A 164099-nucleotide genomic window follows, 5' to 3' on the forward strand; every position below is an offset into this window, starting at 1 on the left:
CGCGTCGAGCGGCCGACGGGGGAGCGGGACGGGGCGAGAGTCGCCGAACATGCCAAGTGCAACAGCCGGATGGACGTGCGGGTTACGCTGGCCGACGGGGCGGGGCCCCGTCGGCCGGTCTGGGAACCGTGGGTTACACCCGCGGCTTCTCGCGCATCTCGTACGTCGCGATGACGTCGTCGACCTTGATGTCGTTGAAGTTGCCGAGGTTGATACCGCCCTCGAACCCTTCGCGGATCTCGGTGACGTCGTCCTTGAAGCGACGCAGGCCCTCGATGTTGAGGTTCTCCGCGACCACCTTGCCGTCGCGGATGAGGCGGGCCTTGGTGTTGCGCTTGACCTCGCCGGAGCGGATGAGAACACCCGCGATGTTGCCCAGCTTGGACGACTTGAAGACCTCGCGGATCTCCGCCGTACCGAGCTCGACCTCTTCGTACTCCGGCTTGAGCATGCCCTTGAGGGCCGCCTCGATCTCCTCGATCGCCTGGTAGATGACCGAGTAGTACCGGACGTCCACGCCCTCGCGCTCGGCCATCTGCTGCGCACGCCCGGCGGCGCGCACGTTGAAGCCGATCACGATGGCGTCCGAGCCCATCGCCAGGTCGATGTCGGACTCCGTGACCGCACCGACGCCGCGGTGCAGGACGCGGATGTCGACCTCTTCGCCGACGTCCAGCTGGAGCAGGGAGGACTCGAGTGCCTCGACGGAACCGGAAGCGTCACCCTTGATGATCAGGTTCAGCTGCTGGACCTCGCCGGCCTTCAGCACCTTGTCCAGGTCCTCCAGCGACACACGGCGCGTGCGCTTCGCGAAGGCCGCGTTGCGCTCGCGCGCCGCACGCTTCTCCGCGATCTGACGGGCCGTACGGTCCTCGTCGACGACGAGGAAGTTGTCGCCGGCACCCGGGACGTTGGTCAGACCCAGGACCTGCACCGGCGTCGACGGGCCGGCCTCGGTGACGAGGTTGCCGTTGTCGTCGTGCATGGCCCGGACCCGGCCGTACGCGTCGCCGACCACCATGGTGTCGCCGACCCGCAGCGTGCCGCGCTGGACGAGGACCGTCGACACGGCACCACGGCCGCGGTCGAGACGGGACTCGATCGCGATGCCCTGCGCGTCCTGGTTCGGGTTGGCCCGAAGGTCGAGCGAGGCATCGGCCGTGAGGACCACGGCCTCCAGCAGGGAGTCGATGTTCAGACCCTGCTTGGCGGAGATGTCGACGAACATGGTGTCGCCGCCGTACTCCTCGGCCACGAGGCCGTACTCGGTCAGCTGACCGCGCACCTTGGTCGGGTCCGCACCCTCGACGTCGATCTTGTTGACCGCGACGACGATCGGGACGTCGGCCGCCTTGGCGTGGTTGAGCGCCTCGACCGTCTGCGGCATGACGCCGTCGTTGGCCGCGACGACCAGGATCGCGATGTCCGTCGACCGCGCACCACGGGCACGCATGGCGGTGAACGCCTCGTGACCCGGGGTGTCGATGAAGGTGATCTTGCGCTCTTCGTCGTTGACCTCGGTCGCGACCTGGTAGGCACCGATGTGCTGGGTGATGCCGCCGGCCTCGCCCGCGATGACGTTCGTCTTGCGGATGGCGTCGAGGAGCCGGGTCTTACCGTGGTCGACGTGACCCATGACGGTGACGACCGGCGGGCGGACCATCAGGTCCTCCTCGTCGCCCTCGTCCTCGCCGAACTCGATGTCGAAGGACTCGAGGAGCTCGCGGTCCTCCTCCTCCGGGCTGACGATCTGAACCGTGTAGTTCATCTCGTCGGCGAGGAGCTGGAGCGTCTCGTCGGAGACGGACTGCGTGGCCGTGACCATCTCGCCGAGGTTCATCATGACCGCGACGAGCGACGCCGGGTTGGCGTTGATCTTCTCCGCGAAGTCGGTGAGCGAGGCACCGCGCGACAGGCGAACGGTCTCGCCGTTGCCGCGAGGCAGCATCACACCGCCGACCGACGGGGCCTGCATGGCCTCGTACTCCTGGCGCCTCTGCCGCTTCGACTTGCGACCACGACGCGCGGGACCGCCGGGACGACCGAAGGCGCCCTGCGTGCCACCACGGCCACCGGGACCACCCGGACGACCGCCGAAGCCGGGACGGCCACCGCCGCCACCCGGACGGCCGGCGAAACCGCCGCCACCGCCACCGGGACCACCGGGACGGCCGGCGAAACCGCCACCGCCGCCGCCACCGGGACGACCCGCGAAGCCGCCGCCACCCGGGCGACCGCCGCCGCCACCGGGACGACCGCCGCCACCGGGACCGCGGCCGCCGGGGCCACCGCCACCGGGACGCGGACCGGCAGCCGGACGCTGCGGCATCATGCCGGGATTGGGACGCGGACCGCCGGGACCGCCGCCGGGACGCGGACCGCCGCCCTGCGGACGGGGCATGCCGCCCGGAGTGGGACGCGCGCCGCCCGGAGCCTGCGGACGAGGACCGCCGCCCGCGCCCTGCGGACGGGGACCGCCCTGGCCCTGGCCCTGCGGACGCTGCGCGCCGCCGGGGGCACCGGGGCCGCCGGGACGCGGGGCACCGCCCGGACGGGGCGCCTGGGGGCGCGCCATGCCGGTGGAACCACCAGAGGTGAACGGGTTGTTGCCCGGACGGGGACCCGCGGGACGGGCACCGGGGCGCGGGGCGCCGCCACCCGGACGCGAGGCGCCGGGGCGCTCGCCGCGGTCACCACGGCCCTGGCCGCCCTGACCGGAGCCACTCGGACGCGGGGCACCCGGACGCGGCGACTGGCCGGCCGGACGCGGGGCGCCCGGACGCGGACCGGAACCCTGCGAGGAGCCCTGCGACGAACCCTGCGAGGAGGGAGCCGCCGGGGGTGCCGTGAACTCGGGCGCGGTCGGAGCCGGGGACGCCGGGGCGGGCCGCGGCGCGGGCTTCGGGCCCGGGGTGGGACGGGGGCCGGGAGTGGCCGGTGCGGCCGGAGCCGCGGGCTTCTCGGCGGCTGCCGGCTTGGGGGCCGGCGGGCGCGGGGCGGCCGGACGGGCAGCCTGCGCCGGGGAAGGGGCTGCCGGCTTCGCCGGGGCAGCCTTGCGTGCGGGGGCGGGCTTGCCGCCTCCGTTGCCCTGCTGGAGGGCGTCCGTCAGCTTGCGTACAACCGGCGCTTCGATGGTCGAAGACGCCGAACGGACGAATTCACCGAGCTCCTGGAGCTTGGCCATGACGACCTTGCTCTCGACACCGAACTCCTTGGCGAGTTCGTAGACCCGGACCTTAGCCACTTCGCTCCTTTGAGGTCCGGGTGAAGCCGGACCGTCGCTAGTTCATGGGCGTACTCATCGCGTACTCATCGAGTGCTCATCGCAATCTCGACCTGCTTTCGACTCGCGAGGTACCTAGACCGCACGGGGGCTTCCGTACGGCACGTTCTTACCGTGTTGCCTGATCGGCAACTGTTGTCTGCTCGACGTATTGGCGCAACGCCTTTGTGTCGGGCGCTCCCGGGGCGCGCAGTGCCCTCGTGAACGCCCGGCGGCGAACCGCCTGGTCGAGACAGACCGGTGTGGGATGCACATACGCACCCCGGCCGGGCAGCGTACCGCGTGGATCAGGGACACATGCGCCCTCGATCAACACGATCCGCAACAGATCGGCCTTGGCCACTCGCTCCCGACACCCCACACAGGTGCGTTCAGGGCATGCGCGGGTGCGCGTCCGGCCAGACACCGTTAAGTCTACCTCCCCGTAGGCGCCTCACCCCTTTGGGGCAGCATTCGAACAGTTGCCGGGCCCGAACCTGTCGTGATCTGAACGACCCGCGGCTTGGATCTATTCCCCGGCCCGGTCGTCCCCGGCCGGTTCGGTGTCCGGCCGGATGTCGATCCGCCAGCCGGTCAGCCGGGCCGCGAGGCGGGCGTTCTGCCCCTCCTTGCCGATGGCCAGGGACAGCTGGTAGTCGGGCACGGTCACCCGGGCCGACCGGGTCGCCATGTCCACGATCTCCACCTTGGAGACACGCGCCGGGGACAGCGCGTTCGCCACCATCTCGGCCGGGTCCTCGGACCAGTCGACGATGTCGATCTTCTCGCCGTTCAGCTCGCCCATCACGTTGCGCACACGGCCGCCCATGGGGCCGATGCAGGCGCCCTTGGCGTTCAGGCCGGACCGGGTGGACCGTACGGCGATCTTCGTGCGGTGACCGGCCTCACGGGCGATCGCGGAGATCTCCACGGAGCCGTCGGCGATCTCCGGCACCTCCAGGGCGAAGAGCTTCTTCACCAGATTGGGGTGCGTCCGCGACAGCGTCACGGACGGGCCGCGGACACCCTTGGCCACCCGGACGACGTACGACCGCAGCCGCATGCCGTGCGGGTAGGTCTCGCCCGGCACCTGCTCCTGGACCGGCAGGATGGCTTCCAGCCTGCCGATGTCGACGAGCACGTTCTTCGGGTCGCGGCCCTGCTGGACCACGCCGGTGACGATGTCGCCCTCGCGGCCGGCGTACTCGCCGAGCGTCGCGTCGTCCTCGGCGTCGCGCAGGCGCTGCAGGATGACCTGCTTGGCCGTGGTGGCGGCGATACGGCCGAAACCGGACGGGGTGTCGTCGAACTCGCGGGGCTCCTGGCCCTCCTCGAGGTCGTCGGGGTCCTCCTTCGCCCACACGGTCACATGGCCGGTCTCCCGGTTGAGCTCCACGCGCGCGTGACGGCGGCTTCCCTCGGTGCGGTGGTAGGCGATGAGGAGGGCCGATTCGATCGCCTCGACCAGCAGGTCGAAGGAGATCTCCTTCTCCCGAACCAAGCCCCGCAGGGCACTCATGTCGATGTCCACGGCTACGCCTCCTCTTCCTTCTTGTTGTCCTTGCGGCTGAACTCGACCTGGACGCGTGCCCGGACGATGTCGTCGAAGGCGAGTCTGCGCGCGGTGGCCTTGCGGCCCTTGACCCCGGGCACCTCGGTGTCGATTCCCTCGTCGTCGACCTTGAGGATCCTGGCGACCAGCTCGCCGCCCTCGGCCAGCTGGAACTTCACCAGGCGGTCCGTGGCGCGGACGTAGTGCCGGTGTTCCGTGAGGAGGCGCTCCGCGCCCGGGGTGCCGACCTCCAGGGTGTACTCCCCCTCGCCCATCGCGTCCGTCTCGTCGAGCTTCGCCGAGAGCGCGCGGCTCACATCGGCGATCTGGTCCAGGTCGGCGCCCGTGTCCGAGTCGACGACGACGCGCAGCACACGCTTGCGTCCGACGGAGTCCACTTCGATCTCTTCGAGATCCAGGCCCTGGGATGTGACGAGCGGTTCCAGCAGTTTTCGCAGCCTCTCGCTCTGGGTGGTGCTCATCCGGGTGACTCCTCGGCCGCGTGTGCTGTTGTGGGATGGGTCGCGTGTCTGGTCAAAGGGTATCCGGTCGCGGGGTGTGTTGCCGTCCACCCGGTGACGAACGGTGCCGCTGAGTGGTCCCGGGCGGGGGCCCGGGTACCGTGATCACGGGCGTTCAGCCCTCAGAGCCGTTTCTTTCTCGTACGAGCCCCCCGAGGACGTCTGACGTGCCGTTCCCCTCATCTCCGCGCGCCCGGTCGGGGCCGCGCAGAAGGACTCTGCTCGCCGTCGGCCCGGCGGCTCTCGCGCTGGCGGGCTGCACCGCCGGGGGCGACGCTCCGGGTGCCCCGGAAGACGGCCCGTCGGCGGCCGAGCGCCGGGCACGCGCGCGTGCGGCGCGGGACAGCGAGGGGCTGGTGGAGCGGTACGACGCCGTGATCACCGCCCATCCGGGGCTCGCGGAGCGGCTGCGCCCGCTGCGGGAGGAGTCCGTGCGGCATGCGCGGGCCTTCGGAGGGGGGCCGGGCCGGAAGGCGTCTCCCTCCCCCTCCTCCTCATCCGCGTCCCCCTCGGCCGCCGCCGTGCCGGGCAGCGACAAGGACGCGCTCGCCGCCCTCGCCGCCGCGGAACGGGAGCTCGCCGACCGGCGGACCAAGGCGCTGCTCGACGTCCCGGGCGAGCTGGCGCGGCTGCTGGCCTCGGTGGCGGCGGCCGGGGCGGCGCACGTGTATCTGCTGACGGAGGGTGGCGCGTGAGCGAGGCGAAGGACCGGGAGCTGCGGGCCCTGCAGGCGGCGCTGGCCGCCGAGCACGCGGCGGTGTACGGCTACGGCGTCGTCGGCGGCCGGATCGGCGAGGGGCAGCGCGCCGAGGCACGGACGGCGTACGACGCGCACCGATCGCGCCGGGACGCGCTGGTGCGCGAGGTGAAGGACCTGGGCGGCAGGCCCGTGGCGGCGGCCGCCGGGTACGCGCTGCCCTTCCCGGTGCCGGACGCGGCGGCGGCCGTGCGGCTCGCCGCCGAGCTGGAGGACCGGGTGGCCGGGGTGTACTCGGACCTGGTGCGCGCGGCGGGCGGCGCCCGGCGGGCCCTGGCCGCCGAGGCGCTGCGGGAGGCGGCGGTGCGGGCGGTGCGCTGGCGCGGCGAGAGCGTAGCCTTCCCTGGGCTCGCCGAGCGGGCCGGCACGGCCCCGCCCCTGGCGGCGCCGACGGCGTGACCGCGCAGGGCACGCACCGCGGACAGCACGAAGGGAACGACTCGCGCATGGTTTTCGAACCGCCGAAGCGTCTGGTCAGGGCGCTCGGTGAGACGGCACCGGAGGGTGACGACTGGCTGGAGAAGCTGCCCGGGGCGGCGCAGCAGGCCGTCGCGCTACGCGAGTTGACCGTGGAGCGGGTGCAGGTGCCCGGCGGGCGCAGCAGCCTGGTCGTGCTGGTGCGGACGGCGGACGGCACGCCCGCCGTGCTGAAGCTGGCGCCGGGCCGGGCCCGCCCGGAGGCGGAGCGGGCCGCGCTCGCGCACTGGGCCGGGCGGGGTGCCGTACAGCTGCTCGAACCCGGTCGGACCGAGGGCGTGCTGCTGCTGGAGCGGCTGCATCCGGATGTGTCGGTGCGGTCCCTGCCGGAGGCGAAGGCGCTGCTGGAGGCGGCGGGGACGCTGCGGCGGCTGTGGGTGGAGCCGCCCCCCGGCTTCCCCTTCGAGACGGTGGCCGAGCGGACCGGGCGGCAGGCCGAGGTGATGCGGGCGCGGGCGCAGGACGATCCCGCGGTGGCCCCGCTGGTGGACTTGGCGCTCGCGGCGCGCGACGAACTGCTGGCCGCGCCGCGCGAACACCGGCTGTTGCACGGCACGTTCCGGCAGAGCAAGGTGCTCGCCGGCGAGCGGATGCCGTGGCTGGCCGTGGGGCCCGACCCGGTGGTCGGCGAGTGCGCCTTCGATCTGGCCCGGCTGGTCCGCGACCGGGTGGAGGACCTGATCGCCCAGCCGTCCGGGGCGGCGACGACCCGGCGCCGGGTGAAGCGGCTGGCCGAGTCCCTGGACGTCGACCAGGAGCGGCTGCGCGGCTGGACGCTGTTCCGGGCCGTGGAGTCGGGTGTGCGGGCGGGGCGGGTCGGACGCCCGCGGGACGCGGAGTTGCTGCTGGAGTTCGCGGGCTGGCTGTGAGCGCTCCGCAGGTCCGGAGCGCTCACGGGGCCAGGGCGCTCAAGCGGTGAGCCGTGCGACGGCCTCCTCGACCGTCAGCTCCTCACGCTCGCCGGTGCGGCGGTCCTTCAGTTCCACCACGCCGTCGCCCGCGCGCCGCCCGGCCACCAGGATCTGCGGTACCCCCATCAGCTCGGAGTCGGTGAACTTGACGCCCGGGGAGACGCCGGCGCGGTCGTCGACCAGGACGCGGACACCGGCGGCGGCCAGCTTCTGGGAGATGTCGAGGGCCAGTTCGGTCTGGAGGGCCTTGCCGGCGGCGACCACGTGGACGTCGGCCGGGGCGACCTCCTTGGGCCAGCACAGACCCTTGTCGTCGGCGCTCTGCTCGGCGATGGCGGCGACCGCTCGGGAGACGCCGATGCCGTAGGAGCCCATGGTGACGCGGACCGGCTTGCCGTTCTGGCCGAGGACGTCGAGCTTGAGGGCGTCGGTGTACTTGCGGCCCAGCTGGAAGATGTGGCCGATCTCGATGGCCCGGTCGAGGACGAGGCCCGTGCCGCACTTCGGGCAGGGGTCGCCCTCCTGCACGACCACGACGTCGACGTAACGGTCGACCTCGAAGTCGCGGTCCGCGACGACGTTCTTGGTGTGCGTGCCGGGCTTGTTGGCGCCGGTGATCCAGGAGGTGCCCGGGGCGACGCGCGGGTCGGCGATGTACGTGACCTTGTCCAGGCCCTGCGGTCCGACGTAGCCGCGGACCAGGTCGGGGCGGGCCGCGAAGTCCGTCTCGGTGACGAGTTCGACGACGGCGGGGGCGAAGTGCGCCTCGACCTTGTCCATGTCGACCTCGCGGTCGCCGGGGACACCCACGGCGACGATCTCGCCGTCGACCTTGACGAGGAGGTTCTTCAGCGTGGCCGAGGCCGGGACGCCGAGGGAGGCGGCGAGGGTCTCGATGGTCGGGGTGTCGGGGGTCGGGATGTCCTCGGCGGCGGGGACGTCCGCGGCGTCGACGGGCTTCAGCTCGTACGTGATCGCCTCGGTGTTGGCGGCGAAGTCGCAGTTCGGGCAGTCGGCGAAGGTGTCCTCGCCGGCTTCGGCCGGGGCGAGGAACTCCTCGGACTTGGAGCCGCCCATCGCGCCGGCGGTGGCGGCGCAGATGCGGTAGTCGAGGCCGAGGCGCGCGAAGATCTTCTGGTAGGCCTCGCGGTGCAGGGCGTAGGAGCGGGCGAGGCCCTCGTCCTCGGTGTCGAAGGAGTAGGAGTCCTTCATGAGGAACTCGCGGCCGCGCAGGATGCCGGCGCGGGGCCGGGCCTCGTCGCGGTACTTGTTCTGGATCTGGTAGAGGATCACCGGCAGGTCCTTGTAGGAGGACGCCTGGTCCTTCACCAGCAGGGTGAAGATCTCCTCGTGGGTGGGGCCGAGGAGGTAGTCGCCGCCCTTGCGGTCCTGGAGGCGGAACAGCTCGGGGCCGTACTCCTCCCAGCGGCCGGTGGCCTCGTAGGGCTCGCGCGGCAGGATGGCGGGGAGCAGCACCTCCTGGGCGCCGACGGCGTCCATCTCCTCACGGACGATGCGTTCCACGTTGGCCAGGACCCGCTTGCCGAGCGGCAGCCAGCTCCAGATCCCGGCGGCGGTGCGGCGCACGTACCCGGCGCGGACGAGGAGCTTGTGGCTGAGGACCTCGGCGTCCGCCGGGTCGTCGCGCAACGTCTTCGCCATCAACTGGGACATGCGCTGGACCGGTACGTTCGCCATGGCTTCTCTGCTCCTGCTGCGTGTGGGTGATGGCAGGAGGTTATCCGGGGGGCACCGGGCGGCGGAAATCGGTTAGCGGCGGCGCAGCGGGAGCGGAGCGCCCATCACCGCGTACGGCTTGGGGGCGCTCGGGAAGAGGACCTGGCGGGCGAGGTCCCGGTAGCCGAGGGAGCGGTAGAGCGCGCGGGCGGGGCTCTCGGTGTCGATCGCGGAGAGGATCGAGCGGGGTTCCGCGGCGGCGTCGGTGATCGTGGTGATCAGGGAACGCCCGATGCCGCGGTTCTGGTGGGCGGGGTGGACGTGCAGTTCGGTGATCACGAAGGCGTCGTCGAGCCAGTGGTCGTGGTGGTTCGCCCTGAGGTACGGCTCCACGACGGTGGACCACCAGTGGGCGCGGTCGTTGGGCATGCCGTAGACGAAGCCCACGAGCTTGCCGTCGGCTGTCGCGCCGAGGGCACGGGCGCCCGGGTAGGTCATGTGGCGCAGGACGATCTGGCGGCGGACTGCGACTTCGTCGGGGCCCAGCCCGAATGCCACGGCTTGGACTTCCAGGGCCTCGTCGACGTGGGCGGAGAGGTCGAGGGGGCCGATCACCAGGTCCATGGCGGGGAGCCTACAGGGGGCTTCGAGTTGTCAGAACAGCACGCTCATGAAGGCGCCGACCTCTTGGAAGCCCACCCTCTGGTACGTCCTGCGGGCCGCCGTGTTGAAGTCGTTGACGTACAGGCTCGCCACCGGGGCCACGTCGGCCAGGGCGTAGCGCAGGACCGCTGCCATGCCGGGCGCCGCCAGGCCGGTGCCCCGGTACTCGGGGGCGACCCAGACGCCCTGGATCTGGCAGGCGCGGTCGGTCGCGGCACCGATCTCGGCCTTGAAGACGACCTTGCCGTCCGCGTCGAAGCGGGCGAAGGCGCGGCCGGATCCGACGAGTTCGGCGACGCGGGCCTGGTAGAGCAGGCCGCCGTCGCCGGCCAGCGGGGAGACGCCGACCTCCTCGGTGAACATCGCCACGCACGCCGGCATGATCTTCTCCATCTCGTCCTTGCGGACGCGACGGACGTAGGGGTCCGGGGCGATGCCGGCCGGCAGGCGGTCGGTGACCATGAGCGGCTGGTGGCGGCGCACGTCGCGGGCCGGGCCCCACTGGGGTTCCAGCAGCCGCCACAGGTCGGCGGTGGAGGCGGCCGGTCCGACGATGGAGGAGCAGCGGCGGCCGGCCCGGCGGGCGCGGTCGGCGAAGGCGCGGACGGCGCGCGGAGTGGCGCAGATGGGGACGAGGTTGGCGCCCGCGTAGCACAGGGACGTCAGCATGCCGTCCTCGTACCAGCCCCACATCTCCCCGCCGAGCCGCCAGGGGTCGAGGCCGGCGATCTGCACGCGGGAGGTCACGAAGGCGTTCGCGACGGGCTCGCGGTCGAGTATGGCGAGCGCGGCGTCCAGGTCGCTCGGTTCGAGGACCCGGGAGGTCGTCTGCGTCAACACGGGCGGGGCCTCACACACTCGGGTCTGCTTGGTCTCCGCACTATAGCTGCGCTGCTTGGGCGGGGCGCCTTCGAGCTCGGGAGCGGGGGGTTTGTCGGCGGGTGCGGGTTCGTTGTGGCTTGTCGCGCAGTTCCCCGCGCCCCCAAGCAGGACGCAGGGAAACCCGGCGACTCTGAAAACCTCAGCCCGCTACCGCCACCGACGGTTCGCCCGAGGCGACGCCGTCCTGTTCCATCTGCTCGGCGAGCTTCATCGCTTCTTCGATCAGGGTCTCGACGATCTTGGACTCGGGGACGGTCTTGATGACCTCGCCCTTGACGAAGATCTGGCCCTTGCCGTTGCCGGAGGCGACGCCGAGGTCGGCCTCGCGGGCCTCGCCGGGGCCGTTGACGACGCAGCCCATGACGGCGACGCGGAGGGGGACCTCCATGCCGGTGAGACCGGCCGTGACCTCTTCGGCCAGCTTGTAGACGTCGACCTGGGCGCGGCCGCAGGACGGGCAGGAGACGATCTCCAGGCCGCGCTCCTTGAGGCCCAGCGACTCCAGGATCTGGAGGCCGACCTTCACCTCCTCGGCCGGGGGCGCGCTCAGGGAGACGCGGATGGTGTCGCCGATGCCCTGGCTGAGCAGCGCGCCGAAGGCGACCGCCGACTTGATCGTGCCCTGGAAGGCGGGACCGGCCTCCGTGACGCCGAGGTGCAGCGGGTAGTCACAACTCTCGGCGAGCTGCTTGTACGCCTCGATCATCACGACCGGGTCGTTGTGCTTGACGGAGATCTTGATGTCCCGGAAGTCGTGCTCCTCGAAGAGGGACGCCTCCCACAGGGCCGACTCGACCAGGGCCTCGGGGGTCGCCTTGCCGTACTTCTGGAGCAGGCGCTTGTCGAGGGAGCCAGCGTTGACGCCGATGCGGATCGGGGTGCCGTGGTCCCGGGCCGCCTTGGCGATCTCCTTGACCTTGTCGTCGAACTGCTTGATGTTGCCGGGGTTGACGCGGACCGCCGCGCAGCCGGCCTCGATCGCGGCGAAGACGTACTTCGGCTGGAAGTGGATGTCGGCGATGACCGGGATCTGCGACTTGCGGGCGATGGTGGCGAGGGCGTCGGCGTCGTCCTGGGTCGGGCAGGCGACGCGGACGATCTGGCAGCCGGAGGCGGTGAGTTCGGCGATCTGCTGGAGGGTCGCGCCGATGTCGGACGTACGCGTCGTCGTCATCGACTGGACCGAGACGGGGGCGTCTCCGCCGACGGCCACGGATCCGACCTGGATCTGCCGGCTCTTCCGGCGCTCGGCGAGCTTGGTCGGAACGGACGGCATGCCGAGAGAAATCGCAGTCATCTGCTGTGCAACCCCAAGTCGTGGATCAAGGTCCGGTCCCGTGAGCAGCGGGCTCCGAGCTTCGAGATTACGGCACATGCACTGGCGCGGGCACATCCCACCCGGGTTGCCACCCGATGGGAGGCGGCCCGGCACACAGTATGCCGAGCCGCCTGGAACGCCGTATGACTAGGAGATTCTCACCGGGTTAACCACGTCCGCGATCAGCACCAGGATCGTGAAGCAGATGAAGATCCCGGCGACCACGTACGCGACGGGCATGAGCTTCGCCACGTCGAAGGGGCCCGGGTCCGGCCGGCGCAGGACCTTGGCCGTGTTGCGGCGCAGTGACTCCCACAGGGCGCCCGCGATGTGGCCGCCGTCGAGCGGCAGCAGCGGGAGCATGTTGAACAGGAACAGGGAGAGGTTGAAGCCGGCGACCAGCATGAGGGCCATGGCCAGCTGCTGGGTCGGCGGGATGTCGAGGGTGAAGATCTCGCCGCCGACGCGGGCCGCGCCGACCACGCCCATCGGGGAGTCGGCCTCGCGCGGGGCGCCGTCGAAGGCCGCGTTCCACAGGGCCGGGATCTTGCTGGGCAGGGCGGCGAGGGAGTCGACGGCCTCGCCGATCCGGTCGCCCATCCAGGTCACGGACTCGCCGAAGTCCTGCTTGACCACACCGGTGGCGGCGCTGAATCCGAGGAATCCGGCCTGGACGTACTCGCCCTCGACGATCTGCCCGCCGGAGTCCTTCTTGGCGACCTGGTTGTTGGCGATCTTCGCGTGCAGGGTGACGTCCTGGCCCTTGCGGTCGACGACGATCGGCACCTCCTTGCCGGGGTTGGCGCGGATCAGATCGGACAGCTTGTTCCAGTCGTCGGTCGGCACGCCGTTGAAGGAGACGATCTTGTCGCCCGCCTTGAGGCCCGCGGCGGCGGCCGGGCTGGCCGGGTCGCCCTTCGCGCACTTGTCGCGGTTCTCGCTCTGCGCGATGACGCACTGGGAGACCGAGCTGACCGTGGTGGTCTGCTGGGTGATGCCGAAGCCCATCAGGATGGTGAGGAACAGCGCCACGGCCAGGACGAGGTTCATGAAGGGGCCCGCGAACATCACGATCACGCGCTTCCAGGGCGCGCGCGTGTAGAACATGCGGTTCTCGTCGCCCGGCCTGAGCTCCTCGTACGCGGCCGAACGGGCGTCCTCGATCATGCCGCGCCACGGGGAGGTGGAGCGGACCTCCAGCCGGCCGTCGGGGCCGGGCGGGAACATGCCGATCATGCGGATGTAGCCGCCGAAGGGGATGGCCTTGAGCCCGTACTCGGTCTCACCCTTCTTCCGCGACCAGATCGTCGGGCCGAAACCGACCATGTACTGCGGCACGCGGATGCCGAACAGCTTGGCGGTGGACAGGTGCCCCAGCTCGTGCCACGCGATCGAGAACAGCAGGCCGACCACGAAGAGACCTATGCCGAGGATGAACATCAGGGTCGTCATGCACGGGCCTCCGCCGTCTGTGCCGCCAGTTGCCGGGCCCGGGTCCGCGCCCAGGTCTCCGCTTCGAGGACGTCCGACACGGTGAGTGAGGTTCCCGTACGCGGGGTGCCGTGCTCCTCGACGACCCGGGTGACGGTCTCCATGATCCCGTTGAAGGGCAGTGCGCCCTGCCGGAACGCCTCCACGCACTCCTCGTTGGCCGCATTGAACACCGCCGGGGCGGTGCCCGCGAGTTCGCCGACGTGCCGCGCGAGATTCACCGACGGGAAGGCCTCGGTGTCGAGCGGGAAGAACTCCCAGGTCGAAGCCTTGCTCCAGTCGAAGGTGGGCGCCGCGTCGGGCACGCGCTCGGGCCAGCCGAGGCCGATGGCGATGGGCCCGCGCATGTCGGGCGGGGTCGCCTGGGCCAGTGTCGATCCATCCGTGAACTCAACCATCGAGTGGACATACGACTGGGGATGCACGACCACCTCAATGCGGTCGAAGGGAATGTCGTAGAGGAGGTGCGCCTCGATGACCTCCAGGCCCTTGTTGACGAGGGTCGCGGAGTTGATCGTGATGACCGGGCCCATGGCCCAGGTCGGGTGCGCGAGGGCGTCGTCGACGGTGACGTGGGCCAGCTCCGCCTTCGTCCGGCCGCGGAAAGGGCCGCCGGAGGCGGTGACGACCAGCTTGCGGACGTCGGCGCGGGTGCCGGCGGCCAGGGCCTGGAAGAGGGCGGCGTGCTCGGAGTCGACCGGGATGATCTGCCCCGGCTTGGCGAGGGCCTTGACCAGCGGGCCGCCCACGATGAGCGACTCCTTGTTGGCGAGCGCGAGGGTGCGGCCCGCCTCCAGGGCGGCCAGGGTCGGGGCGAGGCCGATGGAGCCGGTGATGCCGTTCAGGACGGTGTGGCAGTCGGTCGCCGCGAGCTGCGTGGCCGCGTCCGGGCCGGCGAGGATCTCGGGGAGCGGCTCGTCCGTGCCGTACTGCGCGGTGAGCGCCTCGCGCAGGGCCGGTACGACGTCCTCGCGGGCGACCGCTACCGTGCGCGCCCGCAGCCGGTACGCCTGCTCGGCGAGGAGGGCGACCCGGCCGCCGTTGGCGGACAGGCCGGTGACCCGGAACCGGTCGGGGTTGCGCAGCACGAGGTCGATGGCCTGCGTGCCGATGGACCCGGTGGAGCCGAGGATCACCACGTCCTTCGGGCCGTCGCCCGCTACGGGGTCGTAGACGAGGTGCGGGTCGGCGAGGGGGGCTGGACTGTCGCTCATTCCTCCATTGTTGCCGTAAGCATCGTGTGTGAGGACAGCGCATCCCTCCGTGGGGGCGCGCGCCGCGCCGGCTCACGCCCCCACGGAGGCCGGGTCACCGGATCGGCCGGTGCACGTTCTCCTTCCGGCTCGGTCCCGGTGTCGCGTCCGCGATCCACGGTCCCTCGCCCGACGGGTCGACGATGCCGCGCTCCAGCCACTCGTACGTGCCCGACAGGACGCCCTTGACGACCTTGCGGTCGAGGTCGTCGGTGTTGGTCCACAGGCGGTTGAAGAGCTCCTCGATCCGGATGCGGGACTGGCGGCAGAAGACGTCGGCGAGCTGGTAGGCCTCGCGGCCGTGGTCGCCCTGGCTGCGCAGCAGTTCGGCACGGACGCAGGCCGCGCTCATGGCGAACAGCTCGGCGCCGATGTCGACGATCCGGCCGAGGAAGCCCTGCTTGGACTCCATCCGGCCCTGCCAGCGGGACATGGCGTAGAAGGTGGAGCGGGCGAGCTTGCGGGCCGTGCGCTCGACGTAGCGCAGGTGCCCGGAGAGGTCCACGCCGTGCTTGAACTCGGCGTAGGAGGTGGGAAGCTGGCCCGGGCCCGCGACCAGTTTCGGGAGCCACTTGGCGTAGAAGGCGCCCGCGTTGGCGCCCGCCTTGGCCTTGTCGCCCAGGGACTTCTCCGGGTCGATGAGGTCGCCGGCGACCGAGAGGTGGGCGTCGACGGCCTCGCGGGCGATGAGGAGGTGCATGATCTCCGTCGAGCCCTCGAAGATGCGGTTGATGCGCAGGTCGCGCAGGAGCTGCTCGGCGGGGACGCCGCGCTCGCCGCGGGCCCGGAGGGACTCGGCCGTCTCGAACCCGCGGCCGCCGCGGATCTGGACGAGTTCGTCGGCCATCGTCCAGGCCATCTCGGAGGCGTACAGCTTGGCGAGGGCGCCTTCGATGCGGATGTCGTTGCGGTCCTCGTCGGCCATCTGCGAGGCCAGGTCCGTGACCGCCTCCAGGGCGAAGGTGGTGGCCGCGATGAAGGAGATCTTGGAGCCGACCGCCTCGTGGTGCGCGACGGGCTTGCCCCACTGCTCGCGGGCCGCCGACCACTCCCGGGCGATCTTCAGGCACCACTTGCCGGCCGCGACGCAGGAGGCGGGCAGCGAGAGCCGTCCGGTGTTGAGCGTGGTCAGGGCGATCTTCAGGCCCTGGCCCTCCTCGCCGACGCGGTTGGCGGCGGGGACGCGGACCTGGTGGAAGCGGGTGACGCCGTTCTCGATGCCGCGCAGGCCCATGAAGGCGTTGCGGTTCTCGACGGTGACGCCGGGCGAGTTGGTCTCCACGACGAAGGCCGTGATGCCGCCCTTGTGGCCCTCGCTCTTCGGGACCCGGGCCATGACGACCAGCAGGTCGGCGACGACGCCGTTGGTGGTCCACAGCTTCACGCCGTCGAGGACGTAGTCGTCCCCGTCGGGCACGGCGCTGGTGGCGAGGCGGGCCGGGTCGGAGCCGACGTCGGGCTCGGTGAGCAGGAAGGCGCTGATGTCCGTGCGCGCGCAGCGCGGCAGGAAGCGCTCCTTCTGTTCCTGTGTGCCGAACAGTTTCAGCGGCTGCGGCACGCCGATCGACTGGTGCGCGGAGAGCAGCACGCCGATGGCGGGGCTGGCGGAGCCGGCCAGGGAGAGCGCCTTGTTGTAGTACACCTGGGTGAGGCCGAGACCGCCGTACTTGGTGTCGATCTTCATGCCGAAGGCGCCGAGCTCCTTCAGCCCGTCGATCACCTCGTCGGGGATCCGGGCCTCGCGCTCGATGACGGCCGCGTCGACCTTCGTCTCGACGAAGTCGCGGAGCTTGGCGAGGAACTCCTCGCCGCGCTGAACCGCCTCGTCGGCCGGAAGGGGGTGGGGGTGGATGAGGTCGAGCCGGAAGCGGCCGAGGAAGAGCTCCTTGGCGAAGCTGGGCTTGCGCCAGTGCTGTTCCCGGGCGGCCTCCGCCACCTCACGGGCCTCCCGCTCGGTGACGGCGGGACGGGAAGAGGGGGTGGTGGAAGCGGACATGAGAGCCACCTCGCCGCATATAGGGATGTTGAGGACCGTACGTTACCGATCAGTGCTACTGGATCGTTGGTACCCGAAACCGGACGCTCCCACCAGTCCTCGCGCATCCGTTCAGCCGAAGAGGACGGAAAGCTCCCGGGCTTGTCGGGGGCCTGAGGACGGTGTTGCATCAAGGTGTCCTCCCGGGAACGGCCCGCCCTTCTGGCGCCGTGCCGGAATTCGGTATCGAAGCGCTTCGACAACCTATGGACACGTACTCCCGCTGGAGCTACTGTCGAACCACCCTCACCCACCCACATCAGCAACGCGCATTGTCGAAGCGCTTCACAAAGCTTGGAGAGCGGATGGTCACCCTCGCCGAGGTCGCCCAGCACGCCGGAGTCTCGGCGAGCACGGTGAGCTATGTCCTCAGCGGCAAGCGGTCCATCTCCGCGAACACCCGGCAGCGGGTCGAGCGGAGCATCCGCGAGCTCGGGTACCACCCGAACGCCGGGGCCCGCGCCCTGGCCAGCAGCAGGTCCAACATCATCGCGCTGATGATCCCGCTGCGCACGGACATGTACGTGCCCGTGATGATGGAGATCGCCATCGCGGTGGCGACCGCCGCGCGGACGCACGGGTACGACGTGCTGCTGCTCACCGGTGAGGAGGGCCCGGACGCGGTGCGCCGCGTCGCCGGGAGCGGGCTCGCCGACGGGGTGATCCTGATGGACGTCGAACTCGACGACGAGCGGCTGCCGTTGCTGCGTGCGACGGACCAGCCGTCCGTGCTGATCGGGCTGCCCGCCGACACCACCGGGCTGACCTGCGTCGACCTGGACTTCCGGGCGACGGGCGCGCTGTGCGTGGAGCACCTGGCGAAACAGGGGCACCAGGACATCGCTGTCATCGGCGAGGCCCCGGCGGTCTACGAGCGGCACACCGGCTTCGCCGAGCGCACCCTCGACGGGCTGCGGTCCCGCTCCCGGGAGCTGGGCGTGCGGCTGCTGCACCGGCCGTGCGAGGGCGGGTACGACGCGATGGCCGTGACGCTCGCCCGGATCCTCGACGAACGCCCGGGGACCACGGGGATCATCGTGCAGAACGAGTCGGCGGTCGAGCCGCTGCTCGCGCTGCTGCGGCAGCAGGGCCGGGCCGTGCCCGAGGACGTGTCGGTGGTCGCGATCTGCCCCGACCAGGTCGCGACGCAGGCCTCGGTGCGGCTCACGTCGGTCGCCATCCCCGCGCAGGAGATGGGCCGGAACGCCGTGGAACACCTGGTCGCCAAGTTCGGGGGACGCGGCAGCGACGAGGTCGTGCTGATCGCGCCCGAGCTGACGGTCCGGGGCAGCACGGGGCCGGCGCCCACCCGGCCGTAAGGCACACCCCGGGCACACGCCGTCCCTTCTCCCGCCCTCCTCCCAGGGCACCCCCATGTCCGCGCACCACTGCCTGAACACCTCTGTCTGCACTCCCCCAGGAGCACAGGAGCCCGCCACGTGAATCAGCCTGCTGAAACCCATCCCCAGGTGAGTCTGGCGCAGTCCTCCCCCACCGTCGGCACGTTCCGCGAGCGGGGCGGCGCGCTGGAGTGGAGCGGCCGCCAGGAGACCGTACGGATCGAGCCGTGGGGCCCGGACGCGGTCCGGGTGCGGGCCCGGCTCGGCGGCCCGGTGCTCGAAGGGCTCCCGGGCGCGCTCCTCGACGAGGCTCCCGCGACACCGTCCACGGTGAAGATCGAGGACGGGCGCGGGCAGCTGACCGTCGGCGCGCTCACCGTCGAGGTGAACGCCGAGGGCCTGGTCCGCTTCCTGCGGACGGAGGACTCCGCCGAGCTGCTCGCCGAGGACCGCGCCCACTTCTGGTGGCCCGGCTCCCGCCTCTACACGGCCGTCGGCCACGGCCACCACCGCCTGGAGCAGCGCTTCGCCGCGTACGACGACGAGAAGCTGTACGGCCTCGGCCAACACCAGCACGGGCGCCTGGACCAGAAGGGCCTGGTCCTCGACCTGGTGCAGCGCAACGCCGAGGTCGGCATTCCGGTGCTGACCTCCAGCCGCGGCTACACGCTGTTGTGGAACAACCCGGCGATCGGCCGCGTGGAGCTCGCGCACAACGGCACGCGGTGGGTCGCCGACTCGGCCCGGCAGATCGACTACTGGATCACGGCGGGTGACCCGGCCGCAGCCCAGCGCCGCTACAGCGCGGTGACCGGCCGGACGCCGATGCTGCCTCAGTGGGCGGCGGGCTTCTGGCAGTGCAAGCTGCGCTACCGCACGCAGGACGAACTCATGGCGGTGGCACGGGAGTACAAGCGCCGGGGCCTGCCGATCTCCGCGATCGTGTGCGACTTCTTCCACTGGACGCACCTCGGCGAGTGGAAGTTCGACCCGAAGGAGTGGCCGGACCCGGCGGCGATGGTGCGCGAGCTGGAGGAGCTCGGCATCAAGCTGGTGGTGAGCGTCTGGCCGTCGGTGTCACCGCTGAGCGAGAACCACCCGGTCATGGAGCAGCGCGGCTACTTCATCGGCACGCAGTACGGCCCGATGGCGCACGCCGACTGGCCCGACAAGGAGGTCGCCTCCACGGTCCAGGTGGCTTTCTACGACGCCACCAACCCGGAGGCCCGGGAGTTCGTGTGGTCGAAGGTGAAGGAGAACTACCTCGACCCGTACGGCATCACGGCGTTCTGGCTGGACGCCTGCGAGCCGGAGCTGAAGCCGGGCTTCCAGGAGAACCTGCGCTACTGGGCGGGCCCGGGCCTGGAGGTCGGCAACATCTACCCGGCCGAGAACGCCCGCACGTTCTACGAGGGGCTCGTCGCCACCGGCGAGGAGGAGGTCGTCAGCCTCAACCGCTCGGCCTGGGCGGGCAGTCAGCGCTACGGCGCCGCCCTGTGGTCCGGGGACATCGGCACGGACTTCCCGACCCTGCGCCGCCAGATCGCGGCCGGCCTCAACACCGCACTGTCGGGCATCCCGTGGTGGAACACCGACATCGGCGGCTTCCACGGCGGCGACCCGGACGACCCGGCGTACCGGGAGGTGATGGTCCGCTGGTTCCAGTTCGGCGCGCTGTCCCCGCTGATGCGCCTGCACGGCTTCCGCGACCCGGGCATGCCGCTGGGCCCCGCGATGACCGGCGGACCGAACGAGGTGTGGTCGTACGGCGAGGAGGTGGGGGCCGTCCTGGAGAAGTACCTGCGGCTGCGCGAGCGTCTGAAGCCGTACGTGCTGCGGGTCATGCGGGAGGCGCACGAGGAGGGCCTGCCGGTGATGCGGCCGCTGTTCCTGGAGTTCCCGGACGACCAGGCCACCTGGTCGGTCGACGACTCCTACCTCTTCGGCCCGGACCTGCTGGTCGCCCCGGTGCTCACCGCCGGCGCCACCGCCCGCACGGCGTACCTGCCGGCGGGGGGCACGTGGACGGACGCCTGGACGGGTGAGACGTACGAGGGTGGTCGGTCCGTGACGGTCGACGCCCCGCTGGACCGCATCCCGCTGTTTCTGCGGGACGGGGCGCGGCTGCCCGTAGCGGAGTAGCCGCGTCAGCGGGAGGGGTGGCCGGTTCGATGGAGGTCATCCGGCCACCCCTTCCGCATGTTCGGCCAACTTTCGTCCAGCGCAAGCGAGTTCGGGAGGATAGGTTCCCTGCGTGTCCACGTCTCCGCTCGCCCTCACGCTGGCGAACCTGTTGCTGCGGCCGGGCTTCGGCTCCCGCCGTGACCCGGACCGGATCTTCGATCGCATCGTGGTGGAGGCCGGTGAGGCGCCGGGAGACCGGGAGTTCGTCGACGGCTTCCGGTCGCTGCTGGGGTGGTGGGCGAAGGCCGGGAACCTCACCCCGGTCGGCTGGCAGTCGGCGCAGGTGCACGTGCGCCGGCACCTCACCAACCGGGCCCGCGTCCTGCGGCTGATCGCCGAGCATCCGGAGATCGAGCGAGAGCCCATCGACAAGCCGGTGTTCGTCGTGGGGCTGCCGCGCACCGCCACCACGGTCACGCACTCGGTGCTGGCGATCTCGGACGAGCACCGGTGTCCCCTGCTGTGGGAACTGCTCGGGCCCGACCTCGAGTTGCCGCCCCGGCAGCGGCGCAGGGCGATCACGGCCGGGCGCCGGCTGGTGCAGGGCACGGACCTCTTCGCGCCGCGCTTCCGCGACATCCACGCGATGGCCGCCGAGGGCCCCGAGGAGTGCACGTTCGCGCTCCCGCACGCTCTGATGCCGTTCTCCCAGGCCCGTATCCCGGAGTACCTGGACTGGCACTGCGAGCGGGACTTCACCGCCGACTACCGGTACCTCAAGCAGGTCTACCAGGTGCTCCAGTACGGCCGTCCGCGGCGGCGCTGGGTGCTGAAGTCCCCCATGCACCTGGAGAACCTGGACGCGCTGCGCACGGTATTCCCGGACGCCACGATCGTGTGGTGCCACCGGGACCCGGTCACCGTCGTGGCGTCGTTCTGTTCGCTGATCGAGCACGGCATGGCCGTCAGCACCCGCCCGCTGGACCTGGCCGGCATCGGCGCCACCTGGCTGGGCCTGCTCAGCCGTGCCATGGCGCGCGGCCTCGCGGCCCGGGCCGCGATCCCCGCGGAGCAACTGGTGGACGCCCCGTACTCCTGGCTCGGCTCGGACCCCGCCACCGGCGCCCCGAAGCTCTACGCGGCCGTCGGTGCCCCCTGGACGGAGGCGGACGCGGCCCGGCTCCCGGCGGCCGTCGCCCGCCCCAAGGGCACCCGCAAGCACACCTACGACCTGTCCCGCTACGGCCTGAGCCGCGCCGAGGTCGAGTCGGCGTTCGCGGACTACAACGCGCTGCGGGCCGAGGTCGACCGCGCCTGAACGACACGGCCGGCCCCGGCCCCGCGACGGATCAGCTGCTGCTGACCGTCAGGTTGTTGGTGGTGAAGTTCAGCCCGCCGGACGACGAGGTGACCTCGTAGCCGAACTGGACGTCACCGATGGTCTCGTTGCCCATCCAGCGCTTGGTGTCCTTGATCCACTTCAGGATCGGCAGGATGTTCACGGTTCCGGAGCTGGAGTTGGAGGTGCGGATGAACGAGAACACCTCGTTGGAGCCGTTGGTGCCCTTGAAGACGTTCCAGGAGTGGCCGCCGAGACTGACGCTGCCCTGCGAGGTGCCGATCGGGCCGACGGGGCCGGTCTTGTTGACCCAGAGCATGATCTCGTAGTCGTGGTCCGTGTCCCAGATGTCGTACGACGTGTTGTACGCGCCGGAGGACGGGACGCTGACGTTGTAGCTGCTGGACAGCGAGCCCAGCGAGGTGATCGGCTTGTTGATCGCCTTCGTCTGGTTCGGGTAGGACTTGATGCCGCCGGTGTTGGGGTGGTTGGCCCAGACACCCCAGTTCGTGCCGGAGTTGGCCCAGATGCACTGGCTGCCGGCGCCGCCGCCCCAGATGTTGTTGTAGAGCGTGTAGCCGTTCAGGTTGGTCTGACCCCACTGGTCGCAGGAGTTCCAGACGGCGGCCGAGGCGGGGGCGGAGGCGAGGCCGACGGTGGCGCCGAGCGCCAGGGCGGGAGCCAGCAGGGCCTTGGTGACCCTGTTCAGCGTGCGTGATGCCATGGTGTCCCTTCCATGGGGTGGGGGGATGGGGGGAACTACCACGCCCTCAGGGTGAGGACGTGGTCTTCTCCGGCGACCAAGTGGAGGGATTCTGCGCCGGAGGAAGTCCGCAGTTCGACGCGGTGGGTGCGGCCCGGCCTGATGACCACGGTGGCGCCGTCACGCGTCCAGGTGAGGTCGAGCTCCGCCCCGAACCGGGTGCGCACCCCGTGCAGGGCGCCGGCGGCGTACGCCGCCGGCAGCGCGGGCAGCAGCACCAGCCGGTCGGGGGTCGACTGCACGAGCATCTCGATCAGCACGGCGGGCAGGGTGTGCGCGGCGTCGGCGTTGTAGACGTTCCGGTTCGGGTAGTGGGCGCTCATCAGCGACGCGTGGAAGAAGTCGCCGTCCAGGACCTGGCCGAGGGCGTGGGCGACGCGGTCGCCGTCCCTGAGCCGGGCCGCGATGAGCGCGTGGTGCAGGTGTCCGTGCGCGGAGTCGTTCTCGGCACCGCGCAGTTCCAGGGCGCGGTGCGCGGCGGCCGCCAGCTCGGGGGTGTCGTAGGGGGTGATCTCGTCGAGCGGCCAGACCCCGTAGAGGTGGCTGAGGTGGCGGTGGTCGTAGGAGTCCTCCAGGCCCGGCCAGGCCCATTCGGCCAGGGCTCCGTCGGCGTTGATCCGGTGCGGGGGGAGCCGGTCTGCCAGGGCGTTCCAGCGGTCGGCGTCGGGGCCCGGGTGGTAGACGGCGGCCGTGCGCAGGGCGTGACGGGCCGCGGAGAGGTCCATCGCCGCGTTGAGGGTGCCCCAGCTCGCGTTGGCCGGCCTGTTCTCGGGCGAGTAGGACGGGACGACGACCAGCCGGCCGTCCTCGTCCGTGCGGGTGAGGAAGTCCTCGTAGAACAGGGCGACTTCGGCTAGCGCGGCGGCGGTGCGCGGGTCGCGGGTGCCGTGGGTCTCGTCGTGGTCGACGAGCGGCTTGAGCAGCCAGTCGGCGCCCGCGGTCCACAGGTGCAGCGGGTACTCGCGGCTGAAGTGGTACGAGTGGCCGGACTCGCCGTCGGTGTGGGCGGGGGCGACGGCGCCCCGGGCGCCGAAGACCGCGCGGGCGTTGTCGCGCCAGTCGGGCAGCTGCCGGTGGATCAGGTTCGCGTGGGCCTCCGTGACCTCGGGGAGGGCGGCGGCAGCGGCCGAGGAGGTCTGGAGATTGAGGTTGGCGTCGTTGGTGAACGCGCCCGACCAGGCCGTGTTCCAGTCACCGGTCCACAGTCCGGTCAGGCGGGGCGGGAAGAGGCCGCTGGCGGACAGCAGGTGGTAGCGGCCGGCCGCGAACAGGCGCTCCAGCAGGGCGGCGCTGCGGGGCCGCTTCAGCAACTCGGAGCCCGGCAGCGCCCGTTCGGCCGGGTCGGCGGCCAGGTCGAGGGTGACGCGCTCGTAGGCGGTGCGGTGCAGGGCGGCATGGCGGTCGAGGAGTTCGTCGTACCCGGTGGGCAGGTCCCGCAGGGCACGCCGCTGCGCGACCACGTCCAGTTCGCCGGTGTGGCGGTGCACCCGGGTGAGGAGCAGCACGGACCGGGCTCCCTCGATGTGCACGCCGGGGGGCGTGAGGGTGGTCGTGCCGCCGGTGACGGTGAGCAGGGTGACGCCGGTGCAGGCCAGGTCGCTGTCGGGGTAGCGGGCGCGCAGGCTCAGCAGGGCGCCCTCGGGGGTGAGGACGGCTCCGTGGCCGACGCCCAGTCCGACGGGGGCGCCGGGCAGCCGGTGGTCCAGGTCGATGTCGAGGGTGAGGCCGGGTCCGGTGACCTGCTGGACGAGCACGTCGTCGGCGCGGGAGACGAAGAGACGGCTTGTCCAGCCGGTGCAGGCCGCCCGCACGACGCCGGTGGTGAAGTCGACGTCGCGCCGGTAGCCGGGGCAGTCGTCCGGCGGCCGGCGCAGCCGGATCCGGAAGGCGGGGTGGAAGGGCTGCACCCACTGGAGCGGCCTGCCGTCGGTGAAGCTCTCGGCGGCGGTCGTGTCGCCCGCCAGGAGGCGGTCCTGAAGAGCGGGCAGGCCGTCGGCGAGCTGCGGGGGCCGGGGGTCCCTGCCGCCCGGCCGGACCAGGGTGTGGTGGGTGACGACGACCCGTTCGTCGTTCGGGTCACCGGACACCAGGGCGCCGTGGTGGCCGTTGCCGCTCAGGAAGCCGTCCTCCCAGCGGGCGGCCGGGTGCGGCTCCCACGTGCCGTGGACGGGTGCGGAGTCGGTCATGGCCGCAGCACCGCCGCCCCGTAGCGGCCGAGGGTGACCCGGTCGGTGACGTCCGTCTGCGTCAGCAGGTCGTGGTGGGTGCCGGGGACCTCGACGGTCACCGGCTCACGGCCGTGGTTGAGCAGGAACAGGATCTCGCCCCGCAGGACGGCCTCGACCTGCTCGGGGAGGCCGTCGAGCACCGGCCGGACGCCCGCGTCGCCCGCGATCCGGGCCAGCAGCTCGCGCAGGGCCTCGGGCTCGGGGAGCGTGGAGACGTACCAGGCCCGGCCCTTGCGCAGGACGGCGGGCATGCCGTCCAGTTCGCCGCCCTTGTAGCAGGTCGTGTGGTCGGGGTCGGCGGGCTCGATCTCCTCGGACCACAGCGTGCCCCGGAAGCCCTCGCACGCGACTGTCTCGTCCGCGTCCAGCGGCCACCACTCGTGCAGGGTGCGGATGCCGAACAGCTCCCGCAGCCGGACGTCCATGCCGCCGGGGCGCACCCGGTCGTCCTCGTCGGCGACGCCGGTCAGGAAGCCGCAGACCAGGGTCCCGCCGCCGCGGACGTAGGTCAGGAGGTTGGCGATCGCCGCGTCGGTGAGCGCGTACAGCTGGGGCACGACGACCACCGAGTACGGCGTCAGATCGTGCTCCGGATGGGCGAAGTCGCAGGTGAGATGAGCCTGCCAGAGGGCCCGGTGCCAGGCGCGCAGGACGTCCGGGTACTCGACCCGGCTGGACAGGCGGCCGTCATGAGCGCCCGCCCACCAGGCGTCCCAGTCGTGCAGGACGGCGACGTTCGCGGTGAGGTGCCGGCCGGTCACCTCGGGTGCGATCCTCGCCAGGTCCGCGCCGAGCTGCCTGACCTCCTGGTACGTACGGCCTTCCTCCCCCGCGTGGCTGACCATGCCGGAGTGGAACTTCTCCGCGCCCTGCCGGGACTGCCGCCACTGGAAGAAGCAGACGGCGTCGGCGCCCCGGGCCACGGCCTGGAGGGACCACAGCCGGTTGAGGCCGCGCGGCTTGGGGTGGTTCACGCCCCGCCAGTTGACCGGCCCGGCCGCCTGCTCCATGAGCATCCAGGGCCCGCGTGCCTGCGAGCGGGTCATGTCCTGCACGAGCGCGCCGTTCTGGGCGCCGAGCGGGTCGCGCGGGTCGGGGTAGATGTCGACCGATACGACGTCCTCCTCCGCCGCCCAGCGCCACGCGTCCTGCCCGATCCACAGCGGCATGAAGTTGCTGGTCACCGGGATGTGCGGGGTGTGACGCCGGACGATGTCCCGCTCGGCGGTGTAACACTCCAGGAGCATGTCGGAGGTGAAGCGCCGGAAGTCCAGGACCTGGCCGGGGTTGCGCATGTAGTGCGGCAGGCGGGGCGGCAGGATGCCGTCCCAGGTGTCGTAGCCCTGGCTCCAGAAGGCGGTGCCCCAGGCCTCGTTGAGGGCGCCGAGCGTGCCGTACTTCTGCCGCAGCCAGCGGCGGAAGGCGGCGGCGGCCTCGTCGCCGTAGTCGAAGGTGCAGTACTCGTTGTTGATGTGCCACATCGTCAGGGCCGGGTGGCCGCCGTAGCGGGCCGCCAGGTCCTCGGTGATGGCGGCGGCGTAGCGCCGGTAGGTGGCGCTTGAGTGCGAGAAGTGCTGCCGGCCGCCCCACCACTCGGTGCGGCCGTCCTCGGTGACGGGCAGGGTGTCGGGGTGCAGCCGGCCCATCCAGGGCGGGGGCGAGGAGGTGGGGGTGGCGAGGACGACCCCGATGCCGTTGTCGTGCATCAGGTCCATCAGCGTGTCCAGCCAGCCGAACTCCCGGGCCCCCGGCTCCGGTTCGAGCTTCGACCAGGAGAACACCCCGAGGGTGACGGAGTTGACGCCGGCGTCCTTCATCAGCCGGACGTCCTCGTGCCAGGTCTCCCGCGGCCACTGTTCCGGGTTGTAGTCGCCGCCGAACAGCAGACGGCCTCGGGTCGCGTCGCTCAGGCCGGGCATCAGGCGGGCTCCCCGTACTGCACGCCGCGCCCGTTGGTGGCGATGTAGACCCGGCCGTAGACGCGCGGGTCCCCGGCGATGGTCGCGCCGATCCAGCCCCACTGGTGCTGGTCGTCGTTGACCCGGGTCCAGCTCTTCGCCTCGTCGTCGGAGCGGTACACGGCGGTGACGCTGTCGGTGGAGCCGACCATGTAGAGCGCCGGGTAGGCCGCGCCCTCGGCGGCCTTGCCGAAACCGAGCGTGTACGACGCCCGGCAGCTGCCGATCTTGGTGAAGCTCGCGCCGCCGTCGGTGGAGCGGTACAGCCCGTTCCCCTTCAGGCTCAGCCACAGGTCCCCGGAGCGGCCCGGTGCCACGGCCAGCTGGAACTCGGTGTCGCCCGAGTCCAGGCCGGTGGCCCGCGCGGTGAAGGTCCGGCCGCCGTCGGTGCTGGCGAACAGGGTGCCGGTGGTGGTGTCGAAGGCGTAGAAGCGGGACGGCTCGACCGGGTCCGCGACGGGGACCGCCCCCTTGGGGAAGGTGGCCACCTCGGACCAGGTGCCGCCGTTGTCCGCCGAGCGGTACCCCGGGTTGCCCGCGCCGAAGGACCACAGCAGCACGCTGCCGTCGGCGTTGGTGGCGATCGGGCCCGGCGCGGACTTGGCCAGGTCCGGCTGGGCCTCGAAAGGGGCCCAGGTCTTGCCGCCGTCGTCGGACCAGGCACCGTTGCCGTGGTCGCCCCACCCGGCCCGCACGACGTACGACGGCTTGGCCGCGGCCAGCGCGAGCCCCGTCGCCGTGCCGAACACCGGGTTCGACGCCATGCCGCGCGAGGGGGATGCCGTAAGCCGCTCGTGGTACATCACGCCGATGTCCCCGGACCCACTGATCAGGTGCGCCTCTCCGACCGGAGGGGAGACCAGCTGCCGGATGGACGCCTCCTCCAGACCCCGGATCTCCGGGGCCCAGTGCTGGAGGTCGCGGGTGCCGTAGAGGGTCGCGCCGGTGCCGAAGACGATGTGCTCGGAGTCGAACGGGTCGAGGCCGACGGCCTGGATCCACCAGCCGAACTTGGGCTGGTCGGCGCCCCACTTGAGGTACGGGGTCTCGGAGACGTCGAGGACGGCCTTGTCCTTCAGGGACGTCCAGGTGCGGCCGCCGTCGGTGCTCCGGTACAGCGTGTCGACCAGCGACCAGCGGTTGTTGGTGGAGACGACGACGGTTCCGGGGCGACGGGCGTCGACGGCACAGCCGCCGTAGCCGAAGGAGTCGGTCCCGCCGTCGCTCGTCGCCCCGCCGGGCTTCACGGGTGTGACCTCGGTCCACTTGCCGGTGGTCGTGCGCAGCTTGTGCACGCTGCCGTCCGACTGGCCGTTGGGGCCGGGGGCGTTGGCGTACGTCACGTACAGCTCGCGGGTGTGCCGGTCGTACGCGGCCCGGACCGGGACCTTGGCGGCGGTGCCCTCGGGCTGCCCGGGGACGGCTTCCCAGGTCGTACCGTCGGCGGTTCGGTAGAGGTTCGCGGAGGTGCCCTCGGAGTCGCCCCAGCCGGCGTAGACGCTGCGGCCGGCGGCGACCAGGAGGGTGATGCCCTGGCCGGTGGCGCTCGGCGCGGCCGGGAAGCTCGCGGCCTTCCAGGTGGCGCCCCGGTCGGTCGACTTGAGCAGCCCGTCGTGCCGGGTGCCGAGCCACAGTGTGTCGCCGTCGCGCGGGTCGACGAGCAGCCGCTCCCCACAGCCACGCCCGTCCTCGTTGGCCCCGAGCTTCACACCGAGGTCCGTGCGCTTCCAGGTCGCGCCGCGGTCCTCGGAGCGCAGCACGGCCCCGTTGCCGGCCCAGGGCTGCGCGTACGTGCCGAGGGCGAGGTACAGCCGGTTCGGGTGGGCCGGGTCGACGGCCATGGCCTCCACACCGAGCAGGTTCCAGTCGTCCCAGCCGAGGTGGTCGGTCAGCGGGATCCACCGGTCCCTCCGGTCGTCCCAGCGGTAGGCGCCGCCGATGTCGGTCCGGGCGTAGGCGAGGCCGCGGACGGCAGGGTGGAACAGGACACCGGTCACGAATCCGGTGCCCCCCTGGACGACGTTGCGCCAGCGGTAGGCACCACCTGCGGCGGGGACGGCGGCCTGGGCATGCCCCTGGAGGACTGGGAGAGCGGCGACCGCGGCGGTTCCGGCGAGCACAGCGCGCCTGCTGAGATGGAACGTGCTCATGACATACCTCGGTTCTTGCGAACGGGGAGTTGGGGGACTGTCCTGGGGGCGCGGGGAACTGCGCGAACAACCACAACGCAGCCGCGGAGAACAAACGACCGAAAGTCCTACGGCGAGGACTCACACAAAGGGCGTCAGCCCTTGACCGCCCCCGTGAGCATGCCCTTCTTGAAGTGCTTCTGGACGAAGGGCGACAGCACGGCGACCGGCAGCAGGGCCATCACCATGACCGCCATCTGAATGGCCAGCCCGGACAGCTGCCCGGTCTTGATCGCCTGGCCCAGACCGACCGGTGCCTCCTGCCGCTGCACGAGCTGGATCATGACGTTCTGCAACGGCATCATGTCCTGCTGGTTCAGGTAGATCGACGCGTTGAACCAGGCGCTCCAGTACCCGACGGCGTAGAACAGCGTGATCACCGCGAGAACCGCCCGCGACAGCGGCATGACGATCTGCCACAGGATCCGCACGTCCCCGGCGCCGTCGATGCGCGCGCTGTCGATGAGTTCCTGCGAGATCCCCATGAAGAAGCCGCGCAGCACCAGGATGTTGAAGACGCTGATCGCGCTCGGCAGGATCAGTGCGAGATAGGTGTCCGTCAGGCCGAGGGACTGCACCAGCAGGTAGGTGGGGATGAGGCCGGCGCTGAAGAACATCGTCGCCAGCAGCGTCATCAGGATCCAGCGGTGGCCGAGGGACTCGCTGCGGGACAGGCCGTAGGCGCACAGGACGGAGACCGTCATGGAGAACGCCGTGCCGACCAGGGTGACGAGGATGCTGATGACCGCGGCGCGGGTGACCTGGCCGCCGCTGAGCAGCTCCTGGTAGGCGATGAAGGTGATGCCCTTGGGCACCATCACCAGGCCGCCCGCCTCGTCGATGGTCTTCCGCGAGGACAGGCTGGTGACGACCACGATCCACAGCGGGAAGATCACCGCGAGGCAGGCGAACGACAGGGCGATGGCCTTGCCGGCGAGGCCGGCCTTCGAGGGCTCCTCCTCCCACGCCGGGCGGGGCGGGGCCTGCCACCAGCGGGGCGCCTTCTGCTGCTGGGCCGGTTCGGTGTCCTGGCGCGGCTCCCACATCACGGACGTCATTTCTTGTACACCCCCTGCTCGCCCATCAGGTGGGCCACCTTGTTCGCGGCGAGGACCAGGCCGATGCTGACCACGCCCTTGACGAGACCCGCGGCGGCCGCGTAGCCGAAGTCCTGGTTGCGCACGCCGTTCCACCACACGAAGGTGTCGAGGACCTCCCCCGCGCCCGGTCCGACGCCGTCGCGTTGCAGCAGGATCTGTTCGAACCCGACGGTCAGGGCGTCGCCGACGCGCAGCACCAGCAGGAGCGCGATCACCGGGCGCAGGGCGGGAAGCGTGACGTGCCACATGCGGCGCCAGCGTCCGGCGCCGTCCATCGCGGCGGCCTCGTAGTGGTCCTGCGGAACCGAGGCCAGCGCGGCGAGGAAGACGATGATCCCCCACCCGGCGTCCTTCCACACGCTCTGCGCGGTGAGCAGGAAGGCGAAGGTGTCCGGGTTGGTCATGATGTTGAGGCCGTCGTAGCCGTTCTGCCTGAGCAGCTGGGAGAGCATGCCCGCGCCGCCGAACATCTGCTGGAAGACGGCGATGACCAGCACCCACGAGAAGAAGTGCGGCAGGTAGAGGACCGCCTGCGCGACGGCCCGCACCCGGGGCCGGACCACGCTGTTGATGAGCAGCGCGAGCAGGACCGGGATCGGGAAGAACAGCACGAGCTGGACGAAGAACAGCACCAGCGTGTTCTCGACGGCGTTCCAGAAGGCGGAGTCCTCGAACATCCGCTGGAAGTTCTCCAGGCCCACGAAGGGGCTGTTCAGGATGGAGATGATGCCGTTGTCGCTGATGTAGGGGTCGTAGTCCTGGAAGGCGACGACGTTGCCGAGGATCGGCAGGTAGTTGAAGACCATGACCAGGACGACGGCCGGCAACGTCATGAGGATCAGGGCACGGTCGCGTCTGAACCTGAGCCTGAGGCTCAGCTTGCCCGAGCCTGTCTCCTCCCGGCCGCCGGTGGCGTCGCCGGACGTCACCGGGGTCTTCACCGGCGCGCTGGCCTCGGCGCTGCTCCGAGGCACCGTGCTGTGGGACACGGCTGTTCTCCTTGCCTCAGAGCCTGGTCAGCTCGCCGCCGAACCGTTCTCGTCGAGAAGCTTCTTGTACCAGTCGCGCAGCTTGTCGCCGCCCTTGCTCTTCCAATCGGCGACGGCCTGCTGCATGTCGCTGATCTTCTTGTGCCCGCGGATGATGTCGTCCTCGAGCTGCTCGAAGTCGTTGGAGAGGTTGGTGTAGCGGGAGGGCTCGGTGATCTGCAGGCCCCAGAAGGACGACTTCTTGGTGAAGCCCCCCATCCGCTGCTCCCACTCGACCATGGCCTTGGTGATGTCGGGGAAGTCGGGGTAGGCCCTGGTCGCGGCGGGGCTCGCCACCATGACGTAGGCGTTGAGCACCTCGTTGTTGCCCTTGTCGTTCTTGACGGGGACCCCGTCCTTGATCGTGTAGTGGGTGCCCTCGACCCCGTAGTTGGTCATCATCCACTCCTTGGTGCCGTACGGCGCCGCGGTGACGTTGGCGACCGCCAGGACGTCGCGGATGACGGACTCGGAGGCCTTCTTGTTGACGAAGGCGAAGATGCCGGCCGGGTTCTGGGCGTACAGCGTCGGGTCACCGCCGTCGTGGTTCCAGATGTCCATGCCCCAGACCTTGAAGTCGGGGTTCTGGGTGGCCTGCTGGGCCTGCAGCCCCCACCAGTTGGTGATGTTGTTGTTCCAGATCAGGAACTCGCCGGCGGCGAACTTGGGTGCGGGGTCACCGAGCTGGCCCTTGCCCAGCTTGAAGTCGGGGTGGACGACTCCGGCGGCGAACAGCTTGCGCGTCCACTCGATGGCTTCCAGGTACTCCGGGGTCTCGACGCGGCACATCAGCTTGCCGTCGACCAGGTTCCACCAGAGCGGCTTCTCGCCACCGCCGAGCGCGCCGAACGTGTTGAACGCGGTCCACTTCATGTCACCGCAGGCCCACCGCTTGGCCCTGGGGTTGGTGATCTCCTTGCACAGGGCCATGAACTCCTCGGCGGTCCGCGGGACTTCGTAGCCCTCCTTGTCGAAGATGTCCTGACGGTAGAGGGGCACGATGTTCTGGACGGACGGGGCGGGCTGGGGCAGGCCCATCAGCTTGCCGCCGAAGATGGAGCGCTGCCAGGCGTCGCTGGGGATCGCCGCGAGGTTCGGGTACTCCTTGACCTTGTCCCCGGACAGGTACGGGCCGAGGTCGGCGAACTTGCTGATGATGGCGCTGGGTATCTTGCCCATCATGTTCCAGCTGGGGACGACGACCACGTCCGGGACGTCGCTGGAGGCGAGGACCGCGCCGAGCTTCTGGTCGTAGGTGTTGCCGTCCTGGTTGCGCCACTGGACGTCGACGCCGATCAGGTCGTTCATCGACGTGTAGTAGGGGTTGTTCTGCTTCGGCGGCGATCCCCAGAACGGCGACATGACGGTGACCTTGCCGCCCTTGCCGAGCTTCTTCGCGACGGAGGTCTTGAGGGTGTCGACGTCGAGCTTGGTGGTGAAGCCCATCGACGAGCCGTTCCGGGCCGGGATGTCCGGCTTCACCACGTTGCTGGCCACGTAGCTGGGCAGGATCTTCTTGGCGTCCTTGCCCGACGTGGTGCCGTCCCGCGATCCACTGTCCGACCCGCCGCATGCGGCGAGCAGCGGCATTCCACCGGCCACCGCTGCGGTGGCGACCGCGGTGGAGGCGAGGAATCTTCTCCGGCTCGGTCCGGAGGAGGCGGAGGCGGCGTTCGGCGTCATTGCGTCAACCCTTCATGGCGCACCAGGACACCCGGCGGTAGGCCGTCGGCTGCGGTGTCTCGAGTGGAACTGGCTGAGCCGAAGCGAGCCTTCGACCCAGAGGGGGGCTTCCGTGTCGAAGCGCTTCGATGTTGCTGTGAGGTTAAGTGAACGCCCAGGGGTGCACAAGGGTCGTCCCCAAACTTCCTCGACGGCACGAGAAGGGACCGTTCCTCATGTACGACTTGAAGGGACGGCACCGGTCCCTTGACACCCGACCCGTCGCCGACTCAGCATCGAAGCGCTTCGAAAGGGCCTTGCCGCTCCACCGCAAAGGGAATCCCACGTGACCGCACCCACGCCGCCCAGTCCGCCGTTCCGCGATCCGCGCCTGCCGTTCGCGAAGCGGATCGACGACCTCCTGTCGCGGCTCACGCCGGAGGAGAAGATCGCCTTCCTGCACCAGTTCGCGCCCGCCGTCGAACGGCTCGGCATCGCCGCCTTCCGCACCGGCCAGGAGGCCCTGCACGGCGTGGCGTGGATGGGCCCGGCGACGGTCTTCCCGCAGGCGGTCGGCCTCGGCGCCACCTGGAACCCGGAGCTGGTGCGGCGCGTCGGCGACGCGGTCTCCAAGGAGGTCCGCGCGATGCGCGCCAAGGACGACCGGGTCGGCCTCAACGTCTGGGCGCCGACCGTCAACCTGCTGCGCCACCCCCTGTGGGGCCGCAACGAGGAGGGCTACTCGGAGGACCCCAAGCTCACCTCGGCGATCGCCACCGCCTACACGCACGGCCTGCGCGGCGACCACCCCACCTACTGGCGCACCGCGCCCGTGCTGAAGCACTGGCTCGCCCACAACAACGAGACGGACCGCTCCACGACGTCGAGCTCCGTGCGCCCGCGCGTGCTGCACGAGTACGACCTGAAGGCCTTCCGCGAGACCGTCGAGGCGGGCGCGGTGGCCGGGGTGATGCCGGCGTACAACCTGGTCAACGGCCGCCCCAACCACGTCTCCCCCTACCTGAGCGAGCACCTGCGCGCCTGGACCGACGAGGACCTGCTGGTCTGCTCCGACGCGGGCGCGCCGAGCAACCTGGTGGACTCCGAGCACTACTTCGACACGCACGAGGAGGCCACCGCGGCCTCCCTCGTGGCGGGCGTCGACAGCTTCACGGACCACGGCACGGACTCCTCGCAGATGATCGGCCGCCTGCGAGGCGCCCTGGAGCGCGGGCTGCTGACCGAGGCCGACGTCGACACCGCCGTCCGCCGGCAGCTCTCGGTCCGCTTCCGGCTGGGTGAGTTCGACCCGGAGTACGACCCGCACGGCGCCACCAGCGAGTTCGACACCCCGGCGCACCGCGCTCTCGCGCGGGAGGCCGCCGAGCAGGCGATCGTGCTGCTCAAGAACGACGGGGTACTGCCGCTCGCCCCGGACACCCGGGTCGCGGTGGTCGGTCTGCTCGCCGACGAGTGCAAGCTCGACTGGTACAGCGGCACGCTCCTCCACCGCTCGACCCCGCTGGAGGGCCTGTACGAGCGGTTCGGCGCGGACCGGGTGGAGTTCGCCGAGGGCGTGGACCGGGTCCGGCTGAAGACCTCCGCGGGCGCGTTCCTGCACGTACCGGTGGTCGAGGACGCCGCCGACGAGGTGCGCGGCGCCGAGGGTGCCCTCGACCCGGCGCTGCTCGCGGGCCGCACCGACCTGCCCCCGCTCACCACCGACGCGACCGGCACCGAGCTGGCGCTGGTCGACTGGGGTGAGGGCGTGCTGACCCTGCGCGCCCCCGACGGCCGCTACCTCTCGGTCGCCGACGACGGCCGCGTCCGCGCCTCCGCCGACCAGCCGGGGGGCTGGGTCGTCCAGGAGACGTTCCGTCTGGAACCGCACGGGAACGGGCACCTCCTGAAGCACCTGGGAACGGGTCGCCACGTGTGTGTCTCCGCCGACGGCGTGAAGGTTGCCGACGAAGATCCCGAGGTGTTCGAGCTGGTCGTCGCCGAGCGCGGCGAGGAGGCGGTGGCGCGGGCCGCCGCGCAGGCGGACGTGGTCGTGGTGGTGGCGGGCAACGACCCGCACATCAACGGCCGCGAGACCGAGGACCGTACGACCCTGCGTCTGCCCGGGCACCAGGAGCGGCTGCTGCGGGCCGCCCGCGCGGCGAACCCGGCGACCGTACTGGCGCTGGTCTCCGCCTACCCCTACGCGATCGACCCGGCGGACCTCCCGGCCGTGCTGTGGACCGCGCACGGCGGCCAGGCGGCCGGCACCGCCCTGGCCCGGGTGCTGGCCGGGGACGTCTCCCCCGCCGGCCGCCTCCCGCAGACCTGGTACGCCGACGACGCCGACCTGCCCGGTCTCCTCGACTACGACGTGATCGGGAGCCGGCAGACGTACCTGTACTTCGAGGGCACGCCCCTGTTCCCCTTCGGGCACGGCCTGTCGTACACGTCGTTCGCGTACGACGGCCTGACGGCCCGGGTGGCGGACGGGTCGGTGCACGTCTCCTTCACGGTCACCAACACCGGCGACGTCACCGCCGACGAGGTCGCCCAGCTCTACACCCGGGCCGCCGAGGCGTCCGGGCCGCGCCCCCGGCGCGAGCTGCTGGACCACCGCCGCGTCACCCTCGCCCCCGGCGCGACGGCCGCCCTGAGCTTCGAGGTCCGGCTGTCCGCCTTCGAGTTCTGGGACGTGGCCCAGGACCGGTGGCGTCTGGAGCCGGGCGCGTACGAGCTGCTGGCCGGGGCCTCCAGCGAGGACGTCCGGCTGCGGACGACCGTGACGCTCGACGGCGAGCCCACCACGCCGCGCGCGGTCGTCGCGGGCGGTCTGGCCGCGGCCGGCTTCGACGAGCAGAGCGGCATCGAGATCGTCGACCGGACGAAGGTGTCGGGCGACGCGGTGACGCCGGCGGACGGGACGGCGGGCGAACTGCTCTACCGGGCCTGCGACTTCCGGTCCGGCATCTCGGGGGTGACGGTGGAGGTGGCGGGCGAGGGCTCGGTCGAGCTGTCCCTCGACGGCGGCCCGGCGCTCGCGGTGCTGTCGACCGCCACGCCCACATCGGGCCCGTACGACTACGTCTCGCTCGGCGCGTCCGTCGACGCCGCGGGCGTGCACGACGTGCGCCTGAGACTGCGCGGCCCGCTGCGGCTCGCGCGCGTCGGCTTCTCCGGTTGAGGGTCCGGAGCAGGCCGACGTAAAGGAGGGGCCCGGCACCGGAAGGCATCGGTGCCGGGCCTCTTCGCCCACTCTATATGAAAATGGTTCCCATGAGCTAGTGCCGGAGCGTCAGAGGGCGAGGCCGGTGAGGACCATCACGCGCTCGTACGTGTAGTCCTCCATCGCGAACCGCACGCCCTCCCGGCCCACGCCGGACTGCTTGACGCCGCCGTACGGCATCTGGTCGGCGCGGTAGGACGGCACGTCGCCGATGACGACGCCGCCGACCTCCAGGGCGCGGTGGGCCCGGAAGGCGGTCTGCAGGTCGTGGGTGAAGACGCCCGCCTGCAGGCCGTACTTGGAGTCGTTGACGGCGGCGAAGGCCTCGGCCTCGCCGTTCACCTTCTGCACGGCGAGGACCGGCCCGAAGACCTCCTCGCAGGAGAGGGTGACGTCGGCCGGTACGCCGGCCAGCACGGTCGGCGCGTACGAGGCGCCGTCGCGCTTGCCGCCGGTGAGCAGCGCGGCACCCGCGTCGACCGCCTCCCGGACCCAGGTCTCGACGCGCTGGGCGGCGTCCTCGCTGACCAGCGGCCCGACGTCGGTCGCGTCGTCGCTCGGGTCGCCCGTGACCTGGGCCTCGACGGCGGCGACGAGACGCGGCAGTAGCCGGTCGTACACGGACGCGTCCGCGATGACCCGCTGGACGGAGATGCAGGACTGGCCGCCCTGGTAGTTGGAGAAGGTGGCGATGCGGTTCGCCGCCCAATCCAGGTCCTCGTCGCTCGCCCAGTCGGCGAGCACGACGGCCGCGCCGTTGCCGCCCAGCTCCAGGGTGCAGTGCTTGCGCGGCACCGAGTCCATGATCGCGTAGCCGACCTTCTCGGAGCCGGTGAAGGAGATCACGGGCAGGCGCTCGTCCTGCACCAGGGCGGGCATCTTGTCGTTGGCGACCGGCAGGACGCTCCAGGAGCCCGCCGGGAGCTCGGTCTCGGCGAGCAGTTCGCCGATGACCAGGCCCGACAGCGGGGTCGCCGGGGCCGGCTTCAGGATGATCGGCGCGCCGGCGGCGATGGCCGGGGCGACCTTGTGGGCGCAGAGGTTGAGCGGGAAGTTGAAGGGCGCGATGCCGAGCACGACGCCCTTCGGGAAACGGCGGGTGAGGGCGAGCCGGCCCTGGCCGCCGAGGTCGGTGTCGAGCCGCTGGGCCTCGCCGCCGTTGAACCGCCGGGCCTCCTCGGCCGCGAACCGGAACACGGACACGGCCCGGCCGACCTCGCCGCGCGCCCACTTGAGCGGCTTGCCGTTCTCGGCGGAGATCAGCCGGGCGATCTCCTCGGTGCGCTCGACGAGGCGCTTGCTGACGTGGTCGAGGGCGGCGGCCCGCACGTGGGCCGGGGTGGCGGCGAACTCGTCCCGCACGGCGTACGCGGCGGCCACGGCCTCCTCGACCTGCGCGTCCGTCGGCACGCTCACCTTGCCGACGAGCCGCCCGTCCCACGGGGACGTGACGTCGAAGGTGTCCTCGCCGGTGGCCTCACGGCCGGCGAGCCAGAAGGCGTGGGTGGAAGTCATGTTGGTTCCGGCCCTTCGGCGTTGGGGGTGGTCCTGTGCTGCGGGTCCAACGGTAGGGGCGAGGTGGCCGAACGACGTTTGTCCAGGGCGTAGCAATAGGGAGCGGGCACACTACGGTCTGGCTACTCCGAGCTGGTCGCCTTCAGGGCGAGCCAGAGCTCCATCCGTGCGTCGGCGTCGTCCAGGGAGCGGCCGAGGATCTCCTCGACCCGGCGCATGCGGTAGCGCAGGGTGTGGCGGTGGACGCCGAGGTCGGCCGCGGCGGCGTCCCACTGGCCGTGCCGGGACAGCCAGGCGCGCAGGGAGGCGACGAGGTCGCCGCGGCCCGTGGCGTCGTGCTCGTACAGCGGCCGCAGCATCCCGTCGGCGAAGGCCCGTACCGCGTCGTCCGCCAGCAGCGGAAGCACGGATCCGGCCGCCATCTGCTCGTGCTCCACGAGGACGCGCCCGCGCCGCCGCGCCACCGACAGCGCCTGCTCGGCCTGCTTGTACGCGGCGGACGCGGCGATGGGCCCGGCCGGCGCCGACAGGCCCACGACCAGTTCGTCCTGCTCGCCGCCCGGCACCTTCTCCCGCACGCCGGCCCGGGCCGACTCCAGTGCCGCCGCGTACTCCCCGCAGGCCGCCGCGGCGGCACCGCCGTCCGCGGCCAGCACCACCAGCCGCTCCCCCTCAGGCACGACGAGGACGGCCTCCCCGGCCCGGGCCGCGGCGGATTCCATGACGTCGGCGAGCGCCGCGAGGGGGTCGCCGCCCGTGTCGGCGGCGGCGAGCGCGGCGGCGGAGGGCCGGTCGACGGCCGGGGCACCCGAGTGGGCCTCGGCCCGGGTCAGCGCGGCCGAGGCCGACACCGGCACCCGCTCCGCGACCAGCATCCGGTACGGCGCGTCCAGCAGCCCGCCGTACAGGTCCCCGGCGACCGCACGCGCGTGGTCCGGCTCCCCGGCCAGCAGCATGCGCAGCACCGCCGCGCCGACCCGCTGCTCGGCCGCCTGGAGGGACCGGGAGCGTTCCGTGGTCAGGGTCAGCAGGGCGATGGCCGAGTGGACGGCGTAGCGCTCGGCGGTGCCGAGGGCGGCGGCCGTGCCCACGGCGAGGGCCGCGCGGGGACGCCGGCCCGTGCCGATGCTGTGCAGTTCGACCCGGTCCTCGTTCTCCGGCCCGCCGGCCACCGAGGAGGCGGGCGCGGGCCGCTCCCCCAGCCGCTGTACGTCGCCGGTGAGCCGCGCGGCCCGCCGCCCGGCCCATTCGGGTGCCGTGGCGACGACGGCGCCCGAGGCGTCGTACAGCGCGGCCCAGCCGTCGACCTGCGCGGCGAGCGCGGCCAGCAGCCCCTCGGGCCCGCCCGTCTGCGCCTGCCGGGTCAGCTCCCGCTGGGCGGCGAACCCGGCCGTGACGGCGCGGTACTGGTCGGCGGCGATCGCGGCGGACACGGCCTTGCTGATGGCGAGGAACGGCGTGCGGCGCGGCACCTCCAGCAGCGGCAGGCCCTCCTCCTCGGCCGCGTCGACCAGCGCCTTGGGGATCTCCTCGTAGTTGACGCCGACGGCGAAGCCGAGCCCGACCACGCCGGCCCCGACCAGCCGCCGTACGTAGCGGCGCATGGCCTCCGGGTCCTCGGCGTCCAGCTTGAGCGCGGTGACCAGCAGCAGTTCCCCGCCCTCCATGTAGGGCACGGGGTCGGCGAGCTCGCTGACGTGCGCCCAGCGGACCGGCACGTCGAGGCGGTCTCCGCCCGCCCGCACGGTGAGTTTCAGCGCGGAGTGGTGGACGAGCGAGGCGAGCGTCGGGGGCATGAGGCCTTCAGGTCTGCGTCAGGGCTGTGTGATCGTTGTGCTGTTTTGGCCGTCACGTATGAACGACCTGTGACGATTCTGCCTCACCGTACGGTCCCCGCGTACCCACACCGTTCGGAAGGCGACAGCCCTGCCGACTCTGTAAGCCCGGTCAGCCCCGGAGATCCACGAGCAGCGGTGGCGCGTGCTCGCCCTTGACGTCGGTCAGCGAGAGCACCGCGTGCCCGGCCGGCACCCCGTGCGCCAGCTCGGAGGCGGACCAGCGCTCCCGTTCGACCTGCCGCACGGTCACCGCCCGCGCGGTCGGCGCCTTGCCGGTGATGACCCTGCGCAGCATGTGCGCGGCTTTACCGGCGGGCGTCTCCGCGATGATCTGCCGGTCGGTGACGTCCCGGGCCTCGGTCCACTCCTTGCCCCACACCTCGGCGAAGTCCTGCCCGTCCCACGGGGTGAGCCCCGACAGCGCCATCCGGCACCCGGTGGCCCCCAGCAGGGGTCCGCGCAGGGGCCGGGGTACGTCGTCCAGCGTCCGCAGGGTCAGCACGACACCGGCGTTGCCGGACCGCAGCCGCTGGATGCCGCGCACGGCCTCGGGCGTCACCACGCCGGTCGCGTCATCGAGCAACAGACAGGCGAACAGCGACCGGTCCTCGCGTACGGCGACACTCGCCGTGAACTGCGCGAGCACCAGCCGCGCCAGCATCCGGGAGGCGTCGGCGTGCCCGCGCTCGGGCAGGTCGATCCGCACGCGTACGGGATGGTCGAGGGCCTTGAGGGTGAACGGCCGGGTGCTCCCGGACGTGTCGAAGAAGGAGGCGAAGGCGGGCCGGTCGAGCAGTGCGACCCGATCCGCGAGCACCCCACCGACATCACCCGGCTGCCCCATCTGCCGCTCCCGGGCGTCCAGTTCCCGCAGCAGCGACTCCTGCCCGGCCTCCTGAAGCCCCTGCCGCAGCGCGGCCAGCGGCCCCGGCGCCCCGTCCAGCAGCTGCCGCAGCTCCGGCACGGACGGAAAACGCCCGTGCACGGACCGGAACGGCCCCAGCAACTGCGCGAGGACGGTCGTGGAACGCCGGCTGTCACTGCCCGGATGCGGATCGGCGAGGTCCCCGACGAGCGCCTCGGCGAGCACGGCCGCGGCCTCGTCCGGGTCGCCGGTCCCCCCGTACAGATCCAGGTCGTACTCGGACTCCTGGTTCCCGATCCGCACGACGACGTCATACGCATCGGCCGGCCCGAGCCCGGCCCCCGCCGCCCCGACGACGACGACGGCGGCCCGCCCGGCGAGAGCATGCAGACACAACGACTCGGCGAGCGGCCGCACGACGGTACCGGTCTTACCGGATCCGGCGGGGCCGACGGCCACGAGCGAGGTGCCGAGCAGATCGGGCCCGAGGCCGAGCCCCGCGCCACGGTAGGTGTAGGGGTTGCGGGCGTCGTCCACGGTGGTCCCGATCCGCACCTGGCCGGTGAGCAGGTCGTGCCGGGCGAGCCGCGCCGGCAGGTCGCGCTCCCCGGAAGGGTGGAGGCAGGCGGCGGCGCCGTCCCGCAGGACCGTGGAACTGAAGGTGGCGAGGCTGTGCCGTCCGGTGCGCACGCCCTGCCAGGCGCGGAGGATCCGGGCATGGTCGACGTCCCGCATGAGCCCGGCCCGCGCCTCGGCGGCCAGCCGCTCGGCGGCGTCGACGGCTCCTGCGGCGCGCAGCTCGTTCCACTGGGCCGGATCGTCCTGGTCGGCCGGCTGCGCCTGCGGGGACTCCGGCCTGCGGAAACGGGGGACGACGAAGCGGCGCCACACCTCGCCCCAGCGGCCGAGCCGGGCCACACCGACCATGATCGCCAGGGCGACGAGCAGCTCGTACCCCCGGTACACCACGAACGTGCCGGTCTCGCCGATGCCGCTGTCGGCGCCGCGCCAGGCGTCGGGAACGATCAGATCGAACGGCACCCACCACCAGTTGCCGAGGTAGCCGTTCTGGAGCAGCGACCAGATCAGCCATCCCACCAGGAAGGCGATCAGCGCCCCGCTCAGCAGCTGCCGCGTGGGGATCTCCTCCGGCTCCTCCGCCGGCCGCGGCCGATGCCCGAACCGCCACACGCCGGGCGGCGCCTCGGGCCGGGGCGTGCGCAGCCACGTCAGGAAGGAGGACCCGTCCGGCACCGGTGGCATCCCGGGCGCCCGGGTCGGCCGGGGCGGCACAGTGACCCCCTCTGGCGGCACCCCGGGCACCTCCGGCGGCCCCGCCGGACGCGGCACCGGGTTCGCGTGCGTACCCCGCGCCTCCTGCGTCCCGTCGCTGTCCATCGCCCTTGCCCCCTGACCAGCCGCTCCGTCCACCATCAGCGAGCCAATCTAACGCCCTCCCCTGGGGAGTTCACCGCTTACACGGCCGGGGCCGGGGCACCAGCCCACGAGACCGCCATGTCCACCCCGGACAAGCCGCCCTTCCGACAACGCCCACATGGAGCATGCCCACCCCCCTCCCCCCGCCCTAGCCTGCGAGAAAGGAAGCGAAGTGGCTGTAACCATTCGTCCGCACCACCCCAGGAGCCCCGCATGACCGCACTTCCGCAGGAGCGTCGCGTCGTCACCGCCATTCCCGGACCGAAGTCGCAGGAGTTGCAGGCCCGCCGTACCGCCGCGGTCGCGCAGGGTGTGGGGTCCGTGCTGCCCGTGTTCACGGCGCGGGCCGGTGGCGGGATCATCGAGGACGTCGACGGCAACCGACTGATCGACTTCGGGTCGGGCATCGCCGTGACCTCCGTCGGTGCCTCCGCCGAGGCCGTCGTGCGCCGGGCGTCCGCGCAGCTCGCCGACTTCACCCACACCTGTTTCATGGTCACGCCGTACGAGGGGTACGTCGAGGTCGCCGAGGCGCTCGCCGAGCTGACCCCGGGTGACCACGCCAAGAAGAGCGCGCTGTTCAACTCCGGCGCCGAGGCCGTCGAGAACGCCGTGAAGATCGCGCGGTCGTACACGAAGCGGCAGGCCGTCGTGGTGTTCGACCACGGCTACCACGGGCGCACCAACCTGACCATGGCGCTGACGTCCAAGAACATGCCGTACAAGCACGGCTTCGGGCCGTTCGCGCCCGAGGTGTACCGCGTGCCCGTGGCGTACGGCTACCGCTGGCCGACCGGCCCCGAGAACGCCGGCCCCGAGGCCGCCGCGCAGGCCATCGACCAGATCAGCAAGCAGGTCGGCGCGGAGAACGTCGCAGCGATCGTCATCGAGCCGGTGCTCGGCGAGGGCGGCTTCATCGAGCCGGCCAAGGGCTTCCTGCCGGCGATCCGCAGGTTCGCCTCCGACCACGGCATCGTCTTCGTCGCCGACGAGATCCAGTCCGGCTTCTGCCGTACGGGACAGTGGTTCGCGTGTGAGGACGAGGGCGTCGTCCCCGACCTGATCACCACCGCCAAGGGCATCGCCGGCGGTCTGCCGCTCGCCGCCGTGACCGGGCGCGCCGAGATCATGGACGCCGCGCACGCCGGCGGTCTGGGCGGCACCTACGGCGGCAACCCGGTCGCCTGCGCGGGTGCCCTGGGTGCGATCGAGACCATGAAGGAGCTCGACCTCAACGCGAGGGCCAAGCACATCGAGGCCGTGATGAAGACGCGCCTTTCCGCCATGCAGGACAAGTTCGACATCATCGGTGACGTCCGCGGCCGGGGCGCGATGATCGCCATCGAGCTGGTCAAGGACCGTACGACGAAGGAGCCCCACCCCGAGGCGACCGCCGCGCTCGCCAAGGCCTGCCACGCCGAGGGCCTGCTGGTCCTGACCTGTGGCACCTACGGCAACGTCCTCCGCTTCCTGCCCCCGCTGGTGATCGGCGAGGACCTGCTGAACGAGGGCCTCGACATCATCGAGCAGGCCTTTTCCCGCATCTGACGTCGGCAGAGCACGCAGAGCGTGTGAAGAAGGTGTGCGAGGTGGATGACAGGGGGCCCTACGGCCTGTCCTGGGTCCAGCCCCTGTCGTAGGTTCTACCCAGATGAGAGATACACCCCGCCCACAGGGGACTGTGGGTGACATCAGGCCGAGGCCTCCCCAGCTTCGACCTGGTCGTGCCCTCGCGCACACAACCGGAGCCTGAGGCTCTGGATCTCCTCACCGATCGGACAGTCGCCCGCCCCAAACCCCCCGGGGCGCGCGACGTTCCGGTCCGGACGGCCGCCCCGGAACTCCCCCCCTGTTCCGGGGCGGCCGACCTCCATTTCCGGCCCATGCAGGTCATGCCGTTCCCCTGGCGGGCTGCGCGGGTTCCGGCCGGTGTATCCCGCGCGGGCGGTATCCCAGGACATCCGCGAGCCCGACGAGATCCGCGAGCAGCCAGACGATGGCGAGCCACATCTCCGTGCCCTGGAGCCCGGGTTCACGGCCCGGGCCACTGCCGTCGGGAGTGGGGCCGAAGGAGAATCCCCGGCCCGGATGCCAGCGGCGCAGGGCCGCGGTGAGCTGGGCCGACGCCCAGGCACGGGCCTCCTCGGCACGGTGGGTGGTCTGCCGGGCGCAGAGCCACAAGGGGTGGATCACGTCCAGGACGTTGCAGGCGTTCTCCCGGCCCGGTGAGAAGTACCGGAGGTCGCGCGCGTGGTCGAGCACCGTGTCGATCACCCGCTCCGCGTACGGCACGGGCAGCCCGAACTGGGCGAAGGAACCGCGGGTGAGCCGGTAGTAGCCGTTGACCATCTGCAGGCGCCCGGACTCGGGGGTGGGCGAGCCCCACATGCCCGTCCAGGGGTCGGCATGGGTGTGCAGCCAGCCGAACAGCGCCTCCAGCGCCCCGGGAGCGGCGGCCTCCGTACCGAGGCGCCGGTTCCAGTGCGCCGCGGTGGCCCAGGAGTCGACCCACGCCCCGGCATGCCAGGCACGCTCGCGCCAGGGCAGTTCGGCCAGGTGTCCGACGAGTCGGTCCGCCGTGGTGGTGCGCACCGCGTGGACCGGGTGGGCGAAGGAACTGCCGAGCAGGTCCAGCGCGTAGCCCACGCACAGCACGTGGTACGCCGAGGCCCCGTCCTCCGGCAGCCCGGCCGGGCCGGGGACCGGCGGTGCCGCGCCGTACTCGGGGACCAGTCCGGTGGCGGGGTCCTGGAGGGCACGCAGCCGCGCCGCGTGCTCGGCGGCGGGCAGGTGGGGCGGCTCTTCCCCGAGCAGCAGCGCGGCGATCTCGACGGCGTCGCAGTGCGCCCGCACGGTCGGCTCGGCACCGGGCCGGTCGACGTACCGGCCGGTGCCGGGCTGCCGACAGCGGTCCAGCAGACCGGCGGCCTGCGCGCGGGCGCCGTCGGCGAACGCGGCCAGTTCCTCGATGAGCACCGTCCGTTCCAGGGAGGGGCGCGGTGCCGCTCCGCGTGTTGCGGGCACCCGCGGCTCCCGGCGGTCGCGTATCCGGCGGGCCGGGTTGCCGGCCGCCACCGTCCACGCGGGCAGGTCCTTCGTGACGACCGCGCCGGCGCCGATGACGCAGTGGTCCCCGATGGAGACGCCGTCCACCACGACCACGTGGGAGCCGATCCACACATCGTCGCCGACCGTGATCCCGGCGCTGGTGACGGGCTGCTGATGGACCGGCAGGTCGGGCGAGGTCCCGTGGTTGAAGGCGAGCAGCGAGCTGTGGGCGCCGATGCGCACCCCGTTCCCGAGGGTGACGGTGCCGCGCACCACGGTGAAGGGGTTGATCGTGCAGTCGGCGCCGGTGCGTATCTCGCCGGTGACGTAGGCGTGGGCCGCGATGTACGACCGGTCGCCCAGGGACAGATGGTCCGGGTACACGGCGGCCGTCTCCGCGACGAAGCAGCCCTCACCGAGCCGTACGGACGCAGCGCCCGGCTCCGCTCCCGGCCCCGTTCCCCCGACCAGCCGTTTCTGCCGCCGTTCCTGTGCCGCCCGCTGCTCCTGCGACGCCTGCTCGGCGTAGAGCCATGGACAGTGGTCGAAGAGGCCGTCGTCCTTCTCCGCCGGCTGGTTCACGTGATCCTCCACTGGGTCGCGCGGGTGGACAGTGGACATCCGTGCCCGTGCCAAGCTGGTTCCCATGCCGATCTCCGAGGACCAGGATCTCGACGAATCCGCCACCGCGCAGCACCCGCGCTCCCTGGCCGTCTTGTTCGGCATCCCGGCGCTCCTCTTCGCCCTGATCACGTGGCAGGTCGTCGTGGACGGTCCGCTGGTCCGTCTCGACGAGCGCGTCCGCCGCGGCCTGCTCCACCCGGACGGTCTCTCCGAGTTCCTCTCCGATCTCGGCAACATCCAGGTCGCGCTCCCGGTCCTCGCCGTCGCCCTCGGATACGTCGCGCTGCGGACCCGCGGTACGGACCGCTGGTGGCTGCCCGTCACCGCCGCGGTCCTCCTCATGGCGCTGGTTCCGGCACTGATCGTCCCGCTCAAGGAACTCACGGACCGCCCGGGCACCCCGGCCGTGCCGCCCGGCACCGGCTACTACCCCTCGGGCCACACCGCCACGGCCGCCATCGCCTACGGCAGCGCGACCCTGCTCCTGCTCCCCCGGCTCGGCACGCCCCTCGCCCGCCGCACCCTCGTCACGGCCTGCCTCGCCCTCGTTCTCGGCGTGAGCTACGGCCTGGTCCGCCATGGGTACCACTGGCCCCTGGACGTGGTGGCCAGCTGGTGCCTGTGCGCGGTACTGCTGTCGTCGCTGTGGCTGTTCCTCAGGCGCGCCGCCCTGCCCGAGCAGCCCGTGTCGGGCTAATCGCCGTGCTCCGTGGCCAGCCCGGCCGCCGCCTCGTGCATCGCCAGTTCCAGCAGGGCCGGGTCCGTCAGGGCGCCCGAGCCGTCCGGGGGGACGAGCCAGCGGACGCCGCCGGGTGAGGAACGCCCCGGGTACGGCACGACGATCCAGGTGCCGGCGCCCGCCGTGCGGATGCCCGTGCCGAGCCAGCGGGACGCGGTACCCGGCGGCACGAAGAACCCCATGCGCGCATCGCCGAAGTCGACGAGCACGGGGCCGGGCTGGTCGAGGACGCGACTGAGCACGTCGAGCGTGGCGTAGCCGAGTTCGCCGGGCAGGATGAGGACGTCCCACGCGCTGCCGGCCGGCAGCAGCGCGACCCCGAGCGGGTTGCGTTCCCACTCCCAGCGGCAGGTCTCGGGATCGGGCGCGACGGATGCGAGCCACTCGACCGCCGTCTTCGCACCGGTCATCAGGAAGACCTCCTTCTCGCTCGTGAACCTCGCGAACGCGCGGGGCGTTCCGAGGGCGTCACGAGGGAGAGGGAGGTCTCCTTGCGGTCATTACGCGGGTTTCGGCCCCTCGTTGGAGTGAACCGTCTCACACCGGAGTGAACCGTCTCACCCGCCGCCGGTTCAGCTGTCGAAGCCCAGCCCCAGCCGGTCCATCGTGCGCAGCCACAGGTTGCGGCGGCCGCCCTGAGCGTCGGCGCGGGCCAGGGACCACTTGGTGAGGGCGATCCCCGTCCAGGCGAAGGGTTCCGGGGGGAACGGCAGCGGCTTCCTGCGGACCATCTCCAGCTCGGTGCGCTCCGTGCGCTCCCCCGCCAGCAGGTCCAGCATCACCTCGGCGCCGAAGCGCGTCGCACCGACGCCCAGGCCCGTGTAGCCGGCCGCGTAGGCGACCTTGCCCTGGTGGGCGGTGCCGAAGAACGCCGAGAAGCGGGAGCAGGTGTCGATCGCGCCGCCCCAGGCGTGGGTGAAGCGGACGCCCTCCAGTTGCGGGAAGCAGGTGAAGAAGTGCCCGGCGAGCTTGGCGTAGGTCTCCGGGCGGTCGTCGTACTCGGCGCGCACGCGGCCGCCGTACGGGTAGATCGCGTCGTAGCCGCCCCAGAGGATCCGGTTGTCGGCGGACAGGCGGAAGTAGTGGAACTGATGGGCGCTGTCCCCGAGGCCCTGGCGGTTCCTCCAGCCGATCGAGGCCAGTCGGTCGGGACTGAGCGGCTCGGTCATCAGGGCGTAGTCGTAGACCGGGACGGTGTACGAGCGGACCCGCCGGACCAGGTTCGGGAAGATGTTCGTGCCGAGGGCGACCCGGCGGGCGCGGACCCGGCCGTAGGGAGTGCGTACGGCCATGCCCGCGCCGTACGGCTTCAGGGTGAGCGCGGGGGTGTGCTCGTAGACGCGGACGCCCAGCTTGACGCAAGCCCGTTTCAGACCCCAGGCGAGCTTCGCGGGGTGCAGCATGGCCACGCCCCGGCGGTCCCACAGACCCGCCTGGAAGGTCGGTGAGTTCACCTGTTCCCGGACCGCCTCGGCGTCCAGGAACTCGACATCCTCGGCGAGGCCCCGGCGGGTCGTCTCCTCGTGCCAGCCGCGCAGTTCCGCCGTCTGGTAGGGCTCGGTGGCGACGTCGATCTCGCCGGTGCGTTCGAAGTCGCAGTCGATGGAGTGCCGGGCGACCGCCGCCTCGATCGCGTCGAGGTTGCGGGTGCCCAGCTCCTGGAGTTTGTGGATCTCGTCGGGCCAGCGGGCGAGGCCGTTGGGCAGGCCGTGGGTGAGGGAGGCGGCGCAGAATCCGCCGTTGCGTCCGGAGGCGGCCCAGCCCACCTCGCGGCCCTCCACCAGCACCACGTCCCGCCGCGGGTCGCGTTCCTTGGCGATCAGCGCCGTCCACAGTCCGCTGTAGCCGCCGCCGACGACCAGTAGATCGCAGGTCTCGGAGGTGGTGAGGGCGGGTTCGGGGCGGGGCCGGCCGGGGTCGTCCAGCCAGTACGGGAGCGGCTGGGCTTCGGAAAGCGAACGGATCCACTGGTTCCGCTGGTTCATGGCGCTCGGGGCCATGATGTCAACTCCCTACGGTCAGGCCTTGTGTCTGTTGCGCCGGTTACCGACGACCATGGAAGCAAGGACGAGCAGCACGGCGACGACGAACATGGTCGTGCCGATGACATTGATCTGAACGGGCGTTCCGCGCTGCGCCGAGCCCCAGACGAACATGGGGAAGGTGACGGTCGAGCCGGCGTTGAAATTGGTGATGATGAAATCGTCGAAGGAGAGCGCGAAAGCGAGCAGTGCGCCCGCCGCGATTCCGGGTGCCGCGATCGGCAGGGTGACCCGGACGAAGGTCTGGAACGGGCCCGCGTACAGGTCCCGCGCCGCCTCCTCCAGCTTGGGATCCATCGACATCACGCGCGCCTTGACGGCCGTGACCACGAAGCTCAGGCAGAACATGATGTGCGCGATGAGGATGGTCCAGAAGCCCAGCTGGGCGCCCATGTTGAGGAACAGGGTGAGCAGCGAGGCGGCCATGACGACCTCGGGCATCGCCATCGGCAGGAAGATCAGCGAGTTCACGGCGCCGCGGGCGCGGAACCGGTAGCGAACCAGCGCGAAGGCGATGAGCGTGCCGAGGAGGGTGGCGCCGAGCGTCGCCCAGAAGGCGATCTGGAGGCTGACCGACAGGGAGCCGCACAGATCGGAGACGCCGCACGGGTCTTTCCAGGCGTCCAGGGAGAACTGCTGCCACTCGTAGTTGAAGCGCCCCTTCGGTTTGTTGAAGGAGAACACCGTGACGATGACGTTCGGCAGGAGCAGATAACCGAGCGTCAGCAGTCCCGCGATGACGACGAGATTTCTTTTCAGCCAGTTGACGAAGGGCATTTAGACCAGATCCTCCGTCCCGGACCTGCGGATGTAGAGGGTGACCATGAGGAGGATGGCCGCCATGAGGATGAAGGAGAGCGCCGCGGCGGTCGGATAGTCGAGCACTCTCAGGAACTGCGTCTGGATGACGTTTCCGACCATGCGGGTGTCGGTGGAGCCGAGCAGGTCGGCGTTGACGTAGTCGCCGGTGGCCGGGATGAAGGTCAGCAGCGTGCCGGAGACGACGCCCGGCATCGACAGCGGGAAGGTGACCTTGCGGAAGGTCGTCCAGGGGCGGGCGTACAGATCACCGGCGGCCTCGTGGAGCCGGCCGTCGATGCGCTCCAGTGAGGTGTAGAGCGGCAGGATCATGAACGGCAGGAAGTTGTACGTCAGTCCGCACACCACCGCGAGCGGTGTGGCCAGGACCCGGTCGCCGGCGGTCCAGCCGAGCCAGTTGGTGACGTCCAGGACGTGCAGCGTGTCGAGCGCGCCGACGAGCGGGCCGCCGTCCGCGAGGATCGTCTTCCAGGCCAGGGTGCGGATCAGGAAGCTGGTGAAGAACGGCGCGATCACCAGGATCATGATCAGGTTCCGCCAGCGGCCCGCGCGGAAGGCGATCAGATACGCGAGCGGGTAGCCGAGCAAGAGGCACAGGATCGTGGCGGTGCCCGCATAGAGCACGGACCGCACGAACTGCGGCCAGTAGGCGGACAGCGCGTCCCAGTACGTGGCGAAGTGCCAGGTGACCTTGTAGCCCTCCTCCAAGGAACCCGTCTGCACGGACGTGGAGACCTGGTAGATCATCGGCAGCGCGAAGAAGACCAGCAGCCAGAGGATGCCGGGGAGCAGCAGCCAGTACGGCGTCCAGCGGCCCCTGCGCTTTTGGGGTTTCGGCTCGGGCGCTTCCGGCGCGAGCGGCGGTGGCGCCTCGGTGAGTGTTGACATCAGGCCGCCTCTTCCACTCCGGCGTCGGCGTCCTGGTCCGCGTCCAGGCCGAAGGTGTGGGCCGGGTTCCAGTGCAGGACGACCTCGGCGCCCGGCACGAGCCGCGGGTCGCGGTCGATGTTCTGGGCGTAGACCTCGAAGTCGGAGCAGACCGGGCTGTCGACGACGTACTGCGTCGAGACGCCGATGAAGCTGGAGTCGGCGATCCGGCCGGTGATGCGGTTGCGGCCGTCGGGTATCTCGCCGGCGTCGTCCGCGTGGGTGAGGGAGATCTTCTCCGGGCGGACGCCGACCAGCACCTTGCCGCCGGTGGCCGAAGGGGCGGAGCACCGCGCCTCGGGCAGGACGAGCTTGCCGCCGCCGGCCTTCAGCACGATCTCCTCGCCGCTGGTGGAGTCGACCTCGGCCTCGATGAAGTTGGAGGTGCCGAGGAAGTTGGCGACGAAGGTGGTGCGCGGGTTCTCGTAGAGGTCGGCCGGTGAGCCGAGCTGTTCGACGCGGCCCGCGTTCATCACGGCGACCGTGTCGGCCATGGTCATGGCCTCCTCCTGGTCGTGCGTGACGTGGATGAAGGTGATGCCGACCTCGGTCTGGATGCGCTTGAGCTCCAGCTGCATCTGGCGGCGCAGCTTCAGGTCGAGGGCGCCGAGCGGCTCGTCGAGGAGCAGCACCTTGGGGTGGTTGATCAGCGCTCGGGCCACGGCGACGCGCTGCTGCTGGCCGCCGGAGAGCTGGTGCGGCTTCTTGCGGGCCTGCTCGCCGAGCTGGACCAGGTCGAGCATCTCCCCGACCTGCTTCTTCACCGACTTGATACCGCGCCGGCGCAGCCCGAAGGCGACGTTCTCGAAGATGTCGAGGTGCGGGAAGAGGGCGTAGGACTGGAAGACCGTGTTCACGGGCCGCTTGTACGGCGGGAGCGTGGTCACGTCCTGGCCGCCCAGAGACACGGTTCCGGCGGAAGGTTCCTCCAGGCCGGCGATCATGCGCAGGGTGGTGGTCTTGCCGCAGCCGGAGGCGCCGAGCAGGGCGAAGAAGGAGCCCTGCGGCACGGTCAGGTCGAGCGGATGGACGGCGGTGAAGGCGCCGTAGGTCTTGGATATGCCCGTCAGGCGGACGTCGCCGGTGGGGTCTGTCTTGGTCGTCATCTTGGGTCACGCCCCCGTCAGCTTCGCGAACTTCTCTTCGAACTCGGTCTCTTCCTTCGAGCTCAGCGAGCGGAAGGCGTGCGACTTGGCGGCCATGGCCTTGTCGGGGATGATCAGCGGGTTGTTCGCCGCGTCCTCGTCGATCTTCGCCAGTTCGGCCTTCACGCCGTCGACGGGGCACACGTAGTTGATGTACGCGGCGAGTTCGGCGGCCGGCTTCGGCTCGTAGTAGAAGTCGATGAGCCGCTCGGCGTTCGTCTTGTGCCGAGCCTTGTTGGGGATCAGCAGGTTGTCGGTCGACGTCATGTAGCCGCTGTCCGGGATGAGGAAGTCGATGTCCGGGCTGTCCGCCTTGAGCTGGACGACGTCACCGGCCCAGGCGACGCAGGCCGCGAAGTCGCCGCTGGTCAGGTCGGAGGTGTAGTCGTTGCCGGTGAAGCGGCGGATCTGGCCCTTGTCGACGGCCTTCTGCAACCGGGCGATGGCCGCGTCGTAGTCGTCGGCGGTGAAGTCCGCCGGGTCCTTGCCCATGTCGAGCAGCGTCATGCCGACGCTGTCGCGCATCTCCGACAGGAAGCCGACCCGCCCCTTGAGCTTGGGGTTGTCCAGCAGGTCCGATATCGACTTCACCTCGACGCCGTCGAGGGCCTTCTTGTTGTACGCGATGACGGTCGAAATGCCCTGCCAGACGTACGAGTAGGCGCGGCCCGGGTCCCAGTCGGGGCTGCGGAACTGGGCCGACAGGTTGGCGTAGGCGTGCGGCAGGTTGCTCGGGTCGAGCTTCTGCACCCAGCCCAGGCGGATGAGGCGGCCGGCCAGCCAGTCGGTCAGGACGATGATGTCGCGGCCGGTGTCCCGGCCCGCGGCGAGCTGCGGCTTGATCTTGCCGAAGAACTCGTTGTTGTCGTTGATGTCCTCGGTGTACTTGACCTTGATGCCGGTGCGTTTCGTGAACTGCTCCAGCGTCGGGTGGTGCTTGCCGCTGTCGTCGACGTCCATGTACTCGGTCCAGTTGGAGAAGTTCACGGTCTTCTCCTTGGCCGAGCGGTCCTGCGCCGGGACGCCGCCCTGCGACCGGCCCGCCGCCGGGATGCCGCAGGCGCTCAGCGTCCCGAGTCCGCCGGCCGCTAGCGCCCCGCCCGCGGAGGCGCGCAGCAGCGACCGCCGTGTGAGAGCGGCCCTGCCGTTCCTGAAACTGCGCCGCATGGCGGCCACTTGGGCCGGGGACAGGCGGTCGGGCTCGTACTGCTCCATGCGCGTGGTGCCCTTTCGGAGGGTGGACGGCCGTTGGTCAGGCGGCCTGCAGACGACTATCGGTCCCCGAAGACGGTGCGGTGCCAGTCTTTGGCGGTCACCGCCGTGTTGTCGAACATGACGTGTTTGATCTGGGTGTACTCCTCGAACGAGTACGCGGACATGTCCTTGCCGTAGCCGGAGGACTTGTAGCCGCCATGCGGCATCTCGCTGATGATCGGGATGTGGTCGTTGACCCACACACAGCCCGCCTTGATCTCGCGTGTGGCCCGGTTCGCCCGGTACACGTCCCGGCTCCAGGCGGAGGCGGCGAGCCCGTACGGGGTGTCGTTGGCGAGCGCGATGCCCTCGTCGTCGGTGTCGAACGGCAACACGACCAGGACCGGGCCGAAGATCTCCGACTGGACGACCTCGCTGTCCTGGGCGGCGTCGGCGATGAGGGTGGGCCGGTAGTAGGCGCCCTTGGCCAGCTCGCCCTCCGGTGCTTCGCCGCCGGTCACCACGCGCGCGTAGGCACGCGCCCGGTCCACGAACCCGGCGACCCGATCGCGCTGGACGTGCGAGATCAGCGGGCCGAGGTCGGTTCCGGCTGCGAAGGGATCACCGAGCCGGACGGTCTCCATGAGCGCGGCCGTCCGCTCCACGAAGGCGTCGTACAGCGGTCGCTGCACGTACGCGCGCGTGGCGGCCGTGCAGTCCTGCCCGGTGTTGATGAGCGCGCCGGCGACCGCGCCGTGGGCGGCGGCCTCCGGGTCGGCGTCGTCGAAGACCACGAAGGGTGCCTTGCCGCCGAGCTCCAGGTGGAGACGCTTGACGGTGGCGGTGGCGATCTCGGCGACGCGCTTGCCGACAGCGGTGGAGCCGGTGAAGGAGGTCATGGCCACGTCGGGGTGGCCCACGAGGCGCTCACCGGCCTCCCTGCCGGTGCCGGTCACAATGTTGATCACGCCGTCCGGGATCCCGGCGTCCGTCGCCGCCTGGGCGAAGAGCAGCGAGGTCAGCGGGGTGAGCTCGGCGGGCTTCAGGACGATGGTGTTGCCCGCCGCGATCGCCGGGAGGATCTTCCAGGCGGCCATCTGGAGGGGATAGTTCCAGGGCGCGATGGAACCGACGACACCGATGGGCTCGCGCCGGATGTACGACGTGTGGTCCCCGGAGTACTCGCCGGCGGACTGGCCCTGGAGCAGCCGCGCGGCACCGGCGAAGAAGGCGGTGTTGTCGATCGTCCCCGGGACGTCGAACTCGCGGCTCAGTTTCAGCGGCTTGCCGCACTGGAGCGACTCGGCGCGGGCGAAGTCCTCGGCGCGGTCGGCCAGGACCGCGGCGAACCGGTGCAGGGCGTCGGAACGCTCGCCGGGCGTGGCCGCCGCCCAGGCCGGGAAGGCCTCGCGGGCGGCTGCGACGGCCCGGTCGACATCGTCTGTGCCCGCCAGTTCGTAGCGGAGCACCTCCTCGCCCGACGCCGGGTCGACGACCGCGTGCGTGCGGCCGGAGGTGCCCCTGGTCAGGCGCCCGGCGATGTACTGCGTACCCTCCGCGAAGCGCTCCTCGGCCGGGAATCGGTCCGCGGTGGCGTTGCCCGGGTTGTGCATGTCGCTCTCCTCCGTGTCCCCGTGGTGGGGCCGGCGTGGCTCAGGCTCGATTTGAGTGCCGATCCTGACAGAGGGATGGCATGCCAACAAGGGATTCCGTTGTTGATTTTTGGTTACGCGACGGAATCTGTCGACCAGGTGTCGAGTTGGCCGCACCGAGACAGGACGGTGTGTCAGTGGTGCGTGCCAGACTCGCGTGCATGGAGGAGATCACGGGGGCGGTCCGTTCCCGGACCGCCCTGATCAGGGCGGTCCGTACGGGGACCAGGATCGAGTATCTGCATTTCTGGGGGCACCGGCCTCGGCCGGACGGCCGGATCGGGGCGAGCTGTCTGAGCCAGTGGTGGCCGGCGCCGTTCACGGTGGACGGCGTGGAGTACGCGACGGCCGAGCACTGGATGATGGCGGGCAAGGCCCGGCTCTTCGAGGACGCGGCGGCGGAGCGGGCCGTCCTGGCGGCAGCGCATCCCGCCGAGGCGAAGAAGGCCGGGCGGCTCGTGCGCGGGTTCGACGAGGCGATATGGGAGCGGGAGCGGTTCCGGATCGTCGTGGAGGGCAGCGTCCACAAGTTCGGCGCGCATCCCGAGCTTCGGGGGTTTCTGCTGGGCACGGGTGATCGTGTGCTGGTCGAGGCGAGTCCGGTGGACCGTGTGTGGGGCATCGGGCTGGCCGCGGACGACGAGGCGGCGGCGGATCCGGAGCGGTGGCGGGGGCCGAACCTGCTGGGCTTCGCGCTGATGGAGGCGCGGGAGCGGCTGCGTCGGGCATGAGTGAGGGGCCGGTCCAGGGACCGGCCCCCGTCTCGGGCCTTCGTTCAGGACGCCGCGCCGATCCCGCCCATGATGCTGGCGAAGAGCAGGAAGCCCAGCAGCGGAAGGATCACGGTGGCGATGATGCCGCAGACCAGACCGGCGGTCGCCGCACCCTTGTTGGTGGCCTCACCACGGGTGGCCTTGCCCCGGCCGATGGCGCCGAAGATGATCGCCAGGATGCCCAGGATCACGCCGAAGAACCACAGCAGGAAGGTCACGCTGCACACCACGCCGATGATGCCCAGCACCAGACCCGTGGTTCCCATGCCGTTGCTCGGCTGCGCGGGCATCGCGTAGCCGGGAGCCTGGGGGTAGCCCGCAGGGGGCGCGGCCGGGTAACCGGGAGTGCCCTGGGGGTAGCCGTACCCGGGGCTGCCCTGCTGCGGATAGCCGTACCCGGGGGGCGGCTGCTGCGGCTGCTGCGGTGGCTGGGACGGCGGACCGAACCCACCGGGCGTGGGGTTGGTGTTGGACATGGACGATCTCCCCTCCGTTGTCAGACCAGGGAATCGTAGTGGCCGAATCAGCCCCGCAGTACGGCAGTTCAGTGGTGGGCCGCGGCAGTGGCGACCGGGGCCTGCGCGCCGTAGTACGGGTCGTCGTACGGCTCGTCGCTGTTGATCGCGGCCGTGATGCCGACGGCTATCAGGACGATCACCGCGATGCCGAGGATGATCCCGATGATGCCCATGATCAGGCCCGCCTGCGCCTGACCGTGGTTGGTGGCCACTCCGGCCTCGGCGCGCTTGCGGCCCTTGATGCCGAAGACGACGGCGAGGATGCCGGTGACCAGGGAGACCACGCCGTACAGGCAGAAGAGCGTGCAGGAGACGATGCCCAGCACCATCGCGGCGATGCCCATGCCGTTCTGGGGGGCCGCGGGCATGCCCGGCCAGCCGTAACCGGCCTGGGGGTACCCGCCTCCCTGCGGATAGCCGGGGTAGCCGTACCCGCCAGGGGCGACGGGTGGGGGCGGGACGGCGCCGGAGTTGGGCGTGTCGTACTGGGGCGTGCCGGTGGGTGGGGTGAAACCCGCGCTCGGCATCGAGGTGACCGTGGCCTGGTCGTGCACGGACGGCGATCCGGACGGCGACTGCGGCGTCTGGTTCTTGTCGAGCGAGGTCTTGTTCTCCGGGGGCGCCCACGGGTCGTGGCCGCCGCCTCCGCCGGGCTGCGTCGGGTCCGTCATGGTGCATCCCCCCTGGGTCGATCGTGCCGCCATGCTACGGGGCGGTTCGGTGCCGGCCACAGTGCGGGTTGGGTTGGGGCTGGTCGCGTCCACGCCGCGGAGCCGCACATCGATACAGCCCCGCGCCCCTGAAGGGGCGCTGTGCCCACGGCATACGATGACTCCGAGTCATCGATCAGCCGATCACCCGCGCCCCGCCCGCCCTGCGCCGGCAGGGGCGCCGTTCCGGGGAGGAACCCTTGACCGAGCATCTCGTCGACCCTCGCGCCCCACGCGACCTCACGGCCTTCGTCGCCGGACTGCCCAAGGCCGAACTGCATGTGCACCACGTGGGCTCCGCCTCCCCCCGGATCGTGTCCGAACTGGCCGCCCGGCACCCCGACTCGAAGGTCCCGACCGATCCCGCCGCCCTGGTCGACTACTTCTCGTTCACCGACTTCGCCCACTTCATCGAGGTGTACCTGTCGGTCGTCGACCTGATCCGCACCCCGGAGGACGTCCGGCTGCTGACCTTCGAGGTGGCCCGTGACCTGGCCCGGCAGCAGGTGCGGTACGCCGAGCTGACCATCACGCCGTTCTCCTCCACCCGCCGCGGCATCGACGAGCGCGCCTTCATGGATGCGATCGAGGACGCCCGCAAGGCCGCGGAGGCAGATTTCGGGACCGTGCTGCGCTGGTGCTTCGACATCCCCGGCGAGGCGGGGCTCGAAGCCGCCGAGGAGACGACCCGGCTCGCCACCGACGACCGGCTGCGCCCGGAGGGCCTGGTCTCCTTCGGTCTGGGCGGGCCCGAAGTCGGCGTGCCGCGTCCCCAGTTCAAGCCCTACTTCGACCGGGCCATCGCCGCCGGGCTGCACTCCGTACCGCACGCCGGTGAGACCACCGGACCGGAGACGGTGTGGGACGCCCTCACGCATCTGCGGGCCGAGCGCATCGGGCACGGCACCAGCTCCGCGCAAGACCCGAAGCTGCTGGCGCACCTCGCCGAGCACCGGATCCCGCTGGAGGTGTGCCCGACCTCCAACATCGCCACGCGCGCGGTCCGCACCCTCGACGAGCACCCGATCAAGGAGTTCGCCGCGGCCGGGGTCCTCGTCACGATCAATTCCGACGACCCGCCGATGTTCGGCACCGACCTCGACAACGAGTACGCGGTCGCCGCCCGGCTGCTCGACCTCGACGAGCGGGGCCTGGCCGACCTGGCGAAGAACGCCGTGGAGGCGTCCTTCCTGGACGCGGCGGGCAAGGCCAGGATCAAGGAGGAGATCGACACGTACACCGGGGAATGGCTCGACCGGTGACGTCCGCCCCCAAGCACCCCATGCGCCCCGAGCACCCCGAGCACCCGGGACACCCCGGGCCTGCCGGGCGGCGCGTGACCGCCGTGGCCCACCGGGGCGACCCCTACCGCCACCGGGAGAACACCGTCGCCTCGCTGCGTTCCGCGCTCGGCCGGGGCGCGGACGCGGTGGAGATCGACGTACGGCTCACCCGGGACGGCGTGCCCGTGCTGCTGCACGACGACACGCTGAAGCGTCTCTGGGAGCTGGAGCGGCCGGTGCTCGCGCTGTCCTGGGAGGAGGTGCGCGGGCTGACCGACGGCGGGGTCCCCACCCTGACGGAGGCGCTGGCCGCGACCGACGGCCACCGGGTGATGATCGACCTGCCCGGCTCGCCCGACGTACGGGCGGTGCGGCGGGTCACGGACGCCGTACGGGAGGCCGGGGCCGCGGACCGCGTCTACTACTGCGCGGGCGCCGACGCCATGCTCGCCGTGCGCGCGGCGGACCCGGCCGCCGAGATCGCCCTCACCTGGACGACACTGGCCCCGCCCCGGCCCGTCCTGCTGGAGGCGATCCGCCCGCGCTGGCTCAACTACCGTTTCGGCCTGGTGGACCGGCCCCTCGCCGAGCGGGTCCACCGCGACGGCTACCTGCTCTCCGTCTGGACTCCCGACACCCGGCGCTCCATGCGGCGGCTGCTGCACGCGGGAGTGGACTCGATCACGACCAACCGCATCGACGTGCTGTGCGCTACACGCGCGAGCGTTGCGGGACCGTCGCCGGATCGGCCGGGGTCGCCCGCGTGACGTACTGCGGCACCGGCGCGCTGTCGGTGCCGGTGTCGCGGACGAGGCCGTAGCGGATGGCGCCCTGGGCGGGGCCCGTGTTGACGTCCTTGTCCACGGCCGCCCAGTCGGAGGGGAAGACGGCGATGCCGTAGTCGCAGCCGCGTTCGTTCTGGGTGAGGGTGACGGTGCCGTCGACGTAGAAGTACTCGTTCTGCCACATCTGCTGGGTGCCGGGCGGCAGTACGGCGTATCCGATGTCGGGGCCGCCCATACCGGTGACGTAGCCGTTCGGGGCGCCGGGCAGCGGGTCGTCCATGCGGCGCGAGCCGCCGGAGGCCACATGGAACAGCTTGCCCTTCAGGCCGGTCCAGGTCGGCATGACCACCCCGCCGGGCCGGGCGTGCGGCGAGATCTGCCAGCGGACCAGGACATAGCCCCGGCCGCTCAGCGTCACGCTGTCGCCACGGTGTTGCATGACGGCCTTCGGGCCGCCGGTGCTGGTGACCCCGGACTCGGGGCGGCGGGGCAGGGCGGCGGGCCGGGCGTCCGGGTCGGGGGCGCGGTCGACGGCGTCGACGACCGTGCCGTACAGGTCCGCCTTCTTCGTCGCCGACGGTGAGGGCCTGGGGGTGGGGCTGGGGCTGGGCGTGGCGGAGGGCGGCGGTTCGGACGTGGCCGTGGCCGTGGGGGTGACCGCGGCCCGGGGAGGCGGGGTGTGAGGCGGCTGGGTGACGACGTACGCGCCGCCCGCCACGATCGTCGCGCCGGCGGTCATCGCGACGGCCGGTTTGGTGAGCGCGCCCAGCAGCTTGGCGGACCACCCGGCGGAGGTGGCGGCCACGGCCGTCTTGCCGCCGAAGGCGAGCGACAGGGTGAACCCGACGGGCAGCGGGACGAGCGCGATGCCGACCAGGAGGCGTTCCGCCGGTACGACCGTCTCGCGGGTGTCGCCGCAGTAGCCGCAGCCGCGGATGTGCCGGGCCAGCCGCTTGCGCCACACCGAGTCGGGCCGGCCGTCCCACCGGCCGGTCAGTTCGCGCAGGCCGGGGCAGGCGCCGTCCAGGGCGCGGACGATGCCGCGCGAGGTCTCCAGGCGCTCCTTCATCCGCTGGACGCGCACGGCGGCGTGCTGCCGGGTGATGCCGACGGCGGCGGCCAGCTCGCGCCGGGTCAGTTCGCCCGCGACCTCCAGCCACCACAGCGACAGCAGTTGCCGGTCCTCGTCGTCGAGCCAGCGCACGGCCTCGGCGACCTCGCGCCGCTGCCCCTCCAGCTGGAGCCGCAGCACGGTCAGTTCGGCGAAGTCGGAGGCCGCCGGCTCCTCCAGCCGCTCCGGGGTGCGGCGCCGGGCCCGGTCGCGTATCTGGCGCATGGCGATCGCCACCAGCCAGGATCGGAAGCTGTCCGGGTCGCGCAGCGAACCGAGGTGGTCGACCGCGCGCAGCATGGTCTCCTGCACGACGTCGTCGACGTCGGCGTGGCCGTTCAGGGCCCGGCCCACGATGTTGTAGACCAGCGGCAGCCAGCCCGCGACCAGTTCGTCCAGCGCCTGCCGGTCGCCGGCCTGCGCCGCCGTGATGACGGCGCGCCAGTGCTGACTGTCCACGGTGGCCTCTCGCCGGCTGAGATCAGTACTTTTCCGCACGCACCCTCTCAGGCAGGACGGGGGTCTTGGCTATGTGGGGGATCACATGCGGGGAGACGGCGTGAAGGTTCTCGGGATAACAGTTTTTCTCAGCCGCCGAACGCCGGGGCGGCGGTCGCCGGGGCAGTCAGCGCCTCCAGCCGCTTGATCCGCTGCCGGACGACGTACAGCGGGATCACCCCGAGCACTCCGAAGGCCATGTCGATCACCGACCACCAGAAGGGGATCTGACGGATAGGTCCGCAGATCAGGGCGAGCGGGATGATCCCCGCGCAGGCGATCATCCCGAACTCGACGACCCAGATGTTGCGGACCGGGTCGCGGTAGGGCCCGTAGAAGGCGACCGCGATCACCAGGTGCGCGAAGGCCAGCCAGTCCGTGCCGTAGAGGAGGAAGGGGTACTCGGCGTCGGCCTCGTCGAGCCCGGCCCGGACCCGCTCGATCCAGTCCGTCAGCCCGGGCAGGTAGTCACCCACGGACAGCGCGTGCAGCAGGTCCTCGGTCCAGCGCAGTTCGTGTACGAGGGGAAAGGCCGTGGCGCCGCTGAGCACCAGGCACACGACGAAGAAGACCAGCCACGCACGGATGCCCTTCAGCAGGGCGGCTCTGTCGCTCATGGCGGCACTCTACGCCTGTGTTGAACATGTTCAAAAACAGTTCCGCGGGCAGACGAACGGCCCCGGGCGGCATCAGCGCCCGGGGCCGTCGGAACAGAACGGAGTGACTACGCGTCCAGCGACGTCATCACGTGCTTGATCCGCGTGTAGTCGTCGAAGCCGTACCCCGACAGGTCCTTGCCGTAGCCGGACTTCTTGAAGCCGCCGTGCGGCATCTCGGCGACCAGCGGGATGTGCGTGTTGATCCAGACGCAGCCGAAGTCGAGCTTCTTGGACATCCGCATGGCGCGGCCGTGGTCCTTGGTCCACACGGAGGAGGCGAGCGCGTACTCGACGCCGTTGGCCCACTCCACCGCCTGGTCCTCGTCGCGGAACGACTGCACGGTGATGACCGGGCCGAAGACCTCCTTCTGGATGATCTCGTCGTCCTGCTTCAGGCCCGAGACGACGGTCGGCGCGTAGAAGTAGCCCTTGTCGCCGACCCGCTTGCCGCCGGCCTCCACGCGCGCGTGCGCGGGCAGCCGCTCGATGAAGCCCTCGACCTGCTTGAGCTGGTTGGGGTTGTTGAGCGGGCCGAACAGCACGTCCTCGTCGTCCGGCTGCCCGGTCTTCGTCTCGGCGGCGGCCTTCGACAGCGCGGAGACGAACTCGTCGTGGATGGACTCGTGGACGAGGACGCGCGTGGCGGCCGTGCAGTCCTGGCCGGCGTTGAAGTAGCCCGCGACCGAGATGTCCTCGACGGCCTTGGCGATGTCGGTGTCCTCGAAGACCACGACCGGCGCCTTGCCGCCCAGCTCCAGGTGGACGCGCTTGACGTCCTTGGCCGCGGACTCGGCGACCTGCATGCCGGCCCGTACGGAACCGGTGATGGAGGCCATCGCCGGGATCTCGTGCTCGACCATCAGGCGGCCGGTCTCGCGGTCGCCGCAGATGACGTTGAAGACGCCCTTCGGCAGGATTCCGCCGAGGATCTCCGCGATCAGCACCGTGGACGCCGGGGTGGTGTCGGACGGCTTCAGCACGACCGTGTTGCCCGCCGCGATCGCCGGGGCGAACTTCCACACGGCCATCATCATCGGGTAGTTCCACGGCGCGACCTGCGCGCAGACGCCGACCGGCTCGCGGCGCACGATGGAGGTCAGGCCCTCCATGTACTCACCGGCCGAGCGGCCCTCGAGCATCCGCGCCGCGCCCGCGAAGAAGCGGATCTGGTCGACCATCGGCGGGATCTCCTCGGAGCGGGTCAGCCCGACCGGCTTGCCCGTGTTCTCCACCTCGGCCGCGATCAGTTCCTCGGCGCGCTCCTCGAAGGCGTCCGCGATCTTCAGCAGGGCCTTCTGGCGCTCGGCGGGCGTGGTGTCGCGCCAGCCGGGGAAGGCCTCGGCGGCCGCCGCCATCGCGGCGTCCACGTCCGCCTGCCCGGACAGCGGAGCGGTCGCGTACGCCTCGCCCGTCGCGGGATTGACCACCTCGGTGGTCCGTCCGTCGGCGGCGTCCCGGAACTCACCGCCGATGTAGTTGCGCAGACGACGCAGCTCGGTGCTCACTGCCGGCCCTCCAGTTCGGATGTCCAGTACTTGAGACACCCACCCTAATCGGCCGACCCACGTTTTCAACACCCCCGCTCCCTTCGATCGTGCGGAATCCGCAGGAGTCGGCTACTGAAACAACGGATTTCATCGATCGAGGCTTGCGGAAGTGTCGAGACCTCGTGCACAGTGACCTCGTGGCCAGTCGAAGCGCAGACCAGAAGGGCTCGCGGGAGCACCGCGAGTCCTCCCGCGAGTCCAGGAACGGCAGCTCGCCCCAGCTGGACGCCGTCTCCCTCGCCATCATCGAGCAGCTCCAGGAGGACGGCCGCCGGCCGTACGCCGCCATCGGCAAGGCCGTGGGCCTGTCCGAGGCGGCCGTGCGCCAGCGCGTCCAGAAGCTGCTCGACCAGGGCGTGATGCAGATCGTCGCCGTCACGGACCCGCTCACCGTGGGTTTCCGCAGACAGGCGATGGTCGGCGTCAACGTCGAGGGCGACGTGGAGTCGGTGGCGGACGCGCTCACGGCCATGTCCGAATGCGAGTACGTGGTGATGACCGCAGGCTCATTCGACCTGATGGTGGAGATCGTCTGCGAGGACGACGACCACCTCCTGGAGGTCATCAACAAACGCATCCGGGCCGTCCCCGGAGTGCGCTCCACCGAGAGCTTCGTCTACCTCAAGCTCAAGAAGCAGACCTACATGTGGGGAACCCGATAACCGTGAGGACCCGATAGCCGTGAGCAAGGACCTCTCCCAGACTGCGTACGACCACCTGTGGATGCACTTCACGCGCATGTCGTCGTACGAGAAGTCCCCCGTCCCCACCATCGTCCGGGGCGAGGGCACGTACATCTACGACGACCAGGGCAAGCGCTACCTCGACGGTCTCGCCGGCCTGTTCGTGGTGCAGGCCGGGCACGGCCGCGTCGAGCTCGCCGAGACCGCCTTCAAGCAGGCGCAGGAGCTGGCGTTCTTCCCGGTGTGGTCCTACGCCCACCCCAAGGCCGTCGAGCTGGCCGAGCGCCTCGCGCACCACGCACCGGGCGACCTGAACAAGGTCTTCTTCACCACCGGCGGCGGTGAGGCGGTCGAGACGGCCTGGAAGCTCGCCAAGCAGTACTTCAAGCTGGTCGGCAAGCCCACCAAGCACAAGGTCATCTCCCGCGCGGTCGCCTACCACGGCACCCCGCAGGGCGCCCTGTCCATCACCGGGCTGCCCGCTCTGAAGGCGCCCTTCGAGCCCCTGGTGCCGGGCGCCCACAAGGTCCCGAACACGAACATCTACCGGGCGCCGATCCACGGCGACGACCCCGAGGCCTTCGGCCGCTGGGCCGCCGACCAGATCGAGCAGCAGATCCTCTTCGAGGGCCCGGACACGGTCGCCGCGGTCTTCCTGGAGCCGGTGCAGAACGCGGGCGGCTGCTTCCCGCCCCCGCCCGGCTACTTCCAGCGGGTGCGCGAGATCTGCGACCAGTACGACGTGCTGCTCGTCTCCGACGAGGTCATCTGCGCCTTCGGCCGGCTGGGCACGTACTTCGCCTGCGACAAGTTCGACTACGTCCCGGACATGATCACCTGCGCCAAGGGCATGACCTCGGGCTATTCCCCCATAGGCGCGTGCATCGTCTCCGACCGCCTCGCCGAGCCGTTCTACAAGGGCGACAACACCTTCCTGCACGGCTACACCTTCGGCGGCCACCCGGTCTCCGCGGCCGTGGGCCTGGCCAACCTCGACCTGTTCGAGCGCGAGAACCTCAACCAGCACGTGCTGGACAACGAGGGCAACTTCCGCGCCACCCTGGAGAAGCTCCACGACCTGCCGATCGTCGGCGACGTCCGCGGCAACGGCTTCTTCTACGGCATCGAGCTGGTCAAGGACAAGGACACCAGGGAATCCTTCGACGCGGACGAGACCGAGCGGGTCCTGTACGGCTTCCTCTCCAAGAAGCTGTACGAGAACGGCCTGTACTGCCGGGCCGACGACCGCGGCGACCCGGTCGTCCAGCTCGCCCCGCCGCTGATCTCCGACCAGTCGACGTTCGACGAGATCGAGCAGATCCTGCGCGCCACGCTGTCGGAGGCGTGGACGAAGCTGTGACCCCGCGTCGCTCCGATCGTCTGCATGAATGATCAACACCGGCCCCGGTGCCGCCCGTTCGAGTGAGAAACGGCGGTCCGGGGCCGCGTGCTGTCCGGCGTCCCGCCGCCTTCTGCCTAGCGTGCCAGTGACCGATCGGCCCTGCCTTCGTTCCCCCGCACGGGGGATTGGCACGGGAACTACGGATCTGAACCGAGGTGTACGCCCATGGAGGCCCCGCCGGACAACGACGTGCTCTGGGCACGCGCCCTGCACTTCCAGCACGACGACGGCTCCCCCGCGCTCAGCGGTGTCTCGCTCGGCGTCCGGGAGGGCGAGATCCTCGCCGTCAGCGGCCCGCGCGGCAGCGGCAAGACCACCCTGCTGCGGTGCCTGTCCGGCCTGGTGCCCGTCCGGCGCGGCGAGGTCTGGTTCAACAGCGTGCCCGTGCACACCATGGGCCCCCTCACCCGCGAGCGGCTGCGCCGCGACCGCTTCGGCTGGATCGACCCGGCTCCCTCGCTGGTCCCGGAGCTCAACGCCTGGGAGAACACCGCCCTGCCGCTGATGCTGCGCGGCACCAGCAGGCGCCGTGCCAAGAAGGCGGCCCTGGAGTGGCTGGAGCGCCTGGACATCGGCGAGGGCGCCCGCAAACGCCCGCACCAGCTGGTGCAGGCCGAGCGGCAGCGGGTGTGCATCGCCCGTGCCCTCGCCCCCGCCCCGTCGGTCCTGTTCGCCGACGAGCCCACGGCGCCCCTGCACCGCGCCGACCGCGCCCATGTGCTGCGCACCCTCACCACGGCGGCCCGCTCCCACGGCATCACGGTCGTCCTGGCCACGCACGACGCGGAGACCGCGGGGCTCGCCGACCGCACGGTGTCCCTGCTCGACGGGCGGCGCGTGCAGACGGTGCACCTGCCGCCGGTCGGCGGGCCCACCGAGACGGAAGGCCGGGCCGCGTGCTCGCTCTCCGTCTGACCCGCGGCGCCCACCCCGCCGTCCAGCTGCGCCGCCTGCTGGTCGCGGCGGCCTCGGCGGGGACGGGTTTCCTGTTGCTCTGCGCCCTCGGCTACGCGCTGAACCACCCCGGTGCCACCGGCGCCGCCCTGCTGCGGCTCGCCTGGTGCGTGGCCCCCTTGGCCGCCACGGTGTACTTCGCGGTCGCGGTGGCCCGCACCGACCCCGCCACGAAGCCCCGCACCGGCCTCTCCGCGATCGGACTCGGCCCGCTGCGCCTGATGGCCCTCTCGGCGACGACGACGGCCCTGTCCTGCGTCCTGGGGTCGGTGCTGGCCCTGCTGGTCTTCCTGCACCTGCGCGGCGACCTGACGGGCATGCCGTTCGACGGCGCGGCCGCCGAGTCGCTCGCGGCGGGCCACCCGCTGCCGCTGCCGGGAGCCCTGATGCTGCTCGCGCTCGTTCCCGGAGCGGCGTCGGTGACGGTGGCCCTGGTGCTGCGGCCGAGGGAGGCGGGCCCGGCCCCGGCCCGGCCCGCCGGGACGTACGGCCGTTTCGGTGCGTACCGGCGCACCGCCACACGCGAGACCTTCGGGGCGTACGGCCGATTCGGCCGGCAGATCATCCGGCCCACGGACGGTCGTGCCACCGAGCCCTCCGCAGCGGCCGGGGCCGGGCAGCAGAACGCGCAGCACGGCGGGCCGTCTCCGGCGCGGACGGGCGGGTCCGTCCCGGCATCGGCCGCGGGCCCGACCGCGCGGGGCGCCGGGAGCACGGTGAGCGCGGTCGAGGACCCGGCCGAGCCGTCCGGGTCCCGGACGGCGGCACAGGGCACCGTGAGCGCCGTGATCCCGGCCGGCAGCGCCGCACACGCGGCCGCAGACGCCGCCCGGCAGTCCGCCCGGCACGCGGCGGCACCGGACGGCGACGGCGAGCCCGCCGCTTCCACCGCCGCCGCTTCCGACGCGGCACTGCCGGAAACAGCCCTGCCCGCAACCGCCCTGCCGGACAACGCCCCCACCGCCGCCCCCTCCGGCCTCCCCTGGGGCATCACCGTCCTGGCCGCGGGTCTCGCCGTGGAGACGTACACGAGCCGCACCTCCCCCACGCCCCCCGACCTCACCTTCTCCGGTGCCTCCCCGGGCGTCCTGGCGGGCTGGGCCCTGGCCGCCGCCGGTCTGGCCCTGGCCGGGCCGGGCCTGACCCATCTGTGCGGACGGCTGCTCCAGTCGGCCCGCCCCGGCGCCCTCCGGCTCCTGGCCGGCCGGATCCTCATGGCCGAGGCCGCCCGGATCGGCCGCCCCCTGGGCGTGGTCTGCGCGGTGCTGGCGGCGGCGTACGCCATGGCGCTGCTGCACGCCCCGGACGGACTGTCCCTCGGTCCGCTCACCACGCTCGGCATGCTGCTGGTGACCGGCTGCACCGTGGCGACGCTGCTCACGGCCGCCGTCGAAGCCCGTCAGGCCCGCGCCGACACCACCGCCGCCCTGCTGCGGCTCGGCGCCCCCGCGACGATGCTCCGCAGCGCCGCCGCCCTCCGCGCGGGCGCCCTGCTCGCCCTGTTCGGCCCGCTCACTCTCACTGTCGCCGAACTGGCGGCGCTGCCGCTGGCCCGCTGACGCCGGTCCGCTGAAAACTCGTGCGAAAAAAATCTCCGCACGGCGATGAGTTCCGCTCAGGCCCCCGGTCTATCCCCGCGTAACGACACACACCCGATGGGAGAGACCTCGCATGTACCAGCAGATGATCTTCGTGAACCTGTGCGTCAGCGACCTGGACGCCTCGAAGAAGTTCTTCACGGAGCTCGGCTACTCGATCAACGAGCAGTTCAGCGACGACAGCACCGCCTCGGTCGTGATCAGCGAGACCATCGTGGTGATGGTGCACACCAAGGAGAAGTACGCCCAGTTCACCAAGAAGGAGATCGCGGACGCGAAGAAGACCAGCGAGGTGCTGATCGCGCTCAGCTCCGAGAGCCGCGAGAAGGTCGACGAGCTGGTCGAGAAGGCGGTCGCGGCGGGCGGTTCCGTCTCCGGCGAGACGCAGGACCACGGGTTCATGTACGGCCGCGCCTTCGACGACCCGGACGGCCACACCTTCGAGGTCGTGTGGATGGACCCGACGGCCGTCGAGGGCTGAGGCGCGCTGTGCCAGCATGGGCGCGTGCAGACGATGCCCGCCCATGCGGCCCACCATGACGACCGTGAGATCGAGACGCTCGAGGAGTTCGACGCGACCGTCGCGGCGCGCGGCACGCTCGCCGGTCACCGCGTCCAGGCCGTCGACCTGACGGACCGTACGCGCGAACTGCTCGGCACGGACACCACGGGCGCCGTCTTCCTCGGCTGCGCGATGCGCGAGGAGGCCGCCGCGAAGATCCGCACGGACGGCGCCCTGGTCTTCCCGCCGGTCCCGGACCTGCCCTTCGACCCGTATCGCGGCCATGTCTACTCGCCGGACGAGCTCTTCGAGTCGCTGCCGGACGGCTACGAGGCCACGCCCGACGCCCAGGCCTACGCCTGGTTCCAGCGCACGAAGGCGGACCGGGACATCTACGCCTCCATGCTGCGCGCGGTCCACGACGACTCCGTCTCGGACGCGCTCGACGAACTCCTGTCCGGCGTCCGGGTCGTGGGCGTGATGGGTGGCCACGCGATGGCCCGTGGCACACAGGAGTACGCGGGGGCGGCGCGGCTCGGCCGGGAGCTGGCCCGGGCCGGTCTCACGGTCGCCACGGGCGGCGGTCCGGGCGCGATGGAAGCCGCGAACCTCGGCGCGTACGCCGCCCCGTTCGGCGACGAGATGCTCGCCGAGGCGCTCGAACTGCTCGCCAAGGCACCGCACTTCACGCCGTCGATCACCCAGTGGGCGGCGGCCGCCTTCGAGATACGCGCGCGCTGGCCGCAGGGCGGGCGTTCCGTGGGGATCCCGACCTGGTTCTACGGCCACGAGCCGCCGAACGCCTTCGCGTCGCACATCGCCAAGTACTTCGCCAACGCCACCCGCGAGGACGGCCTGCTGGCCCGGTCCAACGCGGGCGTGGTGTTCCTGCCGGGCGCCGCCGGGACCGTCCAGGAGATCTTCGACAACGCGACGCCCAACTACTACGAGTCGCGCGGCGAGCCGACGCCGATGGTGCTCGTGAACCGGGCGCACTGGACGGAGAAGCTGCCGACGTGGCCGTTGCTCCAGTCGCTGGCCAGGGGCCGTTCGATGGAGGCCCGGATCGCGCTCGTGGAGCGGATCGAGGAGGCGCCGGAGGCGTTGAAACGTCTCGGCGGTTAATAAGCTGGCAAAGCAAGTGCTTGCAGCCTGCATATGCGTTGACACTACTTATGCGACGCTTATAGACCTGAGAGCCTCCCGGTAGTGCTGATGTTCAGTCAGCGCTGCCTCCACCCCCCGCATTTGCGCATCCTGTAAAGGACAAACGTGGCAGTTCTGTCCCTATCACGCCGTACGGCTTCGCGCCGTACCGTCGCACGTTCCGTGCGGATCCTCGGTGTCGTCTCCGCCTCGGCCGCGCTCGCGCTCGGTGCCGCCGGCAACGCGCTCGCCTGCAACATCAACGAGTTCTCGGCCGAGGCGAAGTGCGAGGGTGACAAGGGCGTCATCACCGTCACCGACGTGGACCCCGCCGGCGTCCCGGCGACGATCACCGTGTACCTGGAGAACAACGGCGCCGATGTGAAGAAGGTCGGCGAGCAGGTGGTCAAGGGCTCGCGCGAAGGCACCACCATCACCTTCGCCGAGAACTGGAAGCCGAACGCGGAGTACCGCATCCACGTGAAGGCCACTCCGTACGTCGACGAGGACATCAAGCCGAACCTCGTCACCCCGGCCACGGCCTGCAAGAAGGAAGAGGAGAAGCCGCCGGCGACCCCGCCGGCCACGCCGACCCCGTCGGCCTCCCCGTCGAAGCCGGCCGAGGAGACCGACACCCCGGCTCCGTCGCCGTCGGAGAGCGAGAGCACCACGCCGGCGGGCAACGCGCCCGCGCCCGCGGCCGGTGACTCCAACCTCGCCGAGACCGGTGCCGACTCCAACACCGGCATCATCGCCGGCATCGCGGCGGCCCTGGTCGTCATCGGTGGCGGCGCCGTGTTCTTCGGCATGCGCCGTCGTGGGGCGAACAGCAGCGACAGCTGACGCCTGCGCACACCGTGATGTGGCCCGTCCCGTGATCCCTGGGGCGGGCCACGTCCCGTCTCACCCGAACGTCGCCCGCTCCAGCCAGAACTCCAGCAGTTCCCGCTCCCCCAGCACCTCCAACTCCGGTGCGTCCAGCGGCAGCCGGCGGTAGAACGCGAGCAGGATGGGGGTGAGCGGTCCGCGCAGGGCGACGGTGGCCTTCTCGTGGCCGCGGCGCCAGGTGACGCCGGCTTCGGTGAGTTCGATGAGCCACTCGGCGTCGAGGTCGGCGCCGGTGTCGGTGGCGTGCAGGTGGATGCTGCGGCCCGGCCCGCGCAGTTCCCGCGTCGTGTCGTGCGGTGCCGTCCGCTGGACGAACTCGACGATCTGGAGCCACTCGTCGATCGCGTCGGCGGCCACGTCGGGCGCGACCTCGTAGGGCAGTCCGGCGGCGAGCGCGGCGTCCGCGCGGTGCACGGTGATCTCGTGGGTCATCCGGCGGGCCCAGAACCCGGAGTTGAGGATCCCCGCCCAGCTCCACACCTTCGTGTCCGGCCCGGCCTCCCGCAGCGCCGCGACGACCTGCTCACCGCCCTCCGCCAGCCATGCGTCCAGTACGGCGGCGTCACCCCGGGTTCCGGGTCCGGCGAGGCCGGGCACCCGCTCCTCGGGCACCTCCTCCTCGGCCCGGGTCCGCACGATGAACTCCACCCAGCGCAGAGCCCCGCCCATGTGCCGGACCAGGTCCTCCAGCGACCAGTCAGGGCAGGTGGGCACGGTGCCGGACAGATCCGCGCCGGAGGTGACCACGGACCTCAACAGACCCACCTGGTGGGCGATTTCGTCGCAGTAGCGGTCGTGTGCGAGTAACGTCATGCCCGCACCCTAAGCGGCAGCAGATCAGTCGAGCACCACGATTTCGGCGGCGTCGAACTCCACCCCCACCTCGTCCCCCGGCTCCGGCGCCACACGCAGCGCACAGGCGGCCTCCAGGCGCGGGGCGTCCTCGGGCTGGAGGTGGACGGCGACATGGGTGCCCTTGAAGGTGCGCGCGGTCACCGTGCAGCGCAGGCCCGTACCGGCGGGCACCAAGCGCACACCGGCGGGCCGCACGAGCAGGGTCCGCGTGCCCTGCGAGGCATCCTCCGGCACCGGCACCTTGCCCCACGGCGTGTCCGCGGCCTCCGCCCCGACCGTCGCCTCGACGACGTTCTCGAAGCCGAGGAAGCGAGCCACGAACGCGTCGGCCGGCCGCTGCCACACCTCAAGAGGCGTACCGGACTGGGCGATCCGCCCGTCCCGCATCACCACGACCCGGTCGGCCAGCGCGAAGGCCTCCCCCTGGTCGTGCGTCACGGCGAGCACGGTCGTGCCCAACCGGCCGAACAACTCCTTCAGTTCGACGACCAGCCGCTCCCTGAGCGAGCGGTCGAGCTGGCCCAGCGGCTCGTCCAGCATCAGCAGCCGGGGGCTCGGCGCCAGGGCCCGGGCCAGCGCCACGCGCTGCTGTTCCCCGCCGGACAGCGCCGCGACGGCCCGGCGGGACGCGCCCGGCAGTCCGACCAGGTCCAGCAACTCCTGTACCCGGTCGGCCTGTTGCCGCTTCGACGTCCCGTGCATGCGCAGCCCGAAGGCGACGTTGCCGCCCACGTCCCGCTGCGGGAACAGCTGGTGGTCCTGGAACATCAGCCCGACCCCGCGCCGGTGCGCGGGCACGCCGGCCTGGTCGCGCCCGTCGAGCACGACCTGCCCGGAGTCGAGCGGCTGGAGCCCCGCCACGACCCGCAGCAGCGTCGACTTGCCGCTGCCGCTGGGCCCGAGCACACACACGACCTCGTGCTCGGCGACCTCCAGATCGACGGCGTCCAGCACGGCACGCCCGCCGAAACGGACCGTCGCACCCTCCAGGGCCAGCAGCATCAGAACTCCCCGCTCCGGTCGGTGCGAAGCCTCTCCAGCACGAGCAGGGCCACGGCGCACACCACCATCAGAATCGTCGAAAGGGCCATCGCCTGGCCGTAGTTCAGCTCCCCGGGCCGCCCCAGCAGCCGCGCCACCGCCACCGGCAGCGTCGGGTTGTCGGGCCGCGCGATGAACACCGTCGCCCCGAACTCCCCGAGCGACACCGCGAAGGCGAACCCGGCGGCGATCAGCAGCGCCCGCCTCACCATCGGCAGATCCACCTCGCGCCACACCCGCCAGGGCGAGGCACCCAGCACCGAGGCCGCTTCCCGCAGCCGCACGTCCACCGCCCGCAGCACGGGCAGCATCGTCCGCACGACGAACGGCACACCGACCAGCGCCTGCGCGAGCGGCACCAGGATCCAGGTGGCCCTCAGATCCAGCGGCGGCTCGTCCAGGGCGATCAGGAACCCGAAGCCCACGGTCACCGCGGACACCCCGAGCGGCAGCATCAGCAGCGCGTCGAAGCCGCGCACGAACCGCCCGGCGTCCCGGCGGGTGAGCGCGACGGCGGCGAGACCGCCGATCACCACGGCGATGGCGGTCGCGGCGACAGCGTACTCCAGTGAGTTGCCGATCGCCTCGATCGGCGCCACCAGGAACACCCCGCCGTCGTCCCTGGTCAGCGCCCGGTAGTAGCCGAACCCGGGCGCGTCCAGCGAACGCTGCACCAGCACGGCGAGCGGCAGCACGAGCAGCACGACGGCGGTGACGAGCACCCCGCCCAGCAGCGCCCACTGCCCCGTGCCGCGCGGCCGGCGCGCGGTCACGGACGGGTCCACCAGCCGCAGCGCGGTCTCCCGCCGCCGTACGGTCCAGGCGTGCAGGGCGAGGATCGCGCCCACCGCGACGAACTGGATCAAGGTCAGCACGGCCGCCGTGGACAGGTCGAAGATCTCCGACGTCTGCCGGTAGATCTCCACCTCCAGCGTCGAGAAGGTCGGCCCGCCGAGGATCTGGACGACGCCGAAGGAGGTGAAGGTGAACAGGAAGACCATGAGCGCGGCGGCGGCCACGGCGGGCGCGAGCGCGGGCAGCGTGACCTGCCGCCAGGCCCGCAGCGGCGACGCGCCGAGCATCCGTGCGGCCTCCTCCTGCCGCGGGTCGAGCTGCGCCCAGAGCCCGCCGACGGTCCGCACGACGACCGCGTAGTTGAAGAAGACGTGCGCGAGCAGGATCGCCCACACGGTGGTGTCCAGGCGGACGCCCCACAGCTCGTCCAGCAGCCCGCCCCGACCGACCAACGCGAGGAAGGCCGTACCGACGACGACCGTCGGCAGCACGAACGGCACGGTCACGACCGCCCGCAGGACCTGCTTGCCCGGGAAGTCGAAGCGCGCGAAGACATACGCGCCGGGCAGCGCGACCAGCAGCGTGAGCACCGTCGAGACGACCGCCTGCCAGGTGGTGAACCACAGGACGTGCCGGACGTCGGACTGCGCCAGCACCTCCCCGATCCGCCCGAACCGCCAGACCCCGTCGGCCTCCAGACCGCGCGCGACGATGGCGGCGACGGGGTAGGCGAAGAAGACCGCGAAGAACGCGACGGGCACGGCGATCAGCCCGAGCCGCGCCGCGCTCCCGCGCCGGTCCCTGCGGACGGCCGCTTCGGTCGGTCCGGTTACCTCAGTACGAGTGAAGTCCACGACTTGACCCACTGGTCACGGCGGTCGGCGATCTTCGCCGGGTCCATGGTCTCCGGGTCCTTCGCCTGCGGCCCGTACTTCTTGAACTCCGGCGGCACCTGGGCGCCCTCGCGCACCGGGTACACGTACATGTTGAGCGGCATGTCCTCCTGGAACCGCTCGCTGATCAGGAAGTCGAGGAGCGCCTTGCCGCCCTTGGTGTTCTCGGCGTTGCTCAGCAGCCCGGCGTACTCGACCTGCCGGAAGCAGGTGCCCTGCGCGACCCCGGTCGGTGCCGCGGCGGGCTTCGGGTCGGCGTAGACGACCTCGACGGGAGGCGAGGAGGCGTACGACACGACGAGCGGCCGGTCGCCCTTGGCCTTCTTGCCGCCGGCCGAGCCGGAGAACTCCTCGTTGTAGGCCTGCTCCCAGCCGTCGACGACCTTCACGCCGTTGGCCTTGAGCTTCTTCCAGTAGCCCTCCCAGCCCCCGTCGCCGTACTTCGCGGCGGTGCCGAGCAGGAAGCCGAGGCCGGGCGAGGAAGTGGAGGCGTTCTCGGTGACCAGGAGGTTCTTGTACTCGGGCTTGACCAGGTCGTCGAAGCTGCGCGGCGGGTCGAGCTTGTGGTCGGCGAAGTACTTCTTGTCGTAGTTGACGCAGATGTCGCCGGTGTCGATGGGCGTGACCCGGTGCTTGTCCTGGTCGGCCCGGTACTCCGGCGCGATCCGGTCCGAGCCCTTCGCCTCGTACGGCTGGAACAGGCCGTTGTCGAGGGCGCGGGACAGCAGCGTGTTGTCGACGCCGAAGAAGACGTCGCCCTGCGGGTTGTCCTTGGTCAGGATGGCCTTGTTCACGGCCTGCCCGGCGTCGCCGTCCTTGAGGACGTCGACCTTGTAGCCGGACTGCTTCTCGAAGGCCGCGATGACGTCCTTCGAGGCGGCCCACGAGTCGTGGCTGACCAGGGTCACGGTCTTGGAGTCGCCGGACCCCTGGCCGCCGTCGGACGACCCGCACGCGGCGAGCGTTCCGGCCATGCCGAGCCCGACGGCCACCGCCGTCAGCCGCTTGATGTTGTGGCTCACTGGATTCCTCCTGGAGGACCAGGAGAAGACGCGGCCCTGCCCGGGATCTCTGGGAGTCCCGGGCAGGGCGCAACAGCTCGAGTGATGACCGATCTCCCTACCCAGAATGACCTGGGCCAGGTTCGGAGGGTCTGCGGCCGTGTGCCGCACTCTCAGCGCTGTGGCGCTCCCCTGTCGGAATATGAAGGTGTCGGAAAATACGGTTGTGCTTACGCCGGTCAGACTACCGTTCGGTGGCCGCGAGCTGACCACACGCCCCGTCGATCTCCTGACCACGGGTGTCCCGGATCGTCACCGGCACACCATGGGCGGCGATGGCCTCCACGAACGCCTTCTCGTCCTCCGGCCGGGAAGCCGTCCACTTCGACCCGGGCGTCGGGTTGAGCGGGATCAGGTTCACGTGCACGGGCCTGCCCTTGAGCATCCGCCCGAGCCGGTCACCGCGCCAGGCCTGGTCGTTGATGTCCCGGATCAGGGCGTACTCGATGGACAGCCGGCGCCCGGACTTGGCGCTGTACTCGAAGCCGGCGTCCAGCACCTCCCGGACCTTCCACCGCGTGTTCACGGGGACGAGGGTGTCGCGCAGCTCGTCGTCGGGGGCGTGCAGCGAGATCGCGAGCCGGCACTTGAGGCCCTCGTCGGCGAACCGGTGGATGGCCGGGACGAGACCGACCGTCGAGACGGTGATCCCGCGCTGCGACAGCCCCAGCCCGTCGGGCTCGGGGTCGGTGAGCCGCCGGATGGAGCCGAGGACCCGGTTGTAGTTGGCGAGCGGCTCACCCATGCCCATGAAGACGATGTTGCTGAGCCGCGCCGGCCCGCCGGGGACCTCCCCGTCCCTGAGGGCCCGCATACCATCGACGATCTGATGCACGATCTCGGCGGTGGACAGATTCCGGTCGAGCCCCGCCTGCCCGGTCGCACAGAACGGGCAGTTCATCCCGCACCCGGCCTGCGAGCTGATGCACATGGTCACCCGGTCCGGGTAGCGCATCAGCACGGACTCCACGAGCGTCCCGTCGAACAGCCGCCACAGCGTCTTGCGCGTGGTGCCCTGGTCGGTCGACAGATGCCGCACGACGGTCATCAACTCGGGAAGCAGCGCCTCCTGCAGCCGACCCCGGGAGCCGGCCGGAATATCGGTCCACTGCTCCGGATCGTGCGCGTACCGCGCGAAGTAGTGCTGCGAGAGCTGCTTGGCACGAAACGGCTTCTCCCCGACAGCGACCACGGCCTCCTTGCGCTCGGCAGGAGTGAGGTCGGCGAGATGCCGCGGCGGCTTCTTGGCTCCGCGCGGGGCGACGAAAGTGAGTTCTCCGGGTGCAGGCATAACCCATCCAGTGTGGCAGATCAACTCTGGTGCCCCGGGTCGGAGCGGGGTGGGCCCGGTCACCTGTGATCGCCATCTGCCATGGCCAGGCCTCGGCTCTGCCAGTCATTGCGGACCACGTACGGGATCTTGAGAGCACGAGCAGCCCATGACAGGCTCATGCCGCATGATCGATGAGTTCGCGAAAGACAACCTGCACGGGAGACTGCGGCGGGACCGCGAGGCGCTGCTCTGGAAACTCGACGGCTTGTCCGAGTACGACGCCCGCCGACCTTTGACAGCGACCGGGACCAACCTCCTCGGCCTGGTCAAACACGTGGCCACCGTCGAGGCCAGGTACTTCGGCGAGGTCTTCGCCCGCCCTTCCCCGGAACCGCTGCCCCGGTGGCAGGACCACAACGGCAGCGATCTGTGGGCGACCGAGGACGAGACCCACGATCAGATCATCGGGTTCTACCGGCGCACGTGGAAACACTCGGACGCGACGATCAACGAGCTTCCCCTCGACGCCCCCGGCCACGTGCCGTGGTGGCCGGAGCCTTCTCCCAACACGAACCTGTTCGCCGTCATGGTCCATGTCCTCGGCGAGTCCATCCGGCATGCCGGGCACGCCGACATCCTGCGCGAGAGCCTCGACGGCCGGACCGGCGTGCGCGCCGAACACGAGCAGCAGATCGACGAGGAAGCCCGTGCAGCCTACTGCGCGAAGATCGAGCAGGCCGCCAGGTCGGCCGCACCGATCAACGCTCGGAGGTTGTCCCCCGTGACGTGATGTTCGTACGGCATGATGCCGGTCGTGGGTGCTGATCCGGCCGTCACACGTCGGCCGTACCCCTCAGAGGCCCTGCTCTCCCGTGTGCTCCAGCCGGTCCTTCAGGATCTGCTCGTTGCGCGGCAGTTCCTTGCGGACCTGGGGGCGCACGACGAGCGGGACGAGGACCTTGCCTACGCCGTGGCCCTCGAAGTCGACCTCGATCGTCACGTGGGAGCGGCGTCCCTCGTCGAACGGCTCGACCTCGCCGTGCACCCGCGCCCGGACGGGGCCGTCGACACCCCGCATCCCCCAGCTGTGCGGCGGGTCGTACTCCGTGACCTCCATGGTCATCGGCATGACCCGGCGGCCGACGTGCCGGGTGACCCGCATCCGGGAGCCGACACCGACCGGCCCCTCGTCGAGGCGTTCCGCGGACACCGCGCTCAGCTGCCACTCCGGCAGCCGCTCGGCGTCCGTGACGTAGTCGTAGACGTCCTCGGGACGCCGGTCGACATCGATGGTCTGTCGAATGCTGGACATGATGTCCCCCTTTGGGATGTACACCTGAATCGTCCCACTTGGAGACGTCGCAGGCACCTCCGCGCCATGACAGCCATGACAGCGAGCCCCCGCCGGTCACCCGACGGGGGCTCGCCGCACAGCCGTATCGCCTCAGCCGGACCCGACGAAGAGCACGAGCAACAGCCACACCACCGGAGCCGTGGGCAGCAGTGAGTCCAGCCGGTCCATGATGCCGCCGTGCCCCGGCAGCAGCGTGCCCATGTCCTTGATGCCGAGGTCCCGCTTGATCATGGACTCGCCGAGATCGCCCAGCGTGGCGCTGACCGCGACCGCGAGGCCGAGCACCAGGCCCTGCCACCAGGCACCGTCGTCGATGAGGAACTGCATGCACAGCGCGCCCACGACCATCGCGAAGGAGATCGCGCCGAGCAGACCCTCGCGGGTCTTGCCTGGGCTGATGCGCGGGGCGAGCTTGTGCCGGCCGAAACGCCAGCCGACCGCGTAGGCACCGGTGTCGCTGACGACCGTGAGCAGCAGGAACGTGAGCACCCGCTGCGCCCCGTCGTCCGCCGTCAGCATCATCGCGACGAACGTCGCCAGGAACGGCACGTAGAACGCCGCGAAGACGCCTGCCGTGACGTCCCTGAGGTAGTTCTCGGGCGGTTCCGTCATGCGCCACACCAGCACGGCCAGTGCCGTGAGCGCCATGGCGACCCAGGCGCCCTCGCCGCCCCGGACGTACCCGGCGACGACCATCGCGGCACCGCCGAGCGCGAGCGGCACGAGGGGCGCACGGATGCCCTTGCGTTCGTCCAGCCGCTTGGTCAGCTCCCACAGGCCCACCACGACGGCGACCGCGATCACACCGACGAACACGGCCTTGACGACGAACAGCGACGCGACGATCACCGCGCCGAGCCCGACTCCGACCCCTATCGCGGCACTCAAGTCGCGACCCGCGCTCTTCTTCTGCGGCTTGGGTGCCGGCTCTGCGGCGTCGGGCATGGGCTCCGGATTCGTCTCGTTCCGGACCGGAGAGCCGCTCAGCCGAGCAGCCCCCCGGTCGTCATCCTGGTTTCCGCCGTATGCGGCTACGTCGGGCGCGATGGGCATGGGGCGGGTCTGGGGCGCTTCATGCGCATCGTATGCGGGACCCGCCGGAGCGGCTCCCTGGACGTGCCCCTGGCCAGGGGGGTGGGCATGCCCATTCCCATGGGCGTGGGAGTGCCCATGGGAATGCCCTTGGTCGGTGGGCCCCCAGTACCCGGCCTGTGGCGGCGCCCCCCAGGAAGAGTCGTTCATCAGACCTCGAGCAGCTCCGCTTCCTTGTGCTTCAGGAGCTCGTCCACCTGCGCCACGTACTTGTGGGTGGTGTCGTCGAGCTCCTTCTCCGCACGGCGGCCCTCGTCCTCGCCGATCTCGCCGTCCTTGATCAGCTTGTCGATGGCGTCCTTGGCCTTGCGGCGCACGGAGCGGATGGAGACCTTGGCGTCCTCACCCTTGCTCTTGGCGACCTTGATGTACTCGCGGCGGCGCTCCTCGGTCAGCTCGGGGAACACCACCCGGATGATGTTGCCGTCGTTGCTCGGGTTGACGCCGAGGTCCGAGTCGCGGATCGCCTGTTCGATGTTGCGCAGCGCGCTCTTGTCGAACGGGGTCACCACGGCCATGCGCGGCTCGGGCACCGAGAACGAGGCCAGCTGGTTGATCGGGGTCGGCGCGCCGTAGTACTCGGCCACGATCTTGTTGAACATCGCCGGGTGCGCACGGCCGGTGCGGATCGCGGCGAAGTCCTCCTTGGCGACCACGACGGCCTTCTCCATCTTCTCCTCGGCCTCGAGGAGGGTCTCTTCGATCACCACTTGCTCCTGCGTGTCTTGAGTAGGCCCGGCTGCGGTTCCATGTGGGGCGGCGGCCGGCTGCGTCGCGTCTTCTTCCTGCACGGTTCCCGACCGGGTGGACATTGTCCATCCCCCGGCCCGGCTCCGTCCCGTCCGTCCCCCGGACGGGGTTGTTCTCGGGTCTCAGTCCCGGCTGCCGGGGTCCCCCACCAGCGTGCCGATCTTCTCACCCTTGACGGCACGTCCGATGTTGCCCTCCGCCAGCAGCTCGAAGACCACGATCGGGAGCTTGTTGTCGCGGCACAGCGTCACGGCCGTGGCGTCGGCGACCTTCAGGTCACGGGTGATGACCTCGCCGTAGCCGAGGTGGTCGAACTTCACGGCGTCCGGGTTGGTCTTCGGGTCGGAGTCATAGACCCCGTCCACGCCGTTCTTGCCCATCAGCAGCGCCTCCGCGTCGATCTCCAGGGCGCGCTGGGCGGCGGTGGTGTCGGTCGAGAAGTACGGCATGCCCATACCGGCACCGAAGATGACCACACGGCCCTTCTCCAGGTGCCGCACGGCGCGCAGCGGGATGTACGGCTCGGCGACCTGCCCCATGGTGATGGCGGTCTGCACCCGGCAGTCCACCCCCACCTTCTCCAGAAAGTCCTGGAGGGCCAGGCAGTTCATGACCGTGCCGAGCATGCCCATGTAGTCGGAGCGGGCCCGGTCCATGCCGCGCTGCTGGAGCTCGGCACCGCGGAAGAAGTTGCCGCCGCCGATGACGACCGCGATCTGCGCGCCGTCGCGTACGACGGCCGCGATCTCGCGGGCGATCTTGTGCACCACGTCGGGGTCGACGCCCAGGCCCCCACCGCCGGAGAAGGCCTCTCCGGACAGCTTCAGCAGAAACCGGCCGCGCACTTTGCCGTCGTCGCTCTTCTGGGCCTTGGTGGTCATGGGGGATCCCGCCTCTTTCACGTGGTGCACATACGAAGAAGGCCATTGCCGGTGGGGCGTGGTTCGCATCCCATACGGCAATGGCCTCCTCGTCAGATCTGCTGTCGTCCGCCACCCCTGTGACGGCGTACCGGGACGACTGCTGCCGACCCTATCGGGGTCGGGCGTCGATCGCGGTACGGACTCAGATGCCGACCTTGATGCGCGAGAAGCGCTTCAGGGTGACACCGGCCTCGTCCAGAACCTTCTGGACGGACTTCTTGTTGTCGAGCGCGTAGGGCTGGCCGAGCAGCGTGGCGTCCTTGAAGAAGCCGTTGAGGCGACCCTCGACGATCTTCGGCAGGGCGGCCTCGGGCTTGCCCTCGGCGCGGGTGGTCTCCTCGGCGACGCGGCGCTCGGACTCGACGACCTCGGCCGGGACGTCCTCCTTGGAGAGGTACTTCGGCGCGAAGGCGGCGATGTGCTGGGCGACGCCCTTGGCGATCTCGGCGTTCGGCTTGTCCAGCTCGACGAGGACACCGATCTGCGGGGGCAGGTCGGGCATCGTGCGGTGCATGTACGCGGTCACGTAGCCGTCGGCGAACTGCGCGAAGCGGTCCAGGACGATCTTCTCGCCCAGGTTGGCGTTGGCCTCGTCCACGAACGCCTGGACGGTCTTGCCGGCCTCGATCTCGGAGGCGAGCAGGGCCTCGAGGTCGGCCGGGGAGGTCTTGGCGACGTGCTCGGCGATGGCCGTGGCCACGGCCTGGAACTTCTCGCCCTTGGCGACGAAGTCCGTCTCGCACTTCAGCTCGACGATGACACCGGAGGAGTTGTCGTCGGCGATGATCGAGACGACGGCACCGTTCTCGGCGGAACGGCCCTCGCGCTTGGCGACGCCCTTCTGGCCCTTGATGCGGAGCGCCTCGACGGCCTTCTCGACGTTGCCCTCGGCCTCGTCCAGCGCCTTCTTGCAGTCCATCATGCCGGCGCCCGTGAGCTCACGGAGCTTCTTGACGTCGGCGGCGGTGTAGTTCGCCATGAGTCTGTGAATCTCTCTCGAAGTCTGGAAGATCGAAGATCTGCGGATGCGCTCCATGGAGCCGGAGCGCACTGTCCTGCCGCTGACCTACGGGTGAACGGCGGGAGCGGACTTCACACCGCGCCGAAGGCGCTGGTGATGCCGTACCGCTCCCGCCGTCACCTCGGACTGACGGGTCAGGCCTGCTCGGCCTCGGCGGCCTTCTCGCCCTCGGCCGGCTTCTCGGCCTCGGCGGCGGGGGCGGCCTCGGCGGCCGGAGCAGCCTCGGCGGCCGGAGCGGCCTCAGCGGCGGGGGCAGCCTCGTCGGCCTTCTTCTCGCCCTCGAGCAGGTCGCGCTCCCACTCGGCCAGCGGCTCGCCCGCGGCCTTCTCGCCCTTGCCCTCGGTGGCGACACCGCTGCGGGCGATGAGGCCTTCGGCGACGGCGTCCGCGATGACGCGGGTGAGCAGGGTGACGGAGCGGATCGCGTCGTCGTTGCCCGGGATCTTGTAGTCGACCTCGTCGGGGTCGCAGTTGGTGTCGAGGATCGCGACGACCGGGATGTTCAGCTTCCGGGCCTCACCAACGGCGATGTGCTCCTTCTTGGTGTCCACGATCCAGACGGCGCTGGGCACCTTCTGCATCTCGCGGATACCGCCGAGGGTCTTCTCCAGCTTGGCCTTCTCGCGCGAGAGCACGAGAAGCTCCTTCTTGGTCAGACCGGACGCGGCGACGTCCTCGAAGTCGATCTGCTCGAGCTCCTTGAGGCGCTGCAGACGCTTGTAGACGGTCGAGAAGTTGGTGAGCATGCCGCCCAGCCAGCGCTGGTTGACGTAGGGCATGCCGACGCGGGTGGCCTGCTCGGCGATGGCCTCCTGCGCCTGCTTCTTCGTACCGACGAACATGACCGTGCCACCGTGGGCGACGGTCTCCTTGACGAACTCGTAGGCGCGGTCGATGTACGACAGCGACTGGAGCAGGTCGATGATGTAGATGCCGTTGCGCTCCGTGAAGATGAAGCGCTTCATCTTCGGGTTCCAACGACGGGTCTGGTGACCGAAGTGGACGCCGCTCTCCAGCAGCTCCCGCATCGTGACGACGGCCATGGCCGTATCTCCTTGTGCTTCTCGGTTGTGCCGCGGATGCCGGATGGCCTCCGCGCCTGACGCCCGCTGCGCGCCGTGCCACGAGGGACCGAGGGGCGCTGATACGGCCCGTTGCCGGGGTGCGTATCGGGGCGTGCGAAGTCGACCCGGTGACCCGGATCGCCACCAGAAGTGTACGGGACCCGCGGGGCACCGGGTGACGCCGATCTCCACAACCGGGCGGCGGTCCACAGCCGGGGCCGGTGACGGGCGGCGGTCCGGGACGCTTTCGGCATGCGAGCGAAGCGATGTGTGCGTGCGTGGACGCGGCTGATCCTGCTGCTGGTCGTGACGGTGACCGCCCTGCTGGCCCCACCGCCGCCCCTGTTCGCGGCCGGTGCCGCCCCACCCGTCCCGGAGGCCACCGTCCCGGCGGTGGGACGTGCGTGGCCCGTGGGGTTACGCCCCCGGATCCTGCGCGGCTGGGAACCCCCGGCGTCGGTCTACGGCCCCGGCCATCGCGGCGTGGACCTGGCGGCGCCCCCGGGCACGCCGGTGCGGGCGGTGGCGGCGGGCCGGGTGTCCTTCGCGGGCCGGGTGGCCGGAAAGGGAGTGATCTCGCTGGAGCTCACGGGCACGGGCGACCCGCCCCTGCGCACGACCTACCAGCCGGTGACGGCGACGGTGCAGGAAGACGAGGAGGTCGAACCGGGCGAGGTGATCGGCACGGTGGACGCGCCGGGCTCCCACTGCACGACTACGTGCGTGCACTGGGGCCTGCGGCGGGAGAGGACATACCTGAACCCGCTCGCGCTCCTGCCCCCATGGCTCCTGCACAGGGGGCCGTCGAGACTCCTGCCGGTCTATTGACCGAGCTGCGGGCAGCCGAGCCGCTCCGCCGGCACCGACGCGGCTCAGCCCCGCACACCCCGCAGAGCCATAGTCACCGCCGCGTCCGCGATGACGCCCGGCTCCTCCGCGGCCCCCAGCTCGATCCGCCGCACCGCCGAGTCCACGACGCCCTGCACCAGCATCGCCGCCAGCCGGGGCTGCTCATGCCCCATCTCACCCAGCGCCTCGACGATCAGCGCGACCAGCCCGCCGTGCGCCGCCCGGATCTTCTCCCGGGCCCCGGCGTCCAGCTCACTCGCCGAGATCGCGACCACGGCCCGGTGCCGCAGGTCCCCCACCAGCTCCAGCTGCCGCCGCACATACGCCTCGACCTTGGCCTCGGCCGTCCCCGCCCGCTCCATCGCAGCCGACACGTCCGCCGCCCAGACGGGAAAGTCGACCTCGCACAGCTCCTCGACCACGGCCGCCCGGGACCGGAAGTACTCGTAGACGGACGACCGCGCGAGCCCCGTCCGCTCGGCGAGGGCCGGGAAGGTCAGCGCCTCCGTACCGCCCTCGGACAACAAGGCGCGAGCCGCGTCCAGCAGGGCGGCTCGCTGCATCGACCGGTGCTCGGCCACGGAGGCCGCTCGAATCCTTGGCACGTCAACCACTGTACGGACGCGCCGGGCCCGACGGGAGTGGCTTCCGCCGTCTCGCCGCCGTACGGCCTGGTCAGCGGCCGAAGCTCGCCAGTTTCGCTCTCAGCTGGAGCACCGACTTGGTGTGGATCTGGCTGACCCGGCTCTCGGTCACGCCCAGCACGTTCCCGATCTCGGCCAGGGTGAGCCCCTCGTAGTAGTACAGCGTGACCACGGTCTTCTCCCGCTCGGGCAGCGTGTTGATCGCCCGCGCGAGGAACCTGCGGAGCTCCCGGTCCTCGGCGACCTCCACCGGGTTGTCGGCGGCGGTGTCCTCCAGCGTGTCCATGACGCTCAGGCCGTCGCCGCCCTCGGCCCCGCCGTGCAGCAGCTCCTCCAGGGCCACCACGTTGGCCAGCGACAACTGACTGAACACGGCGTGGAGTTCCTCCACCGCGATGCCCATCTCGGTGGCCACCTCGCCCTCGGTCGGTGTCCGCCGCAGCCGCGCCTCCAGCGTGGCGTACGCGCGCTCCACGTTGCGCGCCTTCTGCCGCACCGAACGGGGGATCCAGTCCAGGGCCCGCAGCTCGTCGATCATCGCGCCCCGAATCCGGGTGATCGCGTAGGTCTCGAACTTGATCTCGCGGTCGATGTCGAACTTCTCGATCGCGTCGATCAACCCGAACACCCCGGAGGAGACGAAGTCCGCCTGCTCGACGTTGGACGGCAGGCCCACGCTGACCCGGCCGGCGACGTACTTCACGAGTGGCGAGTAGTGCAGGATCAGCTGCTCCCGCAGCCGCTCGTCCCCCGTCGCCTTGTACGACCGCCACAGCTCGTCGAGCGTCGAGGGAGCGGGCGGCCGCACGCTGCCACCGTCACGGGCGGCTGGGGGGATCGCCGCCCGGTCGGACCCGGAGGTGTGCTGGGGCATTCGTCGCCTTGTGCCGTTCTGCTGCGGAGTGGTGCTGCTGGGGTGGGCTGTCTGTCTGATGTCGAGTTGCCTGTCCGTGTCGGGATCCTCGTGAGCGTAGCGTGACTGAGGTGTCGCGGTGCGCGAAGGGCGGAGGTCAACAAGGGCGCAGATACGTTCCTCAGGGCGTCCGACCAGGTCGGTGAGCTCGGTCGGTGTGATCACCGGAGAACCCCAACTGGGGGAATTTCCAAGGGATGTCGGGGTTCCCCCGGACGGCCGAACAGGCGCGGTCAGCAGGGCCCCGGACCGCCGCGGACCGACATCACCGCCTGGCGTGTCAACTTCCAGCCGTCGCCGTGTCGTTCGACGTAACCGAGTGCCCGCAGTTCGTACAGTCTCGCGACTGCGTCGTCCGGTGCGGTCTGTGCGCGGCGCGCGATCTCCTCGGGCCGGGCGGCCCGGCGGGAGGGCAGCGCGGCGAGCACCTGCCGGGTGGCCGGTGCCAGCAGGTCGCGGGGCAGGACGGGGCCGCGCCGGTCGGGGGCCAGCTGTCCGATGTCGCCGACCAGTTCGATCACGTCCGCGGCGTCGGTGACCAGGGCCGCCTCGCCGCGCAGCAGCTCGTGCACCCCTGCGGACAGTCCGCTGGTGGCCGGGCCGGGCACACCTGTTTCTCCGGACACCGCTTCTTCCTGGATCTCTCCCCCGGTCAAGACGCGCGGGTCCACGCGGCCCTCCACCCGGAACGGCGGCACGAGGTTAAGTTCAGGGATCGGCCGGTAGCCGGGCCCGTCCGTCGGCAAGGCGGCAAGGATGCTGTCCCACACCCCACAGTTTCGCCACGTCTTGTATCGGGAGTGGATGCCCTTCCACAGACCGAACCGCTCCGGCAGGTCCTCCCAGCGGCACCCGGTGCGCGCCTTGTAGAACATCGCATCGAGCATCACGCGACCGGGGCGCATCCGGTGGTTCGGCGGCTCCCACGCCTTCACGATCGGTTGGGCTGCGGCCCATTCCTCGTCGGTCAGCTCGGCGGGCACCTTGCGCCCGGCGGCCTTGAACCACTCCGCCATCGAGCACGACAGCCCGAGCTTGGGCTTCGGCACCGGCCCGGTGATGGTGACCTTCACGTCCAGGAGAGCCAGCACCTCGGCCTGGTGGGCAGGGTCCATGTCGGCCAGTCGGGTGCGCGCCATCGTGGCCAGCGCTTCCAGGTCGCGCGCACGCTGGGCGGTAGCCTCGGTCTCCTCCAGCCACGATGCGGCCTCGTCGCGCAGGTCGGCGAGCTGGCGTCGCTCCTCGGCCAGGGCAGCGGTGGCCGATGCGACCGCCGACGCGGGCAACCCTGCCTTGGCGTACTCGGTGACCATCGTCGTGATGGCCTTGTCCAGGTTCGCAATCTGGCGGTCGAAGTCTTCGATGCGGTCGGCGTGCTGCACCTGGTCGCCCTCGGCCATGCCGACCCACTCAGCCGCCATCGCCTTCAGGCGGTCCGGGTCGCCCAGCAGGTTGACCACCTCGCTCCAGACGGCCGACTCCATCGCGTCGGCGTCGACCATCTTGCAAGTGCAGGTCGGACCGCCCGGGTACTTCGAGGCGAGGCCGGAACAGCGGTACCAACGACCCTCACGGCTGGTGCGTGCCATGCCGACGTGATGCGAGTTGCAGCCGGTGTGCTCGTTGAACAGCCGCTTGGACAGCGGGTAAGGCTGCGGCTGCGGTTTGCCCTTGCCCTTGGAGGTCTGGCCGAGGGCTGCGGTGAGGGCGGCCACCTCGTCCGGCTTAAAGATCGGCGTCAGCTTGATGATGACGGTCTCGCCGTTGAGCGGTTTGCCGTCGCGCCCGAACTTCGCGCCGTGTCCGGCATGGGTGCGGTTGGGGTTCCGGAAGATCACGCGGGCATTGATGGTCGACTCGCTGAGGAGCTTGGCGCGCAGGTTCGAGTGCGACCAGGGGACGCCCGATCGGGTGAGGTGGCCCATCGCGTTCAGCCGGGCGGCCAGGTCGCGCGTGTTGGTGATGCCGTCCTCTACTACGAGCTTCCACGCCAGCCGCAGAATCTTGACCTCGGCCGCGCACTGGACGAGGTGTGACTTGCCCTTCTGACCCTGGCAGGCGATCTCGTAACCGTAGGGCGGAGTGCCGCCCGGCCACCCTCCATCCTCGGCCTTCTCCTGCAACCCGCCTTGGGTGCGCTTGCGGATGGTCTCCCATTCGGTCTCGGCGTAGTCGGCGTCCTGGCGCATCTTCTTGCGACCCTCGGCCGTGCTGTTGTCGTAGTCGTCCTCTACTACGCCGACGTAGATGCCGATGTCCTCCAGGGCCCAGACCCACCGCCAGAACGCCCGACCGGTCCGGCCGATGGCACGGCCCTCGCTCACGACGACGATGTCGAAGGGCTTCGGCTTGCGGTGCGCGTCGGCCATCAGCCGCTTCAGATCTTCGCGGTCGGCGGCCTCCAGGCTGCCGCTGATGCCCTCGTCGGTGTAGGTGCCGACGTGGTCCCAGTCCTTGCGCTTGATGTACCGGGTGATCTTCTTCAGGGCGGCCTGAACGCCGTACCCCTTGGCCTGCTCCTCGGTCGAGACACGGGCGTAGGCCACCGCCCGCAGCCTGGCCGTCTGGGTCACCCGCTCAACGACACCCATGGCGATGTCGAGGGCGTCTGTGTTTCGCTGGTACATAGCTGGGTTTTCGCTTTCTCTCAGCACTTCGGCCCGGTCGGGGGTGCCACCCCGACCGGGCTCGTTCGTCAGCGGGTGAAGTCGGCGGTGCAGTCCGCCCAGATGAAGTCGCCGGACGCCTCGTCGGCGGCGACCTCCTGCACGCGCAGCTCGTTGACCTTGGGGTCGGGCACGTCCCGCCGGGCCTTGTCGGCGAGCTTCTGGATCTCGTCGCGCTTGAAGGACTGGGCGGTGACCATGCGGCCTTGCAGGTTGCGGAACTGGATCTTGAACATCGGATCTCCTCAGGGGAGCCGGGCGGCCTGTGCCGACCGCCCGGCGGTGCGGGTCGGTCAGGCGGCCTGGAACTTGAGGGTCCGGCGCTCCTTGCCCTTCACCTCGTAGACGAAGTGGTCGCCGTCCATGTGGCCGGTGAAGGTCGCGCGGCCGACCTTGGCCGTGACCTTCTTCGGGGCCTTCGCCTTGGGGGCGGCCTTGCGGGCTGCACGCTCCTCGGCCTTGCGCGCCTTCTCGGCGGCCTTGGCCTCGGCGCGCTTCACGCCAGCGGTGACCATGTGGGCGAAGGCGTAGCGGGCGGCGTGCTTGTCGGCGCTGGCGCTGGTGGCCACCCCGCCCTCGTTGCGGCGGATGTCCAGGCCGAGGGCACCCCAGCGGATCAGCGCGGACTTGAGCTTGGCGTCGTGGCCAGGGGCGAACTGCCGCTTGGTCGTGGCCGTGCACCCCGTCGTGAAGACCTCGTAGTCGCCGCTGGCCACCTGCTCCTCGGTGAGGTCGGCGGGAAGGGCGTCGTACGCGGCGCATTCGCAGGGCTTCAGCTCGTCGGCGTCGGCCTGGGCGGTCTTCGCGGCGGTGGTGTTGGCGGCCATTTCGTGCTCCCTATTCCCCGAATTCCGGCTTTTCCGGAATTGCTGAGAAAATCAAATCATGGGATTTGCGTGCCGCACAATTTCTCAAATTTAGCCGAATCTAAAAAGCCGGGACTACCGCAATTTCAGGGTGGCCTGTTTCACTTTTCGGTAGGAATCCCGAACAGGAGGCTTTATCGTGTCGAGCATTCGGACTCACGAATTCACGCTCGCCCCGGGCGACTACAGCCACGGTGGGGTGCACAGCATCAAGGTGCCGCAGCCCGCTGGCCGCCCCTCGACGGTCGGCCGGGTGCTGGCTTTCCGGGTCTCGAACCCGACGGACGTGTCCGGCGCGTCCAGCGGCGAGCAGTCGGCCGGGCTGGCATACAAGGTCGGCTCCACCTGGGTGGAGGCGATGACCGTTCGCCCGGCCTCGGCCACTGACGGTCTGGCCTACAGCACGGGCAACCCGGGCGACGCCGAGCGCTCCGGCAACGAGGCCAGCGCGGTCTACGACGACGCCACCCCGCTCTACGTGCTGTTCAGCAACACGACGAACGTGCAGAACACGGGGGCGGTGGCCTTTCACCTGGTGGTGGAGGAGGTCTAAGCCCGGGTGGTGCGCAGAATGGGCGGGACCACACCCATTCGCGCACCACCAATAACGGGCCGTAGTCATAACGCCGCGTAATTGTGACTGGAACTGGAACACCCCCGGTACACCCCCCGTGCCTGGGCACGTACCCGGCGGGAGGGGGTATCTGCCACAGTTACAGTTCCAGTTACAATTACGAGCGGTTATTCGTGGCGGCTGACGTCGTTGACCTTGTCGCTCGGGACGTGCACGCCGGGCGGCAGGCCGAGGGCGGCCAGCTCATCCACCTCGGCCGGACGTGAACCGCCCCTGATCTGCCGGGCCTTGGTGGCGAAGTAGGCCACCTCCCCCGCCGTCCAGCGCACGACGCGGTAACCCACGTAGAGCCCTCCGCCGACGACCAGGCCACCGCCCATCGGGCCCAGCTCGTAAACGGCGTAGGCACCGCCGACGGCTGCGGAATTCACGCCGAGAACAGCCCAGGGAATCCAGCGGCGAGGACGCCGGACGACCGTGCCAGCGCCCATCGTCTCAACGCGCGGCCGACCGGCCTTGGTGAGTCCGGCGCGACGCTTTGCGGCTGTGTTGTGGGTGTAGTTCGCGCCGAAGCTGACGCGCTTTCCGGTGCGGGTGCGGAACTCGGGGCGGAACGCCTTGGCGGTGCTCATTGGTGGTCCCTTCCGGCCACCTGTCGCCCGTGCTTTTCTGGGGGGACCGGTGGCCTCAGACGGTGGAGGTCATTCGGTGGAGAGGGTGAACCCCGGAATTCGCTTGGCGGTGAGGTCCGGGGTTCATCTGTGCTCGGGCGTGCTGTCACGTCTCGTGTTGAGATCAATCACGGGAAGTAAGGCCGGCGAGAGGTCGAGCCTTGACCTCGCGCGGGGTGGATCTGGGCCGGATCCCGGCAAGATCCGCGCCCTGGGGTCTGGGGGTCGGTCCGGACCCGGCTTGCTGGATCGTCAAGGTCGGGCCGATCGGATCGGGACCCGGTCCGGACCTCAACGCCCGGATCCAGACCCGACGTTGCGTGGTCGGCAAGATCCGGGGGTCCGGCTGGCCGATCCGGCGGGGGTCCGAGCGGACCGAGGAGCGTCACCCGGAAGAGGCGGGCTGACGCCCGTTCCGCGCACCGCTCTGGCTGCGGCTCCCCGTCGCTCTCCCTGGATCTCTCGTGGGCTGGCCGGGGCTCCGGCCCGTCCCGGCGGCGAGAGGCCCGGGGACGGGCGCGGAGACCCCACGGCGGGCTCAGCCCCGGCCGCGCACCCGGCTGGCCGGGCGGCTCTCGTCCACCACCTCGGTCCGGCCGTCGGCGTAGGTCCGGATCGCCTGGCCGGTCAGCGGGTCGCGGTGCTCGCTGTAAGACTCGGCGGCCTGGAGGGCGTGCAGGTTCTCGCTCCCGATCCCGGCGGTCTTGCGGATCTGGTCGGCCTGCTCCTCGGTCATCGTGCCGTCCCCGGCCACCGGCTCGCCCCGGACCACCGCCGAGTCCAGCACGGTCCGGCCGTTCCGGTAGTGAAACTGTCCGGCCACCTGCCCGCCGTACATGCCCGCCCGGATCTCGTCCACGCTCGGGCCGTCCGGGGTCATCGGTCCCTGCACGACCTCGCCGAATTCACGATTCGTCATGTTGCTTCGCCTCCTGGCGCATTCGGTTGAAAATTTCGTTTCCTTCGGGGCTGTCCATCGGGACGCCGTACTTCGCTTCGAATCCGTCGCGCATAAGCCCCAATTGGAAGTGCATGTCAATCAGCGCGTCCTTGACCTCCTCCATCGCCTCTTCGCTGGTGATTTCGGGGGTCATGCGCTGGACGGCTTGGGTGAGGTCCGAAATGGCCTTGCTGGCGAACGCGTAATCGCGGTGGGTGCGAGCGGTGCGCAGCAGCATTCGAGCCACGGCCACGTCCTCTTGCAGACCCTCGGCAATTCCGGCCTGGGCCACCTTCAGGTCGTGAATTCGAGCCTTTAGGGGACGTTCCATCCGGGTCCGGTCGAAGGTGATGCCGTTCGCCTTGGCGATGCGAGAAACGGTGGCGGTCGAGATACCCGTTCGGCGAGCGATCTCGTTACGCGCCATGCCTTGCTGTGCCAGCACGACGACCATTTCCGCGCGAGGTTGTACCGGTACTTCTCCGGCCGGTCTCGCAACCTCGTTGCCGATGCCTTCCGGCTCCTCGCCCTCAAATTTAGGCACCTTCACCCCCCAGGCTCAGCCCCGGATCTCCCGGCTCCCAGTTGGCCACCCAGTCGGCGATCTTCTTGAGGTCTGCCAGCGCTTCCGGCGTCGTGCACCGGTCGACCATCTCGACCAGCTCGCGCATGTAGGCCACCTTGTGCGCGTCCAGCTCCCTTCCCTTGACCAGAATCGCGTCTTCACCCGGCTGGCTGAGAGTCATCGAATTGGAACCGCGTTCGTCCACCCACCAAGCCGAAACCGGGGTCACCTTCTGCTCACCGTTGAGCTGGCCGACCAGCCACGTTCCCGGCTCTGCTGGCATTCGCATTACGATTCATCCTCCGGAAATGCCTTGGCCACCAGCACGTGCACCGGCCACCATCGCTTCTGACCCTGCGAGTCGACCACTCGGACCTGAGGGAACCCACTGAATTTGTCCGGCCTCGGCTTGAGCGTCTTCCCCTGGGCCGCGTTGCTGTTGCTCCGCACTTCTCCAAAGTTCGACACCCGGTAGATCGCCCTGAAGCCCGGAATCTTGCGCCACTCCTCCGTGATGACCGGCTGGCTCATTCGGTCACCTCCTCCAATTCACATCCGAGCGCCCTCAGCAGAAGCACCATGTTCACGCCGTTGGGCGCGTACCGGTCGTTTTCCCAATAGCTGATGTAGACGTTCTCAACGCCCACCCGCCGGGCCACCTGCGCTTGCGTCATTCCTCGGGCCTGCCGAGTTGCACGCAGCTTCTGACCTGAGAACACCGGGCTCGTCTTCGCCCTGTCCATACCCCAATTAAAGCCCCCACATTTGGGCCTCTGTAATACCCATCGAGCATTGCTTTCAACGCAAGATAGACAGCTGGTCGTCCGGGGTGTTTTCTGGAGGTGGTAACAGGGCTTCCATTCCTTGTTTCCGCCCTTGAGGGAGGGAAAGCGACCCCCGGCCATCACTTGGTCGGGGGTCACTGCATGTTGGCGGCAAGGTGACCGCCGGCCTTACTTCCCGTGATTGGCGATCACGGCTCGTCATTGCAGACCAGTGCTGGCGCTCCCCCGGGCCACCTGCCGCCGCGCCCTGGTGTCGTCCGGGCCTCCGGCGGTATCTCCCGTGGCCTCTGGGCCCGTCCCGGGGCCCTCGTGCCGCCCGGCCGCTCTCGTGCCCTCCGGAGTACCGTCCCGGGCCTCAGCCCTCTTGACCCGCCAAGGCGGTGCGCTTGCCACCCGTGCCACCCCTGCCATATGGCATGCAGCCACGTGCTTCTCCCGATGTGCGTATGCGCTAGCACCCCTAAGAAACCGGCTTGTTGCACGAGATATGGCAGATATGGCACGGGTGGCACAGCCCCCCTCTGGCCTGCGGTCCTTTCCTGGCGCGCAAGTCCTCGTCATATGGCACGTCATATGGCACGAGATATGGCACGCGGGGTGTCTCATATGGCACGGCGTCGCCGACGCAGAAAACGGGGGCGGGGGTGGCCAGGTGGCACATATGGCACGGCCCCCGCCCTGTGTCGACGGGGGCCGTGCCTCGGGGTCAGTGTCCGGCGGCCTTGATGCCGGTGAAGTACCAGTTCTTGTCGTTCTTGACCCGAGACCGGTAGCTATTGATCTTCGGGTTGTACGCCTTGAGGTTCTTGGCGAATGTCGATTCGGTGCCGGGTGCGAAGTTTCGCTGTTCGCACCACGTCTTCCAGATCTGGAACAGGTGATTCTTGACGATCTTGTGCTGAGGATCGACCTCGCACAGTTGCTCCACGAACGCCTTGACCTTGGCCGTCGCGTCCTCGAAATCCTCGCGGGTACCGGCCGACGCGGTCGGCTCGATGAAGTGACCGCGCTTCGTCAGCCGGTCAAGGCCATCGAGCGACCACCGGAGGATGGCCGGGATCTCCTTGAGAAGGCGGTCCCTCAGGCGAGGGTCTTCCTTACCGAGGAACGAATTCGTCATAACCAGAATGACGAACCGACCCGCGAACGCGCCCGACGCATCGGCGAATGACGGCAGCTCATTCGACATCAACATTACCCGCGCCGGAATCCGGCCGGTCCATGCCTCACGGTTCTTGCGGTCCACGGTCAGCACGCCTCGGCCAATGACCGACAGCAGACGCTCAAGGATGATGTCGCGATCCCGACTGGGAGACCGGGCGTCATCAATGACTGCCACTGACTTGTTGATCAGCGACTGAAGTCCGAAGTTCTGGGACAGGCTCGACAGGGTCGGACCGGCCATGTTCTGGTGACCCACCAGCGCTTCGAGAACGGCGGCTATCGTGCCCTTACCGGCCCTGGGCGGTCCGATCAGCATCAATGCCTTCTCAAGGTAGTTCTGACCCGAGAGCACGTAACCGAACCACTCTTGGAGCACCTCCACCGGCTCCTCGTCGTCCGGCCAAACAGAAGCCAGGAACTTCAGCCACTCGACAGGAATCTCGTCGGTCTCCTCGTAGTCGTACGGGAGTGATGTGGAGTTGAAGTAGGCAGGGGTGGCCGGAGCCATTTTCCGAGTGCCGATGTCGAGAAGGCCATTCTCGAAGGCCACCACCCGCCTAGCCTCGCGGCCGTCCAACCAATCACCAGACTCGATGTCCTGACTCAGGACGCCGATGTTCTTGATGGCGTTGGCGACGTCGTTCACCTTGGCGGTGTTCGGGTCCCATCTGAACATCTTGGGCTTGCCGTTATCGTCCGTGCCCTCCTGGAATACCGCTGTCTCAAGGCGATTCTGGATGTCGGCGGTAACGCTCTGGTTCTCGATCTCGCGCCAGTGAGCCCCGGTCCACTTGACCCATGAACCGCGCCAGCGTCGCAGGGTGGGGTGACCGTCGATGGTCCACAGGTCGTTGATCAGCCGCCGGGCCACCGGGACCGGGCTGGACGGGTTGGGCATCTCGTTCTTCTCCTGCTCCGATCGCCAGACGGACTCGATGGTCTTCTCGAACTCGTGCTGCTCGATCGGGTCCGCGCTGGCCTGGTTGATGTTGTGGAGAACCGCGCGGTACACGTCTTCGACGTAGAACGCCTTGGCCATGGTCCCGGCGACGCGCGTGAGCCAGTTGTTTCCACGGCCCCCAGTCACCGGGTCCAACATGAGGTCTTCGACGACCTTGCTGCCGCTGCTGCCCTGGGCCCTGCCGTCCCTCTGCTTCTTGGGCTGGTTCTCCTTGCGGAGGCATTCCGGCGCGTCCTGAAGCTCGCCCTCGCGCCATTCGTAGACGTGCCCCGCCGCATGGACGCTCGGCGGCATCACGACGCCCCCGCCGTCGCCTCGGAAGTCGAACCCGATCTCCTCGTCGGAGTGGCACAGCCAAGGCCGGTCGTCGTCGTGGCGGATGCGGAAGTGGAGGTGGTGGCCTCGGCGGGACGTGACCTTGAGGGCCCGGTTGAACACTGCTTCGCCGAGCCGGTCGCGCCAGTACTCGGCGGCCTGCGGGCTGTCCAGGTCGAGGACCACCCGCTTGGAGCACTGACCGGTTGCGAGCCACAGCCCGTAGGCGCCCGTGCTGAAGATGTCCCAGAGGGCCGGGAAGGTCGGCCGACCGGGCTTCACCCAGTCTTCGACCCACTTGATACTGAAGTCCGTGCCGGGGTTCTTCCCTCCTCGCTTGAGAGGGAAGACGGTCAGACCCTGAGCCGCGTAGTCGGCCCACAGTTCGCGCAGGTTGGCGGGCATCTTGGAGGCCACTTGCGGGGTGGGGAAATCCCGTGTTTCGATCGTGGTGTTGGTCATTGCAGATCCTCTCTGGACCCCCGGTTGGTTGGTCGCCGTCGCCGGGGGTCGATCTGTTTTCGGGGGTGGGTTACTTCGGCTGCTGCTTGCCGAAGAGGAGACGGAGGAGCCGCTTACGCTCGGACTCCGTCATGGGGCGCGCGTCCTTGAGGTCCATCACGCAGCCGCCTTGATGAAGGCCGTCACCGGAGCGCCGAGGACATCGGCGATGGTGGCCAGCGCTTCCAGGGAAGGGGCGCACCGACCGGTCTCGTACTGGCTGACCGTGGTGAAGTCGCGGCCGATGTCGGCGGCGAGCTTCCGCTGAGTGACGCCACGCTCGCGCCGGATCTGGCGCAGCGCGTCAGGGCTGAATGTGCGTGCAGGCATGGCAAATCCCGTCAGAGATGTGGACTGGGGTTGCCGAACACGGCGGGGAACTTGGGGCCACACCGCCGAAGCGGGGCCCTGACCGGGGGCTGTGCCGCCCGGCTACACCCAGTGGAGCACGGGGGTCGAGCCCTGCACAATTTGCGCTTGACGCAAGTAGCTGAGGGGTCGTCGACCCTCTCCGCGGCTGTCACGAGACGTGATCGCCAAGCACGGGAGGTTATGGCCGGCTAATCCGGAGGCCGCTGACCCGACGCCGGGCCGCCGGGCGGCCAGCGCGCGGCACCGGGCATGTATCGTCCCGGCCTTCCGTGGGGTCTCCGGCGGCCTGGAGCCCCCGCCCGGGGCGTCCGGCCGTCCCCGCCAGCACGAAGCCCCGGAGGGTACCGTCCTGGGGCTCGCACCCGGCATGCCATCAACCCGCTTGCTATCGGGTAGAGTTGCTGTCTCCCGCTAACGAGATATGAAGCCGTGGGCCTGAGTCCGACGTCTCAGGTAGGGCGTGGGGTTGCCCCAGTCCGTCCACGTCCTTTAGCTACTGAAGTAGGTGTTGCAGGGTCACCGCAAGCGGTCCTGACCCGTCCGACTTCTGAGTCCTGTACGTCGGCATGGCCTCAGCTTGATCACACGTATGTACGTGGTGGTCGGGCTGAGGTCTGCGCGCCATAGGTCCGATCACCGGGAAGGTAATCGGACCGTTGAACCTCTCTCTCGGCGTCAAGGTGCTCGTGGTCATCATCTGCGCCTTGGTCTCCGTCATCATCGGCATGGTGGCGGGTCTCCTCAATCACGACCCGGGAACACCCAAGCGCAAGTCGGTGATCTTCGGCGGCGGCGTATTCGGGGGTTCGCTGACGCTGGCCGTGGTGGTGCTGTCAGCGCTCGGCGTGCTCTGAACGCGTGGGAGCCCCGGAGATCGGCTCTCCGGGGCTTCGCCAGATTCACCCTCATGACGCCTCGTCCGTGCATACGCTCATGCTGTGACGATCACACCGGTAACCCTCGCCCTGATCAGCACCGGTGCCGGGTTACTCGGTGCCGTCATCGGGGCGGTTGCCACCCTGGCGTCGGCCAGCCTCACCCAGCGCGCGACCCGCGACCGCGAGACCGAGTTCAAGGTCTGGGAGCGCAGGGCCGACGCGATCGAGGAGGCGCACCGGAAGATGCTCGCCCTTGGCGATACGCGCGACACCGCCTGGTCCCGACGGCGGGTGCCCAGCGGCTTCAGCCCGGAAAGTCTCGACCCAGGCCACCAGGACGACCAGTTCCGATTGGTCGTCACCAAGCTGATGCTGTACACGACGCCGGAGCTGGTGCAGGCGTACAGCGAGTCGAATAAGGCGTTCTGGAACTCGCTGCGCCATGTCATGCGGTTGGAGCTTGCACTTGCAGATTCCGGCCCGGAGAGCGACAGGCCGAGGAGGCGGCGGAACATCAACGCTGCGGTCGAGGTCGCCACTCAGGCGATCGAGGAGTCGAAGGCCGCCGACGAACGCCTTGCGGCTGCGCTCCGTGAGGCGGCCACGCTCGCGGCCACCCGCCGCCGTCGACGTGAGCCGGCCCGCTGACCCGACGTACCGTCAGACGACCCAACTCAGTCAGAGTGAGGCATCGTTGCTTTGACACGCCGCCTACGACCATGCGTTAGAATTGGGGCACGAACGAGGCCGCAACGGCCTCAGATCTGCCGGAACCAGCGCAACGCCGGTTCCAACAGCTAACGCACTCGTAGGCTTGCGGGGCTACTCAACCGGCCCGACACACGCCAAGTCGCAACCGAGAAGACGTTGGCGATGCTCCACCTGTTACAACAGGCTGACTCCGTCAGTCTGCCCGAGAACATTTGCGTGTCCGTGTGTCAGCGCAGGTGTCTCGGTCCGAACCGTAGGGTTCGGATCGAGGCTGCCTGCGCGCAGACCCATCGATCCGGCCCATGACAGGGAAGGTAAGGATCGGTGGACGGCACCGCCATCATCATCATTCTCGCCATCGCTGGCGTGGCCTCTGTGCTGCTCTTTGCGATCAAGGGCATTCTTGATCAGCTCCCCGACGTCTTCGAGTCGTTCCGCCGTGCGCGCGACGCGTGGAAGCGCCTCAAGGAGAAGCAGGACGAGGCGACCAAGCCCGACGACACCAAGGAGCAGCACCCGGTGACGGTCCCGGCGGACGACGAGGAGCCGCCCGCCGCCGCATAGGTCGTCGCGGCCCGGGACGGTATCTCCGGGCGCACAGAGAGCCGCCCCCCGGCGTCCGGCCGTGGGGGCGGCTCTCGTGGTCTTCCGTGCCCCGTTCCGGGGCGCGGGGTGTCTAACCCTGCTGACGTTCGGCCGGATGCACCGGCCACGTACCCAGGCCAAGCTCGACGCGCACGTGCCCGGTGGTCTTCAGGTGAGTGATCGCCTTCTGGATCGTGGACACCGCGACGCCGTACCGCGTCGACAGCTCGACCAGGCCCGGAAGCCGCTCGCCAGCCCACTCCCCCGCGTCGATCCGGCGTGCCAGATCTTCGCCGATCTGCTTCCAGATCGGGCGGCTGCGGTCCAGTTCAAGATCACCCATGCCGCGAACATACGAACACTGACTACGGTGCGCTACCGCGAGTACCAGTGCACGCGATATCGTGAACACGCGATATCGCGATAAGTCCTGGTCAACGCGATGAGAGGGTCACTATGGCGGGGTTAAGTATCCGGGTGTACCGGTACGACGCCACCACTAAGAAGCTGCGCGAGATCAGAGCACGCGAGTGGTCGGTCGACAAGATGCCGAACCAACCGCTGATCGACGACCGGTGGCCTCTATGCCAGTGCTGGAAGTGTAAGGGCGAGGGCACGCCGGGCGAACTGCGGCGCCGCTAAGGCGTCAGGTCGGACCAACCCAGGGCAGCGGCGGCCGTGGCCGCATCGGCGATGACCACTGCGCGCCCGTTGACTTGACGTACGAGGTGGCCACCGGCCTGGGCTTGGACCAGCAGCGACCGCAGTTTGGCGTCATGGCCTGGGGCGAACTTGCTTTGGGTCGTGGCGGTGCATTCGGTTGTGGTCGCCTGCCACACCGCCTCTCCGGTCGAGCCCTCGTGAACGAGCACTTCGAACGAGTAACGGGCGCAGGTACAAGGCTGGTTGGGGTTCTGTGTCGTCATGGCGAGGATCATAAGGCCGGAATGCGCCGGTCTGTACAGCAATCCCCGGAATGGCCAGATCGGGCCGTGGGGCCCGTCGTGGGGTCTCCGTGGCTCTCCCTGGACACAGAAGACCGCCCCGGGTGCTCGGTGCCCGGGGCGGTCTTCTGTGCAGCGGGAGGGCCGTCCGTGGGCTCAGGCGGCGGTGGCCACCCGGAACCGGATCGGAGCCAGAGCGGCACCCCCGGGAAGAGGTGTGGGTACGCCCATGGTGTACCGGCCGAGGCGCTGGGCCGCCCGTGCCGTGACCAGGGAGCCGCTGCGGTGGGCGGCCTCGACGATCACGGTGCCGCGGGTGAGTGCCGCGATCACCCGGTTGCGCAGGATGAACCGGCTCGGTGTCGGGTGATCGCCGGGCGGCAACTCTCCGACGACCAGTCCCTGTTCGGCGATTCTGCTGATCAGCTGGGTGTGTCCGCGCGGGTAGGGGCGATCGACGCCGCAGGCGAGGACGGCGACGGTGGCGCCGCCCGCGCCGAGGGCGCCGCGGTGGGCGGCGCCGTCGACCCCGTAGGCGCCGCCGGAGACCACGACCCAGCCCTGCTCGGCGAGGCCGACGGCGAGGGTGGCCGCTATGTGCGCCCCGTACTCGGTGCAGGCGCGGGCGCCGACGACCGCCACCGACCTCAGCGCCCACATCCGCAGACTGGCCCGCCCACGCACCCACAGCCCCAGCGGCCGGGCATCCCCGAGATCGTCGAGCTGCCCCGGCCACTCCGCGTCCCCGGGGGCGACGAACCGCACCCCGGCCTCCCGTGCGACGGCGAGGTCCGCACGCGGCCGGGCCACCTCGGCCCTGGCCAGCAGCCCCTTCCACCGCTTCCCACTCACGCCGGTCAGGGGCCGCCCGCCCTCCGTGAGCCGCCGGGCCACCTCCCGCGCCCCGGACTCCCGCACCCACCGCCCGGCGATCTCGTCACCGGGTTCGATGACGCGGGTGAGGAAGACCCGGGCGAGCAGCTCGTCGTCCGGTTCGCCGGCGACGCTCACGTCAGGGCTCCCGGTGACGCTCACGTCAGCGCCCCGATGGCCATGGGCACGCCCCTCGGGACACCGGTGCGCAACTGGAGCGCGAGGGCGACGTCCGTCGCGTCGGGCCGGTCGTGGCCGACGAGATCGGCGACGGTCCAGGCCACGCGCAGCACGCGGTCGAGGCCGCGGGCGGTCAGGACGCCCCGCTCCAGGTTCCGCTCGGCCTCGTCCATCGCCCCGGACACGGCGTACCAGCGGCTGCGCAGCTCACGTCCGGGCACCTCGCTGTTCGTGCGCCACGGAGTGCCGGCGAGGCGCTGCGTGGCGCGCTCCCGCGCCGCCCGTACCCGGTCGGCGACCGTCGCGGTGGACTCGCCTCGCGCGCCGGAGGACGTCAGCTCGGTGCGGGTGACGCGGTCGACCTCCACGCGCAGGTCGACCCGGTCGAGCAGCGGGCCGGAGAGCCGGGCCTGGTAGCGGCGGATCGCCGAGGGCGGGCACTCGCACAGGTCGTCCCGCCGGGAGAACCGGCCGCACGGGCAGGGGTTGGCGGCGAGCACCATCAGGAACTTCGCCGGGAAGCGCACCACTCCCGCGCTGCGCGCGATGACGACATGCCCCGCCTCCAGCGGCTGGCGCAGGGCGTCCAGGGCCTGGCTGCTGAACTCGGGTGTCTCGTCCAGGAAGAGGACTCCCCGGTGGGACAGCGAGACCGCGCCGGGCCGCGCGATGCCCGGGCCGCCGCCGACGAGCGCCTGCATGGTGGCCGAATGGTGCGGGGCGCAGTAGGGGGCGACGTCGATCAGGGGTTTGCCCAGGGGCAGCAGGCCCGCCACCGAGTGGACCGCGGTGACCTCCAGTGACTCCTGCCGGCCGAGCCGGGGCAGGATGGCGGGCAGCCGCTCCGCGAGCATCGTCTTGCCGGCGCCGGGAGGCCCTTCCAGGAACAGGTGGTGTCCGCCCGCCGCGGCCACCTCCACCGCTGTGCGCGCCGAGATCTGCCCGACGACGTCCGCCAGGTCGTGGCCGGGCTCGTGCTGGGCCGCTCCGACGCTGTGCATGCCCGTGGCGGCGCCCGTGCCCGGCATGCGCAGGCCGGCGAGGAGCGGATCCGGGCGGCCCTGCTCGTCCGGATCCTCGTCGGGCACGGGTTCGTCGGCCAGGACGGCGATCAGCTGGCGCAGGCTGCGCACGCCCAGTACGGAGATCCCGGGCACGAGGGACGCCTCGGCTGCGGCGCACTCGGGCACGACCACCTGCTCATAGCCCGCGTTCGCCGCCGCCAGCACCGCGGGCAGGACCCCCCGCACCGGCCGTACGCGCCCGTCCAGCCCCAGTTCGCCGATCATCACGATGTCGGCGAGGACCCGGGGGTCGATGCGCTCGGCCGCGCCGAGAACGGCCGCGGCGACGGCCAGGTCGAAGCCGCTGCCGGACTTGGGGACGGAGGCCGGACTGAGGCCGACCGTGAGTTTCTTCTGGGGCCAGGCCGCGCCCGAGTTGACGACCGCGGCACGCACCCGGTCCCGGCTCTCCGTCAGGCTCTTGTCGGGCAGTCCCACCAGCGTGAACGCCGCGACACCCGGCTCCAGGTCGGCCTGCACCTCGACGACCACGCCCTCGACGCCCACCAGCGCCACCGAACACGTACGGGCGAAGGCCATCAGGCCACCCCCCGCACATGCTCGACCACGGCCGCGCCGCGGGCCGGCAGCAGCACCCCGACCACGTCGATGCGGACCCCGCCGGGCGGCGCGCCCCCGTGCGTCTGGATCCACCGCTCGGCGAGGTCCCGCAGCCGCTCCGCCTTCTGCGGGGTCACGGCGGCCAACGGATGCTCGAAGGGGCCCTCCCTGCGGGTCTTCACCTCGCAGACGACCAGGACGTCCCCATCCCTGGCCACGATGTCGATCTCTCCGGCCCGGCCCGAGCGCCAGTTGCGCTCCAGGACCGTCAGTCCGCTCTCCGCCAGCCGCCGGGCCGCCAGATTCTCTCCGTACCTGCCCATCGCACTGCGTGCGTTCATGTCGGCACCACCTCCGGCGCCAACGATCACGCACCCGCCCCCACGAAGTGGATCTTGGTGGACGGCTCAGCGGTTGTGGATAACTTCGTCACCCACTCGGCAGTTCGAGATCGCTCTTGTTCAGCTCCTCGATGTTCACGTCCTTGAACGTGAGGACGCGGACCTGCTTCACGAACCGCGCCGGCCGGTACATGTCCCACACCCAGGCATCCGCCATGGACACCTCGAAGAACACCTCACCCTGGACCGAGTGCACTTGCATCTCGTAGTCATTGGTCAGGTAGAAGCGCCGCTCGGTCTCGATCACATATTTGAACAGACCGACGACATCGCGGTACTCCCGGTAGAGCTTCAGCTCCATCTCGGTCTCGTACTTCTCGAGGTCCTCGGCGCTCATGGCATGTTCCCCTTCAGCCGTGCGATCCCACCATTGTGCGCCAGTCCCGTGCGCCCCTAGACGATTTCCGGGTCAAGGATCACGGGCCTGGCCGGGGGACCTTCGTCGAGCAGCGTGCGCAGCAGCCCGGCGAGTCTGGTCGGATACACCGTCTCATGTGCCCGGGAAAGTTCCGGACACGTCCACCAGCGCGCTCCGGCGACACTGCGCCGCTCCAGCTCGGTCAGCCCCGCAGCCTCGACCGCCGTACGGTCCGTTCGAGCCAGGTAGTACCACTCGTCCTGGTCCCAGCGGCGGCCCGCGAACGGGAAGGAGCACTTCCGCCGCCACAGCACCGGGCCCAGCTCGACCTCGGTGATGCCCGTCTCCTCGACGAGTTCCCGCAGAGCGGCCTCCTCACGGGTCTCCTCGGCCTCCACACCGCCGCCGGGGGTGAACCACCAGTCGTCGGCCGGATCGTCCGGCTCGTGCCCGTGCAGCAGCAGGATGCGGTCCTGCGGGTCGAGCAGCACGACCCGGGCGACCTTGCGCAGCCCGCCGGCGTAGCCGTCCTGGCCCGCCCCCAGGGCCTCAGCGGACACCGGCGGGCTCCACGCTCGCCCGCCGGGCCCGGGACGCGCCCGTGCGCTTGGCGACGGGCCCGTAGGCACCCCCGCCCAGGACGAGCACGGCGCCGGCGATCACCAGGGCGGTGATGGTCCGCAGCGGTCCGGGCGAGGACAGGGTGCCGAGCGCCTCGAAGCCGGTGGGGCGCTCCAGCATGCCCTTCATGGGCCAGACCACGGAGTCGACGCGGGCGTCCACGGCGGAGCGGGCCACGGTGCCGCTGGCGGCGTCGGTGAGGTGGGCGGTGGAGTCCACGGAGTTGCCCCGCTCGTCACCGAGGAGGAAGAGACGGCCCTTGGGGACAGTCACCGTCGGGAAGTTGCTCATCTCGGCCGGTGTGCCCTTGGGCAGGTACGTCTCGTCGATCTCCTTGCCGTTGACCTTGAGCTTGCCGTCCTGGCAGCAGGCGACCGTGTCGCCGCCGACGGCGACCACGCGCTTGACCATCGGCGCGTTGGCCCAGGTGGCGTCCTTGAAGACGACGACGTCACCGCGGCGCACCTCGCCGCCGTCGACGCGCTGCGCCAGGATCCGGTCGCCGGCGTCGATCGTCGGTGTCATCGAACTGGTGGGCACCGTGTACGGCCGGTAGACCACCGCCCCCCAGGCGAAACCCCCGAGGAACAGCACAAGGCCCAGTGCGACGGCCAGCCCGGACAACCGCTGTCCGGTCCGGCTGCCCACCGGGCCTGTGCCACCGCTGCGCGGGGCCGTGTGCGTCATGCTCTCGCCACCCATGGGTCCGCACCCTACCCGGGGGTACCGACCGGGGTCAGCCCACCGTCGGGATCACTGCTTCCTGCGGCGCCACAGCACCACCGGCACCACACCCAGCAGCGCCGCCGCCTGCGGTGCCACCGCCGGACCGACTGCGGCCGGCTGGGCGCTCAGACCGGGCTGGTCGAAGGTGTCCGGCACCGGCAGGTTGTCCCAGCGGTTGATCGGCCAGGCGACGACGATGGCCCGGCCCACGACGTCCTTCACCGGGACCATGCCGTGGTGCTTGTCCGCCTGGTTGTAGCGGGAGTCCCGGGAGTTCTGCCGGTGGTCGCCCATGACCCAGATGTAGCCCTTGGGAACCTTTACCTTGAATTGACCGCCCTGGTCGTCGACGCTGCACGGCGTGTTGCCCGCGTAGACGTACGACCGCTCGTCCAGCGCCTTGCCGTTGACCGTGAGCGGGCCGGTGGCCTTGCACTCGACCGTGTCGCCGCCGACGCCGACGACCCGCTTGATGAGGTCTTTCTCCTCCGCGGACGGCATGAGGCCGATCCAGCTGAGGAACGTCTGCAGGGCGTTGGGATCCGCCGTCGGCTCGCCCGCCAGCCAGTTGTCCGGGTCGTGGAAGACGACGACCTCGCCGCGCTCGGGCTCGGAGCCGAACCAGGGGGTCAGCTTGTCGACCAGGACGCGGTCGCCCTGCTGGAGGGTGTTCTGCATCGAGTCGGAGGGGATGGAGAACGCCTGCACCAGGAACGTCTTGATCAGCAGCGCGAGCACCAGCGCGATACCGATCAGGATGGGCAGCTCCTTCCAGAAGGAGCGCTGCTTCTTCGGTGTCCTGGCCGTGCCTCCCGGCCCTTCGCCCTCGGCTGTGCCGTACTCGTCTGTCACCCTGTCGCCCTCGGCTGCCCCGGAGTCATTCCCGGAGGTCACGGCGCTGTCCGCGGCCGGGACGGCGGATTGCGCGGGGCGTCCCCGGTGCTCCTCGCCATCGTGTCCGGACCGTGCGCCAACCGCCACATCCCCCACGCCAACTCCTCACTCTGTGCCGCCGCCTGCCCCACACACGACGCAGGCCCACCACTCCCATAACGAGCGGGAGTTCCGCAGGGGTCGGGAGCTGGATCGTTCCGTTCGAATCGTCGGAGGCAACCCTATGCGACAGTTCGGCAGCGGCGGTCGACCCGGTGGCCGAGTCGGACACGGAGGCGTAGGTGTTCGGCTCCTCCAGGGTGCTCCAGTGCCCGAAGGGCCAGGCGATGACCATGGCGCGGCCGACGACCTCTTCCTCGGAGACCGTGCCACCGTAGTCGGTGTCCTGGTGGGCGCGGGAGTCCGCGGAGTTGTTCCGGTGGTCGCCCATCACCCACAGCCGCCCCGGGGGGACGGTGATGTCGAACGGCGTGTCGGACGGGGCGTTGCCGGGGTACAGGTAGTCCTCGTTCAGCGGGATGCCGTTGACGGTCACGCGTCCTTGCGCGTCACAGCACTGGACGCGGTCTCCGCCGACGCCGACGACCCGCTTGATGAGGTCCTTCTCGTTGTCGGACGGCAGCAGGCCGATGAAGGTGAGCCCTTCCTTGACCTGCTTGATGACGATGGGGTCGTCCTTCGGAAGGGTGGTCTGCTCGTCCTGGAGCCAGCCGCCGGGGTCCTTGAAGACGACGACGTCCCCGCGCTGCGGCTTGGAGCCGAACCACGGGGTGAGCTTGTCGACCAGGACGCGGTCGCCGATCTGGATCGTCTGCTCCATGGAGCCGGACGGGATGACGAAGGCCTGGACGAGGAACGTCTTCAGTACGAGCGCTATCAGGACGGCGACGCCGACGAGGAGCGGTATCTCCTTCACGGCACCGCGCCTGCGGCGCCGCTTGACCTTCTTCTGGAGCTTGCGCCGCTCGGCGCGCGTACGGCCGCTGGACGGGGCGGCGGCGCGGCGGGCGCCGGTGGGCAGCAGGTTCTCGGCGGGGCCGGCGGGGACGCCGCGCGGTTTGCCGCGGTTACCCATGGGCGCCCGCCCTTCCGGCGGCGGCAGCGGGCACGCGCGCGTAGGCGTCGGGGCGGTTCAGCCGGGTGGCGTGGCCGAAGGGCCAGACGATCCAGTCGGCGCGGCCGATCACCTCGTCGACCGGGATCATGCCGCCGCCGGGCGAGCCGAGGTGGTCGCGGGAGTCGCTGGAGTCGCCGCGGTGGTCGCCGAGGAGGAACAGGGAGCCGGCGGGCACGACGACGTCGAAGGGCACGGTGGAGGGGCTGTCGCCGGGGTACAGGAAGCCCGACTCGTCGACCGGCCGGCCGTTCACCTGGATCCTCCCCTCCTCGTCGCAGCAGACCACGTGGTCTCCCCCCACGCCGACAACGCGTTTGATGTAGTCCGCGTGCCCGAAGTACCCGGTCCCGTCGAACACGACGATGTCTCCCCGCTGCGGCTCGGCTCCGAAACGGTACGCCAACTTATTTACGAGAACCCGGTCCCCGATCCTCAATCCCTGTTCCATGGATCCGCTGGGGATCTGGAAGGGCCGCAGCACGAACGTGCTGAGCAGCAGCAGGAAAAGCGGGCAGGCCAGCAGTGTCAGGGTGATCCGGCCGCCCGGGACCCACTCGGTGACACGCGACAACGCGAAACGCGACCGGTCCTCCGGCCCTCCGGGACCCGAGGTGTCCTCGGAATCGGAAGGGCGGGAGGAGCGGTCGCGCTCCGTCGGCTGAGCTTCGGTGTCCATCGGAGCCAGATGCTATCCGGCCCCGATGTGAACTCCTCAGAGCGCTCAGTTCTCGCGCTTCTCCTTGATCTTCGCGGCCTTGCCGCGCAGCTCGCGGAGGTAGTACAGCTTGGCGCGGCGGACGTCACCCTTGGTGACGAGCTCGATCTTCTCCACGATCGGGGTGTGCACCGGGAAGGTGCGCTCGACGCCGACGGAGAAGGAGACCTTGCGGACCGTGAAGGTCTCGCGGACGCCGGCACCCTGGCGGCGGATCACCACACCCTTGAACTGCTGCACACGGGAGCGGTTGCCCTCGATGACGCGGACGTGCACGTTGACCGTGTCGCCCGGGCGGAAGGCGGGGACGTCGGTGCGCAGCGACGCGGAGTCGACGGTGTCGAGCAGGTGAGACATTTCGTCTGCTTTCCTCGCTGATGCCACAGGTCATCAACGGAAACTAGGTTTTTCGGATTCAGAGCTGTGCGGGTCGGAGCGGGCGTCGTCTCCCCCTGTGGCAGGGGCGCGCGCCGGACGGACGCACAACAGCTGGCTATTCTTCCACGCCGTCGGTCCTGCGCCAAAATCGGCCGTACGGCTCCCCCGCCGGATCCGGCGCCCAGCCCAGGATGGACAGCATCTCGCGGTCCTTCTTGTCGAAGACCTTGGGGTCGCACCGCTCGATGAGGTCGGGCCGGTGGGCGGTGGTGCGCTTCAGGGCCTCGTCCCGCCGCCAGCGGGCGATCTTCCCGTGGTGGCCGCTGAGCAGCACGTCGGGGATGTCCCGGCCGCGCCACTCGGGCGGCTTGGTGTACACGGGCCCCTCCAGCAGGCTCGCCATGGCGCCGGGTGCGAAGGAGTCGTCGCGGTGGGACTCGGCGTTGCCCAGGACGCCGGGCAGCAGGCGCGCCACGGCCTCCGTGACGACGAGGACCGCCGCCTCGCCACCGGCCAGGACGTAGTCGCCGATGGACACCTCGTACACCGGCATCCGCGTCGCGTACTCCTCGACGACGCGCCGGTCGATGCCCTCGTAGCGGGCCGGCGTGAAGATCAGCCAGGGCCGCTCGGAGAGGTGGACGGCGAGCTCCTGGGTGAAGGGGCGGCCGCTGGGTGTGGGCACGATGAGGGCGGGGGCGTGGGAGCCGTTCTCGTAGCCGTCGGCCAGGACGGAGTCCAGCGCCTCTCCCCAGGGCTCGGTCTTCATGACCATGCCGGGGCCGCCGCCGTAGGGCGTGTCGTCGACGGTGTTGTGGCGGTCGTGGGTCCAGGAACGCAGGTCGTGGACGTGGACGTTCAGCTGTCCACGCGCGCGTGCCTTGCCGACGAGGGAGACGTTCAGCGGTTCCAGGTACTCGGGGAAGATCGTGACGACGTCGAGACGCATTACGACTCTTCCCCGCGGGCGGCCTCTTCCCCGTCGGCGGTCTCTTCCCCACCGGCGGTCTCTTCCCGGCTGGACGCGATCTCCGCGCGGTCGTCGATCAGGCCCGGCGGCGGGGTGATGACGGCCTTCTGCTCCTCCAGGTCGATCTCGGCGACGATCTCCTCGACGAAGGGGATCATCACCTCGCTGCCGTCGGGGCGCTCCACGATGAACAGGTCCTGGGTGGGCAGGTGCGAGATCTCCGTGATCCGGCCGACCTCCGTGCCGTCCGCGGTGACCACGTCGAGGTCGATCAGCTGGTGGTCGTAGTACTCGCCCTCGCCCTCGGGCAGTTCCTCCGGGTCGATCTCGGCGATCAGGAGGGTGTTGCGCAGGGCCTCGGCCCCCGTGCGGTCGCTGACGCCCTCGAAGCGCAGCAGGAGACGGCCGCTGTGGACGCGGCCCGTCTCGATGGTGAGGGGTCCCGCGGCGGCGGGATCGGTGGCGAGTACGGCGCCGGGGGCGAGCCTCAGCTCAGGCTCGTCGGTCCGTACCTCGACGGTGACCTCGCCCTTGATGCCGTGGGCGCGGCCGATCCGTGCGACTACCAACTGCACGTGTCCAGTCTCCTGTCATACGACTGCGGGCCGGGGACGGCCCTCAGGCCGTCCCCGGCCCGAGCCGGTTGCGATAAGCGTCAGCGGACGTGGTCCACGTCGACGAGGTCGACGCGGACACCGCGACCGCCGATGGCGCCCACGACGGTACGCAGGGCGCGTGCGGTGCGGCCGTTGCGGCCGATCACCTTGCCGAGGTCGTCCGGGTGGACCCGGACCTCGAGCACCCGCCCGCGGCGCAGGTTGCGCGAGGCGACCTGCACATCGTCAGGGTTGTCGACGATGCCCTTCACGAGGTGCTCGAGAGCCTCCTCGAGCATGCTCAGGCCTCGGTCGAAGCGGACTCGGCGCCGGCCTCGTCCTTCTTCTCAGCCTTCTTCTTCTGGGTGATCGCCTCACCCTTGCCCTCGTCGTCACCGCCGAGAGCCTCGAACGACGGGCGCGCAGCCTTCTCGGGCGCCGTCAGCAGCGGAGCCGGGGCGGGCTCGCCCTTGAACTTCTGCCAGTCGCCGGTCTTCTTGAGGATGGCCTTCACGGGCTCGGTCGGCTGGGCGCCGACACCGAGCCAGTACGCCACACGCTCGGCGTCGACCTCCATCACCGACGGGTTGTACGTCGGGTGGTACTTGCCGATCTCCTCGATCGCACGACCGTCACGACGGGTACGGGAGTCGGCGACGACGATGCGGTAGTGAGGCGAACGGATCTTGCCCAGACGCTTCAGCTTGATCTTGACTGCCACGGGAGTGGGTTCTCCTGGATTTGACGTGGTTGGGCACGGCGAGATGGCCGCGTGGGGTTGCGGTACCCGAGTGCCCGATGGACGCGTCAGCCGGAGGAGAGAGGGGTCCTGTGCGGCTGTCGAGTACAGCTAGCCATTGTGCCACACCCCGCCGGGCGGCTTTGACCGCGGGGTTCGCCGCGGCTCGGGGCAGGCCGAAGGGGCACCCGGCGTGGAGGTGAAGTACGTCGGGTGCCCTGCCCTGCGGTGGCGGTGCTGTCCCGACCGGCAGCCACGAGATGCCGGTGCGGACGTCAGCCGGCCACCGCTCCCACCACGTCCGGGATCCGGAACGGCTTGCCGCAGCCGCCGCAGACGATCGGCGCCTGGGCGAGGACCGACGGCACGACGCGTACGTTGCGGCCGCAGTCGCAGACCGCCTTGACGCGGACGCCGCCGCCGGAGGAGCCGTGCCGGGCGGCCGGGCCCCGGAAGGTGCGGGAGGTGTCGGAGGAGGTCGCGGCCGTATGGGCCTTCAGGGCGCGCTGGAGGCGCTCCATCGTCGGGCGATAGCGGCGCTTCGCCTCGGGGGTGAGCGTGACCAGGGAGAAGCCGCTGCTGGGATGCGGTTCCTCGGGGTGGTCCAGGCCCAGCTCCTCGGCGATCGCGAGGAATCTGCGGTTGTGGTAGCGGCCGGCACGGGAGGTGTCGCGGACGCCGCGGGCGGCGGCGATGCCATGGACTGCCTCATGGAGCAGTCGCTCGAAGGAGAGCTCGTGCCCGCACGCGGACGACGACTCCCCGATCAGGGACTCTGGCGCGGCAAGGTCGGGCAGCTCGGGGTGGTACCGCTGGATGTCGGCCCACGCCTGTGCCAGCTCTGCGGCGAGAACAGGTGGTGTCTGTGTCGTGCTCACGTAATGACAACGAGCCGGGGTGCCCCAGTGTTCCGATTCCGGGGCATCCCAAATAATTTGCACGTACCCGTCAGTTGCCTCTGATGCGTCCCGACGAGGGCGGGTGCGCTGATCTGTGGAGAAGCCTCACAGCTCACCACAAGGTGGTGCGTAGTCCCGCGTACGCCCCGGCGCGTAGAGCATGTACGCGCCGGGGGCTTTGAGGTCCGCGGTTACGCAAGAGGCATTTCGGTCGCTCGCGCCCCACTCAGTCAGCGCGTGCCGCGACTCAGTAAGCGCGCGCGACGACCGCGACGTTACCGGGTGCGTCGTCGGCGTCCGGCACCGACCCGTCCTCGGCGACCAGACACCGTACGGTCGCCGCGTGGTCGGCCAGCTTGGCCTCGCCCTCCTCGCCGAGCACCGCCCACGGGATGCGCGCCCAGCCGCCCGCGCCGGCCACCTCGACCGCCTCGTCGATCGTCGAGACCTCGCTGGTGCGAGACTCCCGGCGCTCCCGGGACTGCTTGAGCAGCAGGGCCTGGTCCGCTTCGAGGACCTGCGGCAGCAGCGACACCAGGGCGTCCAGCGAGACCGGCTCCTTGCCTCCCGGGATGCGGCGGGCCAGCATCGCGGTGCCGTTCTCCAGGTCGCGCGGGCCGATCTCGATCCGGACCGGCACGCCCTTGAGCTCCCAGTCGACGGCGCGGCGGCCGAAGGGGGTGTCGGTGCGGTCGTCCACGTGGACGCGGATCCCGGCCGCCTTCAACCGGTCGCCGAGCTCGCGGACCTTGGCCAGAACCGCCTCGTCGCCCTTGATCGCGAGCACCACGGCCTGGGTCTGCGCCAGCCGCGGCGGGACGCGCAGGCCGTTGTCGTCGCCGTGCATCATCACCAGGGCACCGATCATGCGGGTGGTGGAACCCCAGGAGGTCTGCCAGACCAGCTCCTGCCGGCCGTCCTTCGACAGGTACTGGGTGTTGAAGGCCTTGGCGAAGTTCTGGCCCAGTTCATGGCTGGTGGCCATCTGGAGGGCCTTGCCGTCGCCCATCATGCCTTCGAGCGTGAGGGTGTTGATGGCACCGGCGAACCGCTCCTTGACGGTCTTGCGGCCGGGGACGACGTCCATCGCGAGGACGTTCACCATGAAGTCCTCGTAGACCTTCCGGTGAATGTGCGCGGCGAAATCGCGCGCCTCCTCGTACGTGGCGTGCGCGGTGTGGCCCTCCTGCCAGAGGAACTCGGTGGTGCGCAGGAACAGACGGGGCCGCAGCTCCCAGCGCACGACGTTCGCCCACTGGTTGATGAGCAGCGGCAGGTCGCGGTAGCTCTGGACCCACTTCGAGAAGTAGTCGTTGATGATCATCTCGGAGGTGGGCCGGACCACGGCGGGCTCTTCGAGTTCCTTGCCGCCGCCGTGCGTGACCACGGCCAGCTCGGGCGCGAAGCCCTCGACGTGGTCCGCCTCGCGCGTGAGGTACGACTGCGGGATCAGGAGCGGGAAGTACGCGTTTTGAGTGCCCGTCTCCTTGATGCGGGCGTCCATCTCGCCCTGCATCCGCTCCCACAGCCCGTATCCGTACGGTCGGATGACCATGGTGCCGCGCACCGGACCGTTGTCGGCGAGCTCCGCCTTGGTGATCAAGTCCTGGTACCAGCGCGGGAAATCGTCCGCCTGGGGGGTGAGAACGGGTGTCTTGGCCATGGCGAGATCGTACGGGCCCACGTTGCCGGAATGTGAAATCTCGCCATAGGCACATGACAACTCATATGCCGTGCCGCTTTCCACTGGACGACAGGTCGAGGGGGGAGTTTCCTGGCATACGGGGGTAGTGCGAGCGCACTGTCACGGGGGCCATGGAATCGGGCAAGAGGCAACTCTCGGCGGATTGGGGCGCTTACTTATGACACCTACGCTCGTGCGGCAGCACCTGCCTCACGCGGGGTCCGCACCCCGCGTGGACCTGCGTGCACGCGCGCGTGACTGGTCCGAAATCCAGGAGCGGATGCTCGTACCGCTCTACGAGGCCGTCTACGAGCGACTGGACGTGGGTCCCGCGACGCGGCTGCTCGGCCTCGGCTGCGGTTCCGGACTCGCCCTGCTGATGGCCGCCGCCCGGGGAGCGGCGGTCACCGGTGTCGACGCTTCCCCCGAAAGAATGGCCCTCGCACGGGAGCGACTGCTGCCCGAGGGCGGGGCCGGGCGCGCGCGTGACGGCAACCGGCTGGTCGACGGCTCGCCCCGGGACACGGCACGGCCGGGCGCTCCGGCGTACACCCTGGTGACCGCCTTCGAGCCGATCGGGTGTCTGGCGGGCGACTCGGACGGGCTGGGCGGGCTGCTCGCGGAGGCGACGCCGCTGGCGGGTCGCGGAGCGGCCGTGGTGCTGGCCGGCTGGGGTCCGCCGGAGCGGTGCGCGACGACGTCCGTGCTGCGGGTCGCCACCAAGCTGGCGGAGCCGCTGCGCAGCGCGGGCAGCTGGCGCCCCGCCCTGCGCGACGACCTGGAGGACGTCGCCCAGCGGGCCGGTCTCAGGCCGGACGGGTCGGGGCGGGTGGCGTGCCCCTTCGGGTACGCCGATGTGGACAGCGCGGTGCGCGGGCTCAAGTCGACGGGGCTGTTCGACGCGGCGATCACGGCGACGGACCAGGTGCAGGTGGACAAGGAGCTGACCGAGGCTCTGCATCCGCACCAGCGGCCGGACGGGACGGTGTGGATGCCGAACGTGTTCCGGTATCTGATCGCCCGGACGCCGTGACGTGATCGCCCGGACTCCTTAGCGAACAGATCTTCAGTGCAGGTGTGAATGGTGTGAAGAAAGCACCATGGCGTGCTTCTGGTTTCCCCAAGTGGATCATGAACGCTTAATGTGATCCACCGCTCGGGGAACCTACACATCTGCATACAGGAGCTGTTGTGCCGCACCACAAGACCGCGCTGCGTCTCGTCGCGCCCGTCGCCGTCCTCGCTCTGGCGCTCACCGCCTGCGGTGGCGGCGGCGACAAGGCCGACGCGAAGAGCCCGGACACCGAGAAGGCCAAGGTCTTCCCTTCGCCGGAGCCGTCTTCCGGCGGCGACATGGAGACCGGCGAGAGCGCCACGGGCAAGGTCGCGGAGGACCCGGGCGAGGTCACCTACGAGGTCGTGGCACAGAAGGTCGACGTGGGCACCGAGGCGGAGGCGGCCAAGGCCGTCTCGCAGCCGGACAAGGTCAAGGGCAAGGTGCTGGCCGTCGCCCACGTGAAGTACACGCACAAGGGTGGCCCCGCCCTGACCGACGGAACCGACGTGGACGACGGCACCACGGTCTTCGCCGACGGACAGCGCGGCACCATCCTCATCGGCGCGTCCGAGGACGCGACGGGCTGCGAGGATCCGTACGACGTCGAGAGCTGGAAGAAGGGTGAGAGCCACGTCTTCTGCGAGACGTACGTGATCCCGGCGAACGCCAAGAGCGTCGAGGTCCACTGGTCCGAGGAGGACGGCGAGCCTTACATCTGGAAGTTCCCGAACGCCTGACCGGGCAGGCCGTCGACGAACCACCGACAGACCACCGAGGGCGCCCCCTTTCGAAAAGGGGCGCCCTCGGTGTCGTGCGGTACGGGCCGTCAGCCCATGAACTTCTTGAACTCGTCGGGGAGTTCGAAGTCCTTGGCGCCCTGCTGCGGCAGCCCGAAGGCGCCTCCGCCCTCGGCGGCGGCCGCGCGCCGGGCGGCGGCCTCCTGCTCCTGCTGCTTGCGCTTCATCGGGTTGCCGGAGCGCTGCTTGCCCTTGGCCTGCTTCTGCTTCTTCTTCGCCCGGCCGGGTCCGCCGCCCATGCCCGGCATCCCGGGCATCCCGGGCATGCCGCCGCCCTGGGCCATGCGGGACATCATCTTGCGGGCCTCGAAGAACCGCTCGACCAGGTTCTTCACCGCGCTGACGTCGACACCGGAACCCCGAGCGATGCGGGCGCGGCGCGAGCCGTTGATGATCGTCGGCTCCTGGCGCTCGGCCGGGGTCATCGACTTGATGATGGCGGCCGTGCGGTCGACGTCCCGCTCGTCCAGGTTGTTGATCTGGTCCTTCATCTGGCCCATGCCCGGGAGCATGCCGAGCAGCTTGGAGATGGAGCCCATCTTCCTGACCTGCTCCATCTGGGCCAGGAAGTCGTCGAGGGTGAAGTCCTGTCCCTTCTTGGAGGCCAGCTTCTCGGCCATCTTCTGGGCTTCGGCCTGGTCGAAGGTCTTCTCCGCCTGCTCGATCAGGGTGAGCAGGTCACCCATGTCGAGGATGCGGGAGGCCATCCGGTCCGGGTGGAAGGCGTCGAAGTCGTCGAGCTTCTCGCCGTTCGACGCGAACATGATCGGCTTGCCGGTGATCTGCCGGATCGACAGGGCGGCACCACCGCGGGCGTCACCGTCGAGCTTGGAGAGCACCACGCCGTCGAAGCCGACGCCGTCGCGGAAGGCCTCGGCGGTGTTGACCGCGTCCTGACCGATCATCGCGTCGACGACGAACAGGATCTCGTCGGGGCTGACCGCGTCCCGGATGTCCGCAGCCTGCTGCATCATCTCCTGGTCGATGCCCAGGCGGCCGGCGGTGTCCACGATCACGATGTCGTGGACCTTGGACTTGGCGAACTCGATCGAGTCCTTGGCGACCTTGACCGGGTCACCGACGCCGTTGCCCGGCTCCGGCGCGTAGACGCTGACGCCCGCGCGCTCGGCGACGACGCTGAGCTGGTTCACGGCGTTCGGGCGCTGGAGGTCACAGGCGACCAGCAGCGGCGAGTGGCCCTGCTCCTTCAGCCAGCGGCCGAGCTTGCCCGCGAGGGTGGTCTTACCGGCACCCTGCAGACCCGCCAGCATGATCACGGTGGGCGGCTGCTTGGCGAAGCGCAGACGCCGGGTCTCGCCACCGAGGATGGTGACCAGCTCGTCGTTGACGATCTTGAGAACCTGCTGGGCAGGGTTCAGCGCCCGCGAGACCTCTGCGCCGAGCGCGCGCTCCTTGACGTTCTTGATGAACGTACGGACGACCGGCAGCGCCACATCCGCCTCGAGGAGCGCGATCCGGATCTCGCGCGCCGTGGCGTCGATGTCCGCCTCGGAGAGCCGTCCCTTGCCGCGCAGGTTCTTGAAGGTCGCTGAGAGGCGATCGGAAAGAGTATCGAACACGGCGCTCGCGGTCCTCGGGGTCGGAGACAGACTGGGGAATCGCCCTCCAGGGTATCCCGGCGTGACAAGTCGCCGGGTCGCCCTCACCCACGCAGTGTCTCCTCCAGCTTCCGCGCCACCGACTCGGCCTCGTCACCGGGCAGCGGCACGCCCTTCGGACCGGTCACGTAGAAGGCGTCGACGGCGTTGGCGCCGAGGGTCGAGACGTGCGCGCTGCGCACCAGTACGCTCGCGTCCTCCAGGGCGCGGCCGATGCGGAACAGCAGGCCCGGGGCGTCCTGGGAACGGACCTCGATGACGGTGGCCAGCCGGGAGGCGGCCGGGTGGACCGACACCCGGGGCGGCGGGGCCACCACGCCCCGGCGGCGCGGATAGGCCGCGTCCCGTTCGGCGAGACGGCCGGCGATGTCCAGGGAGCCGTCCAGCGCCCGCACGAGGTCGGCGCGCAGGCGGGCGGCCTGCGGCAGGGAGCCGTACTCGGCGGCGACCCGCCAGTCCAGCAGCAGGACCGAGCCGTCGACGCCGTCCGGGAGGGTCAGGGACCGCAGCTCCGCCGTCCGTACGGTCAGCCGGTGCATGGCGAGGACACCGGCCACCGCGGGCAGCACACCCGGCTGGTCGGGGACGGCGATGAGCAGCTCCACGCCGAGCGGCTCGGGGTCGCCGGAGGGTTCCTGCCCGGCGGGCGGTTCGGTCTGGGCCCGCAGGGAGAGGACCGGGCTGCCCGTCGCGACCGCCTCGATGGCGAGCCGCTCCTGCTCGGCGGTCGGGGCGGCGTCCTCGGGATCGTCCGGGGCGTCCCCGGCGAGCACCGCCGAGACGCGCTCGACCAGGTCGGCGACGAGCGAGCCGCGCCAGGACGACCAGGCGGCCGGGCCGGTGGCCAGGGCGTCGGCCTCGGTGAGCGCGTGCAGCAGTTCCAGGGTGCTCTGGGAGCCGACGGCCTCGGCGACCGAGCGCACGGTGGCCGGGTCCTCCAGGTCGCGCCGGGTGGCCGTCTCGACGAGCAGCAGGTGATGGCGGACGAGGGTGGCGACGACCGTCACGTCGTGGCGGTCGAAGCCGATGCGGGCGGCCACGTCCTTGGCGATGATCTCGCCGGCCACCGAGTGGTCGCCGGGCCAGCCCTTGCCGATGTCGTGCAGCAGCGCGGCGACCAGCAGCAGGTCGGGGCGGCTGACACGGCGGGTGAACTCGGAGGCGCGCACGGCGGTCTCGATGAGATGCCGGTCGACGGTCCACAGGTGCACGGCGTTGCGCTGCGGGCGGCACCGCACCCGCTCCCAGTCGGGCAGCAGCCGCGTGATCAGCCCCTCGGCCTCCAGCGCCTCCCAGACCTCGATGGTCGGTCGGCCGGAGCCGAGCAGGGTGACGAGCTGTTCGCGCGCCTCGGCGGGCCAGGGCGTGGGCAGCGGGCGCACGGTGGCCGCCATGCGCCGTACGGCGTGCAGGGACAGCGGGAGTCCGGCCTGGGCCGCCGCGGCTGCGGCGCGCAGCGGCAGCACGGGATCGCGCTCGGGGCGTGCGGCGCGGGCGAGCACCACCTCGCCGTCCTGCTCCACGACGCCTTCCGCCAGCGGAGAACGCTCGGCGGTCGGCTTCCCGCCGCCCAGCATGGCGCGCAGCCGGGGCCGCACGGCGCGCGACCGCAGTACGCGCCCCACCTCACGCCAGGTGACGTCACTGGCGTACGAGATGAGCCGCGCCGCTTCGTAGACCTGCCGCAGCAGCGTGTCCGCGTCGAGCAGGCCGAGCTCGGCGGCCACCTGGTCCTGCTCCTGGAGGGCGAGCCGGTCGGTGGCCCTCCCGGTGGCCAGGTGCAGGGCGTCCCGTACGTCGAGGAGCCGGCGCCGGGCGTCGGCGAGGCCCTCGCGCGGGGCGTCGGCGAGCCAGGAGGCGGCGACGGCACGCAGCGCGGTGGCGTCGCGCAGCCCGCCGCGGGCCTCCTTCAGATCGGGTTCCAGGAGGTACTGCAGCTCGCCCTGGCGCTCGGCGCGTTCGGCGCACAGTTCCTGGAGTTCGGGGAGGCGTTTGGGCGCCTGGTTGCGCCAGTCGGCCAGCACGGCCGTACGGAGCCCGGCGGTGAGGCCGAGGTCACCGGCGAGGTGCCGGGCGTCCAGCAGGCCGAGCTGGACCTTGAGGTCCTCCCCCGCGGTCTTGCGGGCCTCGGCGGGCGTGCGGACCGAGTGGTCGAGGGCCAGGCCCAGGTCCCACACCGGGTACCAGAGCCGGTCGGCGAGGGCGGCGACCGCCTTGGCGTCGCTGCCGTCGTGCAGCAGGAGCAGGTCGAGGTCGCTGCGCGGGGAGAGCTCGCCGCGGCCGTAGCCGCCGACGGCGACCAGGGAGACTCCGCGCAGCCCTTCCGCGCCCGCGGCGAACAGGCCGGTGAGCCAGTCGTCCGTGAGGTCGGCCAGGGCCGCACGGCGCGGCGGCCCGGACCGCGCCTCCTCGGTGAGGAGACGCAGCCGGGCCGCCGCGTAGCCGCTGGGTCCCGAATCCTCTGCTTCCTTCTGCACGTCCGTACCCGTCACCCAGCGACTCCTGTTCTGTTTGCCTGCCTCAGAGCGCGTCGGGGCCGCGCTCGCCGGTCCGGACCCGTACGGCCGTGTCGACCGGGATGGACCAGACCTTGCCGTCACCGATCTTGCCGGTGCGGGCCGCCTTGACCACGACATCGATCAGCTGCTCGGCGTCGTCGTCCTCGACCAGGACCTCGATGCGGATCTTCGGGACCAGGTCGACCGTGTACTCGGCACCGCGGTAGACCTCGGTGTGGCCCCGCTGACGACCGTAGCCGCTGGCCTCGGTGACCGTCAGGCCGTGCACTCCGAAGGCCTGGAGGGCTTCCTTGATCTCGTCGAGCCGGTGCGGCTTCACGACGGCGGTGATGAGCTTCATGCGTCCACCTTCTTGCTCTCGGCTCCGGCCACGGCGGCCGCGACGGCGGCGGTCTTGGCGGCACCGCCACCGGCGCCGCTGAAGTCGTATGCGGTCTCGGCGTGCTCGGCCTGGTCGATGCCGGCGATCTCGTCGTCCTCGGGGACCCGCATACCGATGGTCTTGTCGAGGATGAAGGCGAGGATCGCGGAGACGATCAGCGAGTAGGCGAGCACCGCGAAGACACCGGCGCACTGCTTCCAGAACTGGGTCAGGCCGCCGCCGTAGAAGAGGCCCGCGACGTCGGACTGGCCGTGGCCGCTGGCGAAGAAGCCGATCAGCAGGGAGCCGACGACACCGCCGACCAGGTGGACGCCGACGACGTCGAGCGAGTCGTCGTAGCCGAACTTGTACTTCAGGCCGACGGCCATGGCGCACAGCACACCGGCGATGACGCCGACGGCGATCGCGCCGAGCGGGCTGACCGCGCCACCGGCCGGGGTGATGGCGACCAGACCGGCGACGGCGCCGGAGGCGGCACCCAGCGTGGTGAACGCGCCGTGGCGGATCTTCTCGTAGGCGAGCCAGGCCAGCATGGCGGCGGCGGTGGCGACCTGCGTGTTGACGAACATCAGCGCGCCGACGCCGTCGTCGTTGCCGAGCCACGAGCCGGCGTTGAAGCCGAACCAGCCGAACCACAGCAGACCGGCACCGAGCATGACCAGCGGCAGGCTGTGCGGACGCATCGGGTCGCGCTTGAAGCCGACGCGCTTGCCGATGACCAGGATCACGCCGAGCGCGGCGGCGCCGGCGTTGATGTGGACCGCCGTACCACCGGCGAAGTCGATCACACCCAGCTCGAAGGCCCAGCCGCCGGCGCCCCAGACCCAGTGCGCGACCGGGAAGTAGACGACCGTGGCCCACAGCGTGATGAACAGCGCCCACGCGCTGAACTTCACGCGGTCGGCGAGGGCACCGCTGATCAGGGCGGGCGTGATGATCGCGAACATCAGCTGGAAGACCAGGAACACGAAGACCGGGATCGTGTAGCCGTCCCACAGCTGGGTCAGGCCGATGTTGCTGAGGCCGACCCAGTCGGAGTTCCAGCCGATGAGGCTGCCGGAGTCGGTGCCGAACGCCATGGAGAAGCCGTACAGCACCCACAGGATGGTGACGATCCCGAGGCTGATGAAGCTCATCATCAGCATGTTCAAGGTGCTCTTGACGCGGACCATGCCTCCGTAGAAGAAGGCCAGGCCCGGGGTCATGAGCATCACCAGGGCGGAACAGATGAGCATGAACCCTGTGTTGGCGGCAGACAGCTTGGGTGCTTCTGCGGCAAGGGTGATGGCTGGTGCCATCGGCGTCTCCTCGTCGTTGGTACGGCCCCGTGCGGGCGAAGCCTCGAGCGGAATGAGGGGTGGGCCGGTTATGCGCCACGAGATTGGCGCAGCGCGGTTTCGGTGGAAGCCCCTCGTTGTTTCGCCGCCGTGACGAAGGCGCTCTGTGTGTTACGCCTCGATGAACTGCCGGATGGCGGGCGCGTCGATCGTTATCGTGACGCAATCTTCCGCGAGGAAGCAGGTCCGGCCGCGGTCGGCCTTCCGATGACCTGGCATGGGGGAGCCGAGTCGGGCAGTTCGGGAGGGCCGGCCGCGGCCGGGGTTCAGGGTGTGGGCGGATTCTCGGAGGAGGGCAGCTCAGACCGCCTCTGCCGTCTCGGGCAGCTCGGCGGCGAGCCGCTCGGTGAGGTCGACGACCTCGCCCAGGTCGCCGAAGTCGCGTGCGGCCGTGTCGACCGTCTTTCGAATACGAGTGTTGACCCGCTCGGAGCGGACCTTCTTGGCGACCTGCATGGCCTGGGAGGCGTAGACCGTGCACTGCTCGGGCTCGCGCTGGAGGAGGTTGACCGTGGCCATGCCGATCAGGTTCAGCGCGTACGACCGCTGGTGCTCGCCGTCCTCGGCGAAGAGCTCCACGGCCCGCTTCATCAGGGGCTCGGCCAGTGAGGCGTACGTCGGGCTGCGGCCGGCGACATAGGCCAGGTCGCGGTACGAGTGCGAGTTCTCGCCGTACAGCTCGGCCTCGGAGAAGAAGCGGATCCAGTCGGGGTCGGGCTCGTCCCACTCGTCGGCCTCGGCGAAGATGTCCTCGGCCATCCGGACCGCCCGCTTGCACTTGCCGGGCTGGCCCATGTTGGCGTAGGCGCGGGCCTCCATCGCATACAGCATCGACTGGGTGCGCGGGCTCGCGCAGTCCCGGCTGCCGTACTGCGCGAGGTGGATCAGCTCCAGCGCGTCGTCGGGCCGGCCGAGGTGGATCATCTGGCGGCTCATGCTGGACAGCACGTAGGAGCCGAGGGGCCGGTCACCGGCCTCCTTGGCGGCGTGCAGCGCGAGGACGAAGTACTTCTGCGCGGTCGGCTGGAGCCCGATGTCGTACGACATCCAGCCGGCCAGCTCGGCGAGCTCGGCGGCGACCTTGAACAGGCGCCGGGTGGTGGCCTCGGGCTGGGGCTCCTGGAGGAGGTCCGTCACCTCGTGGAGCTGGCCGACGACCGCCTTGCGGCGCAGGCCGCCGCCGCACTGGGCGTCCCACTGCCGGAACATCACCGTCGTGGACTCCAGGAGGTCCAGCTCCGGCTTGGAGAGCCGGCCGCGGGCCCGCCCGGAGGCGCCGGCCGCGGGGTCCGGCTCGGAGCGCGGGGCCGGGGGCGAGGGGACGAGCCAGCGCTGCATGGGCTCGATGAGGGCCGGGCCCGCAGACAGCACCAGCGAGCTCCCGAGGAAGCCGCGCCGCGCCAGCATCAGGTCGCTGCGCGAGAACTCGCTGAGCAGGGCCACGGTCTGCGGGCCCGTCCACGGCAGGTCGACGCCGGTCGCGGAGGGTGACTGGCGCGCGGTGCGCAGCCCCAGGTCCTCGACGGAGACGACCACGCCGAAGCGCTCCGAGAACAGCTCGGACAGGATCCTGGGGATCGGCTCGCGGGGGTTCTCGCCGTCGAGCCAGCGGCGCACGCGCGAGGTGTCCGTGGAGATGTGGTTGGCGCCCAGCTGGCGGGCCCGGCGGTTCACCTGGCGGGCCAGCTCGCCCTTGGACCAGCCGCTGCGCACGAACCAGGAGGTGAGCAGCTCGTTCGGGCGCTTGTCAGCGTGTGCAGCGTTTGTCCCGCTTCCGCCGTTGCCGCTCACTGGAACGCCCCCATCCCTGAGACCACTTGTCGCCGAGTGCGCCAAGCCCTATCAGCATGCCGGTTCGTACGGCCGTCCGTCCGGCCCTTGTCACCCTTCGAACGGAATACCGACTTGCCTCCGGCATACCCACGAGTGCATGTGCCCCCAGGACTCGTGCACACAAAGTAATCCTACGATCACCCGTCCAGCCACGCCTCACACGGAAACGCCACCATTCGCCACCCCTTCGAATGAACTCACGTGCGCACGACCGCGATTCACTTGACACAGCACAACCAGGAGCGGGTGCAGCGATGCACTCAGGGGCGCGTGTCGCCGGGCACACCACCCTGGCCACTTCCGGGCGCGGCGTGAACCGGTCGTCGCCGGGAAGGCGGAAACAGAGAGTCACGCATCGCGTCCGCAGCGTAACTACCGGCGCGTCGGACCCGTTGGAGGGGGCATGGGCTTCACGATCGGCATCAGCCGGGGCATGCGCGACATCCGGTCCGGCTCACGCCGCCGCGGTCGCACGTCGGACGTCACGGCCGTGGCCGAGTACACCGGACTGTGGGGCTGGGACGTGGTGCCGGGGGCCCGGGCCGCCGCAGGCGCCTGCTCCTGCGGCCGCCGTGACTGTCCGGCGCCGGGCGCGCATCCCCTGGACTTCGCGCCGGTGATCCCCGCCGGGGCGACGCTGGACGACGTGACCGAGATCTGGGGCGAGTTCCCCGGCGCCTCGGTGATGCTGCCGGTCGGCCGGGCGTTCGACGTCATCGAGGTGGCCGAACCCGCCGGCTGCCGTGCACTCGCCCGGCTGGAGCGCATGGGCCTGCCCGTCGGCCCGGTCGCGGCGACGCCGGACGGCCGCGCCCACTTCCTCGTCGCCCCCGGCGCCGCCGCCGACCTGCCCGGCCTGCTCTACCGCATGGGCTGGGACGACCCGGCCGCCCTCGACCTGCGCGGCCTCGGCCCCGGCGCGCACATCACGGCGCCGCCCTCCGACCGCGGCGGTCTCGGCCCGGTGCGCTGGCTGCGCTCCCCCGCCCTGGACTCGGCCTCCCGGCCACCGGAGGCCCGCCTGGTGCTGGGCACGCTGGCGTACGTGGCACACCGGTCACGCGCCTAGCCACAGCAGGGACGGACACGGCGAAGCGCCCGGCCCGACGGTGTGTCGGGGCGGGCGCTTCGCTGCCGCATACGACCTTCCGGATACGGCTGCCGGGCGGATGCCGCAGCTCACTCTCCGATAAGAGCGTCAACGAACGCCTCCGGCTCGAACGGCGCCAGGTCGTCCGCGCCCTCTCCGAGCCCGACCAGCTTCACCGGGACACCCAGCTCGCGCTGGACCGCGACCACGATGCCGCCCTTGGCCGTGCCGTCCAGCTTGGTGAGGACGATGCCGGTGATGTCGACGACCTCGGCGAAGACCCGGGCCTGGACCAGGCCGTTCTGCCCGGTGGTGGCGTCGAGCACGAGCAGCACCTCGTCCACCGGGGCCTGCTTCTCCACGACCCGCTTGACCTTGCCGAGCTCGTCCATGAGGCCGGTCTTGGTGTGCAGCCGGCCGGCGGTGTCGATGAGCACGACGTTCGCGCCCATCTCCTTGCCCTCCTTGACCGCGTCGAAGGCGACGGAGGCCGGGTCGCCGCCCTCCGGTCCGCGCACGGTGTGGGCGCCGACGCGCTCGCCCCAGGTCTGGAGCTGGTCGGCGGCGGCGGCCCGGAAGGTGTCGGCGGCGCCGAGCACGACGCTCTGGCCGTCGGCCACCAGGACACGGGCGAGCTTGCCGGTGGTGGTGGTCTTGCCGGTGCCGTTGACGCCGACGACCATCACGATGCCGGGCTTGCGATCCTCCGGCTCGGTCTTGACCGCGCGGTCCATGTCCGGGCCGACCAGCGTGATCAGTTCCTCACGCAGCAGGGTGCGCAGCTCGTCGGGGGTGCGGGTGCCGAGCACCTTCACGCGCTCGCGCAGGCGCTCGACCAGTTCCTGGGTGGGCTGCACGCCGACGTCGGCGGTGAGCAGCGTGTCCTCGATCTCCTCCCAGGTGTCCTCGTCGAGGTGCTCGCGCGACAGCAGGGTCAGCAGGCCCTTACCGAGAGCGTTCTGCGAGCGGGAGAGCCGGGCCCGCAGCCGGACCAGGCGGCCCGCGGTGGGCTCCGGGATCTCGATCCCGGGAGCCTCGGCGGGCGGCTCCTCGACGACGACCGGAGCCGAGCCGTCCGGGAGATCCACCTCCTCTATCGTGCGCCGCGGTTCCTCCCGCGGCGTCTCGGCCTCGTCGCCGACGTGCGGCTCGGCCGGTGGGGCGGTGATGTCGGGCGCTGCGGGCGGGGGCGGGGGCAGCTGCTTCTTGCGCCGGCTGCCGACGATGAGCCCGCCGAGCGCGCCGAGCACGACCACGGCGATGACTACAGCAAGGATGACGATGTCCATAACGCGTCCAGTATCAGTCATGGGGCCCCGGGTCACGCGGCTTGTGCCGCCCTCCCGTCGCCAGGGCCGCCGGAACTCCACACCCCTGGATGTCTGACGCCCCGTCAGCTAACGTCCTCCGGACACCCGCCCGGTGAAGGGAGACGTCCCATGCCCGTCTCGGTCGTACGCTTCAACCTCGTCGCTCCCGGGGCCGCCCCCGCCGAGCTCGGCGCCCGCTACCGGGCGGCCCTGGAGATGGCCTCGTACGCCGACGACCGGGGCGTGACCACCGTGCAGACCGAGGAGCACCACGGGGCCGGCAACAACTGGCTGCCGTCGCCGTTCGCCTTCGCGGGGGCCGTCTTCGGCGCGACCCGGCGTGTCGCGGTCACGGTCTCGGCGGTCATCGGCCCGCTGCACGACCCGCTGCGGCTCGCCGAGGAGATCGCCGTGCTGGACCTGCTGAGCGGCGGCCGGCTGGTGACGGTCGCCGGGATCGGGTACCGGCCCGAGGAGTACGACCTGTTCGGCGTGGACTTCGCCCGGCGCGGGCGGCTCCAGGACGAGCTCCTGGAGACACTGCTGAAGGCGTGGACGGGCGAGCCCTTCGCCTTCCGGGGCCGCACGGTCCGCATCACCCCGCGTCCGTACACCGAACCGCACCCCCTGCTCCTGGTCGGTGGCTCCTCCAAGGCGGCCGCCCGCCGGGCCGCCCGGCTCGGCCTGCCGTTCTTCCCCAGCGCGCATCTGCCGGAGCTGGAGGCGTACTACAAGGAGCGGCTCACCGAGTACGGCACCGACGGCTGGGTGATGATGCCCGCCGCCGAGACACCGCTGCTGCATGTCGCCGAGGACCCGGACCGGGCCTGGGCCCAGTACGGGGAGCACTTCCTGCACGAGGCGCGGACGTACGCCTCCTGGCAGTCGGGCGGGGTGCGCTCGGCAGTGAAATCAACGGCGACGACGGTCGGGGATCTGCGCGCGGAGGGCGTGTACCGGATCCTCACGCCGGACGCGTGCGTGGCGCTGGGCCTGGACTCCTACGTGCTGCATCCGCTCGCGGGCGGGATGCCGCTCGACGAGGGGTGGCGCAGTCTGCACCTGTTCTGCGAGCAGGTGCTGCCGCGGCTGGCGGCCTGACGTGCCCGATATCCGCTGGAACGGCGTCCGCAGTCGGTGATGCACTGCATGCATGACCTTGGCGGTGGATGTGTTCGTGCGCGACGCGAACGGCGAGTGGCGGGTCCTCGACGTCCCGGAAGGGTGCGACGACTCGGCCGGCTTCGAGGCCTGGCGCCGGACGGTGTGGGGTTCGGAGGCGGTGCGCTCGCTGGGCGCCCGTCATCTTCCGGTCCTGGCCGAGGACGACCTGTTCGTCTAGCCCGGCGAGGTGCCCGGCTTCCTGCGGGAGGTGGCACTGCTGCGGGCGAACCTCGATCTGATCGCCGCCACCACCGAGCGGCCGCGCGGCATCGCGGAGCGCCGGCACCAGCTCGAGTCACGGCTGCGGAACATCGAGGCGACCGCTCTGCGCGCCCTGGACAGTGGTGCCGGCGTCCTGATCTGGTGAACGACGGACCGCCGCCCCGGCTCGGGCAGTGGCCGAACCGGGGCGGCGGCGGGTTACGGGGAGAGGGGCAGCGGGGACTTTGGCCCTCCTCCCCGAGTGTGCGGGACGGGCTCAGCCCATCTCCTCCAGCGCCTTGCCCTTCGTCTCCTTGACGAACTTCAGGACGAACGGGATGGAGAGCGCGGCGAAGACCGTGTAGATCACGTAGGTCGCGGAGAGGTTCCAGTCGGCCAGCGACGGGAAGCTCGCGGTGATCGCCCAGTTGGCGATCCACTGCGCGGCGGCGGCCACGCCCAGGGCGGCGGCGCGGATCTTGTTCGGGAACATCTCGCCGAGGAAGACCCAGACGACCACACCCCAGGACAGGGCGAAGAAGAGGACGAAGACGTGCGCGGCGATCAGGGCGATCCAGCCCTGCGTGGCGGGCAGCTTGCCGTCGACCAGGTGGTGCGAGAACGCCCAGGCCTCCAGCGCCAGGCCGACGACCATGCCGACCGAGCCGATGATCGCGAGCGGCCGGCGGCCGATGCGGTCGACGAAGATCATCGCGATGACGGTGCCGACGATGTTGATGATCGACGTGGTGAAGGAGTAGAAGAACGAGTCCGTCGGGTCGACGCCGACCGACTGCCACAGCGTCGAGGAGTAGTAGAACGCGACGTTGATGCCGACGAACTGCTGGAAGACCGACAGGCCTATGCCGATCCAGACGATCGGCTTGAAGAAGAAGCTGCCGCCGAGCAGGTCCTTGAAGCTGGACTTGTGCTCGCTCTTCATGGCGTGCTCGATCTCGGTGACACGGGCGTCCAGGTCGACGTCCTTGCCCTCGACCTCGGTGAGGATCTCCCGGGCGCGCTCGTGCTTGCCGACGGAGATGAGGAAGCGCGGGGACTCCGGGATGACGAAGGAGAGCAGCCCGTAGAGGACGGCCGGGACGACCATGACGCCGAGCATGACCTGCCAGGCCTCCAGCCCCATCAGCTTGCCGCGCTGGTCGCCGTCGGCGGCGTTCAGCACACCCCAGTTGACCAGCTGCGACACGGCGATGCCGATGACGATCGCGGCCTGCTGGAAGGAGCCGAGACGGCCGCGGTAGGCGGGCGGGGCGACCTCGGCGATGTAGGCCGGGCCGATCACGGAGGCCATGCCGATGGCGAAGCCGCCGACGACGCGCCAGAAGGCGAGGTCCCACAGCGCGAAGGGCAGGGCCGAGCCGACGGCGCTGACCGTGAAGAGGACGGCGGCGATCTGCATGCACCGGATGCGGCCGATGCGGTCGGCGATGCGGCCGGCGGTCGCGGCGCCGACGGCGCAGCCGATGAGGGCGATGGCGATGACCTGGGCGAGGGCTGCGGAGCCGACGTCGTAGCGGTCCCGGATGGCCTCGACGGCGCCGTTGATCACGGAACTGTCGTAGCCGAAGAGGAAACCACCCATCGCGGCTGCCGCCGCGATGAAGATGACATGCCCGAGATGCTCGGGATGAGCCGCCCTGGCTCCGGACTTGGGTGCCTGCGCTGTGCTGGTCACGTGTACTCCTCGGGCCACCGGCAACGCTGCCGGAGCGAATCAGCCTTCGAGGTGCCACCGGAAGGTACCTGAAGGTAAAAGGAACGTTGCCGAGACTATGCCTTCAAGTTTCGAAGTCAATAGGTCAGTAGCTGTGAATCTGAGGCAGGAGTGTGTCGGTGATGTGTTCAAGTATTGAAGTCACGGAGAGCCGCAGGTGAGACCGGTGTAGAGCACACCCATCTAGCGGAGACGCTGGCTGATGACCTTCGACACACCGTCGCCCTGCATGGAGACGCCGTACAGCGCGTCGGCGACCTCCATCGTGCGCTTCTGGTGGGTGATCACGATCAGCTGGGAGGCTTCCTGGAGCTCCTGCATGATCCGGATGAGCCGCTGGAGGTTGGTGTCGTCGAGGGCGGCCTCGACCTCGTCCATGACGTAGAACGGGCTGGGCCGTGCCTTGAAGATCGACACGAGCAGTGCCACGGCGGTCAGCGACCGCTCCCCGCCGGAGAGCAGCGACAGCCGCTTGACCTTCTTGCCCGGCGGCCGGGCCTCGACGTCCACGCCCGTGGTGAGCATGTTGTCGGGGTCGGTCAGGATCAGCCGCCCCTCACCCCCCGGGAACAGCCGGCTGAAGACGCCCTCGAACTCCCGGGCCGTGTCCCGGTAGGCCTCGGTGAAGACCTGCTCGACACGCTCGTCGACCTCCTTCACCACCTGGAGGAGGTCCGCCCGCGTCTTCTTGAGGTCCTCCAGCTGCTCGCTGAGGAACTGGTGGCGTTCCTCCAGCGCCGCGAACTCCTCCAGGGCGAGCGGGTTCACCTTGCCGAGCTGCTGGTAGGCGCGCTCTGCCGACTTCAGGCGTTTCTCCTGCTCGGCCCGGACGAACGGCCTGGGCCGGTTGCGCGGGTGCTCCGGGTCCTCCGGCAGCTCCTCGCCCTCGGCGGGGGGCGAGGGCGGCACGAGCTGATGCGGTCCGTACTCCACCACCAGCCCCGCCGGTTCGACACCCAGCTCCTCCAGCGCCTTGGTCTCCAGCTGCTCGATCCGCAGCCGCTTCTCGGCGCCGAGTACCTCGCCGCGGTGGACCGAATCCGTCAACTTGTCGAGTTCGGCCTTGAGATCGCGTCCCTCCGTGCGGGCGCGGGCGAGTTCCTGTTCGCGGTGGGCCTTGGCGGCCTCGGCGGCGGTGCGCTCCTCGTCGGCGCGGGTGAGGGAGACCTCGACGTGCGCGAGCAGCTGCCGGGCACCCGAGCCGACGGCCTCGGCGACCGCCGCCTCGTGCCGCAGCCGGGCCCGCCGCTGCTCGGCACGCGCACGTGCCTCGCGTTCCGCGCGGGCGGCCCGGTCCAGGGAGTCGGCCCGTCCGGCCAGGCCCTTGACCCGTTCCTCGTGCGTACGGACCTGGAGACGGGCCTCCATCTCCGTCTGCCGCGCGTTGGCACCGTCGGCGGCGAGCCGGTCCCGTACGGAGGTGTCGGGCTCCTCCTCGATCGGCATCTCCTCGGCGACGGCGAGCCGCTCGGCGAGTTCCTCGACCTCCTGCAGCGCCTTGTCGAGGGCCTCCTGGGCCCGGGCCGCGGCGGCGGTGGAGCGCTCGGCCTCCCCCGCCGCGCCGCGCGCCTGCCCGGCGAGCCGGCCGAGCTGCTGCGCCACGGCGGACTTCTCCCGGTCGGCGGCCCGGCGCCGCTCCCCCAGCTCCTCGACCAGCGCGGCGCACTCCCTGCGGCGTTCCACCGCCGCCTGCTGGGCCTCGGTCAGCGCCTCGCAGCGGACGGCCAGATCTTCCAGCTCTGCGGCTGCCTCGTCCACGGAGGCCTGTACTTCGAGGAGGCTGGGGGCGCCTGCGGAGCCGCCGTGGGCGAAGTGGGCGCCGAGGAGGTCGCCTTCGGCCGTTACGGCGGTGAGGTGGGGGTGGGCGTAGACGAGGTCTTCGGCGTCTTCGAGGGTGCTGACTACGACGATGCCGTGGAGCAGCCGTCGGACGGCCGGCATGAGGTCGGAGGGGCCACGGACCAGGTCGGCGGCGAAGGTGTGTCGTGCGTCTGCGGGTTCGTCGTGGCTGGTCGCGCAGTTCCCCGCGCCCCTAGGGAGAGGATCTCCGGCCAGGAGCAGAGTCGCCCGGCCTCCGTCCTGTTTGCGGAGAAGTCTGATCGCGTCGGCTGCCGAGGCCGGGGTCGTCACGGCGATCGCGTCCGCCGCAGCTCCGAAGGCCGCTGCCAGGGCGGCTTCGTAGCCCGGGGTCACCGTCAGGAGTTCCGCCGCCGGGCCGAGAAGGCCGGAGAGGCGGTCTTTCGCCGCGAGCAGTATCCCCGTGCCGTCCTTGCGGCGCAGGCCGAGTGCCAGGGCCTCGTGGCGGGCCTGGGTCGCGGCGCGCTTGCGTTCGGCCGCCGTGGTCGCCTCGCGGGCTGCCGTGAGGGCGGCCTCGGCCTCGGCGAGCTGCTGCTTCGCGGCCTCGTGCTGCTCGGCGAGTTCCACGTCGCCGGCGTCCAGGCCGTCGACCTCGGCCTTGAGGGCCTCGTACTCCTCCTGGGCGGCGACGGCACGTTCCTGCGCCTCGTCGCGGGCGGCGGCCAGGCGTTCGATCTCGGCCTGGGCGGAGGCGGCGCGGGAGCGGGCCGCGTTGACCTGGCCGCTGAGCCGGGCCAGGCCCTCGCGCCGGTCGGCGATGGCGCGGGCGGCGTCCTTCAGGCGCCGTTCCTCCTGTGCCAGGGCGCTCTCCAGCTCGGCGCGGTGGGCGACCGTGTCTTCGAGGGCGCGTTCGGCCGCCTCCAGGGCCGCTTCCAGCTCGGCCTCCTGCTCGCGGATGCGGGCGGCCTCGCGCTCCATGTCCTCCGGGTCGCGGCCGCGCCGTTCCTCGGGGGGCGCGGAGGTGGCGCTCTTCACGCGGGCGTCGGCCAGCGAGATCGTGCCGCGCACCCGCTCGGCGAGCTGGGAGAGCTCGTACCAGGTCTGCTGGGCGCGCTGGAGGCGCGGCGTGAGCTGCCGTACCTCGTCCTCCAGGAGGGCCTCCCGCTGGAGCGCCTTGCGCAGCTCCTGCTCGGCGGCCTCCTTGCGTTCCTTCAGCGCGGCCTCGTCGGCGACCTCGGCCTTGAGGGCTTCCCTCAGCCGTACGAGGTCGTCGGCCAGCAGGCGCAGCCGGGCGTCGCGCAGGTCGGCCTGGATGACGGCGGCGCGGCGCGCGACGGCGGCCTGGCGGCCGAGGGGCTTGAGCTGGCGTCTCAGTTCGTCGGTGAGGTCCTGCACGCGCGCGAGGTTGGCCTGCATCGCGTCCAGCTTGCGCAGCGCCTTCTCCTTGCGCTTGCGGTGCTTGAGGACGCCGGCGGCCTCCTCGATGAAGGCCCGGCGGCCCATCGGGTCGGCGTGCAGCACGGAGTCGAGCTGGCCCTGCCCGACGATGACGTGCATCTCGCGGCCGATGCCGGAGTCGGAGAGCAGCTCCTGGATGTCGAGCAGACGGCAGGTGTCGCCGTTGATCTGGTACTCGCTGCCGCCGTTGCGGAACATGATCCGCGTGATGGTGACCTCGGCGTACTCGATGGGCAGGGCCCCGTCGGAGTTGTCGATGGTCAGGGACACCTCGGCCCGGCCCAGCGGGGGGCGGCCGGTGGTGCCGGCGAAGATGACGTCCTCCATCTTGCCGCCGCGCAGCGACTTGGCGCCCTGCTCGCCCATGACCCAGCTGAGCGCGTCCACGACGTTGGACTTGCCCGAGCCGTTCGGCCCGACGACGCACGTGATACCCGGCTCGAACCGGAGTGTGGTCGCCGATGCGAACGACTTGAACCCGCGGAGGGTCAGGGCCTTGAGGTGCACGCCGCTGGACTCTACCGCCCGGGTTCGTCTCACTCCATGAACCCGCGGTTTCGCCGCTGAACGCACAGGGCACACCAGACGTTAAAGACGGTGAAAGGATGCGGGGGCAAGAAAGAAGGGACGCCTAGGGCGTCCCTTGTACTTCTGACAACTCAGCGGTTGTGACGGGCGGCCCAACCACTGCGGTGCTGTTGTGGAGCGGTGCAGTGATCAGGTGAGCGCAGGCTCCGCCTGGTGTGCGTCAACGCTCTCCATGATCCTGTCGTGAGAAGCGGCAGCCGTCAGCGCCTCGTTCTCGGCCTGGATCCGTACGAGTTCGGATTCCAGGTCCTGGACGCGCTGCTGGAGCCGTCGCATCTCGGCGAGGAGTCGAGGGTCGGAGCCGCCGACGTAACCGAGAAGCGCCTTTGCCATGATGGATGGTCCTCCACAATGAGTGACCGACCGATGCGGTGTGGGTCGTGAGGGATTCCGCACCCGCAGTCTTGGCAGGGCCTGGAGTTGTGCTGCCGTTCAGCCATGCCAAACAGCTAGGTGCGCGGGGTGCTTTCAGCGTCTCACCAAAAAGTTTGACGGTCAACACGATCACGCCCCGTATTGGCGGCAACCCGGGCGCGCACGGCCTGGAACGGCGGTGTCGGCGCTTCAGCGAGGCCTTCGGGGCGTGGCGATCATCCTTGCGGGTGCGGCCTGCCAAGGCAAGTGCTTCTCGGCAATCACCAGCATGTTTCCGTTCGGGGAGGCCCTCGGCGGCCGGTCTGCGGGCGACCCCGGGGGCCGCTCTGTGGTGTGGGGTCAGCGGACGCCGAAGCCCTCGTAGCCCCCGCGGGGTGTGTCCCAGATCTCGGTGACCCCGTCCACGCGGCCGGGCGTGTCGTCACTCTGGAGCCACTCCAGCAAGCCTTCGCAGCCCTCTCGCGCGCCCTCCGCGACCACTTGGACGCGTCCATCGCCCAAATTGAGAGCAAAACCACTCAGGCCGCCGATCTCCAGGGCCTTGGCTCGCGTGAACCAGCGGAAACCCACACCTTGGACGCGTCCACGCACCCAGGCGACCAGTCGCACATCCTCGCTCATGACTGCAACCTAACCGCCCGAACTCGCTCCGGGCACTTCCTCCACTTGCGCCATGCGGTACCGTCCCCACCCAACGAATCTCATATGAAACTCACACGATCGAGTGAGTTTGGTGTTGATCTCGAGGACGAGTCGACCGCCAGGACGAGGAAGGCCAGGACATGGGACGCCACCGACGCTCCGCCGCCGGCCGCGCCGCCACGGGTCGCGCCACGGCGATCAGGCAGGCCGACGGCTCCGTGGCAGAGCACGACCCGCTGCACTCCCCCGCGGGAGACGGCCCGGCGATGGGCATCGCGCCCTACCTGAACCCCGAGGCGTACGCCGGCACCTACGCGAAGAGCGAGGCCTACCTGTTCGCCACGGGCGCCTCCGAGCCGGGTGACGGCTACGACGCGCGGAGCGCGGACACGGCCGTCTTCGCCTCCGACGGCTTCACGCCCGACGGCGGTGCCCGGCGCCCCGGCTCCCACCGCCGCCGGAAGAAGCCCGCACGGCCCATGCGCACCGGGCTGCTCGGCGTGTCCGCGGCGGTCGCGCTCGGCACGGTCGCGGTCGCGACGGGCGCGGTGCCCGGTCTCGAGAACTACCAGCTCGGTGGTGGCGGCGGCGCCGACAAGGTGCAGGCCGGGGACACCCCGACGAACAGCCCGATCGAGCAGGGCGGCACCACCGGCAGCGCCGACGACCGGGACGGCGCGCCCACGAGCCGGGACACCGAGCGCTCCCTGTCGCCGTCGCCGTCCGCCTCGAAGTCGTCGGCCGCGCCGACGAAGACGCCGGCGAAGACGAAGACGCCGCAGAAGCCGGAGAAGACGCAGGAGAAGACCCCGGAGAAGAAGCAGCCGGCGGCCACCCCCCGCGAGAAGCCGGACAACACCCCCTCCCGTACGGCCACGAAGGCGCCGCAGCCCCCCAGCGCGTCCGCCGCCCTCTCCGGGGAGTCCGCCGCCGCGGCCCAGGTGCTCAAGCTGGTGAACGAGGAGCGGGCCAAGGTGGGGTGCAGCGCGGTCGCGGCGAACAGCGCGCTGACCGAGCTGGCGCAGAACTACAGCGAGGACATGGCCGCGCGGGGCTTCTTCGACCACACCGACCCGGACGGCAGGACGCCGTGGGACCGGGCCGAGAAGGCCGGGATATCCAACCTCGGCGGGGAGAACATAGCCCGCGGCCAGGCCGACGCCGCGGCCGTGATGGACGCCTGGATGAACAGCCCCGGCCACCGCGCCAACATCCTGAACTGCGACTTCAAGACGCTGGGCGTCGGTGTCGAGTTCGGGTCGGGCGGCCCGTGGTGGACCCAGAACTTCGGATACTGACCCCCTGCAGGTGGCGCTAACCTTCAGTTAGCGCCGCCTGTGGGTTAGCGCTGTGCTGGCGTAGGCTGGGCATATGACCACCACCCAGGAGCCCACGGCGGGGCTGGACGACCTCCCGTACAACGTGTTCGCCAAGGCCTGCCCCTCGCGCGGCACGCTGGAGCACGTCACGGGCCGCTGGGGCGCACTGACGCTGGGCGCCCTGTACGAGGGTTCGCTCCGCTTCAACGAGCTGCGTCGCCGCATCGACGGCGTCAGCGAGAAGATGCTCTCCCAGACACTGCACGCGCTTGAGCGCGACGGCCTGGTGCACCGCGAGGCGCAGCCGACCAACCCGCCCCGCGTGGACTACGAACTGACACCGCTGGGACGCGGCGTGGCCGAGCGGCTGCTCGCCCTGATCCACTTCGTGGAGGGCAGCATGGACGAGGTCATCGCCGCGCGCGGGCGGTACGACTCCGCTAGGGCGTGATCCGCGGGGGCCTCTGGCACTTCGGGCAGTAGTAGCTCGAACGGTTCATCCAGGGGCGCCGGCGTATCGGGGTGCCACAGCGCCGGCAGGGCAGGCTCTCGCGTCCGTAGGCATCGAGGGACCGGTCGAAGTAGCCCGACTCGCCGTTGACGTTGACGTACAGGCTGTCGAAGCTGGTGCCGCCCACCGCGAGGGCCGCGTTCATGACGTCCCGCACATGGCCCAGGAGCAACAGGCTGCGCGGGCGCGTGAAGGTCGCGGTCGGGCGCTCGTAGTGGATGCGGGCGCGCCACAGGGCCTCGTCCGCGTAGATGTTGCCGACGCCGCTGATCAGCGACTGGTCGAGCAGGGCCCGCTTGATCGTGGACCGCTTGCGGCGCAGCGCGCGGTGGAAGGCCTCGTCGTCGAAGAGCGGGTCGAGCGGGTCACGGGCGATGTGCGCGATGACGTCGGGCAGGCCGTCGGGGGTGTTGTCGTGCAGTGACAGGCCGCCGAAGGTGCGCTGGTCGACGAAGCGGAGTTCGGTGTCCAGGGCGTCGGTGAAGCGGACGCGGATGCGCAGGTGCTTCTCGTCCGGGGCCGTGTGCGGCTGGACCAGCAGCTGGCCGCTCATGCCGAGGTGGGCCAGGATCGACTGGTCCGTGTCCTCCAGAGGCAGCCACAGGTACTTGCCGCGGCGGCTCGGGACGCCGATGCGGTGGCCCTTCAGACGGTGCGCGAAGTCGTCGGCGCCCGCGAGGTGGCGGCGCACCGCGCGCGGGTGCAGCACCTCGGCCTCGGCGACGGTCCGGTGGGCGACCCACCGCTCCAGACCGCGCCGGACGACCTCGACCTCGGGCAACTCGGGCATGGGGTCCCCCGTCACAAACCTGTGGATGACCCGAGCGCCCGCCCCTGGCAGGGGCGGGCGCTCGGGTCGCGCCGTGCTGTGCCGGCCGCCCGGCTGAAGTGCCGGGCGGTGGCTGTCAGCCGTCGACGCTGCCGTCGACGACCGTGTGGGCGGCCTGAGCCGCCGCCGTCTGCGTCGCCTCGGCGGCCTTCGCCGCCTTGGCGCGCTCGTCCGCCGCGGCCCGGATGGACCGCCACGCGGACTCGGCGGCCTGCTGCTCCGCCTCCTTCTTGCTGCGGCCGGTGCCGGTGCCGTACGAGACGCCTCCGACGCGGGCGGCAGCAGTGAAGGTCTTCTCGTGGTCGGGGCCGGTCTCCGTGACCAGGTACTCGGGCACGCCGAGCCCCTCGGTCGCGGTGAGCTCCTGGAGACTGGTCTTCCAGTCCAGGCCGGCTCCGAGGTTCGAGGATTTCTCGATCAGGGGGTCGAACAGGCGGTGCACCAGCTCCGCCGCCGAGTCCAGCCCCTGGTCGAGGTAGACCGCGCCGATCACCGCTTCGAGGGTGTCGGCGAGGATGGACGCCTTGTCCCGGCCACCCGTGCCCTCTTCACCCCGGCCGAGCCGGATGAAGGAGCCCAGGTCGAGCTCGCGCCCCACCTCCGCAAGCGCACGCGAGTTCACCACCGCGGCCCGCAGCTTGGCCAGCTGGCCTTCAGGCAGGTCGGGGTGGGTGCGGTACAGCGTGTCCGTGACGACCAGGCCGAGCACGGAGTCCCCGAGGAACTCCAGACGCTCGTTGGTCGGCAGACCGCCGTTCTCGTATGCGTACGACCGGTGGGTCAGTGCTCGCACCAGAAGGGCGGACTCGACCTTGTAGCCGAGCCGCCCTTCCAGAAGCGTGTGGGACGAGGCCTGGTTGTCCGCCGTTGCGTTCCCGCTCACGCGGGAAGACTTGTTCTTAGGCGTGGACACAGTGCCTCTCACCAGCCGCTCAGACCTCGAGGACCTGGCGCTTGTTGTAAGTGCCGCAAGAGGGGCACGCGATGTGCTGCTGCTTGGGCTCGTGGCAGCGCTCGCACGCAACCAGGGTGGGGACCGCAGCCTTCCACTGCGACCGGCGGTGGCGCGTGTTGCTGCGCGACATCTTCCGCTTCGGAACAGCCACGGCTACTTCTCCTGCTTCTCGTCGACGCCCGGTTCGGCGCCGCTCATCTCGTCCTTCTCGCCGTCCGACATGGTGTCGGCGAGTCCCTGCAATGCCGCCCAACGGATGTCGACGGCGTCATGGTGGTGGTCCGGGTCGTCCGCCAGCCGTGCGCCGCACTCGGCACACAGACCAGGGCAGTCTTCCTGGCACACCGGCTGCATCGGCAGTGCGAGCACCACCGCATCACGCAGCACGGACTCGAGGTCGAACAGGCCGTCCTCGAGGAAGAGCCTGTCCTCGTCGTCCTCGGCGTCGTCGCCCGGCTCCGCGATCACGCGGCCCCGGTCGTCGGCGTCAGGGTACGAGAACATCTCCTGGAACTCCGCTTCGACGTCGAGCTGAAGCGGCTCCAGACACCTTACGCACTCCCCCTCGGCGGCGGCACGGGCGGTGCCTGTGACGAGCACCCCTTCCATGACCGACTCCAGGCGGAGTTCGAGCTCCACCGGGGCGCCTTCCGGCACTCCGATGACTCCCTTGATACCGAGGTCCTGGGGAGCGTCGACCGTGCGGGTCAGGCGCTGTAGCGCACCGGGCCGCCGACCCAGCTCGTGCGTGTCGAACACGAGGGGGTTGCGGTGGTCGAGGCGGGCGTTCAGGGCCATTCCTGCTTTCGTCTGCTGAGCTGAGGGGGACGCTGCCCTTCGGTGTTCCCGGGCAGCGGTGATCGCGGACGTACGCGCGACCGAAGAGCCAGGATACTGGACCTTTGCCCGTCGGCCCAATCCGGTGCTCAGCCGTTGCCGCGGCCCTGCTCGTAGGCCCGGAGCTGCTCGGCGCTGATCATGCCCGTGTCGAAGAGGCTGGTCTCGTCCAGGGCGTATCCCTGGTGGGCCTGATGTCCGGGCTGTGGCTGCTGCCCTTGCTGGGCCTGCTGCGCCTGCTGGGCCTGGTTCGGGTCGTACGCAGCCTGCTGGGGGTCGTAGCCCTGGTAGGCGTAGGGATCGGCCTGCTGGTAGCCGTATGGGTCCTGCTGGGCCGCGTACGGCTGCTGCGGGTAGCCGCCGCCGTAGGGGTCGGGCTGCTGCTGGTAGGCGTACGCCGGCTGCGGCTGTCCGTAGTCCTGCTGCTGGGCGGGCTGCTCGGCCGGGGGCTTCTCGTCCGCGAGGGCGGCCAGGCCGGCGAGGTAGTCGGCGTCGCTGGAGTGCTGGACGGTGCTGGTGTCGTCGGCGAGTGAGCCGAGGTCGTCGGTGGCGATCCGGCCGTGCAGCTTCTGCCGGCCGCGGCCGACGGCGTCCAGGGTCTTGGCGAGGACCGCCTCGAAGGCGCCGAGCTTGACGTCGACGTACTCGTCGGCGCTGCGGCGCTGGGTCTCCGGGTCGTGGCTGCGCTCGGGGGCGTCCTCGTCCTCGTAGCCCTGCTCGTCGGTGCCGGGGCCGGTGCCGAGGAGCTTCTCGCGGCCGCGGCCCACGGAGCCGAGGGTCTTGGTGAGGACGACCTCGAAGTTGGCGAGCTTGGAGTCGACGTACTCGTCGGCCTCGGCGCGGATCTCCTCGGCCTCCTGGCGGGCCTCGGCGAGGATCCGGTCGGCCTCGGCCTGGGAACGGCGGGCGACCTCGGTGTCGGAGATCAGCGAGCCGCGCTCGGCGTGCGCGGCCTGGATGATCCGCTCGGCCTCCTGGCGGGCCTGTTCGACCATCTGCTCGCGGTCGCCGATCAGCTCCTGGGCCTGGGCGAGGGAGCCGGGCAGCGCCGCGCGCACCTCTTCCAGCATGGAGAGCAGTTCGGCGCGGTTGACCACGCACGAGGCCGACATGGGCATGGACCGGGCGCCGGAGACCGCGGCGACGATCTCGTCGAGCTTCTTCTGCACGTCCACCGTGTGCTCGCCACTCTCTACAGATGCGTTGGAGACGGACGGGACGACTGTACGGGCATGGTGTCCCCGGGGAACACCGGGTGACGGCCTGTCAGGGTCCGGCGGGGTGCCGAGGGCGGGCTCAGTCCTGCTCCAGGCGCTCGCCGAGGGCCTGGAGGACCTCCGCGGGGACCAGGTGTGAGACGTCGCCGCCCCAGGTCGCGACCTCCTTGACCAGGGAGGACGACAGGAAGCTGTAGGTGGGGTTGGTGGGGATGAAGAGGGTCTCCACGCCCGAGAGGCCGTTGTTCATCTGGGCCATCTGCAGCTCGTAGTCGAAGTCGCTGACCGCGCGCAGGCCCTTGACGATGGCGGGGATGTCGCGCTGCTTGCAGAAGTCGACGAGCAGGCCGTGGAAGGCCTCGACGCGGACGTTGCCGTACTCGGCGGTGACCCGGCGGATCAGGTCGATCCGCTCGTCGATCTCGAACAGGCCCTTCTTCGACTGGTTGATCATCACCGCGACGTAGACCTCGTCGTACAGCCTGGAGGCGCGGGAGATGATGTCGAGGTGTCCGTTGGTGATCGGGTCGAACGACCCGGGACATACGGCGCGGCGCACTTGTGATCCCTCGCTCTCCGGTCCGGTCATCGTGCGTCTTCGCACGTAGAGGCGGCGCGACCGTACCAAAACGTTCCCTCGCCGTAGCGACGGGCCCGGAGGGCTTCGAAGCCCTCGGGCCACCGGAATTCACCGCCTCTGGTGCTGCGCTCCACGGTGACGAGGGCTTCTTCGGTGAGCCAGCCTTCCGTGCGGAGTGTGAGCAGGATCTCGCGAAGATCGTCGTCCGTGACGGCGTACGGCGGGTCGAGGAAGACCAGGTCGTAGGGGTCGCCGGGGGGTGGTGTGCGGATGATCTGTTCCGCTTTGCCGGATCTGACCTCGGCGCCGGGGAGGCCGAGGGACTTCACGTTGTCGCGGACCGTGCGGGCCGCTCGCGCGTCGGCCTCGACGAGGAGGGCGTGACCGGCGCCGCGGGAGAGGGCTTCCAGGCCCACGGCCCCTGATCCCGCGTAGAGGTCGAGGACGCGTTCGCCTTCCAGGGGGCCGCCGAGGAGGGATTGCCAGGTGGAGAAGAGGCCCTCTCGGGCGCGGTCCGATGTGGGGCGGGTTCCTGTTCCTGGCGGGACGGCCAGGCGGCGTCCGCCGGCTGTACCGGCGATCACGCGGGTCATCTGTGGTCCTTGGGTGTGGGCGGCTTCAGGTTCATTGTGGCTGGTCGCGCAGTTCCCCGCGCCCCTTGGGGGCAATACCTGTCACCCCTTTTCCAGGTACTGCTCTCTTTCCTCGTCCAAGAGAGCGTCCAGAGCCGTCCGGAGTGCGGGGAGGTGGGTCAACTCCGGGTCGGCGGCCACTACAGCCGCCGCCTCCTCTCTCGCCTCGGCGATGATCTCCTCGTCCTCGATGACCGCGAGCATCCTCAGGCTGGTGCGGGCGCCCGACTGGGCCTGGCCGAGGACGTCGCCCTCCCGGCGTTGTTCGAGGTCGATGCGGGAGAGTTCGAAGCCGTCGAGGGTCGCGGCGACGGCGTTCAGGCGCTGGCGGGCCGGGCTCGCCTCGGGCATCTCGCTGACCAGGAGGCACAGGCCGGGGGCCGAGCCACGGCCCACGCGGCCGCGCAGCTGGTGGAGCTGGGAGACGCCGAAGCGGTCGGCGTCCATGATCACCATGACCGTGGCGTTGGGGACGTTGACGCCGACCTCGATGACCGTCGTGGCCACCAGGACGTCGGTCTCGCCGGCGGCGAAGCGGCGCATGACGGCGTCCTTGTCATCGGGGTGCATACGGCCATGCAGGACCTCGACGCGGAGGCCCTGGAGAGGACCCTTGGCGAGCTGGTCGGCCACGTCCAGGACGGCGAGGGGCGGGCGCTTCTCCGCGGCGTCCTCGGGGGACCCGGGGGCCTCGGGGGCCTCGGAGGACTTCTTCTTGCCGGCCTTCTTCGGGTCGTCCTCCTCGTCGCCGATGCGGGGGCAGACCACGTACGCCTGATGGCCGTTGCCCACTTCCTCGCGGACGCGTTCCCAGGCGCGGGACAGGAAGTGGGGCTTGTCGGCGGCCGGGACGACATGGCTGGCGATGGGCGAGCGGCCCGCCGGGAGCTGGTCCAGGACGGAGGTCTCCAGGTCGCCGAAGACCGTCATGGCGACCGTGCGCGGGATCGGCGTGGCCGTCATGACCAGGAGGTGCGGGGGCTGTTTGCCCTTGCCGCGCAGGGCGTCGCGCTGCTCGACGCCGAAGCGGTGCTGTTCGTCGACCACGACCAGGCCCAGGTCGTGGAACTGCACCTTGTCCTCGATCAGTGCGTGTGTACCGATGACGATGCCGGCCTCGCCGGTGGTGAGGTCGAGCAGGGCCTGGCGGCGGGCTGCCGCGCCCATGGAGCCGGTGAGCAGCACCACCTTGGTGCCCTGGTCGGCCCCACCCAGCATGCCGCCCTCGGCCAGCTCGCCCATCATCTCGACGATCGACCGGTGGTGCTGCTGGGCGAGCACTTCGGTGGGCGCGAGCATGGCGGCCTGCCCGCCGGCGTCGACCACGGCGAGCATGGCGCGCAGGGCCACCATTGTCTTTCCCGATCCGACCTCTCCTTGCAGAAGCCGGTGCATCGGATGCTCCGTCGCCAGGTCCTCGAAGATCTCCCGGGAGACGCGCTGCTGGCCCTCGGTGAGGGTGAAGGGGAGGCGGGCGTCGAAGGCTGTGAGGAGGCCGTCGGGGCTGGGTTTGCGGGCGACCGCGGGGAGCTGGGCGTCGGCGTGGCGGCGGCGGGCGAGGGCGACCTGGAGGACGAAGGCCTCGTCCCATTTGAGGCGGGCGCGGGCGTCCTCGATGTCCGCCTTGGTGTGCGGGCGGTGGATCTTCAGGAGGGCCTCGGGGAGCGGGACCAGCCCGCGGCCCCGGCGCAGGGATTCCGGCAGCGGGTCGACGGCATCCTGGGCGGTGGGCAGGACCGTCTGGAGCGCCTTGCCGATCTTCCAGGATTCCAGTTTGGCGGTGGCCGGGTAGATCGGGATCAGGGCGCCGGCCCATGTCTCGACGGACTCCTCCGGATCGCCGCGGAGCAACTCATAGGCTGGGTGGGCCAGTTGGAGACGGCGGTTGAAGACGGAGACCTTGCCCGCGAACATCGCGCGGGTGCCCGGCAGGAGCTCCTTGTGGGGCTTGTGAACGCCGTTGCCGAAGAAGACCAGTTGGAGGCGGCCGCTGCCGTCCGTGATCGTGACCTCCAGGCGCTGGCCCTTGCCGCGCGGGGCCCTGGCGGAGGCGAAGGTGTGCAGGCGGGCGTCGGCGACCTGGGCGACCACCGTGACGTGCTCGTCCATGGGGAGGTCGGCGAGGTGGGTGAGCTGGCCTCGCTCCTCGTATCGGCGCGGATAGTGGTGGAGCAGGTCGCCGACGGTGCGCAGGCCGAGGTGCTCGGCCATCACCTTCGCGGTGGCGGGGCCGAGCACCGACTTCAGTGGTTGTCGCAGCGGTTCGTGAAGTGCGGGCACGAGATCCATTGCACACCACACCACTGACAATGCCGTAGAGGCCGTGGCGCACGTGGCCGTATACGTCCCGGAAACCCCTGGTCAGGCGGCTGGTTCGGGCCTTAGGATGACGCGCTCCCGGCCTCCTTTCCGCGGTCACCGCCCCACCGGGACCGCCCGACCCCGCGCCGTCGCGAGTCCCCCACCGGCGCCGTGAAGATGGACTCCCAGACCTCACAGGCATCCCAGGCATCCCATCCGCCACAGTCACCTCATACCTTCCAGGTCGACCTGCGTGGTCTGGTGGACCTGCTCTCCCACCACCTCTACTCCAGTCCGAAGGTGTATCTGCGCGAGCTGTTGCAGAACGCCGTGGACGCCATCACCGCCAGGCGCGCGGCGGAACCCGACGCTCCGGCCCGGGTCCGGCTGTCCGCGGACGGCCGCACCCTGCGCGTCGAGGACACCGGGATCGGTCTCACCGAGGCGGACGTGCACGACCTGCTCGCCACGATCGGGCGCAGTTCCAAGCGCGCCGAGGGCCTTCAGGAGGCGCGTTCCGAGTTCCTCGGGCAGTTCGGCATCGGGCTGCTGGCCTGTTTCGTCGTCGCCGAGCGGATCCGGGTGGTCAGCCGCAGCGCCCGTACGCCCGGGGCGCCGCCGGTGGAGTGGACGGCGTCCGACGACGGCTCGTACACCGTGCGGACGCTGCCGGACGCCGAGCACCCCGAGCCGGGCACCACCGTGCATCTGGTGGCCCGGGCGGGGGCGGCCGAGTGGCTCACGCCCGAGCGGGTCGAGGCGCTGGCCCGGGACTTCGGGTCGCTGCTGCCGTACGACGTCCGGGTCGGCGACAAGCCGGTCACCGACCTCCCTGCGCCCTGGGACCGGTCGTATCCGGGCCCGGCCGCCCGCCGCGTCGCCCTCGCCCGGCACTGCCACGAGCTGTTCGGCTTCACCCCGCTGGACACGATCGACCTGTCCGTGCCGCTGGCCGGCGTCCGCGGGGTGGCGTACGTGCTGCCGTCGGCGGTCAGCCCGGCCCAGCGCGCGGGGCACCGCGTCCATCTCAAGGGCATGCTGCTGACCGAGCGGGCCGAACAGCTGCTGCCCGACTGGGCGTTCTTCGTGCGCTGCGTCCTGGACACGGACAGTCTGCGGCCGACGGCGTCGCGTGAGGCGCTGTACGAAGACGAGACGCTGGCCGCCGTACGGGATGCGCTGGGCGAGCGGATCCGGGCCTGGCTGACCGGTCTGGCCGCCGGCGATCCGGAGCGGCTGGCCGCGTTCCTCGCGGTGCACCACCTGGGCGTGAAGTCCCTGGCCCGGCACGACCGGGAGATGCTGCGCACGATGCTGCCGTGGCTGCCCTTCGAGACGACCGACGGGCGGCTGTCGCTGGAGGAGTTCGCGCAGCGGCACCCGGTGGTGCACTTCACGCGGACCGTCGAGGAGTACCGGCAGGTCGCGCCGATCGCGTCCGCGCAGGGCATCGGCGTGATCAACGGCGGCTACACGTACGACAGCGAGCTGGTGGAGGCGCTGCCCTCGGTGCGGCCGGGGACCGTGGTCGCCGAGCTGGACGCGGAGACGGTGACCGCGCACCTGGACGCGGTCGACCCGGCCGAGGAGCTGGCCCTGTCCGGCTTCCTGGCGGCGGCGCGGGCCCGGCTCGACCCGCTGGGCTGCGACGTGGTGCTGCGGGCCTTCCACCCGCTCTCCGTGCCCGCGCTGCACCTCGACGACCGGGACGCCCGGCACGAACAGGCCCGGGCGGACGCCGAGGCGCAGGCCGACGATCTGTGGGCGGGGATCCTCGGCTCCCTGCGCGGCAGCGCTCCCCGCGCGCGTCTGGTGCTCAACCATCTCAACCCGCTGGTGAGGCGGATCAGTTCGCTGCCTCACCCGGAGCTGATCGGCACCGCCACGGAGTCGCTGTACGGGCAGGCGCTGCTGATGGCGCAGCGGCGGCTCAGGCCCGCCGACTCGGCGCTGCTCAACCGGGCGTTCATCGGCCTCCTGGAGTGGGCCACGCACAGCGAGGACGGTCAGCCATGAGTGAGATCACGGACTTCGACGCCCTGCGCCGGGCGATGGCGGAGAACGCCGAGCAGCCGGAGGGCCCGGCCCGCAACGCGCGCGCGGAGGAGCTGCTGGCGGCGGCCGAGAAACTGAACGTCCCGCTCGCCGTGATCGAGGCGCTCGGGCACCAGCTGAAGGTCTACAACTACAGCTCCGAGAAGGGGAAGATGTTCGTCCCCTTCGCGCGTCTGCTGCGCATGTGGGACAAGCGGCCCGAGGACTTCGACGAGTACGAGACCCACTCGCTGCACTGGGTCTTCAAGTGGGTGTCGTCCGGCATGCTCGACCAGCCGCACATCCCGCTCGCGTCGATCGAGAAGTGGCTCGGCGAGATGGAGCACCGCTACCGGCTCGCCGGGCACTCCGAGCGGGCCGTGCGCAGCGCCGAGCACAGCGTGGCCGCGCATGTCGGGGACCTGGCGCGGGCCGAGCGGGCGTATGCCGCATGGCTGGCCGCCGACCGGGACAGCATGGCCGACTGCCACGCCTGCGAACTGCACGGGCAGGGCTGGTGGCAGGCGGAGCAGGGCCGGGACGCCGAGGCCCTGGAGCTGTGGCGGCCGGTGCTGGAGGGCGAGTACGCCTGCGCCCACGAGCCGCACACGGCCCTCGCCTCGTCCCTGGTGCCGCTGCTGCGGCTGGGCCGCCTGGACGAGGCCCGGGCGAACCATCTGCGGGGCTTCCGGCTCGTACGGGCCATGGAGAGCATGCGCGGCGCGTACGCGGAGCACGTGGAGTTCTGCGCGCTGACCGGCAACGAGGCGCGCGGTCTGGAGCTGCTCGCGGAGCGGCCGGCGTACTTCACGGACGACGGGCAGCCGCAGAGCAAGCTGGAGTTCATGAGCGTGGTGGCCCTGCTCATGGACCGTCTGATCGGGCTGGGACTGGGTGACCGGCAGGTGCCCGGTCCGGCCGGCCGCGAGTGGACCGCGCGTGAACTGGCCGCGCACGCGCGTGCGGAGGCCCTCGCGCTGGCGGCCCGCTTCGACGAGCGCAACGGCACGACGTACGTCTCCGAGCGGGCACGCGCGCGGATGGAGCGGCGCCCGCTGGTGGAGCGGCTGCCGCTGGGGGTGCGGTCGGTACGGCCGGTGCCCGTGCCCGCTCCCCCGGTGGTCACGGCCGCCGCGACCGGGCAGCCGGATCTGCCCGCCCTGCTGGCCGAGGCCCGCCGGCTGTCGGACACCCTGCGGCCGGGTGCCGTGGAGGCGTGGGCGGCGGTCGCCGAGGCCGCGCAGGGCGTGGAGCTGGACCCGCGGGACCGCGCCGAGATCGCCGACCACGAGGCGATGGGCCGCGGCCCGGAGGGCACCGCGCTCTTCGAACGGGCCGCGGAGCTGTACGCGGCGGCGGGCGACCCCGGTGAGGCCCTGGCGGCACGCGCGCGTGCGGCGTACGTACGTGCTCTCGCGGGTGACGTGGACGCGGCGCTCGCGGCCGTGTCAGGGTCCTACGACGAGATCCTCGCGCTGTACGCCGCCGGCGACACCGGGATACGCCAGACGGCGTCCGTCCTGATGGCACGGGCCCGGATCCTGCTGCGCCGGGCGCACGAGGCCGGGGAAGGTCTCGCAGAGGGTGGCGCCGAGCGCGACGGCCCGGAGGCGGTTCTCGACGAGGCCGAAGCCGCTGTCCGGGAGGTTCTGGCACTGGTCGACGGGCGGACCGGTCAGGACGTGCGGCTGGCCGCGCGGGGCGCCGAGGCGCAGGCGATGCTCGCCGAGCTGGCCGGACTGGGCGGGGACCTGGGGACGGCCGCGGGGCTGTTCGCGCGGGGCGCGGCGGCGTTCGTCGCGGCGGGACTGCCGTGGTACGCGGTGGAGTACGAGGCCCGGCTGGCCTCCCTGGCCCACCACCTCGGCGACATGGCGGAGGCGGAACGGGCATTGCGGGCGGCCCTGGAGCACGGCGGAGCCCATCTGGAGGCGCCCGGCCGGGCCCAGCTGCACCTCCAGCTCGCCGAGTTGACCGGCGGCCGGGGCGAGGTCGTCGAGGCCGCCCGGCACGCACTGGAGGCCGCGCACTGGGCCGACGAGGGGGGCGAGGGCGCGACACTGGGCGCCTGGGCCCGGCAGCAGCTCGGCGGGTTCCTGCTGCGGCAGGGACGGTGGGCCGAGGCCGCGGAGGTCCTGGAGTCGGCGCTGCCCGACCTGACCGCCGAGACGCACGGCGACGGGGCGGTCGTGCAGACGCAGTGGTGGCTCGGCGACTGCCTGAGCGAACTCGGCGAGCACCGCGCCGCCGCCGAACGGCGTCTCCAGGCCGCCGAGATCGCCCGGCACTGGCCCGAACAGCACGACCACGCGACCCTCGCCCACCTGGCCGGGGAGTCCCTCGGGCAGGCCGGACTCGCCGACGAGGCGGACCGGGCCTACGCACGCGCGGGCGGCCTGTGGCGCGAACTCGGCAACGTCCACGGGCTGGTCCGGGCCCTGCGCGCCCGCGCCTGGCTGGCGTTGCGCACGCAGGACGGCCCCGCAGCGGCCCGCCTGCTCATGGCGGACGCGGTCCGGGAGTGCGAGGCAGCGCGGGACGAGGCGGAAGACGAGGAGTCCCGGCAGCGGTTCGTCGCCGAACTCGGCCACACCCACCGCCAGTTCGGCGACCTGCTGGCCCGGTCCGCCGAGGGCGGCGCGGAGGGCTCGCTCCCGGCCGTGTTCGAGGAGGCGCTGTCCCAACTGCTGCGGTCGGCCGAGGTGTTCGCCACCCTCGGGGACGGCGCCCTGCACAGCCGTACCGGCGCCGAACTCACCGCGGGATGGCTGGAGATCGAGCTGGGCCGTCTCACCGACGCGAGGGCACGCGCGCGTGCGGTGCTGGCGGCATACGACGGTTACGGCGGCGCGGCACCCGAGGGGATGAACGACGACGATGACGGCGAGGCGGTGGGGGCCCGGCGGGCAGAGGCCGAGCACCTGCTCCGCGTCGCGGCGGAGGATCCGGACTGAGTCACCCGGCACCCGCCCTGATCGGCCTACTCCACGCCGATGAGGAGCACGGCCCCCTGCCGTCCGCCCCGGTACACGACCGTGTCGACGGCGAGGTACCCCTCGCGGACCCGGCCCTCCAGATGCTCGGCGATGGTGTCGGGAGCCTCGTCGCCGAGCACCAGGGTGACCATCTCGCCCCCGGCCGCGAGCATGCGGTCCAGGACGGTCCGGGCGGTGGCCGTGACGTCCGAGCCGATCACGGCCACATCACCGTCGATGAGGCCGAGGACGTCGCCGGCCTGGCAGATGCCGGCCATCGTCCAGGCCTGGCGTTCGGCGACGGTGACCTCGGCGTAGCGGGTCGCGCCGGCCGCCGAGGTCATCGACACCACGTCCTCGTCGAAACGGCGCTCCGGCTCGTGCACGGCCAGCGCCGCGATGCCCTGGACCGCCGAGCGGGTCGGGATGAGGGCCACCCGGATCCCCTCGGTACGGGCCTGCTCGGCCGCCGCGGCGGCGGTGTGACGCAGCTCGGCGTCATTGGGCAGCAGCACGACCTCGCGCGCGTGGGCCCGTCGTACGGCCTGCACGAGCTCGCCGCTCGCGGGCGGCTCCCCGGGGCGTGCCAGCACGGTGGTGGCCCCGGCCTCGGCGTACAGCCCGGCCAGGCCCTCGCCGGGCACCACGGCCACGACGGCACGCTGGGCGCGCTCACGGGGAGGCCGCTCGGCGCCGGTGGTGTGCACGTCGCCGGCGGCGAAGTGCGTGATGCGGATGCGGTAGGGCCGCCCGGCCTCGATACCGGCCTCGACCGCGGCGCCCGCGTCGTCGACATGGACGTGGACGTTCCACAGCCCGTCGCCGCCGACCACGACGAGCGAGTCGCCGAGCGCGTCGAGCCGCTCCCGCAGCCGCGCCACGGCGGTGTCCTCGGCCTCCAGGAGGTAGATCACCTCGAAGGCGGGACCGTCCTGGCCGGCCACGGCGGCGGTGTCGGCGCACTCGCCGGGCGGGCTCGCGTCCCCGCCCTCCCACGACGCACCCGCCGTCACCGTCGCCGCCCGGTCCCGCGGCCTCTCCCCCGTGAACGTCTCCACCAGCGCCCCGAGCACCGCCACCAGCCCCCGGCCGCCGGCGTCGACCACCCCGGCGCGTTCCAGGACGGGCAGCTGGCCGGGGGTCGCGGCCAGGGCCGCGCGCGCTCCCTCGTAGGCCGCCCTGGCCACGGTCCCGCAGTCGCCCTCGGCGCCGCAGGACGCGTCGGCCGCGTCGGCGGCGGCCGAGGCGACCGTGAGGACGGTGCCCTCGACGGGGTGGGCCACGGCCTGCCGGGCGGAGTCGGCCGCGTGCCGCAAGGCCAGCCGCAGGCCCTGGCCGTCGGCGTGCGCGGTCTCGCCGTCGCCGTGCGCGGTCTCGCCTCCGGCGAGCCCGGTCTCCTGGTCGGCCAGCACCTGGGACATGCCGCGCAGCAGCTGGGCGAGGATCGTCCCGGAGTTCCCACGGGCCCCGATGAGCGCCCCGTGCGCCATCGCCCGGACCGCGTCGGCCAGCGTCGGCCCCTCGGGGCCCGACCTCGCCGCGTGCCCGGCGAACACGGCCTCGACCGCCGCGACGGCGGACTCCAGGGTCAGATACAGATTGGTGCCGGTGTCCCCGTCCGCCACGGGGTAGACGTTGATCGCGTCGATCTCTTCACGCGCCCGCCCCAGCGTCTCGAGTGCGAGACCGCACCAGGTGCGCACCGCGAGAGCATCGAAGAATGTCTGCGGCACCTGCGCCACCGCGCCTCCCTGAGCTGCTGGACGTGGCACGCAGCGTAGACCCCGGGGCCCTGTCCACCGGAAGTGGGCCGGGAAGGGGCGCGGGCCGACCATGGTAGTTTCACTACACGGGCGCAGTCGTTGTATGCTGCTCCGGTTGCCCGATCGAATCGGGCCATTCCCCTGGCAGCGCCACTCAGATCCTCTGATCCGGATCCCGGCATGCCGGGATCAACCGTAAGTGCATCTGAAGTCTTTGGAGTGACCCGTGGCTGCCAACTGCGACGTCTGCGGCAAGGGGCCGGGCTTCGGCAACAACATCTCGCACTCGCACCGCCGTACGTCCCGTCGCTGGAACCCGAACATCCAGCGTGTGCGTACCGTGGTGGGCGGGACGCCGAAGCGCGTGAACGCTTGCACCTCGTGCATCAAGGCCGGCAAGGTCTCGCGCTGACGCTCAGCTAGCGCGCGGCCACTGCTGGTTCGCTTACAGAGCCGGTCCACCTCAGGTGGACCGGCTCTTTGCCGTGTCCTGATGTTCAAGGCCGTGTCCTGATGGTCAAGAACGCGGTGTCTTGATCTTCAGGAACCGGCCCGGAACCGCCAGCCATGATCCACCGGCCCGATGCCCCCGCCGAGCGCGAACCCGGCCGCGATCGCGCCGGTGACGTACTCCTTGGCCGCCGCCACCGCCTCCGGCACCGAGTCCCCCTTCGCCAGCTGCGACGCGATCGCGGAGGCCAGCGTGCAGCCCGTGCCGTGGGTGTGCCGGTTGTCGTGGCGCGGCGCCCGCAGCCAGTGCTCCTCGGAGCCGTCGGTGAGCAGGTCCACGGCGTCCCCGGACAGGTGACCGCCCTTGATCAGCACCCACCGCGGCCCGTAGCCGAGCACGGCCGCCGCGGCCCGCCGCAGCTGCTCCTCCGACTCGACGCGCACGCCTGTCAGCTGGGCCACCTCGTCGAGGTTCGGCGTGGCGACCGTGGCCACCGGCAACAGCTTCGTACGGACGGAGTCCAGTGCGGACGCGGCGAGCAGGGAGTCGCCGTGCTTGGAGACGCCCACCGGGTCGACGACCGCCGGGGCATCCGTGCCCGCGATCAACTCGGCCACGGTCTCCACGAGTTCGGCGGAGGCCAGCATCCCGGTCTTGACCGCCTGGACGCCGATGTCGTCGACGACACTGCGGTACTGGGCCCGCACGGCCTCCACGGGCAGCTCCCAAGCGCCCTGCACGCCGAGGGAGTTCTGCGCGGTCACCGCCGTCAGGACGCTCATGCCGTGCACGCCGAGGGCGAGCATCGCCTTCAGGTCGGCCTGGATGCCGGCCCCGCCGCCCGAGTCGGAGCCCGCCACCGTGAGGACGTTGGGCCTCATGAGTCCATGTCCCCGAAGTGGTCCCAGCCGCCCTTGCTGGTCCACGGCGCCCCGTCGACCGTCACCTGGGGCAGAGCCGAGGGGTTGAGGACCTCGCCGATGACCTTCCAGCGGGCGGGCAGTTTCACGTCCGGCGGGAAGGTCGCCACGATCGCGTGGTCCTCTCCCCCGGTCAGCACCCACTGCATCGGATCGACGCCGACGGCCTGCCCGATGTCGTTCATCTGGGAGGGGATGTCGATCGCCCCGGAGCGGATGTCGATCCGCACCTTGCTGGCCTCGGCGATGTGCCCCAGGTCCGCGATCAGCCCGTCGCTGACGTCGCACATGGCGGTCGCCCCGAGCCCGGCGGCGGCCGGACCCGCGTGGTAGGGCGGCTCGGGACGCCGGTGGGCCTCCACGAAGGCGCGCGGCGAACGGAACCCGCGCGACAGCACCGCGTACCCGGCCGCCGACCAGCCCAGCCAGCCCGTCACCGCGACGAGGTCGCCGGGCTGTGCGCCCGCCCGCGTCACCGGCTCCTGGTTGCGCAGATCGCCGAGCGCGGTGATCGACACCATGATCGAGTCGCCGCGTACGACGTCGCCGCCGACCACGGCGGCACCGGCCACCTGGCATTCGTCGCGCAGTCCGTCCATCAGCTCGCTCGCCCACGTCACCGGCAGCTCGGCCGGAACGACCAGACCGAGCAGCAGCGCGGTCGGTACGGCGCCCATGGCGGCGATGTCGGCGAGGTTCTGCGCCGCCGCCTTGCGGCCCACGTCGTAGGCCGTCGACCAGTCCCGGCGGAAGTGCCGGCCCTCCACCAGGATGTCCGTACTGGCCACGACCCGGCGGTCGGGCGCGGCCACCACGGCGGCGTCGTCGCCGGGGCCGACCCGCACCGCCGGGGTGGTGGTCAGACGGGAGGTGAGCTCCCTGATGAGCCCGAACTCACCGAGCTCACCAACAGTGCCCTTCATTGCCCTTTCTCCCCTTCTGTCCCTGTCCGTACCCGGTCGCGAGGCCTCTCGGTCCTCGCTACGGTCGAAGTGACCGTCACGTTCTGCCGGACCCGCACCCCGGCGCGCAAGACCCGGTCCCCGCAGGTCTCCCCGCGGCGAGCGGCGACGCGATACCGTGGCGTTCCTTTTCCCCACATGATCCTCGTGGCCGCCCTGGAGGTTCCGTGGTACAGGCGTACATCCTGATCCAGACGGAGGTCGGCAAGGCGTCGACCGTCGCAGAGACGATCAGCAAGATTCCTGGGGTCATCCAGGCCGAGGACGTCACAGGACCCTACGACGTGATCGTGCGGGCCCAGGCCGACACCGTCGACGACCTCGGACGCATGGTGGTCGCCAAGGTCCAGCAAGTGGACGGCATCACCCGCACTCTGACCTGCCCGGTCGTCCATCTGTAGCCCCCGTCTACCCTGTGCCGGTGAACTCTTTCCGTCACCGGCACCGTTCTGTGTTCCGTGTCTTCTTCCGCCTGCCCGCTCTCGCGCTGTTGATCACTGCCGCGGGCTGCTCCTCGGCAGACGACAGCGCGTCGGCGGCGGTTCCCAGTCCGGACGCGAAGGTCACGGAACTGTGCCGGAACCTGGACAAGGTACTGCCCGCGAAGGTGGACGGGGAGCGTCGCGAGGATCCCGAGCCCGCGTCGGCGCTGACGGCGGGCTGGGGCAGCCCGGCGATCATACTTCGCTGCGGTGTGCCGCAGCCGCCCGAGATGGTCGATCCGAAGGTGGCGTCCGGACAGGATCCGGACGCGGTCGCCGGCGGTGTGAACGGGGTCGACTGGCTGATGGAGAAGCAGGACGACGGGGGGTACCGGTTCACCTCGGCGAACCGTGAGGCCTACGTCGAGGTGGCCGTCCCGGAGGGCGTGGACAGCTCGGGGGCTCTCATCGATCTGGCTCCGGCTGTGAAAAAGGCGATCCCCGAGGGGATCGCCTCCTGAGAGCCTCTCGCGTCGGTCAGCGCAGGCCCGTGGAGCGGCGAAGCGCCGCCTGCACCAGCAGGTCCACCAGCTCCGGGTAGCTCACCCCGCTCGCCTGCCACATCTGCGGGTACATCGAGATGGGCGTGAAGCCGGGCATCGTGTTGATCTCGTTGATCACGAACTCGCCGTCCTCGGTGAGGAAGAAGTCCGCGCGGACCAGCCCCTCGCAGGACGCCGCCTCGAAGGCGTCGACCGCCAGGCGCTGCACCCGAGCCGTCTCCTCCGGCGTCAGGGGCGCCGGGACGATCCCCGGCGTCGAGTCGATGTACTTGGCCTCGAAGTCGTAGTACGCGTGCGCCTCGGGAGAGGGGATCTCGGCGGGGGCGGAGGCCCGGGGGCCGTCCTCGAACTCCAGGACGCCGCACTCGATCTCGCGGCCCCGCAGCGCGGCCTCCACGAGGATCTTCGGGTCGTGCCGCTGGGCCTCGGCGATCGCCTCGTCCAGGCCGGAGAGGTCGTCGACCTTGGTGATGCCGATCGACGAACCGGCGCGCGCGGGCTTCACGAACAGCGGCCAGCCGTGCTCGCCGGCGAAGTCGACGATCTTCTTGCGGGCGCCCGGCTCGTCCTGCTGCCACTCGCGGGGCCTGATCACCAGGTACGGGCCCACCTTCAGCCCGAACGAGGTGAACACCCGCTTCATGTACTCCTTGTCCTGGCCGACGGCCGAGGCGAGCACACCGGAACCGACGTACGGGACGCCGGAGAGCTCCAGGAGGCCCTGGAGGGTGCCGTCCTCGCCGTAGGGGCCGTGCAGCACCGGGAAGACCACGTCGACCTCGCCGAGCGCCTTGGGGACCGATCCCGGCTCGCTGTAGACGACTTCGCGGCTGGCCGGGTCGACCGGGAGGATGACTCCGCCCTCGGCGGACTCGGCGAGCAGGTCGACGCTCGGCTGGCGCCGGTCGACGATCGCCATCCGCTCCGGTTCGTCCGCCGTGAGCGCCCAACGGCCGTCCTGGGTGATGCCGATCGGCAGGACGTCGTACTTCGTCCGGTCGATGGCCTTGAGGACGGCGCCGGCCGTGACCACGGAGATCCCGTGTTCGGAGCTGCGCCCGCCGAACACAACGGCCACACGCGGCTTGCGAGGCGGCTGCTCGGGGCTCTGGGGGAGGTTCTCGGTGCTCATATCGCGTTGAGAGTACCCGTTGGTAGGGCCGGGATACAGCGCCCGCGAATCCGCGTCGCTCAGCGTCGTTCCGGCTTCGCGCTGCGCGACATCAGCTCCTTGAGGGCCACCACCGGAGGCTTGCCCTCGTGCACGATGCCGACGACCGTCTCGGTGATGGGCATGTCGACGCCGTGCCGCCGGGCCAGATCCAGCACCGACTCGCAGGACTTGACGCCCTCGGCGGTCTGCTTGGTGACCGCGATGGTCTCCTGGAGGGTCATGCCCTTGCCGAGGTTGGTGCCGAAGGTGTGGTTGCGGGACAGCGGCGAGGAGCAGGTGGCCACCAGGTCGCCCAGGCCCGCGAGTCCGGAGAAGGTCAGCGGGTCGGCGCCGAGCGCCATGCCGAGCCGGGTGGTCTCGGCGAGGCCGCGGGTGATGAGCGAGCCCTTGGCGTTGTCGCCGAGGCCCATGCCGTCCGCGATGCCGACGGCCAAGCCGATGACGTTCTTGACCGCACCGCCGAGTTCACAGCCGACGACGTCGGTGTTGGTGTACGGGCGGAAGTACGGCGTGTGGCAGGCGGCCTGGAGCCGCTGGGCGACCGCCTCGTCGGTGCAGGCGACCACGGCGGCGGCCGGCATCCGCGCGGCGATCTCGCGGGCCAGGTTGGGTCCGGTCACCACCGCGATGCGGTCCGGGCCGACCTTGGCGACGTCGTCGATGACCTCGCTCATCCGCATCGCGGAGCCGAGTTCGACGCCCTTCATCAGCGACACGAGGACCGTGCCGGGGGCCAGCAGCGGCGCCCAGTCGGCGAGGTTGCCGCGCAGGGTCTGCGAGGGGACCGACAGGACCGTGAAGTCGGCGTCCGCGGCGGCTTGTGCGGGGTCCGTGGTGGCCCGGACGTTCTCCGGGAGCTCGACGCCCGGGAAGTAGTCGGGGTTGGTGCGGGTGGAGTTGATCGCCTCCACGACCTGAGGGCGGCGCCCCCACAGGGTGACCTCGCACCCGGCGTCGGCGAGCACCATGCCGAAGGCCGTGCCCCACGAACCGGCGCTCAGGACCGCCGCCTTGACCGGCTTGCTCACTTGCCCAGCCCCTCTTCCGTTGCCGACTGTGCCGAGGGCGCCGACTGCACCGGCGACGCCGCCTGCTGCCCGCCCCGCTGTGTCTGCGCCTGGGTGCGGCGCCGCTGTTCGATCCGCTCCCGGCGCGGGTCGTAGGGCGTCTCGGGCGCCTTCTCGCCGCGGATCTCCTCCAGCTGGCGGGTGATGGCCGCCATGATGACCTCGGTGGCCTCCTTCAGGACGTCCGCGGTCATCTCCCGGTCGTAGAACCGTGTGAGGTCCACCGGCGGCCCGGCGAGCACGTGGTGCGTCTTGCGCGGCAGGAGGTGCGGCTTCTTCGCGTACGGCGGCAGCAACTCGTTGCAGCCCCACTGGGCGACGGGAATCACCGGGCACTTGGTCTGCAGGGCGACGCGCGCGGCCCCGGTCTTGCCGGTCATCGGCCAGCCCGCCGGGTCGCGGGTGAGGGTGCCCTCGGGATAGAAGGCGACGCATTCCCCGCGGTCCACGGCGTCGATGGCGGCCCGGAAGGCGCTCAGCGCGTCCGTGCTCTCGCGGTAGACGGGGATCTGCCCGGTGCCGCGCATCGCGGCACCGACGAATCCCTTCTTGAAAAGCCCGCTCTTCGCGAGGAATCGCGGGACGCGCCCGGTGTTGTATTGAAAGTGCGCGTAAGCGAAGGGGTCGATGTGCGAATTGTGGTTCACCGCGGTGATAAATCCACCCTCGGCCGGAATGTGCTCCATTCCGCGCCAGTCCCGCCTGAGCAGAACCACCAGCGGCGGTTTGCAGATCACCGCGGCGAAGCGGTACCAGAAGCCGATTCTGCGGCGGGGCACGCGGACACCTTCCTCTAGGGCCTGAAGCGGGGGCCTCGGGGGGCCGCACAAGTGTCGCCCCAGGCCGCCGGTCTGTCGAGAACACCGTACGCCCCGACACGCCGGGCACCGGCGGCCCCGGGTGACAATGACCGCGACAAGAGAGGGACGGGACATCTGTGCAGTGGACCTTGGTCGTACCCCTGAAGCCCCTGGCCCAGGCCAAGAGCAGACTCGCGGACACCGCGGACGACGGGCTGCGGCCGGACCTGGCGCTGGCCTTCGCCCAGGACACGGTGGCGGCCGCGCTGGCCTGCCCGGCGGTGCGGGATGTGGCAGTCGTCACGGACGACGCCCGGGCCGGCCGCGAGCTGGCCGCACTGGGCGCGGCGATCATCCCCGACGAGCCGGGAAGCGGCCTCAACGCCGCCCTCGCACACGCGGCGGGGGCCGTCCGCTCCGCACGTCCCGAAAGTCCGGTGGCCGCGCTGAACGCCGATCTGCCGGCGCTGCGCCCGCCGGAATTGGCGCGGGTACTCGACGCCGCCGCTGAATTCCCGCGCGCTTTTCTCCCGGATGCGGCCGCAATCGGTACGACTCTGCTGGCCGCCACCCCGGGCCGGCCATTGTTCCCGGCTTTCGGTATCGATTCCCGGGCCAGGCACCGCGCGTCCGGGGCCGTGGAACTGTCCCTCACCGCCGTGGATTCCGTACGCCAGGACGTGGACACCGGCACCGACCTGCGCACCGCGCTGGCCCTGGGGGTCGGCCCTCATACGGCCGCGGCCGCCGCGCGGTTGCTGATACCCGGGCAGTAGGCTGCGGCCATGCAGGCGACCGCGTACACGTACGACCCCGAAAGCCGCAGCGGGCAGGTGCTCCTGGACGACGGCACCCCGGTGCCCTTCGACGCGGCGGCGTTCGACGCGGGCGGCTTGAGGCTGCTGCGTCCGGGACAGCGGGTGCGGATCGAGGTGGAGGGCGCGAAGGAGGACCTGCGGATCACCCTGGTGACCCTCCAGACCCTCTGAACCCCCTGAACCCCCCTGCCCACTCGCTGAACACACCGCGGGCCGGACTCCGTACGGAGTCCGGCCCGGCGCGTGAGTGCCCCAGCGCCCTTACTTCTTGCGGGCGGTGGTCTTCTTCGCGGTGGTCTTGCGCGCCGTCGACTTCTTGGCGGGCGCCTTCTTGGCGGTCGCCTTCTTCGCCGGTGCCTTCTTGGCGGTGGTCTTCTTCGCGGCGGTGGTCTTGGCCGTCGTGGTCTTGGCCGGGGCCTTCTTCGCCGTGGTCTTCTTCGTGGCCGCCGTCTTGGTGGTGGCCTTCTTCGCAGGAGCCTTCTTCGCCGTGGTCTTCTTCGCGGCGGCCGTCTTGGCGGTCGCCTTCTTCGCGGCGGCCTTCTTGACCGTCGCGCCGGCGCCGCCGGTCAGGCTGCCCTTCGGAGCCTTCTTGACGGAGACCTCGCCACCACGCGGCAGCTTCTTCGAGCCGCTGACCAGGTCCTTGAAGCCCTGGCCCGCACGGAAGCGCGGAACGGAGGTCTTCTTGACCCGAACCCGCTCGCCCGTCTGGGGGTTACGGGCGTAGCGGGCCGGACGGTCGACCTTCTCGAAGGAACCGAAACCGGTGACGGAAACCCTCTCACCAGCGACGACCGCGCGGACGATGGCGTCCAGTACATGGTCGACAGCATCGGCGGCCTGCTGTCGGCCGCCCATCTTGTCGGCAATCGCTTCTACGAGCTGCGCCTTGTTCACGTCTTCCCCTTCGGAGACATCGCCAGAACGAAAGTGTTCAAGCTTTTTCGCACGTTAGGCAGATATATACCGCAAATCAAACACGAAACGGGCTTATCACCCTTGTGCCGCAACGAACTCGGCGGTGTTGTCCGGTTCAGCGTTCCTCGTCGGGGAGACGTCCCTCGTCGAGGTCCGCGGTGAACCGATCCAGCCGCCTTGCCGCGTCGGCGAGATCGTGCTTGGCCGCGGCCGTAATGACCAGCAGCTTCCGGGTCAGCGCCATCCGTACGCCCTCCGGGACTTGCAGTGCGCGCACTTTTGCGTGCGCTTCCTTGAGTTGGTCCGCGACTGCCGCATAGAGCTCGAGTTGGCCGTCGTGTTCCATGCACAGATTGTGCCATCTGGGGCGAGTTGTCGCCTGCGCAGGGGACAACTACCGCCTCAAACGGCCTTCCGGGCACACACGGAGGTCACGGCTGTACCACTCGCGTACCCCAACAACCACCGGCATAACGTGGGAAGTTGAGTGGCCGCCTCAGCGGGGGCAGGGCCGTTCGGGTGCAGAAACGGCTGTACCCCCGATCGGGCTGATCGGGGGTACAGAGGGGTGTTGCGGTGGCCGAAAGTCGCCTTGTTCAGAGGCGGTGGACCGTGCTCCAGGTCAGACCGGGAGCGTCCGCGGCTTGAACGACGGTCGCTTCGCCTCGTACGCGGCGATGTCCGCCTCGTTCTGCAGGGTGATCGAGATGTCGTCGAGGCCGTTCAGCAGCCGCCAGCGGGCGTTCTCGTCCAGCTCGAAGGAGGCGGTGATGCCCTCGGCGCGGACCTCGCGGGCGACCAGGTCGACGGTGATCTCGGCCTGCGGGTCCTTCTCGGTGAGCTCCCACAGCGCGTCCACGATCTTCTGCTCCAGGACGACCGTGAGCAGGCCGTTCTTGAGCGAGTTGCCGCGGAAGATGTCGGCGAAGCGGGAGGAGATCACGGCCTTGAAGCCGAAGTTCTGCAGCGCCCAGACGGCGTGCTCGCGCGAGGAGCCGGTGCCGAAGTCCGGGCCGGCGACCAGGACGGTCGCGCCCTGGCGCTCGGGCTGGTTGAGCACGAACGACGCGTCCTTGCGCCAGGCCTCGAACAGCCCGTCCTCGAACCCGTCGCGCGTGACCTTCTTGAGCCAGTGGGCGGGGATGATCTGGTCGGTGTCGACGTTGCTGCGGCGCAGCGGCACGGCCCGGCCGGTGTGGGTGGTGAAGGCTTCCATGATTCTCAGACTCCAGCGGGCGTACGGGTGTCGGCGGCGGCCAGGTCGGCCGGGGAGGCCAGGTGGCCAAGGACGGCGGTGGCGGCCGCGACCTGCGGCGACACCAGGTGCGTCCGGCCGCCCTTGCCCTGCCGGCCCTCGAAGTTGCGGTTGGAGGTGGACGCGGAGCGCTCACCCGGGGCCAGCTGGTCGGGGTTCATGCCCAGACACATCGAGCAGCCCGCGTGCCGCCACTCGGCGCCGGCGTCCTTGAAGACGACGTCCAGACCCTCGGAGACGGCCTGGAGACCGACCCGCGCGGAGCCCGGCACGACCAGCATCCGTACGCCGTCGGCGACTTTGCGGCCCTTGATCAGCTCGGCCGCGGCGCGCAGATCCTCGATGCGGCCGTTGGTGCAGGAGCCTACGAAGACGGTGTCCACCTTGATGGAGCGCAGCGGCTGACCGGCCTCCAACCCCATGTACTCCAGGGCCTTTTCGGCGGCGTAGCGCTCCGATGCGTCTTCGTACGAAGCAGGGTCGGGGACGGACGCCGAAAGCGGCGCGCCCTGGCCGGGGTTGGTGCCCCAGGTGACGAACGGCGACAGCTCGGCGGCCTCGATGACGACCTCGGCGTCGAACTCGGCGTCCTCGTCGGTCCTGAGCGTCTTCCAGTACTCGACGGCCGCGTCCCAGTCAGCGCCCTCGGGGGCGTGCGAGCGGCCCTTGAGGTACGCGAAGGTGGTCTCGTCCGGGGCGATCATGCCCGCGCGGGCGCCGGCCTCGATCGACATGTTGCAGATGGTCATGCGCGCTTCCATCGAGAGCTTCTCGATGGCCTCGCCGCGGTACTCCAGGACGTAGCCCTGGCCGCCGCCGGTGCCGATCTTCGCGATGATCGCCAGGATCAGGTCCTTGGCGGTGACGCCCTCGGGCAGTTCGCCGTTGACCGTGATCGCCATGGTCTTCGGGCGGGACATCGGCAGCGTCTGGGTGGCCAGCACGTGCTCCACCTGGGAGGTGCCGATGCCGAACGCCAGCGCGCCGAAGGCGCCGTGCGTGGAGGTGTGGGAGTCGCCGCAGACGACGGTCATGCCGGGCTGAGTCAGGCCCAGCTGCGGGCCGACCACGTGCACGACGCCCTGCTCGACGTCGCCCAGCGGGTGCAGCCGCACGCCGAAGTCGGCGGCGTTCTTGCGCAGCGTCTCCAGCTGGATCCGGGAGACCGGGTCCGCGATCGGCTTGTCGATGTCGAGGGTGGGGGTGTTGTGGTCCTCGGTCGCGATGGTGAGGTCGAGGCGACGGACCTTGCGGCCGCTCTTGCGCAGGCCGTCGAAGGCCTGCGGGCTGGTCACCTCGTGCAGCAGGTGCAGATCGATGAAGAGAAGGTCGGGCTCGCCCTCCGCGCGCCGGACGACATGGTCGTCCCAGACTTTCTCCGCGAGTGTCCTACCCATCGCTGTTCCCTCCGGCCGACGACGATCCGCCGACCCAACTAGAGATCTTGAGGAGGCGGGCCCGCGCCCCTGCGTTTCCGGGCAACCGCCGCCAGGCCCGTACGTCACGGGCCGCTGTGACTTCGTGTCTTCCAGAGTGGCGGGTTCCACGAGAATTTGAACTTGCGTTTCACAGAGTGAGACGCGAGTATCGTTTCATGGACAACAGTAGCGGCGTCGGCGTTCTGGACAAGGCGGCCCTCGTCCTGAGCGCTCTGGAGTCCGGTCCGGCCACCCTCGCGGGCCTGGTCGGTGCCACCGGACTGGCACGACCCACGGCCCACCGCCTGGCCGTGGCGCTGGAACACCACCGCATGGTGGCGCGCGACATGCAGGGCCGTTTCATTCTCGGTCCTCGTCTGGCAGAACTGGCCGCGGCCGCGGGTGAGGACCGTCTCCTCGCCACCGCAGGCCCGGTGCTCACCCACCTCCGTGACGTCACGGGCGAGAGCGCGCAGCTCTACCGCCGCCAGGGCGACATGCGCATCTGCGTGGCGGCGGCGGAGCGCCTGTCCGGACTGCGGGACACCGTCCCGGTCGGTTCGACGCTCACGATGAAGGCCGGCTCCTCGGCGCAGATCCTGCTGGCCTGGGAGGAGCCGGAGCGGCTGCACCGCGGCCTGCAGGGCGCGCGCTTCACGGCGACGGCCCTGTCGGGCGTACGTCGCCGGGGCTGGGCCCAGTCGATCGGCGAGCGCGAGCCGGGAGTCGCGTCGGTCTCCGCGCCGGTGCGGGGCCCTTCCAACCGTGTGGTCGCCGCGGTGTCGGTGTCCGGGCCGATCGAGCGGTTGACTCGGCACCCGGGCAGGATGCATGCGCAGGCTGTGATCGATGCGGCGGGGCGCCTCTCCGAGGCGTTGCGGCGCACCGGCTGAACCAACGGGTGTTCTCGGGGAGGGTCGGCCTCAACGCCGCGGCAGGCTTTCCCCGACCAGGCGCCGTGACAGGGGCGGTTTCGTCGTCGAGTGCCGGTCAGTAGTGGTTGCTCGCGCAGTTCCCCGCGCCCCTAAAAGCCAAGAAGGGCCCTCCACCGAAGTGGAGGGCCCTTCTCGCACGTACCCCCGACCGGATTCGAACCGGCGCTACCGCCTTGAGAGGGCGGCGTGCTAGGCCGCTACACAACGGGGGCGTGGACTCTGCGTTTCCGCAGGTCCGAGCTGGTCTACCTGGACTCGAACCAAGACTAACTGAACCAGAATCAGTCGTGCTGCCAATTACACCATAGACCAATGTGGTTTAGACCAGTCAGTACCCCCGACCGGATTCGAACCGGCGCTACCGCCTTGAGAGGGCGGCGTGCTAGGCCGCTACACAACGGGGGCCCTAGCAGTCCCGAGATGATCGTCGATCTTTCGGAACCGTACCCCCGACCGGATTCGAACCGGCGCTACTGCCTTGAGAGGGCAGCGTGCTAGGCCGCTACACAACGGGGGCTTGCGGATCGGAATCCGCTGGTGCAGATGAGCTCTGCGAGCTGGCCTACCTGGACTCGAACCAAGACTAACTGAACCAGAATCAGTCGTGCTGCCAATTACACCATAGGCCACTGGAACGCAAGCCCCCTGGGGGGATCTTGTTCTAGTACTGCGCCTGGGGTTCCTGCCTTCCGGCCCGCTCCCCGCGGCGCAGGAAGAACATTACCCGAAGGTGGACGGGGCTCCAAAACGAGTATCCGCGCCGAGCAGCGACGGCAGTTCGGCGAGGGAGGCGATGCGGTGCGGCCCGACCGGCGGGTCGATCGTGGCGTACGCGCCCCCGCGGTCGATCCACACCGACAGCAGCCCGGCGTCGGCGGCGCCCCGCCCGTCGATCTCCGGGTGGTCCCCGACATAGGCGACCTGGTGCGGTGGCAGGGCGAGGGCCTCGCAGGCCGCGAGGAACGCCCCGGCCTCGGGTTTGGAGACGCCGAGCTCGGCCGCGCACAGGATGCTCTCGAAGCGGTCGTGGACGCCGAGGACGCGCAGTTTGCGGTCCTGGACGGGGAGGCTTGAGTTGGACAGCACGGCGTGCCGGTGGCTGGCGGCGAGGGCGTCGAGGACGGGCAGGACGTCCGGGAAGAGGGCCCAGACCGCCTCGTAGTGGGCGCGGTACCGCTTGAACCACGCGTCGGCCTCGTCGTCGGTGAGGTTCTGGCCGACGAACACCCGGACGCGGTCGCGCCGCTGGTCCTCGAACGTGGCCTCACCGGCCGCGAAGCGCGCCCATTGCAGGTCGGTGATCTCCCGCCAGCGGGTGAGGGCCTGCTCGACGGTGTCGTACTCGTCGAGCAGCCCCTCGGCCGCCAGGTGGGCACGCATGCCGAGGCGGTCGGCGGTGGTGTAGTCGAAGAGGGTGTCGTCGACGTCCCAGACCACGGCGAGGATGCTCATGGTCGGACCGTACCCGCTGCGCGGCCTTCTCAGCCCAGGGCGAACCGGGGCCCGGCCCCCCGCGGTGACGTGGGTACGGAAGGCGGAAGGCGGCGTCCGAACCGGACGCCGCCCTCGCCGTGCGGGTACCGCGCGTTACGCGGCCAGCTTCGCCAGCGCCGCGTCGATGCGCGTCAGGGTCTTCTCCTTGCCCAGGACTTCCAGCGACTCGAAGAGCGGCAGGCCGACCGTGCGGCCGGTGACGGCGACGCGGACCGGGGCCTGGGCCTTGCCGAGCTTGAGGCCGTGGGCCTCGCCGGCGGCCAGCACGGCCTCCTTCAGCGACTCGGCGGAGGTCCAGTCGGCGGCCTCCAGCTTCTCGCGGGCCGTGCGCAGCAGGGCGTCCGAGCCCTCCTTCATGGCCTTGTTCCAGGAGGCCTCGTCCTCCACCGGCTCCGACAGGAACAGGAAGTCGACGTTGTCGGTGATCTCGGAGAGCACCTTGAGGCGGGTCTGGGCGTGCGGTGCGATGGCCTGCCACTTGGCCTCGTCGAAGGCCTCCGGTGCCCAGGGGGCGAACGGCGCCTGGAGCCACGGGCGGCAGCGCTCGGTGAAGTCCTTCACGTCGAGCATGCGGATGTGGTCGCCGTTGATCGCCTCGCACTTCTTGAGGTCGAAGCGGGCCGGGTTGGGGTTGACGTCCGCGATGTCGAAGGCCGCGATCATCTCGTCGATCGTGAAGACGTCCTGGTCGGCCGAGAGGGACCAGCCGAGCAGCGAGAGGTAGTTGAGCAGGCCCTCGGGGAGGAAGCCGCGCTCCCGGTAGAGGTTGAGGGACGACTGCGGGTCGCGCTTGGAGAGCTTCTTGTTGCCCTCGCCCATCACGTACGGCAGGTGGCCGAAGGCGGGGATCCGCTTGGCGATGCCCAGCTCGATCAGCGCCTTGTACAGGGCGATCTGGCGCGGGGTGGAGGAGAGCAGGTCCTCGCCGCGCAGGACGTGGGTGATCTCCATCAGGGCGTCGTCGACCGGGTTGACCAGCGTGTAGAGCGGGGCGCCGTTGGCGCGGACGATGCCGTAGTCCGGGACGTTCTCCGGGGTGAAGGTCAGCTCGCCGCGGACCAGGTCGGTGAAGGTGATCGTCTCGTCGGGCATGCGGAAGCGGACGATCGGCTCCCTGCCCTGGGCCTGGTACTCCTCGACCTGGGCGCCGGTCAGCTCACGGCAGTGGCCGTCGTAGCCGGAGGGCTTGCCGGCGGCGCGGGCGGCCTCGCGGCGGGTGTCCAGCTCCTCCTGGGAGCAGTAGCAGCGGTAGGCGTGGCCGGCGTCCAGGAGCTTGGCCGCGACGTCCTTGTACAGGTCCATGCGCTGCGACTGGCGGTACGGCGCGTGCGGGCCGCCGACCTCGGGGCCCTCGTCCCAGTCGAAGCCCAGCCAGCGCATCGAGTCGAGCAGCTGGGTGTACGACTCCTCCGAGTCGCGGGCCGCGTCGGTGTCCTCGATGCGGAAGACCAGGGTGCCCTGGTGATGCTTGGCGAACGCCCAGTTGAACAGGGCGGTGCGCACCAGGCCCACGTGGGGGTTACCGGTGGGCGACGGGCAGAAACGGACGCGTACGGGAGTGCCGGGTGCGCTAGCCACGCTTGACAACCTTGTTGGTGAGAGTGCCGATGCCTTCGATGGTGACGGCGACCTCGTCGCCGACGTTGAGGGGGCCGACCCCAGCCGGGGTGCCCGTGAGGATCACGTCGCCGGGGAGCAGCGTCATGGCCTCGGAGATGTTGACGATCAGGTCCTCGATGGAGTGGATCATCTCGCTGGTGCGGCCCAGCTGGCGCTGCTGGCCGTTGACCGTGAGCTGGATGGTGAGGTCGGCCGGGTCCAGGTCGGTCTCCACCCAGGGGCCGAGCGGGCAGGACGTGTCGAAGCCCTTGGCCCGGGCCCACTGCTTCTCGCGCTTCTGGACGTCACGGGCGGTGATGTCGTTGGCGCAGGTGTAGCCGAAGATCACGTCCTTGACGCGCTCGCGCGGGACCTCGCGGCACATCCGGCCGATGACCACGGCCAGCTCGGCCTCGTGGTGCACCTCCGCGGAGAAGGAGGGGTACTGGATCTCGTCGCCGGGGCCGATCACCGAGGTGGACGGCTTGAAGAAGGCGAAGGGGGCCTGTGGGACCTCGTTGCCCAGTTCCTTCGCGTGCTCGGCGTAGTTGCGGCCGAAGGCCACGACCTTGTTGGGGAGCACCGGCGGCAGCAGCCTGACCTTGCCGACCGGCACCTTCGTGCCGGAGAGCTCGAAGTCCGCGAACGGGATGCCCTTGATGATGTCCAGGACGAGCTCGTCCTGCTTCTCGCCCTCGATGGCGCCGAAGGCGACGTTCCCGTCGATGGAGAATCTGGCGATGCGCACGGGATGCTTGGCCCCTTGACTGAAGCGGCTGGAGTTGACGCTCCAGGCTAACGCGGGGAGGGGTCCGCGCCGCGCGCATTGAGCAGGGGCGCCACCGTCGCCGGCGGCGCCCCTCGATGTTCTCGTCCCGCCGCCTTGAGCATCCGGCGGCCGGTGCGCGTAATACCCGGTGTCACTCCGCGGCAGCGGCGGCCGCGACGGGGACCTCGGTGAGGATGGTGCGTTTGGGGTTGGCGGTCTGGGTGGGGAGTTCGACGCGGTGCTCCTGCTGTTCCGGCGTCTGCAGTTCGTCGGCGTCGTCCAGGTGCGCCAGCGTCGTGCGTCGCGGGTTGGCGATCTTGTGGAACATCGTCGTCGTCTTCACTGTTTACTTGACCCTGTTCTGTGACGGGCGCGGGGAGGGCACGTAGGACCCTCGCCCAGGCGCGGGTTGTCGGTTTTGCCAACTCTGTAAAGCGTCAGGCTAAACATGGGATTCCCGGCGTAATCGCGAGGAGACCGTGATCAGCATGTGAGTTTCCTCACGACTCAGGCGGCGAATCGGTCAATTCGGGCTCGCACTCCACCCCATCGAAACGGACATTGGCTCACTGAAGCACTCATTCCGCTGCTGATCATGGCGACTGGGACACCCGTTGCGCCTCGGCGACTCGCGGGCATACGTCCGAAATAGGTGAACTCACTTTCTACGTCCGGTGATTCGGCACTCACGTGGTGTCACCTATGTCACGGCATGGCCTACGAGCCTTGTTGGAGATCCTGTGCTGTGCTGGAATGCCACGGACCGCCGCAGGATCGAGCCGGCGCACAGGGGGCGCACAGACGCGCCGAGTGGCGGCCAGAAGGGGGAGCCAGCGCCGGTCACTCAAGACCACCACGGGGGCGTACTCAGGGCGTCCCCAGAACGCCGACACCGTGCCCCGCCGTTCACACGATGGGGCGCCTGGTCCAGAGGTTGCGACGCTAGTGCAGGGACGTTTCAAGAGGGATGGCAGCGCTTCGGCGGAGCCGGAGCCGCACGGCGGGACCGACCGAGGTCCCTCGGCCCAGCACGCCCAGAACCAGGGCCCGGCGGGTGACGGCGGGGAGCGCCCCGGGCGCCCCGGTGCGTCGGCCCCCACGGGGCCCGCGAGCCCGGCTCCGGCCCTGAAGCCGCCGGCGGGCCCGGCAGGCCCCGGCCCGCGAATAGCCCTGCGCAACTGGCGCATCTCCACCCGTCTGGTGTCGCTGCTCGCGCTCCCGGTGGTCGCGGCCACCTCGCTCGGCGCGCTGCGCATCAACCAGTCCATGGACGACATCCAGCAGCTCGACAATATGAAGCTGCTGACGGACATGACCAAGCAGGCCACCGAGCTGTCCGCCGCCCTCCAGGAGGAGCGCGACCAGTCGGCCGGCCCGCTGGCGCACGGCGGCAAGGCCACCGACTTCACGGTCAAGGGCCTGCGGGAGAAGACCGACCGGGCGAGGAAGAACTTCCTCGACAGCTCCGAGCAGATCGACAGCGCCAGCAAGGACGGCAACCTCAAGGGCGTCCGCGAGTACCTCATCCAGCTCGCCGGCGAGCTGGGCGACCTGGAGCAGATCCGCAAGGGCGCCTACGCCTCCGAGGACAACTCCACGCAGACGATCGAGGCGTACCACCGTCTGATCGAGAACCTGATCGACCTCTCCCAGGACATGGCCGAGGCGACCAGCAACCCGGACATGATCCAGCGCACCCGGGCCCTGGCGGCGTTCAGCTCCGCCAAGGAGTACTCCTCGATCCAGCGGGCGGCCCTCGCGGCGGCACTGCCCGCGAGCAACACCACGACCGGCAAGCTCTCGCCGAACGACCGGCTCTACGCCGAGTCGGCCCTGGAGAGCCAGAAGTCCGAGATCCGCAGCTTCAAGAGCATCTACGGCGAGGACTCCGCCGCCGAGCTGCTCAAGCCCATCGAGGACGGCGGCAACTCCACGATCAAGGCCACCGACACCTACGCGGGTCGGGCCCTGGTCTCCGCGAGCGGACTCGCCCAGCAGGACAAGCGGTCCTACCGCGACTGGCTGGACGACAGCTCCACCAAGATCCAGCAGATGAAGAACATCGAGCACACGCTGCTCGAGGAGATGGAACAGAAGGCCCGCGAGCTGCGCAGCGCCACCGAGCGCGACGCGATCATCTCCGGTGCGCTGATCCTCATCGTGCTCGGTGTGTCGCTGGTCGGCGCGTTCGTCGTGGCCCGCTCCATGATCCGCTCGCTGCGCCGTCTGGAGGAGACCGCGACCAGGGTCGCCTCCGACCGGCTGCCCGAGCTGGTCAAGCAGCTGTCCGAGTCCGACCCGCAGGACGTCGACACGTCCGTGGAGTCGGTCGGTGTGCACTCCCGGGACGAGATCGGCCGGGTGGCCGCGGCCTTCGACGACGTGCACCGCGAGGCGGTCCGCCTCGCCGCCGAGCAGGCCCTGCTGCGGGGCAACGTCAACGCGATGTTCACCAACCTCTCGCGCCGCTCCCAGGGCCTCATCCAGCGCCAGCTGTCGCTCATCTCCGAACTGGAGTCCCGCGAGGCCGACCCGGACCAGCTGTCCTCGCTGTTCAAGCTCGACCACCTCGCCACGCGCATGCGCCGTAACGGTGAGAACCTCCTCGTCCTCGCCGGTGAGGAGCCCGGCCGCCGCTGGACCCGCCCGGTCCCGCTGGTCGACGTGCTCCGCGCCGCCGCGTCCGAGGTGGAGCAGTACGAGCGCATCGAGCTGGCCTCCGTGCCGACCACCGAAGTGGCCGGCCGGGTCGTCAACGACCTCGTGCACCTGCTCGCCGAGCTGCTGGAGAACGCGACCTCGTTCTCCTCGCCGCAGACCAAGGTCAAGGTCACCGGTCACGCCCTGCCCGACGGCCGGGTGCTGATCGAGATCCACGACACCGGTATCGGTCTGTCGCCGGAGGACCTCGCCGCGATCAACGAGCGGCTCGCCTCTCCCCCGACGGTGGACGTCTCCGTCTCCCGCCGCATGGGTCTGTTCGTGGTCGGCCGGCTGTCCCAGCGGCACGGCATCCGCATCCAGCTGCGCCCGTCCGACTCCGGTGGCACGACCGCGCTGGTCATGCTGCCCGTCGATGTCGCCCAAGGCGGCAGGAAGCCCCAGCCCAAGCAGGGTGGTCAGCCCCGCTGGTCGCCGATCTGGCGCCGGAGGGGATGGCCGGGCAGTACAACTCCGCGTTCGCCCTGGTCAAGCAGCTGGCGCTGGCCGTCGGGCC

At 70.6% G+C, this 164099-nt stretch carries 149 protein-coding genes, 5 tRNA genes, 3 pseudogenes and 1 riboswitch; of the genes and pseudogenes, 43 read left to right on the forward strand and 114 right to left on the reverse strand.

Annotated features, from left to right (window positions below):
- Positions 1 to 133: 133 nt before the first annotated feature.
- The 4 genes from infB to rimP form a co-directional block, all read right to left on the reverse strand.
- Positions 134 to 3244 carry a translation initiation factor IF-2 gene (infB, locus tag ABZ192_RS20060; protein ID WP_356925798.1) on the reverse strand — a complete coding sequence of 1037 codons (3111 nt, stop codon included), beginning with the start codon at positions 3242 to 3244 and terminating at the stop codon, positions 134 to 136.
- 148 nt (positions 3245 to 3392) lie between these two features.
- Complete coding sequence (locus ABZ192_RS20065) at positions 3393 to 3689, reverse strand: YlxR family protein (RefSeq protein WP_356925799.1); 297 nt, start codon at positions 3687 to 3689, stop codon at positions 3393 to 3395.
- Between the two features lie 102 nt (positions 3690 to 3791).
- Positions 3792 to 4793 (reverse strand): transcription termination factor NusA, encoded by a 1002-nt coding sequence (nusA, locus tag ABZ192_RS20070; RefSeq protein WP_356925800.1) that lies wholly within the window; start codon positions 4791 to 4793, stop codon positions 3792 to 3794.
- A gap of 2 nt (positions 4794 to 4795) precedes the next feature.
- Positions 4796 to 5296, reverse strand: a complete 501-nt coding sequence (gene rimP, locus ABZ192_RS20075; RefSeq protein WP_356925801.1) for a ribosome maturation factor RimP — start codon at positions 5294 to 5296, stop codon at positions 4796 to 4798.
- A gap of 206 nt (positions 5297 to 5502) precedes the next feature.
- On the opposite strand from rimP, the gene ABZ192_RS20080 reads away from it, so the two are divergent.
- Genes ABZ192_RS20080 through ABZ192_RS20090 form a run of 3 tightly spaced genes read left to right on the forward strand, consistent with a single transcriptional unit; the run spans position 5503 to position 7438 of the window.
- A complete protein-coding gene (locus tag ABZ192_RS20080) occupies positions 5503 to 6030 on the forward strand; it encodes a hypothetical protein (RefSeq protein ID WP_356925802.1) in 528 nt (175 codons plus the stop codon).
- Entirely contained in the window at positions 6027 to 6491 is a 465-nt protein-coding gene (locus ABZ192_RS20085; protein ID WP_356925803.1) for a ferritin-like domain-containing protein, read from the forward strand. The genes ABZ192_RS20080 and ABZ192_RS20085 overlap by 4 nt, the downstream gene beginning before the upstream one ends.
- A gap of 47 nt (positions 6492 to 6538) precedes the next feature.
- The gene (locus tag ABZ192_RS20090) at positions 6539 to 7438 is read left to right on the forward strand and encodes an aminoglycoside phosphotransferase family protein (RefSeq protein ID WP_356925804.1); all 900 of its coding nucleotides are present in this window, start codon (positions 6539 to 6541) and stop codon (positions 7436 to 7438) included.
- Between the two features lie 39 nt (positions 7439 to 7477).
- On the opposite strand, the gene ABZ192_RS20095 is transcribed toward ABZ192_RS20090, so the two are convergent.
- From ABZ192_RS20095 to ABZ192_RS20125, 7 genes are all read right to left on the reverse strand, one after another.
- On the reverse strand, positions 7478 to 9178 hold the full coding sequence (locus ABZ192_RS20095) for a proline--tRNA ligase (RefSeq protein ID WP_356925805.1): 1701 nt from the start codon (positions 9176 to 9178) through the stop codon (positions 7478 to 7480).
- 72 nt (positions 9179 to 9250) lie between these two features.
- On the reverse strand, positions 9251 to 9781 hold the full coding sequence (locus ABZ192_RS20100) for a GNAT family N-acetyltransferase (protein ID WP_356925806.1): 531 nt from the start codon (positions 9779 to 9781) through the stop codon (positions 9251 to 9253).
- Between the two features lie 30 nt (positions 9782 to 9811).
- A complete protein-coding gene (locus ABZ192_RS20105; protein ID WP_356925807.1) occupies positions 9812 to 10660 on the reverse strand; it encodes a GNAT family N-acetyltransferase in 849 nt (282 codons plus the stop codon).
- A 181-nt stretch (positions 10661 to 10841) separates the two neighbouring features.
- Entirely contained in the window at positions 10842 to 11999 is a 1158-nt protein-coding gene (gene ispG, locus ABZ192_RS20110; RefSeq protein ID WP_356925808.1) for a flavodoxin-dependent (E)-4-hydroxy-3-methylbut-2-enyl-diphosphate synthase, read from the reverse strand.
- Positions 12000 to 12167: 168 nt separating this feature from the next.
- A complete protein-coding gene (locus ABZ192_RS20115) occupies positions 12168 to 13460 on the reverse strand; it encodes a site-2 protease family protein (RefSeq protein ID WP_356925920.1) in 1293 nt (430 codons plus the stop codon).
- A gap of 8 nt (positions 13461 to 13468) precedes the next feature.
- Positions 13469 to 14725, reverse strand: a complete 1257-nt coding sequence (dxr, locus tag ABZ192_RS20120; RefSeq protein WP_356925809.1) for a 1-deoxy-D-xylulose-5-phosphate reductoisomerase — start codon at positions 14723 to 14725, stop codon at positions 13469 to 13471.
- A gap of 94 nt (positions 14726 to 14819) precedes the next feature.
- A complete protein-coding gene (locus tag ABZ192_RS20125; RefSeq protein ID WP_356925810.1) occupies positions 14820 to 16760 on the reverse strand; it encodes an acyl-CoA dehydrogenase family protein in 1941 nt (646 codons plus the stop codon).
- 344 nt (positions 16761 to 17104) lie between these two features.
- On the opposite strand from ABZ192_RS20125, the gene ABZ192_RS20130 reads away from it, so the two are divergent.
- The 3 genes from ABZ192_RS20130 to ABZ192_RS20140 all read left to right on the forward strand — a co-directional run bounded on the left by ABZ192_RS20130 (position 17105) and on the right by ABZ192_RS20140 (position 21581).
- Positions 17105 to 18118 (forward strand): LacI family DNA-binding transcriptional regulator, encoded by a 1014-nt coding sequence (locus ABZ192_RS20130; protein ID WP_356925811.1) that lies wholly within the window; start codon positions 17105 to 17107, stop codon positions 18116 to 18118.
- Between the two features lie 120 nt (positions 18119 to 18238).
- Positions 18239 to 20281: a glycoside hydrolase family 31 protein gene (locus ABZ192_RS20135; protein WP_356925812.1), complete on the forward strand. Its 2043-nt coding sequence runs from the start codon at positions 18239 to 18241 to the stop codon at positions 20279 to 20281.
- A 112-nt stretch (positions 20282 to 20393) separates the two neighbouring features.
- Positions 20394 to 21581, forward strand: a complete 1188-nt coding sequence (locus ABZ192_RS20140) for a sulfotransferase (RefSeq protein ID WP_356925813.1) — start codon at positions 20394 to 20396, stop codon at positions 21579 to 21581.
- 31 nt (positions 21582 to 21612) lie between these two features.
- Here the strand turns inward: ABZ192_RS20140 and ABZ192_RS20145 are convergent, their stop codons facing one another.
- The 7 genes from ABZ192_RS20145 to ABZ192_RS20175 form a co-directional block, all read right to left on the reverse strand.
- Positions 21613 to 22326: a hypothetical protein gene (locus ABZ192_RS20145; protein ID WP_356925814.1), complete on the reverse strand. Its 714-nt coding sequence runs from the start codon at positions 22324 to 22326 to the stop codon at positions 21613 to 21615.
- A 35-nt stretch (positions 22327 to 22361) separates the two neighbouring features.
- Positions 22362 to 24551, reverse strand: a complete 2190-nt coding sequence (locus tag ABZ192_RS20150) for a glycoside hydrolase N-terminal domain-containing protein (protein WP_356925815.1) — start codon at positions 24549 to 24551, stop codon at positions 22362 to 22364.
- On the reverse strand, positions 24548 to 26512 hold the full coding sequence (locus tag ABZ192_RS20155) for a beta-galactosidase (RefSeq protein WP_356925816.1): 1965 nt from the start codon (positions 26510 to 26512) through the stop codon (positions 24548 to 24550). Before ABZ192_RS20155 ends, ABZ192_RS20150 begins: the two co-directional genes overlap by 4 nt.
- Positions 26512 to 28701, reverse strand: a complete 2190-nt coding sequence (locus tag ABZ192_RS20160) for a 1,4-beta-glucanase (protein WP_356925817.1) — start codon at positions 28699 to 28701, stop codon at positions 26512 to 26514. Before ABZ192_RS20160 ends, ABZ192_RS20155 begins: the two co-directional genes overlap by 1 nt.
- 134 nt (positions 28702 to 28835) lie before the next feature.
- The gene (locus ABZ192_RS20165; RefSeq protein WP_356925818.1) at positions 28836 to 29798 is read right to left on the reverse strand and encodes a carbohydrate ABC transporter permease; all 963 of its coding nucleotides are present in this window, start codon (positions 29796 to 29798) and stop codon (positions 28836 to 28838) included.
- Positions 29795 to 30829, reverse strand: a complete 1035-nt coding sequence (locus tag ABZ192_RS20170; RefSeq protein ID WP_356925819.1) for an ABC transporter permease subunit — start codon at positions 30827 to 30829, stop codon at positions 29795 to 29797. Before ABZ192_RS20170 ends, ABZ192_RS20165 begins: the two co-directional genes overlap by 4 nt.
- 27 nt (positions 30830 to 30856) lie before the next feature.
- Positions 30857 to 32551 (reverse strand): extracellular solute-binding protein, encoded by a 1695-nt coding sequence (locus ABZ192_RS20175; protein WP_356925820.1) that lies wholly within the window; start codon positions 32549 to 32551, stop codon positions 30857 to 30859.
- A gap of 325 nt (positions 32552 to 32876) precedes the next feature.
- On the opposite strand from ABZ192_RS20175, the gene ABZ192_RS20180 reads away from it, so the two are divergent.
- On the forward strand, positions 32877 to 35714 hold the full coding sequence (locus ABZ192_RS20180) for a glycoside hydrolase family 3 C-terminal domain-containing protein (protein ID WP_356925821.1): 2838 nt from the start codon (positions 32877 to 32879) through the stop codon (positions 35712 to 35714).
- Between the two features lie 111 nt (positions 35715 to 35825).
- Here ABZ192_RS20180 and ABZ192_RS20185 read toward each other — a convergent pair whose 3' ends face one another.
- From ABZ192_RS20185 to ABZ192_RS20195, 3 genes are all read right to left on the reverse strand, one after another.
- Positions 35826 to 37271, reverse strand: coding sequence for an aldehyde dehydrogenase family protein (locus tag ABZ192_RS20185; RefSeq protein ID WP_356925822.1), 1446 nt, complete (start codon positions 37269 to 37271; stop codon positions 35826 to 35828).
- Between the two features lie 122 nt (positions 37272 to 37393).
- On the reverse strand, positions 37394 to 39067 hold the full coding sequence (locus ABZ192_RS20190) for a PucR family transcriptional regulator (RefSeq protein WP_356925823.1): 1674 nt from the start codon (positions 39065 to 39067) through the stop codon (positions 37394 to 37396).
- A 151-nt stretch (positions 39068 to 39218) separates the two neighbouring features.
- The gene (locus tag ABZ192_RS20195) at positions 39219 to 41372 is read right to left on the reverse strand and encodes an ATP-binding protein (protein WP_356925824.1); all 2154 of its coding nucleotides are present in this window, start codon (positions 41370 to 41372) and stop codon (positions 39219 to 39221) included.
- Between the two features lie 252 nt (positions 41373 to 41624).
- On the opposite strand from ABZ192_RS20195, the gene gabT reads away from it, so the two are divergent.
- Positions 41625 to 42959 (forward strand): 4-aminobutyrate--2-oxoglutarate transaminase, encoded by a 1335-nt coding sequence (gene gabT, locus ABZ192_RS20200; protein ID WP_356925825.1) that lies wholly within the window; start codon positions 41625 to 41627, stop codon positions 42957 to 42959.
- A 342-nt stretch (positions 42960 to 43301) separates the two neighbouring features.
- On the opposite strand, the gene ABZ192_RS20205 is transcribed toward gabT, so the two are convergent.
- Positions 43302 to 45080 carry an acyltransferase gene (locus tag ABZ192_RS20205; RefSeq protein WP_356925921.1) on the reverse strand — a complete coding sequence of 593 codons (1779 nt, stop codon included), beginning with the start codon at positions 45078 to 45080 and terminating at the stop codon, positions 43302 to 43304.
- Positions 45081 to 45105: 25 nt separating this feature from the next.
- Here ABZ192_RS20205 and ABZ192_RS20210 point away from each other — a divergent pair, with 25 nt between their 5' ends.
- Complete coding sequence (locus tag ABZ192_RS20210) at positions 45106 to 45780, forward strand: phosphatase PAP2 family protein (RefSeq protein ID WP_356925826.1); 675 nt, start codon at positions 45106 to 45108, stop codon at positions 45778 to 45780.
- Here the strand turns inward: ABZ192_RS20210 and ABZ192_RS20215 are convergent.
- The 7 genes from ABZ192_RS20215 to ABZ192_RS20245 all read right to left on the reverse strand — a co-directional run bounded on the left by ABZ192_RS20215 (position 45777) and on the right by ABZ192_RS20245 (position 53562).
- Positions 45777 to 46232: a hypothetical protein gene (locus ABZ192_RS20215; RefSeq protein WP_356925827.1), complete on the reverse strand. Its 456-nt coding sequence runs from the start codon at positions 46230 to 46232 to the stop codon at positions 45777 to 45779. The genes ABZ192_RS20210 and ABZ192_RS20215 overlap by 4 nt on opposite strands.
- 162 nt (positions 46233 to 46394) lie before the next feature.
- Positions 46395 to 47822: an FAD-dependent oxidoreductase gene (locus tag ABZ192_RS20220; protein WP_356925828.1), complete on the reverse strand. Its 1428-nt coding sequence runs from the start codon at positions 47820 to 47822 to the stop codon at positions 46395 to 46397.
- 18 nt (positions 47823 to 47840) lie between these two features.
- The gene (locus ABZ192_RS20225; protein WP_020272869.1) at positions 47841 to 48641 is read right to left on the reverse strand and encodes an ABC transporter permease; all 801 of its coding nucleotides are present in this window, start codon (positions 48639 to 48641) and stop codon (positions 47841 to 47843) included.
- Entirely contained in the window at positions 48642 to 49571 is a 930-nt protein-coding gene (locus ABZ192_RS20230; protein WP_356925829.1) for an ABC transporter permease, read from the reverse strand. It lies immediately after the preceding gene.
- Complete coding sequence (locus tag ABZ192_RS20235; protein WP_356925830.1) at positions 49571 to 50716, reverse strand: ABC transporter ATP-binding protein; 1146 nt, start codon at positions 50714 to 50716, stop codon at positions 49571 to 49573. Before ABZ192_RS20235 ends, ABZ192_RS20230 begins: the two co-directional genes overlap by 1 nt.
- 6 nt (positions 50717 to 50722) lie before the next feature.
- On the reverse strand, positions 50723 to 51970 hold the full coding sequence (locus ABZ192_RS20240; protein ID WP_356925831.1) for a spermidine/putrescine ABC transporter substrate-binding protein: 1248 nt from the start codon (positions 51968 to 51970) through the stop codon (positions 50723 to 50725).
- Between the two features lie 56 nt (positions 51971 to 52026).
- On the reverse strand, positions 52027 to 53562 hold the full coding sequence (locus ABZ192_RS20245; protein WP_356925832.1) for a gamma-aminobutyraldehyde dehydrogenase: 1536 nt from the start codon (positions 53560 to 53562) through the stop codon (positions 52027 to 52029).
- 200 nt (positions 53563 to 53762) lie between these two features.
- On the opposite strand from ABZ192_RS20245, the gene ABZ192_RS20250 reads away from it, so the two are divergent.
- Entirely contained in the window at positions 53763 to 54332 is a 570-nt protein-coding gene (locus ABZ192_RS20250; protein WP_356925833.1) for an NADAR family protein, read from the forward strand.
- Positions 54333 to 54376: 44 nt separating this feature from the next.
- Here the strand turns inward: ABZ192_RS20250 and ABZ192_RS20255 are convergent, their stop codons facing one another.
- Both ABZ192_RS20255 and ABZ192_RS20260 read right to left on the reverse strand, forming a co-directional pair.
- A complete protein-coding gene (locus ABZ192_RS20255; protein WP_356925834.1) occupies positions 54377 to 54850 on the reverse strand; it encodes a DUF4190 domain-containing protein in 474 nt (157 codons plus the stop codon).
- 68 nt (positions 54851 to 54918) lie between these two features.
- Entirely contained in the window at positions 54919 to 55563 is a 645-nt protein-coding gene (locus ABZ192_RS20260; RefSeq protein WP_356925835.1) for a DUF4190 domain-containing protein, read from the reverse strand.
- Positions 55564 to 55802: 239 nt separating this feature from the next.
- Between ABZ192_RS20260 and ABZ192_RS20265 the strand changes: the two genes are divergently transcribed.
- Both ABZ192_RS20265 and ABZ192_RS20270 read left to right on the forward strand, forming a co-directional pair.
- Complete coding sequence (locus ABZ192_RS20265) at positions 55803 to 56864, forward strand: adenosine deaminase (RefSeq protein WP_356925836.1); 1062 nt, start codon at positions 55803 to 55805, stop codon at positions 56862 to 56864.
- Between the two features lie 20 nt (positions 56865 to 56884).
- Positions 56885 to 57652, forward strand: coding sequence for a glycerophosphodiester phosphodiesterase (locus tag ABZ192_RS20270; protein ID WP_356925922.1), 768 nt, complete (start codon positions 56885 to 56887; stop codon positions 57650 to 57652).
- On the opposite strand, the gene ABZ192_RS20275 is transcribed toward ABZ192_RS20270, so the two are convergent.
- The 3 genes from ABZ192_RS20275 to ABZ192_RS20285 form a co-directional block, all read right to left on the reverse strand.
- The gene (locus tag ABZ192_RS20275) at positions 57597 to 59240 is read right to left on the reverse strand and encodes a sigma-70 family RNA polymerase sigma factor (RefSeq protein WP_356925837.1); all 1644 of its coding nucleotides are present in this window, start codon (positions 59238 to 59240) and stop codon (positions 57597 to 57599) included. The genes ABZ192_RS20270 and ABZ192_RS20275 overlap by 56 nt on opposite strands.
- Before the next feature lie 128 nt (positions 59241 to 59368).
- Positions 59369 to 59896, reverse strand: coding sequence for a hypothetical protein (locus ABZ192_RS20280; RefSeq protein WP_356925838.1), 528 nt, complete (start codon positions 59894 to 59896; stop codon positions 59369 to 59371).
- 107 nt (positions 59897 to 60003) lie between these two features.
- Complete coding sequence (locus tag ABZ192_RS20285) at positions 60004 to 61443, reverse strand: gamma-aminobutyraldehyde dehydrogenase (protein WP_356925839.1); 1440 nt, start codon at positions 61441 to 61443, stop codon at positions 60004 to 60006.
- A gap of 164 nt (positions 61444 to 61607) precedes the next feature.
- On the opposite strand from ABZ192_RS20285, the gene ABZ192_RS20290 reads away from it, so the two are divergent.
- The 7 genes from ABZ192_RS20290 to ABZ192_RS20320 all read left to right on the forward strand — a co-directional run bounded on the left by ABZ192_RS20290 (position 61608) and on the right by ABZ192_RS20320 (position 68613).
- Complete coding sequence (locus ABZ192_RS20290; RefSeq protein WP_356925840.1) at positions 61608 to 62147, forward strand: Lrp/AsnC family transcriptional regulator; 540 nt, start codon at positions 61608 to 61610, stop codon at positions 62145 to 62147.
- A gap of 19 nt (positions 62148 to 62166) precedes the next feature.
- Entirely contained in the window at positions 62167 to 63528 is a 1362-nt protein-coding gene (locus ABZ192_RS20295; RefSeq protein ID WP_356925841.1) for an aspartate aminotransferase family protein, read from the forward strand.
- Between the two features lie 207 nt (positions 63529 to 63735).
- Entirely contained in the window at positions 63736 to 64485 is a 750-nt protein-coding gene (locus tag ABZ192_RS20300; protein WP_356925842.1) for an ATP-binding cassette domain-containing protein, read from the forward strand.
- Positions 64467 to 66083, forward strand: a complete 1617-nt coding sequence (locus ABZ192_RS20305; protein WP_356925843.1) for a hypothetical protein — start codon at positions 64467 to 64469, stop codon at positions 66081 to 66083. The genes ABZ192_RS20300 and ABZ192_RS20305 overlap by 19 nt, the downstream gene beginning before the upstream one ends.
- Positions 66084 to 66195: 112 nt before the next feature.
- Positions 66196 to 66603, forward strand: coding sequence for a VOC family protein (locus ABZ192_RS20310; protein ID WP_356925844.1), 408 nt, complete (start codon positions 66196 to 66198; stop codon positions 66601 to 66603).
- A 24-nt stretch (positions 66604 to 66627) separates the two neighbouring features.
- Entirely contained in the window at positions 66628 to 67749 is a 1122-nt protein-coding gene (locus ABZ192_RS20315; RefSeq protein WP_356925845.1) for an LOG family protein, read from the forward strand.
- A 204-nt stretch (positions 67750 to 67953) separates the two neighbouring features.
- Positions 67954 to 68613, forward strand: a complete 660-nt coding sequence (locus ABZ192_RS20320; RefSeq protein ID WP_356925846.1) for an LAETG motif-containing sortase-dependent surface protein — start codon at positions 67954 to 67956, stop codon at positions 68611 to 68613.
- 60 nt (positions 68614 to 68673) lie between these two features.
- On the opposite strand, the gene ABZ192_RS20325 is transcribed toward ABZ192_RS20320, so the two are convergent.
- The 5 genes from ABZ192_RS20325 to rlmN all read right to left on the reverse strand — a co-directional run bounded on the left by ABZ192_RS20325 (position 68674) and on the right by rlmN (position 74594).
- A complete protein-coding gene (locus ABZ192_RS20325) occupies positions 68674 to 69471 on the reverse strand; it encodes a maleylpyruvate isomerase family mycothiol-dependent enzyme (protein ID WP_356925847.1) in 798 nt (265 codons plus the stop codon).
- Positions 69472 to 69495: 24 nt separating this feature from the next.
- Positions 69496 to 70515: an ABC transporter ATP-binding protein gene (locus ABZ192_RS20330; RefSeq protein WP_356925848.1), complete on the reverse strand. Its 1020-nt coding sequence runs from the start codon at positions 70513 to 70515 to the stop codon at positions 69496 to 69498.
- Complete coding sequence (locus ABZ192_RS20335; protein ID WP_356925923.1) at positions 70515 to 72116, reverse strand: iron ABC transporter permease; 1602 nt, start codon at positions 72114 to 72116, stop codon at positions 70515 to 70517. The genes ABZ192_RS20330 and ABZ192_RS20335 overlap by 1 nt, the downstream gene beginning before the upstream one ends.
- Before the next feature lie 62 nt (positions 72117 to 72178).
- Positions 72179 to 73216: a thiamine ABC transporter substrate-binding protein gene (locus ABZ192_RS20340; RefSeq protein ID WP_356925924.1), complete on the reverse strand. Its 1038-nt coding sequence runs from the start codon at positions 73214 to 73216 to the stop codon at positions 72179 to 72181.
- Positions 73217 to 73340: 124 nt separating this feature from the next.
- Positions 73341 to 73447: riboswitch (TPP riboswitch) on the reverse strand.
- A gap of 40 nt (positions 73448 to 73487) precedes the next feature.
- On the reverse strand, positions 73488 to 74594 hold the full coding sequence (gene rlmN / locus ABZ192_RS20345) for a 23S rRNA (adenine(2503)-C(2))-methyltransferase RlmN (RefSeq protein ID WP_356925849.1): 1107 nt from the start codon (positions 74592 to 74594) through the stop codon (positions 73488 to 73490).
- A gap of 166 nt (positions 74595 to 74760) precedes the next feature.
- Here rlmN and ABZ192_RS20350 point away from each other — a divergent pair, with 166 nt between their 5' ends.
- The gene (locus tag ABZ192_RS20350; protein ID WP_356925850.1) at positions 74761 to 75366 is read left to right on the forward strand and encodes a DinB family protein; all 606 of its coding nucleotides are present in this window, start codon (positions 74761 to 74763) and stop codon (positions 75364 to 75366) included.
- Positions 75367 to 75429: 63 nt separating this feature from the next.
- Here ABZ192_RS20350 and ABZ192_RS20355 read toward each other — a convergent pair whose 3' ends face one another.
- The 6 genes from ABZ192_RS20355 to rpsB form a co-directional block, all read right to left on the reverse strand.
- Positions 75430 to 75888, reverse strand: coding sequence for an SRPBCC family protein (locus ABZ192_RS20355; RefSeq protein ID WP_356925851.1), 459 nt, complete (start codon positions 75886 to 75888; stop codon positions 75430 to 75432).
- Between the two features lie 132 nt (positions 75889 to 76020).
- On the reverse strand, positions 76021 to 77172 hold the full coding sequence (locus ABZ192_RS20360) for a phosphatidate cytidylyltransferase (RefSeq protein ID WP_356925852.1): 1152 nt from the start codon (positions 77170 to 77172) through the stop codon (positions 76021 to 76023).
- A complete protein-coding gene (frr, locus tag ABZ192_RS20365; protein ID WP_037669428.1) occupies positions 77172 to 77729 on the reverse strand; it encodes a ribosome recycling factor in 558 nt (185 codons plus the stop codon). The genes ABZ192_RS20360 and frr overlap by 1 nt, the downstream gene beginning before the upstream one ends.
- 165 nt (positions 77730 to 77894) lie before the next feature.
- Entirely contained in the window at positions 77895 to 78653 is a 759-nt protein-coding gene (gene pyrH / locus ABZ192_RS20370) for a UMP kinase (RefSeq protein ID WP_010044452.1), read from the reverse strand.
- A 184-nt stretch (positions 78654 to 78837) separates the two neighbouring features.
- On the reverse strand, positions 78838 to 79674 hold the full coding sequence (gene tsf, locus ABZ192_RS20375; protein ID WP_020272900.1) for a translation elongation factor Ts: 837 nt from the start codon (positions 79672 to 79674) through the stop codon (positions 78838 to 78840).
- 176 nt (positions 79675 to 79850) lie between these two features.
- The gene (gene rpsB, locus ABZ192_RS20380; RefSeq protein ID WP_010044455.1) at positions 79851 to 80759 is read right to left on the reverse strand and encodes a 30S ribosomal protein S2; all 909 of its coding nucleotides are present in this window, start codon (positions 80757 to 80759) and stop codon (positions 79851 to 79853) included.
- A gap of 273 nt (positions 80760 to 81032) precedes the next feature.
- Between rpsB and ABZ192_RS20385 the strand changes: the two genes are divergently transcribed.
- On the forward strand, positions 81033 to 81608 hold the full coding sequence (locus ABZ192_RS20385; RefSeq protein WP_356925853.1) for a M23 family metallopeptidase: 576 nt from the start codon (positions 81033 to 81035) through the stop codon (positions 81606 to 81608).
- A gap of 44 nt (positions 81609 to 81652) precedes the next feature.
- Here ABZ192_RS20385 and ABZ192_RS20390 read toward each other — a convergent pair whose 3' ends face one another.
- The 6 genes and pseudogenes from ABZ192_RS20390 to ABZ192_RS20415 all read right to left on the reverse strand — a co-directional run bounded on the left by ABZ192_RS20390 (position 81653) and on the right by ABZ192_RS20415 (position 86679).
- A complete protein-coding gene (locus ABZ192_RS20390) occupies positions 81653 to 82210 on the reverse strand; it encodes a TetR family transcriptional regulator (RefSeq protein ID WP_356925925.1) in 558 nt (185 codons plus the stop codon).
- A gap of 94 nt (positions 82211 to 82304) precedes the next feature.
- Positions 82305 to 83147, reverse strand: a complete 843-nt coding sequence (gene whiG, locus ABZ192_RS20395; RefSeq protein WP_356925854.1) for an RNA polymerase sigma factor WhiG — start codon at positions 83145 to 83147, stop codon at positions 82305 to 82307.
- Positions 83148 to 83419: 272 nt separating this feature from the next.
- Positions 83420 to 83797: pseudogene (locus ABZ192_RS20400) on the reverse strand (DNA-protecting protein DprA); the annotation flags it as partial.
- A gap of 156 nt (positions 83798 to 83953) precedes the next feature.
- Positions 83954 to 85813, reverse strand: a pseudogene (locus tag ABZ192_RS20405) (recombinase family protein); the annotation flags it as partial.
- A gap of 68 nt (positions 85814 to 85881) precedes the next feature.
- Positions 85882 to 86088, reverse strand: coding sequence for a hypothetical protein (locus tag ABZ192_RS20410; RefSeq protein WP_356925855.1), 207 nt, complete (start codon positions 86086 to 86088; stop codon positions 85882 to 85884).
- Between the two features lie 57 nt (positions 86089 to 86145).
- The gene (locus tag ABZ192_RS20415) at positions 86146 to 86679 is read right to left on the reverse strand and encodes a hypothetical protein (RefSeq protein ID WP_356925856.1); all 534 of its coding nucleotides are present in this window, start codon (positions 86677 to 86679) and stop codon (positions 86146 to 86148) included.
- Positions 86680 to 86857: 178 nt separating this feature from the next.
- Here ABZ192_RS20415 and ABZ192_RS20420 point away from each other — a divergent pair, with 178 nt between their 5' ends.
- On the forward strand, positions 86858 to 87271 hold the full coding sequence (locus ABZ192_RS20420) for a hypothetical protein (RefSeq protein WP_356925857.1): 414 nt from the start codon (positions 86858 to 86860) through the stop codon (positions 87269 to 87271).
- Between the two features lie 188 nt (positions 87272 to 87459).
- Here the strand turns inward: ABZ192_RS20420 and ABZ192_RS20425 are convergent, their stop codons facing one another.
- The 8 genes from ABZ192_RS20425 to ABZ192_RS20460 all read right to left on the reverse strand — a co-directional run bounded on the left by ABZ192_RS20425 (position 87460) and on the right by ABZ192_RS20460 (position 93524).
- On the reverse strand, positions 87460 to 87924 hold the full coding sequence (locus ABZ192_RS20425; RefSeq protein ID WP_356925858.1) for a hypothetical protein: 465 nt from the start codon (positions 87922 to 87924) through the stop codon (positions 87460 to 87462).
- Between the two features lie 577 nt (positions 87925 to 88501).
- Complete coding sequence (locus ABZ192_RS20430) at positions 88502 to 88882, reverse strand: hypothetical protein (RefSeq protein ID WP_356925859.1); 381 nt, start codon at positions 88880 to 88882, stop codon at positions 88502 to 88504.
- Complete coding sequence (locus tag ABZ192_RS20435; RefSeq protein WP_356925860.1) at positions 88869 to 89453, reverse strand: hypothetical protein; 585 nt, start codon at positions 89451 to 89453, stop codon at positions 88869 to 88871. The genes ABZ192_RS20430 and ABZ192_RS20435 overlap by 14 nt, the downstream gene beginning before the upstream one ends.
- A complete protein-coding gene (locus tag ABZ192_RS20440) occupies positions 89440 to 89751 on the reverse strand; it encodes a hypothetical protein (protein ID WP_356925861.1) in 312 nt (103 codons plus the stop codon). The genes ABZ192_RS20435 and ABZ192_RS20440 overlap by 14 nt, the downstream gene beginning before the upstream one ends.
- A 5-nt stretch (positions 89752 to 89756) precedes the next feature.
- The gene (locus ABZ192_RS20445; RefSeq protein ID WP_356925862.1) at positions 89757 to 89999 is read right to left on the reverse strand and encodes an NUMOD4 domain-containing protein; all 243 of its coding nucleotides are present in this window, start codon (positions 89997 to 89999) and stop codon (positions 89757 to 89759) included.
- Positions 89996 to 90211, reverse strand: coding sequence for a helix-turn-helix transcriptional regulator (locus ABZ192_RS20450; protein WP_356925863.1), 216 nt, complete (start codon positions 90209 to 90211; stop codon positions 89996 to 89998). Before ABZ192_RS20450 ends, ABZ192_RS20445 begins: the two co-directional genes overlap by 4 nt.
- A 748-nt stretch (positions 90212 to 90959) precedes the next feature.
- Positions 90960 to 93155, reverse strand: a complete 2196-nt coding sequence (locus tag ABZ192_RS20455; RefSeq protein WP_356925864.1) for a phage/plasmid primase, P4 family — start codon at positions 93153 to 93155, stop codon at positions 90960 to 90962.
- Between the two features lie 156 nt (positions 93156 to 93311).
- The gene (locus ABZ192_RS20460; RefSeq protein WP_356925865.1) at positions 93312 to 93524 is read right to left on the reverse strand and encodes a helix-turn-helix transcriptional regulator; all 213 of its coding nucleotides are present in this window, start codon (positions 93522 to 93524) and stop codon (positions 93312 to 93314) included.
- A gap of 698 nt (positions 93525 to 94222) precedes the next feature.
- On the opposite strand from ABZ192_RS20460, the gene ABZ192_RS20465 reads away from it, so the two are divergent.
- The 3 genes from ABZ192_RS20465 (at position 94223) to ABZ192_RS20475 (ending at position 95719) form a co-directional block, all read left to right on the forward strand.
- The gene (locus ABZ192_RS20465) at positions 94223 to 94420 is read left to right on the forward strand and encodes a hypothetical protein (RefSeq protein ID WP_356925866.1); all 198 of its coding nucleotides are present in this window, start codon (positions 94223 to 94225) and stop codon (positions 94418 to 94420) included.
- Positions 94421 to 94504: 84 nt separating this feature from the next.
- On the forward strand, positions 94505 to 95092 hold the full coding sequence (locus tag ABZ192_RS20470; RefSeq protein WP_356925867.1) for a hypothetical protein: 588 nt from the start codon (positions 94505 to 94507) through the stop codon (positions 95090 to 95092).
- 387 nt (positions 95093 to 95479) lie between these two features.
- Positions 95480 to 95719, forward strand: coding sequence for a hypothetical protein (locus ABZ192_RS20475; protein ID WP_356925868.1), 240 nt, complete (start codon positions 95480 to 95482; stop codon positions 95717 to 95719).
- A gap of 112 nt (positions 95720 to 95831) precedes the next feature.
- On the opposite strand, the gene ABZ192_RS20480 is transcribed toward ABZ192_RS20475, so the two are convergent.
- Positions 95832 to 96083 (reverse strand): GntR family transcriptional regulator, encoded by a 252-nt coding sequence (locus ABZ192_RS20480; RefSeq protein ID WP_356925869.1) that lies wholly within the window; start codon positions 96081 to 96083, stop codon positions 95832 to 95834.
- 113 nt (positions 96084 to 96196) lie between these two features.
- On the opposite strand from ABZ192_RS20480, the gene ABZ192_RS20485 reads away from it, so the two are divergent.
- Complete coding sequence (locus ABZ192_RS20485; protein WP_356925870.1) at positions 96197 to 96382, forward strand: hypothetical protein; 186 nt, start codon at positions 96197 to 96199, stop codon at positions 96380 to 96382.
- Here ABZ192_RS20485 and ABZ192_RS20490 read toward each other — a convergent pair.
- From ABZ192_RS20490 to proS, 17 genes and pseudogenes are all read right to left on the reverse strand, one after another.
- Positions 96379 to 96666: a hypothetical protein gene (locus ABZ192_RS20490; protein ID WP_356925871.1), complete on the reverse strand. Its 288-nt coding sequence runs from the start codon at positions 96664 to 96666 to the stop codon at positions 96379 to 96381. The genes ABZ192_RS20485 and ABZ192_RS20490 overlap by 4 nt on opposite strands.
- Positions 96667 to 96903: 237 nt before the next feature.
- Positions 96904 to 97695, reverse strand: a pseudogene (gene dprA / locus ABZ192_RS20495) (DNA-processing protein DprA); the annotation flags it as partial.
- Between the two features lie 20 nt (positions 97696 to 97715).
- Positions 97716 to 99341, reverse strand: coding sequence for a YifB family Mg chelatase-like AAA ATPase (locus ABZ192_RS20500; protein ID WP_356925872.1), 1626 nt, complete (start codon positions 99339 to 99341; stop codon positions 97716 to 97718).
- Entirely contained in the window at positions 99341 to 99733 is a 393-nt protein-coding gene (locus ABZ192_RS20505; RefSeq protein WP_356925873.1) for a YraN family protein, read from the reverse strand. Before ABZ192_RS20505 ends, ABZ192_RS20500 begins: the two co-directional genes overlap by 1 nt.
- A gap of 58 nt (positions 99734 to 99791) precedes the next feature.
- Positions 99792 to 100100, reverse strand: coding sequence for a DUF2469 domain-containing protein (locus ABZ192_RS20510; RefSeq protein ID WP_003993268.1), 309 nt, complete (start codon positions 100098 to 100100; stop codon positions 99792 to 99794).
- Positions 100101 to 100156: 56 nt separating this feature from the next.
- Positions 100157 to 100681 carry an NUDIX hydrolase gene (locus ABZ192_RS20515; RefSeq protein ID WP_356925874.1) on the reverse strand — a complete coding sequence of 175 codons (525 nt, stop codon included), beginning with the start codon at positions 100679 to 100681 and terminating at the stop codon, positions 100157 to 100159.
- Positions 100671 to 101444, reverse strand: a complete 774-nt coding sequence (gene lepB / locus ABZ192_RS20520; protein ID WP_356925875.1) for a signal peptidase I — start codon at positions 101442 to 101444, stop codon at positions 100671 to 100673. The genes ABZ192_RS20515 and lepB (ABZ192_RS20520) overlap by 11 nt, the downstream gene beginning before the upstream one ends.
- A 51-nt stretch (positions 101445 to 101495) precedes the next feature.
- The gene (gene lepB, locus ABZ192_RS20525; RefSeq protein WP_356925876.1) at positions 101496 to 102458 is read right to left on the reverse strand and encodes a signal peptidase I; all 963 of its coding nucleotides are present in this window, start codon (positions 102456 to 102458) and stop codon (positions 101496 to 101498) included.
- On the reverse strand, positions 102346 to 103437 hold the full coding sequence (gene lepB / locus ABZ192_RS20530; RefSeq protein ID WP_356925877.1) for a signal peptidase I: 1092 nt from the start codon (positions 103435 to 103437) through the stop codon (positions 102346 to 102348). Before lepB (ABZ192_RS20530) ends, lepB (ABZ192_RS20525) begins: the two co-directional genes overlap by 113 nt.
- The gene (gene lepB / locus ABZ192_RS20535; RefSeq protein ID WP_356925878.1) at positions 103430 to 104155 is read right to left on the reverse strand and encodes a signal peptidase I; all 726 of its coding nucleotides are present in this window, start codon (positions 104153 to 104155) and stop codon (positions 103430 to 103432) included. Before lepB (ABZ192_RS20535) ends, lepB (ABZ192_RS20530) begins: the two co-directional genes overlap by 8 nt.
- Before the next feature lie 45 nt (positions 104156 to 104200).
- Complete coding sequence (gene rplS, locus ABZ192_RS20540) at positions 104201 to 104551, reverse strand: 50S ribosomal protein L19 (RefSeq protein WP_356925879.1); 351 nt, start codon at positions 104549 to 104551, stop codon at positions 104201 to 104203.
- Between the two features lie 136 nt (positions 104552 to 104687).
- On the reverse strand, positions 104688 to 105521 hold the full coding sequence (gene trmD, locus ABZ192_RS20545) for a tRNA (guanosine(37)-N1)-methyltransferase TrmD (protein ID WP_356925880.1): 834 nt from the start codon (positions 105519 to 105521) through the stop codon (positions 104688 to 104690).
- Positions 105521 to 106117 carry a ribosome maturation factor RimM gene (rimM, locus tag ABZ192_RS20550; protein ID WP_356925881.1) on the reverse strand — a complete coding sequence of 199 codons (597 nt, stop codon included), beginning with the start codon at positions 106115 to 106117 and terminating at the stop codon, positions 105521 to 105523. Before rimM ends, trmD begins: the two co-directional genes overlap by 1 nt.
- An 80-nt stretch (positions 106118 to 106197) precedes the next feature.
- Positions 106198 to 106437, reverse strand: a complete 240-nt coding sequence (locus ABZ192_RS20555; protein WP_003973401.1) for an RNA-binding protein — start codon at positions 106435 to 106437, stop codon at positions 106198 to 106200.
- Positions 106438 to 106439: 2 nt separating this feature from the next.
- Entirely contained in the window at positions 106440 to 106859 is a 420-nt protein-coding gene (gene rpsP, locus ABZ192_RS20560) for a 30S ribosomal protein S16 (protein WP_356925882.1), read from the reverse strand.
- A 293-nt stretch (positions 106860 to 107152) separates the two neighbouring features.
- Positions 107153 to 107755, reverse strand: a complete 603-nt coding sequence (locus ABZ192_RS20565; RefSeq protein WP_020270731.1) for a hypothetical protein — start codon at positions 107753 to 107755, stop codon at positions 107153 to 107155.
- A gap of 268 nt (positions 107756 to 108023) precedes the next feature.
- Positions 108024 to 109439: a proline--tRNA ligase gene (gene proS, locus ABZ192_RS20570; RefSeq protein ID WP_356925883.1), complete on the reverse strand. Its 1416-nt coding sequence runs from the start codon at positions 109437 to 109439 to the stop codon at positions 108024 to 108026.
- A 199-nt stretch (positions 109440 to 109638) separates the two neighbouring features.
- Here proS and ABZ192_RS20575 point away from each other — a divergent pair, with 199 nt between their 5' ends.
- Positions 109639 to 110493 carry a methyltransferase domain-containing protein gene (locus ABZ192_RS20575; protein ID WP_356925884.1) on the forward strand — a complete coding sequence of 285 codons (855 nt, stop codon included), beginning with the start codon at positions 109639 to 109641 and terminating at the stop codon, positions 110491 to 110493.
- A 158-nt stretch (positions 110494 to 110651) separates the two neighbouring features.
- Positions 110652 to 111254, forward strand: coding sequence for a hypothetical protein (locus ABZ192_RS20580; RefSeq protein WP_356925885.1), 603 nt, complete (start codon positions 110652 to 110654; stop codon positions 111252 to 111254).
- 89 nt (positions 111255 to 111343) lie between these two features.
- Here ABZ192_RS20580 and ffh read toward each other — a convergent pair whose 3' ends face one another.
- The 5 genes from ffh to ABZ192_RS20605 form a co-directional block, all read right to left on the reverse strand.
- Positions 111344 to 112894: a signal recognition particle protein gene (ffh, locus tag ABZ192_RS20585; RefSeq protein WP_356925886.1), complete on the reverse strand. Its 1551-nt coding sequence runs from the start codon at positions 112892 to 112894 to the stop codon at positions 111344 to 111346.
- 83 nt (positions 112895 to 112977) lie between these two features.
- Positions 112978 to 115425: a [protein-PII] uridylyltransferase gene (locus tag ABZ192_RS20590; RefSeq protein ID WP_356925887.1), complete on the reverse strand. Its 2448-nt coding sequence runs from the start codon at positions 115423 to 115425 to the stop codon at positions 112978 to 112980.
- A gap of 28 nt (positions 115426 to 115453) precedes the next feature.
- The gene (locus ABZ192_RS20595) at positions 115454 to 115792 is read right to left on the reverse strand and encodes a P-II family nitrogen regulator (RefSeq protein ID WP_003993253.1); all 339 of its coding nucleotides are present in this window, start codon (positions 115790 to 115792) and stop codon (positions 115454 to 115456) included.
- Positions 115789 to 117132, reverse strand: a complete 1344-nt coding sequence (locus tag ABZ192_RS20600) for an ammonium transporter (protein WP_356925888.1) — start codon at positions 117130 to 117132, stop codon at positions 115789 to 115791. Before ABZ192_RS20600 ends, ABZ192_RS20595 begins: the two co-directional genes overlap by 4 nt.
- Before the next feature lie 339 nt (positions 117133 to 117471).
- Positions 117472 to 118962: a hypothetical protein gene (locus ABZ192_RS20605; RefSeq protein ID WP_356925889.1), complete on the reverse strand. Its 1491-nt coding sequence runs from the start codon at positions 118960 to 118962 to the stop codon at positions 117472 to 117474.
- Between the two features lie 445 nt (positions 118963 to 119407).
- Here ABZ192_RS20605 and ABZ192_RS20610 point away from each other — a divergent pair, with 445 nt between their 5' ends.
- A complete protein-coding gene (locus ABZ192_RS20610; protein WP_356925890.1) occupies positions 119408 to 120073 on the forward strand; it encodes a bifunctional DNA primase/polymerase in 666 nt (221 codons plus the stop codon).
- Positions 120074 to 120183: 110 nt separating this feature from the next.
- Here ABZ192_RS20610 and ftsY read toward each other — a convergent pair whose 3' ends face one another.
- Complete coding sequence (ftsY, locus tag ABZ192_RS20615) at positions 120184 to 121383, reverse strand: signal recognition particle-docking protein FtsY (RefSeq protein ID WP_356925891.1); 1200 nt, start codon at positions 121381 to 121383, stop codon at positions 120184 to 120186.
- Positions 121384 to 121533: 150 nt separating this feature from the next.
- On the opposite strand from ftsY, the gene ABZ192_RS20620 reads away from it, so the two are divergent.
- From ABZ192_RS20620 to ABZ192_RS20630, 3 genes are read left to right on the forward strand one after another with little or no spacing between them, the layout of a single operon-like run.
- Positions 121534 to 122505, forward strand: a complete 972-nt coding sequence (locus tag ABZ192_RS20620; protein ID WP_356925892.1) for an LLM class flavin-dependent oxidoreductase — start codon at positions 121534 to 121536, stop codon at positions 122503 to 122505.
- A gap of 52 nt (positions 122506 to 122557) precedes the next feature.
- Positions 122558 to 122746 (forward strand): hypothetical protein, encoded by a 189-nt coding sequence (locus tag ABZ192_RS20625; RefSeq protein ID WP_356925893.1) that lies wholly within the window; start codon positions 122558 to 122560, stop codon positions 122744 to 122746.
- Positions 122747 to 122755: 9 nt separating this feature from the next.
- Complete coding sequence (locus ABZ192_RS20630) at positions 122756 to 122935, forward strand: hypothetical protein (RefSeq protein WP_356925894.1); 180 nt, start codon at positions 122756 to 122758, stop codon at positions 122933 to 122935.
- A 111-nt stretch (positions 122936 to 123046) separates the two neighbouring features.
- Here the strand turns inward: ABZ192_RS20630 and ABZ192_RS20635 are convergent, their stop codons facing one another.
- From ABZ192_RS20635 to ABZ192_RS20650, 4 genes are all read right to left on the reverse strand, one after another.
- Positions 123047 to 124465, reverse strand: coding sequence for a sugar porter family MFS transporter (locus ABZ192_RS20635; RefSeq protein ID WP_356925895.1), 1419 nt, complete (start codon positions 124463 to 124465; stop codon positions 123047 to 123049).
- Positions 124466 to 124687: 222 nt separating this feature from the next.
- On the reverse strand, positions 124688 to 128266 hold the full coding sequence (gene smc / locus ABZ192_RS20640) for a chromosome segregation protein SMC (protein WP_356925896.1): 3579 nt from the start codon (positions 128264 to 128266) through the stop codon (positions 124688 to 124690).
- Between the two features lie 210 nt (positions 128267 to 128476).
- Positions 128477 to 128680, reverse strand: a complete 204-nt coding sequence (locus ABZ192_RS20645; RefSeq protein WP_003993245.1) for a hypothetical protein — start codon at positions 128678 to 128680, stop codon at positions 128477 to 128479.
- A gap of 381 nt (positions 128681 to 129061) precedes the next feature.
- On the reverse strand, positions 129062 to 129343 hold the full coding sequence (locus tag ABZ192_RS20650) for an acylphosphatase (RefSeq protein ID WP_356925897.1): 282 nt from the start codon (positions 129341 to 129343) through the stop codon (positions 129062 to 129064).
- A 161-nt stretch (positions 129344 to 129504) separates the two neighbouring features.
- Here ABZ192_RS20650 and ABZ192_RS20655 point away from each other — a divergent pair, with 161 nt between their 5' ends.
- Positions 129505 to 130662, forward strand: a complete 1158-nt coding sequence (locus tag ABZ192_RS20655; protein WP_356925898.1) for a CAP domain-containing protein — start codon at positions 129505 to 129507, stop codon at positions 130660 to 130662.
- A gap of 73 nt (positions 130663 to 130735) precedes the next feature.
- Positions 130736 to 131134: a helix-turn-helix domain-containing protein gene (locus tag ABZ192_RS20660; RefSeq protein WP_356925899.1), complete on the forward strand. Its 399-nt coding sequence runs from the start codon at positions 130736 to 130738 to the stop codon at positions 131132 to 131134.
- Here the strand turns inward: ABZ192_RS20660 and mutM are convergent.
- The 8 genes from mutM to recG form a co-directional block, all read right to left on the reverse strand.
- Positions 131124 to 131984, reverse strand: a complete 861-nt coding sequence (mutM, locus tag ABZ192_RS20665) for a bifunctional DNA-formamidopyrimidine glycosylase/DNA-(apurinic or apyrimidinic site) lyase (RefSeq protein WP_356925900.1) — start codon at positions 131982 to 131984, stop codon at positions 131124 to 131126. The two genes, ABZ192_RS20660 and mutM, sit on opposite strands and share 11 nt — an antisense overlap.
- Before the next feature lie 115 nt (positions 131985 to 132099).
- On the reverse strand, positions 132100 to 132906 hold the full coding sequence (rnc, locus tag ABZ192_RS20670) for a ribonuclease III (protein WP_356925901.1): 807 nt from the start codon (positions 132904 to 132906) through the stop codon (positions 132100 to 132102).
- Between the two features lie 49 nt (positions 132907 to 132955).
- The gene (gene rpmF, locus ABZ192_RS20675) at positions 132956 to 133129 is read right to left on the reverse strand and encodes a 50S ribosomal protein L32 (RefSeq protein ID WP_003951102.1); all 174 of its coding nucleotides are present in this window, start codon (positions 133127 to 133129) and stop codon (positions 132956 to 132958) included.
- A gap of 2 nt (positions 133130 to 133131) precedes the next feature.
- Complete coding sequence (locus ABZ192_RS20680) at positions 133132 to 133776, reverse strand: YceD family protein (RefSeq protein WP_356925902.1); 645 nt, start codon at positions 133774 to 133776, stop codon at positions 133132 to 133134.
- Positions 133777 to 133904: 128 nt separating this feature from the next.
- Positions 133905 to 134990 (reverse strand): cell division initiation protein, encoded by a 1086-nt coding sequence (locus tag ABZ192_RS20685; protein ID WP_356925903.1) that lies wholly within the window; start codon positions 134988 to 134990, stop codon positions 133905 to 133907.
- Positions 134991 to 135111: 121 nt separating this feature from the next.
- Positions 135112 to 135591 carry a pantetheine-phosphate adenylyltransferase gene (coaD, locus tag ABZ192_RS20690; protein WP_356925926.1) on the reverse strand — a complete coding sequence of 160 codons (480 nt, stop codon included), beginning with the start codon at positions 135589 to 135591 and terminating at the stop codon, positions 135112 to 135114.
- 26 nt (positions 135592 to 135617) lie between these two features.
- Positions 135618 to 136205, reverse strand: coding sequence for a 16S rRNA (guanine(966)-N(2))-methyltransferase RsmD (rsmD, locus tag ABZ192_RS20695; RefSeq protein WP_356925904.1), 588 nt, complete (start codon positions 136203 to 136205; stop codon positions 135618 to 135620).
- An 81-nt stretch (positions 136206 to 136286) separates the two neighbouring features.
- Positions 136287 to 138533 carry an ATP-dependent DNA helicase RecG gene (recG, locus tag ABZ192_RS20700; protein ID WP_356925905.1) on the reverse strand — a complete coding sequence of 749 codons (2247 nt, stop codon included), beginning with the start codon at positions 138531 to 138533 and terminating at the stop codon, positions 136287 to 136289.
- Positions 138534 to 138722: 189 nt separating this feature from the next.
- Here recG and ABZ192_RS20705 point away from each other — a divergent pair, with 189 nt between their 5' ends.
- Together ABZ192_RS20705 and ABZ192_RS20710 are read left to right on the forward strand one after the other, a co-directional pair.
- Positions 138723 to 140561 carry an HSP90 family protein gene (locus tag ABZ192_RS20705; protein ID WP_356925927.1) on the forward strand — a complete coding sequence of 613 codons (1839 nt, stop codon included), beginning with the start codon at positions 138723 to 138725 and terminating at the stop codon, positions 140559 to 140561.
- Complete coding sequence (locus ABZ192_RS20710; RefSeq protein WP_356925906.1) at positions 140558 to 143533, forward strand: tetratricopeptide repeat protein; 2976 nt, start codon at positions 140558 to 140560, stop codon at positions 143531 to 143533. The genes ABZ192_RS20705 and ABZ192_RS20710 overlap by 4 nt, the downstream gene beginning before the upstream one ends.
- A gap of 26 nt (positions 143534 to 143559) precedes the next feature.
- Here ABZ192_RS20710 and ABZ192_RS20715 read toward each other — a convergent pair whose 3' ends face one another.
- Positions 143560 to 145296, reverse strand: a complete 1737-nt coding sequence (locus ABZ192_RS20715; protein WP_356925907.1) for a DAK2 domain-containing protein — start codon at positions 145294 to 145296, stop codon at positions 143560 to 143562.
- A 247-nt stretch (positions 145297 to 145543) separates the two neighbouring features.
- Between ABZ192_RS20715 and rpmB the strand changes: the two genes are divergently transcribed.
- The gene (rpmB, locus tag ABZ192_RS20720) at positions 145544 to 145729 is read left to right on the forward strand and encodes a 50S ribosomal protein L28 (RefSeq protein ID WP_003993230.1); all 186 of its coding nucleotides are present in this window, start codon (positions 145544 to 145546) and stop codon (positions 145727 to 145729) included.
- A gap of 128 nt (positions 145730 to 145857) precedes the next feature.
- Here rpmB and thiD read toward each other — a convergent pair whose 3' ends face one another.
- Positions 145858 to 146649 carry a bifunctional hydroxymethylpyrimidine kinase/phosphomethylpyrimidine kinase gene (thiD, locus tag ABZ192_RS20725; RefSeq protein WP_356925908.1) on the reverse strand — a complete coding sequence of 264 codons (792 nt, stop codon included), beginning with the start codon at positions 146647 to 146649 and terminating at the stop codon, positions 145858 to 145860.
- Positions 146646 to 147611, reverse strand: coding sequence for a thiamine-phosphate kinase (locus tag ABZ192_RS20730; protein WP_020270061.1), 966 nt, complete (start codon positions 147609 to 147611; stop codon positions 146646 to 146648). The genes thiD and ABZ192_RS20730 overlap by 4 nt, the downstream gene beginning before the upstream one ends.
- Positions 147612 to 147817: 206 nt before the next feature.
- On the opposite strand from ABZ192_RS20730, the gene ABZ192_RS20735 reads away from it, so the two are divergent.
- Positions 147818 to 148051, forward strand: a complete 234-nt coding sequence (locus tag ABZ192_RS20735; RefSeq protein WP_003997603.1) for an Lrp/AsnC ligand binding domain-containing protein — start codon at positions 147818 to 147820, stop codon at positions 148049 to 148051.
- A gap of 20 nt (positions 148052 to 148071) precedes the next feature.
- A complete protein-coding gene (locus tag ABZ192_RS20740; protein ID WP_356925909.1) occupies positions 148072 to 148593 on the forward strand; it encodes a DUF3515 domain-containing protein in 522 nt (173 codons plus the stop codon).
- Positions 148594 to 148609: 16 nt separating this feature from the next.
- On the opposite strand, the gene ABZ192_RS20745 is transcribed toward ABZ192_RS20740, so the two are convergent.
- From ABZ192_RS20745 to ABZ192_RS20755, 3 genes are read right to left on the reverse strand one after another with little or no spacing between them, the layout of a single operon-like run.
- Positions 148610 to 149767 (reverse strand): D-alanine--D-alanine ligase family protein, encoded by a 1158-nt coding sequence (locus ABZ192_RS20745; protein WP_356925910.1) that lies wholly within the window; start codon positions 149765 to 149767, stop codon positions 148610 to 148612.
- Positions 149768 to 149826: 59 nt separating this feature from the next.
- Positions 149827 to 150837 (reverse strand): NAD(P)H-dependent glycerol-3-phosphate dehydrogenase, encoded by a 1011-nt coding sequence (locus ABZ192_RS20750; protein WP_356925911.1) that lies wholly within the window; start codon positions 150835 to 150837, stop codon positions 149827 to 149829.
- Positions 150834 to 151655, reverse strand: coding sequence for a 1-acyl-sn-glycerol-3-phosphate acyltransferase (locus tag ABZ192_RS20755; RefSeq protein ID WP_356925912.1), 822 nt, complete (start codon positions 151653 to 151655; stop codon positions 150834 to 150836). Before ABZ192_RS20755 ends, ABZ192_RS20750 begins: the two co-directional genes overlap by 4 nt.
- A 158-nt stretch (positions 151656 to 151813) precedes the next feature.
- Between ABZ192_RS20755 and cofC the strand changes: the two genes are divergently transcribed.
- Positions 151814 to 152452 (forward strand): 2-phospho-L-lactate guanylyltransferase, encoded by a 639-nt coding sequence (gene cofC, locus ABZ192_RS20760; RefSeq protein WP_356925913.1) that lies wholly within the window; start codon positions 151814 to 151816, stop codon positions 152450 to 152452.
- A gap of 9 nt (positions 152453 to 152461) precedes the next feature.
- Complete coding sequence (locus ABZ192_RS20765) at positions 152462 to 152665, forward strand: hypothetical protein (RefSeq protein WP_010044574.1); 204 nt, start codon at positions 152462 to 152464, stop codon at positions 152663 to 152665.
- Between the two features lie 90 nt (positions 152666 to 152755).
- Here the strand turns inward: ABZ192_RS20765 and ABZ192_RS20770 are convergent, their stop codons facing one another.
- From ABZ192_RS20770 to leuC, 4 genes are all read right to left on the reverse strand, one after another.
- Positions 152756 to 153391, reverse strand: coding sequence for an HU family DNA-binding protein (locus ABZ192_RS20770; RefSeq protein WP_356925914.1), 636 nt, complete (start codon positions 153389 to 153391; stop codon positions 152756 to 152758).
- Between the two features lie 136 nt (positions 153392 to 153527).
- Complete coding sequence (locus ABZ192_RS20775; protein WP_356925915.1) at positions 153528 to 153758, reverse strand: hypothetical protein; 231 nt, start codon at positions 153756 to 153758, stop codon at positions 153528 to 153530.
- A gap of 276 nt (positions 153759 to 154034) precedes the next feature.
- Positions 154035 to 154628: a 3-isopropylmalate dehydratase small subunit gene (gene leuD, locus ABZ192_RS20780; RefSeq protein WP_059421950.1), complete on the reverse strand. Its 594-nt coding sequence runs from the start codon at positions 154626 to 154628 to the stop codon at positions 154035 to 154037.
- 5 nt (positions 154629 to 154633) lie between these two features.
- Entirely contained in the window at positions 154634 to 156064 is a 1431-nt protein-coding gene (leuC, locus tag ABZ192_RS20785) for a 3-isopropylmalate dehydratase large subunit (protein ID WP_356925916.1), read from the reverse strand.
- 197 nt (positions 156065 to 156261) lie between these two features.
- On the opposite strand from leuC, the gene ndgR reads away from it, so the two are divergent.
- The gene (gene ndgR, locus ABZ192_RS20790) at positions 156262 to 156978 is read left to right on the forward strand and encodes an IclR family transcriptional regulator NdgR (RefSeq protein ID WP_010044585.1); all 717 of its coding nucleotides are present in this window, start codon (positions 156262 to 156264) and stop codon (positions 156976 to 156978) included.
- Positions 156979 to 157159: 181 nt separating this feature from the next.
- On the opposite strand, the gene ABZ192_RS20795 is transcribed toward ndgR, so the two are convergent.
- The 9 genes from ABZ192_RS20795 to ABZ192_RS20835 form a co-directional block, all read right to left on the reverse strand.
- Positions 157160 to 157232, reverse strand: a tRNA-Glu gene (locus ABZ192_RS20795).
- A 28-nt stretch (positions 157233 to 157260) separates the two neighbouring features.
- Positions 157261 to 157332: transfer RNA gene (locus ABZ192_RS20800), tRNA-Gln, on the reverse strand.
- Between the two features lie 20 nt (positions 157333 to 157352).
- A tRNA-Glu gene (locus ABZ192_RS20805) sits at positions 157353 to 157425 on the reverse strand.
- 39 nt (positions 157426 to 157464) lie between these two features.
- Positions 157465 to 157537 (reverse strand) — tRNA-Glu (locus ABZ192_RS20810).
- A gap of 40 nt (positions 157538 to 157577) precedes the next feature.
- A tRNA-Gln gene (locus tag ABZ192_RS20815) sits at positions 157578 to 157649 on the reverse strand.
- A 91-nt stretch (positions 157650 to 157740) separates the two neighbouring features.
- On the reverse strand, positions 157741 to 158472 hold the full coding sequence (locus ABZ192_RS20820) for an HAD family hydrolase (protein WP_356925917.1): 732 nt from the start codon (positions 158470 to 158472) through the stop codon (positions 157741 to 157743).
- Between the two features lie 135 nt (positions 158473 to 158607).
- Entirely contained in the window at positions 158608 to 160092 is a 1485-nt protein-coding gene (gltX, locus tag ABZ192_RS20825; RefSeq protein ID WP_356925918.1) for a glutamate--tRNA ligase, read from the reverse strand.
- Positions 160085 to 160861, reverse strand: coding sequence for a fumarylacetoacetate hydrolase family protein (locus ABZ192_RS20830; RefSeq protein WP_020270048.1), 777 nt, complete (start codon positions 160859 to 160861; stop codon positions 160085 to 160087). The genes gltX and ABZ192_RS20830 overlap by 8 nt, the downstream gene beginning before the upstream one ends.
- Before the next feature lie 172 nt (positions 160862 to 161033).
- Complete coding sequence (locus tag ABZ192_RS20835; protein ID WP_356925928.1) at positions 161034 to 161225, reverse strand: hypothetical protein; 192 nt, start codon at positions 161223 to 161225, stop codon at positions 161034 to 161036.
- A 602-nt stretch (positions 161226 to 161827) separates the two neighbouring features.
- Here ABZ192_RS20835 and ABZ192_RS20840 point away from each other — a divergent pair.
- The coding region (locus tag ABZ192_RS20840) for a nitrate- and nitrite sensing domain-containing protein (protein WP_356925919.1) at positions 161828 to 164099 on the forward strand (2272 nt) is incomplete at its 3' end.

It is taken from the genome of Streptomyces sp. NPDC006235 (assembly GCF_040613735.1).
GTDB lineage: Bacteria > Actinomycetota > Actinomycetes > Streptomycetales > Streptomycetaceae > Streptomyces.

Coding starts and splice junctions, on each gene's coding strand:
- rimP (WP_356925801.1), bottom strand. CDS start 5,296: ATGAGCACCACCCAGAGCGAGAGGCTGCGAAAACTGCTGGAACCGCTC.
- ABZ192_RS20090 (WP_356925804.1), top strand. CDS start 6,539: ATGGTTTTCGAACCGCCGAAGCGTCTGGTCAGGGCGCTCGGTGAGACG.
- ABZ192_RS20095 (WP_356925805.1), bottom strand. CDS start 9,178: ATGGCGAACGTACCGGTCCAGCGCATGTCCCAGTTGATGGCGAAGACG.
- ABZ192_RS20100 (WP_356925806.1), bottom strand. CDS start 9,781: ATGGACCTGGTGATCGGCCCCCTCGACCTCTCCGCCCACGTCGACGAG.
- ispG (WP_356925808.1), bottom strand. CDS start 11,999: ATGACTGCGATTTCTCTCGGCATGCCGTCCGTTCCGACCAAGCTCGCC.
- ABZ192_RS20115 (WP_356925920.1), bottom strand. CDS start 13,460: ATGTTCATCCTCGGCATAGGTCTCTTCGTGGTCGGCCTGCTGTTCTCG.
- dxr (WP_356925809.1), bottom strand. CDS start 14,725: ATGAGCGACAGTCCAGCCCCCCTCGCCGACCCGCACCTCGTCTACGAC.
- ABZ192_RS20125 (WP_356925810.1), bottom strand. CDS start 16,760: ATGTCCGCTTCCACCACCCCCTCTTCCCGTCCCGCCGTCACCGAGCGG.
- ABZ192_RS20130 (WP_356925811.1), top strand. CDS start 17,105: ATGGTCACCCTCGCCGAGGTCGCCCAGCACGCCGGAGTCTCGGCGAGC.
- ABZ192_RS20145 (WP_356925814.1), bottom strand. CDS start 22,326: ATGGCATCACGCACGCTGAACAGGGTCACCAAGGCCCTGCTGGCTCCC.
- ABZ192_RS20150 (WP_356925815.1), bottom strand. CDS start 24,551: ATGACCGACTCCGCACCCGTCCACGGCACGTGGGAGCCGCACCCGGCC.
- ABZ192_RS20155 (WP_356925816.1), bottom strand. CDS start 26,512: ATGCCCGGCCTGAGCGACGCGACCCGAGGCCGTCTGCTGTTCGGCGGC.
- ABZ192_RS20160 (WP_356925817.1), bottom strand. CDS start 28,701: ATGAGCACGTTCCATCTCAGCAGGCGCGCTGTGCTCGCCGGAACCGCC.
- ABZ192_RS20165 (WP_356925818.1), bottom strand. CDS start 29,798: ATGACGTCCGTGATGTGGGAGCCGCGCCAGGACACCGAACCGGCCCAG.
- ABZ192_RS20175 (WP_356925820.1), bottom strand. CDS start 32,551: ATGACGCCGAACGCCGCCTCCGCCTCCTCCGGACCGAGCCGGAGAAGA.
- ABZ192_RS20185 (WP_356925822.1), bottom strand. CDS start 37,271: ATGACTTCCACCCACGCCTTCTGGCTCGCCGGCCGTGAGGCCACCGGC.
- ABZ192_RS20190 (WP_356925823.1), bottom strand. CDS start 39,067: ATGCCCCCGACGCTCGCCTCGCTCGTCCACCACTCCGCGCTGAAACTC.
- ABZ192_RS20195 (WP_356925824.1), bottom strand. CDS start 41,372: ATGGACAGCGACGGGACGCAGGAGGCGCGGGGTACGCACGCGAACCCG.
- gabT (WP_356925825.1), top strand. CDS start 41,625: ATGACCGCACTTCCGCAGGAGCGTCGCGTCGTCACCGCCATTCCCGGA.
- ABZ192_RS20205 (WP_356925921.1), bottom strand. CDS start 45,080: ATGTCCACTGTCCACCCGCGCGACCCAGTGGAGGATCACGTGAACCAG.
- ABZ192_RS20210 (WP_356925826.1), top strand. CDS start 45,106: ATGCCGATCTCCGAGGACCAGGATCTCGACGAATCCGCCACCGCGCAG.
- ABZ192_RS20215 (WP_356925827.1), bottom strand. CDS start 46,232: ATGACCGGTGCGAAGACGGCGGTCGAGTGGCTCGCATCCGTCGCGCCC.
- ABZ192_RS20220 (WP_356925828.1), bottom strand. CDS start 47,822: ATGGCCCCGAGCGCCATGAACCAGCGGAACCAGTGGATCCGTTCGCTT.
- ABZ192_RS20225 (WP_020272869.1), bottom strand. CDS start 48,641: ATGCCCTTCGTCAACTGGCTGAAAAGAAATCTCGTCGTCATCGCGGGA.
- ABZ192_RS20230 (WP_356925829.1), bottom strand. CDS start 49,571: ATGTCAACACTCACCGAGGCGCCACCGCCGCTCGCGCCGGAAGCGCCC.
- ABZ192_RS20235 (WP_356925830.1), bottom strand. CDS start 50,716: ATGACGACCAAGACAGACCCCACCGGCGACGTCCGCCTGACGGGCATA.
- ABZ192_RS20240 (WP_356925831.1), bottom strand. CDS start 51,970: ATGGAGCAGTACGAGCCCGACCGCCTGTCCCCGGCCCAAGTGGCCGCC.
- ABZ192_RS20245 (WP_356925832.1), bottom strand. CDS start 53,562: ATGCACAACCCGGGCAACGCCACCGCGGACCGATTCCCGGCCGAGGAG.
- ABZ192_RS20250 (WP_356925833.1), top strand. CDS start 53,763: ATGGAGGAGATCACGGGGGCGGTCCGTTCCCGGACCGCCCTGATCAGG.
- ABZ192_RS20255 (WP_356925834.1), bottom strand. CDS start 54,850: ATGTCCAACACCAACCCCACGCCCGGTGGGTTCGGTCCGCCGTCCCAG.
- ABZ192_RS20260 (WP_356925835.1), bottom strand. CDS start 55,563: ATGACGGACCCGACGCAGCCCGGCGGAGGCGGCGGCCACGACCCGTGG.
- ABZ192_RS20270 (WP_356925922.1), top strand. CDS start 56,885: ATGCGCCCCGAGCACCCCGAGCACCCGGGACACCCCGGGCCTGCCGGG.
- ABZ192_RS20280 (WP_356925838.1), bottom strand. CDS start 59,896: ATGAGCGACAGAGCCGCCCTGCTGAAGGGCATCCGTGCGTGGCTGGTC.
- ABZ192_RS20300 (WP_356925842.1), top strand. CDS start 63,736: ATGGAGGCCCCGCCGGACAACGACGTGCTCTGGGCACGCGCCCTGCAC.
- ABZ192_RS20310 (WP_356925844.1), top strand. CDS start 66,196: ATGTACCAGCAGATGATCTTCGTGAACCTGTGCGTCAGCGACCTGGAC.
- ABZ192_RS20325 (WP_356925847.1), bottom strand. CDS start 69,471: ATGACGTTACTCGCACACGACCGCTACTGCGACGAAATCGCCCACCAG.
- ABZ192_RS20330 (WP_356925848.1), bottom strand. CDS start 70,515: ATGCTGCTGGCCCTGGAGGGTGCGACGGTCCGTTTCGGCGGGCGTGCC.
- ABZ192_RS20340 (WP_356925924.1), bottom strand. CDS start 73,216: ATGGCCGGAACGCTCGCCGCGTGCGGGTCGTCCGACGGCGGCCAGGGG.
- rlmN (WP_356925849.1), bottom strand. CDS start 74,594: ATGCCTGCACCCGGAGAACTCACTTTCGTCGCCCCGCGCGGAGCCAAG.
- ABZ192_RS20350 (WP_356925850.1), top strand. CDS start 74,761: ATGATCGATGAGTTCGCGAAAGACAACCTGCACGGGAGACTGCGGCGG.
- ABZ192_RS20355 (WP_356925851.1), bottom strand. CDS start 75,888: ATGTCCAGCATTCGACAGACCATCGATGTCGACCGGCGTCCCGAGGAC.
- ABZ192_RS20360 (WP_356925852.1), bottom strand. CDS start 77,172: ATGAACGACTCTTCCTGGGGGGCGCCGCCACAGGCCGGGTACTGGGGG.
- pyrH (WP_010044452.1), bottom strand. CDS start 78,653: ATGACCACCAAGGCCCAGAAGAGCGACGACGGCAAAGTGCGCGGCCGG.
- tsf (WP_020272900.1), bottom strand. CDS start 79,674: ATGGCGAACTACACCGCCGCCGACGTCAAGAAGCTCCGTGAGCTCACG.
- rpsB (WP_010044455.1), bottom strand. CDS start 80,759: ATGGCCGTCGTCACGATGCGGGAGCTGCTGGAGAGCGGCGTCCACTTC.
- ABZ192_RS20385 (WP_356925853.1), top strand. CDS start 81,033: ATGCGAGCGAAGCGATGTGTGCGTGCGTGGACGCGGCTGATCCTGCTG.
- whiG (WP_356925854.1), bottom strand. CDS start 83,147: ATGCCCCAGCACACCTCCGGGTCCGACCGGGCGGCGATCCCCCCAGCC.
- ABZ192_RS20410 (WP_356925855.1), bottom strand. CDS start 86,088: ATGTTCAAGATCCAGTTCCGCAACCTGCAAGGCCGCATGGTCACCGCC.
- ABZ192_RS20415 (WP_356925856.1), bottom strand. CDS start 86,679: ATGGCCGCCAACACCACCGCCGCGAAGACCGCCCAGGCCGACGCCGAC.
- ABZ192_RS20425 (WP_356925858.1), bottom strand. CDS start 87,924: ATGAGCACCGCCAAGGCGTTCCGCCCCGAGTTCCGCACCCGCACCGGA.
- ABZ192_RS20430 (WP_356925859.1), bottom strand. CDS start 88,882: ATGACGAATCGTGAATTCGGCGAGGTCGTGCAGGGACCGATGACCCCG.
- ABZ192_RS20440 (WP_356925861.1), bottom strand. CDS start 89,751: ATGCCAGCAGAGCCGGGAACGTGGCTGGTCGGCCAGCTCAACGGTGAG.
- ABZ192_RS20445 (WP_356925862.1), bottom strand. CDS start 89,999: ATGAGCCAGCCGGTCATCACGGAGGAGTGGCGCAAGATTCCGGGCTTC.
- ABZ192_RS20450 (WP_356925863.1), bottom strand. CDS start 90,211: ATGGACAGGGCGAAGACGAGCCCGGTGTTCTCAGGTCAGAAGCTGCGT.
- ABZ192_RS20455 (WP_356925864.1), bottom strand. CDS start 93,155: ATGACCAACACCACGATCGAAACACGGGATTTCCCCACCCCGCAAGTG.
- ABZ192_RS20460 (WP_356925865.1), bottom strand. CDS start 93,524: ATGCCTGCACGCACATTCAGCCCTGACGCGCTGCGCCAGATCCGGCGC.
- ABZ192_RS20480 (WP_356925869.1), bottom strand. CDS start 96,083: ATGGGTGATCTTGAACTGGACCGCAGCCGCCCGATCTGGAAGCAGATC.
- ABZ192_RS20485 (WP_356925870.1), top strand. CDS start 96,197: ATGGCGGGGTTAAGTATCCGGGTGTACCGGTACGACGCCACCACTAAG.
- ABZ192_RS20490 (WP_356925871.1), bottom strand. CDS start 96,666: ATGACGACACAGAACCCCAACCAGCCTTGTACCTGCGCCCGTTACTCG.
- ABZ192_RS20500 (WP_356925872.1), bottom strand. CDS start 99,341: ATGGCCTTCGCCCGTACGTGTTCGGTGGCGCTGGTGGGCGTCGAGGGC.
- ABZ192_RS20510 (WP_003993268.1), bottom strand. CDS start 100,100: ATGAGCGCCGAGGACCTCGAGAAGTACGAGACCGAGATGGAGCTGAAG.
- lepB (WP_356925875.1), bottom strand. CDS start 101,444: ATGGGTGGCGAGAGCATGACGCACACGGCCCCGCGCAGCGGTGGCACA.
- lepB (WP_356925877.1), bottom strand. CDS start 103,437: ATGGGTAACCGCGGCAAACCGCGCGGCGTCCCCGCCGGCCCCGCCGAG.
- lepB (WP_356925878.1), bottom strand. CDS start 104,155: ATGGACACCGAAGCTCAGCCGACGGAGCGCGACCGCTCCTCCCGCCCT.
- rplS (WP_356925879.1), bottom strand. CDS start 104,551: ATGTCTCACCTGCTCGACACCGTCGACTCCGCGTCGCTGCGCACCGAC.
- trmD (WP_356925880.1), bottom strand. CDS start 105,521: ATGCGTCTCGACGTCGTCACGATCTTCCCCGAGTACCTGGAACCGCTG.
- ABZ192_RS20555 (WP_003973401.1), bottom strand. CDS start 106,437: ATGCTCGAGGAGGCTCTCGAGCACCTCGTGAAGGGCATCGTCGACAAC.
- proS (WP_356925883.1), bottom strand. CDS start 109,439: ATGGCCAAGACACCCGTTCTCACCCCCCAGGCGGACGATTTCCCGCGC.
- ABZ192_RS20575 (WP_356925884.1), top strand. CDS start 109,639: ATGACACCTACGCTCGTGCGGCAGCACCTGCCTCACGCGGGGTCCGCA.
- ABZ192_RS20595 (WP_003993253.1), bottom strand. CDS start 115,792: ATGAAGCTCATCACCGCCGTCGTGAAGCCGCACCGGCTCGACGAGATC.
- ABZ192_RS20600 (WP_356925888.1), bottom strand. CDS start 117,132: ATGGCACCAGCCATCACCCTTGCCGCAGAAGCACCCAAGCTGTCTGCC.
- ABZ192_RS20610 (WP_356925890.1), top strand. CDS start 119,408: ATGGGCTTCACGATCGGCATCAGCCGGGGCATGCGCGACATCCGGTCC.
- ftsY (WP_356925891.1), bottom strand. CDS start 121,383: ATGGACATCGTCATCCTTGCTGTAGTCATCGCCGTGGTCGTGCTCGGC.
- ABZ192_RS20620 (WP_356925892.1), top strand. CDS start 121,534: ATGCCCGTCTCGGTCGTACGCTTCAACCTCGTCGCTCCCGGGGCCGCC.
- ABZ192_RS20625 (WP_356925893.1), top strand. CDS start 122,558: ATGACCTTGGCGGTGGATGTGTTCGTGCGCGACGCGAACGGCGAGTGG.
- ABZ192_RS20645 (WP_003993245.1), bottom strand. CDS start 128,680: ATGGCAAAGGCGCTTCTCGGTTACGTCGGCGGCTCCGACCCTCGACTC.
- ABZ192_RS20650 (WP_356925897.1), bottom strand. CDS start 129,343: ATGAGCGAGGATGTGCGACTGGTCGCCTGGGTGCGTGGACGCGTCCAA.
- ABZ192_RS20655 (WP_356925898.1), top strand. CDS start 129,505: ATGGGACGCCACCGACGCTCCGCCGCCGGCCGCGCCGCCACGGGTCGC.
- ABZ192_RS20660 (WP_356925899.1), top strand. CDS start 130,736: ATGACCACCACCCAGGAGCCCACGGCGGGGCTGGACGACCTCCCGTAC.
- mutM (WP_356925900.1), bottom strand. CDS start 131,984: ATGCCCGAGTTGCCCGAGGTCGAGGTCGTCCGGCGCGGTCTGGAGCGG.
- ABZ192_RS20680 (WP_356925902.1), bottom strand. CDS start 133,776: ATGGCCCTGAACGCCCGCCTCGACCACCGCAACCCCCTCGTGTTCGAC.
- rsmD (WP_356925904.1), bottom strand. CDS start 136,205: ATGACCCGCGTGATCGCCGGTACAGCCGGCGGACGCCGCCTGGCCGTC.
- recG (WP_356925905.1), bottom strand. CDS start 138,533: ATGGATCTCGTGCCCGCACTTCACGAACCGCTGCGACAACCACTGAAG.
- ABZ192_RS20705 (WP_356925927.1), top strand. CDS start 138,723: ATGGACTCCCAGACCTCACAGGCATCCCAGGCATCCCATCCGCCACAG.
- ABZ192_RS20710 (WP_356925906.1), top strand. CDS start 140,558: ATGAGTGAGATCACGGACTTCGACGCCCTGCGCCGGGCGATGGCGGAG.
- thiD (WP_356925908.1), bottom strand. CDS start 146,649: ATGAGGCCCAACGTCCTCACGGTGGCGGGCTCCGACTCGGGCGGCGGG.
- ABZ192_RS20730 (WP_020270061.1), bottom strand. CDS start 147,611: ATGAAGGGCACTGTTGGTGAGCTCGGTGAGTTCGGGCTCATCAGGGAG.
- ABZ192_RS20745 (WP_356925910.1), bottom strand. CDS start 149,767: ATGAGCACCGAGAACCTCCCCCAGAGCCCCGAGCAGCCGCCTCGCAAG.
- ABZ192_RS20765 (WP_010044574.1), top strand. CDS start 152,462: ATGCAGGCGACCGCGTACACGTACGACCCCGAAAGCCGCAGCGGGCAG.
- ABZ192_RS20775 (WP_356925915.1), bottom strand. CDS start 153,758: ATGGAACACGACGGCCAACTCGAGCTCTATGCGGCAGTCGCGGACCAA.
- leuD (WP_059421950.1), bottom strand. CDS start 154,628: ATGGAAGCCTTCACCACCCACACCGGCCGGGCCGTGCCGCTGCGCCGC.
- leuC (WP_356925916.1), bottom strand. CDS start 156,064: ATGGGTAGGACACTCGCGGAGAAAGTCTGGGACGACCATGTCGTCCGG.
- ndgR (WP_010044585.1), top strand. CDS start 156,262: ATGGACAACAGTAGCGGCGTCGGCGTTCTGGACAAGGCGGCCCTCGTC.
- ABZ192_RS20820 (WP_356925917.1), bottom strand. CDS start 158,472: ATGAGCATCCTCGCCGTGGTCTGGGACGTCGACGACACCCTCTTCGAC.